The 230686-nt window shown below is 34.6% G+C and carries 213 protein-coding genes, 4 tRNA genes, 3 rRNA genes, 1 other RNA gene, 5 pseudogenes, 1 riboswitch and 2 other annotated features (2 of these 229 running past the window's edge); of the genes and pseudogenes, 76 read left to right on the forward strand and 150 right to left on the reverse strand.

Annotated features, from left to right (window positions below):
• The 27 genes from rnmV to gltB all read right to left on the reverse strand — a co-directional run.
• On the reverse strand, window positions 1-400 hold the 5' portion of the coding sequence (gene rnmV / locus NGI30_RS09490; protein WP_251521084.1) for a ribonuclease M5. The gene continues 152 nt to the left of window position 1, outside the view; 400 of the gene's 552 nt are visible here — the first part of the coding sequence; it begins with the start codon at window positions 398-400; its stop codon lies beyond the left edge, outside the window.
• Window positions 401-569: 169 nt separating this feature from the next.
• Window positions 570-1337 carry a TatD family hydrolase gene (locus NGI30_RS09495; RefSeq protein WP_251943478.1) on the reverse strand — a complete coding sequence of 256 codons (768 nt, stop codon included), beginning with the start codon at window positions 1335-1337 and terminating at the stop codon, window positions 570-572.
• Window positions 1338-1361: 24 nt separating this feature from the next.
• Window positions 1362-3344 (reverse strand): methionine--tRNA ligase, encoded by a 1983-nt coding sequence (metG, locus tag NGI30_RS09500; RefSeq protein ID WP_251943480.1) that lies wholly within the window; start codon window positions 3342-3344, stop codon window positions 1362-1364.
• Window positions 3345-3579: 235 nt separating this feature from the next.
• On the reverse strand, window positions 3580-4416 hold the full coding sequence (rsmI, locus tag NGI30_RS09505) for a 16S rRNA (cytidine(1402)-2'-O)-methyltransferase (protein WP_251521094.1): 837 nt from the start codon (window positions 4414-4416) through the stop codon (window positions 3580-3582).
• Window positions 4417-4418: 2 nt separating this feature from the next.
• Window positions 4419-4667 (reverse strand): GIY-YIG nuclease family protein, encoded by a 249-nt coding sequence (locus NGI30_RS09510; protein WP_251521097.1) that lies wholly within the window; start codon window positions 4665-4667, stop codon window positions 4419-4421.
• Window positions 4660-5385, reverse strand: coding sequence for a tRNA1(Val) (adenine(37)-N6)-methyltransferase (locus NGI30_RS09515; protein WP_251521099.1), 726 nt, complete (start codon window positions 5383-5385; stop codon window positions 4660-4662). The genes NGI30_RS09510 and NGI30_RS09515 overlap by 8 nt, the downstream gene beginning before the upstream one ends.
• A gap of 110 nt (window positions 5386-5495) precedes the next feature.
• A complete protein-coding gene (gene yabA / locus NGI30_RS09520; protein ID WP_251521102.1) occupies window positions 5496-5837 on the reverse strand; it encodes a DNA replication initiation control protein YabA in 342 nt (113 codons plus the stop codon).
• 15 nt (window positions 5838-5852) lie between these two features.
• Window positions 5853-6656, reverse strand: coding sequence for a PSP1 domain-containing protein (locus tag NGI30_RS09525; protein ID WP_251943483.1), 804 nt, complete (start codon window positions 6654-6656; stop codon window positions 5853-5855).
• A gap of 1 nt (window position 6657) precedes the next feature.
• The gene (locus NGI30_RS09530) at window positions 6658-7587 is read right to left on the reverse strand and encodes a DNA polymerase III delta subunit-related protein (RefSeq protein WP_251943485.1); all 930 of its coding nucleotides are present in this window, start codon (window positions 7585-7587) and stop codon (window positions 6658-6660) included.
• Window positions 7588-7718: 131 nt separating this feature from the next.
• Window positions 7719-8048, reverse strand: coding sequence for a cyclic di-AMP receptor DarA (darA, locus tag NGI30_RS09535; protein WP_251521111.1), 330 nt, complete (start codon window positions 8046-8048; stop codon window positions 7719-7721).
• 27 nt (window positions 8049-8075) lie between these two features.
• The gene (gene tmk / locus NGI30_RS09540) at window positions 8076-8693 is read right to left on the reverse strand and encodes a dTMP kinase (protein WP_251943486.1); all 618 of its coding nucleotides are present in this window, start codon (window positions 8691-8693) and stop codon (window positions 8076-8078) included.
• A complete protein-coding gene (locus tag NGI30_RS09545) occupies window positions 8690-10039 on the reverse strand; it encodes an Orn/Lys/Arg family decarboxylase (RefSeq protein WP_251943983.1) in 1350 nt (449 codons plus the stop codon). Before NGI30_RS09545 ends, tmk begins: the two co-directional genes overlap by 4 nt.
• A 469-nt stretch (window positions 10040-10508) precedes the next feature.
• Window positions 10509-10623, reverse strand: a 5S ribosomal RNA gene (rrf, locus tag NGI30_RS09550).
• Window positions 10624-10700: 77 nt separating this feature from the next.
• Window positions 10701-13622: ribosomal RNA gene (locus tag NGI30_RS09555) — 23S ribosomal RNA — on the reverse strand.
• 163 nt (window positions 13623-13785) lie between these two features.
• A tRNA-Ile gene (locus NGI30_RS09560) sits at window positions 13786-13862 on the reverse strand.
• Between the two features lie 106 nt (window positions 13863-13968).
• Window positions 13969-15518 (reverse strand): 16S ribosomal RNA (locus NGI30_RS09565).
• The 16S, 23S and 5S rRNA genes sit together here with 1 tRNA gene alongside, the layout of an rRNA operon.
• Before the next feature lie 532 nt (window positions 15519-16050).
• Window positions 16051-16647 carry a recombination mediator RecR gene (recR, locus tag NGI30_RS09570; RefSeq protein ID WP_251943488.1) on the reverse strand — a complete coding sequence of 199 codons (597 nt, stop codon included), beginning with the start codon at window positions 16645-16647 and terminating at the stop codon, window positions 16051-16053.
• Window positions 16648-16651: 4 nt separating this feature from the next.
• Window positions 16652-16969 (reverse strand): YbaB/EbfC family nucleoid-associated protein, encoded by a 318-nt coding sequence (locus NGI30_RS09575; protein ID WP_251521128.1) that lies wholly within the window; start codon window positions 16967-16969, stop codon window positions 16652-16654.
• Between the two features lie 83 nt (window positions 16970-17052).
• On the reverse strand, window positions 17053-18771 hold the full coding sequence (dnaX, locus tag NGI30_RS09580) for a DNA polymerase III subunit gamma/tau (RefSeq protein ID WP_425356341.1): 1719 nt from the start codon (window positions 18769-18771) through the stop codon (window positions 17053-17055).
• An 83-nt stretch (window positions 18772-18854) separates the two neighbouring features.
• Window positions 18855-19385 carry a GNAT family N-acetyltransferase gene (locus NGI30_RS09585; protein ID WP_251943492.1) on the reverse strand — a complete coding sequence of 177 codons (531 nt, stop codon included), beginning with the start codon at window positions 19383-19385 and terminating at the stop codon, window positions 18855-18857.
• Between the two features lie 300 nt (window positions 19386-19685).
• Window positions 19686-19953, reverse strand: an RNA gene (gene ffs / locus NGI30_RS09590) — signal recognition particle sRNA large type.
• A gap of 101 nt (window positions 19954-20054) precedes the next feature.
• On the reverse strand, window positions 20055-20783 hold the full coding sequence (treR, locus tag NGI30_RS09595; RefSeq protein ID WP_251943494.1) for a trehalose operon repressor: 729 nt from the start codon (window positions 20781-20783) through the stop codon (window positions 20055-20057).
• A gap of 28 nt (window positions 20784-20811) precedes the next feature.
• Window positions 20812-22449 (reverse strand): alpha,alpha-phosphotrehalase, encoded by a 1638-nt coding sequence (gene treC, locus NGI30_RS09600; protein ID WP_251943495.1) that lies wholly within the window; start codon window positions 22447-22449, stop codon window positions 20812-20814.
• A 58-nt stretch (window positions 22450-22507) separates the two neighbouring features.
• Window positions 22508-23938 (reverse strand): PTS system trehalose-specific EIIBC component, encoded by a 1431-nt coding sequence (treP, locus tag NGI30_RS09605; RefSeq protein WP_251943497.1) that lies wholly within the window; start codon window positions 23936-23938, stop codon window positions 22508-22510.
• A 197-nt stretch (window positions 23939-24135) separates the two neighbouring features.
• Window positions 24136-24228 (reverse strand) — tRNA-Ser (locus NGI30_RS09610).
• Between the two features lie 55 nt (window positions 24229-24283).
• Window positions 24284-25750: a glutamate synthase subunit beta gene (locus NGI30_RS09615; protein WP_251943499.1), complete on the reverse strand. Its 1467-nt coding sequence runs from the start codon at window positions 25748-25750 to the stop codon at window positions 24284-24286.
• Window positions 25751-25773: 23 nt separating this feature from the next.
• Entirely contained in the window at window positions 25774-30273 is a 4500-nt protein-coding gene (gltB, locus tag NGI30_RS09620; protein WP_251943501.1) for a glutamate synthase large subunit, read from the reverse strand.
• Window positions 30274-30410: 137 nt separating this feature from the next.
• Here gltB and gltC point away from each other — a divergent pair, with 137 nt between their 5' ends.
• From gltC to NGI30_RS09635, 3 genes are all read left to right on the forward strand, one after another.
• Window positions 30411-31298, forward strand: coding sequence for a glutamate biosynthesis transcriptional regulator GltC (gltC, locus tag NGI30_RS09625; RefSeq protein ID WP_251943503.1), 888 nt, complete (start codon window positions 30411-30413; stop codon window positions 31296-31298).
• 83 nt (window positions 31299-31381) lie between these two features.
• On the forward strand, window positions 31382-32494 hold the full coding sequence (locus tag NGI30_RS09630; RefSeq protein WP_251943986.1) for a YibE/F family protein: 1113 nt from the start codon (window positions 31382-31384) through the stop codon (window positions 32492-32494).
• Entirely contained in the window at window positions 32491-33264 is a 774-nt protein-coding gene (locus NGI30_RS09635) for a YibE/F family protein (protein ID WP_251943505.1), read from the forward strand. Before NGI30_RS09630 ends, NGI30_RS09635 begins: the two co-directional genes overlap by 4 nt.
• A 59-nt stretch (window positions 33265-33323) precedes the next feature.
• Here the strand turns inward: NGI30_RS09635 and NGI30_RS09640 are convergent, their stop codons facing one another.
• The 3 genes and pseudogenes from NGI30_RS09640 to NGI30_RS11520 form a co-directional block, all read right to left on the reverse strand.
• Window positions 33324-34580 (reverse strand): ammonium transporter, encoded by a 1257-nt coding sequence (locus tag NGI30_RS09640; protein WP_251943507.1) that lies wholly within the window; start codon window positions 34578-34580, stop codon window positions 33324-33326.
• Window positions 34581-34685: 105 nt separating this feature from the next.
• Window positions 34686-35225 carry a GNAT family N-acetyltransferase gene (locus tag NGI30_RS11515; protein WP_502960386.1) on the reverse strand — a complete coding sequence of 180 codons (540 nt, stop codon included), beginning with the start codon at window positions 35223-35225 and terminating at the stop codon, window positions 34686-34688.
• Window positions 35199-35564 (reverse strand): annotated as a pseudogene (locus NGI30_RS11520) (NUDIX hydrolase); the annotation flags it as partial. The pseudogene NGI30_RS11520 and the gene NGI30_RS11515, both read right to left, overlap by 27 nt.
• 313 nt (window positions 35565-35877) lie before the next feature.
• Here NGI30_RS11520 and NGI30_RS09650 point away from each other — a divergent pair.
• Window positions 35878-36159, forward strand: a complete 282-nt coding sequence (locus NGI30_RS09650) for a hypothetical protein (RefSeq protein ID WP_251521171.1) — start codon at window positions 35878-35880, stop codon at window positions 36157-36159.
• A gap of 88 nt (window positions 36160-36247) precedes the next feature.
• Here the strand turns inward: NGI30_RS09650 and NGI30_RS09655 are convergent, their stop codons facing one another.
• The 5 genes and pseudogenes from NGI30_RS09655 to NGI30_RS09675 all read right to left on the reverse strand — a co-directional run bounded on the left by NGI30_RS09655 (window position 36248) and on the right by NGI30_RS09675 (window position 42978).
• Entirely contained in the window at window positions 36248-37051 is an 804-nt protein-coding gene (locus NGI30_RS09655; RefSeq protein WP_251943511.1) for a LysM peptidoglycan-binding domain-containing protein, read from the reverse strand.
• A gap of 155 nt (window positions 37052-37206) precedes the next feature.
• Complete coding sequence (locus NGI30_RS09660; RefSeq protein WP_251943513.1) at window positions 37207-37989, reverse strand: arylamine N-acetyltransferase family protein; 783 nt, start codon at window positions 37987-37989, stop codon at window positions 37207-37209.
• Window positions 37990-38154: 165 nt separating this feature from the next.
• A pseudogene (locus tag NGI30_RS09665) lies at window positions 38155-39730 on the reverse strand (DNA-binding protein).
• A gap of 1351 nt (window positions 39731-41081) precedes the next feature.
• Complete coding sequence (locus NGI30_RS09670; RefSeq protein ID WP_251943516.1) at window positions 41082-41441, reverse strand: winged helix-turn-helix transcriptional regulator; 360 nt, start codon at window positions 41439-41441, stop codon at window positions 41082-41084.
• Between the two features lie 208 nt (window positions 41442-41649).
• Window positions 41650-42978 (reverse strand): sodium-dependent transporter, encoded by a 1329-nt coding sequence (locus NGI30_RS09675; protein ID WP_251521185.1) that lies wholly within the window; start codon window positions 42976-42978, stop codon window positions 41650-41652.
• A 309-nt stretch (window positions 42979-43287) separates the two neighbouring features.
• Between NGI30_RS09675 and brnQ the strand changes: the two genes are divergently transcribed.
• Together brnQ and NGI30_RS09685 are read left to right on the forward strand one after the other, a co-directional pair.
• Window positions 43288-44586 carry a branched-chain amino acid transport system II carrier protein gene (gene brnQ / locus NGI30_RS09680; RefSeq protein ID WP_251943518.1) on the forward strand — a complete coding sequence of 433 codons (1299 nt, stop codon included), beginning with the start codon at window positions 43288-43290 and terminating at the stop codon, window positions 44584-44586.
• Between the two features lie 151 nt (window positions 44587-44737).
• The gene (locus NGI30_RS09685; protein ID WP_251943520.1) at window positions 44738-45109 is read left to right on the forward strand and encodes an iron chaperone; all 372 of its coding nucleotides are present in this window, start codon (window positions 44738-44740) and stop codon (window positions 45107-45109) included.
• A 127-nt stretch (window positions 45110-45236) separates the two neighbouring features.
• Here NGI30_RS09685 and NGI30_RS09690 read toward each other — a convergent pair whose 3' ends face one another.
• A complete protein-coding gene (locus tag NGI30_RS09690) occupies window positions 45237-45983 on the reverse strand; it encodes an alpha/beta hydrolase (protein WP_251943522.1) in 747 nt (248 codons plus the stop codon).
• A 120-nt stretch (window positions 45984-46103) separates the two neighbouring features.
• Window positions 46104-46649, reverse strand: a complete 546-nt coding sequence (locus NGI30_RS09695) for a hypothetical protein (RefSeq protein WP_251943989.1) — start codon at window positions 46647-46649, stop codon at window positions 46104-46106.
• Window positions 46650-46906: 257 nt separating this feature from the next.
• On the opposite strand from NGI30_RS09695, the gene NGI30_RS09700 reads away from it, so the two are divergent.
• Complete coding sequence (locus NGI30_RS09700; protein WP_251943525.1) at window positions 46907-47632, forward strand: poly-gamma-glutamate hydrolase family protein; 726 nt, start codon at window positions 46907-46909, stop codon at window positions 47630-47632.
• A 159-nt stretch (window positions 47633-47791) separates the two neighbouring features.
• Here NGI30_RS09700 and NGI30_RS09705 read toward each other — a convergent pair.
• Window positions 47792-49012 (reverse strand): annotated as a pseudogene (locus NGI30_RS09705) (CynX/NimT family MFS transporter).
• A 241-nt stretch (window positions 49013-49253) separates the two neighbouring features.
• Here NGI30_RS09705 and NGI30_RS09710 point away from each other — a divergent pair.
• Both NGI30_RS09710 and NGI30_RS09715 read left to right on the forward strand, forming a co-directional pair.
• On the forward strand, window positions 49254-50693 hold the full coding sequence (locus tag NGI30_RS09710) for an MDR family MFS transporter (protein ID WP_286009869.1): 1440 nt from the start codon (window positions 49254-49256) through the stop codon (window positions 50691-50693).
• Window positions 50694-50882: 189 nt separating this feature from the next.
• On the forward strand, window positions 50883-52046 hold the full coding sequence (locus NGI30_RS09715; RefSeq protein ID WP_251943527.1) for an MFS transporter: 1164 nt from the start codon (window positions 50883-50885) through the stop codon (window positions 52044-52046).
• Window positions 52047-52095: 49 nt separating this feature from the next.
• Here NGI30_RS09715 and cspD read toward each other — a convergent pair whose 3' ends face one another.
• Window positions 52096-52296, reverse strand: a complete 201-nt coding sequence (cspD, locus tag NGI30_RS09720) for a cold-shock protein CspD (RefSeq protein WP_251521251.1) — start codon at window positions 52294-52296, stop codon at window positions 52096-52098.
• A gap of 286 nt (window positions 52297-52582) precedes the next feature.
• Between cspD and NGI30_RS09725 the strand changes: the two genes are divergently transcribed.
• The 3 genes from NGI30_RS09725 (at window position 52583) to NGI30_RS09730 (ending at window position 53534) form a co-directional block, all read left to right on the forward strand.
• Window positions 52583-52798, forward strand: coding sequence for a hypothetical protein (locus NGI30_RS09725; protein ID WP_251943529.1), 216 nt, complete (start codon window positions 52583-52585; stop codon window positions 52796-52798).
• A 5-nt stretch (window positions 52799-52803) separates the two neighbouring features.
• Window positions 52804-52992 carry a DUF1093 domain-containing protein gene (locus NGI30_RS11460; protein ID WP_353505254.1) on the forward strand — a complete coding sequence of 63 codons (189 nt, stop codon included), beginning with the start codon at window positions 52804-52806 and terminating at the stop codon, window positions 52990-52992.
• A 107-nt stretch (window positions 52993-53099) separates the two neighbouring features.
• Complete coding sequence (locus tag NGI30_RS09730) at window positions 53100-53534, forward strand: YxeA family protein (RefSeq protein WP_251943531.1); 435 nt, start codon at window positions 53100-53102, stop codon at window positions 53532-53534.
• A 444-nt stretch (window positions 53535-53978) separates the two neighbouring features.
• Here NGI30_RS09730 and NGI30_RS09740 read toward each other — a convergent pair whose 3' ends face one another.
• From NGI30_RS09740 to NGI30_RS09755, 4 genes are all read right to left on the reverse strand, one after another.
• Window positions 53979-54506 (reverse strand): hypothetical protein, encoded by a 528-nt coding sequence (locus tag NGI30_RS09740; protein ID WP_251943533.1) that lies wholly within the window; start codon window positions 54504-54506, stop codon window positions 53979-53981.
• Between the two features lie 20 nt (window positions 54507-54526).
• Entirely contained in the window at window positions 54527-55492 is a 966-nt protein-coding gene (locus NGI30_RS09745) for a hypothetical protein (RefSeq protein WP_251943535.1), read from the reverse strand.
• A gap of 227 nt (window positions 55493-55719) precedes the next feature.
• Complete coding sequence (locus NGI30_RS09750; protein WP_251943538.1) at window positions 55720-56019, reverse strand: hypothetical protein; 300 nt, start codon at window positions 56017-56019, stop codon at window positions 55720-55722.
• 5 nt (window positions 56020-56024) lie between these two features.
• Window positions 56025-57473 (reverse strand): hypothetical protein, encoded by a 1449-nt coding sequence (locus tag NGI30_RS09755; protein WP_251943540.1) that lies wholly within the window; start codon window positions 57471-57473, stop codon window positions 56025-56027.
• Between the two features lie 113 nt (window positions 57474-57586).
• Between NGI30_RS09755 and NGI30_RS09760 the strand changes: the two genes are divergently transcribed.
• The gene (locus tag NGI30_RS09760; RefSeq protein WP_251943542.1) at window positions 57587-57949 is read left to right on the forward strand and encodes a DUF1433 domain-containing protein; all 363 of its coding nucleotides are present in this window, start codon (window positions 57587-57589) and stop codon (window positions 57947-57949) included.
• A gap of 180 nt (window positions 57950-58129) precedes the next feature.
• Window positions 58130-58564 (forward strand): DUF1433 domain-containing protein, encoded by a 435-nt coding sequence (locus NGI30_RS09765; RefSeq protein WP_251943544.1) that lies wholly within the window; start codon window positions 58130-58132, stop codon window positions 58562-58564.
• A gap of 730 nt (window positions 58565-59294) precedes the next feature.
• On the opposite strand, the gene NGI30_RS09770 is transcribed toward NGI30_RS09765, so the two are convergent.
• From NGI30_RS09770 to NGI30_RS09850, 17 genes are all read right to left on the reverse strand, one after another.
• Window positions 59295-59552 (reverse strand): hypothetical protein, encoded by a 258-nt coding sequence (locus NGI30_RS09770; RefSeq protein WP_040807072.1) that lies wholly within the window; start codon window positions 59550-59552, stop codon window positions 59295-59297.
• A 3-nt stretch (window positions 59553-59555) separates the two neighbouring features.
• Window positions 59556-60125: a terminase small subunit gene (locus NGI30_RS09775; RefSeq protein WP_251943546.1), complete on the reverse strand. Its 570-nt coding sequence runs from the start codon at window positions 60123-60125 to the stop codon at window positions 59556-59558.
• Window positions 60126-60135: 10 nt separating this feature from the next.
• Window positions 60136-60465, reverse strand: a complete 330-nt coding sequence (locus tag NGI30_RS09780) for a sigma factor-like helix-turn-helix DNA-binding protein (protein WP_049428722.1) — start codon at window positions 60463-60465, stop codon at window positions 60136-60138.
• On the reverse strand, window positions 60462-60899 hold the full coding sequence (locus NGI30_RS09785; protein WP_251943549.1) for an encapsidation protein CP3: 438 nt from the start codon (window positions 60897-60899) through the stop codon (window positions 60462-60464). The genes NGI30_RS09780 and NGI30_RS09785 overlap by 4 nt, the downstream gene beginning before the upstream one ends.
• A gap of 51 nt (window positions 60900-60950) precedes the next feature.
• Window positions 60951-61163, reverse strand: coding sequence for a hypothetical protein (locus tag NGI30_RS09790; RefSeq protein ID WP_251943550.1), 213 nt, complete (start codon window positions 61161-61163; stop codon window positions 60951-60953).
• Window positions 61163-61750 carry a pathogenicity island protein gene (locus NGI30_RS09795; RefSeq protein ID WP_251943552.1) on the reverse strand — a complete coding sequence of 196 codons (588 nt, stop codon included), beginning with the start codon at window positions 61748-61750 and terminating at the stop codon, window positions 61163-61165. The genes NGI30_RS09790 and NGI30_RS09795 overlap by 1 nt, the downstream gene beginning before the upstream one ends.
• A 78-nt stretch (window positions 61751-61828) precedes the next feature.
• Entirely contained in the window at window positions 61829-62161 is a 333-nt protein-coding gene (locus tag NGI30_RS09800; protein ID WP_251943554.1) for a pathogenicity island protein, read from the reverse strand.
• 361 nt (window positions 62162-62522) lie between these two features.
• Window positions 62523-63107, reverse strand: a complete 585-nt coding sequence (locus NGI30_RS09805; RefSeq protein WP_251943556.1) for a hypothetical protein — start codon at window positions 63105-63107, stop codon at window positions 62523-62525.
• Window positions 63104-63748, reverse strand: coding sequence for a pathogenicity island protein (locus tag NGI30_RS09810; protein WP_251943558.1), 645 nt, complete (start codon window positions 63746-63748; stop codon window positions 63104-63106). The genes NGI30_RS09805 and NGI30_RS09810 overlap by 4 nt, the downstream gene beginning before the upstream one ends.
• A 4-nt stretch (window positions 63749-63752) precedes the next feature.
• A complete protein-coding gene (locus NGI30_RS09815) occupies window positions 63753-64271 on the reverse strand; it encodes a GNAT family N-acetyltransferase (RefSeq protein WP_251943561.1) in 519 nt (172 codons plus the stop codon).
• Between the two features lie 388 nt (window positions 64272-64659).
• On the reverse strand, window positions 64660-66363 hold the full coding sequence (locus tag NGI30_RS09820; RefSeq protein WP_251943563.1) for a DUF927 domain-containing protein: 1704 nt from the start codon (window positions 66361-66363) through the stop codon (window positions 64660-64662).
• A 10-nt stretch (window positions 66364-66373) separates the two neighbouring features.
• Window positions 66374-67273, reverse strand: a complete 900-nt coding sequence (locus tag NGI30_RS09825; protein ID WP_251943565.1) for a primase alpha helix C-terminal domain-containing protein — start codon at window positions 67271-67273, stop codon at window positions 66374-66376.
• 135 nt (window positions 67274-67408) lie between these two features.
• Complete coding sequence (tscT, locus tag NGI30_RS09830) at window positions 67409-67714, reverse strand: type II toxin-antitoxin system toxin TscT (protein WP_251943567.1); 306 nt, start codon at window positions 67712-67714, stop codon at window positions 67409-67411.
• A gap of 60 nt (window positions 67715-67774) precedes the next feature.
• Complete coding sequence (locus tag NGI30_RS09835) at window positions 67775-67993, reverse strand: TscA family type II toxin-antitoxin system antitoxin (RefSeq protein ID WP_251943569.1); 219 nt, start codon at window positions 67991-67993, stop codon at window positions 67775-67777.
• The gene (locus NGI30_RS09840) at window positions 67983-68141 is read right to left on the reverse strand and encodes a hypothetical protein (protein ID WP_251943571.1); all 159 of its coding nucleotides are present in this window, start codon (window positions 68139-68141) and stop codon (window positions 67983-67985) included. Before NGI30_RS09840 ends, NGI30_RS09835 begins: the two co-directional genes overlap by 11 nt.
• A 19-nt stretch (window positions 68142-68160) precedes the next feature.
• Window positions 68161-68433: a helix-turn-helix domain containing protein gene (locus tag NGI30_RS09845; protein ID WP_251943573.1), complete on the reverse strand. Its 273-nt coding sequence runs from the start codon at window positions 68431-68433 to the stop codon at window positions 68161-68163.
• 3 nt (window positions 68434-68436) lie between these two features.
• Window positions 68437-68598: a helix-turn-helix domain-containing protein gene (locus tag NGI30_RS09850; RefSeq protein ID WP_251943576.1), complete on the reverse strand. Its 162-nt coding sequence runs from the start codon at window positions 68596-68598 to the stop codon at window positions 68437-68439.
• Between the two features lie 203 nt (window positions 68599-68801).
• Here NGI30_RS09850 and NGI30_RS09855 point away from each other — a divergent pair, with 203 nt between their 5' ends.
• Both NGI30_RS09855 and NGI30_RS09860 read left to right on the forward strand, forming a co-directional pair.
• On the forward strand, window positions 68802-69563 hold the full coding sequence (locus NGI30_RS09855; RefSeq protein WP_070491929.1) for a helix-turn-helix domain-containing protein: 762 nt from the start codon (window positions 68802-68804) through the stop codon (window positions 69561-69563).
• A gap of 23 nt (window positions 69564-69586) precedes the next feature.
• The gene (locus NGI30_RS09860) at window positions 69587-70801 is read left to right on the forward strand and encodes a tyrosine-type recombinase/integrase (protein ID WP_251943578.1); all 1215 of its coding nucleotides are present in this window, start codon (window positions 69587-69589) and stop codon (window positions 70799-70801) included.
• Window positions 70802-70895: 94 nt separating this feature from the next.
• On the opposite strand, the gene guaA is transcribed toward NGI30_RS09860, so the two are convergent.
• Both guaA and guaB read right to left on the reverse strand, forming a co-directional pair.
• Window positions 70896-72437, reverse strand: coding sequence for a glutamine-hydrolyzing GMP synthase (guaA, locus tag NGI30_RS09865; RefSeq protein WP_251943580.1), 1542 nt, complete (start codon window positions 72435-72437; stop codon window positions 70896-70898).
• A gap of 20 nt (window positions 72438-72457) precedes the next feature.
• Window positions 72458-73924, reverse strand: coding sequence for an IMP dehydrogenase (gene guaB / locus NGI30_RS09870; RefSeq protein WP_251521289.1), 1467 nt, complete (start codon window positions 73922-73924; stop codon window positions 72458-72460).
• Window positions 73925-74534: 610 nt separating this feature from the next.
• A riboswitch (purine riboswitch) is annotated at window positions 74535-74637 on the reverse strand.
• A gap of 246 nt (window positions 74638-74883) precedes the next feature.
• Here guaB and NGI30_RS09875 point away from each other — a divergent pair.
• From NGI30_RS09875 to NGI30_RS09890, 4 genes are all read left to right on the forward strand, one after another.
• On the forward strand, window positions 74884-75294 hold the full coding sequence (locus NGI30_RS09875) for a general stress protein (protein ID WP_251943582.1): 411 nt from the start codon (window positions 74884-74886) through the stop codon (window positions 75292-75294).
• A 234-nt stretch (window positions 75295-75528) separates the two neighbouring features.
• Window positions 75529-76191 (forward strand): hypothetical protein, encoded by a 663-nt coding sequence (locus NGI30_RS09880; RefSeq protein WP_251943584.1) that lies wholly within the window; start codon window positions 75529-75531, stop codon window positions 76189-76191.
• Window positions 76192-76323: 132 nt separating this feature from the next.
• The gene (locus tag NGI30_RS09885) at window positions 76324-77307 is read left to right on the forward strand and encodes a coiled-coil domain-containing protein (protein WP_251943586.1); all 984 of its coding nucleotides are present in this window, start codon (window positions 76324-76326) and stop codon (window positions 77305-77307) included.
• 250 nt (window positions 77308-77557) lie between these two features.
• On the forward strand, window positions 77558-78949 hold the full coding sequence (locus NGI30_RS09890; protein WP_418129340.1) for an L-cystine transporter: 1392 nt from the start codon (window positions 77558-77560) through the stop codon (window positions 78947-78949).
• A 118-nt stretch (window positions 78950-79067) separates the two neighbouring features.
• Here NGI30_RS09890 and NGI30_RS09895 read toward each other — a convergent pair whose 3' ends face one another.
• Together NGI30_RS09895 and nfsA are read right to left on the reverse strand one after the other, a co-directional pair.
• Window positions 79068-79625: a hypothetical protein gene (locus NGI30_RS09895; protein WP_251943589.1), complete on the reverse strand. Its 558-nt coding sequence runs from the start codon at window positions 79623-79625 to the stop codon at window positions 79068-79070.
• An 85-nt stretch (window positions 79626-79710) separates the two neighbouring features.
• On the reverse strand, window positions 79711-80466 hold the full coding sequence (gene nfsA, locus NGI30_RS09900) for an oxygen-insensitive NADPH nitroreductase (protein ID WP_251521319.1): 756 nt from the start codon (window positions 80464-80466) through the stop codon (window positions 79711-79713).
• Between the two features lie 253 nt (window positions 80467-80719).
• Between nfsA and NGI30_RS09905 the strand changes: the two genes are divergently transcribed.
• The 5 genes from NGI30_RS09905 (at window position 80720) to NGI30_RS09925 (ending at window position 86574) form a co-directional block, all read left to right on the forward strand.
• Complete coding sequence (locus tag NGI30_RS09905; RefSeq protein ID WP_251943591.1) at window positions 80720-82711, forward strand: catalase; 1992 nt, start codon at window positions 80720-80722, stop codon at window positions 82709-82711.
• A 352-nt stretch (window positions 82712-83063) separates the two neighbouring features.
• Window positions 83064-83633 (forward strand): alkyl hydroperoxide reductase subunit C, encoded by a 570-nt coding sequence (gene ahpC, locus NGI30_RS09910; RefSeq protein ID WP_251521325.1) that lies wholly within the window; start codon window positions 83064-83066, stop codon window positions 83631-83633.
• A gap of 16 nt (window positions 83634-83649) precedes the next feature.
• Window positions 83650-85173, forward strand: coding sequence for an alkyl hydroperoxide reductase subunit F (ahpF, locus tag NGI30_RS09915; RefSeq protein WP_251943593.1), 1524 nt, complete (start codon window positions 83650-83652; stop codon window positions 85171-85173).
• Between the two features lie 296 nt (window positions 85174-85469).
• Window positions 85470-86093 carry an NDxxF motif lipoprotein gene (locus tag NGI30_RS09920; protein WP_251943595.1) on the forward strand — a complete coding sequence of 208 codons (624 nt, stop codon included), beginning with the start codon at window positions 85470-85472 and terminating at the stop codon, window positions 86091-86093.
• Window positions 86094-86367: 274 nt separating this feature from the next.
• A complete protein-coding gene (locus tag NGI30_RS09925) occupies window positions 86368-86574 on the forward strand; it encodes a hypothetical protein (protein ID WP_251521333.1) in 207 nt (68 codons plus the stop codon).
• A 67-nt stretch (window positions 86575-86641) separates the two neighbouring features.
• Here the strand turns inward: NGI30_RS09925 and NGI30_RS09930 are convergent, their stop codons facing one another.
• A complete protein-coding gene (locus tag NGI30_RS09930; protein ID WP_251521336.1) occupies window positions 86642-87226 on the reverse strand; it encodes a histidine phosphatase family protein in 585 nt (194 codons plus the stop codon).
• 400 nt (window positions 87227-87626) lie between these two features.
• Between NGI30_RS09930 and NGI30_RS09935 the strand changes: the two genes are divergently transcribed.
• Window positions 87627-87956, forward strand: a complete 330-nt coding sequence (locus NGI30_RS09935) for a DUF4889 domain-containing protein (protein WP_251521338.1) — start codon at window positions 87627-87629, stop codon at window positions 87954-87956.
• Between the two features lie 64 nt (window positions 87957-88020).
• On the opposite strand, the gene NGI30_RS09940 is transcribed toward NGI30_RS09935, so the two are convergent.
• Window positions 88021-89355 carry a PepSY-associated TM helix domain-containing protein gene (locus tag NGI30_RS09940; RefSeq protein ID WP_251943598.1) on the reverse strand — a complete coding sequence of 445 codons (1335 nt, stop codon included), beginning with the start codon at window positions 89353-89355 and terminating at the stop codon, window positions 88021-88023.
• 233 nt (window positions 89356-89588) lie between these two features.
• Complete coding sequence (locus NGI30_RS09945; RefSeq protein WP_251943600.1) at window positions 89589-90218, reverse strand: LysE family translocator; 630 nt, start codon at window positions 90216-90218, stop codon at window positions 89589-89591.
• 618 nt (window positions 90219-90836) lie between these two features.
• Between NGI30_RS09945 and NGI30_RS09950 the strand changes: the two genes are divergently transcribed.
• Both NGI30_RS09950 and NGI30_RS09955 read left to right on the forward strand, forming a co-directional pair.
• Window positions 90837-91067, forward strand: coding sequence for a hypothetical protein (locus tag NGI30_RS09950; protein WP_251943602.1), 231 nt, complete (start codon window positions 90837-90839; stop codon window positions 91065-91067).
• Window positions 91068-91605: 538 nt separating this feature from the next.
• Entirely contained in the window at window positions 91606-92391 is a 786-nt protein-coding gene (locus NGI30_RS09955; protein WP_251943605.1) for a poly-gamma-glutamate hydrolase family protein, read from the forward strand.
• Between the two features lie 95 nt (window positions 92392-92486).
• On the opposite strand, the gene NGI30_RS09960 is transcribed toward NGI30_RS09955, so the two are convergent.
• From NGI30_RS09960 to rpsF, 7 genes are all read right to left on the reverse strand, one after another.
• A complete protein-coding gene (locus NGI30_RS09960; protein ID WP_251943607.1) occupies window positions 92487-93623 on the reverse strand; it encodes a hypothetical protein in 1137 nt (378 codons plus the stop codon).
• 280 nt (window positions 93624-93903) lie between these two features.
• Window positions 93904-94080 carry a VraH family peptide resistance protein gene (locus NGI30_RS09965; RefSeq protein ID WP_286009870.1) on the reverse strand — a complete coding sequence of 59 codons (177 nt, stop codon included), beginning with the start codon at window positions 94078-94080 and terminating at the stop codon, window positions 93904-93906.
• Window positions 94081-94929: 849 nt separating this feature from the next.
• Window positions 94930-95199 carry a type II toxin-antitoxin system RelE family toxin gene (locus NGI30_RS09970; protein WP_251943609.1) on the reverse strand — a complete coding sequence of 90 codons (270 nt, stop codon included), beginning with the start codon at window positions 95197-95199 and terminating at the stop codon, window positions 94930-94932.
• Complete coding sequence (relB, locus tag NGI30_RS09975) at window positions 95199-95429, reverse strand: type II toxin-antitoxin system RelB family antitoxin (protein ID WP_251943611.1); 231 nt, start codon at window positions 95427-95429, stop codon at window positions 95199-95201. Before relB ends, NGI30_RS09970 begins: the two co-directional genes overlap by 1 nt.
• A gap of 169 nt (window positions 95430-95598) precedes the next feature.
• Window positions 95599-95841 carry a 30S ribosomal protein S18 gene (gene rpsR, locus NGI30_RS09980; RefSeq protein ID WP_251521358.1) on the reverse strand — a complete coding sequence of 81 codons (243 nt, stop codon included), beginning with the start codon at window positions 95839-95841 and terminating at the stop codon, window positions 95599-95601.
• Window positions 95842-95963: 122 nt separating this feature from the next.
• On the reverse strand, window positions 95964-96479 hold the full coding sequence (gene ssb, locus NGI30_RS09985) for a single-stranded DNA-binding protein (RefSeq protein ID WP_251521359.1): 516 nt from the start codon (window positions 96477-96479) through the stop codon (window positions 95964-95966).
• An 18-nt stretch (window positions 96480-96497) separates the two neighbouring features.
• Window positions 96498-96803, reverse strand: a complete 306-nt coding sequence (gene rpsF / locus NGI30_RS09990; protein ID WP_251943613.1) for a 30S ribosomal protein S6 — start codon at window positions 96801-96803, stop codon at window positions 96498-96500.
• 423 nt (window positions 96804-97226) lie between these two features.
• Here rpsF and NGI30_RS09995 point away from each other — a divergent pair, with 423 nt between their 5' ends.
• Window positions 97227-98015, forward strand: coding sequence for a GH25 family lysozyme (locus NGI30_RS09995; RefSeq protein WP_251943615.1), 789 nt, complete (start codon window positions 97227-97229; stop codon window positions 98013-98015).
• A gap of 61 nt (window positions 98016-98076) precedes the next feature.
• Here NGI30_RS09995 and ychF read toward each other — a convergent pair whose 3' ends face one another.
• The 7 genes from ychF to NGI30_RS10030 all read right to left on the reverse strand — a co-directional run bounded on the left by ychF (window position 98077) and on the right by NGI30_RS10030 (window position 106820).
• Window positions 98077-99174: a redox-regulated ATPase YchF gene (ychF, locus tag NGI30_RS10000; protein WP_251943617.1), complete on the reverse strand. Its 1098-nt coding sequence runs from the start codon at window positions 99172-99174 to the stop codon at window positions 98077-98079.
• Window positions 99175-99390 carry a DUF951 domain-containing protein gene (locus NGI30_RS10005; RefSeq protein WP_251943619.1) on the reverse strand — a complete coding sequence of 72 codons (216 nt, stop codon included), beginning with the start codon at window positions 99388-99390 and terminating at the stop codon, window positions 99175-99177.
• A gap of 26 nt (window positions 99391-99416) precedes the next feature.
• Window positions 99417-100295, reverse strand: a complete 879-nt coding sequence (locus tag NGI30_RS10010) for a mechanosensitive ion channel family protein (RefSeq protein ID WP_251943620.1) — start codon at window positions 100293-100295, stop codon at window positions 99417-99419.
• A gap of 187 nt (window positions 100296-100482) precedes the next feature.
• Window positions 100483-100851, reverse strand: a complete 369-nt coding sequence (locus tag NGI30_RS10015) for a Na-translocating system protein MpsC family protein (protein ID WP_251943622.1) — start codon at window positions 100849-100851, stop codon at window positions 100483-100485.
• A gap of 397 nt (window positions 100852-101248) precedes the next feature.
• Entirely contained in the window at window positions 101249-103903 is a 2655-nt protein-coding gene (locus NGI30_RS10020) for a DUF2309 domain-containing protein (RefSeq protein ID WP_251943624.1), read from the reverse strand.
• Window position 103904: 1 nt separating this feature from the next.
• Window positions 103905-105434 carry an NADH dehydrogenase subunit 5 gene (locus NGI30_RS10025; RefSeq protein WP_251943626.1) on the reverse strand — a complete coding sequence of 510 codons (1530 nt, stop codon included), beginning with the start codon at window positions 105432-105434 and terminating at the stop codon, window positions 103905-103907.
• 402 nt (window positions 105435-105836) lie between these two features.
• The gene (locus tag NGI30_RS10030) at window positions 105837-106820 is read right to left on the reverse strand and encodes a choloylglycine hydrolase family protein (protein WP_251943997.1); all 984 of its coding nucleotides are present in this window, start codon (window positions 106818-106820) and stop codon (window positions 105837-105839) included.
• A gap of 245 nt (window positions 106821-107065) precedes the next feature.
• Between NGI30_RS10030 and fmdA the strand changes: the two genes are divergently transcribed.
• Together fmdA and NGI30_RS10040 are read left to right on the forward strand one after the other, a co-directional pair.
• On the forward strand, window positions 107066-108259 hold the full coding sequence (fmdA, locus tag NGI30_RS10035) for a formamidase (RefSeq protein WP_251943628.1): 1194 nt from the start codon (window positions 107066-107068) through the stop codon (window positions 108257-108259).
• A complete protein-coding gene (locus NGI30_RS10040; RefSeq protein WP_251943630.1) occupies window positions 108259-108525 on the forward strand; it encodes an FmdB family zinc ribbon protein in 267 nt (88 codons plus the stop codon). The genes fmdA and NGI30_RS10040 overlap by 1 nt, the downstream gene beginning before the upstream one ends.
• Window positions 108526-108656: 131 nt before the next feature.
• On the opposite strand, the gene mbcS is transcribed toward NGI30_RS10040, so the two are convergent.
• Entirely contained in the window at window positions 108657-110234 is a 1578-nt protein-coding gene (gene mbcS / locus NGI30_RS10045; RefSeq protein ID WP_251943632.1) for an acyl-CoA synthetase MbcS, read from the reverse strand.
• Window positions 110235-110630: 396 nt separating this feature from the next.
• On the opposite strand from mbcS, the gene NGI30_RS10050 reads away from it, so the two are divergent.
• Window positions 110631-112034: an MDR family MFS transporter gene (locus tag NGI30_RS10050; protein WP_251943634.1), complete on the forward strand. Its 1404-nt coding sequence runs from the start codon at window positions 110631-110633 to the stop codon at window positions 112032-112034.
• A gap of 184 nt (window positions 112035-112218) precedes the next feature.
• Here the strand turns inward: NGI30_RS10050 and NGI30_RS10055 are convergent, their stop codons facing one another.
• On the reverse strand, window positions 112219-113421 hold the full coding sequence (locus NGI30_RS10055) for a M20 metallopeptidase family protein (RefSeq protein ID WP_251943636.1): 1203 nt from the start codon (window positions 113419-113421) through the stop codon (window positions 112219-112221).
• Between the two features lie 228 nt (window positions 113422-113649).
• Between NGI30_RS10055 and NGI30_RS10060 the strand changes: the two genes are divergently transcribed.
• Together NGI30_RS10060 and NGI30_RS10065 are read left to right on the forward strand one after the other, a co-directional pair.
• Window positions 113650-114021: a winged helix-turn-helix transcriptional regulator gene (locus NGI30_RS10060; protein ID WP_251943638.1), complete on the forward strand. Its 372-nt coding sequence runs from the start codon at window positions 113650-113652 to the stop codon at window positions 114019-114021.
• A 374-nt stretch (window positions 114022-114395) separates the two neighbouring features.
• A complete protein-coding gene (locus tag NGI30_RS10065; protein ID WP_251943640.1) occupies window positions 114396-115679 on the forward strand; it encodes a condensation domain-containing protein in 1284 nt (427 codons plus the stop codon).
• 82 nt (window positions 115680-115761) lie between these two features.
• On the opposite strand, the gene glcP is transcribed toward NGI30_RS10065, so the two are convergent.
• The 4 genes from glcP to NGI30_RS10085 form a co-directional block, all read right to left on the reverse strand.
• On the reverse strand, window positions 115762-117111 hold the full coding sequence (gene glcP, locus NGI30_RS10070; RefSeq protein ID WP_251943642.1) for a glucose transporter GlcP: 1350 nt from the start codon (window positions 117109-117111) through the stop codon (window positions 115762-115764).
• 193 nt (window positions 117112-117304) lie between these two features.
• Window positions 117305-117727 (reverse strand): phosphatase PAP2 family protein, encoded by a 423-nt coding sequence (locus tag NGI30_RS10075; protein WP_353505250.1) that lies wholly within the window; start codon window positions 117725-117727, stop codon window positions 117305-117307.
• The gene (locus tag NGI30_RS10080; RefSeq protein ID WP_251943644.1) at window positions 117724-117903 is read right to left on the reverse strand and encodes a hypothetical protein; all 180 of its coding nucleotides are present in this window, start codon (window positions 117901-117903) and stop codon (window positions 117724-117726) included. The genes NGI30_RS10075 and NGI30_RS10080 overlap by 4 nt, the downstream gene beginning before the upstream one ends.
• Window positions 117904-118029: 126 nt before the next feature.
• Entirely contained in the window at window positions 118030-119379 is a 1350-nt protein-coding gene (locus NGI30_RS10085; RefSeq protein WP_251943646.1) for an MFS transporter, read from the reverse strand.
• Window positions 119380-119505: 126 nt separating this feature from the next.
• Between NGI30_RS10085 and NGI30_RS10090 the strand changes: the two genes are divergently transcribed.
• Both NGI30_RS10090 and NGI30_RS10095 read left to right on the forward strand, forming a co-directional pair.
• Window positions 119506-120180, forward strand: coding sequence for an ArsR/SmtB family transcription factor (locus NGI30_RS10090; protein ID WP_286009877.1), 675 nt, complete (start codon window positions 119506-119508; stop codon window positions 120178-120180).
• A 103-nt stretch (window positions 120181-120283) separates the two neighbouring features.
• The gene (locus tag NGI30_RS10095; protein WP_251943649.1) at window positions 120284-120895 is read left to right on the forward strand and encodes a class I SAM-dependent methyltransferase; all 612 of its coding nucleotides are present in this window, start codon (window positions 120284-120286) and stop codon (window positions 120893-120895) included.
• Between the two features lie 86 nt (window positions 120896-120981).
• Here the strand turns inward: NGI30_RS10095 and NGI30_RS10100 are convergent, their stop codons facing one another.
• The 12 genes from NGI30_RS10100 to NGI30_RS10155 all read right to left on the reverse strand — a co-directional run bounded on the left by NGI30_RS10100 (window position 120982) and on the right by NGI30_RS10155 (window position 133320).
• Window positions 120982-121149: a hypothetical protein gene (locus tag NGI30_RS10100; protein WP_251521420.1), complete on the reverse strand. Its 168-nt coding sequence runs from the start codon at window positions 121147-121149 to the stop codon at window positions 120982-120984.
• A gap of 277 nt (window positions 121150-121426) precedes the next feature.
• Window positions 121427-122410, reverse strand: a complete 984-nt coding sequence (gene add, locus NGI30_RS10105; RefSeq protein ID WP_251943651.1) for an adenosine deaminase — start codon at window positions 122408-122410, stop codon at window positions 121427-121429.
• A gap of 204 nt (window positions 122411-122614) precedes the next feature.
• Entirely contained in the window at window positions 122615-123220 is a 606-nt protein-coding gene (cysC, locus tag NGI30_RS10110; RefSeq protein WP_251943653.1) for an adenylyl-sulfate kinase, read from the reverse strand.
• A 48-nt stretch (window positions 123221-123268) separates the two neighbouring features.
• The gene (gene sat, locus NGI30_RS10115; RefSeq protein WP_251943656.1) at window positions 123269-124435 is read right to left on the reverse strand and encodes a sulfate adenylyltransferase; all 1167 of its coding nucleotides are present in this window, start codon (window positions 124433-124435) and stop codon (window positions 123269-123271) included.
• 42 nt (window positions 124436-124477) lie between these two features.
• Window positions 124478-125371: a sulfite exporter TauE/SafE family protein gene (locus NGI30_RS10120; RefSeq protein ID WP_251943658.1), complete on the reverse strand. Its 894-nt coding sequence runs from the start codon at window positions 125369-125371 to the stop codon at window positions 124478-124480.
• 24 nt (window positions 125372-125395) lie between these two features.
• Entirely contained in the window at window positions 125396-126010 is a 615-nt protein-coding gene (locus NGI30_RS10125; protein WP_251943660.1) for an NAD(P)-binding protein, read from the reverse strand.
• A gap of 14 nt (window positions 126011-126024) precedes the next feature.
• Entirely contained in the window at window positions 126025-126786 is a 762-nt protein-coding gene (locus NGI30_RS10130; RefSeq protein ID WP_251943662.1) for a sirohydrochlorin chelatase, read from the reverse strand.
• Between the two features lie 61 nt (window positions 126787-126847).
• Window positions 126848-127615 carry a uroporphyrinogen-III C-methyltransferase gene (gene cobA / locus NGI30_RS10135; protein WP_251943664.1) on the reverse strand — a complete coding sequence of 256 codons (768 nt, stop codon included), beginning with the start codon at window positions 127613-127615 and terminating at the stop codon, window positions 126848-126850.
• A gap of 23 nt (window positions 127616-127638) precedes the next feature.
• On the reverse strand, window positions 127639-129351 hold the full coding sequence (locus NGI30_RS10140) for an NADPH-dependent assimilatory sulfite reductase hemoprotein subunit (RefSeq protein ID WP_251943666.1): 1713 nt from the start codon (window positions 129349-129351) through the stop codon (window positions 127639-127641).
• 20 nt (window positions 129352-129371) lie between these two features.
• On the reverse strand, window positions 129372-131210 hold the full coding sequence (locus NGI30_RS10145) for an assimilatory sulfite reductase (NADPH) flavoprotein subunit (RefSeq protein ID WP_251943668.1): 1839 nt from the start codon (window positions 131208-131210) through the stop codon (window positions 129372-129374).
• A 97-nt stretch (window positions 131211-131307) separates the two neighbouring features.
• Window positions 131308-132033 carry a phosphoadenylyl-sulfate reductase gene (locus tag NGI30_RS10150; RefSeq protein WP_251521448.1) on the reverse strand — a complete coding sequence of 242 codons (726 nt, stop codon included), beginning with the start codon at window positions 132031-132033 and terminating at the stop codon, window positions 131308-131310.
• Window positions 132034-132471: 438 nt separating this feature from the next.
• Window positions 132472-133320, reverse strand: a complete 849-nt coding sequence (locus NGI30_RS10155) for a ParB/RepB/Spo0J family partition protein (RefSeq protein ID WP_251943670.1) — start codon at window positions 133318-133320, stop codon at window positions 132472-132474.
• Window positions 133321-133502: 182 nt separating this feature from the next.
• Window positions 133503-133873: a binding site (T-box leader), on the forward strand.
• Between the two features lie 63 nt (window positions 133874-133936).
• Between NGI30_RS10155 and NGI30_RS10160 the strand changes: the two genes are divergently transcribed.
• The 5 genes from NGI30_RS10160 to NGI30_RS10180 are packed head-to-tail and all read left to right on the forward strand — an operon-like array spanning window position 133937 to window position 141041.
• Window positions 133937-135043, forward strand: a complete 1107-nt coding sequence (locus tag NGI30_RS10160) for a PLP-dependent transferase (RefSeq protein ID WP_251944001.1) — start codon at window positions 133937-133939, stop codon at window positions 135041-135043.
• Entirely contained in the window at window positions 135040-136215 is a 1176-nt protein-coding gene (gene metC / locus NGI30_RS10165) for a cystathionine beta-lyase MetC (RefSeq protein ID WP_251943672.1), read from the forward strand. The genes NGI30_RS10160 and metC overlap by 4 nt, the downstream gene beginning before the upstream one ends.
• Window positions 136169-138019 (forward strand): bifunctional homocysteine S-methyltransferase/methylenetetrahydrofolate reductase, encoded by a 1851-nt coding sequence (locus NGI30_RS10170; protein ID WP_251943674.1) that lies wholly within the window; start codon window positions 136169-136171, stop codon window positions 138017-138019. Before metC ends, NGI30_RS10170 begins: the two co-directional genes overlap by 47 nt.
• Complete coding sequence (metE, locus tag NGI30_RS10175; RefSeq protein WP_251943676.1) at window positions 138016-140256, forward strand: 5-methyltetrahydropteroyltriglutamate--homocysteine S-methyltransferase; 2241 nt, start codon at window positions 138016-138018, stop codon at window positions 140254-140256. Before NGI30_RS10170 ends, metE begins: the two co-directional genes overlap by 4 nt.
• A gap of 35 nt (window positions 140257-140291) precedes the next feature.
• Window positions 140292-141041 (forward strand): cyclase family protein, encoded by a 750-nt coding sequence (locus NGI30_RS10180; RefSeq protein ID WP_251944003.1) that lies wholly within the window; start codon window positions 140292-140294, stop codon window positions 141039-141041.
• 86 nt (window positions 141042-141127) lie between these two features.
• Here the strand turns inward: NGI30_RS10180 and lepB are convergent, their stop codons facing one another.
• The 9 genes from lepB to NGI30_RS10225 form a co-directional block, all read right to left on the reverse strand.
• Window positions 141128-141709, reverse strand: coding sequence for a signal peptidase I (gene lepB / locus NGI30_RS10185; protein ID WP_251943678.1), 582 nt, complete (start codon window positions 141707-141709; stop codon window positions 141128-141130).
• A 216-nt stretch (window positions 141710-141925) separates the two neighbouring features.
• Window positions 141926-143119: a thiolase family protein gene (locus tag NGI30_RS10190; protein ID WP_251943680.1), complete on the reverse strand. Its 1194-nt coding sequence runs from the start codon at window positions 143117-143119 to the stop codon at window positions 141926-141928.
• A 35-nt stretch (window positions 143120-143154) separates the two neighbouring features.
• Window positions 143155-145413, reverse strand: coding sequence for a 3-hydroxyacyl-CoA dehydrogenase/crotonase FadB (fadB, locus tag NGI30_RS10195; RefSeq protein ID WP_251943682.1), 2259 nt, complete (start codon window positions 145411-145413; stop codon window positions 143155-143157).
• A 60-nt stretch (window positions 145414-145473) separates the two neighbouring features.
• Window positions 145474-146682: an acyl-CoA dehydrogenase FadE gene (gene fadE / locus NGI30_RS10200; protein ID WP_251943684.1), complete on the reverse strand. Its 1209-nt coding sequence runs from the start codon at window positions 146680-146682 to the stop codon at window positions 145474-145476.
• Window positions 146683-146802: 120 nt separating this feature from the next.
• Window positions 146803-148329, reverse strand: coding sequence for a long-chain-fatty-acid--CoA ligase FadD (gene fadD / locus NGI30_RS10205; protein ID WP_251943686.1), 1527 nt, complete (start codon window positions 148327-148329; stop codon window positions 146803-146805).
• 17 nt (window positions 148330-148346) lie between these two features.
• On the reverse strand, window positions 148347-149921 hold the full coding sequence (fadX, locus tag NGI30_RS10210) for a fatty acid degradation protein FadX (RefSeq protein ID WP_251943689.1): 1575 nt from the start codon (window positions 149919-149921) through the stop codon (window positions 148347-148349).
• 203 nt (window positions 149922-150124) lie between these two features.
• Window positions 150125-150697 carry a hypothetical protein gene (locus NGI30_RS10215; RefSeq protein WP_251943691.1) on the reverse strand — a complete coding sequence of 191 codons (573 nt, stop codon included), beginning with the start codon at window positions 150695-150697 and terminating at the stop codon, window positions 150125-150127.
• Window positions 150690-151076 carry a hypothetical protein gene (locus NGI30_RS10220; RefSeq protein WP_251943693.1) on the reverse strand — a complete coding sequence of 129 codons (387 nt, stop codon included), beginning with the start codon at window positions 151074-151076 and terminating at the stop codon, window positions 150690-150692. Before NGI30_RS10220 ends, NGI30_RS10215 begins: the two co-directional genes overlap by 8 nt.
• A 129-nt stretch (window positions 151077-151205) precedes the next feature.
• Window positions 151206-151733: a TetR/AcrR family transcriptional regulator gene (locus tag NGI30_RS10225; RefSeq protein WP_251943696.1), complete on the reverse strand. Its 528-nt coding sequence runs from the start codon at window positions 151731-151733 to the stop codon at window positions 151206-151208.
• A 140-nt stretch (window positions 151734-151873) separates the two neighbouring features.
• On the opposite strand from NGI30_RS10225, the gene NGI30_RS10230 reads away from it, so the two are divergent.
• Window positions 151874-152800, forward strand: coding sequence for a ketopantoate reductase family protein (locus tag NGI30_RS10230; protein WP_251943698.1), 927 nt, complete (start codon window positions 151874-151876; stop codon window positions 152798-152800).
• An 18-nt stretch (window positions 152801-152818) separates the two neighbouring features.
• Here the strand turns inward: NGI30_RS10230 and NGI30_RS10235 are convergent, their stop codons facing one another.
• Entirely contained in the window at window positions 152819-152992 is a 174-nt protein-coding gene (locus NGI30_RS10235; RefSeq protein WP_251943700.1) for a hypothetical protein, read from the reverse strand.
• 205 nt (window positions 152993-153197) lie between these two features.
• Here NGI30_RS10235 and NGI30_RS10240 point away from each other — a divergent pair, with 205 nt between their 5' ends.
• Entirely contained in the window at window positions 153198-153746 is a 549-nt protein-coding gene (locus NGI30_RS10240; RefSeq protein ID WP_251943702.1) for a GNAT family N-acetyltransferase, read from the forward strand.
• 69 nt (window positions 153747-153815) lie between these two features.
• On the opposite strand, the gene NGI30_RS10245 is transcribed toward NGI30_RS10240, so the two are convergent.
• From NGI30_RS10245 to NGI30_RS10270, 6 genes are all read right to left on the reverse strand, one after another.
• Window positions 153816-154175, reverse strand: a complete 360-nt coding sequence (locus NGI30_RS10245) for a DUF1304 domain-containing protein (protein ID WP_251521514.1) — start codon at window positions 154173-154175, stop codon at window positions 153816-153818.
• A 98-nt stretch (window positions 154176-154273) separates the two neighbouring features.
• Window positions 154274-154912, reverse strand: coding sequence for an HD domain-containing protein (locus NGI30_RS10250; protein WP_251943704.1), 639 nt, complete (start codon window positions 154910-154912; stop codon window positions 154274-154276).
• A gap of 37 nt (window positions 154913-154949) precedes the next feature.
• Window positions 154950-155564 carry an FMN-binding negative transcriptional regulator gene (locus NGI30_RS10255; protein ID WP_251943706.1) on the reverse strand — a complete coding sequence of 205 codons (615 nt, stop codon included), beginning with the start codon at window positions 155562-155564 and terminating at the stop codon, window positions 154950-154952.
• A 2-nt stretch (window positions 155565-155566) separates the two neighbouring features.
• Entirely contained in the window at window positions 155567-156082 is a 516-nt protein-coding gene (locus NGI30_RS10260; RefSeq protein WP_286009871.1) for a GNAT family N-acetyltransferase, read from the reverse strand.
• A gap of 15 nt (window positions 156083-156097) precedes the next feature.
• Window positions 156098-156550, reverse strand: coding sequence for a MarR family winged helix-turn-helix transcriptional regulator (locus tag NGI30_RS10265; RefSeq protein WP_251943710.1), 453 nt, complete (start codon window positions 156548-156550; stop codon window positions 156098-156100).
• A 99-nt stretch (window positions 156551-156649) separates the two neighbouring features.
• Complete coding sequence (locus NGI30_RS10270; RefSeq protein WP_251943712.1) at window positions 156650-158071, reverse strand: APC family permease; 1422 nt, start codon at window positions 158069-158071, stop codon at window positions 156650-156652.
• Window positions 158072-158315: 244 nt separating this feature from the next.
• Here NGI30_RS10270 and NGI30_RS10275 point away from each other — a divergent pair, with 244 nt between their 5' ends.
• Window positions 158316-159077, forward strand: a complete 762-nt coding sequence (locus NGI30_RS10275) for an SDR family oxidoreductase (protein WP_251943714.1) — start codon at window positions 158316-158318, stop codon at window positions 159075-159077.
• 113 nt (window positions 159078-159190) lie between these two features.
• Here the strand turns inward: NGI30_RS10275 and NGI30_RS10280 are convergent, their stop codons facing one another.
• The 4 genes from NGI30_RS10280 to NGI30_RS10295 form a co-directional block, all read right to left on the reverse strand.
• Window positions 159191-159562 carry a MerR family transcriptional regulator gene (locus NGI30_RS10280; protein WP_251943716.1) on the reverse strand — a complete coding sequence of 124 codons (372 nt, stop codon included), beginning with the start codon at window positions 159560-159562 and terminating at the stop codon, window positions 159191-159193.
• Between the two features lie 85 nt (window positions 159563-159647).
• A complete protein-coding gene (locus NGI30_RS10285) occupies window positions 159648-161210 on the reverse strand; it encodes a BCCT family transporter (protein ID WP_286009878.1) in 1563 nt (520 codons plus the stop codon).
• A gap of 1 nt (window position 161211) precedes the next feature.
• Window positions 161212-162519, reverse strand: coding sequence for an NtaA/DmoA family FMN-dependent monooxygenase (locus tag NGI30_RS10290; RefSeq protein ID WP_251943720.1), 1308 nt, complete (start codon window positions 162517-162519; stop codon window positions 161212-161214).
• A gap of 421 nt (window positions 162520-162940) precedes the next feature.
• On the reverse strand, window positions 162941-163669 hold the full coding sequence (locus tag NGI30_RS10295) for an aggregation-promoting factor C-terminal-like domain-containing protein (protein ID WP_251943722.1): 729 nt from the start codon (window positions 163667-163669) through the stop codon (window positions 162941-162943).
• Window positions 163670-164194: 525 nt separating this feature from the next.
• Between NGI30_RS10295 and NGI30_RS10300 the strand changes: the two genes are divergently transcribed.
• On the forward strand, window positions 164195-164695 hold the full coding sequence (locus NGI30_RS10300; protein ID WP_251943726.1) for a GNAT family N-acetyltransferase: 501 nt from the start codon (window positions 164195-164197) through the stop codon (window positions 164693-164695).
• A 106-nt stretch (window positions 164696-164801) separates the two neighbouring features.
• Here NGI30_RS10300 and NGI30_RS10305 read toward each other — a convergent pair whose 3' ends face one another.
• From NGI30_RS10305 to rpmH, 7 genes are all read right to left on the reverse strand, one after another.
• On the reverse strand, window positions 164802-166262 hold the full coding sequence (locus NGI30_RS10305; protein WP_251943727.1) for a carbon starvation CstA family protein: 1461 nt from the start codon (window positions 166260-166262) through the stop codon (window positions 164802-164804).
• Window positions 166263-166447: 185 nt separating this feature from the next.
• Entirely contained in the window at window positions 166448-167284 is an 837-nt protein-coding gene (locus NGI30_RS10310) for a ParB/RepB/Spo0J family partition protein (protein ID WP_251521610.1), read from the reverse strand.
• A gap of 45 nt (window positions 167285-167329) precedes the next feature.
• The gene (gene rsmG, locus NGI30_RS10315) at window positions 167330-168052 is read right to left on the reverse strand and encodes a 16S rRNA (guanine(527)-N(7))-methyltransferase RsmG (RefSeq protein WP_251943729.1); all 723 of its coding nucleotides are present in this window, start codon (window positions 168050-168052) and stop codon (window positions 167330-167332) included.
• The gene (gene mnmG / locus NGI30_RS10320; protein WP_251943732.1) at window positions 168053-169930 is read right to left on the reverse strand and encodes a tRNA uridine-5-carboxymethylaminomethyl(34) synthesis enzyme MnmG; all 1878 of its coding nucleotides are present in this window, start codon (window positions 169928-169930) and stop codon (window positions 168053-168055) included. It lies immediately after the preceding gene.
• Between the two features lie 15 nt (window positions 169931-169945).
• Window positions 169946-171325, reverse strand: a complete 1380-nt coding sequence (mnmE, locus tag NGI30_RS10325) for a tRNA uridine-5-carboxymethylaminomethyl(34) synthesis GTPase MnmE (protein WP_251521938.1) — start codon at window positions 171323-171325, stop codon at window positions 169946-169948.
• A 159-nt stretch (window positions 171326-171484) separates the two neighbouring features.
• Complete coding sequence (rnpA, locus tag NGI30_RS10330) at window positions 171485-171829, reverse strand: ribonuclease P protein component (protein WP_285813503.1); 345 nt, start codon at window positions 171827-171829, stop codon at window positions 171485-171487.
• Window positions 171830-171998: 169 nt separating this feature from the next.
• Window positions 171999-172136, reverse strand: coding sequence for a 50S ribosomal protein L34 (gene rpmH, locus NGI30_RS10335; RefSeq protein WP_251943734.1), 138 nt, complete (start codon window positions 172134-172136; stop codon window positions 171999-172001).
• 689 nt (window positions 172137-172825) lie between these two features.
• On the opposite strand from rpmH, the gene dnaA reads away from it, so the two are divergent.
• From dnaA to gyrA, 6 genes are all read left to right on the forward strand, one after another.
• Entirely contained in the window at window positions 172826-174190 is a 1365-nt protein-coding gene (dnaA, locus tag NGI30_RS10340) for a chromosomal replication initiator protein DnaA (protein ID WP_251943736.1), read from the forward strand.
• A gap of 244 nt (window positions 174191-174434) precedes the next feature.
• Window positions 174435-175565: a DNA polymerase III subunit beta gene (dnaN, locus tag NGI30_RS10345; RefSeq protein ID WP_251521628.1), complete on the forward strand. Its 1131-nt coding sequence runs from the start codon at window positions 174435-174437 to the stop codon at window positions 175563-175565.
• Window positions 175566-176199: 634 nt separating this feature from the next.
• The gene (gene yaaA, locus NGI30_RS10350; protein ID WP_251521630.1) at window positions 176200-176433 is read left to right on the forward strand and encodes a S4 domain-containing protein YaaA; all 234 of its coding nucleotides are present in this window, start codon (window positions 176200-176202) and stop codon (window positions 176431-176433) included.
• Complete coding sequence (gene recF / locus NGI30_RS10355; RefSeq protein WP_251943738.1) at window positions 176430-177545, forward strand: DNA replication/repair protein RecF; 1116 nt, start codon at window positions 176430-176432, stop codon at window positions 177543-177545. The genes yaaA and recF overlap by 4 nt, the downstream gene beginning before the upstream one ends.
• Before the next feature lie 11 nt (window positions 177546-177556).
• On the forward strand, window positions 177557-179488 hold the full coding sequence (gene gyrB / locus NGI30_RS10360) for a DNA topoisomerase (ATP-hydrolyzing) subunit B (RefSeq protein ID WP_418129335.1): 1932 nt from the start codon (window positions 177557-177559) through the stop codon (window positions 179486-179488).
• A 35-nt stretch (window positions 179489-179523) separates the two neighbouring features.
• A complete protein-coding gene (gene gyrA, locus NGI30_RS10365) occupies window positions 179524-182205 on the forward strand; it encodes a DNA gyrase subunit A (RefSeq protein WP_251943742.1) in 2682 nt (893 codons plus the stop codon).
• Window positions 182206-182325: 120 nt separating this feature from the next.
• Here the strand turns inward: gyrA and NGI30_RS10370 are convergent, their stop codons facing one another.
• A complete protein-coding gene (locus NGI30_RS10370) occupies window positions 182326-183138 on the reverse strand; it encodes an NAD(P)H-hydrate dehydratase (RefSeq protein ID WP_251521639.1) in 813 nt (270 codons plus the stop codon).
• A gap of 412 nt (window positions 183139-183550) precedes the next feature.
• Here NGI30_RS10370 and hutH point away from each other — a divergent pair, with 412 nt between their 5' ends.
• The 10 genes from hutH (at window position 183551) to NGI30_RS10420 (ending at window position 195626) form a co-directional block, all read left to right on the forward strand.
• Entirely contained in the window at window positions 183551-185059 is a 1509-nt protein-coding gene (gene hutH, locus NGI30_RS10375) for a histidine ammonia-lyase (RefSeq protein ID WP_251943743.1), read from the forward strand.
• Between the two features lie 55 nt (window positions 185060-185114).
• Window positions 185115-185312, forward strand: a binding site (T-box leader).
• Window positions 185313-185378: 66 nt separating this feature from the next.
• Complete coding sequence (serS, locus tag NGI30_RS10380; protein ID WP_251943746.1) at window positions 185379-186662, forward strand: serine--tRNA ligase; 1284 nt, start codon at window positions 185379-185381, stop codon at window positions 186660-186662.
• A 360-nt stretch (window positions 186663-187022) separates the two neighbouring features.
• Window positions 187023-187718, forward strand: a complete 696-nt coding sequence (locus NGI30_RS10385; RefSeq protein WP_251943748.1) for an AzlC family ABC transporter permease — start codon at window positions 187023-187025, stop codon at window positions 187716-187718.
• Window positions 187715-188044 (forward strand): AzlD domain-containing protein, encoded by a 330-nt coding sequence (locus NGI30_RS10390; RefSeq protein WP_251943752.1) that lies wholly within the window; start codon window positions 187715-187717, stop codon window positions 188042-188044. The genes NGI30_RS10385 and NGI30_RS10390 overlap by 4 nt, the downstream gene beginning before the upstream one ends.
• Window positions 188045-188114: 70 nt before the next feature.
• Window positions 188115-189083, forward strand: a complete 969-nt coding sequence (gene metX / locus NGI30_RS10395) for a homoserine O-acetyltransferase MetX (protein ID WP_251943754.1) — start codon at window positions 188115-188117, stop codon at window positions 189081-189083.
• A 194-nt stretch (window positions 189084-189277) separates the two neighbouring features.
• Window positions 189278-190204 (forward strand): DUF2232 domain-containing protein, encoded by a 927-nt coding sequence (locus tag NGI30_RS10400; RefSeq protein WP_251944006.1) that lies wholly within the window; start codon window positions 189278-189280, stop codon window positions 190202-190204.
• Window positions 190205-190218: 14 nt separating this feature from the next.
• Window positions 190219-192186 (forward strand): DHH family phosphoesterase, encoded by a 1968-nt coding sequence (locus NGI30_RS10405; RefSeq protein ID WP_251943757.1) that lies wholly within the window; start codon window positions 190219-190221, stop codon window positions 192184-192186.
• Complete coding sequence (gene rplI / locus NGI30_RS10410) at window positions 192183-192629, forward strand: 50S ribosomal protein L9 (RefSeq protein WP_251521653.1); 447 nt, start codon at window positions 192183-192185, stop codon at window positions 192627-192629. The genes NGI30_RS10405 and rplI overlap by 4 nt, the downstream gene beginning before the upstream one ends.
• A gap of 28 nt (window positions 192630-192657) precedes the next feature.
• Window positions 192658-194055 carry a replicative DNA helicase gene (gene dnaB, locus NGI30_RS10415; RefSeq protein ID WP_251521655.1) on the forward strand — a complete coding sequence of 466 codons (1398 nt, stop codon included), beginning with the start codon at window positions 192658-192660 and terminating at the stop codon, window positions 194053-194055.
• A gap of 287 nt (window positions 194056-194342) precedes the next feature.
• The gene (locus NGI30_RS10420) at window positions 194343-195626 is read left to right on the forward strand and encodes an adenylosuccinate synthase (protein ID WP_251521657.1); all 1284 of its coding nucleotides are present in this window, start codon (window positions 194343-194345) and stop codon (window positions 195624-195626) included.
• A 64-nt stretch (window positions 195627-195690) separates the two neighbouring features.
• On the opposite strand, the gene NGI30_RS10425 is transcribed toward NGI30_RS10420, so the two are convergent.
• The gene (locus tag NGI30_RS10425) at window positions 195691-196902 is read right to left on the reverse strand and encodes a macrolide family glycosyltransferase (RefSeq protein WP_251943762.1); all 1212 of its coding nucleotides are present in this window, start codon (window positions 196900-196902) and stop codon (window positions 195691-195693) included.
• A 265-nt stretch (window positions 196903-197167) separates the two neighbouring features.
• Between NGI30_RS10425 and NGI30_RS10430 the strand changes: the two genes are divergently transcribed.
• From NGI30_RS10430 to rlmH, 8 genes are all read left to right on the forward strand, one after another.
• A tRNA-Glu gene (locus tag NGI30_RS10430) sits at window positions 197168-197242 on the forward strand.
• A gap of 5 nt (window positions 197243-197247) precedes the next feature.
• Window positions 197248-197320 (forward strand) — tRNA-Asp (locus tag NGI30_RS10435).
• Between the two features lie 449 nt (window positions 197321-197769).
• Window positions 197770-198471, forward strand: coding sequence for a response regulator YycF (yycF, locus tag NGI30_RS10440; protein ID WP_251521661.1), 702 nt, complete (start codon window positions 197770-197772; stop codon window positions 198469-198471).
• A gap of 12 nt (window positions 198472-198483) precedes the next feature.
• Complete coding sequence (gene walK, locus NGI30_RS10445) at window positions 198484-200316, forward strand: cell wall metabolism sensor histidine kinase WalK (RefSeq protein WP_251521663.1); 1833 nt, start codon at window positions 198484-198486, stop codon at window positions 200314-200316.
• Window positions 200306-201646, forward strand: coding sequence for a YycH family regulatory protein (locus NGI30_RS10450; protein ID WP_251521673.1), 1341 nt, complete (start codon window positions 200306-200308; stop codon window positions 201644-201646). Before walK ends, NGI30_RS10450 begins: the two co-directional genes overlap by 11 nt.
• Entirely contained in the window at window positions 201647-202432 is a 786-nt protein-coding gene (locus tag NGI30_RS10455; protein WP_251521676.1) for a two-component system regulatory protein YycI, read from the forward strand. It begins immediately after the preceding gene.
• A 372-nt stretch (window positions 202433-202804) separates the two neighbouring features.
• Window positions 202805-203605, forward strand: coding sequence for an MBL fold metallo-hydrolase (locus NGI30_RS10460; protein ID WP_251943763.1), 801 nt, complete (start codon window positions 202805-202807; stop codon window positions 203603-203605).
• Between the two features lie 494 nt (window positions 203606-204099).
• Complete coding sequence (gene rlmH, locus NGI30_RS10465; protein WP_251943766.1) at window positions 204100-204579, forward strand: 23S rRNA (pseudouridine(1915)-N(3))-methyltransferase RlmH; 480 nt, start codon at window positions 204100-204102, stop codon at window positions 204577-204579.
• A gap of 196 nt (window positions 204580-204775) precedes the next feature.
• On the opposite strand, the gene NGI30_RS10470 is transcribed toward rlmH, so the two are convergent.
• From NGI30_RS10470 to NGI30_RS10475, 3 genes and pseudogenes are all read right to left on the reverse strand, one after another.
• Window positions 204776-205744, reverse strand: coding sequence for a hypothetical protein (locus tag NGI30_RS10470; RefSeq protein ID WP_251943768.1), 969 nt, complete (start codon window positions 205742-205744; stop codon window positions 204776-204778).
• A gap of 413 nt (window positions 205745-206157) precedes the next feature.
• Window positions 206158-206316 (reverse strand): annotated as a pseudogene (locus NGI30_RS11465) (DNA methyltransferase); the annotation flags it as partial.
• Window positions 206317-206388: 72 nt separating this feature from the next.
• Window positions 206389-207453, reverse strand: coding sequence for a DNA methyltransferase (locus NGI30_RS10475; protein ID WP_251943771.1), 1065 nt, complete (start codon window positions 207451-207453; stop codon window positions 206389-206391).
• Between the two features lie 80 nt (window positions 207454-207533).
• Here NGI30_RS10475 and NGI30_RS10480 point away from each other — a divergent pair, with 80 nt between their 5' ends.
• Window positions 207534-208625: a hypothetical protein gene (locus NGI30_RS10480; protein ID WP_251943774.1), complete on the forward strand. Its 1092-nt coding sequence runs from the start codon at window positions 207534-207536 to the stop codon at window positions 208623-208625.
• 6 nt (window positions 208626-208631) lie between these two features.
• Window positions 208632-209666 carry a hypothetical protein gene (locus tag NGI30_RS10485; protein WP_251943775.1) on the forward strand — a complete coding sequence of 345 codons (1035 nt, stop codon included), beginning with the start codon at window positions 208632-208634 and terminating at the stop codon, window positions 209664-209666.
• A 145-nt stretch (window positions 209667-209811) separates the two neighbouring features.
• Here NGI30_RS10485 and NGI30_RS10490 read toward each other — a convergent pair.
• From NGI30_RS10490 to NGI30_RS10550, 13 genes and pseudogenes are all read right to left on the reverse strand, one after another.
• Window positions 209812-210305: pseudogene (locus NGI30_RS10490) on the reverse strand (DUF1643 domain-containing protein).
• A gap of 287 nt (window positions 210306-210592) precedes the next feature.
• Window positions 210593-210814: a hypothetical protein gene (locus tag NGI30_RS10495; RefSeq protein ID WP_251943778.1), complete on the reverse strand. Its 222-nt coding sequence runs from the start codon at window positions 210812-210814 to the stop codon at window positions 210593-210595.
• 14 nt (window positions 210815-210828) lie between these two features.
• Entirely contained in the window at window positions 210829-211332 is a 504-nt protein-coding gene (locus tag NGI30_RS10500) for a DUF1643 domain-containing protein (protein WP_251943785.1), read from the reverse strand.
• A gap of 15 nt (window positions 211333-211347) precedes the next feature.
• On the reverse strand, window positions 211348-211659 hold the full coding sequence (locus tag NGI30_RS10505) for a DUF960 family protein (protein ID WP_251943788.1): 312 nt from the start codon (window positions 211657-211659) through the stop codon (window positions 211348-211350).
• A gap of 86 nt (window positions 211660-211745) precedes the next feature.
• Window positions 211746-212096, reverse strand: a complete 351-nt coding sequence (locus tag NGI30_RS10510; RefSeq protein ID WP_145430538.1) for an SAUGI family uracil-DNA glycosylase inhibitor — start codon at window positions 212094-212096, stop codon at window positions 211746-211748.
• Window positions 212097-212567: 471 nt separating this feature from the next.
• On the reverse strand, window positions 212568-214193 hold the full coding sequence (ccrB, locus tag NGI30_RS10515) for a cassette chromosome recombinase CcrB (protein ID WP_251943791.1): 1626 nt from the start codon (window positions 214191-214193) through the stop codon (window positions 212568-212570).
• A gap of 19 nt (window positions 214194-214212) precedes the next feature.
• The gene (ccrA, locus tag NGI30_RS10520; RefSeq protein ID WP_251943794.1) at window positions 214213-215562 is read right to left on the reverse strand and encodes a cassette chromosome recombinase CcrA; all 1350 of its coding nucleotides are present in this window, start codon (window positions 215560-215562) and stop codon (window positions 214213-214215) included.
• A gap of 191 nt (window positions 215563-215753) precedes the next feature.
• Window positions 215754-216029: a recombinase family protein gene (locus NGI30_RS10525; RefSeq protein ID WP_044466491.1), complete on the reverse strand. Its 276-nt coding sequence runs from the start codon at window positions 216027-216029 to the stop codon at window positions 215754-215756.
• Window positions 216030-216097: 68 nt separating this feature from the next.
• Entirely contained in the window at window positions 216098-217891 is a 1794-nt protein-coding gene (gene cch1 / locus NGI30_RS10530; RefSeq protein ID WP_502960382.1) for a cassette chromosome replicative helicase, read from the reverse strand.
• Complete coding sequence (ssb, locus tag NGI30_RS10535; protein ID WP_251943796.1) at window positions 217891-218181, reverse strand: cassette chromosome ssDNA-binding protein; 291 nt, start codon at window positions 218179-218181, stop codon at window positions 217891-217893. Before ssb (NGI30_RS10535) ends, cch1 begins: the two co-directional genes overlap by 1 nt.
• Window positions 218182-218360: 179 nt before the next feature.
• Window positions 218361-219350 carry a hypothetical protein gene (locus NGI30_RS10540; RefSeq protein ID WP_251943799.1) on the reverse strand — a complete coding sequence of 330 codons (990 nt, stop codon included), beginning with the start codon at window positions 219348-219350 and terminating at the stop codon, window positions 218361-218363.
• Between the two features lie 234 nt (window positions 219351-219584).
• On the reverse strand, window positions 219585-220913 hold the full coding sequence (gene cstB / locus NGI30_RS10545) for a persulfide dioxygenase-sulfurtransferase CstB (RefSeq protein ID WP_070678292.1): 1329 nt from the start codon (window positions 220911-220913) through the stop codon (window positions 219585-219587).
• A gap of 18 nt (window positions 220914-220931) precedes the next feature.
• Window positions 220932-221999, reverse strand: a complete 1068-nt coding sequence (locus NGI30_RS10550) for a DsrE/DsrF/DrsH-like family protein (protein WP_251943802.1) — start codon at window positions 221997-221999, stop codon at window positions 220932-220934.
• A gap of 138 nt (window positions 222000-222137) precedes the next feature.
• Here NGI30_RS10550 and cstR point away from each other — a divergent pair, with 138 nt between their 5' ends.
• Together cstR and NGI30_RS10560 are read left to right on the forward strand one after the other, a co-directional pair.
• Window positions 222138-222398 (forward strand): persulfide-sensing transcriptional repressor CstR, encoded by a 261-nt coding sequence (gene cstR / locus NGI30_RS10555; RefSeq protein WP_000456194.1) that lies wholly within the window; start codon window positions 222138-222140, stop codon window positions 222396-222398.
• The gene (locus NGI30_RS10560; RefSeq protein WP_037537707.1) at window positions 222395-223153 is read left to right on the forward strand and encodes a sulfite exporter TauE/SafE family protein; all 759 of its coding nucleotides are present in this window, start codon (window positions 222395-222397) and stop codon (window positions 223151-223153) included. The genes cstR and NGI30_RS10560 overlap by 4 nt, the downstream gene beginning before the upstream one ends.
• A gap of 61 nt (window positions 223154-223214) precedes the next feature.
• Here the strand turns inward: NGI30_RS10560 and arsC are convergent, their stop codons facing one another.
• Genes arsC through arsD form a run of 6 tightly spaced genes read right to left on the reverse strand, consistent with a single transcriptional unit; the run spans window position 223215 to window position 228949 of the window.
• Window positions 223215-223610, reverse strand: a complete 396-nt coding sequence (arsC, locus tag NGI30_RS10565) for an arsenate reductase (thioredoxin) (RefSeq protein WP_037537704.1) — start codon at window positions 223608-223610, stop codon at window positions 223215-223217.
• 16 nt (window positions 223611-223626) lie between these two features.
• Window positions 223627-224916: an arsenite efflux transporter membrane subunit ArsB gene (gene arsB / locus NGI30_RS10570; protein ID WP_037537701.1), complete on the reverse strand. Its 1290-nt coding sequence runs from the start codon at window positions 224914-224916 to the stop codon at window positions 223627-223629.
• A gap of 2 nt (window positions 224917-224918) precedes the next feature.
• On the reverse strand, window positions 224919-225233 hold the full coding sequence (locus NGI30_RS10575; RefSeq protein ID WP_037537698.1) for an ArsR/SmtB family transcription factor: 315 nt from the start codon (window positions 225231-225233) through the stop codon (window positions 224919-224921).
• Window positions 225230-226894 carry an FAD-dependent oxidoreductase gene (locus tag NGI30_RS10580; RefSeq protein ID WP_251943805.1) on the reverse strand — a complete coding sequence of 555 codons (1665 nt, stop codon included), beginning with the start codon at window positions 226892-226894 and terminating at the stop codon, window positions 225230-225232. The genes NGI30_RS10575 and NGI30_RS10580 overlap by 4 nt, the downstream gene beginning before the upstream one ends.
• Complete coding sequence (gene arsA, locus NGI30_RS10585; protein ID WP_037537694.1) at window positions 226891-228621, reverse strand: arsenical pump-driving ATPase; 1731 nt, start codon at window positions 228619-228621, stop codon at window positions 226891-226893. Before arsA ends, NGI30_RS10580 begins: the two co-directional genes overlap by 4 nt.
• Window positions 228602-228949 (reverse strand): arsenite efflux transporter metallochaperone ArsD, encoded by a 348-nt coding sequence (gene arsD, locus NGI30_RS10590; protein WP_037537692.1) that lies wholly within the window; start codon window positions 228947-228949, stop codon window positions 228602-228604. The genes arsA and arsD overlap by 20 nt, the downstream gene beginning before the upstream one ends.
• A gap of 282 nt (window positions 228950-229231) precedes the next feature.
• On the opposite strand from arsD, the gene NGI30_RS10595 reads away from it, so the two are divergent.
• The 3 genes from NGI30_RS10595 to NGI30_RS10605 all read left to right on the forward strand — a co-directional run.
• Window positions 229232-229426 (forward strand): hypothetical protein, encoded by a 195-nt coding sequence (locus tag NGI30_RS10595; RefSeq protein WP_002441924.1) that lies wholly within the window; start codon window positions 229232-229234, stop codon window positions 229424-229426.
• A gap of 45 nt (window positions 229427-229471) precedes the next feature.
• Window positions 229472-229792: an ArsR/SmtB family transcription factor gene (locus NGI30_RS10600; protein ID WP_037537686.1), complete on the forward strand. Its 321-nt coding sequence runs from the start codon at window positions 229472-229474 to the stop codon at window positions 229790-229792.
• 88 nt (window positions 229793-229880) lie between these two features.
• A protein-coding gene (locus NGI30_RS10605) for a permease (RefSeq protein ID WP_251943807.1) crosses the window boundary here: on the forward strand, window positions 229881-230686 show its 5' portion. It continues 79 nt past the right edge of the window; the window shows 806 of its 885 coding nt (coding positions 1-806); it begins with the start codon at window positions 229881-229883; its stop codon lies beyond the right edge, outside the window.

Genomic DNA, 230686 nt, shown 5'->3' on the forward strand with positions numbered 1-230686 from the left:
TTCCTATGATTAAACCTAAATCAATTAGCACGTCTTTGCTAATAGATTCATGCCCTTCTTCAAATGGTGTACTGACATTTATTAATGCCTCTCTAATGTCTTCTAAACGTGCATGTTCTACACCGATTTTACCACGTTTATTTTTTGCCTTTTCTCGATCTAAATAGGCATGTTTCACGCCTGGAATGTGCTTTTGGATTGTATTTCTAATCTTATCACCCGGGAAATCTGGGTCAGTTAAGACGATGATTCCTCGTGTTTCATAGCCGTTTTCAATCACTTGTAACGTTTCTTGATTTATTGCACTTCCATTTGTTTCAATCGTATCACATTCGACAGCTCTTTTAACACGTTGCGTATCGTCTCGTCCTTCCACTACAATAAATTCGTTAATTTTCATGTATAAATAGGTTCACCTTTCGTCACATTAATTTATGTATATCTTTCGCTAATAAAATCTTTATTTAAAACGACATAGAAAAAGATGTCGGTAGCTAATATGGTTATTACATAGTATACACTAAAAGTTATCTAACCATAATAAGACCGACATCCTATTTTATGCAAATTTATAATTTGAATAAGCGTTCTGCATTTTTAGTTGTTTGGCGACAAACTTCTGCATAATCCATTTCTCGTAATTCCGCTATTTTTTCTGCAACGAGTGTAACACGTTCAGGTTCATTACGTTTTCCTCTATAAGGATGAGGTGATAGAAATGGTGCATCCGTTTCTACAAGTAAACGGTCCATTGGCACGTGTTGTGCTACTTCTTTCGGTTGCTTAGCATTTTTGAAAGTTACTGGACCGCCTAAAGAGATGTAGAAGTTTAACTTATTAATCACTTCATCTGCAATTTCAGGTGAAGCACTAAAGCTATGCATAATTCCGCTAATTTCTTCAGCATGTTCTTCTTTTAAAATATCTACGCAATCTTGTGTTGCCTCTCTGTTATGAATAATAATCGGTAAATTCACACGTTTAGCTAAAGCGATTTGCTTTCTAAATACGTCCTGTTGAACATCTTTCGGTGATTTATCCCAGTGATAATCCAAACCTGTTTCTCCGATACCGATAATCTTAGGATGTTGCGCCAATTTTTCGATCCATTCTAGACGTTCTTCGGTACAATCAATCGCATCTACCGGATGCCATCCGATAATACCATAGATAAATTCATATTGATCGATGAGTTCCATTGTACGTTCAACTGTCGGTGTATCAAAACCAACCACAAACATACGGTCTACACCATTGTCTCTTGCACGTTCAATAACTTCCTCTAAATCTTCATCATATTGATCTGCGTTTAAATGAACATGTGTATCGATTAGCATATATTATCGCTCCTTTAGCTATTATTACTTAATCACTGCGCCGTTCGGAATCGCATTTGGTAAGCTTACTAACGTGAGTACACCGTCTTTTTCAGCTGATAAAATCATACCTTCTGAAAGACGACCCATCAATTTAGCTGGTTTAAGATTTGTGACAACTGCTACCTTTTTCCCGATAATATCTTCTGGTTGATAGAATTTCGCAATACCTGAAATGATTTGACGTTGTTCACTGTCTAAGTCAACTTGGATTTTTAATAATTTATCCGATTTCTTCACTTTCTCAGCATCTGTGATTGTTGCCGCTTTAATTTCTACTTTTTCAAAATCTTTAAAGTCAATTTGGTCTTTGCTAGGAACTTCTTCTTGTTGTTCAGTTGACTCTTCAGATTTAGGCGGTTGCATAGATTCTTTAATATATGCAACTTCCGCTTCAGTATCCAATCTTGGGAAAATTGGTTGTGGTTTGCTAATTACCGTAATCGGCTCTGTTAATGCACCATATTGTTCTAAACTGCTAAGTTCATATAATTTAGGTGAATTAATATTCAATTGTTCAAAGATTTGCTTAGGTGCGTGAGTTAAGAACGGTTGTAATAACACAGCTGCAAATCTTATATTTTCAACTAAGTGTGCCATCACATTACCGAGCATTTCTTTCTGACTTTCATCTTTAGCTAATACCCAAGGTGTCGTTTCATCAATATATTTATTTGTACGACTAATTAATTTCCAAACTGTAGATAAAGCGACTGAGAATTGTAATTCTTCCATGTTTTCATGGAATGTTTTAGCCGTATCTAATGCTAATTGTTCCATATCTTCATCTAATTCATGCTTCGGTCCTTGATATGCAGGTAATTCACCATCGAAGTATTTATTAATCATTGAAATTGTACGGTTAACTAGGTTACCTAAATCGTTCGCTAAATCATAGTTTGTACGCTCAACGAATCCTTCTGGTGTAAATACGCCATCAGAACCGAATGGTAACTCTCTCATTAAGTAGTAACGTGTAGCATCTAAACCATAACGGTCGATTAAAACGTTTGGATCCACCACGTTTCCTTTAGATTTACTCATCTTACCATCTTTCATTAAAATCCAACCATGGGCGAAGACCTTTTTAGGTAATGGTAAGTCTAAAGCCATTAATAAGATCGGCCAAATTATAGAATGGAAACGCACAATTTCTTTCGCCATAATATGCATGTCCGCTGGCCAATATTTCTTGAATAGTTGGTCGTCATCAGATAAATAACCTAGTGATGAAATGTAGTTTACTAAAGCATCAATCCAAACATAAACGACATGTTTAGGATTAGACTTAACGTGAATACCCCAGTTGAATGAAGTACGTGATACTGCTAAGTCTTCTAAACCTGGTTTAATGAAGTTATTAATCATTTCATTTTTACGAGATGGCGGTTGAATGAAATCTGGATGTTCATCGTAGAACTCTAATAAACGATCTGTATATTTAGACAGATTAAAGAAGTAACTTTCTTCTTTAACTAATTCTACTTCATGACCTGAGTCAGGACTTTTACCTCCAACGATTTCACCATTTTCATATTCTGGATCAACGAGTTGTGTTTCTGTGTAATACGTCTCATCAGGTACTGAATACCAACCTTCATATTCACCTAGGTAGATATCTCCTTGCGCAAGTAGACGTTCAAATATTTGTTGTACAACCTCTTTATGACGTGATTCTGTTGTACGAATAAAATCATCATGTGAGATTTCAAGCTTTTCCCATAATTGTTTAATGCCTGCAATCATTTCATCTAAATATTCTATTTCTGATTTACCGTTTTTAATCGCTTTTTCTTGAATTTTTTGTCCGTGTTCATCCGTACCTGTTAAATAGCGGACATCATAGCCTTGCATTCTTTTGTAACGTGCAATTACATCACCAGCAGTAGTTGTGTATGCATGACCTATATGCAAGTTACCACTTGGGTAATAAATTGGTGTAGTGATATAAAATGTTTCTTTCGCCATCAACGTTCCTCCTAAAATCTTATACTTTAAATTTATCTAACTTTATTTTTATTTTCAACGAAACTGAGCAATCAGGCATTTTACACTTACACATATCATTATGTAGTGACCTGGATCCGTTTCTAATTTAATATTTATAAGTGTTCAACTTATAATTTCCATCTTTTTTACATTACCATAAATCAACCTTATTATGGGCTACTCACTCTTATTTTTCATCATTCTTATGATTTTTTTATTTTACTTCATGGTATATATCATAAACTTCACTTGTTTTCATTTGTCGTTGTTCCGCAACTTGTTTAATGGCTGCTTTCGGTTTCATGTCTTGTTCAATAAAATAATTTACATGTTGTTGTATAGTCATATCTTCAAACCAGCTAGTATCCGCTTCTGCAATAGCACCATTAATTAATATAACGAACTCGCCTTTAGTTGGAATAGTACCATCATCTAATAACGAAAGTATATCGCGGATCGGGCCAGTTTCTATTTGTTCAAACTTTTTAGTTAATTCTCGCCCAATGGCAATTTTTCTTGTTGCATCAACTTTTTGAATCGCTTTTAATGTATCTTTTACACGGAAGGGTGATTCATAAATAATAATTGTACTATCTTGATACATGCGTTGTTCAAGAACTTCTAGTTTTTGTTTTTCTTTTCGTGGCAGAAACCCTATAAATGTATATACAAATGAAGTTAGACCACTCGCCATTAAAGCAGTTAACCCCGCATTTGGACCTGGCACTGTCTCAACTCTAATGTCATGCGCACGAGCAGCGACGACGAGTTCGTATCCTGGATCACTGATTAACGGCAATCCGGCATCGGACACGAGTGCAACATCATTTGAAGATTGTAACAGGTCGATTAAATATTCGGTTTGATTCTCTTTATTGTGTTCATGATACGACTTTAACGGTGTATCGATATCGTAATGAGCGCAAAGTTTTTTTGTGACTCTCGTGTCTTCACAGGCGATATAATCAACCGTCTTCAAAGTATCGACAGCTCTATAAGTTATGTCAGCTAAATTACCGATAGGTGTACCAACTAAATACAATGTTGCCATCGTTATCCCTCACTTATAAGTTTTAATTTTTCTTTACGTGAATATCTTTTAATTTCAATTTCACGTTTGAGTGCTTCAGATTTTGTACCATACATTTCCTGATAAACTAACTCTACCGGGCGTCTTGTTTTTGTATATTTGGCCCCTTTGCCCTCGTTATGTTTCATTATACGTTGTGACACATCTTTAGCATACCCAGTATACAAACTATTATCGTTACATCTAACGATATAGATATAATGTTCATCCATAATAAATTTCACTCATTTCTTTTGAATACGCGCCATCTTCGTTATAAATATAAAATGGAGGTTGTATTTCTAAACCTTGGCTACCACCTTTTCGACCTTCAACTACAATGGTTTGTGCTGCTCTATTATGTTTACTATATATAAAGTACAATTTTTTCGGTTCGATTTGATAATACCTCATGCTCGATAAGACATCCATCAGACGTTCCGCACGATGCACCATGACTAAACGACCACCTTGTTTAAGTAAATGTCTCGCTGCAAAACAACAATCTTCTAAAGTACATGCTATTTCATGACGCGCAATTTTATGTGCATGTTTCTGATGTTGGTGCTGTTGGTTCACTTTAAAGTACGGTGGATTACAAGTCACCAAGCTAAATTCTGACGGGTTGAAATGTTTATGTGCTTCTTTTAAATCGAGTTGAAGCATCTCAATCTGTGTCGATAATTGATTGTATGTAATAGACCGCTTAGCCATATCAACGAGAGGTGGTTGAATTTCAACACCAACAATTTTATTTTGTCCTTTATCAGACAATAATAATGGAATGACACCGTTCCCTGAACATAAATCTAGTATTTTATCCTGTTTTCTAACGTGTGTGAAATGTGCTAATAACAACGCATCTGTTGAAAATGAAAACACGTCATCATTTTGTACAATTCGTAAGTTTTCTTTAATTAAATAATCTAACCTTTCACCTTCATGCAACATTTCATTTTTAACCCCCAAAAAAGGATGAGATATTGGCGATACTTCACCTTTAAGCCTATCGCTTCTTCTCATCCTTTCACTTTAACTATCATTTCTTTGTGCAGTGCTTGCTATTCACTTAATACTTCTAAGCAGAATAAACAATCATCGCCTTTTCTATGTTTACCGAATAATTCACCATTACAAATATGAAATCCTTCTTTATATAGCATCGCTAAGTTTTCTTTGCTTCGAAGTGGTTTTTTACGTTGTGTTTTAGTATTATTTTCAACTTTTTTAGGCTTTTCTTCTTTATCGATTAATGTTTTTAAATTTTCATTTTCCACTTGCAAGGCGACGTTTTCTTCGACCATTTGAACTGTGAGATGCTTTAATTCTGATAAATCATTATTAAGTTGACTCATATTCTCTTCAAGTCTCGCAAGCTTTTCAAATATTTCACTTCGATTCAATCTCGTCATGGCCTCCTAATTTAATGTCTCTAATTCTTCCATTTTATATTCGAATGGTTGTTCAAATCCATCCACTTTAATTTGCATGGAAATGTCTAATATATTGAGTCCGATGACTTTACCGTTTCCTTCTGGGGTTGCAACTACCTCTCCTACATCAGGTAATTGTGCACGTGCTTCTTCATAATAGTCATTTTCATATTTTAAACAACACATTAAACGACCACATGCACCTGAGATTTTCGTAGGATTCAGTGATAGGTTTTGGTCCTTAGCCATTTTGATAGACACTGGTTCAAAATCACCCAAGAAAGTTGAACAACATAATGAACGACCACAAGGACCGATGCCACCTAATAATTTCGCTTCATCTCGAACGCCAATTTGCCTTAATTCTATACGTATTTTTAACTTTTGAGCTAAAGTTTTAACAAGTTTACGGAAATCAACACGATCGTCTGAGGTAAAGTTAAAAATCACTTTGGATTTATCTAATGTATACTCACAATTCACAAGGCGCATATCTAGTCCTTGCGCTTTAACTGTTTGTTTACATAATTTCAAAGCGTCCTCAGCGTCTTGATCATTCTGTTCATGTTGATGTTGATCTTCTTCTGTCGCCTTTCTGACGATTTCTTTCAACGGTAATGTGACATCTTCATCTGCTACATTTAAAGGTTCGTATTTTACACGGCCCATTTCTAATCCTCGTTTCGATTCGACGACAACCCATGTACCTTTAGTCAAATCAAAGCCTGTAGGTGAATAATATTCCATTTTTCCCGTTTTTGGAAAGGTAATACCAACAACATTTTGCATTTTAACTCACCCCTTTTATTACAATTTGTTCAAACACAAGTGTTGGATTAACATTTTGACTTAGCTTTTTATGCGCTTCAGTAATCTGGTCAAATAAAGCTACAATTTGATTGTAAGTTAACTTATCCTTATATGAAACAATATCTTGACTTAATTCTTGATATAATAAATCTTCTGTCATGCCTACCTTAGCATGTAACACATCTTCAAAGAAACCATTCACAGCTGCTAATGTTAATAATTGCAGACGTCTATTTTTCGCTTGCTTCAACAATTCTACAATTGTAATTAGCGCCATAGACCTATTCGTCAACAATAAATGGCACCATTTTAAAGTGACCTTTCGCAATGCAGTGATATCAGCCTCTTCATTCAAGGCTTGTGCTGTTTCAATTTGTGTTGTATATGTACTTAAAAATTCGGCCACAGGTTTCGACATATCATGTTCTTCTAAACGTTCTATGAAATATGATTTATCTTTCGGTTTAAAATAAACATGCTGACATCTCGAATGTATCGTATTTAAGATTTGTTCCGGTTTCGTAGATAATAAAATCGCGATTGTGTTTTCAGGTGGTTCTTCTAAAAACTTTAATATACTGTTTTCCCCTTGTATCGTTAACTTCTCAAAAGATTCGATAATATAAACTTTATATTGACCTTCAATGGGAAGTTGATTCATATGATGCACGAGTTGTTCAACTTGGTCTTTTTTGATTGTCGTCTCTTCTGTCGCTACATATCTAAAGTCCGGATGATTTAATGTATCCACTTTTAACTGACATTGTGCATCTTGATCACATAAAATGAGTTTCGCAAAGTTCATCGCGACTTGTTGCATCGTTTGACCGTCGTCTCCTTCAAATAAATAAGCATGAGACAATTTATCAGATCGATAAGCATTTGTCAGACTTTCTAGTTCATCCCTCATTAAGTTACTCCTTTATATAAAAAGGTTGCTTCTACATAGTACACTCCAGTATATATTTTAAAAAGAACATTTACATCCCAATCCGAAAAATATACTTTGGAGTTCACTATATATAGCAACCATGACTAAAATTAAAATTGATGGAAAGCTTCAACTGGCATTACGAATACCGTTGCCCCTCCAACTTCTACTTCAACAGGATAAGGTATATAAGAATCTGCGCTGCCGCCCATAGGTGTTATAGGCGAAACAAGTTGTTCTCTATTTCCACATGTATCATCAATGACTTTCAACATTTCATCTACTCGATCATCTTCAACACCTGATAAGAAAGTTGTGTTCCCAGCTCTTAAAAATCCACCCGTTGTTGCTAACTTAGTGGCTCTGAAATTATTTTTCACTAATTTATCTGAAAGTTCTTGGCTGTCCTGATCTTGGACAATTGCAATTATCATTTTCATAATTAACACCTCTTAATAATAATTATATCATAATTCATCTAAGTACTTTTTTAATTTATGATATGTATCTTCTACCACTTCTTCGATAGATCTATCCGCATTTATAATGATAAAGCGTTCAGGTTCATTATGAATAATTTTTTTATAACCTTCAACAACTTTTTCATGGAATTGAATGTCTTCTTGATCTAATCGATTTTGATTACGTTGATTTTTCAATATACGTTGGCGTCCAACCTCTGCACTGATATCAAGGTAAACAGTGATATTTGGATACAATCCATTTATCGCAAATTCATTGACGGCTTTCACTTCTTCTAAACCTATACCCCTTGCATAACCTTGATAAGCTAATGAACTATCAATATAACGATCACAGAGTACAACTTTCCCATCATTTAACGCTGGAATGACTTTGCTGACGAGATGTTCACGTCTTGAGCCTGCAAATAACAAAGCTTCTGTACGTTCGTCCATTTCGTCGCCCTCCAACAAAATTTCACGAATCTTTTCACCCGTCACGACACCACCAGGTTCTCTTGTTGTTACAATTTCATAGGTAGCTTCTAATTTTTCAGCAATTTGTCTTAACACTGTCGTTTTTCCTGAACCTTCTGGACCTTCAAACGTAATAAATGCAGTCATTTAGAGTCATCCTTAATTTTTATTTTATGGCCATATAATCCTTCTATTTTTAAGTTCTGATTATGCCAATTGTGCAACAATTTTACCATAGAATTAGAGATTTTTTCACCCTTAAACATTAAAGGGATTCCAGGTGGATAAGGTACGATATGCGTAGCTAATATTTCATTCTCAGCTTGATCTATATCAATTTCTTTCACATCATTAATATCACCCGGGTAATACTTGCTGCTTTCCGTATTGTAGATGATTCTTTGTTCATCTAATGGTGCCCTTTTTTCAATTTTTAATTGTTTAATTCGCTCTAATAATAACTCAAATGGATAATTATCGTTATCATGCCACAGTGGCAAAACGAATAACACTTGATATTCGTCTGCTAGCTCAGTATAAATTTGTAATGATTCAAATTGTTCCTGTAACTCAAACCCTTGATACCCATCGCATTGAATAATTAATTTTAATGGGTCATCCACTTCAACAACCTTGAATTGCTTAGACGATAATGCATTAATGAGTTGTTGCCTTTTATTAAAAAATTCAGCACTCTTATAATTATTATAAAATTGATGCGCTAATTCTAAACTACTCATAACGAGATATGAAGGACTCGATGTTTGGAAATACGATAAATATTTAATGACACGTTCTCTCACTGGCGCCTCTTTATGTATAAAAATAACTGACCCCATCGTCAAAGCAGGTAAAGTTTTATGATAGGACTGTACCACATAATCAGCTCCTGCCTGCATGGCTGAATGTGGAAAACCTTCTAAATCGAAATGAGCGCCATGTGCCTCATCTACTAAAACGGGTACATCATGTGCATGCAATGTTTGAACTGCATTAGCAATATTAACGCACTCGCCGTAATAATTTGGATATGTTAATATAGCTAACTTCGTTTCATTGAGTTGATGATGTAACGTTTCAAGTCGGGGTCCAATATATTGTTTCGTTTCATTACTCATAGTCATTTCAAACAGGTGGCATGGTTGTTGTGTTAAATCCACTGCATGAAACACAGATTTATGCGCATTGCGTACGACGCCATAACGTCCGGTTTCATCTTTATAACTTTGAATCACTGATAAAATACCCGAAGTCGTGCCATTCACTAAATAAAATGCATCATAGTTCGGGTGTTTATGAATCGTTTCCATACTTTCTAGCAACACATCTTCCGGATGATGCAAATCATCTAACCCAGTAATTTCAGTCATATCCATTGTGAAATCCAACTGATTTAAATTACCGATTGTCATATTTTTATGTCCTGGCACATGTAGTGAGATTGGTTTTGTATGATGTAGCGCTTTTAATTGATTTACTAATGGTAATCCCATCATCATTCTCCACTTCTTTTTATAAAATTAACGTAAATGTAGTTGTAATGTGTTTCATTTTAACATACATGGAATTTTCCTTGTTAAAACAGTGACATTATAGGAGTTATATTATTTTGTTCCTTCGGTACTGAAATTTTTTGTGCAAATAAAAAAGAGACCTTTCGGTCTCTTGAGTTATTGCCTGGCAACGTCCTACTCTTGCGGAACGTAAGTCGGCTACCATCGACGCTAAGGAGAACCTTCCTGATTACGAAGGCAAGCGCTCGCATCTTTCCTCATTTTTGTTCTTTCCTTATTCGCTTACCTCTTGTAAGCTCTTTGCGTCTTTCACTCAATTCGTCAGCTTCAAACGCTTTTAAATCAGGGACAATGCAAGCTTAGAAGTTAAGCTCCTTTTGTGCCTGCGGCACTGATTAGCGCCTTTTTTCATATAAAAAAAGAGACCTTTCGGTCTCTTTGGGTTATTGCCTGGCAACGTCCTACTCTTGCGGAACGTAAGTCCGACTACCATCGGCGCTAAGGAGCTTAACTTCTGTGTTCGGCATGGGAACAGGTGTGACCTCCTTGCCATTGTCACCAGACAATGCAATGTATGAAATTATACATTCAAAACTAGATAATAAGTAAAATGAATGAAACCAAACAAAACGTTTAAAAATTGATTAAGTCTTCGATCGATTAGTATTCGTCAGCTCCACGTATCGCTACGCTTCCACCTCGAACCTATTAACCTCATCATCTTTGAGGGATCTTATAACCGAAGTTGGGAAATCTCATCTTGAGGGGGGCTTCATGCTTAGATGCTTTCAGCACTTATCCCGTCCATACATAGCTACCCAGCGATGCCGTTGGCACGACAACTGGTACACCAGAGGTATGTCCATCCCGGTCCTCTCGTACTAAGGACAGCTCCTCTCAAATTTCCTACGCCCACGACGGATAGGGACCGAACTGTCTCACGACGTTCTGAACCCAGCTCGCGTACCGCTTTAATGGGCGAACAGCCCAACCCTTGGGACCGACTACAGCCCCAGGATGCGATGAGCCGACATCGAGGTGCCAAACCTCCCCGTCGATGTGAACTCTTGGGGGAGATAAGCCTGTTATCCCCGGGGTAGCTTTTATCCGTTGAGCGATGGCCCTTCCATGCGGAACCACCGGATCACTAAGTCCGTCTTTCGACCCTGCTCGACTTGTAGGTCTCGCAGTCAAGCTTCCTTATGCCTTTACACTCTATGAATGATTTCCAACCATTCTGAGGAAACCTTTGAGCGCCTCCGTTACTCTTTAGGAGGCGACCGCCCCAGTCAAACTGCCCATCTGACACTGTCTCCCACCATGATTAATGGTGCGGGTTAGAAATCCAACACAGCAAGGGTAGTATCCCACCAACGCCTCCACGTAAGCTAGCGCTCACGTTTCTAAGGCTCCTACCTATCCTGTACAAGCTGTGCCGAATTTCAATATCAGACTACAGTAAAGCTCCACGGGGTCTTTCCGTCCTGTCGCGGGTAACCTGCATCTTCACAGGTACTATGATTTCACCGAGTCTCTCGTTGAGACAGTGCCCAAATCGTTACGCCTTTCGTGCGGGTCGGAACTTACCCGACAAGGAATTTCGCTACCTTAGGACCGTTATAGTTACGGCCGCCGTTTACTGGGGCTTCGATTCGTGGCTTCGCAGAAGCTAACCACTCCTCTTAACCTTCCAGCACCGGGCAGGCGTCAGCCCCTATACATCACCTTACGGTTTAGCAGAGACCTGTGTTTTTGATAAACAGTCGCTTGGGCCTATTCACTGCGGCTCTCCTGGGCTTGCACCCTAAAGAGCACCCCTTCTCCCGAAGTTACGGGGTCATTTTGCCGAGTTCCTTAACGAGAGTTCGCTCGCTCACCTTAGAATTCTCATCTTGACTACCTGTGTCGGTTTGCGGTACGGGCACCAGTATTCTAGCTAGAGACTTTTCTTGGCAGTGTGAAATCAGCGACTCGAGGAAACAATTTCCTCTCCCCATCACAACTTGACCTTATGAGTGTCGGATTTGCCTAACACTCAGTCTTATTGCTTGGACGTGCACTCCAACAGCACGCTTCGCCTATCCTACTGCGTCCTCCCATCGCTTAAAACGAATCATGGTGGTACAGGAATATCAACCTGTTATCCATCGCCTACGCCTGTCGGCCTCAGCTTAGGACCCGACTAACCCAGAGCGGACGAGCCTTCCTCTGGAAACCTTAGTCAATCGGTGGACGGGATTCTCACCCGTCTTTCGCTACTCACACCGGCATTCTCACTTCTAAGCGCTCCACATGTCCTTGCGATCATGCTTCAACGCCCTTAGAACGCTCTCCTACCATTGTCCTACGGACAATCCACAGCTTCGGTAATATGTTTAGCCCCGGTACATTTTCGGCGCAGTGTCACTCGACTAGTGAGCTATTACGCACTCTTTAAATGATGGCTGCTTCTAAGCCAACATCCTAGTTGTCTGGGCAACGCCACATCCTTTTCCACTTAACATATATTTTGGGACCTTAGCTGGTGGTCTGGGCTGTTTCCCTTTCGAACACGGATCTTATCACTCGCGTTCTGACTCCCAAGTTAAATTGATTGGCATTCGGAGTTTGTCTGAATTCGGTAACCCGAGAAGGGCCCCTCGTCCAAACAGTGCTCTACCTCCAATAATCATCACTTGAGGCTAGCCCTAAAGCTATTTCGGAGAGAACCAGCTATCTCCAGGTTCGATTGGAATTTCTCCGCTACCCACAACTCATCCGCTCACTTTTCAACGTAAGTCGGTTCGGCCCTCCATTCAGTGTTACCTGAACTTCAGCCTGGTCATGGGTAGATCACCTGGTTTCGGGTCTACGACCAAATACTCAACGCCCTATTCAGACTCGCTTTCGCTACGGCTCCACATTTGCTGCTTAACCTTGCATCAGATCGTAACTCGCCGGTTCATTCTACAAAAGGCACGCCATCACCCATTAACGGGCTCTGACTACTTGTAAGCACACGGTTTCAAGTTCTATTTCACTCCCCTTCCGGGGTACTTTTCACCTTTCCCTCACGGTACTGGTTCACTATCGGTCACTAGAGAGTATTTAGCCTTAGGAGATGGTCCTCCCAGATTCCGACGGAATTACACGTGCTCCGTCGTACTCAGGATCCACTCAAGAGTGAACAGATTTTCGACTACAGGATTATTACCTTCTCTGATGTAACTTTCCAGTTACTTCGTCTAATCTATTCTTTTCTAACTCCGTAGAGAGTGTCCTACAACCCCAATAAGCAAGCTCATTGGTTTGGGCTCTTCCCGTTTCGCTCGCCGCTACTCAGGGAATCGATTTTTCTTTCTCTTCCTGCGGGTACTAAGATGTTTCAGTTCTCCGCGTCTACCTTCGGATATGCTATGTATTCACATATCGATAACACGACATAACTCGTGTTGGGTTTCCCCATTCGGAAATCTCTGGATCACAGCTTACTTACAGCTCCCCAAAGCATATCGTCGTTAGTAACGTCCTTCATCGGCTTCTAGTGCCAAGGCATTCACCGTGCGCCCTTAATAACTTAATCTATGTTTTTAGTCAAAAGACTAAAAAGCAAACGTTATTAATCTGTGAGTGTTCTTTCGAACACTAGCGATTATTTTTGAATTCAAGCGTATACACGCTATTCACTCGGTTTTGCTTGGTAAAATCATTATTTTACTTATTTATCTAGTTTTCAATGTACAAAATGGTGGGCCTAAGTGGACTCGAACCACCGACCTCACGCTTATCAGGCGTGCGCTCTAACCAGCTGAGCTATAGGCCCATTTCTATAATATTTTAAATACTCTGATGAGCATTCAAAACTGAATACAATATGTCAATGTTATTCCGTTTCATCTTCGTAGAAGATGTTCCGAATATATCCTTAGAAAGGAGGTGATCCAGCCGCACCTTCCGATACGGCTACCTTGTTACGACTTCACCCCAATCATTTGTCCCACCTTCGACGGCTAGCTCCAAAGGTTACTCCACCGGCTTCGGGTGTTACAAACTCTCGTGGTGTGACGGGCGGTGTGTACAAGACCCGGGAACGTATTCACCGTAGCATGCTGATCTACGATTACTAGCGATTCCAGCTTCATGTAGTCGAGTTGCAGACTACAATCCGAACTGAGAACAACTTTATGGGATTTGCTTGACCTCGCGGTTTAGCTGCCCTTTGTATTGTCCATTGTAGCACGTGTGTAGCCCAAATCATAAGGGGCATGATGATTTGACGTCATCCCCACCTTCCTCCGGTTTGTCACCGGCAGTCAGCCTAGAGTGCCCAACTTAATGATGGCAACTAAGCTTAAGGGTTGCGCTCGTTGCGGGACTTAACCCAACATCTCACGACACGAGCTGACGACAACCATGCACCACCTGTCACTTTGTCCCCCGAAGGGGAAAACTCTATCTCTAGAGCGATCAAAGGATGTCAAGATTTGGTAAGGTTCTTCGCGTTGCTTCGAATTAAACCACATGCTCCACCGCTTGTGCGGGTCCCCGTCAATTCCTTTGAGTTTCAACCTTGCGGTCGTACTCCCCAGGCGGAGTGCTTAATGCGTTAGCTGCAGCACTAAGGGGCGGAAACCCCCTAACACTTAGCACTCATCGTTTACAGCGTGGACTACCAGGGTATCTAATCCTGTTTGATCCCCACGCTTTCGCACATCAGCGTCAGTTGCAGACCAGAAAGTCGCCTTCGCCACTGGTGTTCCTCCATATCTCTGCGCATTTCACCGCTACACATGGAATTCCACTTTCCTCTTCTGCACTCAAGTTTTCCAGTTTCCAATGACCATCCACGGTTGAGCCGTGGGCTTTCACATCAGACTTAAAAAACCGCCTACGCGCGCTTTACGCCCAATAATTCCGGATAACGCTTGCCACCTACGTATTACCGCGGCTGCTGGCACGTAGTTAGCCGTGGCTTTCTGATTAGGTACCGTCAAGACGCGCACAGTTACTTACGCATTTGTTCTTCCCTAATAACAGAGCTTTACGATCCGAAGACCTTCATCACTCACGCGGCGTTGCTCCGTCAGGCTTTCGCCCATTGCGGAAGATTCCCTACTGCTGCCTCCCGTAGGAGTCTGGACCGTGTCTCAGTTCCAGTGTGGCCGATCACCCTCTCAGGTCGGCTACGTATCGTTGCCTTGGTAAGCCGTTACCTTACCAACTAGCTAATACGGCGCGGGTCCATCCATAAGTGATAGCAAGGCCATCTTTCACTTTAGAACCATGCGGTTCTAAATATTATCCGGCATTAGCCCCGGTTTCCCGGAGTTATTCCAGTCTTATGGGTAGGTTACCCACGTGATACTCACCCGTCCGCCGCTAACGTCAAAGGAGCAAGCTCCTTATCTGTTCGCTCGACTTGCATGTATTAGGCACGCCGCCAGCGTTCATCCTGAGCCAGGATCAAACTCTCCATAAAAATTTATGATGTTTGATTAGCTCATAATACTAAATGTGTTTCTTCAACACTTGTTAAATCAACAATAAATTGTTGTTTTTCGGAATTAACGTTGACATATTGTCATTCAGTTTTCAATGTTCATTTGTTTCAATCACAATAATTAATTCTACACGTTTTGACTTTCGAAGTCAAGAACTTTTTAAAATTAATTATTTTAATGTTTCAAGTAATCTTTGTTGTTTGTGTCGTTTGTTTTGTCCGACAAGTAAATACTATACACGCTTATCAAACCTTTAACAACACTAAAAATTACACTTTTTTAACAATGGTTTTGCTGTGAATTCTCAATACACAAACTATAAAAAGTTCCCTTTAAAAATAGTTCGTTTTAAGTGTCAAAAACACCCAATTTCATTAAACAAACCCTCAATATAACTCCAGAAACGAAACATTGATATTTTTTACATTTTCTTAAATTTTTTCAAAAAAATTGAGCTACTGTCTTAAAAGTAGCTCAAATTGTAGATATTCTCTTAATATACCTTGTTAATTACATTTCTGTTCTACCCATAATTGCTTTAGATAAAGTGACTTCATCTGCATATTCTAAATCTCCGCCGACTGATAATCCTTGCGCTAATCGCGTCACAGTTATACCTATTGGTTTCACTAACCTAGATATATACATCGCAGTAGACTCACCTTCTAAGTTTAGATTCATTGCGAGGATAAGTTCTTTAACTTCTTCATCTTTCAAACGATTTACGAGCGATGGAATGTTAATATCTTCAGGGCCAATACCATCCATTGGAGAGATTGAGCCATGTAACACGTGATATAGTCCTTTATATTCTTTCATTTTTTCCATAGCAATGACATCTTTATCATCCTCGACTACACAGATGACTGAACGATCTCTTCCTTTATCTTGGCAAATGTAACATGGGTCTTGTTCTGTAATATGACCACATTCACTACAATAGGTAAGTTCTCTTTTTACATCCACTAAGGCTTTGGCAAATTGTACAACATCGTCTTCTTTCATATCTAATACATGAAACGCCAGACGTTGAGCTGTCTTTGGCCCAATGCCTGGCAATTTCATGAAACTGTCAATCAGTTTGGATATTGGTTCTGGATAATGCATTGGATCACATTCCAGGGATGTTTAAGCCTTGAGTGTGTTTACCTAAACGTTCTTGTGTTAATTCGTCTGCTTTGTTTAATGCTTCGTTTGTAGCAGCAATAACTAGATCTTGTAGCATTTCGATGTCGTCAGGATCAACCGCTTCTTCTTTGATCTCTACATCTAAGATTTCTTTATGACCAGAAACTGTTACAGTGACCATACCGCCACCAGCAGTCCCTTGAACTTTTTCATCTTTTAATTTTTCTTGTTCTTCTCCCATTTTCTTTTGCATTTTCTGCATTTGTTTCATCATTTGTTGCATATTTCCGCCACCGCGCATAAAAAATCCTCCTATTTCATTAACTTTATTTTATAAATGAACTTTTGTTTTATTATACATGGCTTTTTTACCATTGTCATGTATCATTCTTTATCAATCACGTTCACAGTACTTTCCCCGAACAAGTCTTTCGCTTTCTGAACCACATCGACTTCACTTTGTGCATCAGTATTTGAGTCATCTGTCTGGACTTGACTGTCATTACTTGATGCCGCAGGGTTTTCTGAGTTTGTACTGTTTTTTCTATTTTGCAGATATTCTGATCTCACTCTCATCCATTGATCTGCTGGAACTCCGACTACTTTCACTTTGTTATCAATGATGCTACAGACGACATCTTCTATATTTTTTCTCTTTTCATCATCTTTATTAACGATCTCACAATGAATCTCTTCATCAAATTTAATTAATACGTGAGTTTCGCTCGCAGCTACCGGCTCTGAATTTTGTAAAAGGCTAACCAAGGATTTCTTATCACTATTTTTAGCATGATCTATCACTTCGCCCCAATGATCTTTCAAGATTTTAATATCATCTTTATTGGCTTTGTCTAATACTTTGGCAATTTGTTGCATTGAAAATGCATTTTTAGACTGGCCGCTTCTGTTTGAAGGACGCTTTGGTGGTTGTGAAGTGTTATTTGTTGTAACACCTTGTGCTTTCAATGTCTTTAATTCATTTTCCAGTTGCTCCATACGATGTAATAAAGCATCGTTACTCGGCTCTGCTGCTACACTCGTTGTTGCTACAGTTTCCACCTCTTGTGGTTTGTGCTTAATCATTTCTGCTAGTTTAACTAATAATACTTCAAAGTGTACACCTTGATTTACACTGAAACGGATAGATACCAAAGTATCGTTAATAATATCAATCATTTTATATAGCGTATCAAGGTCAAAGTGCATAAGCGCATCTAAACTGGTTTCTGAGTTTGAAGTTTTATTCATTATCGTATCGCGTACGAAGTAAATCATATCATTAATTAAACGATTCACTTCTTTACCTTCTGCCACAAATTGATGATATGTTGCAAATGCTGATTTAACATCGCCCTCAACGATTTCTTTAAACAAATCATTCAAAGCACTTTCATCAACGCTGCCTGTTACATTGAGCGCATCTTGTAGCGTGAGGTGTTCATCGCCAAATGCTATAGCCTGATCCATAATACTTAGCGCATCACGCATCCCGCCTTCAGAAGCTTTGGCAATAAATCTCAGTGCTTCCTCATCATAATCAATCTCTTGTTCGTCGGCCACATACTTCAATCGTCCAACGATTTCTTCATAACCAATTGCCTTGAAATCAAAGCGTTGCGCTCTCGATATGATTGTAGGAGGTATTTTGTGTGGTTCCGTCGTTGCTAAAATGAAAATCGCATGTGCAGGTGGTTCTTCTAACGTCTTAAGCAATGCGTTGAACGCACCTGTCGTTAACATATGGACCTCGTCGATAATATATACTTTGAACTTAGATTCACTAGGTGCATATTTTACTTTATCTCGTATATTTCTTATTTCATCTACACCATTATTACTCGCAGCATCAATTTCGATGACGTCTGAATTTGTCCCCTGAGTAATTCCTTTACAAATCGCGCATTCATTACAAGGCTCACCGTCTGTATGTTCCAGACAGTTAATCGCTTTTGCAAAGATTTTTGCAATACTCGTCTTACCAGTTCCACGTGGACCACTGACAATATATGCGTGAGATTGTTTACCTTTCGAAATTGCATTTCGCAATGTCTTCGTTACATGCTCCTGCCCTACTACATCCTCAAAGCTTTGTGGTCGGAACATTCGATATAAAGCTTGATATTTCACTTTGGCACCTCCAATTGCATTCGACGTCTATTATAGCATTGTCGATAACCCTTTGAATATTATTTAAAAGAATCTGGGTAAATGATTTTACCGTGTGGACGATCGTCTAATTGTTCATATAAAAATTTCACCATTACGTATTTCGATGGCACGTCAAAGGTGCTATATATATCGTATTTTGCAGCTTCTTTATAGCCAAGTGGTTCATAATAGTCTGGGTCGCCTTGCACTACAATTGTTGTATATTCTAGAGATTTAACACGATCTTCAACTGCATTGACTAATGCTTTCCCTAAACCTTTACCTCTATAATCAGGGAGCACAGATAAAGGCGCAAGCGCAAGGGCAATATATTCTTTAGCATCATTAACAATTGTTATTTCTGACAACATGACATGTCCAATCACATCGCCGTCTTCGTTTTTGGCAACGACTTCTAACTCATAATTGTATTCGGGAGCTTCTCTTAACTTTACTACTAAATCATGTTCGTCATGGTTTGACATTTCCACATCTTCGAACGCTTTTTTAATGGCATCCAAACTTAAATCGTAATCATTTTCAGTGATAGAACTTAAATAAACTTGCATGTATACCGCCACCTTATACTTTATTTGTTAAAGCTAACATGAGGGTGAGAGTCCGTGACCACGTTTAAGATATTTTATTATGGTGCCCCTTATTCATAATCTTTTCAGAAAATGTCCCTATAAGCTAAGGTAACTATATATCAATACGTTGCATATCAATTAAACGACGTACGAATATTTAGTTATGTCGTCTCGAGCTCTTACCACTTTGTTATAGTTTATTATAAAAAAAGAGTGACCGCTAATCAAAGCTTAGTCACTCCATATATATTAAAATTATTATTTGTAGACATAAAAAATGCGTGCACCTTTGCTTCGAGTGCGTCTCATAAACGTAACCGAAGTCGTTAGCTAAATTCCGGCTACCCTACGGCACATATGAGGATCCACTTAATGCTGCTTCCGTCAGGACCTGACATGGTTCATGGGTTCATATTGCATAGGACCGAAATCTTCAAACACTACGTGCTTCGGGCAGCTTCACAAAAACGCAGCCTCAGCAAAGGAATTAAGTCTCGCATAAGCGGATTTCGAGTTCAGGGAACCGCTACCTCCCCACCTAGCACGTCAAACTATATCATACTATATGAGTTTGACCTTTGGCAAGGATAAGATTTGATAAAGTGTGTCAAAAATATCACAAAAGGAATATGACAGTGTTGAGCCCCGTTATTTCTTTTTATAACGTCTTGAAAAATCATTAAATTTGAATTCAGTTGCGATATGTTTAGAAATATTATATTGGAAACGCGTCGTATCTTCAAGATGCACAATACCTCTTACAGTTGCTACGTAGGGTACATCATAATCTTCGAATATGTCATATTCTAATTGATCAAACGGTTCGAACGTTATAGACTTCTTCGAATAACTAATTTCTAAATGCAATACTTGTTCGATATAATGATACAAAGAATCTTGAGCAATAGTCTCATTTAAATCAGGAACGATGGATGCATCTAGATAATCTTCATCGATAATTTTAACTTTGCCATTAATCTTCCGAACACGTATGACGTGCCATAGCCAAGTTGATTGTTTAAGGTTCAGCGCCTTTTTAACGACAGGTATTTCACTCGCTTGAATCTTTTCCAATAGTTTTACTTCAGTTTCATGTTGCAACCCTAACGTCTGTTGCACTTCTTTAAAACTAATCAGATCCGCAAATGGAAATTCGGTGATATTCTGGTAAATCACAATTGACCCTTTACCTCGAATCTTTTGAATCATGCCTTCACTTACGAGCAAGTTTAAAGCTTTACGTACGGTTTCACGCGAAGACTGATAAGTTTGGACTAATTCATTTTCCGATGGTAGTTGTTCACCGTATTTCAATTTTGTATTTAAAATATCTGATCGTAAGGCTTCATAGATTGTCATAAATTTTCTTTGCGTCATGTAAACTCACTCTCTATTATCGAAATCTTTAAACTCGCTTAATTACAATCGAACCAAAGCCACTAATCTTGCCATCTATCAATTCACCATTGGACACCATTATTTCACCTTCAACAGTTAAATCTTCAGGAAGACACACTCGTTTTTGGGAGAAATTCGCAATTACTGTCCATGTTTCTTCATTATAATGGCGGTTATAAATGAATAACTGTTCGTGTCCAATATAAAGCGGTTCAATACTACCGTAAGTAATAATATCATATTCGTGTCGTAGTTGGATTAATCGGCGATAAGTGTATAAAACGGATTGTTTATCATTTATTGCGGCCTCTACATTGATAGAAGCTACATTGTCAGGCACATCAATCCATGGCGTCCCTGAAGTAAAGTCTCCGTTTGTTTCATTTGACCACTGCATAGGTGTTCTTGAATTGTCTCGGGATTTTTGATCCAATATTTCGAGTATCGTTGCTGCGTCATAGCCTTTTCGTTTCATTTCGGCAAAAGCATTCGTTGATTCAACATCTCGGTATTGATCAATCGAATTGAAATGCGGATTTGTCATCCCTATTTCTTCACCTTGGTAAATATAAGGTGTGCCTTGTAACATGTGCAATACAGTCGCTAACATTTTAGCACTTTGTTCACGTAAAGCTTCTGTTGCATCGCTTCCGAAACGTGATACCACACGTGGTTGATCATGGTTACACCAGAATATTGCATTCCATCCGCCACCTTGGTGTATACCCAACTGCCATTCCATCAAGATATGTTTTAATTTTTGAAAGTCTAACTGACCCTTTGTCCATTTTTCCCCATTAACGTAATCCACTTTTAGATGATGGAAGTTAAAGACACTACTTAGTTCTTGGCGTTCAGGATTAGAATATTTAATACAATCCTCAATCGTCGTTGATGACATTTCTCCTACAGTCATCATCTCTTTATCACCAAAGGTATGACGATTCATCTCATGTAAATATTCATGAACGCGTGGTCCATCTGTGTAAAACTCTTTTCCAATCTTATTCGAATCTTTAAATTCATCTTTCGAAACTAAGTTAATGACATCAAAACGGAATCCGTCGACACCGAAGTCAATCCAGTAATTGATGATATCGTATAAGGCACGACGAACTTCTGTATTGTCCCAGTTTAAATCTGCTTGAGTTACATCAAATAAATGTAGATAATATTCGTCAGTTACAGGATCATATTGCCAAGCATTACCTCCAAACTTAGACTCCCAGTTCGTTGGAGGTTGGCCATCTTTAGACTTTCTGAAGAAGTAATAATCGCGATAAGGACTCTCCTTATTCTCATATGCACTTTTAAACCATTCGTGTTCTGTCGAAGTATGATTAATCACGATATCTAACATTACTTTCAAGTTACGTTTGTGCGACTCATCAATCAGGGTTTCAAGATCTTCTTTCGTGCCAAATTGTTCATTTATTTTAAAGTAATTACTAATATCATAACCGTTATCATTCATAGGAGATTCGTATACGGGTGTTAACCAAATATAATCCACCCCTAAAAATGCTAAATAATCCAACTTCTCAATAATTCCTTGCAAATCGCCTTGTCCATTACCTGTCGTATCGTTAAATGACTTAGGATAGATTTGATAGACTACTGATTTTCTCCAGTCATGTTGAGACATAACGCTACCACCTTTAGAATTGAATATTTTTATACATAATAGAAAGCGTGTATACCTATTATTTATCTTCTACTAACTCTTTCGTCTCTTCTTTACTAAATCGTGATAAGAATATTGTTAATAAGAACGGTACAACAATCGCAATAATGATACTAATACCGTAAACTAGCCAGTATTCTTTTTTAATAGAGATAATCGCTGGAACCCCACCGACACCTACATTACCAAGTACACCATTTGCACCGATTAAAGCACCTAATACACATGATGTAATGATTGATGCGATAAATGGATATTTTAATGGTAAGTTCACACCGAACATCGCAGGTTCCGTAACACCTAAGAAACCTGAAATACCAGAAGTGACTGCTAAACCTTGTTCTTTAACCATTTTGCGTTTTTTATAAATATACCATGCACCAAATGCTGCTGAACCTTGACAAATATTAGAAATTGCAAGTATTGGCCATAAGTAAGTACCTTTAAGTTCACTACCCATCAATTGGAAATCTACTGCTAAGAACATATGGTGTAGACCTGTAATAACTAATGGTGCATATAATAATCCATATAAGGCACCGCCTAACCATCCGGCATGTTCAAAAATATAAGTTACACAGTTGGTAATACCTGTTCCAATAGCTAGTGCAATCGGGCCAATCACAATAAATGCTAAAAATCCTGTAATCAACAGTGCGATTGGGCCAACGACGAGCATTTTAATCGAATCATGCACGATTTTGTTTAAACCTTTTTCGATTTTCGCTAAGACATATGTCGCTAGTAATATCGGTAACACTTGGCCTTGGTAATTTAATTGTTTAACTTCTAAACCAAATAGGTTCCACGTTGGAATATGCCCTTTCCCTAAATCATACTGCGAAACAAGTTGAGGGTTCATCAATACTAACCCAAGTACTAAACCTAATATAGGGTTACCACCAAATACACGCATACTACTCCAACCCACTAGAGCCGGTAAGAATATGAAGGCCGTATTCGCAATCACGTTAATAATATCAGATATATCTGCTAATTGCGGTACTTGTTTAATGAGAGGTTGGTCCCCAAACAACCCTTTCATCGTAAGTAAATTGTTGATCCCCAGCAACAAACCAGCTGTTACAATCGCCGGCAAGATCGGTATGAAGATATCCCCTAATAATTTAATCAAACGTTGAATTGGATTCCCTTTCTTTGCAGCTGCAGATTTCGCATCATCTTTAGATGACTCACTGACACCCGCCTCTTTAATAAATTGGTCGTAAACTTCATCGACCGTCCCTGGACCAATTACAATTTGATATTGGTTATCCGCTTTAAATTGTCCTTTGACTAAATCGTTGTCGTTAAGTCTATCTTTATCTACTTTACTATCATCGTTCAACACTAATCGCAAACGTGTCACACAGTGTGTTGCGGTATCTAGATTTTCTTTACCGCCGATTGCGTCCAACATGTCCTGTACGTCTTTCTTTTTTACAGCCATGATCTTCCACTCCCTTTTCTTTGACATCACAGAAATTATAACTTGTCTAGACAAGTTATGTAAAGGCTTTCATAAATATATTTATTTTTCTAAAAAATCATTCTTCCTAGATATCATTTCTAGAGGCATAAAAAATAAGCATTCAGTCGTAACTGAATGCTTGCAAATCTATTTATTAGTCTTGGTATTAAATATAATGGCGGAGGAAGAGGGATTCGAACCCCCGCGGGCCGTTAAGCCCCTGTCGGTTTTCAAGACCGATCCCTTCAGCCGGACTTGGGTATTCCTCCAAAAAGAACACAATAAATATATTATTATAGCTTTTTGGAAAAGTCAATAAATTATTTATGAGACAGGGGTTTTTTCTTGTAAATAAGTGTTTACAGCGTCTGCAACAGCTCTCCCCTCTTGTATCGCCCATACAACTAAACTTTGTCCACGTAGCGCATCTCCAGCTGCAAAGACGTGAGGTTGATTCGTTCTAAAGTCTTTATTATCCGCTACAATTTTATTGCGTTCAGTTTGAATATCAAATGCATGTGGCACTGTCGTTTCTGTTCCTACAAAACCAATCGATAATAATACTAAGTCTGCCGGCCAATGTCTTTCTGTACCATCCACGACAACCATGCCATCTTCAGTTTCCTCAAGGATTTGTGTATAAACACCTTTCACGCGACCAATTTCATCCACATCATAACGCATCGTTTGTACACCATATGCACGCGGTTCAAATCCAAATCTCGCTTCATATTCTTTATGGGCATAATCCATTTTAAATACAGGCATGGATAAAGGCCAATAAGTATTTTCTTCGAATTCAATCGCTTCGGGTTGTTTCGTATATTTATTAAATTGCACGATTGATTTACAATTTTCACGTAAAGCAGTTGCCACACAGTCAGCTCCTGTGTCTCCTGCTCCAATGACGATGACATTCTTATCTTTAGCGGTAATCTCAGCCTCACTAATTTCACCATTTAACAACTGTGTTTGTTCAGTCAGATAATCCATCGCAAAGTGAATGCCAAAGCCCATACGTCCTTCTAATGGTAAATCTCTCGCATTTTGAGAACCCGTACATAAAATAATCGCATCATGGCGTTGTTCTAATTCTTCACGGCTCATGTCTACTCCTATTTCTGTATCAGTTATAAAGTCGATCCCAGACTGCTCCATGATATTAATACGTCGACGAACAACGTCTTTATCCAACTTCATATTAGGAATACCGTACATGAGTAAACCACCCGCTTCATGTGCGCGTTCATACACTGTTACGTGATATCCTAATTTATTGAGTTCATCGGCAGCCGTTAAACCTGCTGGGCCACTTCCAACAATCGCCACAGATTCATTTTTACGTTTATCCGGTATTGTAGGTTGTACCCAGTCATTGTCATAGGCCTCATCAATAATTGTACGCTCAATCCCTTTAATCGCCACCGACTCTCTATTTATCTTCATTACGCAAGACTGTTCGCATGGCGCAGGGCATACACGACCTGTGAATTCTGGAAAGTTATTCGTCTCACTTAGGCGTTCATAGGCATTCTTAAAGTCATGTCGATAAACTAAATCATTCCATTCTGGGATGTAGTTACCAATCGGACAACCGATTGTTTCTTTACCAGCTGGTTGTCCTGTTTGGCAAAATGGCGTGCCACAATCCATACAACGCGCCCCTTGTTGTGCCACGTCTTCTTTCGTAAACCTCTGTTGAAAAGGTTCGTGATTTGCAATGCGATCTACAAGTGAAAGTTCATCAAGTTGTTGTTTCTCATAATTCATAAATCCTTTGAATTCTCCCATAACAATGACGCCCCTTTCTCATTTTAATAAACTGCACTCAATTGCTTCGTACTTTCTAACTGCTTGCGATCATCGTTGAATGCATTCAACAATGCTTCATCTAAATTTTTTGATTGTTGCTTTTGTAGCTCTATTTTTTGCATCATTAATTTGTAATCTTTCGGTATGACTTTGACTACATATTTAGAAACATTTTCAAAGTCTGATAAAATACGTTTAGCTTTCGTGCTACCTGTATAGTGAACGTGTTGTTCTAACATCGATTTCAATACGTTAAATTCTTCTTCCACTTCCACTCGTTCAAAATCTAACGTCGATAGCTGATTGACTTCAATAAATTGTTGAATATCTGTAGGGAAAATATAAGCCACACCGCCACTCATACCTTGACCAAAGTTTTTGCCAACATCACCAAGCACGACAACTCGTCCGCCAGTCATATATTCGAGTCCGTGGTCACCAATACCTTCAACCACTGCTTCAACACCACTATTTCGTATGCAGAATCGTTCTCCAGCTCTACCATTAATATAAGCTGCACCTTGTGAAGCACCATAGAAACATACGTTACCTACGATAATTTCTTCTTCACGTGAAACATTCGGTGCTTTGACGATAACTTTGCCTCCGGAGAGACCTTTACCGACATAGTCGTTTGCATCTCCTGTATGATGTAGCGTTAACCCGCTTGGAATATAAGCTGCTAAACTTTGACCTGCATGGCCAGTCGTCGTCACACTTATCGTATCTTCCGGTAAGCCTTGTGCGCCGTGCGCTCGTGTAATTGCACTACCAGTAATGACACCAACATCTCGTTGCTCATTTCTGATTTGATATTCGCCCTGATAAGACTGACCTTGTTCAATCGCTTGTTGTGCATCTTCATAGAGTTGCGTTAGATCAAAGCCACGTTGCAAGTGATGATTTTGTTGAATAGAGTTAAATCGTTCTCCTTCGTGACTAAATAATAGTGCTTCAACATTTAACGTCTCTGATTTTGCTTGTGGTGTGGATGATTTATATTTACGTTGCAATAAATCTGTACGCCCAACGAGTTCGTCGACTGATTTTAAACCGAGTTCTGCCAATATTTCTCTGAGTTCTTCTGCTACAAAATGCATAAAATTCACAATATGATCCGCTTTACCTCTAAACAATGCTCGGAGGTCTTGGTTTTGTGTTGCAATACCAACTGGACATGTGTCTTTATGGCAAACACGCATCATCACGCAACCTAAAACAACTAACGGTGCAGTAGCGAAACCAAATTCTTCAGCACCTAAAGCACATGCATATGCTACGTCTTTACCAGTAAGTAATTTACCGTCAGTTTCAACTTTAACTCTTGAGCGTAAACCGTTGAGCATCAACGTTTGCTGCGTTTCAGCCAAACCGATTTCCCAAGGTACACCTGCGTGTTGAATACTTGTCTTAGGTGACGCACCTGTTCCTCCGTCGTAGCCACTGATGACAATTTTATCAGCGTAAGCTTTTGCGACACCTGCAGCAATTGTACCAACACCTGTTTTAGACACTAATTTCACCGTGATGTTTGCATCTTGGTTCGCATTTTTTAAATCATGGATGAGTTGGGCAAGGTCTTCAATTGAGTAAATATCGTGATGTGGCGGTGGTGAAATCAAACCTATACCGGGAGTGGAACCTCTAACTTCTGCAATCCATGGGTAGACCTTTGTACCCGGGAGTTGTCCACCTTCTCCTGGTTTAGCCCCTTGCGCAACTTTAATTTGAATTTCTTTTGCATGTTGTAAATAATCACTCGTAACGCCAAAACGTCCAGATGCCACCTGTTTAATTGCACTTGAATGGTTACGACCTTGTTCATCTATCTTATATCGTTCAGGGTTCTCTCCACCTTCTCCGCTATTACTCTTACCACCCATGCGATTCATTGCCTCAGCTAACGTTTGATGTGCCTCTTCGGAAATTGAACCATAACTCATCGCACCCGTATTGAAACGTTGCACGATTGCACTCGCTGGTTCAACTTCACTAATATCTATAGATTGTTGGCGTTTAAATTCCATTAAATGACGGATGTGATCCGTACGCTTATCATTTACTTCTTGTGAAAATTGTTTAAATTTATCGTAATCATTTGTACGGCACGCCTGTTGCAATAACTGAATTGTCATAGGATTAAATGCATGATATTGACCTTGCTTACGCCATTGGAATGTACTACCTGATTCAATATAGTCACTCTTAGGTGTTTGGCGTGATTTATTTTCCTGATCAATCATCTCAAGTGAAATACCAGAGATCTTCGACTGTGTACCAGTGAAATAGCGTTCTACTACTTCTTCGGATAAACCTACCGCTTCGAAAATTTGCGCCCCTTGATAACTTTGTACGGTAGAGATCCCCATCTTCGCCATCACTTTAATAACCCCTTCAGATAGCGTTTCAGTATATGTTTGAACATTTTCAGCAATGTCACCTGTTAAACGCTCATTTAATACAAGTTGTTCAACCGTACGTTGTGCTAAATAAGGTACGACCGCATTCGCACCATAACCAAGTAAGCAAGCGATGTGATGTACTTCTCTAGCCTCTCCAGATAGTGCCACGATACTTGTATGCATACGTAAATCTTCTCTAATTAATAATTGATGTATATGACTTATTGCTAATAACATCGGCATAGCATAACTAGATTCAGATGTTAATAAGCGATCATCGAGCACAATGATTTCGCAACCTTTATTTACTGCGTCTATCGCTGAATCCCCTAATTTGTCTAGCGCCGTTTCTAAGTCATCTTTGTACAATGTAGATAAATGTTGGACCGAGAATGGACTACTTTCAATAACGTCCAATTGGCTTTCTGTTAATACTGGACGCTCGAGTTGAATTCTGTTTAAAACATTTTGTTCTGGTGTTAATAAATTTCCTTCCCCACCTAAATATGACAACTCACTCGTGACGATTTTTTCACGGTACGCATCTATCGGCGGATTCGTAACTTGCGCAAACAATTGTTTAAAGTAATTGAATAACGTTTCGTCTTGTTCATTTAAGACTGCAATTGGCACATCATACCCCATCGCACCAATTGGATCCTTTTTCTTTTCAACTAATTCTACTAAGTATTTCTCCATTTCTTCTTTTGTATAGACGAATTGCTTTTGCAAACGTGTCAAAGTAGCTTCATCCCATTGATTACTTTGATACGAAACTTGATTTAACTTTAAGTCAATTGTATATTCGTCCAACCAATTTGCGTAAGGACGCTCCTCCGCAATACGAGATTTAAGTGTATTGTTATCTACCACTTTCTGTTCATTAAAATCGACTAATAGTAATTTACCAGGGTTGAGTTGCCCTTTATATGCGACTTCCTCTTCCGGAACGTCAATCACACCTACTTCCGATGAAAATACAATAAAGTTATCTTTAGTAATGGTATAACGACCTGGTCTTAAGCCGTTTCTATCAGTAAGGGCGCCAATTTTATCACCATTACAAAATGAAATCATCGTTGGTCCATCCCAAGGCTCCATTAAATAACTATAAAACTCATAAAAAGCGCGCACATTTTTATCATTTGCCTTGTTATAAACCCAAGGTTCAGGAATCATTAACATCGCTGCTCTTTCAGGTTCCATTGCTAATGATAGAAACTCCAAGGCATTATCAACAATAGCTGAATCACTACCGTCTTCATCTATCACTTCTGTTATTTTATCTTTATCCTCACCAAAGATTGTATCTATTAAGCGGGCTTGACGGGCACGCATCCAATTCACATTACCTTTAATCGTGTTAATTTCACCGTTATGCATCAACAAACGATTAGGGTGTGCACGTTTCCAACTCGGAAAGGTATTCGTACTAAAACGTGAATGTACGAGTCCGAGTTTCGAAACATAATCTGAGTGGTTTAAATCTAAATAAAATGATTTAATTTGATCAGAACGGAGCCAACCTTTATAGACAATCGTACGGTGAGACAAGCTTGTGAAATATAATTCTAAATCGTGCTGTTTCGCATAATATTCAATTTGCTTACGCGCTAAATATAACTTTCTTTCCACTTGGTTAACATCGTTTAAAGCGACGAACACTTGTTGAATGAATGGCATAGTTTCTGCAACGTGCGGAGCGATCGCGCTAGTATCTAAAGGTACTTCACGATAACCTAATACGCGTAATTCTTCTTTTTCGAAATATGCATTAAACTGTGTTTCATGTTGAGAGCCTGCGATTTGATCTTTCGAGAAAAACATACCGACCGCATATTTGCCCTCTTGTGGTAAATCGATGTCTGTATGCTTTTCAAAAAATGTATAAGGCACCTCAGTCATAATTCCGGCACCATCTCCAGTAACACCATCTGCACCGATACCGCCTCGATGATCTAGTCTACGTAACATTTCTAATGATTTTTCAATTATGTTATGTGATCGTTTATTGTCCATATTTGCGTAAAAACCTATTCCACACGCATCATGTTCTTCACGACTGTCATATAAGCCTATCTTTCTATTAGCTTCGCACATGATGTTCACCTCTTTTACGAATTTTCAGAATTTTTAATAATTAAACTATATCGGAGTTGATTCATCTGTTCAATATATAAAATAGATGATATTATTCTAATTATTAGAACGATCAGAAATTTAAGGTGTGAGTTTAGATGGAAATTAAACAATTAAAGTATTTTATCGAAGTGGCTAAAAAGGAGCATTTATCCGATGCAGCACTAGAATTAGACGTTGCCCAGTCAGCAGTGAGTCGCCAAATCTCTCAATTAGAGCGAGAATTACAAGTGACATTATTTAAACGGTCAGGTCGTAATATTTACCTTATTGATGAAGGAAAGCAATTACTCACACATGCCACACAAATGTTAGACCAATTTGATACAACTGTGCGTTTATTTCGTGAACAATCTCAAGCGAATCATTACAAAATTCGCATCGGTTATATCGACAGTTATATTTCGCAAGTACTTACACTATTGATTCAAACTTTCGAACACGTGAGCACTTCCATCGTTGAACCTATGCATATGAATGAGGATGAAATTATCGATGCACTGATGACAGATAAAATAGATATCGCCTTCACCCATTTAGACAACGAAATTAAAAATCTACCTGGCTTGGACATTCGCCCATTATTTGAAGCGTACTATCATATTTACGTCCCTAAATCCGACCCTTTAACAATGGCGACCAATCCGCCATTAATACAATTGGCTGATCAATCAATCTATGCACTTTATCCATTACCTCATTCGATTAAGCAGAAGTTGGCACGCATAGTAAAGTCGCCTATTCATACTATTACATCACCACAGTTAGCAACTTATTTATTGAATCAACAACGCGGATACATCATTACTGCTTCTTATCATTCACTCAATAAAAATGAAGGAGATTGGACAGAAATTTCACTAGCGCATACTGAACTAAAACAAACAGTTTGTAGCGTCGTACGAAAAGATAACAATAAGCAAGATATTCAATTAATGCTATCTACAATTAAACAATTAATGAACCAGGAAAAATCGTTTCATTAACTAAATATTGTATAAATTTTTGATATTTATTGAAAAAAGGGCGTATAATCATACTGTTAATTAAAGGAGGACTGAAAATAATGATGTCTATCAAACAGTGGGTAAAACGTCCTTTCAATATCTTTATCATTTTATTTTGTTTGATATTCCTAGGTTTATTTATTTTTACCCTTATGAACGACCAATTCTATCGAACGCCAATTGGTCAAATCACACACGTTGAACCTCATAAAAGTGAAACGACAACAGATGAACATCATAATAAAGATATAAAACACCAAGATACGTTAACTGTAAAAATATTGAATGGTCAATTTAAAGGAAAATCTACCAATGTTGACAATAAATACGTCGCCTCACAAGCAGATAGCGAAGCATTCTCTAAAGGTAATAAAGTATTATTACATGTCGATCATAAACTTAAAGACGCATACATCACTGAGAAGAAACGTGACAGCCTCGTCGTTGTGGTTACAGGCATATTCTTACTTACACTCTTATGTGTAGGACGCAAAATTGGATTACAATCTATACTTTCATTAATTATCAATACAGCTATCGTTATTTTGGCGATATATATTCACGAAATATCACCACAAATTAACTTATTCGCATTGATGACAGCAGGTGTAGTGTTATCGACAATCATCACCTTATTACTCGTGACAGGTGTACAGTGGCGAACCTTTATAACGATATTAAGTACCTTACTTGGTACATTTGTTTCAATTGGGATTACCCACCTGGTCATCCAGTTAACTGGTGGAAGCGGCTTGAAGTTTGAAACGATGAGCTTTCTAACTTTACCGCCAAAAGAAATCTTCCTTTCATCCGTACTGATCGGTTCACTCGGAGCCGTTATGGATGTTGCCATTACCATTGCAAGTGGTATGTACGAAATATTACGACGTACCCCTGACATCTCGATGACACGATGGGCGCTTGCTGGACGTAATATTGGCCAAGATATCATGGGCACTATGACGAACATCTTGCTCTTTTCTTACTTATCCGGAGCACTACCAATGATTTTAGTCTATTTAAAAAATGCTAATACTGTGACGTATACTATTTCAATGAATTGGTCATTAGAAATTGCTCGAGCGCTCTCTGGAGGTATCGGCATTGTCCTTACTATTCCGATTACCATTGTGTTAATGCAACTTTGGTTTAAAATGCGAGGTGTGAAACAATGAGCGTAATTACAATATTAGGACTTATCCTATTTATATTAATGATTATTTTTGGTGGAAAAAAAGGTCTCATTTCGTATTTAACGTTATTTTTAAATTTCGTGATATTGTTAATCACGATTATCATCATCATGTTTGGTGCACCAATATATGTGGTAACCTTTTTATTCTGTATTGTGATCGCTGCCTGTAATTTATTTGTGCTGAACAGTTATAACACAAAGACGAAAGCAGCATTCTATGCAACGTTACTGACGACTTTAGTACTTATATTCGGTATTTATTTATCTGTTGCTATCGGTCACTTACAAGGCTTTACAACGGAACAACAAGACGAAACATATATTTTCTCAATGAATATTGGTATCGATATGGTTAAATTCATGGTCTTTACTGTAGTGCTAGCAGTGATAGCAGCCGTCATTGATTTAGCCATCACGATTAGCTCTCCTATGTACGAGTTAAGCGAGACGAACCCTAATTTAAGTAGTAAAGCATTATTCCAATCAGGTCTACGTGTAGGTAGAGAAATATTGGCAACCTCAGCAAATACGATATATTTGGCCTATTTCGGAGGCCAGTTAACCTTATTTTTCTGGTTCTTTAAATTGAATTATTCATTTGGACATATTATTAATTCAAAGATTTTTGCACAAGAATTCATTTCAATTCTTCTCGGAGGTATCGCGGTAGCTATCAGTATTCCTATCACTGCTTGGTTGACTGCTTATTTAATTAAGAAACAACAATCTACACATTCTCAAAAACAATAAATACAATTTTCATATAGATACGGTTTGCCACGTTTAATTTGACGACAAACCGTATTTTTTTATTTCTCACTATTTAACTTTTGACTTAAGGGCGACTCCAATGGATTATGATATGCATTTTCACCATGAACGAGCACATCAAATCCTTGTTGTTCTTCCATTTCATCCGCTTCTAAATTACAGAATATTGCGATAATTTTAGCTATCATCAATGTCATTGCTGCACTAAACAAGATTGTCATAATGACTGCGACCAATTGTACTGTTACGGGTAGTATACCACCGCCATGTATCAGCCCGTCCGTAATACCTTCATTTATTTTGTGCGATTGAAAGACTCCCGTTAAGATAGCACCAACTACCCCACCAATCCCATGTATACCAAAGGCGTCTAACGCATCATTATAACGTAACTTTACCTTTATATAATTAATAGCAAAGAAACAACTCACACCACCGATTAGAGCAATAACGATTGCGCTCATATAATCAACATATCCTGCAGCTGGTGTAATCGCAACAAGTCCGGATAACATACCTGATAGCATACCGATAAGGCTCATCTTTTTAGTCATGCAATATTCAATGAATCCCCAACCAAAAGCACCTGCACTTGCTGCGAGCACCGTATTTACAAATGCCACCATTGCAATGTGATTAAAGGTTAATGCACTTCCTACATTAAAACCATACCATCCAAACCAAACAAATATACCACCTAACAACGTAATAATTAGATTATGTGGCGGTCTTTTATCAAAGTTTTTTCCTGCACCAATTAAAATTGCAAGAACAAGACCAGATACCCCCGATGTAATATGGACTACCGTTCCACCAGCAAAATCAATGGCACCAAGTCGATGTATCCAACCACCACCCCAAACCCAGTGAGCTACTGGACTATAAACTACGATAACCCATAAAAATACAAAAATAATGTAAGGTATAAATCTCATTTTTTCAGCAACTGAACCTGATAAAATTGATACTGCTATCGTACAAAACATAAGTTGAAACAGCATATATAATGCAAAGGGAATATGAGGTGATAAACCTTCATGTGTACTGAAACCAACGTGCTGCAAACCGATATAATCGAAATCACCTATCAATATATTGCCCGTACTAAAACTCATACTAAATCCAACTAGTAGCCATGCAAATGTGACTATAACGATTGCAACCATACTTTGCATCACTGTATTCAACACATTTTTCGATTGCACCAACCCTCCATAGAATAAACTCAATCCTGGCGTCATTAACCAAACAAGCAACGTACATAGAAACAAAAATAATGTATCATTCATATTCATTTGACTCACTCCTTTGAAAAACATCATACTGGCACTGTTTTTCAAAAGCAAAAATGCGTCACAAAACATAACAAAATATGTTATGTTTCATGACGCAAGTCTTAATTATTTGATTGGTTGTTTCATCACATAAACAGGTCGGCCTTCTAATTCATCCTCACCGACATATTGATAATAACATCGCTCATAAAGCTTTTGAGCACCAATATTATTATCATTAACCGTTAAGTAAATTTCATCTATTTTAGGCATTTGGTCAGATATAAATTGAGATAGACATTGCATCGCGATATTGCCATAGCCTTTGCCACGGTATCGATTATCTATAGAAAAAGATCTAAAGAATACGGCATTCGGATTCTCAGTATATGGTGCGACACCACCATCTGTATGCAATGTAAAGAATCCGATACATTGGTCCTCGCTATTAAATACAAGTGTTGGATAACGTGAAGGATCTTCTTGTGCAAGTTTAATGTTATCTATCGGTGTCTTCGTAAAATTACGATCTTCGTCCGTAATGGCAATATTCTTAACCGTTTCCCAATCATCCTGTTCATAAAATTTAAAAGATACACTTTGATCTTCTTGTTCTTTCTCATTTAATTTACGATGCGCTATCCACTCTAAAACTGCAGGTGCAATTAACTGTTCATCTGCTTTATTAACCCATTTCAAATCTGTAATCTCTTCGGCAGGTTCAACCTTTGACCAATCAATCGTCTCTGTGGTCTTAAAGCAATTCAACTCTGTCAATGTATCTTTTTGAGGATACGCAGGACCTACGACTGTTCCAATGTAGTGGAATGAAGTTTTCGGAAGATCAAGTTGCAGTTCTTCTTTGACTTCACGTTGTAGCGCTTGAATATAGCTTTCACCTTTATCAATCTTTCCACCCGGGAAATAATATTTCTGTCTATTTCTCGCTTGTACAAGCAATAGCTGATCATTTTGTTCTACAATTAAACAAACACATTTAATCATGTTTCTCCCACCAACCTTTGTCACGTATATTGGGAGTGGCACAGAAATCGAATTTTTAATAAAGATTTCGTAGTCCCACCCCGGCGAGGATGACTAGGATTGAAAAAAGCTTGTTATAAGCGCATTTTCAATTCAGACATCTACTGCCAAGTTGATAAAGAATCTGAGAAACCTATTTTTGTCTCAGACTCCATATTCGTTATTATATTATATATTAACGACAACCGACCACATATATTTAGTCATGTAAAACAAATTGTAGTATGATACATTTGAAACCATTTAAATATACAAATTAATGGAGGTATACAACATGGCTACAAAAACAAAACTTTCAGGTATTACTTCAATTACAAATAGTGCAAGTACAGTATTAGATATCTATAATTCAAATACAAATTACAAAGATAAAAATTTAGTGAAATTAAGCATTGTTTTATCAACAATCGGTGTCATTGATGATTTACTCGTTGCTTTCCAATCTCCGAAAAAGATTAAAAAAGTGTTCTCACTACTATTACTGAGTGTGACACTCGTGCGCAACGTGATGCAACTGAAACTATTAAAATTAAAAGAAACTGAACAAAGTGAATAAATCTATTTCACCCAAAAATAAAAACGCTTAGGTTATGATGGATGTGACCACATAACCTAAGCGTTTAATTTTTATATTAATTCACTTATTAGTGAATATATTGATAATAGCTAACTTGTGATGCAGGAATTGTTCTGTAAGTAACAATCCCCGGTGCAGCACTGTAATTCATTTCTGAAACAGTGATACTACCGTCAGAATGAACAGATTCTACAAAAGCTACGTGTCCGTAATAACCTGAATCACTTTGTAAGATAGAACCTACAGTCGCTTTATAATTTACAGTATAACCATCTGCTGCTGCAGCTGTATCCCAGTTATTAGCATTCCACCAGTAAGTACTGATACCTTTCCCAATTTGAGCTCTTCTATTAAAGGCATGATATGTACATTGTCCCCATGTATATAAATTCGAGTGATGGAAAATAGGTGTATTGTAACTACTACTTGAACTTGTTGAAGTTGAACCACTTCCACTTGTAGACGTAGTTCCAGAAACCTTTAATTTCTGTCCAGGATAAATATTGAAGCTTGTTAAGTTATTTAAGCTCATAATTTTTTGATATGTAGTGCCATATTTTGCAGCAATTCCTGATAAAGTATCCCCTGACTGAACTGTATATGTCGTACCAGTTGATGTGCTGCTCGTACTTGTTGAAGTACTTGTACTCGTTGTTCCAGAAACTTTCAATGTTTGATTTGGAAAAATCACATTTGAAGATAGGTTATTTAATGACTTAAGTTTCGAAACTGAAATGTTAAACTTATTCGCTATTGACCAAAGTGAATCGCCGCTCTTTACTGTATAAGTCGTTGATGCCTCTGCATGAGTTGATGCAACTGCTGCTACCGCACTTGTCCCAATAACAGTTGCAATGATTTTTTTACGCACAATGTAAACCTCCCAATATTTTTTTGCATCTTGCGCTCGTTAACACTTAAACATTATACACTTCCAATTGCTAATTTAATATATAATTTTTATGACATTCTGATTACATTAACAAATATATAGAATAATTACATAATAGGGAGGCGAGTAAGCGTTTACTTTTCGAAAGGTTTTATTTTAATATTGGATATACCGAAATCATTTTGTAATATTTTCTTATATTCACTTTGGTTTATAGATTTCTTCATTTTTCGACCGTAGACGTTATATATGAGTTGTTGATTGAATAGTGTAATTCGACCATATGTTTTCGCTTTACTAACGAGTAACTGTTGTACAAAAAGTGACTCAGAATCATATTGATTGAAATAAATACCGTCAGAGAAATGTGCTATCTCTTTAGTTTCGTCAATTACTTTATATTGTGTTTGCCACTCCTCTGATTTAAATTTCTGTAATTCGTATTGATTTGCATCAGTTTGTTGAATCCGAAATTGACCCGTAACATCATTAACCACTGTACCTTCAATAGGTAACGCGACGGTCGGTACATCAGCGTATCCAACATCGACAATATACTTCCCACTATCCAACTTTACAATCAACGCCATATGGCTGCCTTCTTTTGCCCAGGCATCTCCATTAGCAACTGTACCAGCAACGATGTATACCTCAAATCCCTTACTTTTTAAATAATTATGGAAAAAGTGATTTTGTTCGTAACAATATCCTCCGCGGTGTTGGTCGACAATTTTTTCTAGCATCGCTTCATCATTTAAAGCAATCGGTTCCCCATTTTGAACATTAATATTTTCAAAAGGTACATGCATCACATATTGATGTATATAATGATTCAACGTTTCCAAATCTGTTTGATGATATAAATCATTTTCAATTTTTAAATAGTGTTCTAATTTTGTAAAATCCACCACAGTCATCCTCCCTTTATAAATTAGTGTTTTCACTTTAACAGAGATTGCTTTAATACTACATAAAATAAGAGATTAAGACCGACTACGTATTAATACGAGAATACTGCATGATTCTCTGCGACGTAGCGTCTTAACCTCTGAATAATATCATTGTTTATTTAGTTTTTATCATTAATCTAATGATTGTGTTGCAATTGCTTTGCTACCTTGCTTTAAGCGAATATTAGCACCACTTAAGTCGTCACTTACTTTAGCTGTTAGTGTTAAAGTAGCCGTTCCATTATCGTCTGTTTTCACTGACTGTTTATCACTGTAGCCAGGATTGCCGAATGACGAACCGTCATTAGAGAAAGCTACCAATTTGTTGTCCGCCATCTTTGTATATGCCGACTGATAAATCATTCACTGTTGTATTCTTTTCAAAGCCACTTAATTTAACTGTAACTTTAAATGGTTCATTAGGTTGAACATTTTGTGGTAACACAAATGAAGCATCGCCACTTGTAGATGGCGCATCACTCGTGCCACCATTATCTGAATCGCCTGATCCTCCGTTATCACTTGTATTGTCACCACCAGATTGTTGTTCGCTACCATAACTACCTGGTTTAAATGTTGAACGATCATACCATTTATATCCTTCTTCTGGTTGAGACCAAGGTTCTTTTTGAGGTTCTGTTGAATTTTCAGGTTGTTCAAAATCTAATAGCGGTGTTTTTTCATCTAACTTAACGCCACTGTCTTTAATAGATGTAGCGTCATCTGATTTACCAAACCACTCTGTGATATTTTTTAATAATTGGCCATTATCTTGTTCTTTAAATCCGTCATATGTTTTCTTTGAACTTCCATTGTCTTCACGTTTGTATTTTGGTGAACTGTCTTCAACCATCGAAGAATCACCGACAAATGCTGCTTTCCCTTTACCTAACTTAGAAACTGCAACATATGGCCCTTCTTTCTTTCCGCCGCCATTATAAATACCTTGGTCTACCGAATGTGACCATTTTTGACTTGAAGATAAATTTTCAGGCATATAAACAATACCCTTTGCTTTTTCAGGGTCAGTAATTGCTAAAGTTGAACCTGAATGCATAGAAATTGAGTTCACACCTTTAGTAATTCCAAAGCTATTTTCACTTGATTCAATATTTTGCGTATTTAAGTTACCTAACGCATTGTAACGGAATTTTACACCGAAATTTTGTGATAACCAATCTGAGCTTTGAACCCCTTGCATTGCCTTTGAGTTTTTCTCTCCGCTACTCATATCTTTTGTCATATCATTATATGCACCACGACGATAACCATTCATCGCTTCTGATGAATCAATACGATTTAAATTTCTGTCAGCATTATAATGGTCAGAAATAAAAATCACATTTCCTCCATTTTTAACGTAATTCACTAAAGCTTGTTGTTCAGTTGCTTTAAAAGGAATATTAGCTTCAGGTATTACAAGTGTTTTCGCCCCACTTAAGGAATCGTCATTAATATTTGCTTGACCATCAAGTTCTTTCACTTGGTAACCTTGTGATTTCATAGAATCTGCGTAATCTGAAAAACCACCATCAATAACCCAGTCAGCAGCTCCTGCAGTTTGGCCATGAGAGTTATCGAATAAGATCGTTTGTTGATTTGATGTTGCTTCTGATTGTTCAGCTGTCGTTGCTTGTGCAGAATGAACTGTCGTTACGGTAAACATTGACGCTAAAAGTGTTGAACCTAAAACTTTAACTATTTTCATTTATATAAAGTCCCCTTTTAAAAAATATGTATCATCTAAAGAGTATAATATAATTTATATAGATATGAATTGACTTAACTCAAACTTAACAAAATCTTAGTACTGAGTATTAATTACTTTGTATAAATAATAATCCTTTTAAATTAATCTAAAAGAACAAGTTAGTATTCTTTCTTTAAATGACTGTTTTAAAATGATGAATTCATTTATATTTAATTTTTCGAACCTTTAGACAGTTTTGCATTCGATAATGTATTTATTTTAAATTTTGGTTCACTTAAGCACTTATTTTAATGAGTTAGTTCATTTTTGTCTTTTGTTGTAAAAAGTAAGATATAGTGAAATTAACTTATTAAGAGAGGTGAATAACATGACTGCAATCATCGATATCATCAAAACAATCATCGGTCTTATCAAAGGCGACAAATAATTTCAATTTATAATATACAGGTTGGTGAAACTTCACCAGCCTTTTTTATTTGTAAAATCGTTTTAACTCATAACTTTCCCTTAACCTCAATACGACTTATACGGAAATACTTAAATTAAATTTAGTATGCTATATCGTACTTATTATCAATTTTCATTTATAGACACTTTTTGACTCTTGGTCGTACCTATTTGTTTTTTTCTCACCATTTAAGCATGATTTTTAATGACTTAGGGGATATTTAACAAGATATAAGCACGATATATTATATTGAAGTTAACAAATTAAGAGAGGTGAGTAACATGACTGCAATCATCGATATCATCAAAACAATCATCGGTCTTATCAAAGGCGACAAATAATTCTTATTAAATTGAAAAATCTTGAGATACTTAACTCTCAATTTATAATAAAGTGACGATTTCTAATTTGATATTAGAAATCGTCACTTTTTTTTATACTTTTTACCGCCCGAATATAAACCACACTTAAAAACTCAAAAATTAATTATTTTTTTAATCAATTAAAAAATATACAGTTTTGTATGCGAATTCGTTTCTTAATTTAAAAAATAAACATATAGGTATCTATTTTAATGAATTAGGAAAAAATAAACTCAAAAATGAAAAAACATATTATAGTTTAATTAACAAATTAAGTGAGGTGAATAACATGAGCTTAATCTTCGATATCATCAAAAAAATCATCGGTCTTTTCACAGGTAAATAATAACTATAGCCAAACGAACAAAGAGTCTGAGACAAAAATAGGTGTCTCAGACTCTTTATCAATTTGGCAGTAGATGACTGAATTGGAAATACGCTTATAACAAGCTTTTTTCAATTCTAGTCATCCTTGCCGGGGTGGGACAACGAAATCTCTATTAGCAAATTCGATATCTGTCCCACTCCCTTATATTAATTATTTAGGTTGTTCTCCATAACGTTTACCATAGCTTTCCATTAAATCAATAATCGGTAATAAATCCTTTCCTTTATTAGTTAAACTATACACGACTTTAGGTGGCACTTCTGGATAAACTGTACGTTTAATTATTTCATCTTTTTCTAATTCACGTAATTGCTTCGTTAAAGACCCTTGAGAAATATCAGATAAAAACTTCTTAATATGATTATAACGACGGTCTTTCTCTTTTAAATACCAAATTATAAGATTTTTATATCGACCTGACAGGACCTTTTGAGTATAAGCAATGCCATAAATATCGCGATGTTCTTCAATAACTTCTTGATCAAAGCCATAATTACATATTTTAACCATTTAAATCCTCCATTTCACAAAGGTACAACAATTGTTATAGATGTTGTTATTCATTTAACAACAATACACGAATATGTGCGATAATCCGAAAAATTTGTTTTAAATCACACATTATTAAACGTAGTTAAACTACACTTCTAAAGTGATATATATAAAGAGTCTGAGACAAAAATAGGTGTCTCAGACTCTTTTTGAAATAGTTATTAAATTAAATAAATTGAACAATAAATATGACAATAATAACGATAGGTAGTACGAATTTTACTAAATAATACCATGGTAAGAATAACTTAAATCGATTATTACCAAAGTGTTCTTTCAGTTCATTTTTATTTAATAAATGACCAACAACAAGTGTTGTCCCTAATGCGCCTAATGGCATTAAAATATTAGAAACTAAAAAGTCCATATTATCAAAAATAGTACCTGCGCCAAATTTAATACCGCTCAAACTACTAAAAGATAATGTTGCTGGAATACTGATAATAAACACTAAAATACTTGCCCAAAAAGCTACTGGTTTACGTTTCGTATTATCATTTTTAGTGAAATTCGATACATTTAATTCTAATAATGATATAGATGATGTTAATGCTGCAAATAAGAACAAGATTAAAAAGATTAAATAGAACCCTGAACCGAATGCCATTTGATCAAATACTTTCGGTAGTACTTTAAATAACAGTCCTGGCCCTTCTGTCGGTTTATAACCAAATGATTTAATTGCAGGGAATATCGCTAAACCGGCCAGCACTGAAACTAAAATATTCATTAGTACGATAGAAACTGCTGATGTTTTAATCGGCATATCTTTCGATGCGTAACTTGCGTAAGTAATCATTCCAGTTGTCCCTAAAGATAATGTGAAAAATGATTGACCTAACGCAAATAGTACGCCTTCCATCGATACATCTTCAAGTCGAGGTTGTAATATATATTTCAACCCTTCGATTGAACCATCAAGTGTTAACGATTTAACAACAATAATGATTAAAAAGATAAATAGCAGTGGAATCATAAATTTAGATGCTTTTTCAAGGCCTTTTTCTACGCCTAACATGACGATAAGCATCGTTAATAATATAAACACGCCTTGGCCAATTAATGTTAACACCGGACTACCAATAATCGACTCAAACTGAATTTCTCCAAGTTTCGTCTGATTAAATGACAATATTTGTGCTGCTACATTAAAAATGTAAATGATAATCCAGCCGCCAATAACACTGTAAAAGCCGAATAATACAAATACCGCTAAATTACCGTTCCAACCTATTATATTTAACCATTTCTTTTGTGTTAGTTTACTATATATTTTAGTCGTATAAGTCTGTCCCATTTTGCCGACTGTAAATTCCATAATCAGTAATGGCAGTCCTACGAAAATTGTAAATATGAGGAACATTAATAAAAATGCTCCGCCCCCATATATACCTGCCATATAAGGAAACTTCCACATCGCACCTAAACCAATTGCAGAACCAGCACTTGCTAGAATGAAACCTGTCGAGGTTTTCCATTGCGATTGTTTATCCATAGTTTTTCATTCCTTTATTTTAACTTTATTGCGTTAAAGCGTTTATGTAATATAGCATTTACTATATCATTTTTAGTGTATTCTCTCAATAGGAATTTAACTTTTATACGAAAAATACTAAATACTGATCTTCCTATATAAAAGTCATAGCACTGGATAAACAACCCTTTTTCCTTCAATTTCTAGTAATATATGTCTAATTTATGACCAGAATAATGAGTTAATACTTCAAATATTATAAATTATCTTTTATGTTAAAGTTCGTTATGTTTTCTTAGAACAAACTCCCTTAAAATTGAGGTATTGGAAATGAATAAACTTATTATTATCTCAGGTCTTATGCTTTTTTCATTTTTCTTTGGTGCTGGAAATTTAATCTTTCCACCGATGTTAGGTTATACAGCACAAGGAAATATGTGGCTTGCAATGTCCGGTTTCGCCATTACAGGTATACTTTTGCCATATATTACCGTAATTGTCGTTGCATATATGAATGGCGGTGTTGAGAGTATCGTGAACAAAGTACATCCAGTCTTTGGTACGATATTTGCGATTTGTATCTATTTATCTATTGGGGCACTCTATGGTATACCACGTGCAGCAAACGTCGCTTATGAAATTGGAACAAACCATGTGTTACCTGTACATAACCATTTCACGCTTATCGTATTTTCAGCGATATTTTTCCTAATTGTATATTTTATCGCTTTATACCCAAACCGTATCGTGGATAATCTCGGAAAATATTTAACACCTTTACTCATCATTATCATTGCAGTCCTTTGTATCCTTGTAATTATCCATCCTGAAGGCTCTATCGGTGAACCTACAGGTAAGTATACAAAAGCACCAGTCGTGCCAGGTATATTAGAAGGTTATTTCACAATGGATTTAGTTGCTGCGTTAGCCTTTTCAGTCGTTATTGTACAAATGTTTAAAATTAAAGGCATTACAGATCAAAAAACACTTGTAACGAACGTGATTAAATCTGGGTTTATTTCAGCTATGTTACTTCTCATTACTTATTTCGCACTCGCTTACGTAGGTGCCACAACGGATAAACCTGGTCTGAAAGATGGTACCGACATCTTAACGTTTAATTCATTACGTGTCTTTGGCTCTTACGGAAACTTAGTATTTGGCATTATTATTATCTTGGCTTGTCTAACAACATGTGTAGGTTTAGTAAATGCATGTTCTGCCTTTGCCATGAAAAAGTTACCAAAGATTTCTTATAAAATGTTTGTCCTAATCTTTACACTAGTAGGATTCTTAGTTTCTACACTCGGTTTAGACTTAATCTTGCAAATTGCAGTACCATTACTTACATTTATTTATCCAACATCTATTGTACTCGTACTGATTTCATTGGTAAGTATTTTCATACCTTATGAATTGAAATTTGCATTTATCTTACCAGCATGTGTGACGTTATTCATTTCAATTTTACAAATCATTTCTGATTTCAAAATATTAAAACCTGTAACAGTACTTTATAAGTCATTGCCATTATCGAGTATACAACTGGCTTGGCTCATACCATTTATCATATTGTTAATTATTGGTATAATTGTCGATTATTTCCTGAGAAATAGAAAATTAGCATAGTTCAAATAGAACCTTACAATATATAAAATAATGAAATCCTCTTACAATGATGAATGTAAGAGGATTTTTTTGCTATTGCAGTTAAAAATAGCCACTCCGTTTGAGCTTGTGTTATATTTTTATTAATAATTACTAGAGAAGGATGGGAATTATGACTGAATTTAACTCATTTATTGAATCTATCGAAAAGCCTGAAGACCAAGAAACGATGCGTAACATATTTAACTGGATGGACGAAAACTTTCCTCAACTTGAAACAACCGTAAAATGGAACCAACCTATGTACACAGATCACGGCACTTTCATCATTGCATTCAGTAAAGCTAAAAAACACTTCTCAGTCGATCCAGAATCCAAAACCATGGAACAGTTTAGCGAGCGTATTGAACAAGCTGATTACGCACAAACACCTAACCTATTCAAAATACAATTGACTCAAGAAATAAACTTCGACCTGCTCAAAGACATTATTACTTACAATATTGAAGATAAAAAAGACTGCTCTACTTTTTGGAGAAAATAAATAACTGGAATTAACAATCAAATCACATAATGAAGCACCATACCAACTTTAAATGATATTTAATAAAAAGCCGCAATTGAATTGTCTCAATTGTGGCTTAATCTTTTCTAATATTCAATGGATTCATCTATACATCTAAGTGATCTTCGAAAAATGCTATGATTTCTTGTTCAACCGCTTCACGACCTGATCCATGTGTCATTAAATGTTTTGAATCGGGAAATCCATTTAAATATTTCGTTTCATGGCCAATGTGATCATGAATATACTGTGCACTCGTGCGATAATCTGGGTCATCTTGCAAACCATAATTAATTGTAATAGGTGCAGTGATTTTATCTAAGTTATTCATAATATCTTCAACCATAAATTGAAATTTATTGAGTTCATCACTATATGTGTCAATCGAGTCTAATTGCTTAGAAATTTGTGCATCATCTAACCCTACGACTTGACCCATGCGTTGACAATAGTTGTTTAATCGATGTGCTAACCCTGCATCACTTTTCTTATAAGGTGTAGACATAATCGCAATTGCTTCAATATCTTCTTTTTCAGCCAATTTTAACGACAATAGCCCTCCTAAAGAAACACCGCAAACACTTACTTTATTATATCCTTGTTCAGTTAAATATCGGTAAGCCGTTAATGCATCTTGCCACCAATCATCAGTCCCATATTCCATAAATTGGTCTAACATTAAACCATGGCCTTTATATGCAGGGACGTAACATGTAAATCCAGCTTTATGTAATTTCGTAGCGAGTAATTTAACGTCTCTCACTGTACCTGTAAATGAGTGCAACAAGATAATTGCATGTTCGGATGATTTATTTTCTAAAAAAATTGAATCTGGTTGTTTTACATTAATCATTTTTAACACTCCGTCTAAAATTTACAATCCTCTTATTTCCAATTGTACAATAAAAATCCTCTCAAAATAATAAATGAAGATTATTATCTCGAAAGGATTAACTTCTACTTTAAATCTATATTAAGTACTTTGATTAGCACTAAAGAACTGTAGCTCATAAATTGATTTTTCATTAAATGTATTAAAGCTATCGAGCTTACCATTTAAGTGTAGCTCTTGTACTTTACGACTCACATTGTGTTTATAAAAAATCTTAATGTGTAAATCAGTTTCATTCGCATTTGAACGAATTGTATTATCAAGTTCTTTAAATACATCTCTATTTATTGGTAATAAATACCCTTCTTTACTAGGTAAAATATTAACATATTTTTCCTGTAGTACATTGTTATTACCGAGGAAGATTTGTACCTTAATCTCTTTTGCTGCGCCACCTCCAAGGTTGTACATCTTCAAGAAATCTTGGTCAGTGTTTTCTTCATTTACATTGCCTGTGTTTCTTAGTTGTAACCCGTCTCCATCTTTAATAATTAATATTTGGTTAAAGCTTAAAGCTGGGATAAAACTTATTCTCATTTGATATAACTGAATACTTACTGAGACAAAGTAAAATAGTGCCATGATAAAGGTTCCTATTGAACCTATTGCTGAAATAATACTTATAATAATAAAAACCTCCAATTTTCAATTTATTCATATCTTATATAACTTTTACATTTTTTCTATGACTAAAACATATTTAATTAAATTTATCATTAAAGTGAACTTTTTTATTAAATTCCACTACATGTTTTTATCAAATATAAACAGGGAACTGACAAATAGTTATCCGAAATTTTAATACTTTTACATCTTTTGCATTTGTAATCTTTTTAAATTTCGTACTTTTTTCTAACATTATTCTAAGGAATTAGGAGTAGCTTATGTTTAAATCTAATGCTTTATCACGTTATCTTTCTATCCCTGCCAAATTCATCTTAGCGTCAGGGCTCATTATCATCATGATCTTACTTATTTCTTATAAACCGATCTTTGCAAGTGATGAGTACGACTCAATGACAGACCTCATGGAAGATACTAAGGAAGGTGAAGATTGGGTTATTTTCAAAAATGTTGCCGGTAGCGATACTCTCATTGCGGCAATTCATGGTGGGAATATAGAAGCCGGAACTACTGAATTAGCAAAATTGACTGCAAATTTAGGGACTTATAATTATTATACGTTTAAAGGTATAAGAAGAACGAATAATGATGAACTGCATGTCATTTCTACAAATTATAATGAACCTACTTTAGAAGAAATGCAGGAAAAAGTATCCAACTCCGTTATGATTCACGGGGCCCACGGTAATGAACCTGTAGTATATTTAGGCGGTAAGGATAGCGATTTAAGAGAAGAAATTGGCGATAATCTAGAAGACAAAGGCTTCAATGTAGAAGAAACTCCTGATTATTTAGAAGGCCGTTCCGATGACAATATTGCAAATAAGAATGGTAAAAAAGCCGGTGTTCAACTCGAACTAACGACCGCCTTACGTCAATCATTTTTCAAAAATGATGATCTTTCTGCATTCAATAGAGAAAACGCGGATAACTGGACTGAAGAGATGCATGACTTTGCTGAAGCAATTCATGAAGCCGTCCATTAACCTTAATTGTCTCTTATTAAATGTCTACCTCACGAAGGCGACAAAGAATAATATAACATTTGACTATACAAGATACAATGATTGTTTAATAAAACCCCAATATGCTAATCGTTTCATAGCATATCGGGGTTATTTTATATAAATATACAGTTATCTCATCTATTCATCTTCCACTACTCTGTCTTTCGCTGCACCTAAACCGAAGATCATAAAACATATTGCCATCAATAATAGCGTACAAATACCAGTTACCCAAGAGCCTGAAACATCATATAAATAACCTATTAGGAATGGGCCTAATGCAGCAATCAAATATCCCACTGATTGACCAAATCCTGATAATTTAATACTACCTAGATGTGTACGTGACCTTAATGAAAAGAAAACCATACTCAAACTAAATCCTGCTCCCATCGCTAATCCTGAAATAATCATTCCTAATACAAGCATAACGATAGAATGAGTGAAGAATAAGCTAAACCCTACGATAAACAAAGCACTAATGATTAATATCATGAGACGCTGATCTTTTATTTTAGATGCAATAATTGGAAAAACAATTGTCATCGGTACTTGTGCAAATTGATTCATCATCAACAAATAACCCGATAGCGACGGAGAAAGTCCCCGACTCATAAGAATTGAAGGTACCCACGTAACAACACTGTAGAAGATCATAGATTGAAACCCCATCATCAAAGCGAGTAGCCAAGCAACTTTAGAATTAACAACCTTTACTGATCCAGTAGCTGTATTTGTCTTTGATTTATGTTCGTGTGAAGAAAGCTTCTCAAGATTTACATTTTCACGTAATTTGAATATCCATAATACAAATGCTATTACTGCGAAGACGACCCAAAATACCAATGAGAGTCTATAACCTAATTGCGACATTGAAGCTAGTGGTACGCTAAGTCCCCCGCCTAATCCTGCAGTAAAGTTCATTGTGCCACTATAAAGGCTTGTCATTATGCCAATATGTAAAGGAAAAGCCCATTTCACAAAGCTTGGCAAGACAACGTTACCGATAGCTATCGCAACTCCTAAAATCAAGGTGCCTATTAAAAAGAGCTCAACGCCACCAACTACTCGCAAACATAATCCAATCATTAACGTAATCATCGCATAAAATATCGTTTTAGACATTGTAAATCGAGCGGTTAACTTCGAAACTTAAGGCGATGTTATTGCAAACATTAACAGCGGAATCGTAGTTAACATGCCCGCTACTTTGTGATTCAGATGTAACGACGACTTGATTTCATCGATTACTGGTCCTACTTTTGTAAGAGGCGCTCTTAATGTAGAAGCAAAAAGTATAATTGCTAAGACGAGTAACCAGTTTCGTTTATTTCCGATAATAGTTTCAGTTTCTTTCATCTTTATCTCTCCTCTATAATATCGGTGTGTATACTATTACTTCCACTTTTAAAATCAATTATATTAAGTTTAACATTTAAAACATTAGTATGTTGGATATGCATATGAGTGGGAGTAGTTTTATCTTTTTTAAAAACTTAAATAGCCATTTTAATAAAACGTTCGAAAAAATGGTTTGCCAAGCTAACTAAAAAGGATTAAAATAATTTATTGTGATCAATTAAGAGAGGAGATGTATACGGTGACAGGTCATACGTTGTCTACCAAAAAAAGAAATACAATTATTTTAGTCATGCTTAGCAGTGCATTTGTAGCTATGCTTAACCAAACACTACTCAACACTGCTTTACCGGCCATTATTTCAGGATTGAAGATTTCTGAAACGACTGCACAATGGCTCATAACAGGATTTATGCTCGTTAACGGAATCATGGTACCTTTAACAGCATACTTAATGGATAAATACCACACGAAACCACTTTACATCTTCTCCATGAGTATGTTCTTATTAGGTTCAATCATCGCAGCGCTAGCCCCCTCATTTGGACTATTGATGTTTGCCCGTGTAATACAGGCAATTGGCGCAGGGGTGCTCCTACCTCTTATGCAATTCACAGTTTTCACGCTATTTCCAGCTGAGAAACGCGGATTTGCAATGGGTCTCACAGGTATCGTTGCTCAATCAGCACCTGCAATTGGCCCTACTTTAACAGGGTTACTAATTGATGCATTCAGTTGGAGAGTGCCATTCATTGTTGTAGCCGTTATCGCATTAATTGCCTTTATTATTGGAAGTATCTTTGTAGAAAGTAATAACGAAACAAAAGATACAACGTTAGACAAACCTTCTGTGATTTTTTCAACTCTAGGTTTTGGCTTAATGCTTTATGCATTTAGTAGCGCTGGTAATCTTGGTTTCTCATCACCGATTGTTATCATCGCTTTAGTATTAGGTCTCATCATCGTTGCAGTCTTTGTGACACGTCAAATCAAACTCGACAATCCATTATTGAATATGCGCGTATTTTCAAATAAAACATTTACTTTAGCTGCTTTCGGTTCAATGATTCTCTTTATAGGAATCGTCGGCCCTGCATTATTAATTCCAATGTACGTTCAAACTGGACTAGGATTAACTGCTATATTATCAGGACTCGTAATCCTACCCGGTGCAGTCGTTAATGCCTTTATGTCAGTTTATACCGGAAAAATTTATGATAAGTTCGGTCTAAAAGTATTAGCCGTACCTGGTTTCATATTATTAATTATCATGACAATATTACATTGTTTCTTAACAGTGGATACGCCTTATTGGTACGTCGTTGTTATTTATGCGATTAGAATGTTTGCTGTAGCGCTTATCATCATGCCTTTAAATACAATTGGGGTAAATGCTTTAGAACCTCAAAATATTTCACATGGTACTGCCATTATTAACTCATTAAGAATTATTGCAGGTGCAATCGGTACAGCAATTATGATTACAATCATGGCAATCGTAAGAAAGAACTACACAGCACAAACACATTCAGGTGAAACAAAACATCAAATGATACAACACGCTACCGTTATTGGCGTCGATACCGCATTCTTCTTTACGACAATACTATTAGTCGTAGGCTTTATACTCACGCTTATGATTAATACAAAACAACAAAAGACTGCATCTAACACTAAATAATGAATATAGAAAAAGACGAGCCTGATGGCTCGTCTTTTCTTATGTATGCAGAATACTACTGAACTCTTAGTAAACTATATAACTATACGTTTTGAGCATAATTGATAATAGTTAATAGGTATTTGTTATACATAGAATTGTCACTTACACTTTTTATATCAAGTAATTATGATATAGGAGTGTTTGAACATGAAAAATAGTAAGGTGATTATCCTTATTTTAACAATTGGTGTTTTTGGAATATTGAATACTGAAATGGGATTTATTGGGCTAATCCCTGAAATTGCTAAGCACTTTAATGTTAGTACTTCAACTGCAGGGTGGCTCGTTTCTGCATTCGCTATTGGCATTGCAATTTCTGGACCAATTTTACCTTTGCTAATGTCAAAGTTTGAAAGAAAGAAAGTGATGGTGCTCGTACTTACAATCTTCGTAATAAGTAATATAATTTCCGTGTTTACGACAAGCTTTGCGGTGCTCTTAATAGCACGCATCATTCCTGCTATATTCCATCCGGTTTATACTGCATTAGCGTTTTCAGTAGCAGCAAATACTGTAGAGGAAAAAGAGGCACCTAAAGCTGTATCGCGTGTCTTTATTGGAGTCTCAGCTGGGATGGTCGTAGGTGTGCCTATCGTTAACTTTTTAGCCATCCATTTCAATTTACAAATCGCGCTCGCTTTCTTTGCGGTAATTAATGTGATTGTGTTAATTTTTACGATTCTGTTTGTTCCTACTATGCAACCAAATGAAACTCAAGGTTATAGCACTCAACTAAGTGTATTAAAGCGACCTTTAACTTGGATTTCTATTATAGCCGCATTAGTATTTAATGGCGCCGTATTTGGTGTTTACAGTTATTTAACTGATTATTTAAATACAGTGACAAATATGAGCGGTAACCTTGTTGCGATTACTTTATTTTTATATGGAATTTCAAATATCGGTGGAAATATTTTAGCTGGAAAATTATTAACGACAATACCGAAGAAAACAATGTTGTGTCTTCCATTTGGCTTAATTATAGTTTATGTGTTGATGTTTAGTTTCGGTTCATTCCTCGTACCGATGCTAATTATTACAATCTTATGGGGATTATTAGCAGGACTCAATACTAATATTACTCAATTTATGGTTACAGATGCTGTGCCTGATGCTCCTGACCTATCCAACGGTATCTTCTTATCATCTGTAAATGTTGGTACAACTTTAGGAACATTTATTGGTGGTATGTTTATCGCTACACTCGGTTCAAACTTCGTCGTATGTGTGGGTCTCATCGCAAGCGTATTAAATATCTTATTAATTATTATACGACATAAACATTCACAAACACCTATCATATCGAATTAACAGCAAATAAAAAAGACGAGCCTGGTGGCTCGTCTTTTCTTATAAGTTATTATTTTTTAACAACGTTAGCTGCTTGAGGACCGCGGTCGCCTTCAACAACTTCAAATTCAACTTCTTGGCCTTCTTCTAATGATTTGTAGCCTTCTTGAGCGATAGCTGAAAAATGTACGAATACGTCATTTCCACCGTCAACTTCAATAAAACCAAAACCTTTTTCTGCATTAAACCATTTAACTGTACCGTTATTCATAATAAACTCCTTTATGTGTGCTTTTGCACGAAATATTTGTAATTTGTCTTAAAAAATCAAAAGGAGTAAATTCAAATAGAATAAAACTTCAAATCAATTTCACGAACTTAATTACTTGATATCCATTGTAACCTTTAATTAGTCATTTGTATACCATAAATTTTAAAAACAAACGTCCACATGTGACATATTTGTTAGTGCATAGCCAAAAATGTCACATAGAATTGTAGAGCAGTCCCCAAACAAAGTATTAAGCTATAGTTAGTTATTAATTAGGAGGTATAACATGAATAAAAATATAATTATTACAATAAGTTCTATCGTCGTGGTACTCGCATTAATTGTTGGCGGATTATTTGGTTGGAAAGCATATGCGGAAAGTCATACAGATAACGAGAGAATAGTTGATTATGGAATTTTAAATCCATTAATACCAACCAAAGAATATTACGTTAAAACTAAAAACCAGGCAAACCTCAAAAAGATAAGAACACACATTTAAAATCCATTTACAATCAATATGGCGCAGATAAAAATGGTGATCGGAAATTTATTCAGTATAATCCAAATGGTAAAAAACAATTAAAAACAGGCCATTATTTAAAAATCAAAGTAAAATTAGATCGAACAAAAACGTACGAAGAAGTACCAAAAGATAAAGTTCCGAAAAAAGCATTAGAAAAAATTGATAAGTAAGTTAAATAATCAAGTAAAGTAGTATAATAAACTGTATTTGAAGTCCAGGCTTAAAAAGATAAATGACTATTACGTATTATTCTGAAATTAAATAAGGGAGGTATAACATGAATAAAAACAAAAAGGTTACAATAATTACAATAAGTTCTATCGTCGTAGCACTTGCATTAATTTTTGGCGGATTATTTGGTTGGAAAGCATATGCGGAAAGCCATACAGATAACCAAGTTGCAGTTGATTATGGACAACTTAATCCGTTAGTACCTACAAAAGAATATTACGTAAAAACTAAAAAACCAAGTAGATATGACGTACATCATGATTCTAAAGATAAAAGTAAAGTTTATAAAGATGCGGTTTACGTGGAAAACGGAGTAACTAAAGACGGTCACTCCAAAAAAGTTGAATTTGAACCCTTTGGAAAGAATAAATTTAAAACAGGGCATTATTTAAAGATTAAACAAAAATTAAATGAGACTTTAACGTACGAAGAAGTCCCAAAAGATAAAGTTCCGAAAAAAGCATTAGAAAAAATTGATTAAAATAACTATTCCCCTTGAGTTTAACTACTCAAGGGGATTTTTCGCTATAAAAACTCAACATTCTTGTTGAGAAGCTAGGAATTATAGACAGGTCTGATGAACAATTAATATTAATGACCTTTATGTTTTTGTTTTGCTTTATGTCTTTTTATTTGTCTCTTACGCGTTTTATAAGCTTCTTGCCTCGCTTTACGCTTTTTACGCTTTCTTTTTTATTTAATTCTTGTTCTTTAATACCTAATATACATTTTCAATTCACCTTAATAATTAAATGTGAATAGACACCAAAGGGAACCATATAAACTTTGTTATATTTAGGAATATATGAGGTGTTTAATTTATAATGCGGATAACATTAATACTAGTTCTATATTTTTCATCTTCCAAAATATATAAAAAGTTAATAAATAATATTAATTTTTTCTTAGGTCTGAATATTTTCCTTCATTTCTTCTTTTCCTCAAGACGATCCTCAATGTTTTTTAATTTTTCATAAATTTTCTTATCATATTTGATATTATCATTTTTAATAAGCTTTTGAGTTATAATATCGTGTTTTAACGAAACTATAACAAGTAAAACAACTCTAATGAATGAAATAAACAATAAGATTAAGAAAAAGCAATTTAAAATATTAGATTTATATAAGATACCTTCTAACAAAAAGTTTAAAATATATATAAATGAACAAAGTAATCCTATTACTATATATCTAAAAGAAGTTAAATAATTCTTATTACTTAATTTATCTAGACTGCTTCCTTTAGTAAAGGTCGGATACATTAGTACTAAAGTAATATACATACCTATAAATAATGAAGCAACATTCACTATAACATCATTTTTATACTTAATAATTTTTTCAATTAAATTTAAAATAATATTGTCTGGGCCGAAAATAAATATGAGAAGTATATACAATAAAGTGGTAAACACAATGAGATATTTTTCGACATTTGCTAAAATTTTCATATAAATACCTCTTTTTCAAATTATTTTCTGAAATTATAAACCCTTTCGTTAAAATTTAGTACATTAAGAAGTTGAGTTACCTTTCTATTTAATATATTATAATGATTATTTCTATAATCATTTTCAACAGCATCAACTATATATTCCCATGCATCGGCGTCTTCATCTCTATTTATTTCAGAAATGTAATGACCATAGTCACTTAAATTAACTTTTGTTGTTTTACCATTCAGAGGTTTATATCTCACATTAAACTTTGAAAAATTTTCATTTAAGTGGTTTTTTAAAATTAAATCTATAAAAATCATCATTACTTTTTGATCTAAATGATTATTAGATAACCTACCATTACTTATTTTGATATCTACCATATTTCCACCATCATTACGAAGGAAATTATTTATCGTATTTATCAATTCTATAATTGGACTTAGCTCATTATTCTCATCTAGTTTTTCCAACCTATTTAAATCATTTTCTCTACTAAAACTTGCTTCAATCGATTTAATTTCCTCGGCATTTCTTAATTCATCAAGATTAAAGTCCTTTTCGATTGAAAGTAATTTAAGCTCCCAAATTTCTTCTTCATTGTTACTTAAAAATGAAGAAAAATAATGTTCAATCTTAGTTTTTCTTGGTCCAAAGTGATTGTATTCAAACATTAATAATTTATTTACATTGCAATGGTATATAGAAATAGGTTCTATAATATCATTATCTATATTATCTGACCTCTCTGTTCCACGTTCACCTTGTTTTGGTTTTTTATTTCTATATCTCCCCATACATACATAACTATCATTTATATCATCTTTATCTACAAGTTTTCTATATTGAATAATAGAATAATATTCTTCATCAATTTCAACTTCTCTATTTTCTATATTTAAATTAACTATATAATCTATCAGGTTATTGATTGGTGTCGTTGTAGGATTGTCGTTGCAAAATATGATAGGTATATAAAAATTTACTTTTTTAGTCATTCCCCTTAACCTCTTTCATTTCCAATTAATACAATTATACATAAAATTTCGCGCAATAGAAATAGAGGTAATGAAATTCACAACCAGTAACCAGGATACACTGTTATTACTTCAAATTTCTGTTATACTTTATAAATTAGATTGGCAACAGTTTCTGATGCTATAACACGTAATCATTTAATGAAATAACAACACTTTTATTGGTTGGGAACTTATAAAATTACTTCCTAATATACTTCAAATGAATCAACTAAAAATTCAAAATCAGTATTCATTCCAATGTTCTTACTTTTTAATTTTGTTACATTTGTTTGAGCAGCTTCACTTGCTGCACCTTCAAATGTTTCGTTTAACTCTTGTCCAGCATTGTTGATGACTTCAATGATTTGTTGAATATCATTTTTATGTGTTTCTACTTCTGATTTTGCTTGTTCCACCATACTTTCTGTTTCTGATCGCATAGCTTGTTTTAATTGTTCTAGTCTCACCAACTCTTTTTGTTTCATTTCTGCATCTTTAGAACTCATCTATGTCACCCCTCACTAAATAATCCGAATACATCGCTTTCCTCTAAATCTTTATCTTCAAATTTATCTGCTGCATATTCTAGTTTTTCTGCAAATTGCAGTAATGCCTTTTTATTTTGATGTATGTCTTGCGTCACTTGTTCCATTGAATGATTATCATAAAATTCTAAGTTCCCTATAGATCCTCCTTGAGCTAGGCTTTCCATATACTCTGCCAAATCATTCGGACTTATAAATTTATGGGAACCACTCAACAATTCAGACTCATATTTATCTATGATTCGTTGTGAGCTTTTCTTTGTCTCCCTTTCATAGTCTTCAATACTTCTTAATAGATTATCATATTTATGTATTCGATTACGTAAATCACTCACAATAAAACGTACTGTTTCGGTTTGTATCTTTATCTTCTTGCCCGAACCACCAGACCCACCATGTCCTTTTTTAACAGACGCATTTGATTCATCTTTAACACTTTTAGATGATTTACTTGTAGATTTAGTACTATTTTTGGTTTTAGACGCTTTATCGGCTTTAGCTTTTTTATTAAGTTTTTTGATAAAATCACTTATCATTTCATCAAGTCCGGCTGGGTCTTTATCAGTAGAAAGTATATTGAACTGATTATACAATTTATGGATTTTATTAATCACATCTAATTCACTTTTTGACATCTCTTTTGCATTACCATTTTCATCAAAAACATCATAAGTACTCAGAAAATGTTGACCTATATATGGAAATGTTGTTAGAAAATTATTATAATTTGGGGCTGTGACGATATTTGAGCCTATTCTTGGATTTAAAAAGTCTAAATTATTAACAGCATCATCATAATGTCCTACGTTTTTGATTTTCCCCTTATACTTTCCTTTATCAATCTCATTTTGTATTTCATCTGAAAACGCACCATAAGGATTTGGTGCAGCATATGTAGTGGTTTGATCAAAACCATATTTAACAGCGTTATATTGGGCAATAAATGCACCTAGACTATGTGCTCCACCATGAAATTTACTATTAGGATACTTCTTCTTTACTGACCCTGTGAAAGCTACACTTTCGTCTATTTGATTAGGTACACCTTTAAAAAAGAAATCACTTTTATCTGAAGGATTATTATACTTTTCAGTTATAGTAGTTTTATTTAAATCACTGTATCTTTGATTAATTTTATGATTGGATGTGTTATTATAAAAAGGAAGTTGTATATCAGTGAACAAATCTCGTATACTTTTAAAATCTGTTCCTGCATAGCCCATATATATGTTGCTCGTATCTATTTTACTATCAACAACAGGTGAGAATGCGTATGCTTTAAAGCCATTTTCGGTATCATCTCGTTTTTCAATGACTCTATAATTTTTACCTTGAATTTTAATATTATTATTTATTTCTAAATTCCTATAAGACTCCGTTGCTATTTTATGGAAAATTTCATCTGATTGTTTCATGTTTAAAGACTCCTTAAAATAAAATTGAAAGTGGGTAAGCCATGAAAAAAAGCAAAGTAACATTTTACGTAATATTAATAATTGTATCACTATTCATATTAGGAGGCTATATTTTGCATAAAAATGATAAAGATAGATATATCGAAGTTCAAAAAAACAGAATTGATTTATATTTCAAATATAATCTTAAAGAATATCATTCCATAACAATAAATAATGTAGATAAAAACCCAATGGGAGATTATTTTATATCAGGGTATATAAATAATGATAAAAAGTATAAATTTGAAGCGTTGATGTCTTCACTTGATCACTTTCAATTTAATGGTGACATGTCTTATAATCCTCAAATTTTCGGTAAACTATTTAAAAATGAGGATCATAAAGATGAATTAACACCGAATGATATTATTAAGAAAGAAAATTTAAATAAAAAACACTATGAAGCAAAACCACCTCTATTTTGGGGCTTTTAACATCAGAAAAGCACTAACTACTCAACCTAATGAATAATTAGTGCTTTTTATTTTCATCAATTGATGTATAATCTAAAATTTCATAATAATCGTTAATTTTTTCATTCCTTGTGTTATGATGAAATGGAATTTTGATATCTGTTAACAAATCCTTAAGATATCGTTGAAAGTGAGTAAGCAATGAAAAAAAGAAATCTTATATTTTATACAATGATAATAATTGTCTCTCTATTTATATTAGGGAGTTATATTTTACTTAAAAATGAGAAAGATAGATATATCGAAGTTCAAAAAAACAGAATAGATTTATATTTCAAATATAATCTAAATAATTATCAAACTATGAAAATTAATAACTTTAAAAAGAGTCCTATGAAAGGATACTTTATCGATGGCTATATTAATAATAATAAAAATTTAGAGTTCGAAGCCTATATATCAAATTCAGCTCATCATCAGTTTACTGGAGACGTAGGATATGACACAGATGGCGTAGGTAAATTTTTTAAAGAAAGAAATGCTAAAGATAAACTAACACCAAATGATATTATAGAGAAAGAAAACTTAAATAAAAAAGACTACGAAGCAGACCCCCCTCTATTTTGGGGATTTTAACATCAGAAAGCCACTAACTACTCAACCTAATGAATAGTTAGTGCTTTTTATGATCAACATTAATCTTCCATCGGCATATCACCCATAAATACTGATAAACTTATATATATTTGTCAGTATATTGTTCTCTCTCATTATAGATAATATTACACTTTGCTATATTTTATTTCTTTACCTATTCTCCACACTTAACTACAACTTTTTTTAATTGCAGTTTCTTCTTCCACAGCTGCATAAGATAGTAGATGTAGCATTTCATTCCCAGATTGTATGTTAAAATCTATAAACTTTTATTTAATGAAGTTTATATAATTTGCTTTCTTCTTTTAAGCTATTTCACTTGTGACCAAACATGAAGTCTTCCCTTACCTTCAAAGAGCGCTACCAGTTACAATTGCTATTATTTTAATGTTAATCAGTTGGGGTACATATGAACTTTTTGGTAAAACTTATAAATAAATTTGATTAAATTCTATAATTCATATTTCTCTCTTTCTGTAAATACACAAAAAACCCCTTAAGCTAATTAATGCTTAAGGGGTTACCTCATTATATCTTATTATTCCCATTCAATCCTAAATCTGATTTTATGAACATTCATAAGTTTTCAAAACACTATTATATAGGAGTTTATGAGCGTTTTAAAGATTATTTCTTGTTCATACCCTTGCCCTTATTATCAAAATTATGCCCTTTTTTTGCCCTTAAAAGTTATCTTCTATTCGTTTAACTAATCACAAGGATTAATGAATATTCTATCGTCTCCTAATCTGATAGAAGGCACTATGACTCTATCTACACTTCTTCTAACTAATTTTATATTAAAAGGTAAGTGAACACTTGTTTTTTCAGATTCATTCATGTGACAAAATATTCCTTCTTCATCATCAGTCATTAAGTCACAAATCGTAACAATATGTTTGCCTTTGTAGGTTAGTGCTTTATCTATCATGCGATCAACATCTATTTTTACTTGCTCATCTTTCATAGCTTAATCCTCTTCTGGTACATTATCTATGAATATTGGTCTGTCTGGATATTGATTTGAAATATCATCTATTTGCTTTTGGGTTTCTTCATCTTCTTCGTTCCATTCACCAACATTAATGATTACTGGAGTATCACCAGTGAACTCTTTTTTCTCAGTAAATAGCTTATGATACTTTCCGAGCATATCTCTAGCACGTAAACGGTCACTAGGCTTAATAGGTACTTCCACCATTTCTACATGCTCATTATACACGAGGTTCAATCTATCAGTATCGGGGTTGCGTTGAAACTCACCACGTTTAACAACAACCTCACGTATTTCACTCTCATCACCTACTGCTGCATTACTTAGAATATGAAGTAGTTCGTTAGCAGATAGTACACCTTCATCAATTACTTTCTTACGTTGCTCATCAATGTACTTAGCCACTTTTTCATTCTTAAGCAACCTACTACCTTGTACAGTTGCAGTATGAGGACTATAACCAGCCTTAATTGCACTTTGCGTTACATTTAGCGTCTTTAGGTATTCAGATATAAACTTTTCTTGTCTAGGGTTTAAATCACTCATATTATCCCTCCTATAATTTATCTAATAAACCATTCAATAGTTGACGTATTCTTTCTCTACTTAAATTGAATATCTTTGCAATTTCATTCATTGATTTTCCTTCACATAGTAAGAAAAATATGTAGTATTCCCTTCTAGTCCCTACTGTATAAATAAGTTGATCTAGTTCATTAAAGAATACTTGGTTTCCAGTATTCTCATTTAGTACAAAAGGCTCAACTTCATCACTCAATGAAAAGAAATCATCTACATTAGTATCATCATAGCTTACAACATTTGACACTTTCTCTTTGTGATAGTCCATTATAAACTGTTTAATTGCTTGTTTATCGTACATCATGTAGCAACACTTACTTTATGCTTATAAGCGTATAAATCACGTTGTAGGCGTTCTATGAGGCTATAATCTATCGTTGAACCATTAGATTGCATGTAATACATAATTTCCTTTTGTTCACTAGGTGTATATGATTTAATGACTTGTTTTAATTGCTGCATGTTTCTATTCGATTTTGTTTTGAAACGTTTCATTTTTTCTTTTTCACCAATAATATCAATCACTAACTTTTCTAGTGGGTATGATATAGACACAACGCCATGAACATCACTTGTAGTCATATGTGAGATATTTAAGTGATACATCATCTCTATTTGTGTTGTGATGGCCTTAATCTTGGTATTTATAAACTTAGGGTTATATTCTGTTAGCAATGTGTACTCAGATATTTTATTTTCATGATAGATTAGTGGATATTTCACTCTTTTAAGGTTCATGTCTGCACCTCACAAATAAAATGAGCCTATCACTAAGGATAGGCAAGATATTTATTTTTTAACTATGCGATTTTCTTCGGCCATTCTCTTAAGACTTACATCTCTTTGTGACTGTTGAGTTAGTTCATCTTTTCGTAGCTGTTGAATATTTTGAGAAATTTGTTGTTCTACTACATCTAATAATTTATCACGATCTTTCACTGATAAATTTGTTTTTAACATAATATGATTTGATACTTTATCTAAATTATATTTTCTAGCCATTATTTATCACCTCTTAATTGCATTTTATTTCTTATATCAATGAAAGGCAGTTCGTCTCCACCTACATAATTTGAATATCTATTAGGACTGAAATAGTTTCTAATTTCTGCTCTTATTTCTTTATCCTTTTCAAAGTTTTCTTTGTCATAAACTCGAACAAATCTATCAAATTCTATTTCATATTCATCGTTTAATTCTGAAATTTCATTTAAAATTTTGTTATATTCCTCAACGATTGGCTCAAATTTTGCTAATATACGTTCTTTGTCCTTTTTGTACAAATGAGGTAAATCTGCTTGATGTTTAATAAGTTCAATCGCCTTTTTACGTCTAGCTTCATCAAAGACTTCTTTTTTAGTCGATAACCGTTTCTCTAAGGCTTTCAGTTTCTTCTCATTACTATCAAAGGTAGTGTATAGTGCATCAGCCTCATCATCTTGTGAGTTAGCAATTAATTCTTTATATTTTGCTTTATCTTCATTAATTCGTTGAGTAAGTTCCTGACGTTCATTTTCAAGTTTATTGATATTCTCTCTTTGACCTGTCACATATTCATTGTATTCATCAAAGTATTTAGCTGTTTTCAATGATATACCTCGTTTCAGTTATATTTTTTAAAATTATTACTCTTGTGCAATCTCAGCAGCACCACGTACTACATCACCTTAAATATCCATTTTCTTTAATGTCTCATATCGCTTCATACTACCTTCGATATGACGCTTGATACTTCTTAAGGCTAATTCTTTCTGTTCCTCAGATTTAACCATGAAATAACCTCTTGCATCTTTTTTATAGCTATATCCGATTGGATAACCATAATCAACTACTAAACTATTAATCGTATTTCTTAACCATCTGTCGTTGTTTTTATTAAATTCTATGTTTAGTTGGTTAAAAATACTTTGTTTCGTAATAATCTCTTGCTTAGTATTGCGTAACACATTTAATACCTTAATGTGATCGCTCGTTAATTCTTTTTCAATTGTAATTGTCATAAATTATTCCTCTTTTCATCTTTAATGAGGAGGCACTATATAGACAATAACTAAAACCACAACTATTCAATCCTTATTTTTGTCTGATATATAGAAGTCATTTACTTCCTAACACTATTATACTAAATTTACACCTAAATAACAAACAAATGTTCTATTTTTATAAGATTTAAATAACTTCTTAACAATCTCTATATAGTCCGTTATAAAGCTCTTTAAAACCTTTTCACACTAATTCATAAACTTTCAATAACAGAACTAATGTTCTCTTTTGGCTTAAATTAATAATAAAATCATTAACAAAACTTAACGATTACGATTTAAAAAAGCCATGCACCTACTAAGTGCATGACCTATAAATTTATACATATTCTTTTAAATCTCTAATTTGTTTAATATTCATCTTATAAATCGGTTTAGATTTACCATTTACGTTATAAGTATGTTCAATCAGATTTTTAGGTAATTGAGCAATCTCATATGCTCGACTTATCGGCATATCTGCATTAGGCATATCATCAGGCGTTTTCTTAATTCTTTCTAGCACCCATTTATACTTATCATAATTTTTTAAGTTGATACCATTCAACACACAATATAATTTCCATGCTGCAAACTTAAAATGTTCTTCTACCTGTTCTAATTCTAAGCAAATATTAATATACTTAGCTTTGCTGTTATCCCACTTGTAAGGAATAGTTGGTATAATACTTTTATCATAATAAGTAATTGTAGCAACTTCTACACGCTCACATGTTATATATGATTTATTTAAATCTAATGCAACGACCAACGACAATAAGTTACCTACTACATTATCATGATGATCTATCAATACATATTCATTACTATTTAACGTATAATCTTCTTCTTTAAATTTTAAAAATTCTATCAACACATCATCAGTTAGATTTAAGTCTTTAATATCCTTATCAACTAATGTCATTGTTTCACACCTTTATAATAAGAGTGTTTCAATTCATTTAATCGTTCAATTAATACTTTACTATCAACTTCATTAGCCTTCTCATTCTGAATAAACTCAGTAATGATTTTAAGCCCCTCAACTAATTCTGGTGCTGGTTCATTAATCCCTGTAGCTAATTGATACAACATTTCCATATTACCTATAACATCTGCATTACTAGATTGAACGCCTTCAAGTTCATCTATATTGAAATCTCTACTCATGTAGTCGAACATGTCACTATTGTTACTTTCAGCAAAGGTTTCCAGTCCATACATAAAATAATCGTTATCAAACATAAAACTAGCCATCATATCGCTTATAGTGTCATGTGTACCATCATGTAAATCATAACCAGTATAATATCCTTCAATGCTCTCTATAAGTTTCTCAGTATGCTTTTCTGAAGCAATCTCAAAAGTTTTTCTCACTTCACAATCTTTTGTTAATACATGAGCGTACATCTTCCCTTTGCTCATCAGATACACAACATTAAACGGATCATTATATATCTTAAATGCAATTGGCATTTTATGACTACTTTCATGTAGTCCAGTGAAATATCTTAATAATGTTGCTGCTCTTGTTTCAAATTCATTTGCTATGATTTCAACGTTCATATTGTTACGCCTCTTTTCTTTTAATCATCAAATTTTCTTTTGCTCTTCCAAGTTTACCTATGCTTTCAAAACCATATTTTTCAAAATATCTAGTATTAGAAATGGTTTCAGTCCATAAACAAGCCTCAATATTGAGTTTTGTAGAAATTGCCAATATATCTTTTAATAGCATTTTGCCATGTCCTTTTTTAAGTGAATTCAAATTATCTATTTCAATTATCCAAGCACTGTTATAATGCTCAATCAATTTAGGATTGGGCTTTCTGATACTGAACTTAATAGAACCTTTAAAATCCCTTGTAAAGAGGATAATACCCCCGCTATTGATAAATAGATAATGCTTATCACATAAACCGAATACCTGATTGATAAATGATATATGTGGTTCTGTGGGGCTTGTAAACAAGCTCATTAATAAACCACCTTTAAATGCGTCTTGATTCTCTTTGACATGTTTTTTAAATTGTGTATTATTACTCAATATTTTAAATTGCTGATAGTCAATTTCTGTTATGGTTGTCATTTTATGACCTCCTTTTTATAAAAACTGGTTACAGTGGTTACAAATTAATATTCTGAATAATGAAAATATCAATATCATGTCCCCCTTGTGTGTACTTTATGTACGAGTACACCGTTGTAATATTTCACTGTGTACCGTCTGAACCTTGATATGACTAGGTTCATAAAAGATGATACACAGAGTACACACCATTTTTAATACCATGTTATATATTAAAAACATATACGAATAAAAGCGAAAATAACTGTATTCTATATTTATATATAATATACTGTGTACTTCGTGTACTTTGTGTACTACTATCTTAAAAGCATTGATATAATAACGTTTGAACAGTACACATAATTTAAAAAAGGTGGGTACTTACTGTGTACTCGTGTGTACCTTTTTAATATTCTGAATATGGGTTATGTGAATTTGAAAAATCAAATCCCAGTTCTTTGATTACGTCTTGTTTTATTGCATATCCCAAATAACGTTTATTATTATGCTTAACTTGTTTTTGTAATCTATTTTTATCAGTTATCAAATAACCTTTTTCGTTCCATGATTCCATTACTGTTTTTTTCTCGTATTTCAGTTTTTCAGAAACCGTTTCAGTCATAATAGATAAGTAATCACGTTTATATATCGCTTTGACATCTCCATACTTAACATTGGGGTAGCCGTCGCCCTCAATACTGTTACGGTTAGCATCTAAATACTGTAATATCTCTTCAAGTCTTAATTTAGAATTATCGATATTTGAGTTATTCTTCATCATACTGTTATAAGCTTCGTCCATGATTTTAAAATGTTCATGTTCAAACCCATCTATATCATTGAGTATTTCCCCCGTCGTTTGTAATAATGCAAATGCGCTACCTAAGCGTTGCATAACTTCATTGCTACTTTTAGCATTATAATATCGTCTAGCACTTTTAAATGCCTGTTTATAACCCTCTTTATTAGATTGATATTGTTTTATAAATGCCTTACCTAGTGTCCCGTAATTTTCTCTGAATGCTTCATCAAGTGTAATAAAATCAAAGTCCTCAGGATAAGGTTTATCTTGTAACGTAACCACTCTCGCTGAAACGCCACCTTTTCCCTTTCCGATATCTGTAATAGAAACTTCCCCCGTAGATAACATGATATTATGCCAATACGTTTGTTCATTGATTGTTAAATTTCTATTACTTCTTGATTTACTTTCTCCACTAGAAAATGTGTAAGCCGTATCAATTACATTCTTCTCAGACGTATTACGTGTATCGTCTTTAGGCATAGGAAACGAATTTAAAAAGGTCGCTAATGCCATAATGCTATTTTTAGTTGAATCCCAAGTTGTTACTAGGTCAGTTTTTCCCCACACGCTAGAAACTAAATTTAATGTAAAAGTTTTTCCCGTTGATGTACGCCCTGATATTTCAGTAATAAACGGTTGTAAACCAAATTCACGCACTAACACAGAGCCTAATGATGCGTATAACATGACCATTACCATTGGCAAATGTTTTATTTTGCTAAATACTTTATTAGCGTAATCGTTAAGCGTCCCTTTACTCTCAAATGCATTTATTATCTTTTGATATCCTCTATCGTTTGTGTGCAACTTCACATCAAAATTTTTCAATTCTTCCTTATACGGATATATAAAGTAACTTTTAATATGCCCTAACCGTGTTGACACCTTTATTTTTATAGGTGGATTGTAACGCTTATATTCGTTGATATATTCAACCAAATACGCCATCGTTGTTGTCGTTACATCTAACTTATAATTAGATAATTTTAATAGTTGTCGACTATCAGAAATTTGTTCACCACTTACACCTAAATTAACGGGTGTTTTACCGTCATAAAATTTAAGGTTGTAACTTACTTCATTACTTTCTATATCTTCGTATCGTTCAGTAATTTCAGGGATAGTATTGGTAATAAATATTTTTTTATCGGGTTTATCAACTTTTTTACTCGGTATAATTTTATATAATGCCGTACCATACTGATGAGGTTCTAACATGTAGCCTTTAGGGATAATGTTTTGGGTTTCTTTCTTTTCGGTCTCTTCGATGTTTTTTAAAATATCTTCTTTACTTAATTCACTCATAAAAAACCTCCTACTTACTTCTTGTATATTTTTCATATATTGAGTTAAATGTCGTATTAACTCTAGATTCGCTTAAAGGGGGATTATTTAGGTGATTCCACGCACTCACAAGCCCATATACAAGTGTAGGTTCTACATTTCGGCGTAAAAGATAACCTGTTAAAGAGGCTAACGAATTTGTACGATTTCCATCATCTACCCCAAACGCTAAACTTTTCCAATGGGCGGGGTCACGTTTTTTATGTGTATTTGAATAATCCAGTGTAATTGTTTCTTCTGGAGGGTACCTCTGAAAGCATCGCTCTAATTGTTCACGTGTGATAAAAGGGGCGTCATTGATGAACCAGTGAAATGGTAAATTGCTCTGTTTAATCGTAGGTAATGCTGAAAGTTGGATAGGGTTTAAACAATGTTCATCTATAGTCTCATCGATATATCGAGCTAATGCACTAGCATATTGGGTGTATTCTTTTGGTTCTACTATGTCATCTATAGGCACCAACACACGAAAACGTGGCTTTAACCCTTTATCTGTCTCATCTTGTACATCCCTATGTCTGTACGTTGAATGAATGAAATACGCAAAGTGTTTTAATTTACTTTTAATATTGTTTAAAAATGTTTCCATGTCCTCTATATCGTCATAATCTAAAGAAAACACTTCACGATACATAACATATTTTTCTTGTCGTCTATGCGGTAATACCTCGCCCGTTTTTTCATCTACACCTTCAGCAACATCACCATAAATAGCAGCACCATTTTTATATTTATCTGTAGCACTGATTTTAGGTTGTGTAAGAAACGTACACCATTCCGACCACTTCACATTTTTTACATCGTCGGTGCCTTTTGATGTTAAGCTTTTATAAATTAATATGTGAAAATCCCCATCATGTTTAAGATGCATATTTTTAACCTCCAATATCTATTAAAAACAAGCAATAAATGTTATAATAAAGGACGAATAAGCTTATATTATTGCTTGTTTCTTTTTTTTAATAATAGGTTTGGTCCACCCGAACCAAACCCATTACCTTATTTTTTATGCGTTATCTGATTCTGTCGCCAAACTTACATCAGATGACGCTATTTCTATTTCACGGATTTTTTCCATAATGTCGTCAAAATCTCTCATATACATAAGCATTAAATCAATAACCTGTGTGTTTTTGATACGGTGCTCGTGATATTTCCAGCCATGCGTATATATTTCTTTTTTAGTTAACATATGATTAGGTTCATGTGTGAAATACTCATCATCAAACCATACAAAAGATGTTACAACATCATTAATTTTCTCTTGTACTACTTCTAAATCATCAAATAAATTTCTTAATTCCCACTCCATTATTGCTTAACTCCTTAACTAATTTTTTTATTATAAATTTCTTTAGCTTCAATTAAACTTTTAGTTTCCCAATTCATTTTCATTCTCCCATTCAAAATTATTTACTAATATTTCAGAAACTACTTCACATATAAACTGAAGTTGCTGTTCACGATTAAGTGTTTCTTTCCATTCTTGGTTGCCTTCTTCTACTCTGTGAGTGTATTCTGTACGTTTATCTTTTACTGCATAATCAAGTGTTTTATAAATACTTTTTATTACTTCAATATTATTCTTCATTTACTGCTCCTAAATTTTCTTCAATATTTAACGCTGCGATCAAACTACCTAACATGTGAATTGCGAAAGCCACATGTATTCCTATTAACCAACCACTAAGGAGTGAGATTACTGAAATTAATATTAATTTGAATATAAATTTAGCCATTTTAACACCTCCAACGTTTTTATAAATATTTTTTGTGTTTTGCTTTTAAATACTTTTCAAACTGTTCTACGTTCACAAGTGTTAGTGTGCTGCTAATGTCAATATACATATCTTCAATACCTAAATTGTCATCTTCATAAGACTTTAAAAGTCGGTAGAAAGTTGAGTAACTAATATTGAAGATTTCACTGATTAATTTCGGCTTTGCGTATTTAACTGGGAATACGATTTGCTTTTCTTCAAGTGCAGTATTCTGTTTAGTTGGTAAATCTTGCAGCTTTACATGTGGCATAGTTTAGACCTCCTCTTTTTCTAATGTGTCTAGTAACTTTTCTTTATTGATAAGAAGCTTGCCACCAATTTTGGTATGTGGAATTACATTTTTTTGAATAAGTTTATATGTGTGTCTCTCACTCATTCTTATCAATTCAGCTGTTTCCTTAACAGTAAGATACATATAATCACCTCGCTTATAGTCCATATACAATACTTAAATTGTATATTTGTATTATATGCAGTACTATGAAAACTGTCAATATGTTTGTCTTATTTTTATTTTTCGTACTGTATTTAATACATTTTTAATTTAGAGTACTTCTTATATGTCTTTTTTAGTTCTCATAGACTTATAAAGATGGTATATTTATTTTGGTGATTATTATGATAAAATTTAACTTAAAAAAATTATTAGATGAAAAAGATTACTCTATTACTAAGTTACATTCCGAAACTGGAATTTCTAGAAATTCATTAACCTTATTAGCAAATGGAAAAAGTCAAGGCGTTCAATTTGAAACTCTAGAAAAGATAGCTATTGCTTTAAATGTAGAAATTAGTGATTTATTCATAAGATCGTTTGACGTTCTTCAATTCCAAATAATTACTAAAGAAATTAAAGATGTAAACGAAATACCTCAATATGAAAGTGAACTAGGAAAAGGCATTAGAGATATAAATAGAAATCGTTTTAAAGAAAATGAATTAAATACTTTAAAATGTCGTTTAGTTATTGATGATAAGGAAAGAATATTCTATTTTCCTTATCGTTTAATAGTTAAGTTTAATCCTGTCCCTAGCTTTGATATTGAAATAGATATAAAAAGATACGATATAGAAAAAAACTTCCAATTTTTATATAACGAATTTTTTTATTTAGACTATTTAATAAATTACTACTTTACTAATTCCATAATGAAATTTGAGGAAAATTTTATAAAAAAGATGGTTGAAGAATATAATTTAAACGCTTATATATTAAAATTTCGTGAAGATTTAAAGAAAGAGAGAGATTATCAAGTTATTAGTTTAACTAAAAAATTAAGAACGAATAAAAAGAGTTTAAATGATTTTATTGATAAATTTAACAGAAATTATTCTTATAAAGTTACTATTGATGATGGTATAATTTTAAATTCTAAATAAAATAGAATTGGAGGATCATTCACATGTGGCATGAGAAATTTACTAATAAACATGGTGAAACTAAATATCGCTATTATGAGAAGTATAAAGACCCTCTCACAAACAAATGGCGACGTGTTAGCGTGGTGCTTAATAAGAATGGTAAGCAGTCACAAAAAGAGGCTCAGAAACGCTTAAATGAGCGTATAGAGGCAAAGGTAAATGACAAGACACCTACTACACTTAAGTCACTAACTTTCCATGCTGCATGTGATGAGTGGTTTGAACATTATAAATTAACATCTGGATCTAAACAGTCAACTATTACTACTAAAAGCTATAAGGTTGCTCACATCAAAAGAAATATAGACAAAGATATTCTTGTTCAAAATATGAATGCTAAAGTTATACAAGATTTAATTAACTCATCATTAAAAGATGGACTAAGCCATAAAGTAGTTAAAGACGATTTAAGTATCATCAAAAATATACTTCGATATACTCAAAAGAAATATAACATCACTGATATATCGTACATAGATGATGTTGTTATGCCTAAAAAAGCGACTACAAGAGAAGAAGTTAAAGCTAAACGTGAGAATTATTTAGAAATGACTGAAATTCTGGCTATTGCTGAAGAATTAAAACGCATAGCAAATAAAAAGCGTGCTAGTTATATGAAAAGATCATACTTATTTACTGCTTACATAGTTGAATTTCAAGCATTAAATGGCATGCGTATTGGTGAACTATTAGCAATTCAACCCGATAATATTGATTTTGAAAATAAGAAACTTCTCATTGATGGCACTATACACTGGCACAAAGATGGTAACAAAATAGGTTTCAAAGATACTACAAAAACAGCATCATCATATCGTACTATATCTTTAACTACTAGAAGTTGTGATATTTTGCGTAAGGTTATGTTGGAAAATAAGAGAGCGATACAATGGGAAAACATGTATGTTGATAGAGGTTTTATATTTACAAGTCATAGAGGTAACCCTCTACCTCTCACATCAATAAACAGAAATATACAAATAGCTACACAAAATATAGGGATAAAAAAGCATGTGACAAGTCACAGTATGCGTCACAGTCACATATCATTATTATCGCAATTAGGTGTATCTCTTAAAGCTATAATGGAGCGTGTAGGTCACACAGACCATAAAACAACATTAGAAATATATAGCCACGTCACCGAGCAAATGGATAAAGATATGATGAATAAATTAGAAAAAGTTGGAAATTAATTTAATATGCCCTTTTTCTGCCCTTTTTTAATTTAAAAATCATAAAAAACAACCTCTTAAGCCTATGCCTAAGAGGTTTCTTCATTTTATGTTATTATTCCCATTCTATTGTACTTGGTGGTTTTGAAGTGACATCATAGACAACGCGGTTAACGTGGTCGACTTCGTTAACGATTCGGCTTGAGATCTTTTGTAAGACATCCCAATCGATGCGTGCAAAGTCACTTGTCATACCATCTATTGATGTTACTGCACGGATGCCGACTGTATGATCATACGTACGGTAATCACCCATAACACCTACAGATTGGATACCTGGTAATACAGTGAAGTATTGCCAAATATCACGTTCTAGTCCTTCTTCACGAATCACTTCTCTTAAAATTGCATCTGATTCACGTACAATTTCTAGTTTATCTTCTGTAATTTCACCTAATACACGGATTCCTAAACCGGGTCCTGGGAACGGTTGTCTCCATACGAGATGTTCAGGGATACCTAATTCAATACCTAGTTCACGAACTTCGTCTTTAAATAAAGTATTGATTGGTTCGATTAATTGGAATTCCATATCCTCAGGTAAGCCACCTACATTGTGGTGTGACTTAATTGTTTGTGCTGTTTTTGTACCTGATTCGATTACATCAGTATAAAGCGTACCTTGTGCTAAGAAATCTACGCCTTTAAGTTTTGATGCTTCATCATCAAATACATACACGAACTCATTTCCGATAATTTTACGTTTTTGTTCTGGATCTGACACGCCTTCTAGTTTATTCATGAAACGTTCTTGTGCGTTGACACGAATGATATTCATGTTAAAGCCTTCACCAAATTGTTCCATGACCATGTCGCCTTCACCTTTACGTAACAATCCATGATCAACAAAGATACATGTCAGTTGATCTCCAATAGCTTTGTGTAGTAATACCGCAACTACTGAAGAATCAACGCCACCACTCATAGCACATAGCACACGACGATTGCCAACTTGTTCACGTATCTTTTCAATTTCAATTTCGATGAAGTTTTCCATTGACCATTCGCCTGTACACTCACAAACACGACGAACGAAATTTCTCAATAAATCATTACCGAATTCCGTATGTCTTACTTCTGGATGGAATTGCACGCCGTAAATACGACGAGATTTATCTTCAATTGCTGCGTAATTTGTGCTAGGGCTATCTGCAATCACTTCGAAACCTTCAGGTATTTCGATGACTTTGTCCGAATGACTCATCCATACGTTTTGCTCCTCAGGTAAGCCGAAGAATAGTTCGTCAGTCTTCGCATTAATCTTCGCTTTACCGTATTCACGTTCTTCTGCACGTTCAACTTTACCACCTAGTAATTTCGTCGTAAGTTGCATACCATAACAAATACCTAAGATTGGAATACCTAAGTTATAAATTTCTGGATCTATTGAAAATGAATTCTCTTCATAAACTGAGTTCGGTCCACCTGATAGGATAATACCTTTTGGATTTAAGCGTTTGATTTCATCAATACTAATTTCATGATCATGTAACTCACTATATACGCCCATTTCACGTATACGTCGTGTAATTAATTGGTTGTATTGGCTACCAAAATCTAAAACAAGAATCAACTCTTGCGCTTTCGCCATTTCCATAACTGTAAATCTCCTTTAATTTAGAATGAATAGTTTGGTGATTCTTTAGTAATTTGGACATCGTGTGGATGACTTTCTGCTAATCCAGCTGGTCCCATACGTGTAAATTGTGCTTCTTCTCTTAATGCTTCTAAATTTCTAGAGCCTGTATAACCCATTCCTGAGCGAACACCGCCCATTAATTGATAAATTGTATCTTGTAGCACACCTTTATATGCGATACGGCCTTCAATACCTTCAGGAACGAATTTTTTAGGGGCTTTATCTTCTTGGAAATAACGATCGTTTGAACCACTTTCCATAGCACCAAGTGATCCCATACCACGGTAAACTTTATATTGTCTACCTTGGAATATTTCAGTAGCGCCTGGGCTTTCTTCTGTACCTGCAAGTAAACTACCTAACATTACAGCATGTCCGCCTGCTGCTAAGGCTTTGATGATATCACCTGAGAATTTAATACCACCATCAGCGATAATCGCTTTACCATGTTTACGTGCTTCTGTCGCACAATCATATACCGCAGTGATTTGTGGTACACCTACACCTGCTACAACACGTGTTGTACAAATTGAACCTGGTCCAATACCAACTTTAACAACATCAGCGCCTGCTTCGAATAGCGCTTTAGTACCTTCGCTTGTGGCAACGTTACCTGCTATAACTGTCACTTGTGGGAATTTCTCTTTAATGTGTTTAACTTGTTTGATAACACCTTGTGAGTGTCCGTGTGCAGTATCAATAACTAACGCATCAACGCCCGCTTCAACTAACTTTTCCGCTCTGATATCAGTGTCTTTCGCGATACCAATAGCTGCTGCAACTAATAATCTACCTTGATCGTCTTTAGCTGAATGAGGGAATTCAAGGACTTTCTCAATATCTTTGATTGTGATTAATCCTTCTAAACGACCATTTTCAACAAGTGGTAGCTTTTCAATCTTATGATCTTGTAATAATGATTCGGCTTCTTTCAACGTTGTACCTACTGGAGCAGTCACTAAGTTCTCTTTAGTCATTACGTCTGAAATTTTAATTGAGAAGTCTTCAATAAATCTTAAGTCACGGTTTGTAATGATACCTACAAACTCTCTGCTGTCCATATCTTTTACAATTGGCACACCAGAAATACGATATTTACCCATGAGTGCTTCCGCTTCATAAACACTTTCTTCTGGCGTAAGGAAAAATGGATTAGTGATAACGCCATTCTCTGAACGTTTAACCTTTTGAACTTCATCAGCTTGGTCTTCAATGTTCATATTCTTATGGATAACACCTAAGCCACCCTGTCTTGCCATTGCGATTGCCATTTTTGATTCAGTAACTGTATCCATACCTGCAGATAATACTGGTATGTTTAATTTCACTTTGTCTGAAAGTTGTACACTTAAATCCACTTCTTTAGGTAGTACATCTGACTCTGCTGGCATAAGTAACACGTCGTCAAACGTTAATGACTCTTTTTCGAATTTGTTTTCCCACATAACGTTTATAGCCTCCTATGATTTGTTTTAAGATTTACTCATAATATACAGCTGTTGTTGACACTTCTTATCAAATTCTGAAACTCAAAATAACAAATCTTCATGCTCGTGTTTCAAATCAACGAACTATTTAGCCCTTTTACATTGAAATACTTAGATACTTTCATCATACCCGTTTAACACTTGGTGATACAACATTCTTGGACAAATTATTTTGAATTTAGAATTTAATATTATCTATTATTCTAACACCATATACGATTACCATGGCAAGCACTTTGAAGAGGAAAGTTGAAACATACGAAGATTTCGCTTTAGAAATGCAATAACGCAATTTCTTTGTTGACCGATTCAATATGTTTCTCACCTATCTTTAAATGCTATCCCGTATAAATGATATAAAAAAATCCTCAAACTACTAGAGTTTCAGGACAATATGAGTGAACATTCAATACATTTGAAATAAACTACTAAAATAACCGTTGAACCTCATGAGACACAACGCTAGTTATTTTAAAATTCCATATATTTCAAAGAAACAATTTAAAAGCTATCCAAAAATAATCTTTAATCTTAATAGATATTAAAGTTGGATTCCAATAAAGTTATGGGTATTGTAATGATCACTCATAGTCATATCGTTTATGGCGACATGGTAGAAACTTCTAAAGCCGTATTCTTTAGATTATATGAGTTAGATAAATTATTTAATGATGATAGCAGACTTTAGCGTTATTTTCAACAGCGTGAACTTTAAATCACTACATTTTAATAAACCATTGAAATAGATCTCAATTGAAAGTTTGCAACACTAAAAGTTGATTTTATAGTTTTGAAAGCATTTACATCGAGATTGTCATCTAATTAAATCGGTTATATAATAAAGTTGTCATCGTTTTATCTACTATGAACAGGGTAAATATTAAATAAAGACAGTATATCGGACGGAGGGACACACTATGGAAGATTTAACAGTGGTAAACAGTAAAAAAGAAGTATTATCAACACTTAACGAAAAGCTTTCACAAGGCTATAAAGAGTCTGAATTGTCTGTGCTAAGTAAAGAAAAACTTCACTTTGATGAACTTCATGATTCAGAAGTGAATTTAACAGTAACAAGTGGCTCTTTCAGTGATAGAATCGCTCGCATTTTAACAGGTGAAGACGGCGAATCAATGGTCTTATCTTATTATGATATTCCAGATGATGATAAAGAACGTTACAAACAAGCAATTCTAGACGGTAAATATATTGTGGCTACAAAAAAAGACGATACTTCTCATAAAGAAGTAGAAGATTATAATGCAGCTTATATCCATGAAAAACCTAAAGGCCATTATGCTTCAGAATCAAAAGGACCTAAGTCTTGAACAGATCCAGGCTTAACACCTTAATTCAATTAAGCCACCACACAAAGCTATAATTTTAATAAATTTTCAGAGGTTGAGACATTAGCGTGTTCTCGGCCTCTTTTTACTATATAATTATAAGCTAAAGATTTTTGAACATCGCAATAAATTATTTTTCATAATTTTTTTAATAATTATTTACGTATTAATAATTGAATATGTTACAATATAGCCAATTATTTCGGGGGTGTATGCATGGAATTTAAGATTGTTACTTCAATTGAAGATCCACTATTTGATTCAGCATTAGACTTATATGATGGTAAATTCGATATTTCGTTAAAAGAAAGTAAGCAAATTTTCAAGCAATCATTAAAAAATGAACACACAAAGGACGACTATATCTTCCTAGTAGGTATAGAAGAGGATAAACCTGTCAGTATTGCTACAGCACATTATGAGGCCACAACTAATTCTGCTTTTTTAATCTATTTGATTGCACTGGATGTACCGAATCATGATGAGATTATCACACAGTCGTTAAATGAAATAGAAAGTGAAATTAATCAACTATCTAATCAACTTCATTCCCACGATGTAAACTTTATTATGATGGAAGTACCTAAAGAGCCAGATGAGATTTCTGAAGACTATATTCCATTTTTAGACCACCGTCGTCAATTCCTCTTTGAACACGGGTTTGAAAAACAAAATGAGTTAGAATATTTAGCCCCTAGTTTAGAAGGATATCAAGACGGTATCCCAATGGATTTGTTTATTAAGTCTAGAATTGAACTCAGTAAAGATATCTTCGGCCCGAGTATTAAATCGAATTACATTTTAAAATATGTGTTTGCAAATAAGATATCTAGAAGTATCATTTACCCTCTACTTGAAGAGATGGGCTTGCGTAAATGATTGTTAAATCGACTTGAAATCACTATTCAAACAGGTTAAACTATCATAGAGGTAAGACTGACGCGTCACTGACCGAAGACAAACGTCAGTATACATATTTTTATAAATTAATTAATGAAAGGACTTATTTCTATGTTAACCAAAGAATTTGCGCAACGTGTGGAGCTAAGTGAAAAACAAGTCCGTAAAATCGTTCAACATTTAGAGGAACGCGGCTACCAACTTAGCAAGACCGAATACCGCGGCCGTGCAGCAACTGATTTCCAAGAGGAAGATATCGAATTATTCAAAGATATCGCAGAGAAAGTGAAACAAACAAATAGTTACGATTTGGCTTTTGAAGAGTTGGAAAAGGAAAAAGACTTTTTACAAGTTCTCGTTAAAGAAGAAGGTAGTCAATTACCAAGTGATCAACACGTAGGACAATTAGTTGAAGATTTACGTAACGAAATCAACAAAATGCGTGAAGAGCGTCAAATGTTAGGACAAATGATTACCCAAGTCCATCAACAACAAGCTGAATTACAAAAGATGCAAAATCAAATCACTTCTAAGTTAGACGCCAATACTGAGTCACTTAAAGCTATCCAATCCTCAACAGATAAGATTAAATCAACGCAAGATACAATTAAAGATTCACAGAAAGAACAAGTTGAATTTGCTAAGAAACAAGCTGAAACATCAAAAGAAGATAACAAAACACAAGCAAATCCAAACAACGCATCTGGTCAATCTTCAGTGAATGCTCAAAGTGCTACTCAAAAGCAAGCACCACAACAACCAACAACACAAACTGCCAAAGAAGATTCACAATCTAAACAATCAACTCAAGCAAATACAGACAACAAAGAAATTACACAAGTTGGTGCACAACCACAATCAACAACTGCAACATCAAGCACCGACACAACAAAAGCAACAGATAATCAAGCTTCTAAACAAACAGATGATCAATCAACTCAGCATTCTACAAATGCTACATCATCTGCAAAACCAAGTGAGGAACAAATGACACAACCGAGCCATAACACAACACAATCACAATCCTCACCACTTTCAAAAGAAGAACCTAAAGAAGAACGCAAAGGATTTTTCGCACGTCTCTTCAACCTATAAAATGTTATAAGTTTATACATCAGACATGTTTCATCGATACTTTCGTTGAAACATGTCTTTTTTTACCATTATTTAAATTTCAAGACTTCGCGCATAGTACATTTATCAGATACTTTCAATCATTCACTTTCTATTCATTTATAAATTAATTTCAAAAATAACCTTGATTAAAATAAAATTTAGGATTATCCTTAGTAGATGTATCGGAATTAAGGGGTATTCCAAACTCTATATATAGAAAGTGTAGGTCCTGTTTATGTTATTCACAATTATTAACATCATTGTATTTATCGCATTGCTTACTGGGTTGTTCGCCATGGCCAAAAAGCATGTCTCCTTCCCTAAACGTGTATTTAGCGCTTTAGGTGTAGGTATTGTTTTTGGAATTATTTTACATTTACTTTATGGCGTTGACTCGAACGTTACTAAACAAACGACGGATTGGTTTAGTATCGTTGGTGATGGTTATGTCGCTCTATTACAAATGATTGTAATGCCATTAATATTTATTTCGATTGTATCTGCGTTTACAAAAATTCAAATTGGTGAAAAGTTCGCAAAAATTGGAATGTATATCTTTATATTTTTAATTGGAACGGTGACTATAGCCGCAATAATCGGAATCATCTCTTCCTTAGCCTTTGGTTTAGACGCATCAAGCATTGATTTAGGTCATGCGGAAAGTGCTAGAGGTCATGAAATTGCAGATAAAGCAAAGGATATGACTGCGCATACGTTACCACAACAAATTCTAGAATTATTACCAAGCAATCCATTCTTAGATTTCACTGGTCAACGTACAACTTCAACAATCGCAGTTGTCATCTTTGCAGCATTTATCGGATTCGCATTTTTACGTGTTATGCGCAAACAACCTGAAAGTGGTCATCTATTAAAACGTGGCATCGATGCCCTATACGATTTAGTTATGGCTATCGTAACTTTCGTCTTACGTTTAACACCGTACGGTATCTTAGCGATTATGACTACGACAATTGCGACAAGTGATTTTGGAGCCATTTGGACATTAGGTAAATTTGTAATTGCTTCTTATGTAGCACTTATTGCGATGTATATCATTCATTTAATCATTATTTCAATTCTCGGATTGAATCCGATAACTTACGTTAAGAAAACAGCTGAGGTACTATTATTCTCATTCACTTCACGTTCAAGCGCAGGATCATTACCGTTAAATGTACAAACTCAAAAAAATCGTTTAGGTGTTCCTGATGGCATCGCGAATTTCTCAGCTTCATTCGGTTTATCTATTGGTCAAAATGGTTGTGCAGGAATCTATCCTGCAATGTTAGCAATCATGGTTGCCCCTGCAGCTGGCGTTGATGTTAACTTACAATTCATCTTAACCGTAATAGGTGTTGTAATTATCAGTTCCTTCGGTGTAGCAGGTGTTGGTGGTGGTGCGACATTCGCTTCTATTCTCGTATTATCAACATTAAACTTACCAATCGCACTTGCAGGTGTGTTAATTTCTGTAGAACCACTCATTGACATGGGACGTACAGCGCTTAACGTTAACGACTCAATGTTAGCAGGTACAGGCACTGCAAAACTTACTAAAAACTTAGATAAAGATTTATACGATTCTAAAGAATACAACGAACTTTCAACAAGTCATTAATAGTTGCATTACTTTAGTCCATTAAAAAGAGCCATATATCAATGTTTGCTTTAACATTGATATATGGCTTATTTATTTGGGTTAAATTTAAATTTATATACCCTTTTACTGGCTTCAATTAAATTTCAGAATGAAAAGGGCCCCACGGCAACGGTTCTTTACTATCAATTGGTACTGCATCAATCACTTTAGAAATATCATCAAACCATTTATAAAAAGCAGGATCTTTGTCGAGTTGTGCTTCTATACTATTTTTTCTCACATCATGAAGATACCATGTACGACTATCAACGACGCATTGCATTTGAGCATATGCAATACGCGGTTTGTTCGCACTATCATAAACTTTATTGACGCGTGATACGAGCGTCGGTGCCTGATCGATTAAATCCTGTGAGATAGATTTCTTATAATCCAAATTATCTAAATCGGTCCACAATTTCAATTGGCCATTGATTTGAAAGAAAATATCTATTGATACATCATCAAATGAGAGTAATATAAAGATGCGATCTGCAGTATTTTCAACTGATTTATTAGTGCCATAAACTAACTTTTTCGCTGATTTTACCCAATATGCTTCAATTTCTTCAGTTGTCAATCCTCTACTTGGGTTGTTCAATTCTTTCTCTTTTGGAAGTTCATTCGTCCTCCTCTTAAACAACTTATTAAACATGTTCAGATTAACCAACCCCTTTATTTATCAATTCACATAACGCTAACCTAACAGTTCAATGACTATCCCCTATATATAAACTTATCTAGCGCTTGATAAATCCGGCATTGTTTAAGTGATTTAACATGTCTAATCTCTGTTTAGAACTCATGAAATTAGATATTTGAGTAGACCATTTTTCAGTTCTTTGACCATTTGTACGTTGGTTATAATAGTCGCTAACAGTTTGGTCATACGATTCGATTGCTTTGCGTTGTTGTTCTTTGTCTGTATTGTATTGATCTAAATGAAATACATGGTCTAAAGGTAAACGTGGCTTCGGTGAGCCTGCTTCATCATCAGCAGGTACACCTAATGCCATACCAAATAGAGGGAAAGTATAATCTGGTAAATTTAAGACTTCCTTCACTCTTGCCACATCATTTCTAAGTGAGCCAAGATAGACGATACCATAACCCATATCTTCTGCAGTGGCTGCAATATTTTGTGCCACTAATGCTACATCGATACTACCTACTAATAAGCCTTCAGCCGATTCAAATGATGTCTCCATATTCTCTTCAGTATCTTCATTGATAATACTGTGTCTATAATAATCCAACACAAAAACAAGCAGATAACCATTATCTACGACATAAGGTTGGCCTGATACTTCTTGTAGATCCTCTTTTATCTTAGGGTCTCTAACACCTACAATTGAATAAGTTTGTAAGTAACTTGATGTTGAAGCACTTTGTCCTGCTTCAACCATACGCTCAATATGATCATCAGGAACGGGTTCACTCTTAAATTTCCTTACTGAGTGATGCTTTTTCAATAAATTGTAAACATGATCAGTCATTTAATCATCTCCTTGCTAGATTCTTTATAGCATTATTTTAACAAAGTCATAGTGATAATACTTATTTTAGAGTTACCCTTTTCACTTTTAATTAAAAGGAGATTATTGAGAAAATTTGAAAGTTTGTAAAAGTTATTAAATGATAGTTCACTGTATTTATCTACAACTTATTTTTTATTTTAAATGAAATAAATAAAATGTTTCTTAATTTCAAATGCGTGGAAAAACAAACATATAATCAAGGAGGGGTATTATGACTAATAAGAAACAAGAACAATTAAATAAAGTCACTAAACAAAATGATAACGACGCAATGACTACGAATAATGGTGTTAAAGTAAATGAAGATGAAAACACGTTAACTGTGGGAGAACGTGGTCCTAGTTTATTAGAAGACTTTCACTTCAGAGAAAAAATCATGCATTTCGACCACGAACGTATTCCAGAGCGTATCGTTCATGCTAGAGGTTTCGGTGCGCACGGTGAATTCCAAGTATACGAAGACCTTTCAAAATACACTTCTGCAGATTTCTTAACAAACCCAGATAAGACAACACCAGTCTTTGTACGTTTTTCAACTGTACAAGGTTCAAAAGGTTCACCTGACACAGTACGTGACGTAAGAGGTTTCGCTACAAAATTCTACACAGATGAAGGTATATTCGATTTAGTAGGTAATGATATTCCTGTATTCTTCATTCAAGATGCTATTAAATTCCCTGACTTAATTCACGCAGTTAAACCAGAACCTCATAATGAAATGCCTCAAGGTGGTTCAGCTCATGATACTTTCTGGGATTTCTTCGCACAAAATCCAGAGTCAACTCATACTGCAGTTTGGGCAATGAGTGACCGTGGTATCCCTAAAAACTTCAGACAAGTTGAAGGTTTCGGTGTACACACTTTCCGTCTCGTAAACAGTGAAGGAAAATCTTATTTCGTTAAATTCCACTGGAAACCTGTACACGGTTTAGAATCATTCGTTTGGGATGAAGCACAAATCTTACATGGTAAAGATGTAGACTTCCATCGTAAAGACCTTTATGAATCAATCGAAAAAGGCGACTATCCAGAATGGGAATTAGGTTTACAAATCATTGAACCCGAACAAGAATTTGACTTCGACTTTGATATTCTAGATCCAACAAAAATTTGGCCAGAAGATCAAGTACCAGTAAAAATCGTTGGTAAAATGACATTAAACCAAAACGTTTCAAATGTCTTCGACGAAACTGAACAAGCTGCTTTCCACCCTGGTCACATTGTTCCTGGTATTGATTTCTCAAATGACCCATTGTTACAAGGTCGTTTATTCTCATACACTGATACACAAATTTCTCGTCTTGGCGGTCCTAACTTCAACCAAATCCCTATCAACCGCCCAGTCAACGAAGTTCATAACAACCAACGCGATGCAATGCACCAAATGAACGTACACAAAGGTCAAGTCGCTTATCATAAAAATGCACTTAATAATAATGAACCTCATACTTCTTCAAAAGAAGAAGGTGGCTATGAACACTATCAAGAAAAAGTAGAAGGACACAAAATCAGAAAACGTAGCGAAAGCTTTAAAGATTACTACAGCCAAGCTAAACTATATTTAAATAGTTTAACTCAACCTGAATTTGATCATACAGTAGATGGTTTCTCATTTGAACTTGGTATGTGTAAATCAATCATGGTTAAACAAAACGCTGTTAATCAATTAAACAAAGTAGATCGCGAACTTGCTGAACGTGTAGCTAATAACATAGGCGTTGAAGTTCCAGAAGAAAACGAAGAAGTTCAATCAGACGCTAAAGACAGCAAATTAACAATGGAAAAATTCGATATTCCATTACCTGGACATTCTGTTGCCGTATTAATCAACGATGATATTGATGAAGAAACATTAAAATCTTATGCTCAAACATTCGTTGATAACAAATTAAACTACGCTTTCGTTGGTAAACAACCACGCAACATTTCAGAAGACTTCGGTATCACTGAAACATTCGATACAGCGCACCCAACACTATTTGATAGTTTAATGGTATACGCTAACGGCCAAGACTTATTACCAGAAGTAGAAGAATTTGCTGAACTTACGTACAAACACAACAAACCATTAGTTGTTAACGAAGAAGCAGCACAAAGATTACAAAACTCTAAAATCTCATTAAGCGCACCAGGCGTATTCGTTTCAAATGATCCAGCAACAATCGTAAATGCATTTGATAGAGCTAGATATTGGGACAGATAATATAACCTCCCCTTTTGAAAGCATCTAACTACAACGTTCCGTATAAACTATAAAAATCTTCTCAATTACGTTAATACAGTTGAGAACACAAAGACACATTTGATAAATAATTTAAAGTGATGCCACTTATACTCCAGTTCAATATCAATAAGATTGATTTGCAACCACGAGATTAAGTGGCATCTGCTTTAGCTTTTATGAAGTGGCACTTGAGCTTTTTAGATTGACGAAATCATAACTAAATGCAATAATAGATAACGAAAGATTAGAATTATTATAAATAAGTAATTATGATAATCTATTTTATAATAATTCTAAATCAAAATTACTGAATTCTTAGGAGGATGTTTTTATGTCTTTAATTAATAAAGAAATTTTACCATTCACAGCAAATGCTTTTGATCCAAAGAAAGATGAGTTTTTCGAAATCTCAGATGAAAACTTAAAAGGTTCATGGAACGTTCTTTGCTTCTATCCAGCTGACTTCTCATTCGTATGTCCAACTGAATTAGAAGATTTACAAAATCAATACGACAAATTACAAGAATTAGGCGTAAACGTTTATTCAGTTTCTACTGATACTCATTTCGTACACAAAGCTTGGCACGATCATTCAGATGCTATTAGCAAAATCCAATACCCAATGATTGGTGACCCTTCTCAAACAATCACTCGTAACTTCGACGTATTAGATGAAGAAGACGGTCTTGCGCAACGTGCTACATTCGTAATCGATCCAGATGGCGTTGTTCAAACTACTGAAATCAACGCAGGTGGCATCGGTCGTGACGCAAGTAACTTAGTAGACAAAATCAAAGCAGCACAATATGTACGTCAACACCCAGGCGAAGTTTGCCCAGCAAAATGGGAAGAAGGTTCAGAAACATTACAACCTGGTCTTGACTTAGTAGGTAAAATCTAAGGAGGCATTGATTTAAATGCTTGAAGCACAACTCAAATCACAATTAGAACAATTACTTCAACTTATGGAAGGTGACATTGTATTCAAAGCTAGCTACGGTTCAGATAATAAATCTAAAGAATTAAAGGAATTATTAGATGAAGTAGCGTCAATGTCATCACGCATCACTGTTGAAGAGGCAGACCTTAAACGTACACCAAGTTTCACAGTAGATAGACCTGATGAATCAAGTGGTATCACGTTTGCTGGTCTTCCGATGGGGCATGAATTCAACTCATTTGTACTCGCAATTCTACAAGTAAGTGGTCGTGCACCAAAAGAAGAACAATCAGTCATTGATCAAATCAAAGCACTCGACCGTCCGCTACATTTTGAGACTTATATTAGTCTTACTTGTCAAAAATGCCCTGACGTTGTCCAAGCTTTAAATTTAATGAGTCTATTAAATCCAAATATCACTCATACAATGATTGATGGTGCTATTTTCAGAGAAGAATCTGAAGATATTATGGCTGTGCCAGCTATTTTCTTAGATGGTGAAGAATTTGGTAACGGTCGTATGACTGTTCAAGATATTTTATCTAGTTTAGGCAGCCAAGCTGACCCTGCAGAATTCGACAACAAAGACCCATATGATGTTTTAATTCTTGGTGGAGGACCAGCAAGTGGTAGTGCTGCTATTTACACTGCACGTAAAGGTTTACGTACAGGTATCGTTGCTGACCGTATCGGTGGCCAAGTAAATGATACAGCAGCAATCGAAAACTTCATTACTGTTAAAGAAACAGATGGTCCTAAGTTTTCATCAGCTTTAGAAGATCACATCAATCACTATGATGTGGATATCATGACAGGTATTCGTGCTGACGGTATCGAAAAAGAGGACGATGGTATTACTGTAACGCTAGATAATGGCGCTCAATTACAAAGTAAAACTGTCATCATTTCAACAGGTGCACGTTGGCGTAAACTTGAAATACCTGGTGAGGACGAGCTAATCAATAAAGGGGTCGCATTCTGCCCGCACTGTGACGGTCCTTTATTTGAAAACAAAGATGTTGCTGTCGTTGGTGGCGGCAATTCAGGTGTCGAAGCTGCGATCGACTTAGCTGGTATCGTTAAAAACGTTACGTTATTAGAACGTAATCCAGAATTAAAAGCTGATAACGTATTACAAGAAAGATTAAATTCATTATCAAATGTAAAGGTTATTAAAAATGCTCAAACAACTGAAGTATTAGGTGAAGGTTCCGTAACGGGTCTACAATATCAAGATAAATCAACTGGAGAACTACATTCATTAGAATTAGAAGGTATTTTCGTACAAATCGGACTACTGCCTAACACTGAATGGTTAGATAACTATGTTGAGTTAAATGAGGCAAAAGAAATTATGATTGATCGTAAGAACGCAACAAGCGTGCCAGGCATTTTTGCGGCAGGCGATGTAACTGACGATCGCAATAAACAAATCATTATTTCAATGGGTGCAGGTGCCAATGCAGCACTTAATGCCTTTGATTATATTATCAGACATTAATACCTAAGAAGAATCACCCCCCCTATCATAATAGAAATAAACACGTTTCAGAGTATAACACTACTTTGAAACGTGTTTTTTGTTTAATATATATCTAATTTAAAAACTCAATATTTACGCTTTATTGCTTACGAATTCGAAGTAATTTGATATGATGTTCAAAACTTTGTCACTTGTTCATTTATGGCGCATTTAAATAGTTAGCTTGACGTGATACGCTTAGGTTATAATTTAAAAGAATAGAACTGTTGAATAACATTTTTCAACTCAACATCACAAAGGAGCAATACGTTTTTATGAAGAAAATAATTATCCCCGCATTAACTATAGCATTTACTGTTACTCTTACAGCGTGCGGCAACCCTGGTACGAATAAAGATGAACAACAACCAAATAAGCACGAAGCACCTAAAAACGTTGATAAAGTAACTGAAAATAATATCTTCCACTCTACTAAAAAAGGTAAAAAGCTTAGTGAACAAGAAATGAATAAAGCGATTTCTAAATACTTAGAAACGAACGCAGATATTTTAGATAATAAATATCAAATTCAATACAAGTTAGATAAGCAATCTACTTCTGATAAGAAAATTACTGATGCTCAAGCTAAAAGATTATCGAAATTATCACACAATGCAATTAAAAATGATGTCCGCTTTAAAAAGTTTGTAAAAAATAACACATTACCAGAAGGTTATAAAGAAAATGTAGATCGTATTATTAAATATTTCACAGCACTCAATAGTACGATTGCAGATGCAGATCAAGAAATCGAAGAGTTAGACTATCAACCACAAAACAAACTTAATGTCGTGGACGTCTCTACAAAATATGCCGGTGACGTTAACGGCAAGCAACAAGACAAAATTAAAAAATTCCTTAAATCTAAAAATATCGACACGAAAGCAATTGATAAATAAATATAAGCGATAGATAAATTTGTTTATACATCGAATTAAAATTACAAAATGGTGACATTCCTTTGACAACGTAAATGCGATAACTATCCTATTTAAGCACATTCACTCTATTCATTTATCAAACTTTGTTTTGTATTTGTAAAAAACCTTACATGATTGTAAGGTTTTTTAATTTAACATATATTTTATCTGAAAATGACTTTTGTTATGCTAAACAGAAATCGTTAAGGACGCATAAATAAAACAAAAATAAATGAATAAGGAGGTTAGTGCTTTGATTATTACAATGTTATTAGGTGCCGTCACTGCTATCTGTATCGCATATAACATATTTGAAACCGAAGAAAAGTACGGTGTCGTCACATATAAAAAGATTATACTTAGTGTCACCTATGTAATAGCTGCGGTCATTGTGGGTAGTTTCATAGATAATATTCACTTTATATTCCAAGGATTTCATGAAACTTTAAATAATAAATAAAAAAAAATATTAATCTAAACTGTATTCCCAATGTTTAGACTAATATCTTTCTCATACATATAAATAATTAATAATCTTTTTCCACCACGTACGGCACGCAATTGTCAACTTCACGGTCAATTGCTGTTTCTTGTTTATCATATCCTAAGTATACCATCATACATCTGATTACAACTTGATGCGCAACAACTGCGATGGTTTCTAAAGAAGGGTCAACTTCTTTTTCGAAAAATTGTTTCACTCGGTTTAATACATCTGTGTAACTTTCCCCTTCAGGTGCCTTTTGAGTGAAACTATGTCTAAATGATTTATAATTCTCATCATTAAAATAAGCTGAATATGTTGGATTTTGCTTTAAGTCACTAACTAAAGTACCTTCGAACAACCCTAATGAGCGTTCTCTTAATGTACTAGTTACTGTTGTAGGAATGGCTTTATCGAATATTGCACCGTATGTTTGCTTTGTTCTTGTTAAATCAGAAACATAAACACGGTCAATATCTTTTTGTTCAAATTCTTCTTTTAAAGCTTGTGCTGACTGAAGTCCTTTTTCAGTTAATTGAACATCCATTTGTCCACAAAAGTAGTCTTTCCCATGTTTTTTATCATAGTTGGATTGTGATTCTCCGTGACGAATTAAAAAAATCTTCATGAAATTCTCCTCATCTCTCTTAAAATATTTAGCTGTTATAAAATAATAAGAATTGTCAATATGCAGACACTACATAATAGTTTACACATATCTCTACCCCTATCATATCCAAGGTTTTACAAATGTTCAAATAAAGCAATCACACAATTTTTACAAGTTTGTGACAAACAGAGATTTACGGTGTTACTTTTCTCAAAAATTGCTGTTATATCGTCTTTTTTTACTTTTTACAGTTGTATAACTGCTCGTATATCAATTTATCTTATACTGTTGTAGTTTTTATAAATATACTTTTCAATATAAAGATGTAAATTATGACAATATTATAAAAGTTTGTTTAAAACAATACACAAATGGCTCGAATCATTTAAAATGGAGTGAAAAGGAGGAAATAAACTCAATGAATAAAAAAGTTGCATTACCTATTATTTTAGTACTGGCTATTATTGGGATCGTCTTCACATTAATGATGGTGTTCTCTAGTCAATCAAGTACATATTATGGTTATATGAAAGACAGTACAACTGCTGAAAAGGTTGTCAGCGAGAAAGATGGTCTCGTAACGAAAAATGTTAAAATAGAAAAAGAAGATGATTTCAAACCTAAAAAAGGTGATTTCGTTAAACTCGCTTCAAAAGATGAAGGTGAGAGTTTCTATAAAAAAGAAATCGTGAAACACGATGACATTCCTCACGGTTTAATGATGAAAATTCATAAAATGAAGATGTAACATAAAAAGCACTGGCGTAATCTATACGCCAGTGCTTTTTATTTATTAAATTATTTAATTTAAGTTACCCTTGCCCTGCGCTTCTATCTTTGAAATATAAATAACCTTCGATAGCAAATACGATGATGAGTGAGAAGCCAAAGAGAGGCATCAAAATACCGAGTATTACAAGTATGATGAACAATGAAATAGACATCGGCTTTTTCACTCGTTTAGGGACTTTAACTTTACTACTTTTCATTCTCTTAATCCAAGAGTAAAAACCAAATCCTATTGCACATAACAATGCGATACATACAATTAAATTGATAATCTTATTCGCAATTCCGAAAAGATGTCCCTCATGTAATGGGATGCCCCACGTGAACCACTTACCGATGATGCCGTACTCTTGATACTTCACTTGACCTAAGTTCTTTCCAGTATATTGATCTAAGTACAACGTTTTTTCATCGTATGGAGATACGTCTAACCCCGTAACACCTGTATTACTACTCTTCGTCAAGGTGAAGGCGCCTTCTGGTTTTGATGGGTAAACGATCGAATAAGGTTTAGACATACCATTCTGTTTAGCTGCTTTAACCACTTTATCAATAGAAATTTGTTTTTTGAAATCCGTTTTAGGTATTTCTCCACTTCCATGATGTGCTGCATGTTTCGATTCAGGTTGCTTATTCTTTCTCGTTGCCCATGGTATTTCGTTTACATCTGATTTAGGAGGGTTCACAGTGAGTTCAGACTGCCCTAATGTCCCAGAAGTACTTAGAATATTCGCAAGCTTGGCACCTGTAAAACCTGACCACGGTAATCCTGTAATTACTAAAATAAGAACCGGGATCGCAATAATCATCCCTATGAAAGCATGTACTTTCTGGAATCTCAGTTGTTTCGCGTTATTTTTTAATAATTTCTTCTTAAATAACATAAACAGACCAGACAATATCATAAATACAGTCCAACACGCTGTCAGTTCTACCAAATAATTAATAATTGTATTATTCGTATAGAGTGAACTATGTATACTTCTTACCACATTCGCATATGTATGTTTTGCATTTTGATCTGCTACAATTTGATGATTATCATCAATAAATACATAGCGTTGATTACCTGCCATGTCATCGAGCGTTATTCGGCTATTATAAGGCTCAGACATAATACTGACCTTACTAATATAAAACCCTTCAAACTTATGCTCTACTTCATCCACAGCGTCATCGAGCGATTGATAATGCTCTACCTTACTTTTGTCAAAAAACTCATGTTTATAAATATTATTTTCTACATCTTGGAAAAATAAAAAACCTATCCCTGATAACGTTAATGTTATCAGTAATGGTGCGATGAAAAATGCTGCATAAAAATGTAATCTTTGTAATGGATTAAAACTATTTTTCAAATTAAAATTCCACCTTTCTGTACATATTATAGGGGAAATCTTTAAAAAGTATGTAGACAATTTGTGACGACTGAATTTTTAAATAAAAATTTATTTTTATCTTATGAAAATGAATATGATTGCTCGGATATAAAAAACTGGTTTACAGATTATTTTCAATCTATAAACCAGTAGGGACACTTAATTAAATATCAGTTTCTCATCATTTTGAATGGTTAAAATACTAAATTACTTTAACCTTTACTTAGTAATAAATTGATAGATAATGCTATAAGTACAGCACCTATCGTATAATCAAATATTGCTTTAACTTTTCTGCGCGTTAATAACTTTTTAATGTATTGGAAAATAAATACGCAAAATATAAACCAAGTTAAAATAACCGTTGTTGTAATTGCAGTCAACATTGTAAGTTTCGCTGTTGCGCCATCACCTGCAGAAACAAATTGAGGTAGAATACTTATGTAATATAATAATGCTTTCGGATTTAAACTCGTACTTAGAAACCCTTGTTGATAAGAAGTGAAGTACGATGTACGATCAGGCTTTAATTGACTTTCAGATTCTGAAAAATCCATACTCTTACGTGCTGATAAAATACTTTTTAGACCTAAATAAATTAAATAACATGCGCCTAAAATCTTAATCGCTAAAAATACGTAATACATTTTGGCTAAAATAAATACTATTCCGAAGATAACAAGTAAAGAATAACAAACGTGGCCTGTAGTTATACCTAATGCTGCCATAGCTCCATTCGCTTTACCAGAATGAATTGAATTTCTCATAACTACGAAGAAATCTGGACCAGGTACTAAAATAAGCATTAAAGTTATCGTGATAAATGTAATTACTTCTTCCATTTTTTCCACCTCCATCCTCGTCTATGTTATCAACTTCCAAGAGCCTTCTCAATAAGGGAGAGCCCAATATTTTAAATTCAATTTAATCTAAATTTTCTAAATATGACACCCAATCATTCTGTAAAAATTATTAGCAGTTTTGTTGTAACTCATAATAAAAATTGCTATATTGTATTTGTAGTTTGTAAAAACTACTCGTCTTTTATATTCATGAACATATTACTCTTTAGACGGTATTCTTTATCCGTTTTTCAGCCGACAATATTATCATATTGTCGGCTGTTTTTATTTTATAACCTAGAATTTTTCTTCAATTTAACGCTCCTAATTTTGAACAATTTTTATATTTTAGATTATCCCTTAAGTATTCAACTCACTATTTAGAATTATTATAAATTATTTGGAAAGTAAAAACCTTATTGCGGAGCGATTCGTAACCTTTTTCGTTAAAATACTGGTGTTTAATTTAGACAAACCCCTCCACATTTGATGAAATATAATGTATAATAAGAGTCAGATTAAAATTATTACAATCAATAAGAAATATAACTGACACAAATTCTCAATTAGATTAGAAATACTATCCAGTTACATTCTTAATAAAAGGAGAGAGATTCAATGCAATTATTAGATTACAAAATGCAAAATGATGAATTAATCGCCACTGTAATGTCTGATAACAAACACTTATTTAAATATACTTTCGACGTAACTACACCAGAATATGAAATTTTAGATGTCCTTGAAGAAATCAATGATCATGTTGATAATGGTCATCATCCATTAGGCTGCACAATATTAAAAAATTATGATTTCGAGGACGTGAACCATCATTCTTTACAATCTTAAATACACATACTGCATACTAAGATGAGTCATCTGTTTTTAACCAAACAGTACACTCATCTTTTTTAATTGATTCACTTATACATATGTTAATCTAATTAATAAGACATAACTTTACGAAATCGACTACTTTATTAATTTTAAAAAAGGAGCAGATAGTATGTGGATTCTTGCAATATTGCTCATTGTTTTTGGTATCGTTTTATTATCATTTAAAAAGACATTAGCTAATAAAACAAAGACGAGCATAAAACAAAGTCTAATCAGTTTGGGCACGATTTGTTTAATTGTTGGCCTATTTTATTTAATTGGTTTGATTATAAAGTCTTTAATTTAACCTCTTTTTCTTATACTACGCCTGGATTCTCGACAACTAAAACATATTCTGATTTATTTTAATAATATATTTATCACTCTCTTTTTATAAAGAATTCATCATTTTTTAATTTCTTAACACAACTGTAATTAAACTATTTAACACAGGTTGCCAGATATTTGATATAATCTTGTAGTCAATAAATTTAACATTTTGGAGAAATCAATGAATCATATATTAAAAAACGTTATTTATTATTTAACTATGCTAGTGATTGTAGGCATCATATTATTCGCTTTATATTTTTTGTATGTCTGGCGTAACGATCAACCAATTAATCACGATTATTATGAAAGTTTTAAAGATATGAAAGCACATACGAAAGAGTACCGTGATTGGAAAATCAGTACAACTACTTCCAACAATAACGACATACTGATAACAGCAATTCACGGTGGCGGTATCGAACCTGGAAGTTCAGAATTAGCGAAACTTATCTCAAAAAAAGGTGACTTTAATCTTTACAGTTTTGAAGGTTTATTAAAATCAGATAACCAAAAACTACACATCACGTCTACTACATTTGACGAACCCAAACTGATAAAGATGAGTAAAAAATCAAAAACAATTGTCTCCGTCCACGGTTTAGATGAGGATAAAAAAGTTGTATATATTGGGGGTCAAGACAAAGGACTAGCTAAATCCATTAAAAATGCACTCGAGAAAAAAGGATTTAACGTTGAAGATAGCCCAAATTATGTAAATGGTGATTCTAAACATAATATTATAAATCAAAATGGATCAGGCTCTGGTGTACAATTAGAAATTTCAACAAAATATCGCCAGCAGTTCTTCGAAAACAAAGATTTCTCACGTTCTACTAGAGAAAACGTTCAAGATTACAATAAAGATATCTTTAAATTCGCAAATGCAGTTACTAAAGGGATTAAAGACAACAAAATACAACAGAAATCATCTCCATTCGATTTCTTTAAAAATCTGTTTCAGTAGTAAATAAGTAAACAATTGCTTATAAAGTTAAAAAGACACCACAAAAGTTAGTTCCCCTAACTTCTGTGGTGTTTTTTATATCATTAATCTTAATGTTATTTCTTTAAAACACGTTTATAACTAACTAAAAATACTCCTACTATCATAGACACAACACCTGCGCCTAAAGTAATAGATTGAGAACCATATTGGCCTTGCCCAGTTTCAGGTAATGTTTCTTTAGAATGATCACTTACTGTTTGTGTGTGTTGAGTTTGTGGGTAGAACGTTTTTTGTGGTGCATAGATTACATGATTATATTTATTAGCAATTCTTTGAGTTTCGTGATTAATAGTTCTTTCATATTCTTTAGATTTCATAGTTGATAAAAGCGGCATTCTTTGTGTTAATTCATCCCATTCATTATTTGTCATCCCTTTAGGAGCTAATCCAGCATAAGGAGTTTGGCCTATACTATTGATATGTTGTGGGTAAAATGTTTTTTGTGGTGCATAAATTGTAGTTTCATAAATATTTGCAAATGTTTGCGTTTCTTTATTTAGTATTTTGTTATATTCTTCTTTTGATACTTCAGATCGTTTTGGCATTTTATCTTCAAAATACTTATATTGTGTATATGTCATTCCTGTAGGAGGGAATCCACCATAAGGGCTCTTTGATTGAGAAGTTTGTAAAGAATCTTTTTGTGGATAATACGTCTTTGTAGGTCCATAAATCACGTGATTATATTTATTAGCAATTCTTTGCGTCTCATGATCGCCAACTCTGTTATATTCTTTCGTTGTCAAAAGTGATAGATAAGGCATTCTTTGTGTTAATTCATCCCATTCATCATTTGTCATGCCTTTAGGAGGTATTCCAGCATAAGGAGTTTGGCCTATAGTATTGATAGGTTGTGGGTAAAATGTTTTTTGTGGCGCATAAATTGTAGTTTCATAAAGACTAGCAAATGCTTGCGTTTCTTTATTTAGTATTTTGTTATATTCCTCTTTTGATACTTCAGATCGTTTTGGCATCTTATCTTCAAAAAACTTATATTGATCATATGTCATTCCTGTAGGAGGAAAACCACCATAAGGGCGTTCTGATTGAGCTTTTTGTGAAGTTGTTGATTGTTGCGTTTCATTTGATGTTACACTATTTGTTTCAGCTGCATCAACATTTTGTTGAATAGTAGTGAATGCTAACGTACTTGCTAAAAAAGAACCAGTTAAAAACATAGTTTTTTTCATTTTTATACCCCTTTATTAATATACTTTTTCTAATAAAAGCGTATCATACATATTAAGCAAGACAATTACTATATAGATTTTTTACAATAATTTATATTTTTTTACACTTAATTAAACTTATAATATTATTTTTCATCCTCTCTTATTATTAGGTTAATTATTATTACCAATGATTTGAATAGCTCAATTAGATACATTTCTATAATATTTAATAAATTTCTTCAAACAAAAACTGATAGCGCCTTTAACAAGACACTATCAGTTGATTTAGAAAAAATATTTAAGAATTTGACTGCACATATGACCCGATAAATAAGCCTGCTGGTATGCCTATAAAAGGTGTAAAAATCATACTCAATAAAATTATAGATATAACCATTATTACAAAACTTTTTGATTTTAACTCCATTTTTAATAAATTCTCTTTGGTTTGTTGTATGTACTCTTTGATGCTCATTTCTTCACCTCTATTTTAGATAAAATAATTAATTAAATTTATTTATTTTGTGTATAAATAACATTATATATCAGAGTCATTTTAGTTTCAACATACTTTTATAACAGTTTTACCTAGCAACCTGAAATTTTATAACAATTATGAGAAGATAATTTATTTTTATAACCTCCATGATTGCATACTAAAAAACCCCCCAAATTTTTACTTATGGGAGGGCTAAAATTAATTTATTTCTATAATATCTTCTTTATATTTACTAATGATATATATACTAATCACTCCATATGCAAGAGTCGCTATAGCTATAAATATTGGAGATTGTATATGAATTTCATATACATAACCTCCTATAAATTATTAAATAAAATTTATCACAGTATAATAAGGAAGTAAATATCACAATATAAATTTATAGATATAAAATAGTTATACAATTAGAAATGTCAAGACTTTAAACATCTATAAAAACACCCTATAAGCATAGGCATGCAGAGGATTTCAACATAATAATTTTTTCGCTTTACTTGATTTACTATTAAATACATAAATATAATAACTTGTTAGTAAAATGTATAAAGCCAAAAAATACAAATAACCCCACCTAACTTAATAGGTGAGGTTGAAAATACTATTGATTATCTTTAAGCCAAGAAAATAATAATCCAACGAGCATATTACTATAATTTCATTTAAATCACTTCTACCGTTTGTACATATTTTACTACTTATTCATCCTTGCTATATATTAATATTATTGTCTCACTAAGAAATACGTTTTATATTTGTGCTCGTCTCTCTTATAAAAATCCATAATAAAAAACTACCGAATACATTATTGTATTTAGTAGTTTACTTTCGATAAATATCTCTTCTATGTCCAATAGCTAACACCAGTATGATAATTTCTTCATCTTGTATATCGACAATAATTCTATAGTTACCTTTTCTATAACGCCATTGATTAGACTTATTATCTGTAAGTGGCTTGCCTATACGTCTAGGTTCTTCGATACCATCTAAATTACGCTTAATCCATTCAGTCAATAACTTAGCCGTTGGTTTATCTAACTTTTTAAGTTGCTTCATTGCCGTTTTAGTATATCTTACTTTATAACTCATTATAACCCCAACATACTATCCATATCATCAACCGAATACGTTGTATTATCTTTTTCATACTCTTTCATTGCTTGATTGTAATGCTCTAAATCAATCTCATCTTCAATTTTTTCTAACGTTGCTTTTTTTAATAATTCTGATGAACTTAGGCCATGTATTTTTGAATAGTGTTGAATTATCTTTTTATCTTCTTCACTGATACGAACAGTGATTGTTTGTGATTTTGACATAGTTAACAACTCCTTGTGTTACATTGTAATACGTTTTATTTTTAGACACAAGCATTTATCACATAAAATGGTATCCAAAGAGTTAATATTTTTCATATCATGCCCATTTCACAATAACACAAAACCCCGTAAGCCTACGCCTACGGGGTGTTCTAGAGACCAATAAATCTTATTGATCTTCTTTAACATATGGTAATAATGCCATGTGACGAGCACGTTTGATAGCTAAAGTTAACATACGTTGATATTTAGCTGAAGTACCAGTTACACGACGTGGTAAAATCTTACCGCGTTCTGAGATAAAACGTTTTAATAACTCAGTGTCTTTATAATCGATGTGTGTGATTCCGTTTGCTGTGAAGTAGCAAACTTTTTTACGGCGACGTCCGCCTCTTCTTGGTCCACCTGCCATGATTAACTGCCTCCCTTTTAAATTATTTTTCTATTACGTTCATATACATTATCGCTTTGATAATGTTTCATTTAATCTGCTTGATATTCTACAAACTACACATGAGCATTCATGTCTGTAGCTTAGAATGGTAAGTCATCATCACTAATATCAATCGGACCGTTTGCATTCGCAAATGGGTTGTCAGATTGATTATTTTGGTTAGATGAATTGTTATTGTTCTGATAAGAAGCATTTTGACCTGATTGTTGTCCGCCAAAGCCTTGTCCAAAGTCTTGGAAATTGTTGTTTCCATCTTGTGAATGGCGTTGGTTTTGATTTTTAGGTTCAAGGAATTGAACACTATCACAAACAACTTCAGTGACAAAAATACGACGACCTTCTTGATTTTCATAACTACGTGATTGGATGCGACCATCGACGCCTGCTAAACTACCTTTGAATAAATAGTTATTTACATTTTCTGCTTGCTTTCTAAAAACGACACAGTTAATGAAATCAGCTTCGCGTTCCCCTTGCGCATTTGTAAACGTACGATTTACCGCAAGGGTAAAAGTCGCAACACTCACGCCTGAGGGTGTTGTTCTATATTCTGGATCCTTTGTTAAACGACCGACTAAAACAACTCTATTTATCATAAAAATGACCCCCAATTACTATTTTCTTGTTTTATCTTCGTCTTCACGAATAACGATATAACGAAGAATATCGTCGTTGATCTTAGCTAAACGTTGGAATTCATCAGTAGCTTCATTGTCACTTGTTTGGATACGTACGATGTTGTAGTAACCTTCAGTGAAGTCTTCAACTTCATAAGCAAGACGGCGTTTACCCCAGTCTTTTTCTTCTAAAACTTCTGAACCGTGTGAAGCTAGGATGCCGTTGAAACGTTCAACTAATGCTTTTTTAGCATCTTCTTCCATATTTGGACGAACGATGTACATCACTTCATATGTTCTCATTTTATAATTGCACCTCCTTGTGGTCTATACGGCTCATCATCTCAATGTGATAAGCAAGGAATAATTTTCATTACTCACATCCAAGAATTATAGCATAGACCTTTACAATTTACAATGGATTTTCAAAACAGCAACTATTTTCCAGTTGTTTCATATGAAACACTGCAAATATTTAAATTTCGGCTCCCTCACACCGCGTTCTACTCGCATTAATCCCCCATTAATATAGAGAAAAATTTAAAATAACTTTAATTATTAAACTGAAAACAACATTATTTCAAATCGTATTTATTCTTTTTTACACTGTACTTGATAAAAAATTTGATTTCTTATAGGATACGAGTTAGGTGTATTGAACTAAATTTAATTTTACTCAAATACACCAAATACTTTCAAAATGTTATATAAACAAAGGAGTAAGTAATGGTTTCTACTTTTAAGAAAAGCCTCGTCTCTATGAGTGTATTATTCATATCATCATTGACGATACATAATGCCAATGCCGCTGAAGAATCAACGAGTGAAAAAGGTACAATGGGATATGGTTACCAACAATATGTTAAAAAGCATCCCGAAGCTAAGACAAAATCACCTCAACTTAAATCTGAAGCTGGTACAACAGCAAATGGTGACCGCGTGTTAGACATATCTGAATGGCAAGGTCAACTTACTGCGCAACAAGTCAAAGAGTTAAAAGAAAACTATGACTTCATCATAATCCGTGGTCAATACGGTTCAGCTAAAGTTGATGCAGCACTTGCACATAACTCAGCTTTATTAGATCAATATGGTATGAAATTCGGTGTTTATTCTTATAGTATGTACACAAACCCACAAGATGCACGTAACGAAGCACGTATCTTATATAACCGTGCACCTAAAGCAAGCTTCTACGTTAACGATTTCGAACAAAATAATGTCACAAGCGGTGGCGTAAACGAAAGTACTTCTGCTTGGTATGACGAAATGAAAGGTTTAGCTGGAGATAAAAAAGTCTTATTATATTCTTATGAAAACTTCATGCGTCAAAACCTTACACAAACAGTTAGTGATTATGATGGTTTCTGGTTAGCTAATTACAACCCAGATCGCCCAACACGTGAACATGTTTTATGGCAATACACAAGTAAATATCATTCACCAGAACTTAACCAAGATGTAGACGCTAACTACACTGGTCCAAACGTAAACACTGATTGGTTTACTTCTTAATAAAATAATATGAGCCCTTACAGAAGTCATTTTCTGTAAGGGCTCTTTATAATATTCTACTTTAAACGTTAAATCTGAAATGAACGACGTCGCCATCTTTCATGATGTATTCTTTACCTTCTAAGCGTTGTTTACCCGCTTCTTTGGCTCCATTTTCACCATTATATTCAACGTAGTCATCATAGCTCGTTACTTCGGCACGAATAAATCCGCGTTCAAAGTCAGTATGGATGATTCCCGCACATTGTGGTGCAGTCATTCCTTTAATAAATGTCCATGCACGCACTTCTTCAACACCTGCTGTGAAGTATGTCGCTAAACCTAATAAATCGTATGTTGTTTTGATTAAGCGATCTAATCCAGGTTCTTCAATACCTAAATCTTCTAGGAACATTTCTTTATCTTCATCATCTAAAGTTGCGATTTCTTCTTCAATCTTCGCACTAATTACGATGACTTCTGAACCTTCTTTGCTTGCATATTCACGAATGGCTTTAACTTTGTCATTGTCTTCGTCATTGATTTCATCTTCGCCAACATTCGCAATGTATAACATTTCTTTAGAAGTTAATAAGTGGGCTTGGTTTACATATTTTTGGTCTTCTTCAGTAAACTCTAATCCTCTTACAGGCGTACCTTCTTCTAATGCCTCTTTAATTCTTGATAAAATGCGTTGCTCGTTAATCGCATCTTTATCTTTTTGTCTCGCCATTTTTTCAATTTTAGGTAGACGTTTTTCTACAGATTCTAAATCAGCGAGTACTAATTCCATGTTGATAACTTCGATATCGTCGACTGGATCTACACGACCTGATACGTGTGTAACATTATCATCATCAAATGCACGTACTACTTGGCAAATCGCATCAACTTCACGGATATGTGATAAGAACTTGTTACCTAATCCTTCACCTTTTGATGCACCTTTTACAATACCTGCAATATCTGTAAATTCGAATGTTGTTGGTACTGTTTTCTTAGGTTCTACCATTTCTGTTAATACATTTAATCTATGATCTGGCACTTCTACAATGCCGACGTTCGGATCTATCGTCGCGAATGGATAGTTCGCAGCGAGCGCACCCGCTTTAGTGATTGCATTGAATAGCGTAGACTTACCTACGTTAGGTAAGCCGACAATACCTGCTGTTAAAGCCATTTAGTCATTCTCCTTATTATCAGTATCTTGTTGAGATACTAGTATTTTTTTTAGTTTTTTATTGAAAGTTTGTCTCGGAAGCATGATGCTACGGTGACAATTTTCACATTTGATTCGGATATCTGCACCTAAACGAATAATCTTAAAGCGATTTGTTCCACAAGCGTGTTGCTTCTTCATCTCTACAATATCATTTAAACCGTATTCTGATGTCATGTCTCACACCTCCGAAGTGTATAGTATTAAGGTTGTTGATTGGAATCATATTGTAACATAACAGGCTGAGGTACCTTTACATCTTTCGCTTTAAAGAGTTTGAGTATCTCTTTTCTTAAAATACGTCCAGCCGCGAAACCTTCTCCTGGAATCGTTTCAGCTGAAATCGTTACAATCATTTCGTCACGCGTAATGCGACTAATACCAAGCACTTTAGGATTTGAAATAAATAAATAATATTTCGAACGTAATGCTTCAAAATGTTCATTTAATATCTCTTCTACATAATCGATATCTTCATCGATTGAAACTGGAATTTCAACTAGTGCTTCCCCGTTTGTTACTGAATAGTTCGTAATCTCACCCATGCTACCATTCGGTAAAGTCGTTAATTCGCCGGTCACCGTTTTGATGCGTGTTGAGCGTAAACCGATTGATGTGACAGTACCTTCTGCCACAGTTGTCCCACCGCTATTTATTTTAACATAATCGCCAACGTCAAATTGATTTTCAAAAATGATAAAGAAACCAGTAATGACATCTTTAACGACCGTTTGTGCACCGAAACCGACTGCTAATCCTACAACTCCTGCACTGGCTATAATGCCTTCTACGCTGATACCAAATTTGCTAAGAATTGTAGTTAACACTATAAACCATACCACATATGATACGACATTTTGAATAAGTGATACTAATGTTTTTGAACGTTTTTTATTACCATTTCTACCTTTGTTTTGGATCTTGAAAAATTGTGCAATTGCTTTATTGACGAAAAACAATACAATCCAAGCAACAATGATATAAATGACTATCATAATTAAATTTGAAATTAGTGTTTGATATGTTTCTGGTTTTGTTAAAGGTTCTATTAATGAATTTATGATGTTTTGAACTTGTTTCAAATTGTGTTTCCTCCTTCTCGTGCTGTTACATGATCATTTTATAGTAAAGTATTTTACTATAAAATAAATCCAACTTCGGTTTTATCTTTGAAACAGAACCTATGACGATCTACAATTTTTGAAAACAAACACAACCATTTATGAATGTGTAACCTTTAATCAAATAATGATGCCATTCGTTAACACATTAGTCATTCAATTGTTTAGCTAAATCATCAGTCAATTTAAATATCATCACACGTTCACCCGTTCTCGAACTTAAATCAGTGTGAAAACTTTTGACTTCCGCACCTGTAGTGGAATCAATGATATCGTATAATGCATCTAACCCGGATTCTACAAGTTTTGAACGTGTACGTTTAATCGTTAATAAGCCTTCATTTGTTTCGCATACTTTATATTCAGCTTGCGTTAAAACCCCTTGTAAATTGACGATAATCATGTCACGTACAATATCGGTCTTCACAGAGAGCGAACCTCGCCCTAAGTAGTCTTTTTCCCATTGCGTGATCGCCTTACTAATCTCGGATTCATATGTACCTTTGGTCTTTTTCATTAGTCATACATCTCCTGTAAAACCTTAATTTAAAATAACTTCTTTGTGAAAATAGCCTGCTCCAAGCTAACGTTATCATTTTACCATTTTGTATTTCAATACGACATAGTGGAATGTACAATAATTTACAATTACACAAAGTGCATGCATCTTAAAAAATAAAAAGAAATCACTCATTTTTTGAAGTAACAGCATTTAAGTACTGAATATTTTGCGAGACACATATATACTACCGTTATCGTGTCGAAACCGAAGTTCGACCCGCCCCCTAGGTAAGCGAGCAAATATGCTTAAACATTGATATATAAGTTAAGCCCATCAAAGATTCTTTAATCTTTGATGGGCTTATTACTGAGCATTATCTCTATAGTATATTCATCGTTAAGGCCTATGCTCATTATGAAACTGAGTTAGCAGTCCAATCATGCCATTGTTTATTTTCATCAATACTTGCTAGTTGAATCCAACCATTTTTTAATTTTTGAGCAAATGCTTCATTTTCTTGTAGTAACCGTTTTACAAATGATTGAGGTGCTTCAACCACGATAAGCAATCTTATTGGGGCGTGATACATTTTATCGTCGCCTGACATTACTGATTGCCAAGGAAGACCTGTCATTAAATCACTTGCATTACCTTGCATGACACCGATACCAGCAGTAATTGTTTGCGTTGTTTTACTACCACTACCGTAATAATGCGGGGCCACAGTTGAAGCGTAATATTGCAAGTTAATCCACTGCGCAACGGTTGCTGGACCTCCGATGATATTAGCCAGTAACACACCATCTGAATCTTGCTCCCAATCATAGTTATGCAAGAATACGCGTCCTTGTAGATCTGTACCTTCAGTTAGACTACGTTGCCCTATAATAAATGCTGCATTCCTTGCAAGACCCCATTCTGGTCTAATTTCACTCCAGTCATTTGCGAGACGGTTAGCCTCTTTAAGCGGGTCTTTCTTCGTTATATGATGGTTCGGCAATTGTGCCAGTCGTTGCGTATTTGCATGCTTACTAATATCAGGTAAAGCTTGTTGAATTTCTTCAAATGCAGTTTGTGCTTGATCTGTTAGATTAGGTAAATAAATCCATTCTAAATCGTCAACAGAAGTATGGTGTTCAGCCGCTGCAAACACTGTATTTTCAGGAATCTCAATACCGTGGTCAACTAAACCTTTGCGTACATCAGGTAAGTTACACAATTGTGCCAGTACTTTTGCATTAAAGCCACTTGCTGCACCACCACACGCACCGCAGTCTAATGAAGCAGCATAGGGATTATTTGCACTATGGCTACCGTGACCACACAGCACCACGAGTGGCGCAAAATCGTGTGTTAAATCCATCATTTTTAAAGTTTGTTGTGCATAATTAATCTGCTCTTGTTGTGTAAACCCGACTGGCAACTCATCATCGTGTTGATGAGGCTGATGATCGAGTGTTAATGCCGTATCTTGTGGTTTTCGTAGCCACCTTTTATAGAAGTTTCTAATTAAAGTACCAGTACGTCCGGGTACAAAGCTACGCGATAACATTTGTAGCGTTAACCATGGACCACTCAATTCTGGTAAGAGTAAGCTCGGTAAGACGTTTTGTTTCATTTTCTTAAACGTATACGTAACCGACTCTAAAGTATGTTTACGTTGTTGAAAGAGGTGCGGTTGTTTTTCGTGTGTATATTCTTGAATACGATGTTGCGGTTCATTCATCACTGGTAACGACGCATGTGTATGTGGGGCATCGAGTTCACATTTTTCAATAGGCAAACCAAAGAAACCTGCTATTCCAATCGTTTCGAATGGCCCAGCCGCTTCAATTTGTCGGCGGAATGGTTCTGAGCGCACATCGATACAGAAAGCGAGCTGCGCTTGTGGTGTGATGGTACTCTTAGATGATTGCTCTACTGAGTGAGAAACTTCATTTGTAGTTTCGGGTGTCACTTGTGCTTTCAGTTGCTGTTTGTAAGTCATTTCCCAAGCTTCAAGCCATAGTTTACGGCGTTGATGGTCATCAAATTGAGCACTGAACGCTAAATATTGGCGTTGCTGTGCTTCTGTAAGCTCGAACCATTGATCTATTGAGAAATTACTCCAGTTCACCCATTTTATAATCGCTTGCACGACCTCTGGCACCACTTGATTTGTATCGCGTTCTACAGGTAAATTAGGTGCTACAAATACCCATTCTAATCCTAAACGTAACGCTAAATAATCCTCAATCAATTGGGACTCTATATCATTATTTTGTTCTTGCCATAACATCATACCTGCCCATCCTGGTAAGGCTAGGAGATGGTTTTCGAAATAGCCTTGAACTTTATCTTGAGGAACATCTAATTGTGTGAGGGTCATCTTGATAACTTCTTGAGGATTATCAGATAACTGTTTAATATGGTCGCGCTGTTGTTTCGACAACGCAGGATCGTGTTGTGCCAAATGTCGCCATGCATAGAATAACCCTCGCTCGCGATTTGGCATTGTCCACCCTGCTTGAGCATCATCCAAATATAATTTACACCATTTGATTACATGATAATCCACTATTTTATTGAGTGGTTGACCGTTGTCGGCACGCAAATATTGACTTACTAAAATCTTTTGTTGATATCTCATATGATGTGTTTCGTTCAACTCTGAACGTTTTTTTAATAAAGTTTCAATGTGCTGTTGTTCCTTTTGACTTACTGACGGAGATTCTAACGTGATTGCTTTTCTAACGTATTGTTCCGCATCATTTTTAGGAATTGTGAATTGCGCTTGTGCTAACCACTGCTCAGTTAAATCTTCAACAATTTCGGTATTAATTTCACCACGTGTTTTTGCTTCTAACATGATTGCTGCTGAAGGATAAATATCAACGTTACGTGCATTCCATAACATCCTAGCCACTTCATCAAATTGTTGATGTTCTAGTCCTGACCACGGATTACGCGCTGCAAATATTGAAATGGGAGATAGAGGGACGATGACATTTTTAGCTTCATCAATGTAAGCATAGACTGTGTCCGTAATAAACTGGTTAGTCTGTTTATCGTTTGTTGTTACTCCCATCTTAACGTCCTCCTCTAGCGATATATTTTTTTAGGTAGTTTGGATGGCGTTCAACCGCACTATTATGCGCTTCACCCAAATGTACGATTCTCATATAAATAATTGAAAATAATCTAGAATTGCGATGACGTGCAACCCACATACTTATCGTACTACCTAATAATAAAATGACTGCAACAACCAATACTAAGAATAACGGTGGTTCACCTTGTGCAAATGTTATCGTATGCAACGTTTCTGCGAAAAAGTGATGTATCAGTTCATATACTGCACCTACGATAATCATTGTGCCTAAACCTAATATACGACCTAATTTCCCTTCACCAAATGCCACAAGTTGTGTCCATGATAAAGAAAGCGACCATGCTAATATTAAACCACTGACGATACGGTAGCCTTCACTTGGTGCACTCAACCAGTAACTTAAACCGATCAATAACGCTAAGACACGACCTGCAACAATCCAGAAATATGACATCCGTTCATTTGCACGTCTTGGCACACTGAAATGACGCACTGCTGAACCTGATCTTAAAAAGAGGGTTGCTTTAAATATGCCATGTAAAATCAAATGTATAATTGCTGGTATATAAGCACCTAAAGCACATTGCACTAACATAAAGCCCATTTGTCCGATAGTGGAACCTACGAGCAGGCGTTTATAATCTACATGCACTAAACTAATACCTGCACCAATAACAACTGATACACTGGCTAATAACACTAAAATCACAGTTGCAATATCACTGCTAAACAACGGTGAAAATCGCGTTAACATAATCCCACCAGCGTTCACAATACCCGCATGCATAATTGCTGATACTGGCGTAGGAGCGGCAACGGATTCTATCAACCATCTTTGGAAAGGCCACTGTGCTGCCGGTACTAATACAGCTATAACCATTAGTAAATGTATACCTAAACGCGTACCCTCACCCATTCGATCTATGTTTTGTGGTGAATAGATTGATTGATACGTCCAATGTCCTGTAGAGATACCTATCCATATCACTGCAATTAACAACGCTAACCAACCGATTAAGAATGATTTACCTGTTACTATCGCAGCGGCACGCGTTACTTTCCAAGCACTTTGTAAACCGATTAAAATCGTTAGACCTATCAGTGTAAGACCCCAACAAAGTACCATGATACGAATATCACCTGTTAACCATGCTGTAGAGGCAAAGCTTGTCGTCAATGTAAACATCAAGAAATACTTACGGTAATGCATATCACCTGATAAATAACGAATACAGTAACGTTGAATAATTAACCCAACCATCAATACAAAAGCTGCCATGAGCCACGCAAGCACATCAGAGTAAAATAGGCCAATCGCTTCATTTTTATGTGCAAATATTAAACCGATAAACGTTATTAATGGTGGGAATGCCACTAACAGTACGTGCACACGCACATAACTTAGTGGAACACGTTTATTTAAAAAGACCACACCACTCAAGAGTGAAATGATCACGAATATGTAATTAATTATTAATAACACGCTTGGGTTAAGGGAACTAAACATTTCGTCATACCTCCTTACTTATTGATATTTGTAGTGTTAATGCTTCTTTACAAAAAAACCGACAAACCATAATAAACCCGTAGCGATTTATTAGACTTGTCGGTTTCATTACAACGCATTGTTATCGAATGTTTTGCTTTGCTACCTTCATCTATATTGAAATATTATTTGTAAAATTGATTTAAACGATTTTATTATAATAGCCGAATGATCTCAACATTCCTTATATGTTTGTCCGCTTTTTCAAGAACGCCAATCAATTGATTAACGCCTCGCTAAAGCTTTCACGCTAATAGGAAACGATGCTCTCATTAACCTTGCTATTTTTATCCATTGTTACTAATTTATACTTATTATTCGTTTTTGTCAAGAATACCTTCAATGTGTACTATGTATTAAACATTAATTGAGACGATGCGTTTTAAATTTGTGTTCTAATGAAAAATACGTCGGCGTATCCTTTTCAAGTAACGTTTGGCATAGCTGGACTTCAAACACTTCACTACTATCATAAGGTTTAATATAGTACGTCTGATGCTTACAGTCTAAAACACACTGAAATTGTGTATAGTGCGTTTCACCATTTTCCTTAATCGCACCGTACGGAACACTGACATTGTCCAACACTTTAAAGCATTGGTTGACATGTTGATTAATATCTCTGCCCTCTAATATTAAATGTTGACGTAAATATGCCGCTCTTACAAAACGTTCAGATGATGTGAATCCTCCTGGCAAACCAAATGTGCCTCCAGCGTTACCGAGTGCTTCAAAGTTTCGTTCACCAAATTGTTTTTGTTGATGTTGCTGAGGCGATATATGTGTGAAGTTTTTTAAATTTTCATAATGCCATTCTAAATTTGGGCTATTCGTCAACACATGTACAGGATTCTCTTTCACTACTAACAAACCATTGTGGGGTTCAATTGTCACAGTCTCTCCTGTTTTATCTGTCACGATAAAGTGTAGCGGAGGTATATTGTCTAATGCTTTATTACCGATAGCTACGATATTCACTTGAGCAATATTCTGTTTCAACGTTGCTATTGAATTATTAAATCCAAGTAACCATAAGATAAATTCTTCTGGTCCTACGTTAAAGTACCCCTCTCTTGGGTTGGTAGTATAACTCGCAAGCCTACTAAAATAATGGTTAGAAATAGCCAAGCCCTGTTCATTTACGCCATCACTAAAGCGATATTGTCCGACCATCATCGCCGTTCCGACGAAACCATATTTCAGTTCCTGGTTCCCTGCTATTTCAAATTCGTAGTTGTAATGCGTTGGGACAACTATAGGAATGTTATTAGATTCAAACGCAAAGTCCATCGTCCTTGCTAGATAATTATGTTGCAGTACAGACTGCACTGAAAATCCTGTACAGATACGAATTCCTCCTGTTCGTAAGCGATTTCATAACTAACTTGTAGTGTATCATATAATGAACAATCTCACATAACCTCATCATAAATAATGAGCGTGGCGTTGAAGCTCAACAAAGCTACCTTTTATCTAGATTACTACCGTCACTTTTATCACTTGTATAGTACTTTTACATTAAAATGTGATAAAATTTAATTGACGGAAAATTCAGTCATATTATATTAATAATAATCAAGGGGGATTATAATATGCCTAAAAAGTTATTTAACATTGATTTAAACAAGAAAATGGATCAACAAGATCACCCAGGACACAACAGATGGCATCCAGATATTCCAGCAGCATTTTCAGTAGATCCTGGAGAATCATTCCGTATGGAGTGTTTAGATTGGACGGACGGACAAATTGGTAACAATGATGATGCAAGCGATATTAAGAACGTCAATTTAAACCGTGTGCACGTGTTAAGTGGACCTGTGCACGTTAATGGCGTTGAACCTGGCGATTTACTTGTAGTCGATATTTTAGATATCGGTACTTTTGAAGAGCATGCGTGGGGCTTTAACGGTATTTTCGATAAGACAAACGGCGGTAGTTTCTTAGTTGATCACTATCCGAATGCTCAAAAATCTATCTGGGATTTCAACGGTATCTATGCGACAAGCCGTCACGTACCTGGCGTTGAATTCGCTGGTATTATTCATCCAGGGTTAATCGGTGTAGCACCTTCACAAGAAATGTTAGATGAATGGAAGCGCCGTGAACGAGAATTAGTAGACACTGATCCGAACCGTGAACCTGTACTAGCAAATTTACCAGAAACAGATGCAGCAGTAGTTGGGAATCTTAAGGGGAAAGATTTCGAACGCGTAGCTAAAGAAGGTGCACGTACAGTTCCACCACGTGAAAACGGAGGTAACTGCGATATCAAGAACTTATCTAAAGGTTCTCGTGTGTACTTCCCAGTATTTGTAGACGGCGCCAAACTATCTGTCGGAGATTTACATTTCTCTCAAGGTGATGGCGAAATCACTTTCTGTGGCGGTATTGAAATGCCAGGCTGGATTGAATTACGTGTTAATGTCATTAAAAATGGTATGGAAAAATATAGCATTAAGAAAAACCCTGCATTTAAACCAGGCCCAGTTATGCCAAACTATACTGATTACATTGTCTTCGAAGGTATTTCAGTAAATGAATTTAACGGTAAACAAACATACTTAGATGCAAACACGGCTTATCGTAATGCTTGTTTAAACGCAATCGAATTCTTAAAAACACGTGGTTTCACTGGCGAACAAGCCTATATGTTATTAGGTTCTGCACCTGTTCAAGGTACAGTTGCGGGTATCGTTGATGTGCCAAATGCTTGTTGTACTTTAGCTATTCCACGTGAAATCTTCAATGCCGATATCTTACCTAACTTGGAGCCTGATGAGTAATGCCGCAATACACATACGCATGTCCAAAATGCGATGAATTCACACTCAAACAGTCAATAAACGATTCACACGAAACTGCATCATGCCCTACTTGTGGCTCTATGTCAAAACGCGTCTTCACAGCATTTCAAACGAACACAATGAATACTAAATTAAAAAAACGTATCGAACAAGGTCAAGAACCTAAAGTCGTTTCTAAAGATAAACTGCCTAAACAACAACGCAAGACACCTCAAGCACCCCGCCCATGGATGGCAGGTCACTAATAAGTTAAAACACCCTACAGTACTTTACATGATATGTAAGGCTGTAGGGTGTTTTGTGTTGCAATAGATAAATAAATACATAAAAAAAGCGAGGACCATCAACGCGTCCTCGCTTTTAAGTGAAATACTGGTTATTTGAATTTTTGTTGTTCTGCGTCTCTTAATTCTACGCGACGTATTTTACCTGAGTTTGTCTTCGGTAAATCTTCGACAAATTCAATAGCTCTTGGGTATTTATAAGGTGCAACATCTTGTTTAACAAAGTTTTGTAAGTCTTTCACTGTGTCTTCATTACCTTCTATATCATCTTGTAATATCACAAATGCTTTAACGATATTACCTCTAATTTCATGCGGACTCGCTACCACTGCACACTCCTTAACGTAAGGGTGTTTAGTCAATGAGTCTTCTACTTCGAATGGTCCAATTGTATAACCTGAACTAATGATAATATCATCTCGGCGCCCTTCGAACCAGAAATAACCATCTTCATCACGTTTGGCCAAATCACCTGTGATAAAGTAATCTCCCACTTTCGGTTCTTCAGTTCTTTCTGGATCTTTATAATAACCTTTAAATAATGCAGGTAAGTCTACCGGCACTGCAATATTACCGATTTCTCCAACAGGTGCAATTTCACCATCATCGTCAACGACAGTAACTTGGCTACCCGGTATCGCTTTACCCATAGAACCAGGTCGGCTTTCTGTATCCTTTAAGAAACCAATTAATAATGTACTTTCTGTTTGTCCATAACCATCTCGCACAGTTAAATCAAAGTTATCTTTAAATTTCTCTACTACTTCTCTATTGAGCGGTTCACCTGCTGAAACTGCACTATGCAAATGTTCTAAATTATAATCCGTGAGGTGCGGTGATTTCGCCATAATACGATACTCAGTAGGTGTACAACAAAGTACATTGATTTGATAATCTTGTAATAATTGTAAGTATTTTTCAGCTGCAAAACGACCATTAAATACAAACGCTGTGGCACCTGAACCTAATATAGATAGTAACGGGCTCCATACCCACTTTTGCCAGCCAGGGGCAGCAGTAGCCCAAACTAAATCGTCCTCCTTAATACTTAACCAATGTTCTGGTGCCATTTGCATATGTGCGTAACCCCAACCATGCGAATGGATTACAGCTTTCGGATTACCAGTCGTTCCTGATGTATATGAATATAATGTTACATCTTCACTTGAAGTATCCGCAGTATCTAAATGAATATCTTGTGATTCCATTTCTTGATCTAATGCAAACCAATCTTCATGTTCACCACCAACGATAAATTTCGTTAGCTCATTAAATTGTTCTACACCTTCTAGCTCTTCAATACGTTCACTCATAATAACTGCGGCTTTGACTTCACCATGCGTGATTCTATATTGTAAATCCTTTGTGCGTAGCATTTCTGAACTTGGAATGATAACGATACCTAACTTTAATGCTGCAATATATATTTCATATGTTGCGATACTTCTAGGCATCATGATTAACATTTTGTCCCCTTTTGTTAAACCATGCTTTAAAAATACATGACCAATTTGGTTCGCTTTCTCCATTAAATGATGATATGTAATGTCATAACGTTGACCTTGCACATCTTCAAATATAATGGCTTTCTTATCAGTTTGCTCGGCATATTGTTCAATCTCATTTACTATATTATATTTTTCTGGTGCAATGAGGTCTCTTTTATTCATAAATTTACTCTCCTTACCTCGTACAACACTGTTTATATTTTTGTATCCCTAATTTACGCTTTGTACGATTGTATAACAATTTAAACTTACTCTTATGATTTTACACCTAATTAGTGTAACAAAAAAGCTACACGTGTTTACAATTTGTAGAATACGGAAATATTTATGTGTAACAACTTTTACGATTGAAGTAATTTTTCAATTTTAAATCTCTTGGAAACAACAGTATTTTGAAATTTGCTTATCCGTTAATTGAAAGAGAACACACATAGAGTTATCATTTACAAATGACTCAAATCTAAACATATTACATATGAAATCAATCTTTAGATTACCCTACGACATCGTGTTATAGTATACAAGTATGCAAAATTATATATGAAAGAAGTGAGATAAATGCCTGAAGAAAATGCATTCCATGTGGAAAAGCGTGTGCCTTTATTTATCGTACTCTTGTCTGGTGCATTTATTACGATATTAAACCAGACATTGCTCGGTACAGCACTTCCACCTATTATGAAAGACCTCAAAGTATCAGAAAGTACTGTTCAATGGTTACAATCGATATTTATGCTCGTCAACGGGATTATGATTCCGGTAACAGCTTATCTCATTGAACGATTCACCTCGAGACAACTCTTTTTAACCGCAATGGGCGTATTTACTGCCGGCACATTACTCTGTGCAGTAGGCCCTGATTTCACATATTTATTCTTTGGACGCGTCTTACAAGCGGCTGGTGCTGGTATTATGATGCCACTCATGCAGACGATTCTTTTCTTACTGTTCCCTGTAGAAAAAAGAGGTTCAGCAATGGGATTATTCGGACTCGTCATCGCATTTGCACCCGCAATTGGTCCAACACTATCCGGAATATTAGTAGAACATTTAACATGGAGAAGTGTTTTCTATGTCGTACTACCTATCGCTATTATTATTATTATCACTTCATTCTTTTTATTAAAAAATGTTACCGACACTACACGTCCGAAGTTAGACATACTATCGGTTTTCCTATCTACATTAGGATTTGGCGGTCTATTATATTGCTTTAGTATTGTTGGAGATGTCGGTTGGAATCACCTACAATTTATCGTTCCTTTAATTATTGGTGCAATTACCTTAGTTATTTTCATCCGTCGTCAGTTAAAACTCGAACACCCTATGCTCGAATTTAGAGTGTTTAAGTACAATATTTACACACTTGGTACGATATTAAGTATGTTCGTGTTTGGTATATTAATTGCAACGAACATCATCTTACCTTTATATATGCAAAACATGTTACACTTCTCAGCTTTAGAATCAGGTTTAGTGTTATTACCTGGTGCAGTACTAATGGGTATTATGAACCCAATCACTGGTCGTTTATTTGATAAGTTCGGTGGTAAATGGTTAGCGCGTATCGGCTTGTTAGTACTTGTGATGTCAACGATTCCTTTCACAATGCTTTCAACACACACAAGCTACACTTATTTAGCAGTGGGTAACGCGTTACGTATGTTATCCATTTCTATGGTTATGATGCCGATGACGACATTAGCAATTAACCAACTACCAAATAAACTCGTTCCACATGGTACAGCCGTTAACAATACATTTAGACAGATGTCTGGTGCCATTGGTACAGCTGTATTCATTACATTAATGTCTGTCACAGCCATTCCAAAACAAGGACTTGAAGGTATGATTCACGGCGTTAATGTCACTTTCACAGTCGCAACTGTCATTTCAGTCGTTGCGTTACTATTTTCTAAAAAGCTTAAAAATCCAAGTCAAACATCACGTAATACGATGTAACGAGGCTTGCGTATTAATTTAAATTGAATCAAAATAAAACGCTGATTTCTACAGGGAAAAGTAGAAATCAGCGTTTTTTCTTTATGATTAGCAATTAGAATAAAGCGTACTATTTGTCGTTAAAACCTATAATCACAAAGCATTTATCATTCAAATTACGATAATACTTCGTATTAAATGTATATTACTCGTTTGAATCAAGTGGTAATCGATTTAAGGCAATGTCACCTAACGATTTTGCGGCAACGATTAATGCATCTTCATTCACTTCGAACTTAGGGTGGTGGTTCATGTACGGATCTTTCACACCTACTGGCTTACATCCTACAACATAGAAACTGCCTGGAATTTCCTTTAAATAGTAAGCAAAGTCTTCTGAACCTGTAACAGGTGGCATTTCCATTAATTGTTGGAAATAGCTGCCTTGACTTTCAGATAAGATTTCAGCCACTTGATCTGTTTCTTTCGGATGATTATACAGTACTGGATAGCCGAACATATAGTCTAAGTCATAATCAATGTCGAAGCCTACTGCCACGCTTTTAACGACTTTTTCAATTTCTTCATACATTTTTTGACCAATCTCATCATTCAAATAACGGGCTGTACCTTTAATCGTCACTGTATCTTGGATCACATTTGCTTTGCCTGGCGCATCAAATGAACCAATTGTCACTACGCCCATTTCTAAAGGATCTATACGTCGTGAAACTACTGTTTGAACTGTACTTACGAAATTCGCACCTGCAACGAGTGCATCATTTGTTTTATGGGGGCTGGCCGCATGACCTCCCACACCTTTAATCTTCAACGTAAACACGGAACTACCAGAAAATGCGTTGCCTTTATTATAAGCAATAATTTCTGGACCTACGACAGGTGCCACATGTAAACCATAAATTTCAGCAACATCGTCTAAAGCACCTGATTGCATAACTTGTTGTGCCCCACCAGGTGGTTGTTCTTCAGCATGTTGATGTACAATTTTCACTGTACCAGGTAACTGATCACGGATTTCGATTAACGCATCGGCTAATGTTAATAGTGACGCGGTATGGGCATCATGGCCGCAAGCATGCATGACACCTTCATTTTCAGATTTAAAATCAAGGTCTGTTTCCTCTTTAATTGGCAACGCATCAAAGTCAGCACGCAAGCCAATCGTTTTACCTGGTAACTTACCTTCTATTTCAACGATTACGGCATGGCCACCTTCAACAGGTTGTGTCACGTTCACAGGCTTACCTTTATAATAATCTTTGATATATTGAGCAGTTTGTTCTTCTTCAAAAGACAATTCAGGATGTTGATGTAAATAACGGCGATGTTTAATCATATCCTGTTCTTTACTTTCTAATTTTTCAAATAATATATCTTTTATATTCATATCACATACCTCTTTCATCACAATTATTATAATGGTACTTATTTACTATATTAGATATTTAAATATATTAATTCAAACATAGAATAATATTTCCTATATTTATTCGAACGGTTTAGAGATATTATATTGAGTTAAATTCAAATACCATTTAACACAGTTGTGTTAGAATTTAAAATAACAATAGGTCATTTATACGTATTTCAAATGATTCATAAGGAGGCTTTAGCTATGCCAAAATCGTATAATATCGGGGTAGAAGCAACGATTGATGTTATCGGAGGAAAGTGGAAACCTGTTATTTTATGTCACTTACAAAATAATGGATTAATGCGAACTTCTGAATTAAAACGTGCGATTCCGACTATTACTCAAAAAATGTTAACACAACAATTACGCGAATTAGAAAAAGACGGTATCATTAATCGTATTGCTTATAATGAAGTCCCACCCAAAGTAGAATATGAATTGTCTCAATACGGCAAGTCGTTAAGTAACATACTCAGCGCTTTATGTTACTGGGGTGAATTTCATGTTGAAAAACTGTACAACCAAGGTGAAAACGTCTCCCTCTTACGACAAGATCATGTTAATATTCCATAATTTTTATATGAAACTAAGACATAGCCAACCTAAAAGATAAAACAATCTTTTGGATTGGTTTTTTTTATTTAACACTTTATTTATAGCTAATGACTCCATAAAATTAAAACATAAAAATTTTTCCGAAAAAATTTACAATGCTAACTCAAATTATATAATAAAACCTCTTATAAAATTTACAAACCAACGCTCAATAAACCCCTATATATCAACGTTTATGACAGTATTAATTTATTTAATTTTTAAATTCTTAAAGAATATATACAAATTGTAAAAGAAAGTGAAACAAAATTGACATAATTCATCAAATTTTCTTAACATTCATTAAATATAATTATGGTAAATTGTCATAACATGGAACAAGGAGGGCTAGAATGAAAACATTCCAATTATCAGACGCACAAGTCGAATCTTTAAATAAAGAACTAATGCATGTTAATACGAGTATCAATAATATCGCTGGTATTATTACAATTAGTAACGATATACCATTTGCAGATATTGTAACAGGTATCAATCACGTTATGGCCCAACATGACGTTTATATGTATCGATTAACACAAGTCGGTTCAGAATATAGACAGTACATTGACGAATTTAAGGAACAAGAATTTGAATATATTGATTTTACAAACGACCCACAATCATATGATTACTGGGTAGACAAGCAAGTACGTAAAAATATCTTCCGCATGGACCAACCTCTTTATGAATTTACCATCCTAACATTACCTGAAGGTCAAACAGCAATCTTCACATTACACCACCATATGATTTCAGATGCATGGAGCACGACACTATCTGGCAATGCATTATTTGAATACTTTTTATATGGTGAACATAAGACAAATTCTTCTCATGGTTATTTAAAATCAATTGAAAATGAAATTGCATATAAAAACTCAAATAAATTCAACAAAGACAAACGTTTCTGGTCTAAAAAAGTAGAAGACTTTAAATTTGCACCTTTATTCGAAAAACATTCAAACTCAAACGCAGTTGCTGATAGAGTAAGCTTCCATTTATCAGAAACGACAACTCAAAGTATTTATACATTTTGTGAAAATAACGAAATCAGTTTAAATAATTTATTTTCATCGGCTATGATGCTTTTAAAATATATCAGAACAGGCTCTCCTCAAGTATCAACTGGTATTCTGATTCATAATAGAAATAAACAATTTGAAAAAACAACAATCGGTGACTATGCACGTGTCTTACCAATTATTATGGAAATTGATCCACAAGATGCATTACTTACACATTTAAGAACAGTTAAAAATGAGGCTTTCAAAGTACTTAAACACCGTAAGTATCCATTCAATTCATTACGTAAAGATACAAAGAGCACACAACCACTATTTGATTGCACAGTCTCATTCCAAAAAAACCAATATAACCCAACATTAATCCAAAAAGGATTCACTGATAAATGGTTAAGCTCTTATGCACACCACATTCCGATTGGCCTTAATGTAAGTAATAGAAATAGCCAAAACGACATTGCAATCGACTATAATTACCAAGTTGACTACCTAACAGAAGAAGATGTCGTAGCTGTACACCAAGACATTATGAACATCATCGGCGAAATCACGAATAGCCCTAACCAACGCATTAGTGCATTAGCAGCCATCGATTTATTTGCTAAATCGTAATCATATACTTATTAAAAAACGCTGACCTCATCTAATCATGAAGTCAGCGTTTGCTTTATTATAAATAACGTTTCACTACGGATTACATATCTGGTGTCTTCGCAGATGTACGTTTTCTTAAATCATATTCAATTTCTTCTAAACTACGGCCTCGCGTTTCTGGTAAGTATTTAATAACAAATAACATTGCTAAAATACCGATTACCGCGAAGATTAAGAATACCCATTCTGTGCTAAGTGCACTATTTAAAATTGGGAATAATTGCGCAACAAGTAATGTACCAAAGTTCAGTACAAGTGTAGCAATACCTGTAGCTGCCCCACGTGCACGCATTGGGAACATTTCAGGTAACATTACCCAAAGAATTGGTCCCCAAGTTAAACCGAAGAACACGATAAATAATGATAAACAGATAATGATAATTACGGCAGATGATTTAATTCCCATTGTCCAAATCAAGATAGCCATAATTACTAATGATGCTACCATCCCAATATTCCCTGTCACTAATAGTTTCTTACGACCGACTTTATCTGCAATAAATACTGCGATAATCGTAACTAATACATTGACTGTACCAATACCGACTGTACCTAAGATTGATGTCGCTTCACCTAATCCGGCTTTACCAAAAATCTTAGGCGCATAGAAGATAATCGCGTTGATACCTACGATTTGTTGGAATAACGCAAACACACAACCAACAATTAACGTCGGACGCAACCACGGTGACTTCAATACAGACCATGTAGATTCTGATACTTTCGAAATCTCACGCATTTCTTTAATTTCGTGATCGATTTCTTTGTCACTATTAAATGTAATCTTCATTACATCACGTGCTGCTTTCTCACTACGATGTTCCAGCAACCATCTTGGACTTTCAGGCATAAATGCAATACCAATTAATAAGATAACTGATGGTACTACAGCTAAACCTAACATCCAACGCCAACCTTCAATATCTGTAAATGCATAGTTGACTAAAAAGGCAACTAAAATACCAATCGTGATCATCAATTGGTTTAAAGATCCGAGTGAACCACGAAATTCTGTTGGCGCCATTTCTGATAAATAAACAGGTACTGTTGCCATTGAACCACCCACGGCTAAACCAATAACGAAACGTCCTAAAATAAGTACCGCTATATTAGGTGAAAGTGCCATTAATAACGATCCTATAATATAAACTAATGCGATAATTAATACTAAACGTCTACGACCAATTCTATCTGATAAAGGTCCACTACCCCCAGCACCGATGATTGCACCTACAACCATTGCTGATACAACCAAACCTTCAGTATATTGGTTGAGCGGAATATCTTTATCTATGAATAATAGTGCACCAGAGATAACACCATTATCATAACCATACAATAGGCCTCCCAGTGCTCCCAAAATAAAAATTAAACTTTTATTTATTTTCAAGTTTTTACAACTCCTTTAAAATCCTTTATTAAATTATAATCCTAAAATGTAAGCGTTTCAATAAGTTTTTATATTTCTTTTTTATACATAAGAGGTAAAATGCATTTTCTAGTTTCAATATTCTAGATAAATTAATTTCCATTCCTATTATATTGTTTTGTTATTACTATTGTTGTAAAAGTGGATATATTGTTTAATTTTTATCGGGAGGTGCAGTTGTTTGGAAACGTTTGTCACTATTTTGCATAAGATAGCACGCCTGTAACATCATATAAATGACGAATAAACTTGCTAAAGTATCTGTGAAATAATGTGCTTGTAAATAAATACGTGAAATCATTAAAGAAACGACGAGGCAAACGGCAATGATTTTTAACAGTTTATTACGCTTTAACAATAGGATGAAACTCACTAATATGCAGATACACAATACATGCATACTCGGAAAGCTAAAACCGTCAATATCAATATTTGGACGGGTGCGTTGTATCACATATTTTAAAAATGTACCAATTGCAAAAATGCTAAAACACCACAGACCATACCACCAAAATAAAAATCTTCGATAAACAAATAACCCTACTAAAATAATTAATATGTATATCAAACAATTCACTGGTGAAAAACATTCGAAATGATATGTAAATATTGAACTACAACTTCAGACTTCATATGTTCTCTCAAAGTTTGATAAACTGCACGGTCTAATTCCATCGTTAACTGAAAATGAATGCATACCATCAGTAATAAAATACAAATCGCAGCAATCACCATTTTTAAATAGTACTTCACAATCATCCTCCTTTCACATTCACCGCTTATGGTCGCTTACATTAGAAGAAAAAGGAGATTAACGTAGAAACTCAAGTAAACCAAATTTCAATTGATAGCTCAATACTACTTTGGGTGGAGAGATTTTTATAATCTTCGACGAAATTTAAAAGTTATAGCAAATATAATGAATAATGTGATGCTTGCAAAAATCCACAATATACTATAAGTAATAGTCTTATTTAGCGAGTTAATGTTCTCAATGACAATTGAACTAAGAGTTGAATAAAAAATAATACCTATATTTTGTACCAATCTTTGCATAGATCCTGCTGTGGATTGTTGCGATGTATGAACTGCTTTTAATAAATTTCTAGTATTTATTGGCAAATAAACTCCACAACCTAATCCAAAAATAAATAGCCAAATCGTTAAATTCATAATTGAAATCTCAAATTGAAAAATTCCTATTATTAAATATGAAATAGCCATCAATAATAAACCTGAAATCAATAAATGTGTTGTTTTAAATATATTATCTAATCTACTAGATAACCTAGAAGTTATTACCATACCTAATGGAGATGAAAGATTAACTAGCCCTACTATTATTTTATTCATATGTAAATTATGTTCGACATAAAAGGGTGGAATTATAAAACCTAAAGACATCGTCCCTCCTAGGATGAAAATTCCCCCTAGTAAAATTTTTAATGTCTTACTTTTAAACACTTTAAAATCAATCAACTTATCATTCGATAGTTTTTCGTTTTTAATGAACGCATATAAACTACATAGACCTACAAATAAAAAAATAAAAGAATACCAAGTAGTTACTAATATTATGAACAAGATTATGAAAATCATACTTAAAGTAAAAAAACAGTTTGATTTATAATTAACATCTATTATTGTTGACTTTTCTTTATACATATTTAAAAAGAAACACCCTATAAATATAATAAATACTACAAAAGGTAAGTTGACCAAAAATAATATGGGCCAATCATAATAGTTTAATAAAACGCTAGCCACACTCGGGCCAATTATAGGCCCCATCCCTAAGGAAATGCCTAAAAATCCAAAAGCTTTTGTTTGATTCTCCCTTTTTATATGAGATGAAAGTATTGCCGCAGAATTAGCTTGAATCATAGAAGCACCAATTCCTTGTAATCCCCTAAAAGCAATTAAACAATATTCATTTATTGAAATTGCACATAAAATTGAAGCAACACCAAGAACAAATACCCCCCAAATGAATATACGTATCCTGCCTAATTTATCTCCAATTTTCCCAAATAATAAAATAAATGAAACTAAAGTTAATGTGTAGAAAGAAATGGTCCACATCATTGTTTTGATATTTGAATGGAACAATTTTGTTAGTGAAGGTAAAGCAACATTCATAATTCCTGTATCAAGCGTAGACAAAAACATACCTATACATACAATTAAAATTAAATATCTTTCATGTTTAATACAAAGTCTTGATGACATTAAATTCTCCCCCTTTAGATACTTCAAGCTTAAGTCAAAGATATTTAAATGAACGTCGAAATATATAATTGCTATAATTAAATTAAAGAGGTTGAGGAGGGATAAAAAATCAATATTTACAGTAATATCACTGAAACAGCTCAATTAATAAGCGATGAAACTAGAATGTCTATACTTATGGACTTATGTGGAATGGAAGCATTAACTGCGGGAGAATTGGCCAAATCTGCAAAAGTCACTCCTCAAACAGCTAGTTCTCATTTAAGAAAGTTGATAGAAGGTAAACTTATCGTAGTACGTAGGCAAGGAAGACATAAATATTACCAACTCAGTGATGAAAATGTCGCTAAAGCGATAGAATCCATTGCTCAAATATCAGGGCTTCTTGTATCTAATTCTTTAAATAGCTCTTCAAAGAAGAAAAAGTTAGAGTTTGCGAGAAGTTGCTATGGACACCTTGCAGGTACTTTAGGAGTAAGTATTACTGAGGCAATGATACAAAAAGAATATTTATATGAAGTTAAAAATGAATACTATGTATTAACTACATCAGGACAACAATGGTTAAGTACTCTAGATATAGATGTTTCTAAATTAAAGGCAAATATTCATGCGTTACCAGTCCATATAGATTGGACAATGCGTAAAAATCATCTTGCAGGTCCATTATCACTAGCTTTAACTAACAAGTTTTTTGAACTAGGTTGGATAAAAAAAGGCCAACTTAAAAGAGAGATTATAGTTACACCAATAGGTAAGAAAAATTTTTGTGACGAATTAGAGATATGTAGTTTGTTTTAATTTTATTATTTCGTAATTGTTTCGATTTACAAAATGTGTTATTTTATTAATATTAGATAAATACGAATGATTACGTTTTAAACATAATTAAAGGAGTATATTCATGAACGAAGCTTTATTTAACCAATTAGCTCAAACATATGATAATCCGACACGCATTGAACAATCACAGATTATCGCAGATGAAGTGAATAAAATACTAGATACAAAACAATACGAAACACTTTTAGACTATGGCGGTGGAACTGGTATTGTCACTTTATCAATTGCTCACCATTTCAAATCAGTGACACTTATGGATTCATCTGAACAAATGGTAAACGTCTTTAAAGAGAAATACAAAGCTTTAGATAAGATCAATATGCATGGATTCGTCGGAGATATTTTAACCGATTCAGGCATAGTTACTGAAAAAGAACAATATGACGTTATATTTCTATCTTTAGTATTGTTGCATAGTGGGGATTACCAGCAATTATTAAAGCAACTAGAACCACAATTAAAACAAAACGGCATGTTCATTATCGTTGATTTCGATAAAAATGATAAAGTCAGTCATCCCGCAGTCTATAATGGTTTCCACCAATCAGAGATCAAGCAAACCCTAGAAACAATTGGATTGAAAGATATTCATACTCACACGTTTTATCATGGCAAACAGATATTTATGAATCAAGAGGCTAGTATGTTTATCGCTAGTGGGTTGAAACGATAAATTATCATGCCAAATTATTTTAAAAAAACCACCCCTTTCAGAGGGTGGTTTAGCAATTTTTAATAAATTTCCTTAATTTTGATTCCTTACTCCTCTTCTCCACCTTTTGCACGATTAATCACACGGTAAAGCGAATCTGCTACGGGTGGGAAGACTAATGATATTGAGAGAATCATTAATATAAATGGTAGCATTGCTATCGCAACGAGGATGCCTCCGACGCCCAACATAAAGTTCTTTCTCATTTGTGCCATGATTTGTTTCACCTCTTTTTACTCAAAATTTATTAAATACGTTACCGTTATATTTTTAATAATTGATACTAACTTAGACCGAATTAACTTGATTATGGCACTTTCCTATATTTCTTTCAAACTTCTACCACGCTACCAATTACTATAAAGAAAAGGGCGTGGAACAGAATTCGAATTTTCTAATAGAGCTTTCGTAGCCCCACCAAATTGACAAAGAGCCCGAGAAAACATTTTTGTCTCAGACTCTCCCCTGCCATTTGTGTTTTAAACGGCTATTTTACTTTATCACTGCTCGTAATTTCTCTTTCTCTTGACCAGATAAAAATGCATAGCGAATTGCGCGCTGATTAATTTCAACAATTTGCTTTAAGTCTATGAAATGATGATCCAATAGTAAATGATATTCTTCATTTAATGACGTCTGCGTCACTGTGCGATTGTCCGTGTTTATGATAAATGGAATGTCATGCTCTAACAAATATGGAAGATTTAATTGTGACAATTGTTGAATTGCGTTAGTCTGAATATTACTTTTTGGACAAATTTCTAATAATACGTCTCGTTCTTTCACTTCTTGCAAGGCAGCTTCATCATCGTTAATCGCAACGCCATGACCGATACGACGGGCACCTAATCTCATAGATTCCATCACATTATGTTTACAACCGCATTCGCCTGCATGTAATGTTAAATTGAAACCTTGGTCTAAGCCATATTGTATCGTTGAAGTAATGGATTCGGGAGGAAAACCCGCTTCAGGACCAGCAAAATCAATGCCACAAAGTGTTTTACTATCGATTTGATGTTTGGCAATTGCATCAAATAATTGTCGATTGACTTCACTTTCATGTTGGCGCATGGCACATACTAATATATTTACTTTAATATCAAACTGTTTAAGTGCTGCTTGTACACCTGATTCGACTGCTTCGAACGTATCTTGTACGGTTAATCCTTGCTCTGTATGTAATAAAGGTGCGAAACGGATTTCGATATATTTCACGTTATCTCGATTTGCTTGAGCTACTACATCGACAACTGCCCTTTTTAAACTATCGTATGTTTGCAATACTTTCAAAATCTCATCGAAACATTGTAAATATTCATCTAAACTGTCGCATTTTTCGTTAACTAATAAATGCTGTTCGTTTAAAGCCACACCTTGCTCTTGAGCTAATTGTTTAATTAATTCTATGCTTACTGAACCATCTAAATGACAATGCAGTTCAACTTTCGAAATCTCTTCTAAACGTTTCTCCATCTTAATGACCTACCTCACTTGAAACATCTTTTATCATGACCGCTATTAATATTTATATTCTAAAAATTTTATTGACTTACTATAACATTTTGACAACGATTATTCTATATTCAACACAATAAGTACTATTTCGTCCTCTAAATAAAAGAAAAGAAGTGCTATCATAGCACTTCTTTTTGTATAAAATTGGTATAAATCATTTAATTATGCGTCGATATAATGATGTTGTTTAAGATAAGCAATAATTTGTTCTACCGCTTCATCGACACTCAACTGTTCCGTGTCCACGACAATTTCTGCTTGAGTCGGTTCTTCGTACGGCGCATCAATACCTGTGAACCCGCTAATTTCACCATTTCTCGCCTTTTTATACAGTCCTTTAGGGTCTCTCGCTTCACACGTTTCTAAACTACATTGCGTGTAAACCTCAATAAACTCTTCATCGTCCAACAATGCTCTTACAGCATCGCGATCTTCACGATATGGTGAAATAAATGCAGTCACCGTAATCATACCTGCATCGACCATTAATTTACTCACTTCACCGATACGTCTAATATTTTCTTGGCGATCTTCTGGGCTAAAGCCAAGATTTTTATTTAATCCATGTCGAACGTTATCTCCGTCTAAACGATACGTTTGCATACCGTGGTTAAATAGTGCTTGTTCTAACGCGACAGAGATTGTAGACTTCCCTGACCCTGATAGTCCAGTGAACCATATAACTGCACTTTTATGTTTATTACGTTGTTGACGTTCTGTTTTTTTAACTTCTGAGTCATGCCAAGTAATATTTTCTGATTGAGCCATCGTGCCACTCCTTTAATTATGAATAAATAATGTGATTGTTGTTCAATTTTAATGTTCTTGCATGCCTTTGATTAATACTTCGGCAACTTCAGGTCTTGAAAATTCTTTCGGTAGTGATTCACCTTTTTTCAATTTCTCACGCACTTTCGTACCACTTAAATGTAAATGTGCAGAAGCATCATGTGGACATGTCTTAGCTGTCGCCATATTTTCACATGTTGTGCAATAAAAGGCATGTTCGAATTTCAAGATGCGAATCCCTAGTTCATCTTCATATTGACCGATGAGTTCTTGTGCTTCGTATGTACCGTAGTAATCGCCCACTCCAGCATGGTCTCTGCCAACAATAAAGTGTGTACAACCGTAGTTTTTACGTACTGTCGCATGTAAGATTGCTTCTCGTGGACCTGCATAACGCATTGCAGCTGGATAGATGACTAAGCGTGCTCTGTCTTCTGGATAATAATTTTTCAAGATAACTTGATAGCTCTCCATACGGACAGACGCTGGAATATCGTCCGATTTTGTTTCTCCAACTAACGGATTTAGCAATAAACCATCTACTGATTCGAGCGCAGCTTTTTGAATGTATTCGTGTGCACGATGCACTGGATTACGTGTTTGGAAACCTACTACTGTCTTCCAACCTAAATCTTGGAACAATTGACGTGTTTCAACAGGATCTAAATGGAAGTCTACGAATTCGTCGTGTTTTGGACGTTCTACTAAATGGATTGGACCTGCAAGATAAACGTTACCTTTTTCGTAAACCTTTTTAACACCTGGATGCGCGTCATCTGTCGTGCCGTAGACTAGTTTTGCTTCTTGCTCTTTGTCATAAGTGTATTTTTCTTCAAGATCGAGCACACCATAAAGTTGGTCGTCTTCACCGTACAATGCGACACGTGACCCAATTGTTAAAGCATCGGCTTGTGCTTCAGTTACTGGTAATGTAATAGGAATACTCCATACAAGTCCATTGCTTAAATGTAGGTTTTCGACAACTTCTTTGTAGTCCGCTTGATTCATAAACCCTGTTAATGGACTGAACCCACCGATTGCGATGAGCTCTAAATCAGATAAACTCCAAGGATTTAATGTGATGGATGGAAATTCTTTTGCTTCAGCGATGAGTTGTTCTCTTTCAGAACCTTCTAATTGTCTATTGATTAATTGTCCACCGTGGGGTTCGATTGTCATTGTATGATTTGTCATGATTCACACTTCCTTTTCTAGAAATTTTTTAAATGTTTCGCTTTATTTTTTACTTTTCGAAACGTGTAATGAATGGTGATGATTTTGTATAATTCCAAATATCACTAATATTATCCACGCTACGATAATGCCTACTTTAATTGTAGTTTCTGTAGAATCAGAGAATTTCGCTATACTTAACAATGAATTACTGTTGGTAAAGATGATTAAACCACCGACACATATCGCTAGTATATTCATCGGTAAAATCTTTACTAACCAGGCAGCAATTGGCGCGGCTATCATGCCACCGATACTTAAGAAAATGACGAGTGCCCAGTTAATTTCGCTCCAACCTAGGAATATGATGAACCCTAGTGACGCTGACAAAGTGACGAAAAATTCACTCGCTGATACAGTTCCAATTGCATATCTTGGTTCTAACTTCTTCTGAGCTAATAAGAGTGGCGTGTTTACTGGGCCCCAACCGCCACCACCGATTGCATCTAAAAATCCTGCAATCGCACCTTGTGGAATAACTAAAAGTCGTTTTTTACTATTCACATCGATATCATCTTCAACTGTTTCGTTTCGTTTAATTAAAAATTGATATAAGATATAGAATCCCATCAATAATAGAAATATTGCTATTACGGGCTTAATTAAATCGCCCTTTATATGACTTAATAATGCAGCACCAAGGAACGCTGCAATGGCTCCTGGTATTGCTAATTTAATGAGTGTGGGTTTATGCACATTTTCAAACTTCAAATGAGATGTACCTGAGACGGCGGTCGTTGCTATTTCTGAAAAATGAACGGTCGCTGAAACGATTGCAGGTGTTATCCCAAATGTAAGTAGAATAGAAGATGAGGATGCACCAAAACCCATACCTAATGAACCATCAATCATTTGTGCAACAAAACCTGCCAATGCAAATATCAATAGTTTTCTCATGTGTGGGCACCCCTTTCAATACAATTAATTTATTGAATCTAACCATATTTTTATTTCTTTTTGCTTCTTTGGATCTAAATACGTTTCATCTAACAATGCTTTTAATATTTTTTGTTTTTCAGTTGATGAAAGTGAACTCTTTTTCACTTTAGTCCTACACTCATATAAAAAATCGACGTAATTTTCGTAATCTGTAGGAAAGCGGTGTTCAAATTCTGATAATAGTTGTGACGTTAACCCTGGGCTCGCACCATTGGTTGTAATACTAATCGTTAAGTGCCCACGTCTTAAAATATTTGGAACAATGACATCACCTTGACTTGCTTCTCCAGCCATATTGATTAATGCGTGTGGTGGTTTCGCCTTTAAGATGTGCTGATTCGTTGTTTTATCATTCGTTGCGACAATGATTAAATCAGCATGTGCAATATCCTCAGAAGATTCAAACTTTTTTTGAACCCATTCAAACACCGAACTTTGATATAACTCATTTAAATTAGGTGTTAACTCAGGACTAATGATTTGAATATGCGATGTATAATCTATGAATTTGTGAACTCTACGTTCAGCTACTTTGCCACCACCGATAATAACTACGTGTTTATTTTGCATATCAATCATTAATGGCATTAGAGACATATGGTCACTCCTCATCATGAATTCAATTTCGATGTTTGGTCTATATCATCAAAGGTTTCTATCACTCGATCTTTTAAGGCAAGCTGTAAGTTTAGATGATGACCTAGTCTTTCACACAAAATAATGTCGCTAGGTTCATTTTTATATCGACCGGCTTCCGCTACGATATGTTGGTCTAATATGCCGGTAAACCATAAATATGGCACGATAAAGATTTGAGAGGGTTGCTCGTTAACAGCATCTTGCAGTTTATCTTCAAAGGCGGGACTACATGCTGCTAAATAGCAAACTTCAATATTGCTCATGTCTAACATGTCACAAAGTTGTTGTTGTATCTCAGTTAAATCGCGTTGTGTTTGGGGGTTACGACTGCCACGACCTACAATTAATATTTTGGCATCAGACTGAACCGTAGATTGCGTTTCTTCAATGCGATCCTTTAAGATTTCTGTCAAACGGCGTTGTACACCAAGTGGCTTGCCGTAGCTCACTTCAACGTTTGGAAAACGCTGTTGGTTCTCTTCAATTTCAGCTGGGATATCTTTAAAGTAATGACCTGCACTTAATAACAATACGGGTACGACTGAAATTTCGGTGGCACCTCGTTCAACTAAACGTTGAAATCCTTGTGATAAGGTAGGTTCTACGAGTTCTAAGAAACAAGTTTCTTGTAAAGGTACATCTACTTGCGTTTTAACGGATTCTATAAATGACGTTGCTTCTGATACAGCTTCCGGGACTCGACTGCCGTGACTGACATATAAGACGCCGCGCATACTGACCCTCCTTTCTCAATAAAGCTTAATTGAATTTATTATTTATTCTTGACGCCAAATTTTAAGTTAATTTAGCTATAACTTCTTCAGTTGGCATCTCTTCAAACCAGCTGATACGCTCCCTAAGTTTTACTACTTCTCCGACGACAATCATCGATGGGTTTGCTACATCTTTCGCAACTTCGACGATATTATCTAATGTACCAACGACTGTTTTTTGTTTGTTTGAAGTACCAAGGTGGACGAGTGCGACTGGTGTATCACTAGCTCGTCCATATCGGATCAATCGATCGCGAATCACTGGTAAATTATTAACACCCATGTAAATACATAGTGTTTCAGGACCTAAAGCAAGATGTGTCCAATAGTCCGTTTCATTCACATCTTTATTAATCACCCCTGTCACAAATGCAACAGAAGAGCTATAATCACGATGTGTCACCGGGATACCAGCATAAGCAGGTGCTGCAATACCGGATGTAATGCCTGGCACCACTTCAAACGGAATATGATTTTGAGATAATATTTCAGCTTCTTCACCGCCACGTCCAAAGACGAAAGGGTCTCCCCCTTTGAGGCGTGTGACGGTATAACCTTTCTTCGCCAAATTAACTAACACTTTATTTGTATCTTCCTGCGGTAACGAATGACGATTGGGGTCTTTCCCACAATACATATATTTCGCAGTAGGTGAGGCATATTCAAATAATGCTTTATTGACTAAGCGATCGTATAAAATAACATCTGCTTGTTCGATGGCTTTCATACCTTTAACGGTAATTAAATCAGGATCTCCAGGGCCTGCGCCTACTAAAAATACTTTGCCCATACTGTCACCACTTTCTATAATTATTAACTGTGGAATACGCGACCATCTGTAACGGCCTCTACAATTCCTGCACGAACAACGAAATCACCGAAGTGTTCACCTTGTTCTCTTTCTTTTGCATATTGCGTTAAAATCGGTTGCAAGCTTTCTAATATTTCAGCTTCACCAATATTCTCTTTATACATTTTGTTTAAACGATCACCTGTAAAGCTACCACCAAGATACATATTGTATTTACCAGGGCCTTTACCGATAAATGCAATTTCAGCTAACGCTGGTCTTGCACAACCGTTCGGACAACCTGTCATTCGGATGGTAATCTCTTCTTCATTAAGTCCTGCTTCATCAAGTAAATCTTCAATTTTATTTATCAATGATGGTAAATAACGCTCTGACTCTGCCATTGCTAACCCACATGTTGGGAAAGCAACACATGCCATTGAATTTCTTCTAAGACCTGTATATTGTTCACCATCAGTGATGCCATACTCAGAAATAATTGCTTCGATGTCAGGTTTCTTCGATGGATCCACATTTGCGATAATTAAGTTCTGATTAGGTGTTAAACGGAAATCGCCTTCGTGTATTTCAGCAATTTGACGTAAAGCCGTTTTCAATTTGTAATCTTTTGTATCTTTGACACGACCATTTTGGATAAATAGTGTAAAATGCCATTTACCGTTACCTTCTGTCCAACCTAAACGGTCACCATTATGATCGAAATGGAATGGACGTGCTTCTTCTAATTCCCAACCTAAACGATTGTTCAATTCGTTTGTAATCCAATCTTCACCAAGTCGATCAACAGTATATTTAAAGCGTGCATTGCTACGATTTTCACGATTACCGTAATCACGTTGAATCGTTAAGATTTTTTCGCAGACATCAACAACTTGTTCTTTAGGGAAATAACCAATAAGACGTCCAAGTTGAGGATAAGTATCGTCATTACCATGTTTCATACCCATGCCACCGCCAACTGTTACGTTGAAACCGACGAGCGCATCGTTTTCAATGATCGCGATTAAACCGATATCTTGTGAATACACATCAATATCGTTTGAAGGTGGAACAGCGATACCAATCTTAAATTTACGAGGTAAGTATGTCTTACCGTAAATTGGTTCCACTTCTTCTTCATCACTTGTATCTAAGACTTTGTCGCCATCTAACCAAATTTCGTGATAGGCTTGTGTCTTCGGTGATAGATGTTTACTGATGTCATGTGCAAATTGATTAATTTCTGAATGGATGTCAGATTGATAAGGGTTTGGGTTACACATCACGTTACGGTTTACATCACCACATGCCGCAAGTGTGTCTAATAATGATTGGTTGATGTCTTTCATAGATTGTTTAAGATTGCGTTTTAAAATGCCATGGAATTGGAATGCTTGTCTCGTTGTTAATTTAATCGTATGATTTGCATAATTATTTGAAATATCATCCATTGCAATCCATTGCTCAGGTGTTGCTGCACCACCTGGCGCTCTTACTCTGATCATGAAGCTATATGCAGGTTCTAATTTTTGTTTACGACGTTCATCTCTTAAATCTCTATCATCTTGTTGATAACTACCGTGGAACTTTAAGAGCTTCGTATCTGCTTGAGAGATAGATCCTGTAATCGGGTCAGCTAATCCTTCTTCGATTGTGCCACGTAGGTAGTTACTATCATGTTTGATACGTTCTAACTCATCCAGTTTATCTAAAAAGTTTGTATACGTTTCAGACATCTCATCATCATTCCTTTCTGTTAATATACATCTCTTTGATAACGATTTTCTTTTCTCATTTCTGCTAAATAGGCTTCAGCTTCTGTTTCAGACATATTACCTTCCGTTTGAAGCACATGTTGTATCGTTTGATGTACATCTTTCGCCATATATTTTTCATCACCGCAAACGTAAAGTGCCGCGCCATTGATTAACCACTGATAAAATGTTTCGCTATTTTCTAATATGCGATGTTGAACATATACTTTCTCGTCACTATCTCTTGAAAATGCGATATCCATTTTTGTTAAGACATCATCTTTCAACCACGTTTGCCATTCAGTTTGGTATAAGAAATCTGTAGTGAAATGTTGCTCACCAAAGAATAACCACGTATGACCTGTAAGTCCTAGTTCTTCACGTTCTTGAAGATATGATCTAAATGGTGCAACGCCAGTACCTGGGCCAATCATAATAACTGGTGTTTGTTCATCGAATGGGAACTTGAAATTCGGATTTTTCTTTAAATAAATAGGAATCGTATCGCCGGGTTCTATGCGTTCAGCAAGTTGTACCGAACAGACACCGTTACGTGCACGGTCATGTGCTTCGTATCTCACTGCCCCTACCGTGATATGTACTTCGTCGGGGTTAGCTTTGTAACTGCTTGCGATTGAATATTCTCTCGGTGGTAACTTTCTTAAGAATCGGTGTAAATCTTGTGGCTGTAAATTGTTTGATGGAAAGTCTTGAATTAAATCAATCACGTCTCTACCGTAGATATATTCTTGAATCCATTCATTGTCGTTCACTTTGTCATTAAGTTCACTGTTCTCAAATAATGGTGCTGCCTTTTGTAGTAATGGCTTTGTCAGTTTAGTAATTTCAAAATGTTCTTTTAATGCATTTTCTAGGATGAGCGTATCGCCATCTTCGTTGATTGTGACTTCTTGTTGACCATCCCAACCTAATGTTTCAAGCAACAATGCTACAATTTCTGGATCATTTTGAGGTTTCACTACGACACAGTCACCCGGCTCGTATTCTTCACCATAATTATCTAACAAGAGTTCGATATGGCGGACTTCTTTATTGGAACCACGTCCGTTTAAGTTAATATTTTCAAGCACTTCTGCTTCATATGGATTTGATCTTGAATAGCGTTGTTTTTGTGCTGAATGACCACTTTCAGTAGCTGTTACAGTTGGTTCAACGCCTGATTCACTAATCAACTTTTCGATATTCGCGTTCATCCATTTTTCAGCTGGATCGTCGTAATCGATATCGCAATCTTGTCTATCAACTAAGCGTTCGGCGCCAAGTTCTTCTAGTTTCGCATCGAAATCTTTACCTGTTTGGCAGAAGAATTCATATGACTCATCACCGAGTGCCAACACAGAGAATCTCACACCATCAAGTTTTGGTGCTTTTCGACCGTGAACGTATTCATGGAATGTTAAAGCATTATCAGGTGGGTCACCTTCACCATGCGTTGCCGTGATAATAAATAAATCTTGTACTTTCTTTAAATCTCTCGCTTTGAAATCATCCATCGCGTTCAGTTTCACTGTGAATTCTTGTTCAACGAGTCGATCCGCAAACATCTCTGCTAAACCTTGTGCGTTGCCGGTTTCTGAACCATATAGCACCGTGATTTCTCGCTTAGCTTGTGTTGGTGTGTCACTGTTGAGTACATTTTCAGCGACTTGTGGCGAAGCTGCTGCCGCATCGGTAGTCGCTGCTTGAGTAGCAACTTGTTGACCAGCAGTTAAGTAACCGCTAAGCCAGATGCGCTGCTCCGGGGTTAAATCTTTAAGCACTTGATTAAGTTGTGCTGCCTGTTCTTCGTTAAAAGGGCTGTTCGAGACTGATAAATTCACCGTTGTTTCACCTCATTAAATTCAAAATTAAAATGTATTTTAAATAATTTATATTGCCGATTGGAATACTAGGCTTTAATGTTAAAAAAATATTCCACTATGGATTAGTCGTATGCAAACCACATTCTGTCTTGTTGGCATGCATCCATCTACCCGCTCTGGAATCGCTTGCATCTGCTACTGCTGAAGTACAAGGAATGCATCCAATACTTGGATAGTTATGGTCGTGTAATTCGTTGTAATGTAAATCATGTGATTTGATATAGTCCCACACGTCGTCCCAAGACCAATGAATCAGTGGACAAACTTTAACTGATTTAAAACGTTCGTCTTTATTAATAAAGTTTGTATTCTCTCGACTTGGAGACTGTGCACGTCTTAAACCTGAAACCCATGCTGTAGCACCTGAAAGTACTTCTTCAAGCGGTTTAATCTTGCGGATGTAGCAGCACATGTTAGGATCGTTCTTCCATAAAGCTGGTTGGTACTCCTCTGCTTGTTCTTCTACCGTGAGTTCTGGCTTTTTCATCTTAATGTTAAGCTCTGGGTAACGTTGCTGCACTCGATCAATTAAATCATACGTTTCTTGGAAGTGTAGCCCTGTATCAAGGAACACAATTTCTGCATTTGGTTTAACTTGATAGATTAAATCAAGTAAAATCATCGCCTCTGCTCCAAAACTACAAGAATACACAATAGAATCACCATACGTATCATATGCCCATTTCACAACTTCGCGAGCACCTTTCGTATCGTCTGTGATATCTATTGAATCAAAAATGGTGTCATCAAAATTATCATAAGTAATTTGCTTTTCTGACATTGACGGGTCATCCCCTTTTCTAAAATATGCTCTATTTATTTATGAAGTATTCTATTTTGCGAATTGTTTGAAAATAAATTATGTGTCATACTTTACGCACTGTAATATGCAATGTCAAGTGTATTATACCACGCCTCAAGCCCTTAAAACCGATTAAACTGATAAGGATAAAAATGTTTTCAGACTTTATATGACAGGCTTAAATCAAATTTTTATCTTTTCATTTTCAAAAAATTAAACAAATTATAAAAAGCGACTCGTTATTGTCATATCAATGCTTAGACAAACTCTAAAGATTTTTTTAAATTTGTATAATTCAAGTTAAAATTTTTCCATATAAAAATAAAAAGCGGGACAGAAATCTACATAGAGCAAATTTCAATGTCCCGCCAAGGTATTTATTATCTGATAAATAAAGAGGTCATACTCCTTAACTGACTATAAATCGCGATGGTATTTTTCATTAAGTTGATGTATCAATCGTTTGAATTCTTCCTCTGACGTAAACTCAAACGTGATTTGTCCTTTTTTATTTCGTGTCGCAATGGTTACATTCGATCCATATTGTTCTTTCAATTGACGTTCTTGTTGTTTAATAAATTTAGGTTTCACCGTAGTCTTTGCCTGTGACGTTGTCGCACTTTTTTTACCAAAATGTTCATTCACATATTGTTCTAAATAGCGGACGCTCCAAGCCTCTTTGACTGCTTGTTGTGCTATACGTTGCATTTGATAATCATCTTTAACTGTCAGCAACATTCTTCCATGGGCACCTGACAAACGACCATCTTTAATCATATTTGCGATGCTTATAGGTAAATGGAGGAGTCGCAACATATTAGCAATATATGGACGAGACTTACTAAGTCGTTCGGCTACTTGTTGTTGCGTCAGGTTAAGATCGTCCATGAGTTTACGGTAACCTTCCGCTTCTTCAATTGCATTTAAATCTTCACGTTGTAAATTTTCAATGATGGCTAACTCCATCATTTCTTCATCTGTTAATGTCTTAACGATTGCTGGTATTTGATCCAGTCCTGCCATTTGCGCTGCACGAAAGCGTCTTTCACCTACGACAATTGTATAGCCAACAATCGTCTTTCGTAACACAACAGGTTGAAGTATACCGTGATTTTTAATAGAACCTGCTAAATCTTCTAAGCGCTGTTCGTCAAACGTCTTACGCGGTTGGTATGGATTAGCTTTGATATCTTTAATTGCTATATTTTGAACTGTTTCATCATCATTTATAGGTAAAGGTTGCTCATCATTCTTATCCAATTTCATTCACCTGCTTTCACAATTATTTTTTATCAAATTAATACTTTGTTATCGCCATTATATCATTACGTCACTGGCGACACTGGTAGATTTTAATTTTTTGTTTTATCAAAATTTTCAGATAAGTTGTTGACAAATGAAATAGAACTATGTAAGCTAAGTAATATCAAAACAGATCAACACAATCTTTAAACACAGTAATAAGGAAAGTAGAACTTAAACTACTGGCACAGAGAGTCTTCATTTGCTGAGAGAGGACACAGAAAGAAAGTTTGAAAATGGCCTTTGAGTGGTGATGCCAATATGAGGTGTCAACGGGTTCACCCGTTATAGTGATACAGTATTAACATTTTGTTAAATGGCGTACTGGAATCATACCATCATTTTAATTCGTTAATACTCATTTTATTGTTCTAAAGTGGGTTTTTATTTTGCGAATTTTTAATCGTTGACCCCAGTGGCGTTATTCTATTTAACAATTTAGCGTACTGGATAAGGTTGCTTTAGCGATAAAGTAACAAATTAAGGTGGTACCACGAAACGAGCTTTCGTCCTTTACATCCGATTTATTTCGGGTGCAAAGGACGGAAGCTTTTTTTATTTTCTAAAGGAGGTCTCAATGATGACAAAACATACTGAACTCGCACAAATTTCATTAACACATGACGATACAGGCGCAATTGCAAATCCGATTTATCTTTCAACAGCATTTCAACATCCAAAGTTAGGCGCATCCACTGGTTACGATTATACTCGTACGAAGAACCCAACTCGTACGGCCTTTGAAGAAGCTTTCGCACAGTTAGAGCGTGGCATTGCATCGTATGCAACATCTAGTGGTATGGCAGCGATTCAATTGATTTGTAACCTCTTCAAAGCTGGTGATGAAATTTTAGTTTCATTTGATTTATATGGCGGTACGTTCAGGCTCTTTGATTTTTATGAGAAGCAGTACGGTATCCAGTTCAAATATGTCGATTTCTTAGATTTCGATTCAGTCAAACACCAACTTAACGACAATACGAAAGCGTTATTCATTGAACCAATTTCAAACCCACAAATGATTGAAGTTGATGTTAAACCTTATTACGACTTAGCACATGAATATAATCTTTTAACGATCATCGATAATACTTTTTTAACACCGTATTTATCAACGCCACTTGAAGAAGGTGCTGACATCGTATTGCATTCAGCGACAAAATATATTGGTGGTCATAATGATGTGCTCGCAGGAGTTGTCACTGTCAACGATGCGTACTTAGAACAACAGCTTTCCGAGTTACACAATATGATTGGTGCAACGCTGTCGCCTTTTGATAGTTATTTGTTACAACGTGGACTGAAAACATTGCATCTTAGAATGGATCGTGCTGAATATAACGCACAATTACTAGCTGAGCGATGTAGAAGCTTAGATGCTATTGATGAAGTATTGTATTGCGGACGTACTGGCATGTTAAGCATCCGTTTAAACAAAGCATTTCAAACGGATCAATTTCTAGAACATCTCAATGTATGCATCTTTGCTGAAAGTTTAGGTGGGACAGAAACATTTATCACCTTCCCTTATACACAAACCCATGTTGATATGCCAGATGCAGAGAAAGACAAACGTGGCATCGACCAACATTTACTCAGACTATCTATTGGCATTGAAGATTATAACGATATCGAGGCAGATATTTTACAGGCATTAGCAAAATCTAAGAAAGAAGTGATTACATGAGTTTATCTAAACAAACTGAAGTCATATTTGATACACGTAGAGGCCAAGATTATGATTCGGCAAACCCACCGTTATATGATTCATCGACTTTCCATCAGAAACGATTAGGAGGCGATGCACCATACGATTACGCAAGAAGTGGAAATCCAAACCGAACTTTATTAGAGGAAAAGTTAGCCAAACTAGAAGGCGGCTCGCACGCATTCGCCTTCTCATCAGGAATTGCAGCAATTTCAGCTGTATTACTCACACTTAATGCGGGTGATCACGTAATTTTACCGGATGATGTGTATGGAGGGACGTTCAGATTAACAGAGCAGATCTTAACGCGTTTCGACATTCACTTTACAACAGTTGATGCAACGCATTTAACTAACATTGAACAGGCCATTCAAGATAATACGAAACTCTTCTATATCGAAACGCCGTCGAATCCACTGTTTAAAATCACAGACATTCGCGGGGTTGCAAATATCGCACAACAGCACGATTTATATTTAGCAGTTGATAATACCTTTATGACACCACTAGGACAGTCACCTTTAGATTTAGGTGCAGATATCGTCGTCCATAGTGCCACAAAATTTATAGGTGGTCATAGTGACCTTATTGCAGGCGTTGCTATAACAAATAACAGTGAGATCGCAGACGCTCTGTATCTCATACAAAATGGTACTGGTAATGCCTTATCAGCACAAGACAGTTGGACTTTAGCCAAACATTTAAAAACATTACCTATAAGATACAAACAATCAGTTGCAAATGCCCAACAGCTTTATACATTTTTAGCACAACGTCCTGAAATAGCCGAAGTTTATTACCCAGGAAATAGCGACTTACATTTATCACAAGCACAACATGGGGGCGCTGTATTAGGATTTCGGTTAGTGAATGAAAGTAAAGCACAAGCTTTCGTGGATGCTTTAACTTTACCACTCGTATCAGTCAGTTTAGGCGGTGTTGAAACGATATTGTCTCATCCAGCCACGATGTCACATTCAGCAATACCAGAAGATGTACGTCAAGCGCGTAACATCACCTTTGGTTTATTTAGATTAAGTGTCGGATTAGAAGATCCTAACGAATTAATTGCAGATTTAAATTATGCACTAAAGGAGGCTTTCAATGAATCCATTACTCAACAAATTACGCAACAACCTACTCGTCGCTGATGGTGCAGTTGGAACCATCTTATACTCAGAAGGCATCGATACTTGCCCAGAAGCTTATAACTTAACACACCCTGAGAAGATAGAACGTATTCACCGCTCTTATATAGAAGCTGGTGCAGATATTATCCAAACAAATACGTATGGTGCCAACTTTGAAAAGTTAAAACCTTTCGGCCTAGAACATAAAGTTAAAGACATACATCAAGCAGCTGTGCAAATCGCCAAACGTGCTGCGAACGATCAAACCTTTATTTTAGGAACGATTGGTGGCTTTAGAGGAATAAAGCAGGAAGACTTGGAACTATCTTCTATTCTTTATCATAGCGGTATTCAAATCGATACATTAGTAGAATCCGGTGTCGACGGTCTACTGTTTGAAACGTATTATGATTTAGATGAACTCACCCAAGTTATTCAAGAAACGAAGCGTAAATATCCTGAACTACCACTCATTGCTCAGTTTACAGCACTCAATACAAACTATCTTAGAGATGGTACACCGATTAACAAAGCATTAAAGCAAATTATCTCAAGTGGTGCCAATGTTGTCGGTTTGAATTGTCATCATGGTCCACATCATATGCAGGAATCATTTTCCCATATTGAACTACCGGAAAATGCGTACTTGTCGTGTTATCCAAATGCGAGTTTGCTTGACCTTGAAAATAGTGAGTTTAAATATAGTGATAATGCAGCTTATTTCGGTGAAGTAGCTAAGCAAATTGTCGATGAAGGTGTAAGAATTATTGGTGGATGTTGTGGTACAACACCAGAACATATTCGGCATATCAAGTCAGCCGTTAAAGATTTAACACCGATTACTCAGAAAAATGTCATTCCCTTTGAAAAACATAGTAATCGTACAAATCACACACAAACAAATCACAATTTAACAGATAAAGTGAAGTCACGCCCTACGATTATCGTAGAGCTAGATACCCCTAAACATTTAGATACAGATAAATTTTTCAGAAATATCAGACGATTAGATGATGCTGATATCGATGCAGTGACTTTAGCCGACAATTCATTGGCCACGGTACGCATTAGTAATATCGCGGCTGCAAGTATTATTAAACAACAATACGACATCGAACCTCTCGTACACATTACGTGTCGAGACCGGAACCTCATCGGCTTACAATCTCATTTACTCGGTTTATCATTGCTCGGCGTAAATGAAATATTGACGATTACAGGCGATCCCGCCAAAGTTGGTAATTTACCCGGTGCTTCAAATGTTTATGATGTAAATTCCAAAGGTTTAACCGAAATCGCCTTACGCTTTAACCAAGGTATTAATACTGACGGAGATGCGCTGAAGGTCCATACGAACTTCAACATCGCAGGGGCTTTTGATCCCAATGTGAGAAAACTTGATGGTGCCGTTAGACGACTTGAGAGAAAGCGTGAAAGTGGCATGCACTATTTCATCACACAACCCGTTTACTCCAAAGCGAAAATCAAAGAAGTATACGAAGCAACGAAACACCTTGATACTTCCCTATTCATCGGTATCATGCCGATAACGAGTTATAAAAATGCATTATTTTTACACAATGAAGTCCCTGGCATCAAACTTTCTGAAGAAGTGTTACAACAATTTGAAGCTGTAAAGGATGATAAAGCGAAGACAAGAGAACTAAGTATGAGCATTTCTAAAGATTTAATCGATACAGTACACGAATATTTCAACGGTTTATACTTAATCACCCCCTTCCAAAGTGTCGAATACACACTTGAACTGGCGAATTATTCGAAGCAAATTACAACAAACACAAATAAACAGGAGGCAATACTATGACAATTAAAACATCAAACTTAGGATTCCCAAGATTAGGTAGAAAAAGAGAATGGAAAAAGGCAATCGAAAGTTATTGGTCAAATAAGATTGACCGCGACACATTACACCAACAACTTACAGATTTGCATAAAGAAAACTTATTATTACAAAAAAATTATCATTTAGATAGTATTCCGGTAGGAGATTTCTCCCTGTATGACCATATATTAGATACATCATTGTTGTTCAACATCATACCTGAACGTTTCCAAGGACGTCCGGTTAATGACGACCTCTTATTTGATATTGCACGCGGTAATAAAGAACACGTAGCAAGTGCATTAATTAAATGGTTTAACACGAACTACCATTATATCGTGCCAGAATGGGATGCAGCTGAACCTAAAATAAATCATAATATCTTATTAGAAAGATTACAGTATGCACAGTCATTAAACGTCAATGCTCATCCTGTCATCGTTGGACCTATCACCTTCGTTAAATTATCTAAAGGTGGCAATCAATCATTCGACGAAAAGGTTGAAACGTTACTGCCTTTATATAAAGAAGTCTTACAAACATTCGTCGATGCCGGCGTCGAGTATATCCAAATAGATGAACCGGTATTAGTTGAGGATGGCAGTGAACAATACGAAACGATCACTCAACAAGCCTACGAATACTTTGCACAAGCCGGTTTAGGTCAATCAATAGTGATCCAAACTTACTTCGAACGTGTCAATTTAAAGTTTCTTAACCGTTTACCAGTTAAAGGTTATGGATTGGATTTTGTACACGATCACGGCAAGAACTTAACACAAATTGAAGCAGGCGATTTAGACAAAGATAAATCATTATACGCAGGAATCATCGATGGACGTAATGTGTGGGCTAGTGATATTGAAGCTAAGAAAACTGTTATCGAAACATTATCTAAATATACAGATGATCTCGTTATTCAACCCTCATCATCACTATTACACGTACCTGTTTCACTAGATGACGAATCGTTAGACGAAGATATCGCTGAAGGGTTAAGTTTCGCAACTGAAAAGTTAGATGAACTCGATGCATTGCGACGTCTGTTCAATGACAAAGATGATGAGAAATTTAACCAGTTCAAAGCACGTTATGAACGTTTCCAACAACAGTCATTTAAAAATCTAGAATATGACTTTAACAGCGTGCCTACATCAAGACAATCCGATTTCCAACAACGTAAAGTCGCACAACAATTACGACTTAATTTACCTGATTTACCTACAACAACAATCGGTTCTTTCCCGCAATCACGTGAAGTTCGTAAACAACGTGCAGACTGGAAAAATAACCGTATTTCAGATCAGGCGTATCAAACATTTTTAGAACAAGAAATCGCTCGCTGGATTAACATACAAGAAGATATCGGGTTAGATGTATTTGTCCACGGTGAATTCGAGCGTAACGACATGGTCGAATTCTTTGGTGAAAAACTTCAAGGTTTCTTAGTTACAAAATATGGCTGGGTACAATCATATGGGTCACGCGCTGTGAAACCACCTATTATTTATGGAGATGTTAAATGGACTGAACCTATCACAGTCAAAGAAACGACCTACGCTCAAAGTTTAACTGATAAACCTGTAAAAGGTATGCTCACAGGTCCTGTAACTATTTTAAATTGGTCGTTCGAACGTGTTGATTTACCACGTGAAACTGTACAGGATCAAATCGCTCTCGCTATCAACGAGGAAGTCCTAGCTTTAGAATCAGCGGGTATTCAAATTATCCAAGTTGATGAGCCTGCATTAAGAGAAGGGTTACCGTTACGTTCTGAATACCATAAAGATTATCTCGATAAAGCCGTACGTTCCTTTAAACTTTCAACTTCGTCCGTGGATGATGCTACACAAATTCATACGCATATGTGTTATTCTCAATTTGGTCAGATTATCCATGCGATTTATGATTTAGATGCCGATGTCATTTCAATCGAGACATCACGAAGTCACGGCGATCTCATCAAAGATTTTGAAGATATAACATATGATTTAGGTATTGGACTTGGCGTATACGATATTCACAGTCCGCGTATTCCAACTGAAGATGAAATTACAACTGCGATTCACCGCGCCTTACAGCAAATCGATCGCTCACTGTTCTGGGTAAATCCTGATTGTGGATTGAAGACACGTAAAGAAGAAGAAGTTCAACAAGCATTAACAGTACTCGTTAATTCAGTTAATAAATTAAGAAAATCGCATTCTAAAGCTGTTTAACACGAAGTTATTAAATATAGTAAATTGAAGGTGATATCATGAGCTATCCTTTATGGCAACAACTAGAACAATTGAAAGCATCCACATGGGTCGATTTAACACATACATTTAATGAAGACATCCCATGTTTTAGTGAGTTTGAACGTGCTAAGGTTTCTACATTATTTAATGTAGCTGACGATGGATTTTACGTTCAAAATTGGAATATCGTTACACAATATGGTACTCACATCGATGCACCCATCCATTTTGTTGAAAATAAACGCTATTTAAACGAATTAGATTTAAAAGAACTTGTCTTACCTTTAATTGTGTTAGATTTTTCAAAAGAAGTGGCTGATAATGCAGACTTCATCGTCACAACTGAACATATCAAAGCTTGGGAACAACAACACGGTGAAATTGAACCTGGTACATTCGTCGCATTACGTACAGACTGGTCAAAACGTTGGCCAGATGCAGAGCAATTTGAAAACAAAGACAGCGAAGGTAATCTTCACTTACCAGGTTGGGGATTAGATGCATTAAAATATTTACTCGAAGAACGTCATGTTAAGGCAATTGGCCATGAAACCTTTGATACTGACGCTTCCGTAGACGTTGCTAAAAATGGTGATATCGTAGGTGAACGTTATGTGCTTGGTCAGGACACTTTCCAAGTTGAATTACTTACGAATTTAGACCAACTCCCTACGCGCGGAGCAATCATTTATACAATAAGTGCAAAGCCAGACAAAGCACCCGGTTTCCCTGTACGTGCTTTTGCGATAAAACCTAATGAATAAAATTATGGAAAGCCACATCCTACATTATAGGATGTGGCTTTTTTTATAAATATGGAGGGCGTATCTATTTAAGATATGGACAGTGTTTAATTAACCTTATCGAATGATTTTGGATAAAAGTTAACTTTAAATTCATCAAATGGTGCAACGCGCATGAAGACTTTACCGACCATCTTATCTTTCGAAACTAACCCTAAATCACGTCTACTATCATTACTCACAGCACGGTTATCCCCTAATACTAAATATTTATCTTTAGGGATGGTACGTCTGCCATGCGAATGTTGAATATCAGAAACATCGAAGTCTTCTGTTAAACGCGGACTAACATTCACTCTCTTATTATATTTTAAATATGGTTCCTTGACGTATTTACCATTTATGTATAATTTATCTTTTTTATAACTTACTTTATCTCCTGGTTTACCAATTAATCTTTTAATATAATCTCTTTTTTCATCTGCGTGGAAAATAACTACATCACCACGATTCCATCGATTTAAAGTTTTAGCAGTTTTATTCACTAATAGCTCATCGTTGTCTTCAAAGGTAGGGTACATCGATTCACCTTGAACGGTATATCTTGTTAATAAAAACGTGCTCACGACCCATGCTAACAATAAACCGATTACGATAGCGATAAGCCATTCCAAAACACTTTTCCTCATGTTTAATTTCCTCCACACATTTATTTTTTCAACAATTTTACTTTATCATAAATAAATTAATCTTGTGTTAAGATAAAAAAATACTAGAGAATGGGACAGAAATCGAATTTTTTAATAGAGCTTTCGTAGTCCACAAATTAACAAAGAAGCTGAGACAACTATTTTTGTCCCAGCTTCAAGTATTTATAAATGATAAATTTTATGTTTAAGCTTTCCTTAATTTCTTACGTATTCAAAGATACCTGCTGCACCCATGCCGCCACCGATACACATCGTTACCATGCCATATTTCGATTCAGGTCGTCGTTTCATTTCAGATAATAACTTCCCAACTAACATCGCACCTGTCGCTCCTAATGGATGGCCTAAAGCGATGGCGCCTCCATTGACATTTGTCTTATCCATGTCTAAACCCGTCTCTCTGATTGCTGCGATGGTTTGTGCAGCAAAAGCTTCATTTAATTCTATTAAATCAATATCTTCAAGTTCTAATTCCGTTGATTCTAATACTTCAGGAATTGCATATGCTGGTCCAATACCCATTAATTTAGGTTCAACACCCACTGCTTTATAACCTACAAATCGTGCGATTGGTGTGACGCCGAGTTCGTTAACCTTTTCGCCTGACATTACGACTACAAAGCCTGCACCATCTGTTAAAGGCGCCGAGGAGCCTGCCGTCACTGTACCGTCAGCCTTAAACACAGTTGGTAACTTTGCTAAGTCATCCGTATTTGTATTAGGTCTTAACGTCTCATCTTCCATAAAAGGTACCTTATTTACAATAGGTCCTTCTTCATCATAAGTGATTTGATTAATATCGATCGGGATAATTTCTTCCTTAAACTTACCAACCTGTTGTGCATCGTAAGCACGTTTATGACTTTGCACTGCATATTGGTCTTGATCTTCACGCGATACATGATACGTTTCTGCAACCATTTCTGCCGTTAAGCCCATAGGATAAGAAACCCCTATATCATTATCTTGTAATAACGGGTTGTTTGTCGGTTCGTTTCCTCCCATTGGCACGGCACTCATGAGTTCTACTCCACCAGCAACAATGATATCCGCTTCATTTGCATTAATTTGGTTAGCTGCATGTGCAATTGTTTGTAAACCAGATGAACAATAACGATTGACTGTTTGACCTGGCACTTCATTTGGTAAACCAGCTAATAATGCAATCGTTCTTGCTATATTTTGGCCTTGTAAACCTTCTGGAAATGCATTCCCAACAATAACATCTTCCACCATCGAAGGTTCAAATGTACCTCCTACTTTATCTAATACACCTTTTAATACTTTAGCGGCAACTTCATCCGGTCGTTCGTGAATCATTGCACCTCTACCCTGTTTCCCTATTCCAGCTGCTGAACGTCCATAAGCAACAATATATGCATCTCTCATGTGACCTCACCCTTTCTTGATTTTTTATGCTTTACTTAATTACGTAACGGTTTCCCTTTTTCTAACATGTGTGAAATACGATCATAGGTTTTTTTATTTTTTAGCAGTTCGATAAATCTTTCTTTTTCCATTTTTTGTAAATAACGTTGATCAATAAATGTATTTCTCGGGATATCGCCACCGGATAACACTTCCGCAATTTTCAATGTAATTTCGTAATCATAATCACTAATAAAGTGTCCCACACGCTGTGCATCTATTTGACCTTCAACCAACGCTTTAAAGTCGCGACCTAAACCAATATATCGTTGTTTAGATTGAGGAATATAATTCGTTTCAGCTTCGAATAACGCACGTTTTAATGCGATTTCAACACGTTTTTCCGTATTGAAAATGATTGTGTCTGTGTTTCTTAAATAGCCATATTTTTGTGCTTCATAAGCATTCGTTGATACTTTGGCTAATCCAACGTTCATTAACACTTTTTGCATCTGAGTTTGTTTTTCGTCGTTTTTATGCGTTGTACGTAAGATACGATCTGTCAATTCAGCTAGACCACCACCTGCTGGTAAGAGACCAACACCTGTTTCAACAAGTCCAATGTACGTCTCGCTTGCTGCTACAACAAACGGTGAGTGGAGGACAAGTTCACATCCGCCACCAAGCGCTTTGCCATGGACTGCAGTAACAATTGGTTTCAATGCATATTTCAATCTACTGAAACTGTAGTGTAATTTCTCGATAGATGCACCAACTAAATCATCTACACGTCCTTCTTCATGGGCTTTTTTCATTAATATTAAATTGGCACCTACACTGAAATTATGGCCTCCTGCATAAATGACCATGCTGTTATAGTCTTCATTTTCTAGACGATCAATAGCCTCAACGAGATCATCTACAAAGCCATCTGAGATCACATTATTTTTACTTTGTAATTTCAATAGCAGTTGTTGTTGATACGTTACAGAGAGATTTGAATCTTCTTTATTCCACAATTCGTGGTCGATATAAGCATCAACAGGTGTAATTCGTTCAATCGTTTCTCCTTCTTGGTAAAATGGTTCACTGCGTTGTTCAATCCACTCTGGTAAATCACCTAGTTCTGCTTTCATACGTTGTTTTACTCTATCGAAGCCCATTAAATCCCAAAGCTGGAATGGCCCTTGTTTCCAATTGAAGCCCCATACGATTGCTCTGTCTATATCTTTAAAGTCCTCAGCTGCCTTAGGGACGTTAATCGCTGAATAATAGAAGTTATTTCGTAGCGTTTCCCATAAGAACAATCCTGCTTTATCTTCTGCTTTGAAAATAATATCTAAATTCGTTGCCAAGTCTTTACTAAACTGTTGCAAAATCTCATGTTGTGGTGGCTGAGGTACTACGTAATCATTCTTATCATAATCAAATACAAGGCGTTGTTTATCTACCTTTTTATAAAATCCTTGTTTCGTTTTCTTACCGAGTGCCCCGTTGTTATATAATTTCTGAGCCACTTTTGTCTCATGGAAATAAGGTTGTTCGGAAGGGTCTTGTTGCAATCCATTTATCACGGCATTGGCAATGTCTAAACCGACTAAATCGGATAATCCGTAAGTTCCCATGCGTGGGCGTCCAATGCTACGACCTGTTAACGCATCAGTATCTGTAATAGAGAAGCCTTGTTCTTCAGCGTGGTACATAATGTCATTCATCGTTTGAGTTCCGACGCGATTCGCTACAAATCCTGGCACGTCATTTGCAATGACTACGCCTTTACCAAGGACTTCCTCTGCAAATGTTTGCACGCGTGCTACAACATCAGATACTGTTTCGTCAGTCGGTATGATTTCGACTAACTTCATAATGCGTGGTGGGTTAAAGAAATGCATTCCGAAGAATCGTTTCTTCTCTTCACTATCGAAAACCTTAGCAATTGATGCGATTGGAATACCTGATGTATTAGTCGCAAAGAGTGCATCGTCTTGTGCTACCTTTTGTACTTGTTGCCAAATTTGATGTTTAATGTCGAGCTCTTCTTTTACCGCTTCAATATAGATGTCACTATCCCCAGTATTTTTAAGATCATCATTAAAGTTTCCGTAAGATAGGTTTGAAGCATTTGATACATCGAAGAGTAACGGACGTTTTGCATTGGTGATGGTCTCATAGGCTGTTCTAGAAATTTTATTCGGGTCATTTTCATCGATTACAATATCTAATAACTTTACTTTCACACCGGCATTAACGAGCAGTGCTGCGATTTGACTACCCATTGCGCCTGCGCCTAATACTGTCGCTTTTCTAATTGTCATATGAATCCCTCCAAATTGGTCTCTTCTCGAGTGAACTATCGTGCGTGCATTCGTGCATTGTTATATGAAGGCCGAATCTCCTGTAAGCGCTCTACCAATGACCAGTGCGTTAATTTCATGTGTGCCTTCGTACGTATATACTGCCTCGGCATCTGCAAAGAACCTTGCAATGTCGTACTCTCCCGCTAATATACCGTTACCACCCGTTATACCTCGGCCCATGGCAACAGATTCTCTCAAGCGTAAAGCGTTCATCATTTTGGCTGTTGAAGTTGCAACTTCATCATATTCACCTTTCGCCTGCATGCGTGCAAGTTGTGCACAAGTAGCCATCGCTTGTGCTAAATTTCCTTGCATCATGGCTAGCTTTTCTTGAATAAGTTGATACTTGCTAATCTCTTTGCCGAATTGTTTACGCTTTGTCACATAATCTTTCGTAGCACGTAGCGCGCCTGCCATACCACCTGTCGCCATATAAGCTACACCTGCGCGTGTGGAATAGAGTACTCTCGCAATATCTTTGAAACTATTTATATTTTGTAATCGTTTTTCTTCAGAGACGACGACGTTGTTGAGTTTAATGTTTGTATTCGGTACGATACGTAGTGCAATTTTATGTTGCAATACATCAATCTCTACCCCTTCTTGACTCGGTTCTATAACAAAACATCTTGGTTTTTTCGTTTCTGAGTCAACGGCAAATACTGGAATCACGTCTGCTACATTCGCACCACCGATCCATTTTTTAGCACCGTTAATGACCCAATGATCCCCTTCTCTCGTAGCTACTGTTTCAAGACCTCCTGCAACATCAGAACCGTGATCAGGTTCGGTCAAAGCAAAACATGTACGTAACTCATGTGATTGTAATTTCGGTACATAGTAAGCCACTTGTTCCTTACTTCCACCAAATAAAAATGTATTATGTCCTAGTCCTTGATGTACACCTAACAATGTAGCTAACGAAATATCGAATTTAGCAACGGTATAAGACATAAAGAATTGGAATAGCTGACTTGGTGTGCGTGCCTGTTCTCGTCCTTCAAACAGTAATGGATTGTTGAAATAATTGAATTTCCCTAATTCTTCAAAGTAATCCTCTGGTTCCGTCGCATTCACCCAGTGATCATTAATCGAATCTCGATATTTACTTTCTAAAAAATCATTGATTTGCTTGAGCAGCTTAACTTCGCCCTCAGTTAAATCTTTCGCTACACTTAAAACATCTTCTGGATACAATTCCTGTACCATAGCTTCTTTAGTAGTCATATTAACAACCTCCATCTATTGGTTAGTTATGTGATTGTGAGTAAGTCAAAAGATTAACCTCCTCGCATTATGATAGCGCTTACATTTATTTGTAAAAATTTTTATCAATGTTGATTTACTTTAGGCTAACTCATCTTGCTGTTGATGTTCATCGCGTGCTTTTTTATTCATAAACTCTTGTAGCAATAGTTTGTCAGGTTTCGATGTAGAGTTAAGTGGCATATGCGTCACTTTCAAATACATTCGTGGGATTTTATAACCGGCAACCTTCTCTCTCATAAATGAATCTAATTTCTCTTCATAATCAGGATCTTCTTGCGTTAATACAACCGCTGCAGATACAGATTCACCGTATTTTGGACTGTCATAACTGAGTACGACACACTGAGCAACGAGCGGATGTTCTGCCAATGCAGTTTCTACTTCAGACGGCAAGACATTTTCCCCGCCAGTGATAATTAATTCTTTCTTTCTATCCACGATATAGACATCTCCATCTTCATCGACCCTAGCTAAATCACCTGTTAAAAAGTATTCCTCACTAAATACCTCTGCTGTTTCTTTTGGTTTGTTCCAATAACCAGGCGTGACATTTTTACCTCGAACGGCTAATTCACCAATTTCACCAACTTCTACATCTTCATAACTTTCATTTAAGACACGAACATCAACAAACATGACGGGCTTTCCAATACTGCCTGGTTTTTTCTTACTATTTTCAGGCGTATTAACCATAACGAGTGGTGCCTCAGTTAATCCATAACCCGTAATCAAGTTGTAACCCATATTCTTAAATTTTTTCTGAACACTTGGTAATGGTGCAGAACCACCTTGAATAAGATAATCTATATTCTGTAATAAATCTGGTTTAAAGTTATCCGCTACGAGCATGGCATAATACATTGTCGGAATCATAATCATATAGTTCGGTTGATATTGAGCGACTAAATCGTTTAAAGTTTCCCCGTTAAAATAACGTTGAATAATGATAGTGCCCCCAGCCATGAGTAAAGGTAATGTTAAATCATTAAAACCGAGCACGTGGAACATCGGAGTAGACAATATTGTCGTGAAATCTGAATTCACCTTGTACGTCAGTAATGTGTTCATTGGGTTATTCACTAACGAATCATATGAAAACATTACGCCCTTAGGCAGACCTGTCGTGCCACTCGTATACATCAATGCGGCTAAATCATCACCTTTCATGTCTACCGACTTAAATGGTTTGTGGTTAGATGGATCAACAATCGCATCATATTGTGTAGAATCAACATCCATGTGTAATACGTCATCTGCAATCCCTTGTAAACTAGAAAGATGCTTTTGTGCATAGAAGATGAGTTTCACCTTTGAGTCTTCTATGACACTTTCGATCTCTTTCGATTTCAAACGCCAATTAATCGGTAAGTAAACTGCCCCCGTCTTAATAGACGCAAATAGTAAATCTAATATGGATATATCATTTGGTGCAAAGATACCAACGACATCCCCGCGTTGAACGCCTTGGTCTTTCAAATGATGTGCCAAGTTGTCTGCACGTGCATTTAAATCTTGATAAGACCATTCTGTACCTTTCATCGGATCAATGACTGCTGGTTTTACTTCATCATAATCTGATCTTGTTTTAATCCAATCGTAGTTCATGTTCCTCTCCCCCTTAGTTAAGTCCGCTTATGCGACTTTATAACATCTGCTAAACCTCCCCACTGTTGATTAAAAATTGCTGCATTCATCTCACGTAAATTTTCAGAAATAATGGGTTTAAACGACATATTGGCGAGTACATCTTGCTCAAGATTTAAACCAGGTGCAATTTCGATAAGCATTAAACCTTGAGATGTTAACTTAAACACAGCGCGCTCTGTAACAAAGTAAGCCGTCTGTCCTAAAGTTGCTGCATAACTCGCATTGAAATCCAGGTTATCGACAGCATCGACAAACTTTTGTGTATGTCCTTGCGAGACAACTTCGATTTCGCCGTTATCGTAATTAAGTTTGGCACCCACTGTCATCGCTCCTGAAAAGACAATCGTCTTTACTGTCTGACTAATATCAATAAAGCCACCACAGCCGTTCATCTTATCTCCAAATTTAGAAACATTTACATTTCCATGTTGATCGACTTGCGCAAAGCTTAGAAATGCAATATCTAAACCATCATTGTTGATGAAATCCCAAGTTTGATCATGTCTCATACGTGCGTCTAAATTATAATTCATCCCGAAATATGCTCTGCTACCAATCATGCCACCAAATACCCCCGTATCAATATTAAGTTGCACTAAATCATGTGCGGACTCTTCAACGAGTAAATTTGATAATTCATTATTAATACCGAAACCGATGCTAACTACATCATCTTTTTGTAATAATTGTGCTGCTCGACGTAAAATGACTTTACGTGTATTAAATTCTAGGTAGGGCTCACGCATTTTAGTAATTTGATGGTGTCCAGCCAACGCGGGGTCATAATACGTTTGAATTGCTTGTCTATGGTATATCGGATCTTGATTCACTACTACGTAATCAACTAATTCTCCTGGAATAAAGACATCTCTAGGGCTGTACTGTCCATGTGGCACAATTTCTTTTACTTGCACAATAACTTTACCTTTATTTCTATGCGTAGCTGCTGCAACACTGTAACCTTCTCCTAAGTGTGATTCATGATGCATAAAAATATTACCTTTCGTATCCGCATACGTTCCTCTCAATAAAGCAACATCTACCTCTGGAAAATGATACTTCAAATAGGGCTCTCCTTCGATTTCAACGCGCGTTACTAAATCTTCAGTCGTATTTGGATTGACTTTACCACCTGAATGTTCCGGATCCACAGTTGTATGTAGTCCAATTTTAGTAATAGTGCCAGGTGAATTCGGTGTCTGTGACCGATAATGAGTTGCAATAACCCCTTGTGGTAAATAATATGCTTCAATATCGCCATTTCGCATTGCTTCAATCGTCGCTGGTGACCCTGTAATGATACTTGTAATCAAACGTTTCACCATACCACGTTTAACGAAATCATCTAAATCATAACCGTCTCCTCTAAAATCACTTATATCATTACCTAATAAAAATGTTAGTTTACGGGGTGTACTATTATAATCAAAATGTTCCACAATTGCTTTGAATAGCGCCATTGGCATATTGCCAGAAGATAAAGCTGCCATCGAGATCACATCACCTGTATTAATCAAATTTGTAAGTTGTGACAACGAAATAACTTTCATACAGGCCTCTCCTATCTCTATAAATTTCTATTGTTTATGGATATGGGTGTTTCATTACCTCCTTTGGCAACATAAATGTAAGCCCTTACATGTAATATAACATTATTTTTGTTAATATTACAAAAATTAAGAATATTTAATAAAAAAACACTTTGTGAAAAAGAATGTCTCTTATCTTCTCACAAAGTGTTACTTAAATTATATTATGATTCTACTTGCACTTTACCTTTTTTATATTTAACATGTGCACCCTTTTGAATCGCTTGATAATCTTTTTTATTCACCACAATAACGTGGTCTTTATGGTGCTTATCTTCGATTGTAATCGTATACAGTTTATCTTTGGGACCCATATTTTTCTTTAAAATTTGTTTCTGCTTTTGAGATGATAACCCTTGATTACTCATGATTAACCAGTAGAACAAATAATTATTGTAGTACATCGACGCTTTACGTTGATCTTGCATTGAAGCTACGGAGAAATTCGACATCGTATGGGGTCTAGCCAACGAATTCGTCTTGCTCATTTTACTACGGCTACTCGCTTGTTTAGATGATAAACTACGGGCACTATTCATACTTGCACTAACACTCGTACGAGCAGCGCTGGAACTTGAAGCACCACTCGCACTAGAACCTGAAGATGCAGCGCTACTTGAAGCACCACCAGAACTACCAGAGCTACCACCTGAAGAGCCAGCCGCTTCAGTCGTCGTTGTCATCATAGCCAACATGAGGCAAATCGTTAAAGTAAAGAAACCAATTTTCCTAATCATCCTTACCGACTGCTCCTTTATCTTTCACTTTTCCTTCAATTTCGCTGTCATCATATGTCATATAAGGTGTTCTATAAACATGATATTTCTTTCCATCTTTAACAACATAAGGTGATTGATCTTTATCTTTTAAAATATGCTCGTAGACTTTATCGCCCGCTGCAGTATATGTATGTGTCTTGTCACCTTTATCTTTATAACCAATTTCCACTCTAGGATAATCTGCGTCACCATTTGATAACTGTTCAAAGTAAACTAACTCCTGCTTATGTTTCTTAGCCGCTTTCTTATCAGGTTTCTTCTCATCGCCATCACCATCACAACCAGTGACTAACACCGCTCCAATTAATAAAGTTGTTGCAATAACTTTTGATTTCATAATAATCCTCCTTTTTATATAACATCGTAACAAACTTTTATTTATTTTTTGTTAAAATGCGGAAGATTTAAGTTATTTTTAAGGTTATAGGAAACTGGTTGAAAATTTTATGAAAAATATTTCAAGTGATTAACTGATTTCTTCTATATGGGGTTCGAGTAATTCCCATAGTTCTTCACTTAATTCGTCTATTGAACAAGGTTTAGCATTTTCAATCCACCATACAATGACACCAACTAACGCTGAACCTAAAAATTGTGTAGTAATTTCATTTGTCTTCTGACGTAGTTGAATATTAGAGATAAATTTATTCGAGAACGTCTGTCTTAACACGTTTAAATCTGATTTTTGTGTTAGGCGTTTGAAAATATTATATTGTCGATCAATCACATGCAATATTTCTCTGATGCTTTCTTTCCCATTATCTCTTTCATATACAAAGTGGCTACACGCTTCAATCGCATCAGTCATAATGTATTCTATCGCTTGATCCAAAATGTCGTATTTATCAATAAAGTTTAAATAGATAGTACCTCGATTAATATTAGCTGCATCTGCTATATCTTTCATTGAGATTTTAGCGACATCTTTCTTTTGCATCAGTTTTATAAAATGCTCTATAATCAACTGCCGTGATTTTTCCTTACGTTTATCCATAAAGCCCCCTATTAATCAACAGATTTTGTATTTTGTATATTAAACATCAACTGGCTATTTTTGTTTATTGAGTTTAACCCTTTCTGATGATAACTTCAAGATATCAAACAACTGTTCAGTAACGATAAAGGAGCATAATAATGAATATACTTATTTTTGGCGCTGGCGTTCAAGGACAACATCTCGCACACGCATTAAATAAACCTGAAAATAACATTACGATTTTTGCACGGGGTAAGACTTACGAGAGACTAAAAAATAGAGGTGTTGTACTACATCATTATTTACAAAGAAAAGACACAGTAGATGAATTTAACTATATTGAGGAATTAAAAGAAAGCGATGACTACGATATTCTATTTGTAACGATGAAATATTCACATTATTATTCAATCATACCTACATTAGCCAACAATATTTCACAGAATATCGTATTTGTAGGAAATAACTCTAATCCTAGAAAACTGCGTCAGACAATGCTTGAACAAACACAATTCCCTATAAATATTGCTTTCGGATTCTCTATATCTGGTGGTATACGAGAAGATAATGAAACAAATATACTCCGCTTTAACGCTGGAGAACTAAAGGTTAGTTATCTCGACGGTGACATTCCATTTCGTGATAAACTCGACAAAGCATTTAGCAAATTACCAATAAAATTAACCTACACTCCAAATTTTGAAAGTTGGCTCATGTCCCATGCTGCAATGGTCACTCCTATGAATATGGGTATATTTTTGAAGGATCAGTATAAAGGCAATCAATCTGTACTGATTAACGATGTGATTCGTGCTACAAACGAACTACACATGCTATTAGAACATAGCGGTTATCAAATCATACCACGGTCACAAAAGATATTATTTAAAAACTTTAAATTTTTAGCTCGCCCGCTACTTAAACTTTCGATTAATATGAAATTACTCAGCCAAATACCGAATGCGAGTGGATTCACCGAACTTGAAGCCATTTATGATGATATGAAAGCACTTAATAAACATACCGCTTTAACAACGCCTAAATTGGATAAATTGATGAAACAACTGAAATCCACCTATAAATAAAACATCTTACATTATAGTTTATTTATCTTTATATGGTTTACTATTTTTAGTGAACGTATGTATTAATACCCAAATCAATATGTAACTTATCGCTAATATAAGTATTATAAAATCATGATTATCTATGATTGAGACTAGAAAGAAAGAGAACATTGAAATTAATATAACCAAATCTAGCAACTTATTTTCCATTCATTACCCTCCATTACATAGTATATAAACGCAACAATCATTGAGTAGGAATTGTTAAAACTTATTTGAAAAATAAAAATTTAACGCAATTGTTTATTATATATTATCATTTATTATCAACTACTTAATAATATCATGCGTTTTCAAAATTTTTATAGATATATGCTAGCGCTCTTGTGTATACTTTGGTAAAGGAGTGGTGCATATGTTTAAAACTCAAGTCACTGACAATATCAGTTTAAAGATTTTAGAAGAAAATGACGCCCAAACCTTATTTAATGTGGTGGATCAATCAAGAGATTATTTAGGAGAATGGCTACCTTTTGTATCATTCACAAAAACTAAAGACGACACGCTACAGTTTATTCAATCAAGCTTACAGCAATTTATTAAAAATGACGGTTTTCATTGTGGCATTTGGTATAACAATCAACTCGTTGGTGTGATCGGATTACACTATATAGATTGGGTTAATCAAAGAACCTCAATTGGTTATTACTTAGCTAAAAATGCTCAAAAACAAGGTATTATGACAACATGTACACAATTTCTCATTGATCATTGTTTTAATGATTTAAATTTAAATCGAATTGAAATTAGAACTTCTGTTGAAAATTATAAAAGTCAAAAAATACCTCAAAAATTAGGTTTTACTCATGAAAGCACACTAAGGCAAGACGAAAAACTCAACGGTAAATTTTGTGACAGTCATGTCTTCAGTTTATTGAAATCTGAATATGATTCAAAGTCATAATTATATAAAAAACCTCCTCTTTATTTAAAAGTAGGAGGTTTTCTTAGGTTTTAAATTGTTGCATTATTTTTAAAATAACAACGAAATCAACGCAATAATAGCTAAACCGCCTTGTTTCCAAATGATATTTTTATCACTTGTTATGGCGCCGTAGATTGCAACGAGGATAATATAAATTAAGATAGCCGCTACAAATCCTTTCGCATGCGCTACAAAAAAAGTACCGTATAATAGCAATAACCCTATTAAACCATTATAGACACCTTGATTCTTCAATAACACATTCACATTCTCATCTTTAAGTTTTTCAGTAGACATATTAAAGACGCGACCCGTATTCTCTGACGTCGTCGCAAAGGTTTGTAAATACATAATATAGAAAAATTCCAACGCTACCAATACAGTTAATATGATAGAAACAATATTCAATTCCGACACTCCCTGTGAAAGCTTTCGATTTATATATTTTACAACTCAATTGCGATTAATACAATATCGTATAGGAGAGGGTATTTATATATTATTGATTAGCTATCCCATTTTGAACGTAAAATACAAGAGCAGAAATTATTTTGAGGATATTCAGGTTCAAAATATTTAATAACATCTGATTTAATATTACCAAAAGTCGTTTCTGGTTTATGTTTAAATCCTTCGTAGAATGCTTTAATTACATCATGTTTGAAGTTCCCTCTAGGAAATTTAGTAGCGATGGCTTTTCTCATTTCATCACTGTATTGCTCCCAATTATCCCCCATAACATCCATTCCAACGCCATGATAAAGTAACGCTACATTATTTTCTTTATGCTCTGCAACACCAAGTGTTGTGTGTAATGCAATAGCGTCCCATGCTAATTGTAAATCTTGTCGATTATAATTATAAGTCGTTAAAAAATCTCTCACTGCATTAGCTCCATCAACTTCGAAACGTAAATCATTACTACTGAATTTCTCAGTTAATCCTAAATCGTGAAACAACGCGGTGATATATAAAATTTCTTTGTCATATTCAAGTTGATCTTGCATTCCTTTGACTTCTCCAAACAAATAAACACGATTCGAATGATTCCAAATTAATTCATTACCATACTCTCTGACAATTTCTTGTGCATCTTGAATAATCTTACTGTCAGGTACGACAACCTCATTTAAATTTTTTAACATATCTATTTCCTCCAATAATTGTTTTATATTGTGTTAGTTATTTCCCTTGCTGTTTCATAGCTTGCGCAACGCCTTGTTCTAAATTATGTCCACTATTTTCCAGTTCTTTCACTATCTGACTACGGTCACTTTCTGAACGACTTTGACTCAATTTATAAGCTGCAGCAATTTCAGTCACTTTTAATTCGAATCCGACAATACCTTTAATTTGTTTACGTGTTTGGTCTGACATATTATCCCACGTCGCACCATTATCACGGTGACCTTCGTATCTATCTAACAACTTGATGAGTTCTTGTTCTAACTCTTGTTCAGTTAACAAACGACTACGACCATAAACTTGAATACTTTGATAATTCCACGTCGGTACATCTTCTTTTTCATACCATGTTGAAGAGATGTAGCTATGCGGCCCTTGGAAGATGACTAACACATCGTCCGCTTCTTCAAACGTTTGCCACTGCGTATTACCTTTTGCAAAGTGTCCAGAAATATAAATCTCGTCTCCTGTTTCTGTTACATTCACTGGCATATGCGTCGCCATTGGTTTACCGTCTTGATTTACAGATACGATTGTGACAAATGCATGGTCTTTCATAAACTGTTTCATTTCTTGAATATCATGTATTTCATACTGCTTTGGTATATACATCACTATTCCCCCTTTAATCGTTTAATCATAATATGATCTATTTGTCGTTCATCTCCCATCATAAATGCGTGTGCGTCAACGGTTTGAAAACCTAACTTTTTATAAAACTGTATTGCATTGTCATTCTTTTCCCATACACCTAACCAAATATTGTCACATTGTTTATCTTGTGCAACTTGTAAAGCCAAATTAAACAATGCCTTACCTAAACCTGCTTTTTGAAAATCTTTCAAAATATAAATACGCTCAATCTCCAAACTATTTGATGCAACATCTTCAGTTTGTGCATCTAACGTATTGAGTTTCAAATAACCTGCTAATTGCGCATCATGTTCAATAAAATAAAAATAAGAATGCGAGCAGTCTAATTCTTTCAATAATTTCTCTTCGGTAAAAGCAGTTGCTAAGTAATTGTCTATATTTTCCTTTTTATTCTGAGCGCGGAAAGTTTCATCAAACGTACGATAACTTATTTGTTGCAGTTGCTTTAAATCTGCTTGAGTTACTTCTCTAATCATATCTATGCACATCCTTTAATAATGTCGCTTATTACCTTTTTTAACTAAATGCCAATCTTCAGAAATATTATTATTCACGCGTTTCAACATTGCTGATAATGTTTCAATTTCTTCTTTAGTAAATCCTTCAAGTGCCACCGAATTAGAATGTTCATTTTCCCGTATGATAAATGGATAGATTGATTTCCCTTTTTCTGTAGCATACAGCAATTTATTTTTCTTATTCGTTGCGTCTGCTTGTTTGTAAATAAAGCCATTTTTCTCTAAATTACGAATTGCTCTTGAAGCAGTCGTACGATCAATTTTCACTAATTCCGCTAATTTCTCCTGTATAATGCCTGGATTTTCATAAATTCTTACTAAATAAACAAACTGACCTTTAGCTAAGTCAATTTCTTTAAATTCAATATTGCTAATAGACTCTAATGCTCTCGCAATAACCCCAATATCTCTTAATATATCTTTCAAGGAAATCTCACCTCATTTTGTTGCATTTGCAACATAATTTTACTATAAAAAGACACAAAAAGAAACACCTATCTTTCGACAGGTGTTCAATGTCATTTTCTATTCTTTTTTGAGACTACTTTTAATAAGGTAGAATCCGTAGAAAATAATACCGACCACAAACCATAGTAAAGTATAGAATTTCGCTTGACCACTTAATCCCCAAAATACAGCAAAGACACAAATCAGTATCAACACTGGAGTAAATGGATATAATGGCAACTTAAATGACGGTTCTGGTAAATCTTTCCCTTCACGACGACGCAGACTGAAGAGTCCTATAACGACGAACATAAAGGCTACAAGCGTTCCTGCAGACATCAATTGAGCTAAAAATCCAAATGGGAACACTGAACCGATAATCACTGCAATGATTGTTAAAACGATGAGCGCTCTATTCGGTAAGTTCTTTTTATTAAGGGTCCCGATCCATTTTGGTAACAAACCATCACGACCGAACGAATAAAGTAAACGAGAACCTGCTAACATCATTCCTATTAAAGCAGTGAACATACCTAGCACTGATACAGCTTGAACTATAACTGAAATAACACCGTGTCCACTTTCACGTAAAGCCCATCCCACAGGCTCTGCATTATCTTTATAAGCTGTATAATCGAACATACCAACTAATACGAGTGAAACAATGATAAATAAAGTCACACCTATAATCAATGAGCCTAGTATACCTAGTGGCATTGTCTTCTGTGGATTAATCGCTTCACCAGAACTGGCTGCAATTGAATCAAACCCTATGTAGGAAATAAAGATGACTGAACTCCCTGCATAGATGCCTTGCCAACCACCAAATGCACCTGCTTCAGTCATTTTGTATTCTGGGATAAATGGAACATAATGTCCGACATTAACAACGCTTAACCCTACCACGACAAATAATAAAATTGCTAATATCTTTAATACAACCAACGTATTTTGAACGCGTGCCGTTTCAGAAGCCCCTCTAGATAACAACAGTGCTGTAATAACGATGACAATGGCTGCAATGATATCAACAATACCACCATTGGTACCCAATGAATTCGATAAACTGTTTGGTAACTTAATATCAAACGGATTTAACAATCCACGCAAATTCGCGGAAAATCCTGAAGCTACAAATGCGACGGCGATAAGGTATTCGGCGATTAGTGCCCAACCAACGAGCCAACCAAAGAATTCACCGAACAATATACTAATCCAAGTATAAGCCGAACCAGCAAACGGCATAACAGTTGCCATTTCAGCATAAACAAACGCAATAAGTGCGGCTACAATCGCTGATACAAGAAACGATAAACTGACTGATGGTCCTGTATGATCTGCCGCTACGACACCCGGTAAAGTAAATATTGCTGTCGATACGATTGTCCCTACACCAAGTGCTAAGAAATCTCTAACTCGAAGCGTCCTTTCTAGATGTGCATCTTTATTTTGAAACAGAGACACATCTGGTCTTTGAAACATTCTTTTTAGGATATTCATTTTCCTTCTCCTTAATAAATTAAAATAAGCATGTTTTTAAGTATAATGAATCTTATATAATATGTATATACCTTTTCCTATTAATTAAGCTGTTTTCGAGTAAAAAGTTAATTTTTATGAAATTAAGTTGTGGGTTGGGGTGTTCATTTTAAATAAAATTTTTACGCTAACATTTGTGTTGACTTAGCGTAGGACGAACCTAGTATAGTACTCGTACATCTTAATTTTAGGAGGTACACGATTCATGGATACAACTAAAACTATCACACTAATCACTGGAGCCAATCGTGGAATGGGCTTTCAAATTGCTAAAGAACTTGGTCAAAAAGGGCAACACATCTTAGTAGGAAGTCGTAGTGCTGATCAAGGCGAATCTGCCGTACAAAAATTAAAAGCGTTAGGTATTGAAGCAGAATATATTGTTCTTGATGTAACAAATAAAACGACGATCGAAGCCGCTTCAAAATATATAAAAACACAATACGGGTATCTGTCTATTTTAATCAATAACGCTGGTATTGCTTTAGATGAATTTCAACAACCTTCACAACTATCAACAGACACTATGAGAAAAGACTTTGACGTTAACTTTTTCGGGGTCATAGATGTAACACAAGCAATGTTACCACTATTAAAACAAAATAAAGAAGCGAAGATTATCAATATCTCTAGCATTATGGGATCATTGAGTGCTGCAACCGATCCGAATTCACAAGTTTATGATGCGAGTGCAGTTGGTTATCAAGCTTCCAAGGCTGCGCTTAATATGTGGACGATTCGACTTGGCAAAGAACTTCAAGCAAATGAAGAATCCCACATCACTGTCAATTCCGTATGCCCAGGCATGGTCGCTACAGAATTCGGCGGTGCTACACCAGAATTAGCAAGAGAAATGGGAGCTAGACCTGTAGAAGAAGGTGTTATCCGTACCGTGGAGCTTGCTTCAAGTGAGGATAATTCTATCAATATAACTTTTAGTAATAAAGAAGGCCAGCTCAACTGGTAAAATGCATTAATTTGAAATAATAATTAAGCCGAGAGGGAATAAAGTAGATCTGTATTTAATTTCTTAGTACGAAAAATTACAGATTTATCATTATTGTATCTCTCGGCTTTTATTTATTTATTTTCAACTTGCTGATTTAGTCGGTCAATTTTTTGGCTAATTTTTGATTTTTGCTTTTCTATTTCCTGTATATTTTGAGTTAACCTATTATCTAATTCCCCTAAAAACCGCACAATATCCTTTAATGACTGTTCATCTAATTGTGCTACATCATGTTCATGTAACAAACTTTTAATTTCTTTGATTGTTGCTCCCATAGCACGTAAATGCACAATTTTATAAATTGTTTCGATATCTTGTTCATTATATTGTCTAACACCGTTGGGATCTCGTTGTATTGGTCCAATTAAACCCTCTTTTTCATAATATCGCAATGAATTTCTCGAAACGTCTAATTGTGCTGCTACTGATTTAATAGACTGCATACGATTTTCTAAGCTCCTTTATTATTTATAAATTCACCACATATTAATTCTAACGTATTCTATTCGTTTTAGTTATTATCCAAAACTAAAAATCTTTGTCGTTCTTTTTATTTTGTCCATTTTCAATGATGTTTTGTTGTATTGCTAATTTGTGTGCAATTTTTGGAGCAGTCCAAATGACAGGCAACATAATTAACGAAATAGGTACAGCTGTCACGATAATAAATGACTGAATTGCACTAATACTACCTTCACCAATATTGATAAGGATGATTGAAATTACGGCCATTATCACAACCCAGAACAAACGGATAATCTTCGGCGGATCACCTTCACCTGTTACAGACATTGAAATAGAATAGGACATCGTATCTGCTGTCGTAATAACAAAGATTAACGTTAATAAGAGCAACGCTACAACTAACACTACGCCTAGAGGTAAATGGGTAGCAATTGAAATCACGGCTGCAGGTAGTCCATTGTCATTTAACGGATTACTAATGGTTCCGCTTTTCTTAATTTCGTAAAATAATCCACTACCACCTAAGATAGTAAACCAAATGTGAGAAACAACTGCTGCCACGATAGAAACAAGTATAAATATTTCACGAATTGTACGACCTCGAGAAATACGAGCCACAAGCATACCCATGAGTGGGCCGTAACCGATAAACCAACCGAAGAAGAACAACATCCACGTGCCAGCCCATTTGTCATCTCCTCTAAACGTGCCTATTTCTAAAAATTTCGTCAGATAGACACCATAAGAAGAAATAAATGTATCAACAATAAACCTTCCTGGTCCAATTAGCACTATAAATACTGCAACTGCAATCGCTAACCAAACATTCACTTTACTTAAAAATTGAATCCCTTTTTCAATTCCTGTCATCGCTGAGATAGACACGATAATCATCAGCCCTACGACAGATAATATTTGCGTTACGATATTATCAGGAATTCCAAAAATACTATGTAACCAATAACTGAACTGAAACCCGAAAAATCCAATTGTGCCGATTGTTCCTGCAACAGCACCTATAATACAAAATACATCTATGAGCGAACCCACTTTATTATTTTCGATTTTCTGACCAAATACTGGAAATAACAAAGTTCGTGGGCGCATTTTCAAACCTTTGTTATAGTGTGCATACATGATAATGATACCGCTGACCGCACCATAAATAGCCCAAGCCGTATAACCCCAAGAAGTAAAGCTTTGTGCCATCGCAGCCGGAATTGCTGCTTTACTTTTATTATCAATACCTGAACCCATCGTCGGTGGTACATCAATAAAATAATACATCGGTTCAGCCGCAGCCCAGAAAATCGCTCCAGCTCCAAGTCCAGACGTAATAACAATCGCTGCCCACTTAAAATAACTCATTTCTGGTTGGGACGCATTGCCTAATCTAACACGACCATAACGAGAAAATGCTAAAAATAATCCTACTGCAAACGTCACAAGTAACAACACTTGCCAAAATGCACCAAAATAACTAATAGATAGTTTAAATCCTTGATTAACTACATCCGATGTTTCTTTAGTGAATACAATTGACATGATTACAAATAATACAAGTAGCCCTCCACTTATTAAAAATACGGGCCAATCTAACTTTGATTTCCAATTTGAATTTTTAATGTTAATTTACCTCTCTCTTAAACCTTGCTCTCAAGGTCTTTTCTTTATATTCTGTTCTAAACAACCCACGTTCTTGTAAAATCGGTATCACTTTATCGATAAAATTTTCAAACATGTCTGGATACGTAGGTGGCATTAATATAAAGCCATCACATGCCCCCGTTTCAAACCATTCCTGCATCGTATCAGCAACCATCACAGGATCTCCTACAATCGTTTTATGCCCCATCCAAGTATTAACCCTCTGTAATAACTCACGTAATGTAAGATGTTCTGTTTCAATCGCATGACGAATCGCTTCATATCGAGCTTTAGATCCTATTTTTACAGTTAAATCTTCATACCGTGGCAAAGATGGGATTGGTTCATCCATCTGCCATTGTGAGATATCCTGACCAATACTACGTTCAATTTGTAATAATTTATCTTCGTTATCGACAAATTGGTCCAGTTCATTTACCTTTTTCTGTGCTTCTTCAACAGTATCTGCAACATATACTGTTAATCCTGGTAGAATGAGTGGCTTATCTTTAATGTTGCGATACTTCTGAGTCCTTTCAGTTAAATCTTTAGAAAATGCTTTGGAATCACTTTGATTCCATGCGATTGAAAAGATAACGTCGACTTGCTTAGCAGCGAGCTCTCTCCCTGGGATAGAAGTACCAGCTTGGCACAACAAAGGATACACTTGAGGACTTGAAGGTATATTGAGAGGCCCATTTATTTGAAAGTATTTACCATTGTGATTTATTTCTTCTAGAAATTGTGCATCTATACCCTGACCTGTATCTCTATTATGAATTAATGCCCTTGGATTAAAAGAAGACCATAATTTCTTTAACACTGCGACAAACTCTTCTGCTCGTTCATATCTTTCTTGTAGCGGCGGTAATTGCGCCATCGAATGATTTTGACCTTCAACATCCATTTGTGAAGTCACGATATTCATACCAGCTCGACCTTGGCTAATGTGATCCAAACTTCCTAAAAGTCGTGCAGCATTATACGGATCATAAAATGTGGAAGAAACTGTCCCTATTAAACCAATATATTGCGTGTGTCGTGAAATTGCAGTAAGTGTTGTTAAAGGCTCTAAAAAATACGAAAGATGTCCTGTACTTTCACCTGATACGTATTGTCCATCTGCTAAAAATATCGCATCAAGACAACCTCGTTCTGCCATTTGAGCAATTTCAATTTGATATTCTATATCTCCGATCCTTTCAATTGGAGAATCAGTTAATCTCCAAGATGCTTGATGTAATCCAGTACTATAAATAAGTGAAGCTAAATGCATTTGTGTTCCCATAACTACCCCCATGCTTGATCACCAAATAAAAACTTATTTATAGTCTAACAAAACTAAGATATAAATAAAGATTTATTTAAAGACTTTTTATTTTTTGAATGAATTTTCTCAAAATCATGTGACCTCGAATGTTATTACTAATATTTTGCAACATGAAACTCCCTCCACTAGCAGTATTTTAAATAACTACTAGGAAGGGAGTCTTATTTTTTATTAATTTGAGGGGGTGTTTTATATTAGGGTGTTAAAATGTCTATAAGTCTTATTTAGAAACGGATCTAGGGACAATTATCCGTTATTGTTCTATATTTCCCGGGTTAAGTTCGAACAGACTTAACCGTAGCGATTTTTAAAAATTATATGGAGAATGAACTTTAGTCTATATTTCACTTTATGACTTTTGAATTATAACGCTTAAAGCTTACCACCAACCGTTAGCTTCACGGAATTCAATGGCCGCTTCGATAGAACCATAACGTTCTTCAGCGTAATTAATCATACCTTTTGTTTGTGTTTCTACTGAACCAGTTCCCCAAGATTCCTTGGTTTGACCTAATCCTTTATATCCAGCTGAGTTTACTGCATCTGGGTCACCACCTGATTCAGGTAAAACGATGCTTTCCCATAATTCTTTAGTACCACCTGCAGCGATAAATTGACTGTATACTGAATCTGAGCTATCGCTACTTGAATCAGTTGAATTTGATGAATCTGTAGAGTCTGAACTGTCACTGCTAGAATCTGAAGTGCTTGAACTACTTGTTGAATCTGATGATGTTGAATCACTGCTATCATCACTTGACTCAGATGATGACGTTGTAGAAGTGCTATCACTATCAGATGATGCATCGTCTGAAGATGACTGATCTTGTTGTGGTACTGGAGTTGGAGTTACATTATTTTGCTTTTTATCATCTTTTTTATTTTCAAATTTTACATGTTTAGGTTGATGCTTATCTTGTTGATTTTGCTTAGCATGATAATTTTGATGTTCTGCTGATTGACCTCTTTGCTCACCTTGTTGTTGTGCAACTTGTTTTTGAGCTTGGCCTGGTGCACAATTATTTTGTTCAGCGTGTGCTGCGTTAGCACCTACACCAGTAGCACCTAATGAAATTGCTGCTATAGTAGTTAAAATTGTTTTTCTCATAATTAAAATCCTCCCAATACAGTTTTGCAAAAGCAAAGACTGTACTTTTAAAAATTTCTAATTAAATAATTAGATGATGTTGAATACTATACAGCAGATTTTAATTTCATAGGTTACAGCAAATTAATAAAACCGTCTCACAACGTGTTAAAATCAAGACAAAGTTTACAGTAGTATGCTAAAGCACACCTCTAATTGAAATATATTCTCAGTCTCAGTACCTACAAAATATTCTGAAAACTAACGCTCTCAAGGCCTTTTGTACTGTCACCGTTTTGAAATCATTTAGTTACATTGCAATGTGTTAGCAATAGAAATTATCTTCTCAATTTGGTTTTTATGAAAATAAAGCATTGATGTATACTTCTATTAATACGTTTATTAATAAACAAAAGTAATACAATTGTTGATATTTAACCTTTAATATATCTTTATTTTGTTTTTGGAATTCCGAGTGTTATGATTGGATAAAATTAGACAATTCTTATTAACTGAATAAACCGCAATATATAAGGAGTGAAGCGGATGGATTTTTATACTAGAGATTTAATGAAAACAGATATTGAAGATATTCATGAATTATATTCTTCACCAAAAGTAACGCAATATCTAACTTGGGATATACAAAGTTACGAAGAAACAGAACAATTGATTGATACCATTTTAGAGAAATCTTCTGAATGGATTTACAATGTAATTGTAGATGCTGATACTGATAAAGTGATTGGTTCAATCGAACTTATACATGACAAAGCAAATAACAGTGCCGAATTAAGCTTTATTGTACATCCTGAATATTGGGATCACGGTATCGCTACAAGTATGTCACAAACAATTATCAAATATGGCTTCAAAGTATTGAAATTAAATCGAATTTGGAGTGCTATCGATGCAAGAAATGTAGCTGGAGGCATTGTGTTACAGAAGGCTAACATGAAACATGAAGCGGTTTTAAGACAAAATATACGACTTGAAGAAGGATATAGAGACACACTTATCTTCAGTATTTTAAAAAGTGAATTCTAACGCATAAAAAGAACGCGACATCACGTCGCGTTCTTTTTTTATATATTTGACAAGTAAACACATAATAGGGCAATGACGAGGATTATGCCACGAAACGAAATCTTCCTTATGTCGCTCTAAATTTGCCAGTTTTTTTAATCACATAATCGAGTTCGAATTGTACGCCTGATGTGCGTTTTTTATACTGGTAAGCAAAATAGGCAATCCACATTAAAGTTAATATAAAGCCTAGTATATAACTGAGATTGAGATCTAAACCGAAACCTATTTTTTGACTCAAAATGTAAGTAAAGATATTCCAAGTCATAAATACGGCTGGAATGGCCGCTACCCAGAAATTCTTCTTAGCGATTAAGAGGTACATCGCTCCGACCCATAAGGCCACAACGGCTGTTGTTTGATTTGCCCATGAAAAATAACGCCATAATATCGTGAAATCTACTTGAGTTAATACAAAACTTATAATAAACAACGGTGTAGCAACGATAACTCTATTTAACATGCTTTTTTGACTATAATTTAAATAATCTGCAATGATCATTCTTGCGCTACGGAAAGAAGTATCCCCACTTGTGATAGGAAGAACGATAACACCTAGCACGGCAATCGTACCAAATACTGAACCAAGTAATAACGTAGAAGCTTTGCTTACAACTAACGCCGCTTCACCTTTAGCAAGAACCTCATTTAAACCATCATACCCATGGAATAAACTCATACCAGCTGCTGCCCAAATCATCGCAATGATACCTTCAGCAATCATCATACCGTAGAAGATAAAACGTGCGTTCTTCTCTTTTTTAGTAGTACGAGAAATGATTGGTGTTTGTGTAGCATGGAAACCGGACAATGCGCCACATGTAATAGTAAAGAATAATAATGGGAATATAGGTGCACCATCTGGATGCATATTTTTAAGGCTTAACTCAGGAATTGGTGCTCCAGTTTGAATTAGACGGAACCCTACACCTACCGCACTAATTAATAATAAAGCTCCAAATATTGGATAAATGCGTCCAATGATTTTATCGATTGGTAAAATTGTAGATAAAATATAATATACGAAAATCACAAAGATAATGATTCCTAATGCCACTTTGCTATTAAATAAATTATGTAATAACAATGCTGGACTTGTTACGAATACTGTACCCGTCAATAACAATAATAAGATAGAGAAAATATTTACGAAGTGCTTCATCAATTTACCTAAAAATTTCCCGGCTAATTCAGGTAAATGTGCCCCTTTGTTACGAATTGAAATCATTCCAGTCAAATAATCGTGAACTGCACCTGCAAAGATACAACCTACAACAATCCAAATAAATGCAACTGGACCATACAATGCCCCCATAATTGGTCCAAATATCGGCCCTACCCCTGCAATATTCAATAGTTGAATTAATGAATTAGATGATGTTTTCATCGGTAAATAATCGACATTATCTTGTTGGTCATATGCTGGTGTCGGTCTGTCATCTTTCGTACCGAACATGCGATCAATATACTTACCATATGTGAAATACCCGACGATGAGTAAAATAATAGATACGATAAAAGTAATCATATTTTAATCTCCCCTTTAAAATGTAAGCGTTTTCTTAATTTAATCACAATATTGAAGTTTTCACAATATTGAAATTATTATTTTATATTAGATCGAAACATAAAAAACTCGTCAAATTCGAATAAATCCGAATCGACGAGTTTATATATGGGTATCATTTTTACAATTTAAGACTGACCGACGTATTATCTTTTGTATAATTTTATCTTTATTTCATAATAGTCATCATACTCTTTTGCACGTTGTTCAACATTGACACCACTTTTTTCAATGGCTTCAATGCTTTTACCTACTTCTTCACGTGCAGCAGTTAAATCCTTAGCAAATTCAAATTTCTGAGCTTTAACTTTTTCCGGGCCTACTTTTTGTTTTACACGTGCTTCTGTTTGTTTAACATTAAGATTTTGATTAATGATAATTTCAACAATCTGTTCTTGATCTTCTTTCTTTAAACTGAGTAAAGCGCGCGCATGACGTTCAGTGATTTTAGCTTCACGTAACCTTTGGATAACTTTAGGTGCTAATTTCAACAATCTCAATTTGTTTGCGATGAAACTTTGACTTTTACCTAGACTCTTAGCAAGTTCACTTTGCGTTGTATCACCGATGTCTAGTAATTTTTTATATGCTTCTGCTTCTTCAACAACTGATAAGTTCTCGCGTTGAATATTTTCAATTAAAGCTACAACCGCTGTTTCTTCGTCATCTAAGAATCTAATAATCACATCAGCGTAAGATTTGTTTAAATGTTGTAATGCTCTAAATCGACGTTCCCCCGCTATAATCTCAAACATGTCTTCTTCAATTGGACGAACGACAATGGGTTGTAATAAACCATGTTCTTCTATTGATTCTGCAAGTTCTTTTATCTTATTTGGCTCAAATACTTGTCTAGGTTGATAACGGTTTGGCACTATGCGTTCAATGTGAATGGATTCTACATTATTATAATCTTCTTCAACATAGCCAGCAATGTCATCCTTATTTTTTAAACCAAATAATTTAGAAAAAGGTTTTTTCATTTTCAACACGCGCTCCTCTAAATTAATCGTTTCACCTTATCTTCACTATTTTAATAGTGGAGATTTATTTGGTGTGCCCGGTTTTCTTGGATATTTTTTTGGCGTGAGACTACGCTTATCAATCTTAATCATTTGTCTTTCGCCAGCATCCTCTGGTAACTCATAAGACACTGTATCGTTTACTTTACCGCCGAATACACCTATACCGAAAGCTGCTTCTTCTAATTCTTCAGTGCCTTTAGATGATTTTAAAGCGATAAATTGTCCGCCTTTCTTCACTAATGGCAGACATAATTCACTCAATACTGAAAGTCTTGCCACTGCTCGTGCGGTAACAATATCGTAAGACTCCCGGTAGTCTCCTTTACCAAATGTTTCTGCACGATCATGAATAAAATGTACATCATTTAAATCTAAAGCGTCCGCTAGTTGATTCAAGAACTGTATCCGTTTATTTAAAGAATCGACAATTGTTACCTTTAAATTTGGATAAATAATCTTTAACGGTATACTTGGAAAACCAGCACCAGCACCCACGTCACATATCGTTAGTGATTGCGTTAAATCGATATCCGTATAAAAACTTGGTGCAATTGAATCATAAAAATGTTTCAAATACACTTCATGTTCTTCAGTAATACTTGTTAAGTTCATTTTTTCATTCCACTCGACAAGCATTTGATAATACGTTTGAAATTGTTGTTGTTGTTCTGAAGTTAATTCTATACCGTGCGTGCTTAATTGCTCAGTTAACCATTGTATAGACATTTAATTATTCACCCTTTGAATTTTACCTTGTTCTAAAAATACAAGTAAGATTGAGATGTCAGCCGGATTTACCCCAGAAATACGTGAAGCTTGTGCGATATTTAACGGTTTTACTTCTGCTAATTTTTCACGTGCTTCTGTTGCTAGGCTATCGACTTGATCATAGTCCAAGTCTTCTGGAATTTTCTTTTCTTCCATACGTTTTACTTTTTCAACTTGTTGTAATGATTTATTGATATAACCTTCGTATTTTGTTTGAATTTCTACTTGTTCTGCAACATCTGATGGTAAATGTGGTTCTTCTTCTAGAATATCTAATATTACATCATACGTCATTTCTGGACGGCGTAATAGTTCTAACGCTAAGATACCATCTTTCAAGCGTGATCCACCTTGTGCTTCAATGATTTCTTGTACGCGATCTTTTGGTTTAATACGAATACCTTGTAAACGTTCTTGTTCTGATTTTATCATTTTTCTCTTCTCATTAAAACGTTCATAGCGCTCTTCAGAAATCAATCCAATTTCATGACCTAAATCAGTTAAACGTAAGTCTGCATTGTCATGTCTTAATAATAAACGATATTCTGCTCTTGATGTTAATAAACGGTACGGTTCATTTGTACCTTTAGTTACTAGGTCATCTATGAGCACACCGATATATGCATCCGAACGACTTAAGATAACTTCATCTTTACCTAGCACGCGTCCTGCCGCATTAATTCCAGCCATGATACCTTGGCCAGCCGCTTCTTCATATCCAGATGTTCCGTTAATTTGACCAGCTGTATATAAGTTTTTGATCTTTTTAGTTTCTAATGTAGGCCATAATTGTGTTGGAACAATTGCATCATATTCGATTGCATAGCCTGCGCGCATCATGTCCGCTTTTTCTAAACCTGGAATCGTTTCTAACATTTGACGTTGTACGTGTTCAGGTAAACTTGTAGATAAACCTTGCACGTAAACTTCATTCGTATTACGTCCTTCAGGTTCAAGGAATAGTTGGTGACGTGGTTTATCATTGAAACGAACAAATTTGTCTTCAATTGATGGGCAATATCTTGGGCCTGTACCTTTAATCATGCCGGAATACATCGCTGATAAATGTAAATTATCATCAATCACTTGATGCGTTTCTCCATTAGTATAAGTCAACCAACATGGTAATTGGTCTAAAATATATTCAGTTGTTTCAAAGCTGAATGCTCGACCAACATCATCTCCAGGTTGGATTTCCGTCTTAGAGTAGTCTATTGTCTTAGCATTAACACGTGGTGGTGTACCAGTCTTGAATCGTACAACATCAAACCCTAAACTTCTTAAGTTATCTGCTAATGAGATAGATGGTAATTGGTGGTTTGGACCACTTGAGTATTTCATATTTCCTAGGATGATTTCTCCACGTAAAAATGTACCTGTCGTAACGATAACAGTTTCTGACCAATACTCAGTACCAATATTTGTACGTACACCTTTAATCACATCATCTTCAATGATTAAGTCGTCTACCATACCTTGCATAATATCTAAGTTATCTTCATCTTCAATAACCTTTTTCATTTCTTGTTGGTATAACACTTTATCTGCTTGTGCACGTAAGGCTCTTACTGCTGGTCCTTTACCTGTATTTAACATACGCATTTGAATATGCGTTTTGTCGATTGTTTTAGCCATTTGACCACCTAAAGCATCGATTTCACGTACGACTATACCTTTCGCTGGTCCACCAACTGACGGGTTACAAGGCATAAATGCGATATTATCTAAGTTAATTGTTAACATCAACGTTTTGGCGCCGCGTCTTGCAGATGCAAGACCAGCTTCAATCCCTGCGTGACCGGCTCCTATTACTATTACATCATATTTTTGAGCCATAATTTTTCCTCCTTTTTATTTACCTAAGCAAAATTGACTAAATAGTTGATCGATCAATTCCTCGCTCGCTGATTCTCCGATAATTTCGCCTAAAATTTCCCAAGTTCTCGTCAAATCAATTTGAACCATATCCATTGGCACCCCTGATTCGGCTGCGTCAATTGCATCTTGTATACTATGTCTTGCTTGTTTAAGTAATGAAATGTGTCTTGAATTAGATACATAGGTCATATCTTGATTTTGGACATCTCCACTAAAGAATAAGTCTCGAATTTGTATTTCTAATTGATCAATGCCTTCTTGTTTTAACATAGAAGTTTGAATCAATGGCATATCGCCTATCATTTCCTTAACTTCATCTATATCTAGATTTTGTTCTAAGTCCATCTTATTAACAATAACAATGGCATCTTCATTTTTGATTACTTCATATAATTTACGATCTTCTTCAGTTAAACCTTCATTATAATTAATTACAAATAAGATTAAATCCGCTTCACTTAATGCTTTACGAGAGCGTTCAACACCGATACGTTCTACGATATCTTCAGTATCTCGAATTCCCGCTGTATCAACTAGCCTTAGCGGTACGCCACGTACATTGACGTATTCTTCTAATGTATCTCTTGTTGTCCCTGCAACTTCAGTTACAATCGCTTTATTATCTTGGATGAGATTGTTTAACATGGAAGACTTCCCGACGTTTGGTTTACCTACGATGACTGTTGATAAACCTTCACGCATTATTTTACCTTGCGTTCCAGTCTCTAGTAACTGGTTTATTTCTTGTTTAATTTGATTAGACTGCTTTAGTAAAAATTCATTCGTCGCATCTTCAACATCATCGTATTCTGGATAGTCAATATTCACTTCGACTTGCGCAAGAATTTCGAGGATGGATTGTCGCTGTCGCTTAATCATGTCACTTAAACGACCTTCAATTTGGTTCATAGCAACTTTGGATGCACGATCCGTTTTAGAACGTATGAAATCCATTACGGCTTCAGCTTGTGATAAATCAATACGACCATTTAAGAATGCGCGTTTAGTATATTCACCAGGTTCAGCCATTCGTGCACCGTGTGTCATCGTCAATTCTAACACCCTATTAATAGTTAAAATACCACCGTGACAGTTTATTTCTACGATATCTTCTCGTGTGAATGTCTTGGGCGCTCTTAATACTGACACCATGACTTCTTCGACAACTTCATTCGATTCTGGGTCGATGATATGGCCATAATTAATCGTGTGGGTAGCAACGTTTTCTAGACTTTCTTTACCTTTATATAATTTGTCTGCAATATTAACGGCCTCATTACCTGATAAACGAACAATACCTATCGCCCCCTCGCCCATCGGGGTAGAAATGCTCGTTATCGTATCTAAATCCATCATCATTCTCGCCTCCTTGCGTCAAAATAATCATTAAAATATTGTATATAAAATTACAGTTAAAAGCGAATAAATTATTCAAAAATCACATCAAGTTAGACTTAGGTTTGTCTTAGGTAAGACTGACGTACGTCTATTAATACGCCTCCCCTACCCTATTTATATGCGTTTATTAAAAACCTTAGCTATTTTAAGGACATGTTCCAAACTTGATTGTATTTGAATCGTATTCATATCTTTTGCAGGTTGTCTAGCGATCACAATAATTTCAATTGGAATAATATCATTTTTATGAACTTTAAAGTTTTCACGAATTGCTCTTTTTATTTTATTGCGCACAACAGCATTCCCTAATTTTTTCGAAACGCTAATACCTAATCTAAAATGTTCTAAATCTTTATTCGTTTTAGTATAAATAACAAATTGTCTATTTGCGACAGATTTCCCTCTTTTATAAATCATTTGGAAATCACTATTTTTTTTAATTCGATATGCTTTTTCCAACGAACATCACTCGCTTATCTCCATATTTACATTCTATTATAATGTAAATGTTAGTTCCTTCTATAGTAAATATCTTTCATTTAAGTATGAAAATAAAAAAACTTTATCAAAAATTATGATATTTACTGCTTTTCAAACCAAAAAAAAGACCACTGATGAGTCAGTGATCTTATGCTGATAAAACTTTACGGCCTTTACGACGACGACGCGCTAATACTTTACGGCCATTCTTAGTGCTCATGCGTTTTCTGAAACCATGCACCTTGTTATGTTTACGTTTATTTGGTTGATAAGTACGTTTTACCATGTAAAAACACCTCCATCTTATTATTCGATTCTTTAACTATTATTATAGATAAATGCGTATACAAGTCTGCTTTTATTCTTGATTTAACTTCATTAATAATTAGTCACGATTCAAGCAACTACTACAATATAACAAAATCTATTTTATAAAGCAAGGTCATTTTTTCTAAAACTTTCACAAAACCACTGTAGCCATACGATTTTACCCCTATTTTTTCAACAGCTCGCTTACATTTTCGAAAGAAGTATAAGTAATATTTATCGCTTATACATTTTTCATGCATACACTATAAATTATTTCCCGACCGTACAAATTCAATTATTTCTGATATACTACTCACTTCGACTAAGTTATCCACTTATTCACAGATATTCTTCAAAATTTTGTGGATAAATATATTGTTATACACAACTTTCCACATGGTTTAGGAACATATTCACAGTCATTTGACATCTATGAATGTTAAAAAGTATAATTGTGTGGATAAGTCGTATAATCACTGATACATATAGGGTCTATTATTCTGGTTTATATACATATGCCTGTGTGTAACTTTGAAAAAATAACTATTTATCCACTGATTGTGTGTATCTTGTGGATAATTGTCAACAACATGTTATTTTTTCTATTCACATATGTGTGTACTGTGTATAACTTTTAAAATTTATGAAATATGGAGTTTGTTAATTATGTCAGAACAAGAAATATGGGAAAGAGTTTTAAGTTTAGCTCAAGAAAAAGTAAGCTATCCGAGTTATCAAACCTTTCTAAAGGATACAAAGCTATATTCCTTAGAAAATGATGAAGCTATCGTTGTAATTGATGATCCATTTGTAGCCAACTGGTTGAAATCTCATTACGTAGAAATTATTCAAACTGCATTATACGAAGCAATAGGACATGAAATCATGCCTGTCTTTTACTCAGAAGATGAATTAGCAAGTATGAATTCAAAGAGCAACTCATCTCCAGCACCACAACAAAAGGAAGAATCAGAGAACAATGGTGTAGATGAAGCATCTGTAAGTGGCGATCAATTCAATACGCACAACACATTTGAAACGTTCGTTATCGGGCCTGGCAACAGATTTCCTCATGCCGCAAGTTTAGCCGTTGCCGAAGCACCCGCCGAAGCGTATAATCCACTATTTATTTATGGTGGCGTCGGACTTGGCAAGACACATTTAATGCACGCAATTGGACATTACGTATTAGCTAATGATCCCAATGCCAAAGTAATTTATACCTCTAGTGAAAAGTTCACGAACGAATTCATCAAGTCAATACGAGACAATAAAACAGAACAATTTAGAGAAAAATACCGTAATATCGATGTTTTACTCATTGATGATATCCAATTCATTCAAAACAAAGAGCAAACCCAAGAAGAATTCTTCCATACATTCAACGAATTACATCAAGCGAATAAACAAATCGTTATTTCAAGTGACCGACCTCCAAAAGAAATAGCAAAGTTAGAAGATCGTTTACGTTCAAGATTCGAATGGGGCTTAATCGTTGATATTACACCACCAGATTATGAGACGAGAATGGCGATTCTTCATAAAAAAATTGAAGAGGAAAACTTAAACATTCCTTCTGAAGCACTCAACTACATTGCAAATCAAATTCAATCAAACATTCGTGAATTAGAAGGTGCTTTAACGCGTGTATTAGCATTTTCAAAGTTACAAGGACAACCTATCACGACTGAACTAACAGCCGCAGCTTTAAAAGATATTATCCAAGCACCTAAATCTAAGAAAATTACAATTCAAGATATACAAAAGATTGTCGGCCAGTTCTATAACGTGAAGATTGAAGACTTCAGTGCGAAGAAACGTACAAAATCAATCGCATACCCGCGTCAAATTGCGATGCACTTATCTCGTGAGTTAACTGATTTCTCACTACCGAAGATTGGTGAAGAATTTGGTGGTCGTGATCATACAACTGTGATTCATGCACACGAAAAAATTGTCAAAGACATGCAAAATGATGCGACATTCAAACAAGAAGTTGAAAATTTAGAAAAAGAAATTAGAAATCAGTAAAAAACCTGTACTATAACAGATTAAATTACTGAATTTGAGGAATAGAAAAAAAGAAATAGTTTTTAACAATTGTGGATAATGTGAAAAAGTCATACACACTATAAACAGGTTATCCACAGCAAATAATAGTTGTCACTGTTGAACTTTATTGGGTTATCCCGTAATCCACAAGACCTACTACTATTACTACGAATTTAAAACCTATATAATTATATATAAACGACTGGAAGGAGTTTATTTAACGATGGAATTCACAATTAGAAGAGATTATTTTATTAATCAACTTAACGATACATTAAAAGCCATCTCACCAAGAACAACATTACCGATTTTAACTGGTATTAAATTAGATGCTAAAGACAACGAAGTGATACTTACTGGTTCTGATTCTGAAATCTCAATTGAAATCACTATACCAAAACAAGTAGACGGTGAAGATATTGTTGAAATCTCAGAAACTGGTTCAGTTGTACTTCCTGGTCGTTTCTTCGTAGATATTATTAAAAAATTACCAGGTAAAGATGTAAAACTTTCAACAAATGCACAGTTCCAAACACTTATCACATCAGGCCATTCCGAATTTAATTTAAGTGGTTTAGATCCAGATCAATATCCATTACTACCACAAGTATCACGTGATGATGCAATTCAATTATCAGTAAAGGTATTGAAAAACGTGATTGCACAAACGAATTTCGCAGTGTCCACCTCAGAAACACGCCCAGTATTAACAGGGGTCAACTGGCTTATACAAGATAATGAATTAATATGCACTGCAACCGATTCACACCGTTTGGCTGTCAGAAAAGTTGAATTAGAAGATGAGACTGAAAATAAAAATGTCATCATTCCTGGTAAAGCTTTATCTGAATTAAATAAAATCATGTCAGATAGTGACGATGACATCGATATTTTCTTTGCTTCAAACCAAGTTTTATTCAGAGTAGGCAATGTAAACTTTATCTCTCGTTTACTAGAAGGTCATTATCCAGATACTTCACGTTTATTCCCAGAAAATTACGAGTTTAAATTAGGAATCAATAACGGTGACTTCTATCATGCAATCGATCGTGCTTCTTTATTAGCACGTGAAGGTGGTAACAACGTAATTAAGTTAAGTACGGGAAATGAGTTAGTAGAACTGTCTTCTACATCTCCAGAGATTGGTACTGTAAATGAGGAAGTTACTGCAAGTAATGTCGAAGGTGGCAACTTAAAGATTTCATTCAACTCAAAATATATGATGGACGCTTTAAAAGCGATTGATAACGATGACGTTGAAATTGAATTCTTCGGTACAATGAAACCATTTATCTTAAAACCAAAAGATGATGATTCAGTGACACAACTAATTTTACCAATCAGAACTTATTAATTTGAAATTACCCATGCTTAACCACTAAATTAATAACCAACTATGGGAGTGGGACAGAAATCGAATTTTCTAATAGAGATTTCGTAGTCCCATCTCGATAAGGATAACTAGGATTGAAAAAAGCTTGTTCTAAGCGCATTTTCAATTCAGACATCTACTGCCAAATTGATAAAGAGTCTGAGACACCTATTTTTGTCTCAGGCTCATTTTTTATTAAAAATCATATGTAAAATTACATACCATATTTAAATGCTACTGAGCGAGTCACAGTGAATCATAAATTAAAATGCATGGTTTTATACCAAAATATATAAATTGAAGCCAAAATGACCCTTAAAACACGTTATATGATTCAAATAAGTTTGTGGATGAGAGTTTAGATTATTTTACGATTGTTATGTTTTTAAAGTTTTCAATTCATTTTTTGAGTCGTTATTTTTCGACAGTATGAATTAAAACTATGTGTGTATTTTTGCTATAATGTAAGTAGTTAAAACAATATAAAACAGATATAGAGAGAATCATTTAAATTTCTGTAAATAAAGTTTAAAGTAATCGCTTTCTTTCCTGTATTTTGAATGAAAATTTTCCTCAAAAAAGGTATAATATAGGAATGACCTAATAAAGAAACGGAGTGATTGATTTGGTTGAAGAAATCATCGTAGACGGAGACATTACATTAGGGCAATTTCTCAAGACAGAAGGAATTATCGAGTCTGGAGGACAAGCCAAATGGTTCTTACAAGACTTTGAAGTCTTTATCAATGATGAACGTGAAACGCGTAGAGGTAAGAAGTTAAATCATCAAGATCACATAGATATACCAGAAGTTGGTTCGTTTTTGATTTTACATCAAGGTGAAGAATGAAACTTAACACACTCCAACTAGACAACTATCGAAACTATGAATCTATTACTTTAGATTGTCATCCAGAAGTAAATATCCTCATTGGTGAAAATGCTCAAGGTAAAACGAATCTCCTAGAATCTATTTATACGTTAGCGCTAGCGAAAAGCCACAGAACATCCAATGACAAGGAACTTATACGTTTTTCTAGTGATTATGCTAAAATAGAGAGTGAACTAAGTTATAGATATGGCGTTATGCCTCTAACGATGTATATAACCAAAAAAGGAAAGCAAGTTAAAATCAATCACTTAGAACAAAGTAGACTGACTCAATACATCGGCCACTTAAACGTCGTACTATTTGCACCCGAAGATTTAAATATAGTTAAAGGTTCGCCACAAATCAGACGAAAATTTATCGACATGGAACTCGGGCAAATTTCAGCAGTTTACTTAAATGATTTGTCACAGTATCAACGTATTCTCAAACAAAAGAATAACTATTTGAAGCAATTGCAATACGGAAATAATACGGATAGCACGATGCTCGAAGTTTTAAATCAACAATTTGCTGAATACGCATTGAAAGTGATGCAAAGAAGAGCGCATTTTATAAACGAACTAGAATCTCTAGCTAGACCTATTCATTCTGGAATTACGGATAATCGCGAAACATTAGTATTGAAATACATGCCAAGCATGAAGCTAGACTTTATTAACAAAACCGAGACGGAACGCTTGGAGGATGTCTTAACAATACTTAACGATAACAAGGAACGTGAAATGGATAGAGCAGTTTGTCTTTACGGTCCGCATAGAGATGACTTAGGTTTTAATATTAACGAAATGGACGCTCAAATTTATGGATCCCAAGGGCAACAACGGACGACAGCCTTATCGATTAAGCTTGCAGAAATTGAGCTTATGAATATCGAAGTTGGAGAGTATCCGGTATTACTGTTAGATGACGTGCTCAGTGAGTTAGATAACTCGAGACAAACACACTTGTTAAGTACGATACAACATAAAGTACAGACGTTCGTAACAACAACATCTGTGGATGGTATCGACCATGAAATTATGAAAAATGCAAAGCTATTTCAAATTCAACAAGGTGAAATTATTAAGTAACGAAAGTGAAGGTGGAAACATTGTCAGATGTGAACAACAGGGAAGATTATGGCGCTGGTCAAATTCAAGTATTAGAAGGCTTAGAAGCTGTAAGAAAACGACCAGGTATGTATATAGGTTCAACCTCAGAAAAAGGTTTACACCATTTAGTATGGGAAATTGTCGACAATAGTATTGATGAGGCACTTGCAGGCTACGCAGATGAAATCAACGTTGTGATTGAAAAAGATAATTGGATTAGAGTTACAGATAATGGACGAGGTATTCCAGTAGGTATCCAAGAGAAAATGGGTCGTCCAGCAGTGGAAGTTATCTTAACAGTACTTCACGCAGGCGGAAAGTTTGGCGGAGGCGGCTACAAAGTCTCTGGTGGCCTACACGGTGTAGGTTCTTCAGTAGTAAACGCACTGTCCGAAGACCTAGAAGTTTATGTACATAAAGATAAACAAATTTATCATCAAGCCTACAAAAAAGGCGTTCCACAATTCGACTTAAAGGTTATTGGTGAAACGAAAGAAGAAACTGGGACAGAAATTCGATTTAAAGCTGACCCTGAAATTTTCACTGAAACGACGGTTTATAATTATGAGATTTTACAACAACGTATTAGAGAATTAGCTTTCTTAAATAAAGGTGTAGCCATCCGTCTAAAAGACGAACGAGAAGAGGAAGTTCGTGAAGATGCGTATTATTACGAAGGTGGTATTAAATCATATGTAGAAATGCTTAATGAGAATAAAGAACCGTTACACGAGCAACCAATTTATGTACATGAATCCAAAGATGATGTAGAAGTTGAGATTGCCTTACAATACAACAATGGTTATGCTACAAACTTATTAACATACGCAAATAATATCCACACATATGAAGGCGGAACACACGAAGAAGGCTTTAAACGTTCACTTTCACGTGTACTTAATAGTTATGGCTTAAATAGTAAAATCATTAAAGAAGACAAAGAGAGATTATCGGGTGAAGATACACGAGAAGGTCTAACGGCAGTCGTCTCAATCAAGCATGGTGATCCACAATTCGAAGGACAAACAAAGACGAAACTTGGAAATTCAGAAGTACGTCAAATTGTTGATAAGATTTTCTCAGAGCTATTTGAACGTTTCTTATATGAGAACCCACAAGTGGCACGTATCGTAGTAGAAAAAGGTATTATGGCATCTCGTGCACGAATCGCAGCTAAAAAAGCACGTGAAGTGACACGTCGTAAATCAGCATTAGAAATTTCAAGCTTACCAGGTAAACTTGCAGATTGCTCTAGTAAGGATCCAGAGCGCAGTGAAATCTTTATTGTCGAGGGTGACTCTGCCGGGGGGTCTACAAAGTCAGGTCGTGACTCAGAAACGCAAGCGATTTTACCATTACGAGGTAAGATTCTAAATGTGGAAAAGGCACGTCTAGACAGAATCTTAAATAACAACGAAATTCGCTCTATGATTACAGCATTTGGTACGGGTATCGGTGGTGAATTTGATTTAAGCAAAGCACGTTACCACAAGATTGTTATTATGACTGATGCCGATGTCGACGGTGCACATATACGTACGTTATTACTCACATTCTTCTATCGCTTTATGAGACCGTTAATCGAAGCGGGTTATGTATATATTGCACAACCACCATTGTTTAAATTAACGCAAGGTAAACAAAAATACTATGTGTTTAATGAACGTGAATTAGAAAAATTAAAATCAGAATTAGACCCATCACCTAAATGGTCCATTTCACGTTACAAAGGTCTTGGTGAGATGAATGCAGATCAACTATGGGAAACTACGATGAATCCAGAGAATCGTGCAATGCTACAAGTTTCATTGGAAGATGCAATTGATGCAGACCAAACATTCGAAATGTTAATGGGCGATATTGTAGAGAACCGTAGACAGTTTATTGAAGACAACGCAGTTTATGCAAATTTAGATTTCTAGAGCAATAATCTGAATTTTTGAAGGAGGATATCTTGATGGCTGAATTACCTGAATCAAGAATTAATGAACGGAATATAACAAGTGAAATGCGTGAATCGTTTTTAGATTATGCGATGAGTGTTATTGTGTCTCGTGCATTACCAGATGTAAGAGATGGTATGAAACCAGTGCATCGACGTATTTTATATGGATTAAACGAACAAGGCATGACACCAGATAAACCTTATAAAAAATCAGCACGTATCGTCGGGGACGTTATGGGTAAATACCACCCTCATGGTGACTCTTCAATATACGAGGCAATGGTTAGAATGGCACAGGATTTCAGCTATCGATATCCTTTAGTAGACGGTCAAGGTAACTTCGGTTCCATGGACGGCGATGGCGCAGCAGCAATGCGTTATACAGAAGCCCGTATGGCGAAGATGACGCTTGAAATGCTTAAAGATTTAAATAAAGATACGATTGACTTTATAGATAACTATGACGGTACAGAAAGAGAGCCGTCAGTCTTACCTTCTCGATTCCCTAACTTACTTGTAAATGGTGCTTCAGGGATTGCAGTTGGTATGGCGACGAATATCCCGCCTCATAATCTAACTGAGGTTATTAATGGCATAATTAGTTTAAGTTACAATCCAGATTTGACGATTGCTGAAATTATGGAAGATATTCAAGGCCCAGATTTCCCTACTGCAGGTATTATTTTAGGTAAAAGTGGTATTAGACGTGCCTATGAAACGGGACGTGGTTCTGTTCAAATGCGTGCACGTGCTGAAATCGAAGAACGTGGCGGTGGCCGTCAACGTATCATCGTTTCTGAAGTACCTTATCAAGTCAATAAAGCACGTATGATTGAGAAAATTGCCGAACTCGTACGTGATAAAAAAATTGAAGGTATTACAGATTTACGAGATGAAACAAGTTTACGTACGGGTGTACGTGTCGTTATAGATATTAGAAAGGATGCTAATGCAAGCGTCGTTCTAAATAATTTATACAAACAAACACCATTACAAACATCATTCGGTGTAAACATGATCGCCTTAGTGAACGGCAGACCAAAACTGATCAACATTAAAGAAGCATTAGAACAATATTTAGATCATCAAAAGGTCGTAGTCAGAAGACGTACAGAATATAATCTGAAAAAAGCACAAGACCGTGCACACATTTTAGAAGGTTTAAGAGTCGCACTAGACCACATTGATGAAATCATTAGCATTATTCGTGAATCAGAAACAGATAAAGAGGCTATGACACGTTTACAAGAAGGTTTCAAGTTATCTGAGCGCCAAGCTCAAGCGATTCTCGATATGCGTTTAAGACGTCTAACTGGTTTAGAGCGTGACAAGATTGAAGATGAATACAACAACTTGATTGAGTACATTAAAGAGTTACAAGCAATTCTTGCCGATGAAGAACGCTTACTTCAAATCGTAAGAGATGAGCTTATCGATGTTCGTGACCGCTTTGGCGATGAGCGTCGCACTGAAATTCAATTAGGCGGTTTAGATAGTATTGAAGATGAAGATTTAATACCTGAAGAACAAATCGTCATTACATTAAGCCACAATAATTACATTAAACGATTACCAGTTTCTACATATAGAGCTCAAAATCGTGGTGGGCGTGGCGTCCAAGGTATGAATACGTTAGAAGAAGACTTTGTCAGTCAGCTTGTAACGATGAGTACGCACGATAACGTCTTGTTCTTTACGAATAAAGGCCGCGTGTATAAACTTAAAGGTTATGAAGTGCCGGAACTCTCACGTCAGTCTAAAGGAATACCAATTATCAATGCGATAGAGCTAGATTCCGATGAAAAAATCAGTACGATGATTGCCGTGAAAGACTTAGAAAGTGAAGAAGATTACTTAATATTTGCGACACTTAAAGGACGTGTGAAACGTTCTGCATTAAGTAATTTCTCACACATTAATAAAAACGGTAAAATCGCAATAAGTTTCAAGAATGATGATGAGTTAATTGCGGTAAGACTTACTGACGGTAATGAAGATGTCTTAATCGGTACATCTCATGCTTCATTAATCCGTTTCTCAGAACAAACGTTACGTCCACTTGGTCGTACGGCAGCTGGTGTGAAAGGTATTACGCTTCGAGAAGGAGACGAAGTTGTCGGCTTAGATGTGGCACATGCTAGCAGTGATGATGAACTTCTTGTAGTAACTGAAAATGGTTACGGTAAACGTACACCAGTCAAAGATTACCGCTTATCAAATCGTGGCGGTAAAGGTATCAAAACAGCAACAATTACTGAACGTAATGGTAACATCGTTTGTATTACTTCTGTAACTGGCGAAGAAGATTTAATGATCGTTACGAACTCAGGTGTAATCATCCGTATTGATGTGCAAGATATTTCACAAAATGGACGTAGTGCTCAAGGTGTCCGTCTCATCAAGTTAAGTGATGATCAGTTCGTTTCAACAGTAGCTAAAGTAAGTGAAGAAGAGAAAAAAGAAGAGGCCCTCGAAACATCCGAAGTAGAACAAGGTGAAGATGAAACTTCAACTGAGAGTGAATCAATTGTTGATGATCAAACACCTGGTAATACAATTCATACTGAAACAGAGGATGAAAGTACTACTTCAGACAATACAGATTCAACAGAACGCCAAGAACTTAGACAAGACTTCATGGATCGTGTAAATGAAGATATTGAAAACGAAGATAACGATGACAATGATGAATAACAAATAAACAAGCACGACCTTTCTTTATTAGAAAGGCCGTGCTTTTTTTATATAATTTATCGAATTTGTAGAGATTACATTAAAATTTAGTATGCCTACCCTCTATTTTGGACTGTGAATTTAACTTTCTAATGATTTCATCACATATGGAATTTCATTAATTAATCTTGAAGGTGGAACGACATACATTGAAGAAGATAACTCTTCGCCAATATAACTATGTGTATAAGTCGCACTTGTTACCGCTTCTTCAAAATTATCAAACTGTCCGATAAAGCTTGTAATCATACCAGCTAAAGTATCACCCATACCACCTGTTGCCATTGCAGGTGTGCCGATAGGTAATTTGTAATCACTATTTTTAAAGTAAATTTCTGTGCCGTGCTTTTTAAGAATAACCGTAGAACCTAATTGATCAACCGCTTCACGATTGCGTTCATATGTTTGTTCATCTACAGGAATGTTACTTAAACGCTCCCACTCTTTTGGATGCGGTGTAAAAATCACGTTACATGAAGGGATATCCGGTTTCAATTTACTAAATATAGTAATTGCATCGCCATCCACAATTAAAGTTTGATGTGGTTGGATATTTTGCAATAAGAAAGTAATTGCGTTGTTCCCTTTAAAGTCACAACCTAATCCAGGGCCGATTAAGATACAATCTGTATGCTCAATCATCTTCGTTAACATCTTAGTATCATTGATATCAATAACCATAGCCTCAGGACAACGTGAATGAAGCGCTGCATGGTTAGTAGGATGTGTAGCTACAGTAATTAACCCACTTCCACTAAATACACATGCACGTGCTGCTAGCATAATTGCTCCGCCTAAATTTACATTTCCACCGATTAAAAGAATCTTTCCGTAATCACCTTTGTGAGTTTCTTCATTACGTTTCGGTATGTTAACTGATGATAAAACTTCCACAATTGAAACCTCCCTTAAATAAATACTCATTTCTATTTGTATCGTACGTCTTGCAAAAATAAATGAAGTATGAGCATTGCATATAATTTCCACTATCGAGCTTATATCCTATATGAAAAGGTAATATACTATGTGAAAATAATGTGCTCATATCCATTGATAACAATACGGTCAAAACAACAATTTCTAAATACAATAGTGTATATTATACCTGCTTTGGTCGTAAGTCAATACTTTGATTCGTAAAGAATTTATAAAGTTACATTAACCTTTGTTAAGTTAAACTTTACCCTATTAAATCGGTAACTTAATAATACATTACGGATATTGTGCTAAGTGTTGTTCTTCAAAAAATGTAAGCGTATACTTTTTATTAAACAAAGGATTTATTTAAAACAAAGGAGATGGAAGAATGGTATTACATTTAGATGGTGAATCATTAACAATTAATGAAATTAAGCATTTTTTAGAGCATTCAGATACCGTTAGCATTGGAGATCTCACATTAGAAAGAGTTAGAAAAAGCAGACAAATCGTTGAAGATATTATAGAAAATAAACAAGTTATTTATGGCATAACAACTGGTTTTGGATTATTTAGTGACGTACGCATTGACGAAGGTGAATATAATCAATTACAAACGAACCTAATTCGATCCCATTCATGTGGTATGGGCAAACCTTTCCCTAAAAACGTAGCATTAGTCATGATGGTATTACGACTCAATACATTAATCAAAGGACATTCTGGTGCCTCAGAAGCTTTGATTGATCAATTACAATATTTCATTAATCATCGTATTATCCCAGTTATCCCTGAGCAAGGTTCACTAGGAGCTTCGGGTGATTTAGCACCATTATCTCATTTAACATTAGCGTTAATTGGTGAAGGTGAAGTTTATTATGAAGATCAAAGATTAGACAGTCGGGACGTCTTAAAACGCTTAAATCGTGAACCACATGTGCTAAAGGCTAAAGAAGGTTTAGCGATGATTAATGGTACGCAGCCAATGACAGCACAAGGTATCATTAGTCATATTGAAGCGGAAAGTTTAGGGTTACAAGCAGAGTGGATTGCTTCATTAACACATCAAGCTTTAAATGGTATTACAGATGCTTATAATGAAAACGTACATAAAGTAAGAAACCATCCAGAACAAATTGAAGTGGCAGCACGTATGAGAGACTGGCTAGAAGGTTCAGAACTAACGACAAAACAAGGTGATATAAGAGTACAAGACGCGTATACATTACGTTGTATTCCTCAAATTCATGGTGCAAGTTTCCAAGTCTTCAATTATGTAAAAGAAAAACTAGAATATGAAATGAACGCTGCGAACGATAATCCGCTTATCTTTGATAATGACAATGAAACATTAGTGATCTCAGGCGGAAATTTCCATGGTCAACCTGTCGCATTTGCTTTAGATTTCTTGAAAATTGGAACAAGCGAGTTAGCCAATGTTTCAGAACGACGTCTAGAACGTCTAGTAAACCCTCAATTAAACCAAGGATTACCGGCATTTTTAAGTCCGCAACCAGGTTTACAAAGTGGTGCCATGATTATGCAATACGCTGCGGCAAGTCTCGTTTCAGAAAATAAAACACTGGCACATCCAGCAAGTGTGGATTCGATTCCGTCTTCAGCCAATCAAGAGGATCATGTTTCGATGGGGACAATTGCTTCACGACACGGTTATCAAATTGTTGAAAACGCTCGTCGTGTTTTAGCAATTGAAACAATCATCGCATTACAAGCAGTCGAACATAAAGATGTTAAAAAGTTATCACCAAAAACATACGAAAAATATAATCAATTACGAAAAATTGTTCCTTCTATTACAGAAGATCGTCAATTCCATAAAGATATTGAAGCAGTATCACAATATCTGCAAGAAGCAGCTTATAAAGAAACAGTATAGTGCGTGTCATGCTTGAAATCACAAAATTGATTTGCTATATTTAATTTAAGTTAATAATAGTATTGTTCGTAGGACAAGTAACATTAATTATTCGATTTCAGAGAGCTTGTGGTAAGTGTGAACAAGTAATCAATATTAATGCGAATCTACCTACTATATGAAAGAACAATCGGTTTTAACCGTTATTTTAGTGTGAGCGCAGTCTAAATTAGACTGTTAAATAGGGTGGCAACGCGTAGACCACGTCCCTTGGGTAAGGGATGTGGTCTTTTTTTATACGCGGAGTCCTCAAATTTATCTTCGAAAGGATGAAATTTTTATGTTGGATATTAAGTTATTCCGTAAGACACCAGATTTAGTTAAAGAGAAAGTTACTAAGCGAGGCATGGACGACAGTGTTGTTGATGACGTATTAAAGTTAGACGACCAACGCCGTGAATTGATTAGTAAAGCTGAAGAAATGAAAGCTGAACGTAATAAAGTAAGTGGTGAAATCGCTCAGAAAAAACGTAACAAAGAAAATGCTGACGATGCGATTGCTGCAATGCGTAACTTAGGTGATGAAATCAAAGCTTTAGATGAACAATTAAATAAAGTAGATGCAGAACTAAACGATCAGTTATCTCGTATCCCTAACTTAATTCATGATGATGTTCCTGAAGGTGCATCAGATGAAGACAATGTAGAACTTAAACGTTGGGGCACACCGCGTGAATTTAATTTCGAAGCTAAACCCCACTGGGATTTAGTGGAAGAATTGAAAATGGTAAATTTCGAAAGAGCTGCTAAAGTATCTGGAGCAAGATTTGTCTATTTAACTGGTGATGGTGCACAACTTGAACGTGCGTTAATGAACTACATGGTAACAAAACATACAACGCAACATGGTTATACTGAAATGATGGTACCTCAATTAGTGAATGCAGATTCTATGTACGGCACAGGTCAGTTACCTAAATTTGAAGAAGATTTATTCAAAGTTGAAAAAGAAGGTCTTTATACAATTCCTACAGCAGAAGTTCCTTTAACAAACTATTATCGTAACGAAATTATTGAGCCGGATGTCTTACCTGAGAAATTTACAGCACAATCTGCATGTTATCGTAGTGAAGCTGGTTCAGCAGGAAGAGATACAAGAGGTCTTATCCGTCTCCACCAATTTGATAAAGTTGAAATGGTACGTTTCGAAAAACCAGAAGATTCTTGGGACGCATTAGAAGAAATGACGACAAATGCTGAAGCGATATTAGAAGAACTTGGATTACCTTATCGTCGTGTGATCTTATGTACAGGCGACATCGGATTCGGTTCAAGCAAAACATATGATTTAGAAATTTGGTTACCAAGTTATAATGAATATAAAGAAATTAGTTCTTGTTCAAATATTACTGATTTCCAAGCACGTCGTTCAAATATCCGTTTCAAACGAGATACAAAAGCAAAACCAGAATTAGTGCATACATTAAACGGTAGTGGACTTGCAGTAGGTCGTACATTTGCGGCTATCGTTGAAAACTATCAAAACGAGGATGGTTCAGTAACAATTCCTGAAGCACTTGTACCATTCATGGGTGGAAAAACAGAAATTCGTCCTTTTAAATAAATTAGAAGAGATTATTTTAAAAGATAGAGTAATAGTTAATAACGAAATCGCTATTCATTTAAGGTAGAAGCTCATAAAAGCTTCTACCTTTTTTATTTTGATTTATAAAACTAAAACCCCTGTACTTATAAGCTTTTTACATTAATTATTTAGTAGTAGGGGAGGTGTAAAAAGCCAAAAATATAGAGGGATGTCTAAAAATATTTTAAAAATTACAAATTCTTTAAATCGTTGATATTTCAATCTTAATAGACAAACGTTTGTCTTCGGCCACACAAACGCGATACTAAAACAGGTGGGAGTTTTCTGAATTTTGTATTAGAATAGCAATACTTATTTTAAAAAAGAGGCGGTGGAAGTTTGGAAGAACATCTATCATTTAGGCAAGGCTTTAGGGAATGTATATCGACTTTATTAGGATATGTAGGAATTGGTCTGTCATTTGGAATAGTCGCAACTTCTTCCGGTTTCCATTTAATAGAAATCATCTTACTCTCATTATTAGTTTATGCTGGGTCCGCGCAATTTGTAATATGTTCGTTAGTTATTGCGGGAACGCCATTATATGCGATTGTTTTAACCACATTTATTATCAATTCCAGGATGTTCCTTTTAAGTCTGACATTAGCACCGAATTTTAAAAATTATGGAATTTTAAATCGTATCGGTCTGGCTTCATTAGTTACTGATGAAACATTTGGTGTAGCCATTACACCTCACGTGAAAGGGGAAAAGATAAACGATCGGTGGCTACATGGTTTAAATATTACAGCGTATACATTTTGGACATTAGCTTCGATAGCAGGTGCTTTATTTGGTAAACAAATTAAAAATCCTGAGAGTTTTGGATTAGATTTCGCAATTATTGCGATGTTTATTTTTTTAGCAGTATCTCAATTTGAGACGATTTCACGTAAACGAATTTCAATTTATGTAAAACTTATCCTCTGTACAATTGTGATGATGTTTGGGTTTAGTATGTTTGTTCCTACATATATTGCAATTCTTATTGCCTCTACGTTGGCAGCATTTTTAGGGGTGGTGTTAGATCGATGACCTCAACAACGCATATACTCATTATTATAGTTTTATGTGGTCTTGTAACTTGGTTAACACGCGTTATACCATTCGTTCTTATATCCAAAGTTGGTTTGTCAGAACGCATAGAAAAATGGCTTTCATTTATACCAATTACTTTATTTACAGCATTAGTTATTGACGGCGTGATAAAGCAACATGAAAGTGGATTTGGTTATAGTTTAAATTTACCGTTTGTAATTACTGTCTTTCCAACGATAGTCGTTGCATTTTGGACACGTAGTTTAACGTCTACAATAATATTTGGCATGTTAATGACAGCATTGATTAGAATATTCATGTAAGGTAATACACATTCATTATTCAGGATATTACGATTTTAATTTGTGGAAAATAAAACTGAGGAGGCTAACAATGACGAATTATACAGTAGATACTTTAGAGTTAGGTTCATTTACTACTGAATCAGGTGAAACGATAAACAACTTAAAATTACGTTATGAACATGTGGGGTATGCAGGACAACCGTTAGTGTTAGTTTGTCATGCTTTAACGGGTGATCATTTAACTTATGGCACAGATGCGGAGCCAGGTTGGTGGAGAGAGATTATTGATGGTGGTTATATGCCTGTACACGACTACCAGTTTCTGACATTTAACGTCATTGGAAGTCCTTATGGTTCTAGTTCTGCATTAAATGATCCTAACTTTCCACAGAAACTTACTTTGAGAGACCTTGTACGAGCAATTGAAAAAGGTCTTGAGGCGTTAGATTACAGTCGAATTAATATCGTGATTGGAGGATCACTAGGCGGTATGCAAACACTTGAACTATTATATAATCGTCGTTTTGAGATAGATAAAGCAGTAATACTTGCTGCAACTGATAAGACTTCCTCCTACAGTAGAGCCTTTAATGAGATTGCTAGACAAGCGATACACCTAGATAATGAAGAGGGGTTAAGTATAGCAAGACAACTGGGCTTCTTAACTTACCGTTCCTCTAAAAGCTATGACCAACGTTTCACACCTTCAGAAGTAGTCTCATATCAGCAACATCAAGGTAATAAGTTTAAGAATAACTTTGATGCCCAATGCTATTTAACACTGCTGGACGTCTTAGATAGTCATGATATTGACCGTGGTAGAAATGACGTAAACGAAGTATTCGCGAATTTAAATACCAAAGTGATGACACTCGGGTTTATTGATGATTTACTTTATCCAAATGATTTAGTACAAGCAATGGGAGAACGCTTTAAATATCACAAACATTGCTTTGTGCCAGATAATGTAGGGCATGATGGCTTTTTATTAAACTTCAACGATTGGGCGCCAAATCTCTATCATTTTTTAAAGGTTTCAAAAATAAAGCGCAAATAAAAATACTGAATTTATTCATCACGCATAAGCAACAAAAATGGAATATTGAACTTTAAAAACTGTTGATAAAGGAAATGAATTAATAATAAATAATAGAAACATTTTCTCAAACACTCTATCTATTAAAAATATAGCCAGTTAAATTGTGTAAAAGTTTTAAAGAGGTTAGAATGGTACGTATAGTTAAAAATAGTATAGGAGTGGCGAACTTGTTTTCTAAAATTTATCCAAAGGCAACTATACTGAGTATATTGGCGCTATTAATAGTCGCTACAATTCTACATATATTGCCACCTTTGGGTCTCATATTAACCCTTTTTGCAACGATACCAGGAATTATTCTCTGGCATAAATCTGTAGAATCATATGGTATAGCTGCCGTGGCTACAGTCGTATTATCTACGTTATTTGGTAATATCTTTGTATTGAGTTTCATGATTATCATCTTAATTATGAGCTTTGTTATAGGGCAATTGCTAAAGGAACGTACAACAAAAGAAAGAATTCTTTATATAACAACAACTTACATAAGTATGATCGTCTTAATAACGATTATGGTGTTACAATCACTTTCCCAATTACCTAAACTAATGAGTCTGATGAAACCAGTTAAGCACCAAATCAAACAAATGATGGAAGAGAGTTCGGTTTCAGGTGATTTTAAAGGAATGTTTGACGAAAGTTTTCGTCAAATGACGGTTCAAATACCAAGTTATATCATTATCGCAATATTTATTTTCGTGTTGGTTAATTTATTAATTACGTTCCCATTGCTACGTAAATTTAAAATCGCAACACCTATTTTCAAGCCATTATATGCATGGCAGATGAGCAAAACGTTACTTTACATATATTTAATTGTGTTGCTTTGTGTTATGTTTGCCAGCCAACAGGGTACTTTCCAAAGTGTCGTATTAAATATGGAAATTGTGTTATCATTATGTATGTATATTCAGGGTTTAAGTGTTATACATTATTTCGGAAAAGCGAAATCTTTACCGCTCGTAATTACAATTATGTTTATCGTTTTCGGTACGTTTATTAATCCATTTACACATATTGTAACTTTACTGGGCGTGATTGATTTATACATCAATTTAAAAGGTATCATTAAAAAATGATTAGAGGTGGAAAAATGAACCGTCAATCCACTAAAAAAGCATTAGTTTTACCATTTATTATTATGGTGTTAACAGCAATTGCGTTAGTTGTGATCTGGTTTATATTTAATCAGCTCGTTGCTGGCATCGCATCAATTGCTTTAATACTTATAATAATTGGGACTTTATTTTTGGTAAGACAGGCTTTTCAAAGATTAGACAACTATGTTGACGATTTAAGTGGACGTGTTTCAGTAGGTAACAATCTCGCAATTAAAAACTTACCTATTGGAATGATCATTCTAGATGACAATGAAAATATTGAATGGATGAACAAATTCATGTCGGAAAGGGTCAACCGCAATGTAATTTCTGACCCAGTAAATGAAGTTTATCCAAACATTTTGAAACAATTAGAAAAAACACAAGAAATTGAAATCGAAGACAATGAACATCACTATCGCGTACAGTACGCAGAAAATGAAAAAGTATTATATTTCTTCGATATTTCTGAAGAAGTTCAAACTAACAAATTGTATGAGGATTCTAAACCAATTATCGCAACGTTATTTTTAGATAACTATGATGAAATAACGCAAAATATGAATGACACACAACGTTCGGAAATCAATTCTATGGTAACGCGTGTCATTAACAAATGGGCGACGGAACACGATGTTTACTTTAAACGTTATAGTTCAGATCAATTCGTAGCTTATTTAAATCAACGAATTTTAAACGAAATAGAGGATAATAACTTTGGAATCTTAGACCAATTAAGAGAAAAAAGTGTCGGTTATCGTGCCCAATTAACATTGAGTATCGGAATTGGTGAAGGGTCAGAGAACTTAATCGATTTAGGTGAGTTATCACAATCAGGACTAGATTTAGCGCTAGGACGCGGTGGTGACCAAGTAGCGATTAAACATATGAATGGTAACGTGCGTTTCTACGGCGGTAAGACTGACCCGATGGAAAAACGTACACGAGTAAGAGCGCGTGTTATTTCACATGCACTGAAAGACATCTTAATGGAAGGTGAAAAAGTCATTATCATGGGACATACACGTCCAGATTTAGATGCTATCGGTGCGGCTATCGGTGTTTCACGATTTGCCATGATGAATAACTTAGATGCATACATCGTATTAAATGATTCTGATATTGATCCGACGTTACGACGCGTTATGGATTCTGTAAATGAGAAACCAGAATTGAAAGAACGTTTTATTACATCAGATGAAGCGTGGGACATCATGACTTCTAAGACAACGTTAGTCGTAGTAGATACACACAAACCTGAAATGGTCATCGATGAAAACATTTTAAATAAAGCAAACCGTAAAGTTGTCATCGACCACCATAGACGTGGAGAGAGCTTTATTTCAAGTCCATTATTAATTTATATGGAACCTTATGCCAGCTCTACAGCTGAGTTAGTTACTGAGTTATTAGAATATCAACCGACAGAACAACGTTTAACAAGACTTGAATCAACAGTGATGTTTGCAGGTATTATTGTCGATACGCGTAACTTCACATTACGAACAGGTTCAAGAACGTTTGATGCGGCAAGTTATTTACGTGCACATGGTGCCGATACGATATTAACGCAACATTTCTTAAAAGATGATATCGATACGTATATCAATCGTACGGAACTCATTCAAACTGTCGAACTACAAGAACATGGCGTGGCAATTGCCCACGGTTCAGAAGAAAAGATTTATCATCCTGTCACAGTTGCACAAGCAGCGGATGAGTTGTTAAGTTTAGACGGTGTAGAGGCATCGTATGTAGTCGCTAGAAGAGAAGATAATGTCGTTGGTATGTCTGCCCGCTCACTAGGTGCAGTCAATGTACAGTTAACAATGGAAGCACTTGGTGGTGGCGGTCACTTAACCAATGCAGCGACGCAACTTAAAGACGTTTCGGTTGAAGAAGCAATCTCACAATTACAACAAGCAATTACAGAACAAATGAGTAGGAGTGAAACTAAATGAAAGTAATATTCACACAAGACGTTAAAGGAAAAGGTAAAAAAGGCGAAGTTAAAGACGTGCCTGTAGGTTATGCTAACAATTTCTTACTTAAGAAAAATTACGCAATCGAAGCGACACCAGGTAATTTAAAACAATTAGAACAACAAAATAAAGCAGCTGAAGCGGAAAGACAACAAGAAATTGAAGATGCTAAAAAATTAAAAGAACAATTAAGCGAACTTGAAGTAGAAGTTTCTGCTAAAACAGGTGAAGGCGGTAAATTATTTGGTTCAGTAAGCACTAAACAAATCGCCCAAGCGTTACAAGAACAACATGACATTAAAATCGATAAACGTAAAATGGATTTACCAAATGGAATTCATGCATTAGGTTACACTAATGTACCTGTAAAATTAGATAAAGAAGTTGAAGGTACAATTCGCGTGCATACAGTAGAACAGTAATAAGGATGAAATAAGAGGTGTAATCATTATGGATGGAATGTATGAACAAAACCAAATGCCTCATAATAACGAGGCAGAACAATCTGTCTTAGGTGCCATTATTTTAGATCCAGAATTGATTAACTCGACTCAGGAAGTATTGCTTCCTGAGTCATTTTATAGAGGTGCGCATCAACACATCTTTAGATCGATGATGAACTTGAACGAAGATAATAAAGATATTGACGTCGTCACAATCATGGATCAATTGTCACAAGAAGGTAGATTGAATGAAGCGGGTGGACCTCAGTATCTTGCAGAATTAGCGAACAACGTGCCAACAACTCGAAATGTACAGTTCTATACAGATATCGTAGTTAAACACGCAATTAAACGTAAAGTGATTCAAGCGGCTGATAGTATTGCGAATGATGGTTATAACGATGAACTCGATCTTGATACGATTCTTAACGATGCCGAACGTCGTATATTAGAACTCTCATCTAGTCGTGAAAGTGATGGATTTAAAGACATTCGAGATGTACTCGGAGACGTATATGAAAACGCAGAATTATTAGACCAAAATAGTGGCCAGACCCCGGGGATTCCGACTGGCTATCGTGATTTAGATCAGATGACTGCAGGTTTTAACCGTAATGATTTAATCATTTTAGCGGCGCGACCATCAGTAGGTAAGACTGCCTTCGCTCTTAATATTGCGCAAAAAGTTGCTACACATGAAGACCAATTTACAGTTGGTATATTTTCACTTGAGATGGGTGCAGATCAGTTAGCTACACGTATGATTTGTAGTTCAGGAAACGTGGACTCTAATAGATTAAGAACTGGTATGATGACAGAAGAAGACTGGAATCGATTTACTATCGCAGTCGGTAAATTATCACGTACAAAAATCTTTATTGATGATACACCTGGTATTCGTATAACAGACATCCGTTCTAAATGTCGTCGTTTAAAGCAAGAACACGGATTAGACATGATTGTGATTGACTATTTACAATTAATTGCAGGAAGTGGCTCACGCTTTTCAGATAACCGTCAACAAGAAGTTTCTGAAATATCACGTACTTTAAAAGCAATCGCCCGAGAAATTGAATGTCCTGTTATCGCATTAAGTCAGTTATCCCGTGGCGTAGAACAACGTCAAGACAAACGTCCGATGATGAGTGATATTCGTGAATCAGGTTCGATAGAGCAAGATGCAGATATCGTAGCTTTCTTATACCGTGATGATTATTATAATCGCGGTGAAGAAGATGAAGACGATGACGACACAAACTTCGAACCCCAAACGAATGATGAAAATGGCGATATAGAAATCATTATTGCAAAACAACGTAACGGTCCGACAGGAACTGTAAAACTACATTTCATGAAACAATACAACAAATTTACAGATATAGATTATGCTCATGCAGATATGTAAAAATGGTATAACAAATTTTTCCGTACGATATTAACAATTTTAGTTTTATCGTACGGTTTTTATTTCTGAATGAACGACATATTATAAAGTAAAGTATGTATCACGTTTATTTATGAATGATTTTAAAAACATTGATATTAATGAGTTTAGTAAGATTCAATGATATGCTATAGATAGAGGTCATTTTGATAATTTATAAAAATATAATGTTCGAATTTTGTTTGCAATATACTTGTGGTATTGATAAAATACGAAATGGTTAATTGAGAAAACTTGGAGGTGCTCATATGTCATCAATCGTAGTTGTTGGGACACAATGGGGAGATGAAGGTAAAGGTAAGATTACAGACTTTTTAGCAGAACAAGCTGACGTGATTGCACGTTTTTCAGGCGGTAATAACGCAGGACATACAATTAAATTTGGTGGAGAAACTTATAAATTACATTTAGTACCATCAGGTATTTTTTACAAAGAAAAACTAGCAGTCATTGGTAACGGCGTTGTAGTCGATCCAGTTGCATTGCTAAAAGAATTAGATGGTTTAAATGAAAGAGGTATCTCTACAGATAATTTACGTATTTCAAACCGTGCGCAAGTTATTTTACCTTATCATCTCAAACAAGATGAATATGAAGAAGAACGCCGTGGAGACAATAAAATCGGCACAACTAAAAAAGGTATCGGTCCAGCTTATGTAGATAAAGCTCAACGTATCGGTATCCGTATTGCTGATTTATTAGATAAAGAAACATTTGAACAATTATTAAAACAAAATATTGAATATAAATCAGCTTACTTCAAAGGCATGTTTGATAAAGACTGCCCATCATTTGATGAAATTTTTGAAGAATATTATGCAGCTGGTCAGCGTTTAGCACCATTTGTTACAGATACTGCGAAAGTGCTAGACGACGCATTAATCGATGAAGAAAAGGTATTATTCGAAGGTGCCCAAGGGGTAATGTTAGATATTGACCATGGTACATACCCGTTCGTCACATCAAGTAACCCAGTTGCAGGTAACGTAACAGTCGGTGGCGGTGTAGGTCCTACATCAGTATCTAAAGTTATTGGTGTTTGTAAAGCTTACACATCTCGTGTAGGAGATGGCCCATTCCCAACAGAACTCTTTGATGATGACGGTCATCATATTCGTGAAGTCGGCCGTGAATACGGTACAACTACAGGTCGTCCGCGTCGTGTAGGTTGGTTTGACTCAGTAGTGTTACGTCATTCATGCAGAGCCAGTGGTATTACAGATTTATCTATCAACTCAATCGACGTACTGACTGGTTTAGATAATGTTAAAATCTGTACTGCTTATGAAATTGATGGAAAAGAAATTACAGAGTATCCAGCAAACCTTAAAGATTTAGAACGCAGTAAACCAATCTTTGAAACATTACCAGGTTGGACTGAAGATGTAACACAATGCCGTTCATTAGAAGAATTACCATTGAATGCACGTAAGTATCTAGAACGTATTTCAGAATTATGTAATGTAGATATTTCAATCTTCTCTGTCGGCCCAGACCGTAATCAAACAAATTTACTTAAATCATTATGGTAAACACTAAATAAAAGACCTTGTAGCTAGACCAATTCAGGTTTAGACTACAAGGTTTTTTCTTATATTAAGACTTACAATGTGCATCGCGGAAAGCAATTACACGATCCGCTGCTAATTCAAATCCAGGTTTCTGTTGTTGTTTGTTATCTATAATCTTACTTATATTACGCTTATATTCGTCTTGTTTGTCTAACATTGTCTTTACCGCTTCCTTTATATCGGTAGGTGTGACTGCTTCAGAATTTAACTGAATACCTAAGTTTAAATTTTCAATTTGTTGAGCCACAACAGGTTGATCTGCACTCTGTTGCATTGCAATCATCGGAACCCCTGATAAAATAGCTTCGTTTGTACTATTCATCCCTGCATGTGTAATAAATAGAGAAGTATGTTCTAATACTTCCATTTGAGGCACATAAGACTTTAGGATAAAGTTATTAGGTATTTTATCAAAATCTTCAAGTTGTTTATCCTCGCCTACAGAAGTGACTACAGTGATATTTAAATCTTTAAGCGCTTGAATACATTTATTGAAAAAACCAATATTTTTGTTAAATACTGTGCCGAGCGAAATATAAATTAATGGTTTCGAAGTATCTAAATTTTGTACAAATTCTGACGGTTGTGGTTTCTTAACAGACGGACCTGCAAAGTAATATCTATCTGAATCGAACAGTTCTTTGTTAATTTGGAAGTTCTCCATAACATAAGACAAGTTTAAATCACCGGGGTTATGCATAACTTCAAACCGATTAGGCACACGAACGTCATATTTAGTTTCAACTGCTTCTTTTAATTTATTGAAATTTTTATCTGCTTGTTTTAATTCATCTTCAGAAAGTATCTCTGCAAATTTATTTAATAGAAAGTCAAAGGTTTGTTTAGTATGTGCAAACGAAGTAACTGACGCAATAGTAGGTATGTTTAACTTTTGAGAAATAATATTGCCACAACCGAACATTGAATCATAGATTAAATAATCATACTGTTCATCTTGAATTTCTTCTAAAATTTGCGGAACAATGTGGTCTACGGTATTTAACAGTCCATTAATAACATTGTACAAATTATTTGGCTTAAATGTTGTGAATGCTTCTATGATAGGTTGCGTAGGAAGCGTTCGAACTTCCATATCAATATGATTGAACTTATCTTTGTATTGATCACTTGCATAATACACAATCTCTTCTCCGCGTTCGACTAATGCTTTACATAAAGCGATGGTTGGGTTGAGATGTCCTGTTGAACCAGGATTAACGAATAATATTTTAGACAACTGTTTAACCTCCTATTATGTATGTCCATTCATGCTATCAAACAACGATTAATATAAAAAATATTTAAATGCTTATTGCATCGTTGAATTGTTAAAAGAAAGGTTCATTTTATTGACTTAACATTTATCTTTTTTAATAATTTTAACCATTTTCAAAAGTTTACTTACTTTGTACAACAAAAGAGGAAAAATATACTAAAAACATTAAAAAAAGAGCTTGTCATCGATATAGAGAGTTGATATAATTTATTTTGTGCTTAAGAGAGGCTCCTTGGTCAAGCGGTTAAGACACCGCCCTTTCACGGCGGTAACACGGGTTCGAGTCCCGTAGGAGTCACCATCTTAGGTCCCGTAGTGTAGCGGTTAACACGCCTGCCTGTCACGCAGGAGATCGCGGGTTCGATTCCCGTCGGGACCGTATTGCCCATCCAAGAGGATGGGCATTTTTTATGCGAGAAAATAGCGTGATCTTGTTAAGAATCTGAGACTCAAATAGATAGCTCAGATTTTTTGTTAATTAGGCAGTAGACGTCGCGCTTATATTAAGCTCTACCAATCATCGTTATCATTGCAGGGGTGGGACAATGAAATCTCTATTAGAAAATGCGATTTCTGTCCTACTCTTTTTATTTTGCCGAAAAAGAGTATATTATTTATACTAAAAAGAACTCTATCATCACTTATTATTAAAAGACATATCAAATAAGTTACGATATGATAATAGAAGTGATATTATAATATAATCCAGTATTATAACTTTTTATTTACAAAGATAGAATTAGGCATGTATAAATGGTAAATTATAGGATAAGGGAACATGTAGATTCTTAAATGAAAAGTAAGATAATGAAGAAATGAGGTTTAATAATGGCTAGAAAAATTGTTGTAGTCGATGATGAAAAACCAATTGCTGATATTTTAGAATTCAACCTGAAAAAAGAAGGTTATGAAGTATTTTGTGCATATGATGGAAATGATGCTGTAGATTTAATTTACGATGAAGAACCAGACATCGTATTATTAGACATCATGTTACCAGGTCGTGATGGTATGGAAGTATGTCGCGAAGTACGTAAAAAATTCGAAATGCCGATTATCATGTTAACAGCAAAAGACTCTGAAATTGATAAAGTGTTAGGTTTAGAATTAGGTGCAGATGATTACGTAACGAAACCATTTAGTACACGTGAACTTATTGCACGTGTGAAAGCAAACTTACGTCGTCATTATTCACAACCAGCCCAAGAGGTTGAAGAAGGTACAAACGAAATTATTATTAAAGATATTGTGATTTATCCTGATGCTTATTCAATTAAAAAGCGTGGCGAAGAAATAGAATTAACACATAGAGAATTTGAATTGTTCCATTATTTATCAAAACATATGGGGCAAGTAATGACACGTGAACATTTATTACAAACTGTTTGGGGTTATGATTATTTTGGTGATGTACGTACAGTAGATGTAACAATTAGACGGTTACGTGAAAAAATTGAAGACGATCCTTCACATCCTGAATATATTGTGACACGACGCGGTGTCGGATATTTTTTACAACAGCATGATTAGAGGCTATTTTCGATGAAATGGCTTAAGCAACTTCAATCTTTACACACGAAACTCGTTATCGTCTACGTGTTACTGATTATTATCGGTATGCAAATTATCGGTTCTTACTTTACCAATAAACTTGAAGAAGAATTAACTTCAACTTTTAAGAGTAATATTCAACAATATGCGAAGCAGATAGAGATTAATATTGAAAAAACGTACGATAAGAAAAAGCAAGGTAACACTCAAAAAGCAGTACAAAACTTATTAAGTGAATATGCCAACAGACAAGAAATTGAAGAAATCCGGTTTGTGAATAATGACCAAATCATAATGGCAACTTCAAAGCAGGCTACACGTAGTTTAATTGGTCAAAAAACGAACGATAATTCAGTACAAAAATCATTATCTATAGGTGAGGCGAATAGTCACACTGTATTAAAAGATTACGGTAATGGTAAAAAACGTGTATGGATTTATAATTTACCGGTTAAAACTTCAAACAATAAAACAATTGGCGATATTTACATAGAAGCAGATATTAATAGTGTTTATAATCAATTGAGTGATATTAACCGAATCTTTATTGTAGGTACAGGTATTTCATTATTAATTACTGTAATATTAGGTTTCTTTATCGCAAGAACAATCACGAAACCTATTACTGATATGAGAAACCAAACTTCAGAGATGTCTAAAGGTAACTATACACAACGTGTGAAGATTTACGGAAACGATGAAATTGGTGAGCTCGCACTTGCCTTTAATAACCTATCTAAACGTGTTCAAGAAGCACAAGCGAATACTGAAAGTGAGAAACGTAGACTAGATTCCGTAATCACACACATGAGTGATGGTATTATCGCAACAGATAGACGAGGTCGTGTGCGTATCGTAAACGAAATGGCACTGACGATGATGGGTACTATTAAAGAAGAAATCGTTGGTAAACATATGTTGAAACTTCTTAAACTGGAAGATGATTTCTCTTTAGATGAAATACAAGAGAACAACGATAGCTTCCTGTTAGACATCAATGAGACGGAAGGCATTATTGCACGTGTTAATTTCAGTACAATCGTACAAGAAACAGGCTTCGTTACAGGTTATATTGCCGTGTTACACGATGTTACTGAGCAACAACAAGTTGAACGTGAACGTCGAGAATTCGTTGCCAACGTTTCACATGAGCTACGTACACCGCTTACATCTATGAATAGTTATATCGAAGCCTTAGAAGAAGGCGCTTGGAAAGATGAAAGCTTAGCCCCTAAATTCTTGTCCGTTACGAGAGAAGAAACTGTCCGCATGATTCGACTCGTGAATGATTTATTACAACTTTCTAAAATGGACAACGAATCTGAACAAATCACAAAAGAAATTGTCGATTTTAATCGCTTTATCAATAAAATTATCGATCGTCACGAAATGTCAGCGAAAGATACGACATTTGTACGAGAAATGCCAGAACAAGCCATCTTTACAGAAATTGATCCAGATAAGATGACACAAGTGTTTGATAACGTTATTACAAACGCGATGAAATATTCTCGTGGTGATAAACGTGTTGAGTTTCACGTGAAACAAAACGCATTATATAATCGTATGACGATACGCGTGAAAGATAATGGTATCGGTATCCCGATTAATAAAGTAGAGAAGATTTTTGATCGCTTCTACCGTGTAGATAAAGCACGTACACGTAAAATGGGTGGTACTGGATTAGGTTTAGCGATTTCTAAAGAAATTGTAGAAGCACACAATGGTCGTATTTGGGCTAACAGTGTGGAAGGTCAAGGTACCTCAATCTTTATTACATTACCGATTGAGATAATAGAAGATGGTGATTGGGATGCGGAGTAAAGATTTTATTAAGTCAATCATCCTATTGCTATTAGTATTGATGAGTATCATATTGACGTATAAGACTTGGAACTTTTCACCGAATTTAACTACAGATATTAAAAGTGAAAACGATAGTGATAAAGAAACCAAAGCACGACACATTGGTAACCCTAAAGACCATGCAACAAATCAAGTCATCACTCCATATCAGATCGTTCATTCAAATAAGGACGAAACGAAAGGTTTAATTGCTACGCATGATAATATCGATGCAATCATTAAACCATTAAGAAATAAAACAGTACTTAAATCAGATCAAATGCATAGTAACCATAACCTCATTATTCCTGATTTAAGTAATGACTTTTTGGTACTTGATTTTTCATATGATATGCCATTATCAACATATTTAGGTAGGGTATTGAATATCAAAGCGAAAGTACCTAAAAACTTTAAATTTAATCGACTCTTAATTGATAATTACAACAACGGTAAAATAAAATTATACGCAATTAGTGAAGACCGACATGACGTCGTACGTATGAAAACAAACATCAAAGACCAACAAATTAATAACAAATTAAAAGAAAAGCATAAAGAAATGCAACCTTATACTGAAATCATCACAAATAAAGATTCAGTAGACAAAGCGACGCATATTTTTGCACCAAGCAAACTTAAAAACTTAAAAACATATCACACGATTTATAAAAATATTGGTGTTGAAAGTATGAATTCGATCCTCTTTGACGATTCTGTCGTTGTAAGAAGTTCCAACAGTGGTAACACAACTTACAACAATAATACAGGTGTTGCAAATTATAATGATAATAACCAGAAATATCGTTATACTAATTTAAAAGAGAATCAAGATCGAATAAAAAATATGAAGACGACCATCCCGAGTACAGTAGACTTTATTAATAAACATGGTGGATTTACTGATGATTTCCGTCTTTTCTCAACTGACAACAAAAAAGGTAATCTTACTTATCAAATGTTTATTAAAGGGCGACCAACATTTAGTAATGATAATTTGAATAGTATTGATATTTCATGGAGTGAAAGAGGCCTATTCAGTTACGCTCGTACACTCATCAAAGCGAACGTCACTATCGATAGTGGTGCCGATGACGTGAACTTACCAGGCGCTGAAAAAGTGCGTTCCGAATTAGCAAATAACCATGATATTGACTTTGAAAAGGTAACAGACATGACGATTGGTTATAAGATGGAAAGTCAATTAGATAGTGATAATGAAACGCAGAGTAACAGTGAGTTTAAACCAGAATGGTATGTCGAATATGATGGTAAATGGCGAGCATACAATGATGGGAGGCTAGAATAAATGAACTGGAAAAAGACGAAAACGTTATTAATCTTTGTATTTATTCTAGTGAACATCATGTTGGTCTTTACTTACATCGATAAAGTTAAAAAATCTAACATCAACGATATCGGTAAAGAAAATGCTGTAAACTTCCATCAAGAAGGCATTGAAATTCCTGATAAACTACCCAGCGTTAAAAACGTAAAAATGCAATTAGTCACTGCACGTTCATTTGATTTCACAAATTTTGCCAAATCTCATTCAGATGTTACACGTACAAAATCAGGAGAAGCAGCCAAAGGTAATCTTAGCGATGAGATTGATGTAGGAAATGATCAATACAGCGATTTAAAATCATACATCCAAAAGAATGTCTACAAAGGCGATGATTATGAACTCAGTAAGATTGACGATAATGAAGTCACTTTCGAACAAACTTATAATAATTATCCGATTATGGACAATGTCAAAGCACGTTTAAAGTTTAAGGTAGATAGCGATGGAAAGACTTCAAGTTATACTCAAACAGCGATGAAGTCTATCAAACCATCAAATGGTGCGAACAATGATAAAAAACAAGTAAACAGCGCTAAAAAAGCTATCGAACAATTATACTTTAACCGCTACTTGAAGCGGAATGATGAAGTCAGAAATGCGCGTCTTGGCTATTATACAGTAGTCGAAGAACCTAACGTACAAGTGCTTCAAGCCAATTGGGAAATCAAAGTCAATCATAAAGGTAAGATTACGACATATTACGTCGAAGCGGCATCAAATAACCCTAAGATTAATAAGAAAGATTAACCAATTGAATGTGCTTGGAGGGGTTTATCAGTCTATTACACATAAGCTGATAAACCTCTCTTATTTTTGTAGAATTTGAAAATGATGGGGGGTTAACGCAGTATTTAAAAATTGCAAACTGAGTTGGGTGAAATAATCCAATTTACAGTCATCAACGTGGAAAGTATGTTAAAATTAAATACTGTTAACGACAAACGTGTGAAATAAAACACACTATTTTAGATAAAAATAATTGAAATAATTTAAAAATATAGACTGAAGGTACAGTTACATCACACAAACGGAAGACTACCTTCGATAAAACGAACACCTTTACGCTAAGTGAAAAAGCTTGATTTAAAGGCGTTCTGGCGATGTTATAGATTAGAAAGGGTGAATCGCTTGATACAAATGAGTGTATTAGCAAGTGGTAGTACAGGTAACGCCACTTATGTAGAAAGTGATAAAGGCAGTTTACTAGTAGATGTTGGTTTAACAGGGAAAAAAATGGAAGAACTGTTTGGCCAAATCGACAAACAAATCAAAGAATTAAATGGGATTCTCGTTACGCACGAACACTCAGACCATATTAAAGGTTTAGGAGTGCTGGCACGAAAATATGGACTGCCTATTTATGCGAATGAGAAAACATGGACAGCGATTGAAAAGAAAGATAACAAAATTCCAATCGATCAGAAATTTATCTTTAATCCATATGAAACGCATTCCATTGCAGGATTTGATGTTGAATCATTTAACGTTTCACACGACGCAATAGATCCACAATTTTACATTTTCCATAACAATTATAAGAAGTTTACGATGATTACCGATACAGGTTACGTTTCAGATCGAATGAAAGGAATGATCCAAGGCAGCGATGCCTTTATCTTTGAAAGTAACCACGACGTCGATATGTTACGCATGTGCAGATACCCTTGGAAGACGAAACAACGTATACTAAGCGACGTTGGACACGTATCTAATGAAGATGCGGGACATGCAATGGCTGACGTAATTACAGGTAACACAAAACGTATTTATCTTTCTCATCTATCACAAGACAACAATATGAAAGATTTAGCACGTATGAGCGTCGGTCAAGTACTTAATGAACGCGATATTGATACCGAAAGAGAAATTTTGTTATGCGATACAGACAAAGCACAAGCGACACCAATATATACACTTTAAATGAGTTGGATAATTAAAATAATTTATTTCATGAAGCTGGGACAAAAATAGTTGTCTCAGCTTCTTTGTGAATTAGTGGGACTACGAAATCTCTATTAGAAAATTCGATTTCTGTCCTATTCTTTTTTGATAGTTAAAGTTTATGCATAGAATTATAAATATAAGCTTATAAGATGGTAAGACGGACTCGAATGTGAATATAAGTTTAACGTAATTAAACTATAATTGTGAATAAGTATGTATATTGGGCGTAAGTTATCCACTAAGTTGTTCATAGTTATCCCAAACTGTGCACAATACACAAGGAAATGCCCACATTATACACAGAGTTATCCACAGAAACACAAGTTATACACCTTTTTTTGTGTATAATATCCATTTATTGTTCATAAAAGTACTGCATAATTGGTATAATAGAGAAAAGTACTGTTAATAAGTTGATAACCTGTGGATAAGTCAACGAATTTATCCACTTTGATACATAGGAGGTCACAATGAAAATTACAATCCTTTCAGTAGGCAAACTTAAAGAGAAATACTGGAAACAAGCCATTGCAGAATATGAAAAACGCTTAGGCGCATACTCTAAAATAGAAATCATCGAAGTTCCAGATGAAAAATCCCCAGAAAACATGAGTGACAAAGAAGTAGAACAAGTAAAAGAAAAAGAAGGCCAGCGATTACTCGCTAAAATCAAACCACAATCTACAGTCATCACTTTAGAAATCAAAGGCAACATGCCCACTTCAGAAGGACTTGCTAAAGAATTAGAAGGAAGAATGACACGCGGCCAAAGCGACTTCACATTTATCATTGGAGGCTCAAATGGCTTGCATCAAGACGTCTTAAATCGTAGTAACTACGCACTTTCATTCAGCAAAATGACCTTCCCACACCAAATGATGCGCGTCGTCTTAATCGAACAAATCTATCGTGCATTTAAGATTATGAGGGGAGAAGCGTATCATAAATGATGCGGTTTTTTCAGCCGCTTTATAAAGGGATTTTGAACGTATCGGAACGTATGAGGTTTATGAGAATTGCTATTATGTTTTTGCGAAGCATATCACAAGTGATGCGGTTTTTAAAAGAGTACTTATGTTTGCTTGAAGTATAACACGGTATAATAAAAAACAAGCAGTGTAAAATTACTTATCACTGCTTGCTTTTTTACAGAATTTTAACCAAATCGTTAACTATGGTATTAAAATCTTTTATAGTGAATGATTCTTTTAACGTATAACCTTCATTTTCAAAGTAATTAGAAATTAATAATGAAACTGTTAAATCATAAATGATTTGAGGTGTAATAATTTCATTTTTTTCTTTTAAAAAATTGATTACTGTAGTAACAATATTCCTTAAAGAATCTTCAAAGAGATTGCTATTGGTCTTGTTTGTAACGTTAGTCTTAACTTTCATGAAAGTTAAATATATATCAGTTTTCGGGGAAAACTTAGACCAACTTTTATTGAATGAATTACCCAAAGTGTCATGAATTTTGATATCAACTAAATTAAAATTATTGCTTTTAAATATTTCTATTATATCTTTCCACACTGAAAATTCTTTATTTTGAAAGCAAAGTGTGAAATGTCCATTTAACTTTAATTGTTTTGAAATATTAGTTATCGAGAGTTCAAATAAATGTTTGAATTCTTCTTTTCCTTTATTTTGTTTTGGATTAATTATAACCTCTTTATTTATATCCACCTCTTCATTAATCCAAGAATTCCACATATAGGATAACTCAGAGTATTGTATAGCATCTCCATATGGTGGGTCGGTAAATATATAATCAACTTCATTAGGTAAATTGACGTCTTCTGCAGCTATTTTATTTAATGTAAATTTCCCAATACTATTTTTGCTTGAAATCATATTTGCTATTTCTTCTTTTGCTTTTAATAAAATTTTAAATCGATCCTCGAATCGAAACCATACATTCTCTTCAATGTAATCATCTGGAATCCAATAATTATTAACGCCTAAAGGGCGAATGTTTATTCCTTTTAATATACTGGAATGTAAAACAGTATTAGTAAAAGCAACTAAAAAGAAATCTTTAATTTTAGGAGGTAGCTTATTAATTTCGTTTAAAATTAGGGATAGAGAAGTTAAGTTTCTAGATGTGTACATATCAGTTACTTTTGAAATCCCTTTATATGAAAAACGATCTTTGTAAAATTTTTTTGGGAATTTTATATTAGGTACCCATTTGATATCATTTTCTAAAATTTTTGTATCAGGATAAGAAAGGTTGTACTCATTTCTTGTTATAATAACATTTTTTTCACATGATTTTTTATTACAAGTTGGACAATAAAGTCTAGCAGGAAAATCATTCTCGAATTTTGGACCAATACCGATGAATTTTATAGATAAGTTATTATTACAACAATCGCAAGTTGTATTAACTTTATAATAATCATTTATTTTATTTTTTAATTTAGTGATATGTTGACAGTAACTTTCGCGAATTTCATTTAAATCGAAATTGTTATCTAATGTTACATTTGAAATAAGTAACGATATGGGATTAATATCGCTACCTACAAAATTTCTTTGTTCAAGATGGATTCTAATCCAACAATCCCACTACCACAAAATGGATCTAGAATGGTCTCACCCTTTTCACTATAAGTAGAGATATAATTTTGTACAATGTTGCTTGGCTTTCTTGACCAGTATTTATGGATTTTATTATAGCTATTTTTTGGCTGGTTAAAGTTTTTTCATTTATGATATTTTCATAAAGGTATTCTAATTTCTTTTTCATATTATTATTCCTTTCTCAAGATCAAACAGTAATGGTGTAAAATGTTACTCGCCCAAGAATATGGGTAGCCATAAGGAGATAAAGCAATTTTATCTTGTATCCAAATTTTTTCATCTTTTAAAACATAAGTAGATGAGAGTTTGCTTGCTAAATCCCAAGCGATTGGATAAAGTTTGCCTTCTTTTTTTACATTTTTAATAATAATAGTTATATATGCGCCATCTACTAAAAAATCATACATATCTTCATAAATTTTAGTTAAATCATTTAAAAATTGATTATAATCGTCAATATTACCTAAATCTATTGGATTATTAGAATAATTATAATCTAGGTTTTTATCTATCCGATTTTTTTTAAATCCATCCGTACTTCTATTTAATACGTCCCAATAAGGTGGTGAAGATATAGAATAATTAAATTTAGGCAAATTTAGATTTTTAAGATTACGGCTATCATCGTTAAAAATATTGTCTTTAAATTCAGGTAATCTTTTTTTAATCATGTTGAAGTATTTTTCGTTTAATTCAATACCATAACCTACTCTGTTTGTTCTTTTTGCTGCTTCTAGAGTACTACCTATGCCCGAAAAAGGGTCAAACACTTTGTCGTTTTCTTTTGTGAAAAATTTAATAAAATCTTCTATCATGGTAGGTGAAAATGTTGCTGGGTGTGAATCTGAATCTCCCATTAACTCTTTTTCTTCTTTTAAATCTGATTTTAGTGCATTAAATATAAACCAGCTACAAGTGAATTTAGTCCATTCTTTTCCTGTTAAATGATTAAGTTTATTTTTTAAAGAATAAGCGCCGTTTTCAGGATTTATAATAAGTGAATGTGCTTTTTCAACATCCCCTTTAGGATGGTAAAGTTTTACGTCTTTAAAATTTAGTTTAAATACTGATGGGATGTCTGTATATTTTTTTTCAATCTCATTTAGCTTTTGTTTAGCTAACGCGTTTAAATTAGTATCTAAAACAGGAACTATTTCCTTTTTTTTATTTTTGTAATAAAAATAGTAACTATCTCCAGTTAAATCTAGTGAAGATTGATAAATATTATTTTTCATAATAACAATATACTCCTTTTAATGTATAATATTAGATAGTGTTTACTTTATATTTTAGAATTGGAGGGTAGGTCTTTATAATGGAAATTGATAGAATCTCATTTTTTAATATATTTAAAAATAATTTTAGTTTTAAAATTACGGATACTGTTATTGGAAAAGCTGTGAAAATGGATTCATACAATGCGTTCTTATATTCTATTGTAACTGGATCAGTTTATTTTGATAATATACATTATCCATACACTCCTAAAGGTTTGACGAAAATATTCAATGATTGTAAAGATTATAAAATAATCAGTGGTTTATTTGATGAACAACTTATTGTAAATTCTCCTTATTTATTAAGTAAACAAAAAAGCTTTTTGTTTTCTGGTGATAAGTATATTATACCGATTGAATTTCAAGATGAAGACGAGTATTTTAAACAATTAAAAGAATTGAAATATTTAATTGAAAAGTCAAAAATGTGTACTACAGACTTTATTTTTCAAAGAATTGAAAAATATAAAAAAGGTAATGGAATGGAACCATTTATGGAATATATAGCGTCTATGAAATTCAAGGAAGATGGTTATATTGTTGAAAATCAGACACCACTAACATATAACTTAGGATCACCAGATTTTATAGCGTGGCAATCACCATCTTTGCTACAAAAAAAAGGTTTGTTTATAGTAGAATTAATGATGTTACGTATTTATCCTCAAAAAATAAAAGAAGTATATGAAAAAATGAATACTAATATAAATAGTATAACAGTAGGAGAAGTTAAAACATCAACAACGAATATGAATAAGCAAATTGCTAAGTACTTAAGTTCAGAGATATTTGATTTTGCCTTTGAAATACATCCTTATAAAAAAGAGGCTGGTTTTAATAATGGTCTCTTGACGTTTAATAGTGATGAAATGTACATAATGCAAAATAACCCTGATAGTGCTCAGAATACAAATATAATAAATAAAAAAGCTTATTTATCCTGGCTTGAAAACTATTTTAAAATCCATATATTAGCTAATTTTACAAATTTCGAAATAAATTTACTGTCTAAAAAATACTTAAATAAACAAGTATACTCCCAAGAAGATATTATATCATTAGTTAAGATAGTCAATAAAGATGACTTATTTTTTATGTTGGTGAATAATTTACTTAAGGAAGAAGAGTGATAGTTAATGGCGTTATCTAGTGATGAAATTATAAAAAGAGAGATTGTTGATAAAGTAGGGTTTGATTTTAAAAATATTGAGCCAAGGATATTTCAAGAAAGTAGCAACTATGATCAAAAACCTTTTACAAAAGGTGGTTTAACATTCGGCTATGATAATATTCAATACGGTTCATGTGATGCAGCATGGTATATTCCTGATAAACAATTTGAAGATAATTTAACAAAAGAAACGTATAATAATTTTCCTGTAGTAGCCTTAGAAGGTACTGATGCACTTCGAAGAGGTAGTAGTGGTAATGCGCAGTATCAAAGGTTTCATCATGCGCTTGGTGCAGTGAAAAATGGAATAATTGGGATATATTACCTAAAAAAAGGGAATGATACAGTTCAACCTGATCTTTATGGTATGGCTTATAATGCAAGCCAGATTGAAAAGGGAACCTATATTATTACACAAGATTTAAGTGTTGTAAAAAAAATATTGAATTTAATAGATAAATATGGAGTCCAGTCGAAGCATCTTGAAGATTATTTGAATGTAATTTTAGAGGAAATGAAACGTATTTATAAGAGTTCGTTCGAAACAAAGTATAAAAATGATTGGAATAATTTTGCTAAGAAAAGATCTACTATATTTAAAAATAATGATGTTGTTATAAAGTATGCTGGTAGGAATATTCGAAATTTTACCGAGTCATCTCAGAGAGCGGGTCATATAGCTGTTGGAGAAATGTTTTTAACTAAATACTTTTTCCCTGATAAAAAAATATTTTACTTTTTCCCAAGAATGACTAGTGATGATATTATATATTTAAATGAGTCAAAGAAAACTGATAAGGAATGGACAATTATAAATAACGAAAAAAATGTTATCGTCAAGACCATGGTTGATGTTGTAGGTTTACCTGAAGAGTTAAAATCTAACTTAATGCATGTGAGAATGGAACCTTTGAAAAATGAATATAATAAAATATATAAAAGTACTATAAAAGAGTTAGTGAAATTAATTAATGAAGATAAAGTAATTTTTAAACAGTAATAGTTATCATTTGTATATCTAATTAGGTTATGTTTTTACTAATTGAATGTATATTTGAATTATACGGAAAGTTAATGGGTGTGAATTCAAATAATTTCAATTTTAGAGTGTGCTCGTTTGTTTCTTATTAAAATAAACCTTTAGCTCATCTACATATCTGTTTATTTCTTACTTTTGGATTGAGTGGATGCATGACTTCATTGGTTGCTGGATTTATAAGTCGTTTCACTTTCTTCTTATGCGTTTTTAGCATCTTTATTACTTCATTGACACGTGCTTCAATAACAATTTTTTTAGCGTAAGCGCCCCAAGATAATATCAGTGTCATCTGACTCTTTCACTGCCTTAATAATTTGAATATCTGTATGCTTATCATAGGCATTTTCTAAATATTTGGGATTGATAGGCATTTTAATATTAGCATATACATTTATAAAATGTACTGAACCAATTCATACTTTCCTGAAACTGTGATCATATTGAGTAGACAATCATAAGGAGAATAAAATGCGGATACTTAGTAATGAACGTAATCGTTTGTTATTTATTATCCCACCTTATGTTTTTAAGTAGAAAGCGATGTTGTTCATGTGTAACTGACAGTTTATTAGACTCTTCTTGTAGTCTAATAATATGCAGGTAATCTGTTTGAAGTTGGTTATTCTGTTCTTTTAACATGTTTCAAAGTAAGATTTGAAGATCGAGGAGGAATTTTTAATAATACTTTTTGTAGTGTATCGATTAAGTTTCATATTAATCTCCTTCTTATAGGATTAAAGTTAAAATGATCGTAGCTGCTAGATAATCATTTAAAAAATGACTGTAGAACAAGTAGAACTTATGGCTAGTAATTAGTAAAAAACAAACTAATGGAGCATCCCTCACTGTAAAGTGAAGGATGTTTTAGTTTTATTAGAATATAGTTTTCACTTTGATAGATAGTGGTTAATAATTTTTTGCAAATCGTTATTAAGTACTGTTGTTATAGAGTCATCATTCATAAAATCATCATAGATTTTATCAAGTATTTCTTCATCTTCAATTGCTGTGAAATGATATACTAGCCCTTTTACTATTGATACATAATTATATTTTGCTAAGAAGTTAGTAACCGTTCGCCAATCTGATTGTGTGGTTTCATAGTTCATAGATAATCCTCCTTTTATTTCAATGTCCATTTTTGACGTGCTTTAGGGTTGAGTGGATGCATAATTTCATTTGTTGCTGGGTTTATGAGCTTTTTAACTTTCTTTTTATGAGGCTTTAACATTTCCATCACTTGTTCGACACGTTCGACAACAACTGGTCGCTTCGCATAAGCACCATAAGCTAAAATTACTGTGTCACTTTCACTTATCGCTTTCATCAAGTGAATGTTTGTGTGCACATCGTATGGCTCTTTGACATGTTTAAGGTTTTCTGGTGTTTTAATATTTGAAAATAGATTCACAAGATAGACAGAACCATATTGTTCAGAATTAGCTAATTGGTTAAGAATAAGAACTGTAGTAAGATCGAGTGATAATACGCCATCTAAATGAGGGTACATCGTTATTACTGTACAGGCGGGTTTCTTTTCATCCCATGTTTTCTTGAGTAAATAGCGGTGTTTTTCATCCTTGCTAAATATAGCTTCTGTGTGTATTGTATTTTTGATTGTATTCATATATAATCACTTCCTTTAGTATTCTTCTGGTAAAAGCATCACATAATAAAAAACGTCTACATCATCTTCACGAATGACGTAGACTTTCTTAGGTAATGCATTTTGATTTTTCATATAGTTTGTATAGTGATATTCCAATTTGTACGTGGGTTGTTCTTGTTCATGTGTGATTGAGAGTATATTCTCATCTTCTTGCAGTTTAAAAACGTGTAGGTAATCTGTATGAGGTTGATTGTCCCGTTCTTTTACCATGTTCCAAAGTAAGATTTGAAGCTCTAGAGATAAGTGTTCACTAATGCCTCTTGTGATATATCGATTGATTTGCATACTATTGTCCTCCATTTTGCTTTTCTTTCATGATGTCAATCACTTCGTTAATGACTATAACAGATATTTGTGCCACTTTGATCCAATTATTCATGGTCATTCCCTCCTTCTCTTAGTAAATGACGTTCATCAATAATTGTATTTTTAGTATCTGTGAGGTATAGAAAGTCCATATCAAAATGATCTAGATAACCAATACTGATGAGTTGATTATTAGCATACATTAGAAATGGATAGATACTTAGCTCATGTAGCTCATCATTATAGTAGGTATAAGTTTCAAGTGTAAGATGCGCAAGTGGAGTATGTTCTACAAAACGAGTAGGAAGTATATTTTCTGCTGCTTCCTCCAGTGCTTCACATTCCCATGTTTCATTGTTAGATAGTTGGAATAGACGAGTTATATATTGTTTGAGTTCTTGGGTGATTGTTTCCATATCATTGCCTCCTAGATAGTGTGATAGTGATGTAATTCATATACATCATTTTGATAATATAAGTTTGAAATACCATTTGTTTCGCTTAGAAATCCCACCGAAATATAGAAAGTATCCCAATCGAAAGTCGTCACAATTGTTGGTATGACAAGGAAATCCCGTTATCCCGCTCATTTCTCAGGAAATATAGCTATATATTTATATATGATTTGGATTTGTAGATGTCAGTACGACTTACTTTTTCTTTTTATATTATTTATTTATAAATAATAATGGGATTTCGGGATTACGCTTGCGTAATCCTTCTGTCACTTGAAGTTATCCAATCCCATTGCTATCCCGTTCATATTTTATTTTGGGATGTTCTTTCGTCATACAATATAAGCTTCACATTGAGCTGTGACTTGTTAGTATGTTGAAAAGGTTTGTTAGATGGGTGTTATTGAATGACGAAAGGACAGTACATAGATATTAGATTTGAAAGTAGAGTGTTTGAGGCAAAAACAAAGACGAAGTGCTGAGGAGCACTTCGTCGAGTGGGGTATCATTGAAAAGTTGTTTAATAATTTCATTATTAAGTTTTAGTGTAACGTAGAATTGCTTTTTATGATTCTCATCTTTACGAATGTCAATACGGTCAATAACCGTTAGGTACAAAGCTTTGAGCTGTGATTTATCCATGGATTCTATATTTTGAAATATTCGTTGTAATAGGGCAGCGATTTGTTTCGTATCATAAGATGGTTTCTCTTGATTTTGTTGGTGCTTGAGTTGATTCATTTGATTTGTAATGTCATTGAGTTGTGTTTCATATTGATGAATGGTTGGTTTGAGTGCAGATGTTAAGTCTGGATTGTCTTCGATGGTTTGAATTAGATTTTTTAGTTTAGTGTTTATTTCATCAAATTGTTGCTGCTTATATGCGATATCATGGTTAAGTGCAGCCATATCAATTTGACTATCTTGATTAACACGTTCGACAACTTGTTTGAGAACTTTATCGCTTTTGACAATTTCAAGTATTTGATCCATAACGTATTTCTCAATCACCTCAGCTCTAACACTATTCGCAGAACATACTTTTGAGCCTTTGTTTCGAAAATTACTACAAGAATAATAGCGTATTCGTTTCTTGGTACCATCTTTCAATGTGTTCGTTGTGTTACTAGCTGCCATTGGTGCACCACATTGTGGGCAGTGAATAATACCCGTTAATAGATTGGTTCCTTTACCATGCACTTGTGGTTTTTCACTTACTTGTTTTTTACGTGCTTGTACTTTATCCCATAAGTCTTTGCCAATAATAGGAGCGTGCTTACCTTCAGCGATTACTGGCTTATCATTCAAGCCTTTACGTCGTTTATCATTCCAATCTTTGTATTTTGCGAATTGAATTTTACCAATATAGAATGGATTTGAGAGAATATAAGTAACAGCTGAAATACTAAATGGATTACCTTTCTTAGTGACATAACCTTTATGATTGAGTGCATTGGTTATTTTACGATAACCATGACCTTTGGCATAAGATTCAAAGATATATTTAACGATGTTAGCTTCATGTTGATTAATCATTAATTCTTTTTTATTATCAGGTATGTTATTATATCCTAAAGGAAGATTGCCCTGATAATAGCCCTCTAAAGCTCTTTGATGTTTCCCGGTGTAAATATTCTCTAAAATTGTATTTCTTTCAAATTCAGAAAAACTTGCAAGTATCTGAAGCATTAACTTGCCTGTTGAATTTTTGACTTCCATGCGTTCAGACAAGCTAAAAAATTCAACATTTTGGCGATGAAGTTCTTCGACGATTGTAAGTAAATCGGAAGTATTACGTGCCAAACGATTTGTTTTATAAACCATAACACAGTCTAATTTTCCATTTTTAGCATCATTTAACATGCGCTGTAATTCAGGACGGTTCATAGATTTTCCTGATATACCTCGATCTGCATATATATCAACAAGTTCATAGCCATTAAATTGGCAATATTGCTCTATTTGTGTAATTTGTCCCTCGATGCTATAACCCTCTACTTGTCTCTCTGTGGACACGCGAATGTACGCTCCGATTCTCTTCTTCTTCATTTCATTCATATTTTTTCATCCTTTCTGATTAAGCAATCGATGATTGCGTTTTTTGATTGACGATGTTTAAGGGCTCGTTTTTGAAATAGATACCCGTAAGTGTTTTATTTTTGGTAATATGAATTTCATCAATGTAAGGGTACAATATGTTTAATGTGAAACGTTGTTGCATGACATTTTGTAAAGCCTTTTGAATTTGATGCGTATGGATTGATGTTATAGGTTTTGACTGTTGTTGAAATGATTGCGTTTGTTCTCTGAATGTATCTGCATCAATTTTGCCTTGGGCTAATTTTTCTATCAGTTGTTCTTGCGTGACTGTACTTTTAGCTTCTATGTCTTTTTGTTTTTTGAGTCGTTGTTGAATTGTATGGTTGATTTTCGAATGCAGATGTTGATTTTGAAAGAAGTCTTGACATGTAGATAAGACACTCGCTTCTAATGGTTGTGCGTTGATGCCCTTGAATTCACAGACAAAACGAGATGCATTCAAATTTTGAGGACAGACATAATAACGTAATGTATGATGCTTTTTTCTAATGGTCATATTTGTGAGTGTTGAGCTACAACACGGACATTTGATTTTTTGTTTGAGTTGATTAGCTGATGATGTCCGTTTGAGTTGCTTTTGTGAACGTATGGCTTGAGCTTGTTCATATATATTAGTCGAAACAATAGAAGGGAACATGTTGTCATATTGTCCGTATTGATTAATGACTCGACCACAATAATTAGAGTTCATGATAATATTACGTACTTGATAGGGTTTACGATTGATAAATTTCTCATTAGCTTCTAAGTATTGCGCAATTTTTTTATAGCCATATCCTTGAAGATAGTAACTGAATACAGCTTTTACTGTTGGTGCTTCTGACTTGTTTATTGTGAATGTCCCATTATGATAGTTATAGCCAAAGGGTGCATGGGTCGTGATGAGTTTACCTTGTTTTGCTTTTTCTTTGATTCCATTTTTGACTTGTTCGCCTATATTATCAGATTCTAGTTCGGCCAAGCTGATGAAAATATTGAGTTTGAGCCGATCGAATGCTTTATCCATATCGAAGTAGCCATCATGAACGCTTAAGATATGAACATGATACTTTTGACACAATTTCATGAGTTTTAATGCATTTTTTAGGTTACGGTGAAGTCGATTCAGACGATAGCAACATAATACGTTACATTGTCCTTGTTGAATCAGTTCAGTAACTTGTTGGTAACCATTTCGCTTATCAGTGCGTCCTGATTGCTTATCGCTATAAAAGGTAATGTGTTGAATACTGTGTTTTTCGGCTAGTGCTTTGATGGTCTGTTTCTGTGCTGCTAGAGATTGTTGTTTGAGTGTACTTTGACGTAAGTAACCAATTGCTTGTTTCATCTTATTTCCTCCTTCCAAAGTGATAATATATATTTATGAACGAATTTATAGATAAGCCCAACACCTGGCTGGTGTTGGGCGTTATTATTAGTCATCAGCGTGATTAATTTCTTCAATCACTAAATCAGCAAGTAATGTGATTAATTCGTCCATATTCTTCCTCCCAATTGACTTTGATAGTAGTAAAAGTGTTATACCAACTTTGGAAATATTGTAATGAATTCAATTTTTCGCTTTGAGCAGATTTGCTCCAACTCAGGATAATCTTCATAAATGCCCCAAAAGACGATACGTTTAGGTTTGACGTGCTTCAGTTTAATATCATTTATTAATTGGTTATCGTCGTTATAATCTTTTGTGATTTTATAACCATGTTCTTTACAATATGCTTTTACAGTATCAATTGGTTCGTCTAAGTAGACTTCTCTTTCATCTGTAATATTATGTGCTAATGCAACTACATTCATAGTTAATACCTCCGGTTGATTTAATGAGCTACAACGCATAGAGCGTTGTAGCGGTATAATATTCAAATTTATAGTTCTGAATCGTCATTTGCTTCTTTTTCTTTCGCTTGTTTAATAAAATTATTAAGCAAATCTGGATTTGTATTATTATCAAATTTCGGTGGTGTGAAAGTTTCTGTATTGGAACTTAAGCCAAAAATAGGGGCAAGTTCTTTATCCAATTTAAGATGATAGAATACTATAGTTTTTGATTTGCCCGTTGCATCTTTGATGCTACGTTTAGTTGTTTTACGGTTACGATCAGATTGAATATGTCCCTTATCTCGCAGTGAATTGACGACGTTCTGTACGTCTTGATATTGGTTTTCTTCTAACATGCGTTTAAAAACATCTTTCAGTATTTTGACTTGAATATGATCATCTTTCAGTTCAATAAGCCCGTAATTTTCGATCATATTTGAGAGTTTATTGTCTTCCGAGAATTTTCCTCTATTCTGTGCCACAAATTGGGTGATAGTTTCGAGAGCTTTGGAAGACAGATCTCGTTCACTAACAGAATCTAAATGATAGTTAATGAGGTAGTCTCTAACTGCATCCAAATTGATAGGTGTCGCGATTACACGTTCTAATATTAGTGCTGAAGTCGTAATGGTGGCGTAGCGCTTGAACATGCGGATACCTGTATTGCTCGTTTCATTTTCTAGTTGCGTTTTGAACCATTGATGCTCAGTTCGGAACCATTGAATGACTTCTGCTTCACGATTAAGTAGGTACTCGGCGACTAATGGCATCACATGACCGTAATTAGCTGATGTTGCCTTTTTAATGGCATCAGCATTTTCAGCGCTTGTCGTAAAGGCTTCAGATATTTCGATTGTACGTACATTCAAACCGTCATTACGTGCAGATTTATTGAAAATACTAAATTCTGATGTGCTGATGATTGACGTACTTGATTGTTTGATAGGTTTAATATCTCCATGAATATTTGCACGTTGACGACCTTGCCCTTCAGATAGACTATACAAAATCTCAGTGAATTGACCCAATCTAGAAATAGAAAGTTCGTCTAAGACGATAGGCACGCCATAATTATTATTTATATAAGCTTCTAAGGCATTAGGTGTACCGTTCCAAGATCGGAACAAAGTTTTGCTTCCCTTATTAGGGTTACCACATATAGAGACGGCTAGAGTAGCAGCTGAAGTCTTACCTGAAGAGGATTGACCTCGGAAACTATAGATGGTACCGGAAAACTCAATTTCATGTAAGTTTTTAAGGTAGGCTGTGACTAATGATGAAACGCCAAAAATCACTGCGAGCTCCAGTAACAAGTTCCCTTTTACTTCATCAAGATACATTTGCCACCAGTTCCTAAAAGTACCTTTAGGTTGCAAATCATATTGTGTGTTGCATAGGATATCTTCATTTAAAGAATGCTGTACTTTTTTAGATAAATAAGGTTCATCCAACGATATGATAGGGTAATTCTCAGTGCTAATCACACCAACACCTTGATACATTGGCGATATAGGTGTTTGAGTTCGCATTTGTTGAAGAATGAATCCCAAATCGCGGGTAAATTTTTCATTAACATTGAATCCGAATTTGATGATGGTAGGAAGCTTTTGTGATGATAAAATATCAGCCTCTTCAATTAATTCGGTATTATTAAAATCTGATAAAATAATTTTTTCAACTTTAGTCTCGGGATCTATGAATCTTGCTGTTATAACAATGGGGCTTGATATGAAAACTTTTTTATCCTCATCTTCGTTTTTCTTGGCAGGGATAATTAAAAACCAACCGACCATTGTCAAAATCGCATTCCCAAGTTTGAAAGGTAAGTTTGAAGGGTTCATTAGAACCCACCTCCTTTCCAGTTACTTTTGTGACGCATTGGATTTGGTCCTGTTTTACGATACACTAAGTTCCTGTTGCTATTCTTACCAATAATGACAAATGGGACATTTGGCATGTTCTTTATAAAGTATGAAAACCAGCGACCAACATCTTGTTGTAATTCAGTTGAACATGTCTCAGTTTTTATTTTTAAGTCATGAAATGTAAATGTAGGGTCTTCAGATAGACTGAAAGCAACACCTAAACGTCTTCTTTTAACTTCGTTAAACTCTTCACCTTTGTACTGCATAATTATTTACCTCCAAATGTATTAATTTGTGTATCGGCCGAATACATATATAACTATATAGGTAATAGTGTGAAGAGTAAGTCTGTAAAATAGACTTGAAAATTCCATACAAAAATTTTCGTGTAATATATTGACAAAAAAAGTGCCGATTTTCATCGGCACTTCTTTAATAATGATAACTATTTCGTTGTTATAAAAAAATATTCAGATTGATTATCTTCATCTTTATCAATATCTTTCTTATAATGATAATTTAAAGCTTTTTTTAATTCAGCAATAAGTTTATTGCGATTTTCTTTGGTGTACTTTGGTGTATCCACTAACTCACTTTGACTTAATAATCTAATGACTAGGGCTTTAGGGGCAGATGCTTTAGTTTCTTTGTTAGTTAAATATTTCGCAAGATTTACGTCAATTTGAACGCGGCGTTCTTGTTCTAAATAGTCACTATAGCTATAAGATTGAGATGCAGCTAATCTTACATTAACTTCATCCTTGAGTTCATCTAATTCATCCATATAGTAATTAATTATATCTATTTTTTGAGCACTGCTAACATTTGGAGCTGTTATTATATCGATAACCTTAGATTTTATACCAACTTCGATATTTGAATCGATTAAGAAATATAAATGGTAATTTGTCATAGCAGTTTTATAATCAATAGGATTAGTAATTTCATTTTTTATAAAATAATATAAGTTATCATTAATTTTATTTGTAGATTCTATATCTTTTTTATTAACGCCATTTTTTAAAAAATGGATATAATCAGAGTTATTCGACAATATATCATGTATAACAAATTTACTATCACATTTAAATGCATAGGATTTTCCAATTTTAAAATTTTCAGAATCAATACCAAGTGCAAGGCAAAACTTTTTGAAATTTGCTGAAAAGTTAGTTTTAGTTGGCACAAATAAATCATGATCTTCCCATTTTTTTTGCTTATTTTCTTCATTTGTATTACTGCATCCATCAAGAAGATATAATTCATATTTAACTATGTCAGTTAAAATCATTGGATATTTTACCTTGTTACGAGTGTTGCGATTATTATTTAATTCCTCATAAGATTTACTTGCTTGACTCATCACTTCTTTTACTTCCTTTGTATCCATATTTTCAATTATTGATTGTAACTCATGTCCCCAATTGCTATACATCAAATCACTCATTTCTAATTTTTAAATAATTATATCTTAAGAATTGTGAATATATAGAGAGAACATAGGTTCTTGATTTGTTATAATTATTTGTATTAAGTAATTTCGTTATAAAGTGGATTGAACAATAGAAATTAAAAGAATACATTTATTAATTTACAAAATTTTAAATTTATAAAAAGGGACTATAAGCTATGTCTAACTACTTATAGTCCTTCTTCATTAGTATAAATATTAAGAAAGTTGTATATCTTTATAACCTTCATTTACATTAATAATGTTGTGATAACCTTTGTGTTCTAAAATACCAATAGCTATCGAACTTCTAATGCCAGACTGACAGTGTACATAAATAACATCGTTTTTATTGAAAGGTAAATCTGTTTCTAAAAGTTTGCCGTGTGGTACATGAACCGCTTGAGATAAGTGGCCATTATTCCATTCATTATCATTACGTACATCTAATATATGTGATTCGTTACCTGTAATGTCTTCACTATGAATGGAACGTGTTTGAATCTTAGATTGCGGTAATTGATATCCAGCAATATCATCGTATCCAATGAGTTGTAAGGTGTGCGTTGCTTTTGAAACAAGGTGATAGTCTCCAATCAAGTTAATTTCTTGATCATAGTTTAGATACCAGCCAATTTGATTGATGAAATTTTTATCATATGGAATATTGATTGTACCTTCAATATGTCCACCATGATAAGCCTCCTTACTGCGGAGATCAAAAGTTAATCTGTTTGTATTTGTAGCTGGATAAACCGTATAAGGTTGATATAAATTCATACCGAATTGATTAATTTTTTTCATTTGTGCAAAATGATGTGGTGGTGCAGGTTGGTCAGAAATGAGTTTATCGATAAAGGTAGCTTCGTTATTTTCAGAAAAAGCCCAGTTCGTTTGTTTTTCATAGCCAAGAGTAGATGTTGGAATAGCACCTAAAGATTTACCACAAGGACTACCAGCGCCATGGCCAGGCCAAATTTGAATGTAGTCTGGCAAGTCTTTAATACTTTCAATCGATTTAAACATTTGTTTAGCGCCTATTTCAGATGATCCTTCTACTTTAACCGCTTTTTCTAGTAAATCAGGTCTACCAATATCTCCTACAAAAATAAAATCACCACTGAATAGTCCCATTGGAACTTGTGCTTCAGCACCTTTGTCAGTAAGTAAAAAACTTATACTTTCTGGCGTGTGACCAGGTGTATGAAGCACTTTTAATTTTATATTTCCTACATAAATATCGTCATTATGTTGAACAAAATGAGTGTGGTTAGGCATATTTTTATAACCTAATGTGTCATCACTTTCACCTGATACATAAATATTAGCATTTAACTTTATAGCAACATCTCTAATTCCTGAAGAAAAATCTGCATGTATATGTGTTTCAGCTGCATGAGTAATAGTTAAACCTTCTTCATCAGCAACTCGAATATATGAAGATAAGTCACGAATAGGATCAATAATCATGGCTTCTCCAGTTTTTTGACAACCGATTAAATAAGATGCTTGAGATAAATGTTTATTATAAAATTGTTTAAAAAACATAATATCATTCCTTTCTAATTATATAAATAAATTGTGATTAGCTTGTTCTGTATATCCAATATATGCACCTACGCCACCGTATTCTACATCATCACGTAGTTCTTCTTTTGTAATGCCCATCAAATCCATACTCATTGTACAAGCGATAAGTTTAACACCTTGCTCAACTGCTTGATCAATAAGAGAAGGTAAAGTATCGACATTTTTCTTTTTCATGACATAACGCATCATTAGATTGCCTAAACCAAACATATTCATTTTAGAAATAGGCATGTTAATTGGTGAATGTGGAAGCATGAAGTCAAAAAGTTTTGCAATACCTTTTTTCTTAATACGTTGACTTTGAATTTTTTTAAGTGCATTTAAGCCCCAAAATGTACAAAAGATGGTTACATCTCTACCTGCGGCTTTAGCACCATTAGCAATAATCATTGCTGCAACTGCTTTATCTAGCTCGCCGCTAAATAAAACAATCGTTGTTCCATTTTTCGTGTGTGTCACTTCTATATTTTTATTTTCTTCTTTTTGAATAATAGCGCGAATTTCATTACCAGAATCATTGAGTCTAACAAGTGTATGTCCAGTTTGTTTGACCCAACTTTTAATATCATTTAAAAATCCGTGATCAGTTACAACAACTTCTATTTGGTCACCAATAGCGATGTTTTTGATTTCTTTACTAATATTAACAATAGGTCCTGGACACTGTAGATTACTATAATTGAATGTCTTACGATTATCTTTAATTTCTCTATCTTCTTTTACTTTAGATAAATTATCATTATGATGTTGTTGTTCGTATGCGGTATAACCTCCGTCTAAATTCACCACATCGTATCCGCGTTGTGCAAGAAATTGACTGGCTTTTCTACTTCTATTACCACTTTTACAATAGATATAGTAAGTTTTATTTTTGCTTTGTTTAAAAGTCTCTATATTCTCAACTGAATGTAATAAAGCGTTTTTAATGTGTACTAATTCAAATTCTTCAGGATGTCGAACGTCAATTAATTGACCCTTAGAACTCAATTCTTGTAATTCTTTTTTAGTGAAATCATTAATGTGTTTCGTTTTATATTGTGACATAATTGCCTCCTTTTAAATACCTATGGGGGTATATTATAACGAATTAGATAGTTTGTCAAATACCTATGGGGGTATTTGACAAACTAAAATTTAATCAATATGATGTAAGTATTAAAAATTAATGTGGAGTGAAATATATTGGAATATAATAAAAAAATGATTAATCGTATTCATCGCATACAAGGACAGCTTAATGGAGTCATTAAAATGATGGAGGAAGAAAAAAATTGTAAAGACGTCATCAGTCAATTAAGTGCCTCTAAAAGTTCTATTCAACGTTTAATGGGTATTATCATTAGTGAGAACTTGGTAGAATGCGTCAAAATGTCTGAAGAAAATAGTGAAGATTCTCAGGCACTAATTAATGAAGCAGTTGAATTATTGATAAAAAGTAAATGATAAATATAACAACAATTATAGTAATGTTAGTTATTGGTATCTTAGGAGGATTTATTTCTGGATTAGTCGGTATAGGGGGAGCCATTGTTATTTACCCGGCTCTCTTATTATTACCACCATTATTTGGTTTACCTACTTATAGTGCTTATATTGCTTCAGGATTAACTTCAAGTCAGGTGTTTTTTAGTACATTGAGTGGATCTTTAAACGCATATAAAAGTAAAAATTTTTCTAGAACGCTTATACTTAATATGGGAAGTGGAATGGTAATAGGTAGTATGCTAGGTGCAATCTTAGCGAATTTAATAAATGTTCAGTTTGTTAATACAGTTTATATTATTATTGCATTACTAGCTCTTATTCTAATGTTTATAAAAGTCACACCATCTACTAGTCATATTAAGTTAAATCGTCTACTTTTAATTACAATAGGTGGTATCATCGGTTTGGTATCTGGTATTGTAGGAGCTGGTGGAGCATTTATTATTATTCCAGTACTACTTGTTATATTTAAATTACCAATGAATATGGTGGTTACAAATAGTATTGTAATTGCATTCATTTCTTCTATTGGAGCATTTATTATTAAATTATTACAGGGTTATATTCCTATCAATAGTGCAATACCGTTAATTTTAGGTAGTATACTATTTACGCCTCTAGGTATGAAAATGGGCCAGAAAATACCTGACTATATTCAAAAAACGATAATATGTGTTTTAATCGTCGTTGCAATTATTAAGTTGATTTTTTAAGAACATTATATGAGAGAAAATCTATTAAAAAGCGTCTCAATGATATTGAGACGCTTAAAATTTATCTAGCCTTAAATGAGTCAATGGCTGCTTTGATTTCATCTCTAACACGTTGGAATTCTGACCAAGGTTTGCCAGCAGGATCGTCAAATCCCCAATGTTCTTTCTTTACATTAGACGGCAATACAGGACAGTTTTGATCAGCATCACTACATAGAGTTACTACTAAATCAGATTGGTTTAGTATAGTGTTGTCAATTAAATTAGAAGTATGATTTGAGATATCAATTCCAACTTCTTTCATCGCTTCGATTGCTTTCGGATTGACACCGTGTGCCTCAATACCGCCAGAATATACTTGCCATTCATCACCTAAGATGTTCTTAGCCCAACCTTCAGCCATTTGGCTACGGCATGAATTACCTGTACATATAAAGTAAATTATTTTCTTTGTCATCATTGACACCTCTTTTTTAAAATATAATAAGTGTAACGTATAAACCAACTAATGTGATAAACAGAACAGGAATCGTAATAACAATACCTGTTTTAAAATATGTGCCCCATGAAATTTTTACTCCCTTTTGTGTTAAAACGTGCAACCATAGTAGTGTTGCCAAGGAGCCGATAGGTGTGATTTTAGGTCCTAAATCTGAACCGATGATATTGGCATAAATCATGCCTTCTTTAATTAAACCGGTAGTTGCAGACTGTCCAATAGCAATTGCATCAATTAATACGGTAGGCATATTATTCATAATGGATGAAAGGAATGCGGATATAAAGCCCATACCTATAACACTGCTAAACAATCCATAGTTTGATATACTTGATAGAATATTAGCTAATAATGCAGTAATACCCACGTTTTTCAGACCAAATACAACTAAATACATTCCTATAGAAAAGAGCACAATATTCCAAGGTGCGCCTTTAATCACTTGTTTCGTGCTTACAACGCTTGATTGATAGGCCAATACAGTAAATATAAACGCAATTGAACAAGCAATTATCGATACCGGAATTTGAATAAATTCACTAACTATATAACCAATGAATAAGATTGATAAAACAATCCATGAAAACTTGAATAATTTTGGATCTTTAATGGCTTGATCAGGTGTTTTAAGGTTTTTAATTTCAAAATGGTTAGGAATAACTTTTCTGAAATATAGCCATAATACAACAATACTTGCAAGTAAAGAGAATAGATTTGGAATCATCATGCGACTTACATATTCAATAAATCCAATATGGAAGTAGTCAGCAGAAACGATATTAACCAAATTACTTACAATTAATGGAAGAGACGTAGTATCTGCAATGAATCCACTTGCAATGATAAAAGGAAAAATGACTTTTTGATTAAACCCAAGATTTCTGACCATAGCCAGCACGATTGGAGTGAGAATTAATGCAGCTCCATCGTTCGCAAAGAAAGCTGCTACAATAGCGCCTAACAACATAATGTAGACAAACATCTTAAACCCATGACCATTTGAAGCTCTGACCATATGTATAGCCGCCCATTCGAAAAATCCAATTTCATCTAAAATTAATGAAATGAGTATAACAGCGACAAAGGTTAACGTTGCATTCCAAACAATCCCTGTAACTTCTAGTACGTCTGAAAAGCTAACAACACCTGTAATGATAGCAATAACAGCACCGATTAAAGCTGTAACACCAATATCCAAACCTTTAGGTTGCCATATGACAAAAATTAACGTTAATATAAAAATAGTGATTGCTAATATCGTCATTGTTAACACTCACCTTTCTCTACAGTTTCACATATACATGGGACAGTACTGGAACTCAATAGAGTGAGTCGTGATGTAATGTCATCTAATACTTCATGATTCAATTTATATAAATTTTTATTACCATCCTTTCTAGATGTAATTAAATTATTGTCTTTTAATACTTTCATATGATGACTTAATGTGGGTTGAGAAAAAGAAAAATGCTCTAATAAATCACAAGCGCATAATTCACCACAAGATAACAAATCTAATATTTCAAGACGGCTACTATCAGCAATCACTTTTAAGTATTGTGAAATTTCTTTATAATTCAATTTTTCTTCTTCCTTTCTACTTGGAACCTTTTATAACGTTGATAATTTTTATTACCACCTGACAAATTAAACACTTGTTTAAAACCTAAATTAATGAGTACGTTTTGTGCAGCATTCCCAGTAGTACCTTTATTACAATAAGTCACTATCTTTTGATTTTTATCTAATGTTTTTGCATAACTTCTCAACATTTTCAATGGGACGTTAATCGCTCCATCAACATGATTAACTTCAAATTGCTTTGGAGAACGTACATCTAAAATCAATAAATCATTATTTTGTTTTATGACTTCTTCAGGCGTTATAATTTTGCGTCCTCGAGTAATATTGTGTCCAATCATCCCTGTATAAATAACAGGATCTTTAGTTGTAGAAAAAGGAGGCGCATATGCTAAATCTAAATGAAATAAATCTTCTGCATTGGCACCAAACGTTATAGCAGTAGCTAGTACATCTATTCTCTTATCTACACCTTCATACCCAACAATTTGGGCACCCAGTAATTTAGAATTGTTTTTATCAAATATAGTTTTAATTACCATTTCTTGGCCTTGCATATATTCTGGACGATTCGGTTTCACATTGTGTAATACGTCAATATCAATATCTAAATCAATAGCTTCTTTTTCAGTTAAGCCTGTTTGGGCAATTGTCATATCAAATACACGAACAATGCCTGTTCCTAAAATCCCTTTATGTTCTAGATTTCCACCAGTTAATCGATCTCCTAAAATACGGCCCATTTTATTTGCTGTAGAACCTAGCGGTCTATATATAGGGTTACCGGTAATTAAATTATAACTTTCTGCTGCATCACCAATTGCATATATATGAGGAATATTTGTTTCCAAATACTTATTGGTTTGTATTGCTCCAGATTCTCCAATATTAATACCAATTTCTTTAGCTAATTTAGTATTTGGTATGACACCAATCCCAATAATGATTAAGTCTGTATCAATTAATTCGCCAGTTTTTAAGCTGACTCTATTTATCGTATGATTCGCATCATAATCAATAATGTCAATTTCATTATAGACATATACGTTAGCTTTATCTTCAATATATTCTTGAATCATAAAACTCATATCGTCGTCTAAATGAGGCATAAAAGTGTTACGTTGAACAATTGAAGTGTTGTAATTAGATAATTGTTCTAACATCTCTAAACCAATAAATCCACCGCCAACGATTGTTATATTCTGAACATCATGGTCATTAATATAATTATAAATTGCTTTCGCATCATTAATATTCTTAACTTTAAACACATTGTTATAGTCTTCGCTATCTAATTGAGGAAGTTCTTTAGGTGATGAACCTGTGGCTAATACTAATTCGTCATATTCTTGAATCATCTTTTCATCATTTACTAAATTGGTAACTGTTATTGTTTGATCAGTATCATTTATCTGATTCACTTCATGTTTTGTATAAATATCTATATTAAAGCGCTCTTTAAACCATTTAGCATTTCTTGGCGTGAGTTCATCAATATCAGATACATTACCGCCTATATAGTAGGGGATACCACATACTGAATACGAAATATCACTATCTTTATCAAAAACGATAATTTCCACATCTTCACTATTTCTTCTTGCTTTAGCCGCGACACTTGTACCGGCAGCAACTGAACCAATGATAACAATTTTTTTCAATATTCTAACCCTCCATAAGGTATGACAAAGTAATTATTAAGACTTTCATTTTTAATCTTGTTTATCCAAATCGATTCATCTTCTTTTTTGTTACTAAAAAGGTCATCACGTTGATTTAGCGTAACTAATGATTGATTAACGACCCACCAATTATGTCCTATATTGGCTCTATTTAAATCTTCTACTAAACGTTTAGATTCTAAATAAGGTGTTTTTTCTGCTAGTGTTACGATTATCATCTGTGTTAAATCTTGATTTTGAATTTTAGGTAATAGCGTTTCAACATTACTGGTAGTTTGAGTTGATTTTTTCTTTAATTCTTTATGGTGATTTTCACTAGAATCAAGTAACAACAAGGTATGGCCTGTAGGAGCTGTATCTACAATTACGTAATCCATGTCTTCTTGGTTTTCCATAATGTCACTAAAGGCTTTGAAAAATGCTATTTCTTCTGTACAAGGTGATTTTAAATCTTCCATAATATAATCAATATCGTCTTGTGGTGTATCATCATTCACTGTGGCTAGTACTTCTTTTTTATACTTTTCTAATGCTTGTTCTTCATCAATATAAGCAGTATTTAAATTACTTGTGGTTTCAACATTAATTTCTTTAGTAGGGTCAGTAGTTGCTAAAAGAACACGATATCCTTTATTAGATAACGCTGTAGCTAATTGCGTTGCTACTGTCGTTTTACCAACACCACCTTTTCCCATTGTAAATAAATATTGAACTTTACTATTTTCAATTTCCTCTATTAATTCATTGAATTGCGGATGATCTTCAACAATAAAGTCATCATTTTCAATTAAGTTATCATCATTTAATAGATTAGATAAATTTTCTATACCTTCTTCTTTCTGTTTTTTATATGGAACATAATAAGCATGATTGTTATTTAACCATTCAGTAAAATGATTAATGTTTTTATCTTGTTCTAATTTCATCTGACTCGAAATTAAACCGTAACTTTCTTCTATATAGTTGTTAATGATTACTTTGAATTTAGAAATTGACAGTTGTTGTAATTCTTTTTGCGCTCTTTGAATTTCATATATAGAAGAGTGGTTAGGTCTAGCAATTAACATCATTGTCGTATCTTTTGGATTGCGTAATTTTTCCAATGCTAAGTTATACTTATCTCTATTTTCATCCAATCCTGATAATTGCCCTAGGCAAGAAGCGTCATTACTCGTTGTATTTAAATAATCTGTCCATGCAGAAGGTAATTCAAGCATTCTCAGGGTGTGACCTGTTGGAGCTGTATCAAATATAATGAAATCAAATTCTTGTTCTAAAGTTTTATCGGATAAAAAATTTGTAAATTCATTAAATGCTGCTACTTCAACTGTACATGAACCACTTAACTGTTCTTTCATCTCAGAAAGCACAACTTCTGGTAGAATACCCTCATAAGGTTCTATAGATTGTGCTTTATAATCGTCTGCAGCAACAATCGGGTCAAAATTGGCTATAGAGAGATTAGGTATAGGTTGATATTTAGTTAATTTATTAGATAATTCCATTTGAAATACATCTTGTAAATTACTAGCTGGATCAGTACTTACTAAAGCTACTTTCTTTCCATTCTCTGCTAAGTTTAAAGCAATAAAACTTGATATCGTCGTTTTGCCTACGCCACCTTTACCAGTAAAAAACAAATATTTTGTTAACTCAATGTTATCTAGATTCAATTTATTTAAGTATTTAACAGCATCCATCTCCATCACAGCATCCTCCATTTCTCATTTGATTAACTGTAATAATTTCATCGGCTTCTTCTTGGGTAATATAAGCGCCCGTTTTAGCTATATTTCCTTCTATAAAAGTGATTGGTAAAACTTCATTACCTTTGTCTTGAATTAAACGAATAACTTCTTTATTTTTAATAAATTCATTCGGATTACTGTTCATATTATAACGTTGAACTTCTATTTGATTTTGTTTTAAATATTCATTGATTTGGTTTGTCTTTATTAGTGTTTCATCCGGTTCTGGACCACATACACCAGTAGAACAGCACATAGCTTCTTCGTATATTTCAATATTTAACATTATACTCACCTCATTAATTAATTTTCGATTATAGACTAACATCTATATAGATTGATGTCTATGTTTTTATTTGAGTTTTAAAAATTTTACTAAATTTAATTCTTAATAATACAATTTATGAAAAAATTATTTTAATATTTCTGTGAGCAATGCCTAAGTTTATGAAAGAATTATAGTTTTTTTCTTGCGATAATATGTATAATGATTTATATTTAATATATCAAAAAAAATTGATGTATTGAATGATATAAAACTGCTTTGATAAAAAGGAGGTGTGCTTGATTGCGAGTAAACCATGCAAGTACTTTAACTGTTGGTTACTTTGTAAGTTATTTAAATCTTGTTATGCTATCAAGAGAAATCAATTTAAAAGAAGCTACAATATATATGGAGAAGGAGTTCTTTAAAGGTAATATTAATCAGTATGGCGAATCAACAAAAAATAACTATAAACAAGCAATTCAAGAATTGAAATAAAGATAATATAAACTCAATGAAATATTATAAAAAGGATGGTCTTTTATGGAAGTTATTAAAGCAAAGACTGATATGAGTGAAGATCAACAATTTGACTTTTATGAACAGATGTTTAATGCGCTAGCTGATAAAATCAGACTTAAAATTCTACATTCAATACGTCAAAGCGATTCAAAATCTTTATGTGTTTGTGATTTAGAAGAAATTTTAGAGTTAAAGCAATCTAAACTTTCGTATCATTTAAAAAAATTAGTAGATGCTAATATACTGAGTGCTGAAAAGCATGGGACATGGAATTATTACAAAATTAATGAACAACAAATACAGGTAGTTTTGAATGAAGATACTTGTTGTAAGATACTATAAGTGTCTTCTTCTAATACAATATACATCAACTTTTTTTGATTAATAAATCAAAAAAAGTTGATTAAATAAATTCGGAGGCGTTATACTGATGTTAGACTCAATTATAGAATTCATAAAAACATTTTTAATGTTGTTTTTTGAATTATTAATACTATTCATCATCGTGAGCTTTATTGTAAGTTTAATTCAACAAGTAGTTTCGGAAGAAAAAATCAAAAGACTTTTGAGCAAGCCTAATCAAGCAATTAGTTATATGTTGGGGACGGTGTTTGGTGCTATGACCCCATTTTGTTCTTGTTCTACAATTCCTATACTCGCAGGTCTATTAAACTCTAAAGTACCTTTTGGTCCAGCAATGAGTTTCTTAATTGCTTCACCATTAATGAATCCATTAATGGTGTTTATGTTATGGGCTTTATTAGGTTGGAAAGTTGCAGTCGTTTATTTTGTAGTACTAGCTATTTTTAGTATTTTAACTGGTTTAGTATTTTCAAAAATGAATTTAGCTGAAAGTTATAAAGGCGTAAATGTTAAAGGCGATGGATTTTTTGCTAATAAACATGGATCTCGTTTTAAACAAGCATTAAATGATGCGTGGGCATTTTTATATCCAATGCTTCCTTACCTATTGATTGGTGTGTTTATTGGAGCGTTCATATATGGATTTGTACCCGAAACATTTATTACAAAATACGCAAGTGGTGATGGCGTTATATCTGTATTCATTGCATCTGTTATAGGCATTCCAATGTATATTAGACCTGAAACAATGTTACCCATAGCTGAGGCATTAGTATCAAAAGGGATGTCTTTAGGAACAGTAGTTGCGTTGATCATTGGTGGTGCTGGTGCAAGTATTCCGGAAGTTGTATTATTATCGAAATTATTCAAGAA

Source organism: Staphylococcus sp. Marseille-Q5304, from assembly GCF_943737015.1.
GTDB lineage: Bacteria > Bacillota > Bacilli > Staphylococcales > Staphylococcaceae > Staphylococcus > Staphylococcus hsinchuensis.

Coding starts and splice junctions, on each gene's coding strand:
- NGI30_RS09495 (WP_251943478.1), bottom strand. CDS start 1,337: ATGCTAATCGATACACATGTTCATTTAAACGCAGATCAATATGATGAA.
- metG (WP_251943480.1), bottom strand. CDS start 3,344: ATGGCGAAAGAAACATTTTATATCACTACACCAATTTATTACCCAAGT.
- rsmI (WP_251521094.1), bottom strand. CDS start 4,416: ATGGCAACATTGTATTTAGTTGGTACACCTATCGGTAATTTAGCTGAC.
- NGI30_RS09510 (WP_251521097.1), bottom strand. CDS start 4,667: ATGGATGAACATTATATCTATATCGTTAGATGTAACGATAATAGTTTG.
- NGI30_RS09515 (WP_251521099.1), bottom strand. CDS start 5,385: ATGTTGCATGAAGGTGAAAGGTTAGATTATTTAATTAAAGAAAACTTA.
- NGI30_RS09525 (WP_251943483.1), bottom strand. CDS start 6,656: ATGCAAAATGTTGTTGGTATTACCTTTCCAAAAACGGGAAAAATGGAA.
- NGI30_RS09530 (WP_251943485.1), bottom strand. CDS start 7,587: ATGAGGGATGAACTAGAAAGTCTGACAAATGCTTATCGATCTGATAAA.
- darA (WP_251521111.1), bottom strand. CDS start 8,048: ATGAAAATGATAATTGCAATTGTCCAAGATCAGGACAGCCAAGAACTT.
- tmk (WP_251943486.1), bottom strand. CDS start 8,693: ATGACTGCATTTATTACGTTTGAAGGTCCAGAAGGTTCAGGAAAAACG.
- NGI30_RS09545 (WP_251943983.1), bottom strand. CDS start 10,039: ATGGGATTACCATTAGTAAATCAATTAAAAGCGCTACATCATACAAAA.
- recR (WP_251943488.1), bottom strand. CDS start 16,647: ATGCATTATCCAGAACCAATATCCAAACTGATTGACAGTTTCATGAAA.
- NGI30_RS09575 (WP_251521128.1), bottom strand. CDS start 16,969: ATGCGCGGTGGCGGAAATATGCAACAAATGATGAAACAAATGCAGAAA.
- dnaX (WP_425356341.1), bottom strand. CDS start 18,771: ATGTTCCGACCACAAAGCTTTGAGGATGTAGTAGGGCAGGAGCATGTA.
- NGI30_RS09585 (WP_251943492.1), bottom strand. CDS start 19,385: ATGCAAGTTTATTTAAGTTCTATCACTGAAAATGATTACGATTTAAGT.
- treR (WP_251943494.1), bottom strand. CDS start 20,783: ATGACGCAAAGAAAATTTATGACAATCTATGAAGCCTTACGATCAGAT.
- treC (WP_251943495.1), bottom strand. CDS start 22,449: ATGTCTCAACATGACTGGAGAAAATCAGTAGTCTATCAAATCTATCCT.
- treP (WP_251943497.1), bottom strand. CDS start 23,938: ATGGCTGTAAAAAAGAAAGACGTACAGGACATGTTGGACGCAATCGGC.
- NGI30_RS09615 (WP_251943499.1), bottom strand. CDS start 25,750: ATGGGAGAATTCAAAGGATTTATGAATTATGAGAAACAACAACTTGAT.
- gltB (WP_251943501.1), bottom strand. CDS start 30,273: ATGTGCGAAGCTAATAGAAAGATAGGCTTATATGACAGTCGTGAAGAA.
- gltC (WP_251943503.1), top strand. CDS start 30,411: ATGGAAATTAAACAATTAAAGTATTTTATCGAAGTGGCTAAAAAGGAG.
- NGI30_RS09630 (WP_251943986.1), top strand. CDS start 31,382: ATGTCTATCAAACAGTGGGTAAAACGTCCTTTCAATATCTTTATCATT.
- NGI30_RS09635 (WP_251943505.1), top strand. CDS start 32,491: ATGAGCGTAATTACAATATTAGGACTTATCCTATTTATATTAATGATT.
- NGI30_RS09640 (WP_251943507.1), bottom strand. CDS start 34,580: ATGAATATGAATGATACATTATTTTTGTTTCTATGTACGTTGCTTGTT.
- NGI30_RS09650 (WP_251521171.1), top strand. CDS start 35,878: ATGGCTACAAAAACAAAACTTTCAGGTATTACTTCAATTACAAATAGT.
- NGI30_RS09660 (WP_251943513.1), bottom strand. CDS start 37,989: ATGACTGTGGTGGATTTTACAAAATTAGAACACTATTTAAAAATTGAA.
- NGI30_RS09670 (WP_251943516.1), bottom strand. CDS start 41,441: ATGGTTAAAATATGTAATTATGGCTTTGATCAAGAAGTTATTGAAGAA.
- NGI30_RS09675 (WP_251521185.1), bottom strand. CDS start 42,978: ATGGATAAACAATCGCAATGGAAAACCTCGACAGGTTTCATTCTAGCA.
- brnQ (WP_251943518.1), top strand. CDS start 43,288: ATGAATAAACTTATTATTATCTCAGGTCTTATGCTTTTTTCATTTTTC.
- NGI30_RS09685 (WP_251943520.1), top strand. CDS start 44,738: ATGACTGAATTTAACTCATTTATTGAATCTATCGAAAAGCCTGAAGAC.
- NGI30_RS09690 (WP_251943522.1), bottom strand. CDS start 45,983: ATGATTAATGTAAAACAACCAGATTCAATTTTTTTAGAAAATAAATCA.
- NGI30_RS09700 (WP_251943525.1), top strand. CDS start 46,907: ATGTTTAAATCTAATGCTTTATCACGTTATCTTTCTATCCCTGCCAAA.
- NGI30_RS09715 (WP_251943527.1), top strand. CDS start 50,883: ATGAAAAATAGTAAGGTGATTATCCTTATTTTAACAATTGGTGTTTTT.
- cspD (WP_251521251.1), bottom strand. CDS start 52,296: ATGAATAACGGTACAGTTAAATGGTTTAATGCAGAAAAAGGTTTTGGT.
- NGI30_RS09725 (WP_251943529.1), top strand. CDS start 52,583: ATGAATAAAAATATAATTATTACAATAAGTTCTATCGTCGTGGTACTC.
- NGI30_RS09730 (WP_251943531.1), top strand. CDS start 53,100: ATGAATAAAAACAAAAAGGTTACAATAATTACAATAAGTTCTATCGTC.
- NGI30_RS09740 (WP_251943533.1), bottom strand. CDS start 54,506: ATGAAAATTTTAGCAAATGTCGAAAAATATCTCATTGTGTTTACCACT.
- NGI30_RS09745 (WP_251943535.1), bottom strand. CDS start 55,492: ATGACTAAAAAAGTAAATTTTTATATACCTATCATATTTTGCAACGAC.
- NGI30_RS09750 (WP_251943538.1), bottom strand. CDS start 56,019: ATGAGTTCTAAAGATGCAGAAATGAAACAAAAAGAGTTGGTGAGACTA.
- NGI30_RS09755 (WP_251943540.1), bottom strand. CDS start 57,473: ATGAAACAATCAGATGAAATTTTCCATAAAATAGCAACGGAGTCTTAT.
- NGI30_RS09765 (WP_251943544.1), top strand. CDS start 58,130: ATGAAAAAAAGAAATCTTATATTTTATACAATGATAATAATTGTCTCT.
- NGI30_RS09770 (WP_040807072.1), bottom strand. CDS start 59,552: ATGAAAGATGAGCAAGTAAAAATAGATGTTGATCGCATGATAGATAAA.
- NGI30_RS09775 (WP_251943546.1), bottom strand. CDS start 60,125: ATGAGTGATTTAAACCCTAGACAAGAAAAGTTTATATCTGAATACCTA.
- NGI30_RS09780 (WP_049428722.1), bottom strand. CDS start 60,465: ATGATGTACGATAAACAAGCAATTAAACAGTTTATAATGGACTATCAC.
- NGI30_RS09785 (WP_251943549.1), bottom strand. CDS start 60,899: ATGAACCTTAAAAGAGTGAAATATCCACTAATCTATCATGAAAATAAA.
- NGI30_RS09790 (WP_251943550.1), bottom strand. CDS start 61,163: ATGGCTAGAAAATATAATTTAGATAAAGTATCAAATCATATTATGTTA.
- NGI30_RS09800 (WP_251943554.1), bottom strand. CDS start 62,161: ATGACAATTACAATTGAAAAAGAATTAACGAGCGATCACATTAAGGTA.
- NGI30_RS09805 (WP_251943556.1), bottom strand. CDS start 63,107: ATGACATTAGTTGATAAGGATATTAAAGACTTAAATCTAACTGATGAT.
- NGI30_RS09810 (WP_251943558.1), bottom strand. CDS start 63,748: ATGAACGTTGAAATCATAGCAAATGAATTTGAAACAAGAGCAGCAACA.
- NGI30_RS09815 (WP_251943561.1), bottom strand. CDS start 64,271: ATGACAACCATAACAGAAATTGACTATCAGCAATTTAAAATATTGAGT.
- NGI30_RS09820 (WP_251943563.1), bottom strand. CDS start 66,363: ATGAGTGAATTAAGTAAAGAAGATATTTTAAAAAACATCGAAGAGACC.
- NGI30_RS09825 (WP_251943565.1), bottom strand. CDS start 67,273: ATGCATCTTAAACATGATGGGGATTTTCACATATTAATTTATAAAAGC.
- tscT (WP_251943567.1), bottom strand. CDS start 67,714: ATGGAGTGGGAATTAAGAAATTTATTTGATGATTTAGAAGTAGTACAA.
- NGI30_RS09835 (WP_251943569.1), bottom strand. CDS start 67,993: ATGAAGAATAATATTGAAGTAATAAAAAGTATTTATAAAACACTTGAT.
- NGI30_RS09840 (WP_251943571.1), bottom strand. CDS start 68,141: ATGGCTAAATTTATATTCAAATTAATATTAATTTCAGTAATCTCACTC.
- NGI30_RS09845 (WP_251943573.1), bottom strand. CDS start 68,433: ATGCCACATGTAAAGCTGCAAGATTTACCAACTAAACAGAATACTGCA.
- NGI30_RS09850 (WP_251943576.1), bottom strand. CDS start 68,598: ATGTATCTTACTGTTAAGGAAACAGCTGAATTGATAAGAATGAGTGAG.
- NGI30_RS09855 (WP_070491929.1), top strand. CDS start 68,802: ATGATAAAATTTAACTTAAAAAAATTATTAGATGAAAAAGATTACTCT.
- NGI30_RS09860 (WP_251943578.1), top strand. CDS start 69,587: ATGTGGCATGAGAAATTTACTAATAAACATGGTGAAACTAAATATCGC.
- guaA (WP_251943580.1), bottom strand. CDS start 72,437: ATGGAAATGGCGAAAGCGCAAGAGTTGATTCTTGTTTTAGATTTTGGT.
- guaB (WP_251521289.1), bottom strand. CDS start 73,924: ATGTGGGAAAACAAATTCGAAAAAGAGTCATTAACGTTTGACGACGTG.
- NGI30_RS09875 (WP_251943582.1), top strand. CDS start 74,884: ATGGAAGATTTAACAGTGGTAAACAGTAAAAAAGAAGTATTATCAACA.
- NGI30_RS09880 (WP_251943584.1), top strand. CDS start 75,529: ATGGAATTTAAGATTGTTACTTCAATTGAAGATCCACTATTTGATTCA.
- NGI30_RS09885 (WP_251943586.1), top strand. CDS start 76,324: ATGTTAACCAAAGAATTTGCGCAACGTGTGGAGCTAAGTGAAAAACAA.
- NGI30_RS09895 (WP_251943589.1), bottom strand. CDS start 79,625: ATGTTTAATAAGTTGTTTAAGAGGAGGACGAATGAACTTCCAAAAGAG.
- nfsA (WP_251521319.1), bottom strand. CDS start 80,466: ATGACTGATCATGTTTACAATTTATTGAAAAAGCATCACTCAGTAAGG.
- NGI30_RS09905 (WP_251943591.1), top strand. CDS start 80,720: ATGACTAATAAGAAACAAGAACAATTAAATAAAGTCACTAAACAAAAT.
- ahpC (WP_251521325.1), top strand. CDS start 83,064: ATGTCTTTAATTAATAAAGAAATTTTACCATTCACAGCAAATGCTTTT.
- ahpF (WP_251943593.1), top strand. CDS start 83,650: ATGCTTGAAGCACAACTCAAATCACAATTAGAACAATTACTTCAACTT.
- NGI30_RS09920 (WP_251943595.1), top strand. CDS start 85,470: ATGAAGAAAATAATTATCCCCGCATTAACTATAGCATTTACTGTTACT.
- NGI30_RS09930 (WP_251521336.1), bottom strand. CDS start 87,226: ATGAAGATTTTTTTAATTCGTCACGGAGAATCACAATCCAACTATGAT.
- NGI30_RS09935 (WP_251521338.1), top strand. CDS start 87,627: ATGAATAAAAAAGTTGCATTACCTATTATTTTAGTACTGGCTATTATT.
- NGI30_RS09945 (WP_251943600.1), bottom strand. CDS start 90,218: ATGGAAGAAGTAATTACATTTATCACGATAACTTTAATGCTTATTTTA.
- NGI30_RS09950 (WP_251943602.1), top strand. CDS start 90,837: ATGCAATTATTAGATTACAAAATGCAAAATGATGAATTAATCGCCACT.
- NGI30_RS09955 (WP_251943605.1), top strand. CDS start 91,606: ATGAATCATATATTAAAAAACGTTATTTATTATTTAACTATGCTAGTG.
- NGI30_RS09960 (WP_251943607.1), bottom strand. CDS start 93,623: ATGAAAAAAACTATGTTTTTAACTGGTTCTTTTTTAGCAAGTACGTTA.
- NGI30_RS09965 (WP_286009870.1), bottom strand. CDS start 94,080: ATGAGCATCAAAGAGTACATACAACAAACCAAAGAGAATTTATTAAAA.
- NGI30_RS09970 (WP_251943609.1), bottom strand. CDS start 95,199: ATGAGTTATAAAGTAAGATATACTAAAACGGCAATGAAGCAACTTAAA.
- relB (WP_251943611.1), bottom strand. CDS start 95,429: ATGTCAAAATCACAAACAATCACTGTTCGTATCAGTGAAGAAGATAAA.
- rpsR (WP_251521358.1), bottom strand. CDS start 95,841: ATGGCAGGTGGACCAAGAAGAGGCGGACGTCGCCGTAAAAAAGTTTGC.
- ssb (WP_251521359.1), bottom strand. CDS start 96,479: ATGATAAATAGAGTTGTTTTAGTCGGTCGTTTAACAAAGGATCCAGAA.
- rpsF (WP_251943613.1), bottom strand. CDS start 96,803: ATGAGAACATATGAAGTGATGTACATCGTTCGTCCAAATATGGAAGAA.
- NGI30_RS09995 (WP_251943615.1), top strand. CDS start 97,227: ATGGTTTCTACTTTTAAGAAAAGCCTCGTCTCTATGAGTGTATTATTC.
- ychF (WP_251943617.1), bottom strand. CDS start 99,174: ATGGCTTTAACAGCAGGTATTGTCGGCTTACCTAACGTAGGTAAGTCT.
- NGI30_RS10005 (WP_251943619.1), bottom strand. CDS start 99,390: ATGACATCAGAATACGGTTTAAATGATATTGTAGAGATGAAGAAGCAA.
- NGI30_RS10015 (WP_251943622.1), bottom strand. CDS start 100,851: ATGAAAAAGACCAAAGGTACATATGAATCCGAGATTAGTAAGGCGATC.
- NGI30_RS10020 (WP_251943624.1), bottom strand. CDS start 103,903: ATGGGAGTAACAACAAACGATAAACAGACTAACCAGTTTATTACGGAC.
- NGI30_RS10025 (WP_251943626.1), bottom strand. CDS start 105,434: ATGTTTAGTTCCCTTAACCCAAGCGTGTTATTAATAATTAATTACATA.
- fmdA (WP_251943628.1), top strand. CDS start 107,066: ATGCCTAAAAAGTTATTTAACATTGATTTAAACAAGAAAATGGATCAA.
- NGI30_RS10040 (WP_251943630.1), top strand. CDS start 108,259: ATGCCGCAATACACATACGCATGTCCAAAATGCGATGAATTCACACTC.
- mbcS (WP_251943632.1), bottom strand. CDS start 110,234: ATGAATAAAAGAGACCTCATTGCACCAGAAAAATATAATATAGTAAAT.
- NGI30_RS10050 (WP_251943634.1), top strand. CDS start 110,631: ATGCCTGAAGAAAATGCATTCCATGTGGAAAAGCGTGTGCCTTTATTT.
- NGI30_RS10055 (WP_251943636.1), bottom strand. CDS start 113,421: ATGAATATAAAAGATATATTATTTGAAAAATTAGAAAGTAAAGAACAG.
- NGI30_RS10060 (WP_251943638.1), top strand. CDS start 113,650: ATGCCAAAATCGTATAATATCGGGGTAGAAGCAACGATTGATGTTATC.
- NGI30_RS10065 (WP_251943640.1), top strand. CDS start 114,396: ATGAAAACATTCCAATTATCAGACGCACAAGTCGAATCTTTAAATAAA.
- NGI30_RS10085 (WP_251943646.1), bottom strand. CDS start 119,379: ATGTCATCAAGACTTTGTATTAAACATGAAAGATATTTAATTTTAATT.
- NGI30_RS10095 (WP_251943649.1), top strand. CDS start 120,284: ATGAACGAAGCTTTATTTAACCAATTAGCTCAAACATATGATAATCCG.
- NGI30_RS10100 (WP_251521420.1), bottom strand. CDS start 121,149: ATGGCACAAATGAGAAAGAACTTTATGTTGGGCGTCGGAGGCATCCTC.
- add (WP_251943651.1), bottom strand. CDS start 122,410: ATGGAGAAACGTTTAGAAGAGATTTCGAAAGTTGAACTGCATTGTCAT.
- cysC (WP_251943653.1), bottom strand. CDS start 123,220: ATGGCTCAATCAGAAAATATTACTTGGCATGACTCAGAAGTTAAAAAA.
- sat (WP_251943656.1), bottom strand. CDS start 124,435: ATGACAAATCATACAATGACAATCGAACCCCACGGTGGACAATTAATC.
- NGI30_RS10120 (WP_251943658.1), bottom strand. CDS start 125,371: ATGAGAAAACTATTGATATTTGCATTGGCAGGTTTTGTTGCACAAATG.
- NGI30_RS10125 (WP_251943660.1), bottom strand. CDS start 126,010: ATGTCTCTAATGCCATTAATGATTGATATGCAAAATAAACACGTAGTT.
- NGI30_RS10130 (WP_251943662.1), bottom strand. CDS start 126,786: ATGCGCGGCGTCTTATATGTCAGTCACGGCAGTCGAGTCCCGGAAGCT.
- cobA (WP_251943664.1), bottom strand. CDS start 127,615: ATGGGCAAAGTATTTTTAGTAGGCGCAGGCCCTGGAGATCCTGATTTA.
- NGI30_RS10140 (WP_251943666.1), bottom strand. CDS start 129,351: ATGTCTGAAACGTATACAAACTTTTTAGATAAACTGGATGAGTTAGAA.
- NGI30_RS10150 (WP_251521448.1), bottom strand. CDS start 132,033: ATGTCAGAAAAGCAAATTACTTATGATAATTTTGATGACACCATTTTT.
- NGI30_RS10155 (WP_251943670.1), bottom strand. CDS start 133,320: ATGAAATTGGATAAGAATGATGAGCAACCTTTACCTATAAATGATGAT.
- NGI30_RS10160 (WP_251944001.1), top strand. CDS start 133,937: ATGACAAAACATACTGAACTCGCACAAATTTCATTAACACATGACGAT.
- metC (WP_251943672.1), top strand. CDS start 135,040: ATGAGTTTATCTAAACAAACTGAAGTCATATTTGATACACGTAGAGGC.
- NGI30_RS10170 (WP_251943674.1), top strand. CDS start 136,169: ATGAATCCATTACTCAACAAATTACGCAACAACCTACTCGTCGCTGAT.
- metE (WP_251943676.1), top strand. CDS start 138,016: ATGACAATTAAAACATCAAACTTAGGATTCCCAAGATTAGGTAGAAAA.
- lepB (WP_251943678.1), bottom strand. CDS start 141,709: ATGAGGAAAAGTGTTTTGGAATGGCTTATCGCTATCGTAATCGGTTTA.
- NGI30_RS10190 (WP_251943680.1), bottom strand. CDS start 143,119: ATGAGAGATGCATATATTGTTGCTTATGGACGTTCAGCAGCTGGAATA.
- fadB (WP_251943682.1), bottom strand. CDS start 145,413: ATGACAATTAGAAAAGCGACAGTATTAGGCGCAGGCGCAATGGGTAGT.
- fadE (WP_251943684.1), bottom strand. CDS start 146,682: ATGACTACTAAAGAAGCTATGGTACAGGAATTGTATCCAGAAGATGTT.
- fadD (WP_251943686.1), bottom strand. CDS start 148,329: ATGAACTACGATTGGATTAAAACAAGATCAGATTATGATGAAGTAAAA.
- fadX (WP_251943689.1), bottom strand. CDS start 149,921: ATGAAAGTTATTTCGTTGTCACAACTTACAAATTTGATTAATACAGGT.
- NGI30_RS10215 (WP_251943691.1), bottom strand. CDS start 150,697: ATGATTAGGAAAATTGGTTTCTTTACTTTAACGATTTGCCTCATGTTG.
- NGI30_RS10220 (WP_251943693.1), bottom strand. CDS start 151,076: ATGAAATCAAAAGTTATTGCAACAACTTTATTAATTGGAGCGGTGTTA.
- NGI30_RS10225 (WP_251943696.1), bottom strand. CDS start 151,733: ATGGATAAACGTAAGGAAAAATCACGGCAGTTGATTATAGAGCATTTT.
- NGI30_RS10230 (WP_251943698.1), top strand. CDS start 151,874: ATGAATATACTTATTTTTGGCGCTGGCGTTCAAGGACAACATCTCGCA.
- NGI30_RS10235 (WP_251943700.1), bottom strand. CDS start 152,992: ATGGAAAATAAGTTGCTAGATTTGGTTATATTAATTTCAATGTTCTCT.
- NGI30_RS10240 (WP_251943702.1), top strand. CDS start 153,198: ATGTTTAAAACTCAAGTCACTGACAATATCAGTTTAAAGATTTTAGAA.
- NGI30_RS10250 (WP_251943704.1), bottom strand. CDS start 154,912: ATGTTAAAAAATTTAAATGAGGTTGTCGTACCTGACAGTAAGATTATT.
- NGI30_RS10255 (WP_251943706.1), bottom strand. CDS start 155,564: ATGTATATACCAAAGCAGTATGAAATACATGATATTCAAGAAATGAAA.
- NGI30_RS10260 (WP_286009871.1), bottom strand. CDS start 156,082: ATGATTAGAGAAGTAACTCAAGCAGATTTAAAGCAACTGCAACAAATA.
- NGI30_RS10270 (WP_251943712.1), bottom strand. CDS start 158,071: ATGAATATCCTAAAAAGAATGTTTCAAAGACCAGATGTGTCTCTGTTT.
- NGI30_RS10275 (WP_251943714.1), top strand. CDS start 158,316: ATGGATACAACTAAAACTATCACACTAATCACTGGAGCCAATCGTGGA.
- NGI30_RS10280 (WP_251943716.1), bottom strand. CDS start 159,562: ATGCAGTCTATTAAATCAGTAGCAGCACAATTAGACGTTTCGAGAAAT.
- NGI30_RS10290 (WP_251943720.1), bottom strand. CDS start 162,519: ATGGGAACACAAATGCATTTAGCTTCACTTATTTATAGTACTGGATTA.
- NGI30_RS10295 (WP_251943722.1), bottom strand. CDS start 163,669: ATGAGAAAAACAATTTTAACTACTATAGCAGCAATTTCATTAGGTGCT.
- NGI30_RS10300 (WP_251943726.1), top strand. CDS start 164,195: ATGGATTTTTATACTAGAGATTTAATGAAAACAGATATTGAAGATATT.
- NGI30_RS10305 (WP_251943727.1), bottom strand. CDS start 166,262: ATGATTACTTTTATCGTATCTATTATTTTACTCATCGTCGGGTATTTC.
- NGI30_RS10310 (WP_251521610.1), bottom strand. CDS start 167,284: ATGAAAAAACCTTTTTCTAAATTATTTGGTTTAAAAAATAAGGATGAC.
- rsmG (WP_251943729.1), bottom strand. CDS start 168,052: ATGTCTATACAATGGTTAACTGAGCAATTAAGCACGCACGGTATAGAA.
- mnmG (WP_251943732.1), bottom strand. CDS start 169,930: ATGGCTCAAAAATATGATGTAATAGTAATAGGAGCCGGTCACGCAGGG.
- mnmE (WP_251521938.1), bottom strand. CDS start 171,325: ATGGATTTAGATACGATAACGAGCATTTCTACCCCGATGGGCGAGGGG.
- rpmH (WP_251943734.1), bottom strand. CDS start 172,136: ATGGTAAAACGTACTTATCAACCAAATAAACGTAAACATAACAAGGTG.
- dnaA (WP_251943736.1), top strand. CDS start 172,826: ATGTCAGAACAAGAAATATGGGAAAGAGTTTTAAGTTTAGCTCAAGAA.
- dnaN (WP_251521628.1), top strand. CDS start 174,435: ATGGAATTCACAATTAGAAGAGATTATTTTATTAATCAACTTAACGAT.
- recF (WP_251943738.1), top strand. CDS start 176,430: ATGAAACTTAACACACTCCAACTAGACAACTATCGAAACTATGAATCT.
- gyrA (WP_251943742.1), top strand. CDS start 179,524: ATGGCTGAATTACCTGAATCAAGAATTAATGAACGGAATATAACAAGT.
- hutH (WP_251943743.1), top strand. CDS start 183,551: ATGGTATTACATTTAGATGGTGAATCATTAACAATTAATGAAATTAAG.
- serS (WP_251943746.1), top strand. CDS start 185,379: ATGTTGGATATTAAGTTATTCCGTAAGACACCAGATTTAGTTAAAGAG.
- NGI30_RS10390 (WP_251943752.1), top strand. CDS start 187,715: ATGACCTCAACAACGCATATACTCATTATTATAGTTTTATGTGGTCTT.
- metX (WP_251943754.1), top strand. CDS start 188,115: ATGACGAATTATACAGTAGATACTTTAGAGTTAGGTTCATTTACTACT.
- NGI30_RS10405 (WP_251943757.1), top strand. CDS start 190,219: ATGAACCGTCAATCCACTAAAAAAGCATTAGTTTTACCATTTATTATT.
- rplI (WP_251521653.1), top strand. CDS start 192,183: ATGAAAGTAATATTCACACAAGACGTTAAAGGAAAAGGTAAAAAAGGC.
- dnaB (WP_251521655.1), top strand. CDS start 192,658: ATGGATGGAATGTATGAACAAAACCAAATGCCTCATAATAACGAGGCA.
- NGI30_RS10420 (WP_251521657.1), top strand. CDS start 194,343: ATGTCATCAATCGTAGTTGTTGGGACACAATGGGGAGATGAAGGTAAA.
- yycF (WP_251521661.1), top strand. CDS start 197,770: ATGGCTAGAAAAATTGTTGTAGTCGATGATGAAAAACCAATTGCTGAT.
- walK (WP_251521663.1), top strand. CDS start 198,484: ATGAAATGGCTTAAGCAACTTCAATCTTTACACACGAAACTCGTTATC.
- NGI30_RS10450 (WP_251521673.1), top strand. CDS start 200,306: ATGCGGAGTAAAGATTTTATTAAGTCAATCATCCTATTGCTATTAGTA.
- NGI30_RS10455 (WP_251521676.1), top strand. CDS start 201,647: ATGAACTGGAAAAAGACGAAAACGTTATTAATCTTTGTATTTATTCTA.
- rlmH (WP_251943766.1), top strand. CDS start 204,100: ATGAAAATTACAATCCTTTCAGTAGGCAAACTTAAAGAGAAATACTGG.
- NGI30_RS10470 (WP_251943768.1), bottom strand. CDS start 205,744: ATGTACACATCTAGAAACTTAACTTCTCTATCCCTAATTTTAAACGAA.
- NGI30_RS10475 (WP_251943771.1), bottom strand. CDS start 207,453: ATGAAAAATAATATTTATCAATCTTCACTAGATTTAACTGGAGATAGT.
- NGI30_RS10480 (WP_251943774.1), top strand. CDS start 207,534: ATGGAAATTGATAGAATCTCATTTTTTAATATATTTAAAAATAATTTT.
- NGI30_RS10485 (WP_251943775.1), top strand. CDS start 208,632: ATGGCGTTATCTAGTGATGAAATTATAAAAAGAGAGATTGTTGATAAA.
- NGI30_RS10495 (WP_251943778.1), bottom strand. CDS start 210,814: ATGAACTATGAAACCACACAATCAGATTGGCGAACGGTTACTAACTTC.
- NGI30_RS10500 (WP_251943785.1), bottom strand. CDS start 211,332: ATGAATACAATCAAAAATACAATACACACAGAAGCTATATTTAGCAAG.
- NGI30_RS10505 (WP_251943788.1), bottom strand. CDS start 211,659: ATGCAAATCAATCGATATATCACAAGAGGCATTAGTGAACACTTATCT.
- NGI30_RS10510 (WP_145430538.1), bottom strand. CDS start 212,096: ATGGAAACAATCACCCAAGAACTCAAACAATATATAACTCGTCTATTC.
- ccrB (WP_251943791.1), bottom strand. CDS start 214,193: ATGAATGAAATGAAGAAGAAGAGAATCGGAGCGTACATTCGCGTGTCC.
- ccrA (WP_251943794.1), bottom strand. CDS start 215,562: ATGAAACAAGCAATTGGTTACTTACGTCAAAGTACACTCAAACAACAA.
- NGI30_RS10525 (WP_044466491.1), bottom strand. CDS start 216,029: ATGAATGTAGTTGCATTAGCACATAATATTACAGATGAAAGAGAAGTC.
- cch1 (WP_502960382.1), bottom strand. CDS start 217,891: ATGAACCCTTCAAACTTACCTTTCAAACTTGGGAATGCGATTTTGACA.
- ssb (WP_251943796.1), bottom strand. CDS start 218,181: ATGCAGTACAAAGGTGAAGAGTTTAACGAAGTTAAAAGAAGACGTTTA.
- NGI30_RS10540 (WP_251943799.1), bottom strand. CDS start 219,350: ATGTATAGCAATTGGGGACATGAGTTACAATCAATAATTGAAAATATG.
- cstB (WP_070678292.1), bottom strand. CDS start 220,913: ATGTTTTTTAAACAATTTTATAATAAACATTTATCTCAAGCATCTTAT.
- NGI30_RS10550 (WP_251943802.1), bottom strand. CDS start 221,999: ATGTCACAATATAAAACGAAACACATTAATGATTTCACTAAAAAAGAA.
- NGI30_RS10560 (WP_037537707.1), top strand. CDS start 222,395: ATGATAAATATAACAACAATTATAGTAATGTTAGTTATTGGTATCTTA.
- arsC (WP_037537704.1), bottom strand. CDS start 223,610: ATGACAAAGAAAATAATTTACTTTATATGTACAGGTAATTCATGCCGT.
- arsB (WP_037537701.1), bottom strand. CDS start 224,916: ATGACGATATTAGCAATCACTATTTTTATATTAACGTTAATTTTTGTC.
- arsA (WP_037537694.1), bottom strand. CDS start 228,621: ATGGAGATGGATGCTGTTAAATACTTAAATAAATTGAATCTAGATAAC.
- arsD (WP_037537692.1), bottom strand. CDS start 228,949: ATGTTAAATATTGAAATATACGAAGAAGCTATGTGCTGTTCTACTGGT.
- NGI30_RS10600 (WP_037537686.1), top strand. CDS start 229,472: ATGGAAGTTATTAAAGCAAAGACTGATATGAGTGAAGATCAACAATTT.